Below are 230,686 nucleotides of genomic sequence, written 5' to 3'. Positions count from 1 at the left end.
GGTTTTCAGGATCCAGTCCGCCATACATTTCAGTATACTGGGGGCCATAAAAGAGATAGGATTCCCCGTATTGTTCCCTGTTATAATAGGCAAGCAATTCCCGGGCATTATCAGGATCGTTCTCATTGACCACCGTTTTTGCATTGGCACGAATTGGCAACATGGTCCAGCCGGAGAAACCTATCAGAATAAAAAGCAGGCATAACACCAGCGTGTTTAGCTGTACATAGCCTTTCCGGTTGGTGTACCTCCATCCATAAATGAAGAGACCAATAATAAACATAAGAGCGACTATGGTTCCTGAATTAAAAGGCAGGCCAACGGAATTTGTAAAAAACACTTCTGAAAATGCCAGGAAACTAAGGGTATAAGGCAGTAAAAACTTAAAGATGAACATTAAAACCGCCACCACTACAAGATTGGCGATGATGAAATTTTTAGGGGTTATTTTCCGAAAGTTCTTAAAATAGTACAATAATCCCACCGCAGGAATGGCGAGCAGCGTAAGAAAGTGGACTCCAAAGGAAAGCCCCACGATAAAACAAATAAGGATCAACCAGCGATTTCCACGGGGTTTAAACATATCCCGTTCCCAAAGAAGGCCCAGGTAAAAAAGCAGGGCCATAAGACAGGTGGACATGGCATATACTTCTGCTTCTACAGCATTGAACCAAAAACTATCAGTAAAAATGAAAGCTGTGGCACCTGTGAAGGCGCTGCCTAAAATTGCAATTTTGGTTGCATTAGTTAATTCCTCTTTAGGTCCGGTGACTTTCCGAAGTAATAGCAGGACAGATCTAAACAAAAACATTACAGTAAAAGCACTCGCCAGGGCAGACATGAAGTTCACTAGCAGAGCCACCTTATCTGCACCTGGCGCAAAAGCAGCAAAAAGGGCACCCATCATTTGATACAGCGGTGCGCCTGGGGGATGGCCCACTTCCAGGTTTGCAGCCGTAGCGATATATTCCCCGGCATCCCAGAAGCTGGTGGTAGGTTCCAGGGTAAGGGTATATGTGGCGAGGGAAATTCCAAAAACAGCCCATGATAATCCCCTGCCCCAATTGGCAAAACTGAAATTCATTTGTTTCAAATTTTTCTGAAACAAAGAACTTTAGATCTGCCTGGAAAATGGGAGTTCCTGTGGTCTATTTAGGTACTAGTACCGGTATGATTTTGATGTTTTAGCACAAGATCCCTGCGGTTGGTAACATTCAATTTACTGTAAATGCTGGAGGTATGGGTTTTGACGGTGCTTATACTAATAAACAGAGCCGCCGCGATCTCCTTATTGGTTTTTCCCTCTAAAATAAGGTTTTTGACCTTTTCTTCCTGCGGACTAAGTTGTACAGAAGGTAGAGTAGCCGATCTTTTATGCATCCTGAAAACTACAAGCAGAAGGCCCACGATTCCGGTAAAACTGAAGAAATTGAATGCCAAACTTATGTGGTACTTTCTATTGATCAATTCCTGGTGCGTAGCCCTAATTTTATTTTCCAGGTAAGTATAGGACGCAGGGTCAAGATCACTGTCGTGAAGCTTGGCGAGTAAATCCAGGTAAAAATCTGGGTTCTCTGTAATATCTTTCTCAAGGAGCTGCTTCTCATCCAGGGTTTGAATGCTAAGAAGTTTTACCAGCAGGATCTCTAAGGAGTCTTTGGTGTAGTTACGGGTTTCGGTAAGATAGTTTTCAGGATTGAGATCCTCCTTAGCGGCAATTTTCTCTTCATACTCCTTCAGTTTCTGCCACTCCCTGTCAGCCTCATTTGAGTTGGAATATTCAAAACCCCGGGAATTTTCTATTCCAAAACGCACGCTGTCCTTATTCGATAAAATAAATCTCCTGAAGTTATTAATAGTAGTATCAAGAAGTTTTGTTCCCGGAGCTGTGATACCCACGTGTAATTCATAGACCTCATCTTTCTCAGAAAATACGGAATCGTGCAGGACAAAAGATCCATCCTCTCCAATCCTGCCCGTTGCCACTACCTCGCCCGTTTTATAGTTATCCTCTGGTAACAGCCTGTACAACACGATTTCCTTATTTTCAGAATTCTCTTCAGCACGTACATTGCCTTTTAAGGTGTTTTGAGCATAACCCTGAGCGATACAAATCAGCAAAACAAATAAAAAGGGAAATCTTTTCATGATAGTGGATATTAGTATCGCTAATATAAGAATTTGAAGAAGGATAAACCGGCTTCCAAATCCGGAATCAGGGCACAAGCTTAAGTAAGATTTTCATGCCATTAATTTATACTCGCCTATTTTTCTTGCAATAAAAATGATTTTAAGGTAAGGTTATAAATACCTTAGCTAAACTATTCGATAAACGGCAAATTGGAGTTGGATTCAATCTCGGGAAATGTTGCCCTATTACCACCAAACCTATAGGAGATCCCAAGGTTAATGAGGTAATCTGCAAAGGCGGCATCCCCGTTTCTGGGAGTACCTGTGATCCTTTCGGTTTCAAGATCGGTGACGCTTTGAGGCCTTTCCCTTCGAAAAGCCACCGGCACGTTAAGATTTATAGAAAAATTATTCCGCATATATGATATCCCCGGATCTATGGAAAGCACATTTCCGGGCCTCCTAAAACCACCACTTCCTCCTATTACATCCTCAACCGGCACCCCCTCAAATCTTGCCCCCAGGGAAGCCGCGAATTGGGAGGAAAGATTATATCCTAATCCAGCCCTCACGGCATATTGATCTGGGACAGACATCACCGCCTCATTTTGTAAAATTGGACTTAAAGTTTCCCGGAATGTTCTAATACCATTGGTTTCCCGGGGGTTCAAAAGATAGAATCCGCCTCCGTATATAAAAAGATCTGTGGCCAGACTTCGGTAAAACTGAAGGTCTACCGTTAAACCAAAACCACCATCACCCGGCTGTATGGATTGGTCCACAGGCCTCACCTGAGAAGAATTCTCCGGGCCTACATTATAGAATATATCTGTGGCATTATAATTTCCTGTAGGAAGTTTTAAACCCAGTCCCATTGCGAAATTCCCGTTCTCATGCTTTTCGGGATCAAGGATCCAGTAACCCACACCCAGTCTAATATCTGCCAGACCACGCGAAAAAGTCATATTTCGTTCCTCCCGCCCGTGTTCGTACAAGGAGGATCTTTCATTGAGGACAGTAGGAATTGTGATCCCGGCATACAATCTGTCTGTAATACCATAATTTAAACTGAAATCCCAGGAATGGGAATAATTAATAACCTCTGTATTATTGGAAACTCTATCGGGTTCCTCTTCTGTTCCCTTAAAATGACGGAAGGATTTAAAATAACGATAATTCATTCCGGCCTGGAAATCTCCTTTCCGTAGTAAATTACCTTCAAGCTCATTGCCCATACTACTGGAAAAATGTCTTATGGCTACACAGCCCTGGGCATTCATAGTAAGGGGAATGATCATTAATGAAAAAAGTATAAGAAAAAGACTGCTTGTTGTTTTCATATTTAATACCTGAGATTTTTCTATTAAGGAAACCAAAGTAGGCTTATTACAAACAGCATAAGAGTAACAAAAAATCAAAAAGATTAATCAAAGGTTAATTGGATTAATAAAAAACTAATCTGTTTCCAGCTAGTTATTTTTTAGTAATATAGTTCCAGATTTGAAGCGTAGAAAGATTTATATCATCCTATTTATAATTGCGGTAGTGGGACTATTCGTAGTACAATATCAATATTTACGAATAGGATTGAACCTGGCTGAACTGCAGTTTCAGCAAAAAATAGAACGTGCAGGAAGTAATTTAAAAAAGGATCTTGATAACGAAAATCAACTTAGTTTTTTATTGGGGCAGTCTATTGGTAGCGGCACCTACTTTTCACTAAGTGCAGATAGTTTACAGGATGCTTCCAATTACTTTTTAAATGAAATTGTAAAGGATCGACTTCTAGCCAATAAAATAACTGCCAATTTTTCCTATAATTTATATTCGCAAGACAGGAGTATTGACTTAAGGTCTCCTGTAAATTTTAGTGCTGGAGATTCCTTAATAAAATACCCTATAGAACTGGAAGGTTATCTCCCGGAAACACTTGGAAAAGAAATGGTCCTCGAGCTCCAATTCAAGGACCTTAATGCCTATTATTTTTCTCAATTGCATGGATTGTTCATACCGGGGCTTTTATTTCTGGCTATCGTCATATTTGTAGTAATCTGGATGCTACGGTTATTCTACTGGCAAAGGAATTTGATTACCATAACTAACGATTTTATCAATAATTTGACCCACGAACTTAAAACTCCTGTTTTTTCTATAGGAGTAGCAACAAAAATTCTTGAAAAAGATCTGGATGAAGATCAAAAGCGAATTGTTTTTCATATTAGAAAACAAGTGGATCGCCTTAACGTCCATATTGACCAGGTTCTGGAGCTGGCAAGCCTGGAAACCAAAAGAAAATTTATCGATTTTAAAATAATAGATATCAAGCCAGAACTTACCCGGTGGTGCAACGATTTTATTATGCTGTCAAAATTGGAGAATTTCAGTTTTCAGTATGACATGGAACCTGGGGAATACTATATAAAAGTAGCTCCTTTTCATTTTGAAAATGTCGTCAATAACCTGTTGGATAATGCAAAAAAATATTCAGATAATCCAGAAATAACCTTAAGGGCATATACTTTAAAAAGAAACCTGCACATTTGTATTAAGGATAATGGAAAAGGTATTTCAGAAAAAGAAAAACAGCGTATTTTTAAAAAATTCTATCGTGTTACTGAAGGTGATTTGCACGCCGTAAAGGGATATGGACTGGGTCTTAATTACGTCCAGGAGGTTATTAAAAGGCACAAGGGCCGTATAAAATTAGAAAGTGAATTACACCAGGGTACAGAAATCACCCTGATAATCCCTTTAAAAAATGCCAGATAAAAAGAATAAAATATTGCTTGTTGAGGATGATGATTCCTTAGGCTACCTTCTCTCAGAATATTTGAGAATAAAAGACTTTGATGTTTACTGGGCTCAAACAGGTAAAAAAGCTTTGGAGCTTATTGAAGAAAATACGCACCATCTAATTATTCTGGACGTAATGTTACCAGATATTGATGGGTTTACCCTCGCTCATGAATTTACAGCCCAATTCCCAGAAATACCTTTTATTTTTTTAACCGCAAGATCCCTTAAAATTGACGTTTTAAAAGGATTCTCACTGGGAGCTGTTGATTATTTAAAGAAACCTATTGATGAGGAGGAACTGGTAGCCAGAATTCATTCGCTTTTATCAAGGATACAACCTACCCTGAAGGAAAACGATTCGAAAAATTTTTTATATAATATTGGAGATTATGAGTTTGACAGTAAACGGCAGGAGCTCTTATTTAATGGAAAGCCTGTTCATTTAACCGCACGTGAAAATGACTTGCTTCTATACCTGGTCCAAAATAAAAACAAACTCTGCAGCCATAAGGATATCTTAGTCCGGCTGTGGGGGAAGAACGATTATTTTAACCGCAAGAGTCTGAATGTATTTATTTCCCATCTTCGAAAATATTTACAAAATGACCCAAAGATTAAAATTGAAAATCTACATAAAAAGGGATTTATTCTAAAGGTTGAATAATCGGCCAGACTAGATCTAAAGATTTTGAGCTACCCAGAGTGGCTTTTTAAGCCAGATTATCAAAACATCTACTTACGTTTAAATGAATCGCTTAGAAACCTAAATCCCGCCACCGGCTCTAAGCCAATTAAAGTCAGGATACTTCAAGACGCTCATTCTTTCCTTCCCAATTGAAGCAGGCGCGAGGTCATGAGGTCTCATACAGCAAAGACAGATTAAGGGCAGGGGCGATTCCCGACCTCCAGGTTATGAACCCGACGCTCTTAATTCAAACGTGTGGTTATTAGTTCTAGCTCACTTTTAAAATAAATCAGGAGACTTTAAGACGCTCATTCTTTCCTTCCCAATTGAAGCAGGCACGAGGTCATGAGATCTAATGCAGCAATAGCACAAAGCAGAAACAAACTTTACGCAGCCGGATGTTTTAATTATAAAAGCAGGAAATTTACTGGTATAATAACCTGCTAAATATGCCCTTACTCTATTCAATCCTTCAGGTATCAGAAATATATAATTTAGGCCTTGTTGGAAATTTGAGCGAATCTTACTACCTTCCTTCTGATATTTCCTTCAGATTTAACTGAAGTTGGCCGCTATCCACCCCACACCATAATCAATGAAAAATATATTCTTTAGCCTTTTTATAATCGGATTTCTCACGGGTTGCAAATCGGAAAAATCTAATGATGAATCTCGGCTTTCAGGTAATGAAAGCACGAGTACCCAATCTGAAAATAGTAATAATTGGCAGGATCTTCTTAGTGAGGAGAATGTCAAAGAGTGGAGAGGGTATAATGAAGAAAAAGGTCTTCCTGATGGTTGGGTCCTCGAAGGCGAAACTTTGATGTCACTTGGCAAGGGAGCCGATATTGGAGGAGATATTGTCTACGGGAAAGAGGAGTTTGGTGAATTTGAGCTGTCCCTGGAATGGAAGATCTCTCCTGGTGGGAACAGTGGAATTTTCTATCATGTAAAGGAAGGGGAACAGTATGAAGCCCTTTATTTTACCGGTCCTGAATTTCAGCTCAGGGATCACCAAAATTCTTCAGAACAACAGGATTCCCTGCATATTTTGGGGGCAGATTACGGGATGTATGAACCCCGGAATGTAGAGAAAGCAAAAAAAGAAGCCGGGGAATGGAACAGTAGCCGAATAGTTTTCACAGAGGAAAAGGTAACTTACTGGTTAAACGGAGAAAAGACAGTAGAATTCACCCCATGGTCCGAGGATTGGAGAAGCCGTAAAGATGCAGGAAAATGGAAGGATTTTCCTGATTATGGCAAAGCAAGGGAAGGGTTGATAGGCTTACAGGATCATGGCAGCGAGATTTGGTTCAGGAATATTAGGATAAGAAAACTTTAAGCCTTCAGCATTCTTTAAATATTATTTAAACATTGGATCCTATCGCTCATTTAAAACTTTCTCTATGAACAAAATAGACCGCCGCACCTTCATTAACCGCACCGCCCTTACAGGGATTGGGCTAAGTATTGTTCCTTCCCATGTTTTAGGGGGAAAGGGTTTAACCGCAGCAAATGATAAAATAAATGTGGGCCTTATAGGTGCAGGAACACAGGCAATGAAAATGCTGCCCGAGTGGCTGGAGCGGGATGAGCTTCAATTTATCTCTGTATGTGATCCCAATAAAGAAAGCTATGACTACCCTCTTTGGGGGGCTCCCCAGGGAGAAACCTATGGTGCCGCCGGAGGTCGCGAGGTTGGCAGGAGGTTCATTAATGGATACTATGCAGGGAAGTCGGGTAAATCATCTTATAATGGCTGTTCCGTATATGCCGATTTCCGGGAAATGTTGGAAAAAGAAAAAGAGCTGGATGCGGTTTTCATCATGACCCCTGATCATCTTCACGGGGTCATCGCGATGGAGGCTATGAAAAAAGGTTTATTTGTCGCAACCCATAAACCGGTTTCCAATTTTATGAATGAGACCAGGCTCACCTGCGATATGGCACGCAAAACGGGACTACCCTCTCATTGTTTTGCCTTTAAAAATCCGGAAGAGTTCTACCATATGCAGAACCTCATAAACAGTGGAGCCATAGGCGAAGTGAGCGAATTTCATCGCTGGACAAACCGGCCTATGTGGCCCCAGGGTTTACCATATCTACCTGCACCTGCCCCAATTCCTGAAGGCTTCGACTGGCAATTGTGGCTTGGCCCATCCAAAGATCGCCCCTACTCTCCACATTACACCCATACCGTTTTTAGAGGCTGGTATGAGTTTGGCGCAGGATGTATGGCCGATATGGGTTACTATGGCTTCTGGAAAGACTGGCGTATCCTGGGGCTGGGAAAACCCGATAATGCCGAGGGGAACAAAAATAAAGTTAGCCAGGTGAAAGATTTCAGAAGTTCCTGGGTGGAAAATAATGTATCCTATCCTTTCGCCGGAATGGCAAACTGGGAGATCCCGGTGGAGAATGAAAACAGGAATATAGACGTATACTGGTATGAAGGCGGAATGAGACCACCAACCCCGAAAGCCCTGGCACGAAACAGCAGGAGAATTCCGGGCGACGGGGTAATGTTCATAGGTGACCGGGGAAGTATTATTTCCGGTTATGGATATAATGATCCGGTACTTCTTGACAACAAAGGGAATATTCAGCCTCTCCCCGATTCCAGCCTGGAGGGAGCAGATCTAAGGGATGAGAATTCAGAAATGATAGATGCCTTTAAAGGTAAAAAACCCTCCAGGGGAAGCCTGGCCGCGGTTCAAAATGTGGCTGAAACCGTGTGTCTTGGAAATCTCGCCATTCGCATGGACGACCGGCTTGAATGGGATATTCAAAACATGAGAGTCACAAATAATGACCGGGCAAATAAATATGTGTCCCGGGAATACAGGCCGGGATGGGAAGTATAACAACCAAACGAAAAATTACAATGAAAAAATCTTTAATGATCTCATTTGTCGCAGTATTATTTACTTTTTCCAATAACGCGACTGCACAGGAATCTGTCTATGGAGAAGATGGATACCGAAGTTTATTCAATGGAAAAGATCTTAGCGGCTGGAAGATCCCTGAGGGAGATGGCGGCCACTGGAATGTTATAGACGGGGTGATCGATTACGATGCCAGATCTGAAGCTGAAGGGGACAAAAGTCTCTGGACCACCGAAGAATTTGGAGATTTTAAACTGCATGTGGAATGGAGGTTCAAGGGATACGGAGACCATCTCTTTCCTTTACCAACCATTTTACCTTCAGGAGAGTACCTGCGTGATGAAAATGGTAAAATTATCGAACCCCTGGGGCCAAATTCAGATTCAGGAATATTGATCAAAGGTGCCGGGCAGGTGCAAATGTGGTGCTGGTCAGTCGGTTCAGGAGAGCTTTGGAGCGTGAGAACCGATGAATCCCTTCCGGCAGAAGTACGGGCAGCGGCAGTACCTTCAGAAAAAGCAGATCAACCGGTAGGAGAATGGAATTCTTATGATATTACCGTGAAAGGAGATCGCATCACAGTTATTCTTAACGGCATTACAGTGATCGATAATGCCCTGTACCCTTCAATGGTAAAGACCGGGCCAATTGGTTTACAGCATCACGGCGGAATAAATTCCAAAACCGGAAAATTACAGGGTGCCTCCAGTTTGGTGCAGTTCAGGAATATTTGGGTGAAGGAGCTTTAATCTTTTAACCCAGGAAATATAGGTCTCATCTTAAAACCTGTTGAAGTAAAGCCGGTGCACTTTTAGTTACTACCCTCAATGAACAGTAGGAAAGTGGAAAGGCCCTTTTCTTTTCCAGCCGGGTATTGAATGTATTAGCCGTAGTGGTGCTGAAATCGAAGATTCACCTATATCAATCGCATCTCGAATAACAGTTTCTCAACAATTTTACTTTTGAACGAATTGAGCTAATATAAGGGCATTTTGGATATTGAAACTGTTGCCGCCTGAGCAATTAGCAGAGTGTACTTTGTCGATCTTAAACCACACATTCATATACTGAATCCCAGAATGATCAACAAAGATTTCCTTTGATTTAAGTACTTCAATTTCATAGACCGATTCCTCCTCACAGATTTTAAATGTGGAATTGCCACTCCTTATTTGAATATAGAAATTATCCGGACCCGGACCTAATTTTTTTATTCCGGTGCCAAATACTTCATCTACCTCTGCTGGAGATGATGAGTCATAGGTGGGTGTGGAAATTACAAATTGATTATTTCCGTTTTCCTGATTTAGAACAAATAGTGACTTACGAGTTGGTTCTTTAGGATCATCCTTTGGGTTCCACGATGACGAACCCATTTGATATGTATTATGTCCAAATTGGTATATCATATAGCTGCCGTTGACATTACCTTTAAATTGGGGGATGTCTAATTCCAGAAAGTAGGAATATTCATTTAAACTTTCTTCTTTAGTAATTCCTTCTTCATCACTGCTGCAGGATAGGATGAATATTATGGAAATAATAGGTAATAGCCTTTTCATGATTAGCTGCATTTACAGGAACTAACAATATACCAATAAAATTCCCAACGGATAAATCTGCAAATTTAAATCTCACCGGTCATTATAATTTCACATCAGGCCAGGTAATTTCTTTTGCCTTCACACTCTCGATTCCATCTTCACCTTTGTAAAACACCTCAACTTCTGTGTAAAAATCAGGATTAAATAAACGTAGCCTTTTTCTGGAATCATCTGAATAGAAAAATATATTTTTCCTGTCATCATCTGGTCTCTTTACATTGTAATGGCCCCTGTTTTTTTCATTTACAATGGAAAGGGAAATGTGTACATTTCTAGTAGAATGGATTAGTTCTATTCCTGTTTTTTCTAAAACATAATCAGAAAATTCATTTTTCAAAAAATCAATCTCATATACTTTACTGGGATCCAAGGTCGCTGCAAAATCTTTCAAAAGATCAATGACGGGTTTACCGTAATTCTTTTTCTCCAGTTTCTCCCTTTTCTCCTCGATATAACTCTTGAACTGGGTTTTTATAAAGGATAAAAATGATTTGATAAGATAGGATGACTGGTTGTTTATTGGGTCAATTAAGCCTTGCTTTTCGTCGTTAAAGATCTTGAGCAGTTTATTGAAAACAGAATTCTCGTGGTTATCCCAATATAAATGGTACTTTTTGTCATAATTAAGTTTTTCAAAGGAATCCCTTGAAATCTCCGACGGGGTTGGAGTGAGATAAACAAAATAGATCTCTGGTTTAAGATCGCTTTCGAGATAATAATTCTGTAAACCCAATAGTTCTTCTTCCAGTTGCAAACCGTCCCTTATAATTGAAGAGTCACTTATTTTATTTTCTAAACAAATGGAATAGAGTAATTCGTTTTTCTTATTATCAATTATCTCAACTATAATATCAATATCCCTCCTACGTCTTTTCCCTTGTTTCTCAATATTTACAGATAATTCCGGCAGTATATTTATGGTGTAACCTGAATATTTGGACAGGTCGGTGATTCTATTACTATACTGTATTTTATCTAAAAAGCTCTTATTGGCTCCTGTAATATCATTTAAGATCTCCTGAAGCAGCAACCCGGAAATCCCGTGGTCTTCCCCGGGATCTAATAAATAAGCTAAAAAAGAACTTACATTAGGTTCATTAATGGAACCGTCATTGGAAGATAATATTCTAAAAATGTTCATGGGGAATTTGATTTTTTAGTTCTTGTTTTGGGCCAGTTATATTATTAATCATTTAAAACTGTAGCAGACGCGAGGTCATGAGACCTCACGCAGCGACAGACTTCATGCAGCCGGAGTCTGTATGGAACTAAAGTGCCACATATCAAATTACTCATAAAGCCAATAAGCCACACCTCCGTGATGAGAACACGCTCCGCTTCCAGTTGCTTGACTAGTCGTGCCGTCGTTGCAAACAGCTCCAACCCTAACTTTAGTGTCACTTTTATAGAAATTATTGTTTAACTTAGGTTGGGAAGTTCGAAATGTAGATGGTTTATCAATTGGAATTAATTCTTTGTTTAACTGATTTTTGAATTCACTTTTCTTATTAAAGGAAGTACTTTTTTCCTCTACTTTTTGCGAACTCTGAGACTCCAAATGGGTGTCAACAGGTTCCAAGGAATTAAATAACCAGATAACACCTGCAAAAAAAGCCACGTAAAAAAGCCATCTAAAACGTCCTGCTTTAGCGTATAGATACAAAAAAAGAATAGGGCAAACGAATAATATGAAAATTCCAAATAATGTATCCAATAGAAAATTTTATGGGAAATATATTAACTTTATTTTAATTTCATCAAAAACAACCTCGTTGAACCTTCGATTTCCTAACGTTTGAACGAATCACATTAAAACCTAATTCCCACCCCAGTTCTAACCCAATAGTAACATGAAGTCAGGAGACTTAAAAAACGCTCATCCTTCTTTCCCAATTGTAGCAGGCGCGAAGTCATGAGACCTCACGCAGCGACAGACTTTGCGCAGCTGGGGGCATAGTTATTTTCTGAGACCTTTTATTAAACGATGAATTAATTTCTCAAAACTGCGTTCTTCTCTATTTTTGGAATTTATAAACTCACTAAAATCTAAGGAATTTAATCTTTTAAGTTCTTCGATGTTTTGCCAGTATTCCTCTTGAACTTCAATCGGTCTTATTCTTTCTTTTGTGGTTTCAAAAAGATAATTATCTATGTGGATAGGAAACAAAACATCTTCCCAACTCATTTCTTGTTTTTTCCTTCCTTGTGTTAGTTCGAATTGACAAGCTCTACTTTTTATAGAATCCTTTGAGGCAATAAATAAAATTCTGTCCTTTTCTTTTATATTATCTACCATTATATCTTTCAATGGTTTTCCTCCTGGAGAATCTAATTCCCAAAGAAAGGTCATTATTCCTCTTCTTTGTAGAGTTTCATTAATTGATTTTGCGAACTTTTTGTCTGCAAAACTATATGAAATGAATATAGATTGAAATTGTATTTCAGTTGTCAAATCAATTAGGTATTCTTTTATATCAACGCTGTTTATACCGAAAATTGTTTCTAATACTTTTCTGTCAATGGGCGGTGAATTTAATATTGTTCTAATATCAATCATATTAAATTCATTCCCCGGCGTTTCATTTGAAGAAAGGAATGTATTAACGCCAAATTCACAAGCTGAAAATTGAATTAACGATAAATTGCATTCGATGAATTTACTTTTGGATAAATTGACTCGATCAAAGCTAGATTCTTTAATTATGCAATCATAAAAATTAATTACTTCGACCTCTCCCTTCGCTTCTAAACTATGATTTTCAATTGGTTCTATATCTAGGTGATGCAAATAACATTCTGAAAAATTAATTTCTCTTTTACCAAAGCCTCTTAAAGATAAATCGAGCATTTCTGGGCAACTATTGAAATGCACGTTTTGGGCAATAACGTCAGCCCATTCAAGTCCTAATATTGTGCAGCTTTCAAATACACAGTTTATTAAATCGGAATCTAAGAATTTAGATTGAGAAAATTTACAATTAATGAATCTGCTGCCTTTGAATATACACGCCATCATAATCGAACTATGAAAATCACAATTAAAAAATAAGCAATTCTCGAATTCCGTGCTTTCAAAATTCTTAGTAAAAATTGTAATTGTATCGAGAGTTAATTCACTTACATATAACATCCCATTTTTAACAAAATAATTGTTATATCGAAATGTCTTATTGCTATGCTCTTGATCCTCTTGAGTTATCCAATTAAAAAATGTGTCTTTATTATTTATTTTCTCCAAATTCTCTAAATATTATGCTCAAGTTGTGATATAATATATTTTTATATTTTCCTATTCCTGTTCTTTCCGGAATAACAATAAGTCCTTTTCTTCTTCCCCCGCTGCGCTAAGTCTTATGACTTTGAGCTACCATTAGCATCTTATTAACCTTATATGCCCCAACGTCTCCCAACATTTAAATGAATCGCGTCGAAACCTAAATCCCAAATTACTACTAACCAATCGTAACAAGAAATCAGCAGAATTCAAGACGCTCAAACCTTCTTTCCTATTTGTAGCAGTCGCGAGGTCATGAGACTTCACACAGCTGTTGTCATTAAAACTCACGAAACTGGAGAAATTAAAATAAAATATAAAACTTCACCCTTTTTCGATAAGATAAATAGCCGTAAATGAAGCTGTTGTATTAGAATTTATAAAATCAACAGTCTTTACCTTCCACCCATCACTTAAATGGTTATTCAGTTCTTTAAAGTCATTTACTCTTGTAACGTCGTGTGTTCCATTAACGTTCTTTAATGTGATTTATACTGCTTTAGTCATAATTAATTGTTTGAAATTTACTTGTGATTCTTCCTCAGTCAAACTCAGGAATTGATTATTAGTTTAATTCACTTAGTATATTGTGATATAAAAGCTGAAGTGATTCCTTCATTTCGTGATCCAGTATTAATTCATCACTCGGTCTTTTTGCAATATTTTCTGAAATTCTAACTTTACTTATTTCAACACCTTGTTTCCTACTTTCGGAAGAAAGATATTCCAGCCTTTCACCGTGGGGAATTTCCTTCGTTAAAATTTCTTTCTTCCCTGATTTCTTCAATTCTTCATTAACGGCATCGAAAAGAACCTGGGCTTCAACATAATCTTCAAGGGAACAATCCTTATAAAGCTGAAAAATTTTACTTTCTGAGATTCCCGCAGATTTTAATTTTCTTCTATTATCGGCTCCTCCTTTATCACCGTCCACTAAGTAAACAACTTTCGCAGCTTCTAATTCAAACGTTAATGCTTTGTCTGGTGAAATAGTGGCTATTCCAGGTGCGACCTGGAAATCTAAATAATCCTTTTGTATAGCCTCCCGAAATAATCTGGGAAGAAGAATTGTCTCCGATGGACCCTCCGCTATAATAGCTTTTCTAGCTAAAGTAAAAGCGATAATATTAGCACCCATTGCGAGAAGAATGGGTGAAAATCCACCGGTATTTTTCCAGATCGAATTTCTTATAGTACTATAGCCTGTATCTTTTCCTTCCTTCATTACCTGCTCTACCCCGCGAATTCCTGTACCTAAATCACTCGGCAAACATCCTGCAGAATGAGTGGTATAAATAATAGAATTAACCAGTTTTTGACTTTCAAATTCCTGTATGAGGTCCGCTTGTGCCGCGTAATGAAGATGAATTTCAGCTTCATCAATCATTAGAACTGGTGGTATTTCATGATTTCGTAAGGATAGAAATGCCATTAAAGCTATAAATTGTTTTAAACCATCACTTCTAGAAGAAACCCAAGTATAATTATTAGATGAAACTATATTTATTTTTATAGAATCAGAATCAAATGACAATCTTGGATACACATCAGATTGACACCAAGCAGCACTGAAGGTTTCTTTGAGATTACTATTAGCTAGATCATTAAATTGAGATAATTTTGGATAGTCCTTTTTCTGAATTGCCTTTAAGTATTCCTGTAATTCCACTTTGGCGATCAACAACAGATTTAAAAGAGCTTTACTAGGTGTTTTTAGTTCTGCAAGGGGATAAATATTTTTAAGGAACCTCTGTTCACTTGAGAAAATTGTAAAGACAGGTCTTCTCTCTTGACAAAATTTTAGAAATAACGTTTTGGGATGCTGTTCTGATTCTACATCTATAAATTTCTCAAGTAGGCCTATCAGCTCATCAAAAATTGGAGTATTTAGCTTATTAATGTACTTAGGATCCTCATCGAAGAAATCAATAATTTTCTGACTATTTTGTAATATTTCCTGGGGTAGATTATCAGGCGCTTTACTTAAACCACCTTCAATTTTTTTTAATAGTTCGCCTAATGAGGTTTCAGGCAGTTTTGTGTTAGGAATAGCATTTGGAATAAAATTTCTATCTAAAGCTTTTTGTAGAGATTTCTTTTTTAAGATATTTAAAATGGTTTTTGATAATCTTGTGCGCATTGTTGTATCGCGAGTAATATTTCCAATTATCTCATAAGTAAATTTGCCACTAACATCTTTTGATATTTGAAAGAATCGAGGGGTGCCTACACCATTAAATTGTTTTAATTCCGCAATTTCCGTTTTATTCAAAAGATATAGAACTGTAACTACTTGATGGCTAGCTGATGGTTCTAAATCTTTGGTAAGTTCAGTTGCTGTATAGGGTTTGTTATTTTCAATGGATACCAAAGCTTCTAAAAAAGAACTTTTACCCGCTTCGTTAGCACCAACTAATGCGAGTAACTGCCGGTCTAAGCTGACATTGATATTCTTAAATCTTTTAAATCCTTTTATTGTAACTTTGTTTGGTACCATCTATATTATTTAGATTTTGAATAATCCCAATGTGCTCGCCTCTTTTTATTAAAAATTAAGAGTTCTAAAAATCGCCTTGAAAACTTTGCTTTTTTATGAACCTTCTACTATGGTAATCTCCTCCTCCGTCAAACCATAAAGCCGGTAAATAAGCTGATCAATTTCTGTTTCTAAGAAAGAAGTGTCTGCTGCAGGATTTTCTTTCTTTAATTCAAGGATTTGATTTACTTTATCAATGAATAGATTTTCATTATCTACTGGTTTTACAGGGATTTGTTCGAAAACCACTTTATTTAATTCTCTGGTATTTCCTTGCAGTTCTGGGAAATTTTCTTCAAAGCAAAATTTGAAAAGTTTTGAATTGAAAAAGGAAACTAAGTATTCTAAATTATTCCCTGTCAGGATAAAACATTTTTGGTTTGTATAAAATCCCTCTTTATCAAAAGTAAACGGTAAAAACTTTGTCATGTTTGGGTATATGATTTTTGGTTTTTCAAAATCTTCCCAATATGCAATTGAATCCTGGGTTTCAAACCATTTTCCAGAAGTTTTCTTTCTACAACCTTTTTCGCCTGTTTGGTCAATCCTTTTCCCGAAAGTCTTCAGATAATCCCTTATGGCTGGAAACTCTCCAATGTTTAAATCTCTACTTGGAAAAGTGCCTATCAACCATAGATCTTGAAATTCGTAATAATATTCTTTTACGTCTCGACCTCGCAGTAAAGGTTTTATAATTTCTTTACTTTTAGGATCATTTTCAATAAGCTCCTGTTTTGTTTTACCATCAATTATAAATGCGTCGTTATATCCTGTTAAAATTCCTCTATTTATTTTTACACCCCAATCGATTATCTTTTTCCCTTGCAACTCAACCTTCCTTTTGATATCATGGGTGGCCTGATCCGCAATTACCCAAGATGTATCTGGAAAAGATTTTACTACAGTATGTTCTTTATCAAATACATCTTTAATATCATTCAATTTATCCTGGTCTTTGCGTGTAAAGCGAATCGCTCTTATTGATTTAGTTTTTTCGGTCTTTTGAAAAGTTACAACTGACGTAAGAACTGTCGCACTATCGAAAATATCACAATCAGACAAATCAATTATTTGCAATAAAGAAGTTTGTGTATTAAAGTAAGTCCTTAAATTTTGTCCATAATTGGTCCGCATCCATGCACTTCCAGTAATAAAACATAGAACCCCTTCATTTCTTAAAATTTGGTTACCTCTTTCGTAAAACAAAGCATATATATCACCCATGCTTGTATAAGTCCTAAAATCTAATTTCTTATACTGTTTAGATTCTTCCTTAATACTTTGTAATTGGACATAAGGCGGATTCCCAATCACCACCTCAAACCCCACATAATCCCCGTTGTCATCCAGCACTTCCGGAAACTCGAACCGCCACTCAAAGGCATTTTCATAGATCTTGTTGTCCTTGATCTCCCGGATCTCGGCTTCGAGTTTTTTGCTTTCCTTGGAGAACTTGTCCAGCTTTTTGTTCCAGGCGGCTTTTTCTCGTTTTGACATTTCAAACATCTGGGTTTGATTGGTCAATAGAAAAATTTCGCCTTTTACTTTTTGAAGGCGTTTTACCTTGGGGTCGTTGCCGGAAATCTCGCTTCTAAAATCATTTTTGATGTCGTGAATGATCTTCTCCATCTCCCGCTTTTGCTCCTTGTTGTGGGCATTGCGGTAAGTGTCCACCGCGTTGCGGTAGCTGTCTATGTTCCATTTACTGTCCTTAAGCGCCTTGCTTAAGTCGGCATCCAGGTCGAAGCGGCTAATGAGGGAATTTCCGCATTTGATGTTGATGTCGATATTGGGCAGTGTTTCGAGTTCCCAAACCGCTCCTGGTTCTCGATACGTCCCTGTCGGGACACTCGAACTGACGTCGCTCTTGTAGTAGGCACTTTTTAAAAGTTCGATCCAGAGTCGGAGCCTGCATATCTTAACCGAATTCGGGTTGATATCTACCCCAAAAAGGCAGTTCTCAATGATCTTCTGCTTCTCGTGGAACAGGGTTTCCTGTATACGCTGGCTTTCTTTGGCGGTGGGATTGTATTCAAAAAGCTCCCCGTCCTCATCTGTCACAATAAGTTCGTCGTTCACCACTTCCACCTGGTATTCCTTAAGCCTCCTGCCGGTGCGGTCCTGCAGGATGTTCAGGTCGTTCTTGATGGCGATCATCTCATTAAGCGCCGAGACCAAAAAGTGGCCTGAGCCTACCGCGGGATCACAGATCTTAAGGCTGTTGATGAGCTCATTGGCTTCCTTGCGGTCTTCTATACGATCATACAATTGATCCAGGTCCTTGCAGTTCCAGCCCTTTGCTTCGTTGAACTTTTGCACCACCGCCTTCCTGATGGTCTCGCGGCACATATACATGGTGATAAAGCCGGGCGTGAAGAAAGAACCGTCCTTATAGCCGTTGATCTTTTCAAAAATAAGCCCCAGCACCGAGGCGTTGATGAGGGTCTTGTTATCTTCCTGTATGGCCTCCCCGCCTTCACTGCTAAAGTCGTAGGCGTTGAGGAACTCAAATAAATATTCCAGGGCGTTGAGCTCACCGCTGCGCTTTTTCCCTTTCTTATTCTTAAGCACCGTGGCGCTGTAGATAGGTAAGGTTTTATCGTCCCGGAGGTTGCTTATAAAAAGGGTGCTATGCTCAATATCTGTCGGCTCAAATAGCGAGGAATTGAGATAGGGTACCTTTTCAAAAAGGGCTTTTACATCTTCATTCCTTTCAGAATGTTTTCGCGCCAGCACCTGGAAGAAGAGGCTGTTGAGATCGTCGTAGTTAGCGATCCTGTTCAGGCTTAAGAATTCGTAAGATTTGTCGCCCTTTTGATAGGTAAGCAACTGGGCTTCCAGCAGCTTAAGGAAAAGGATCCTGTTGAGCCAGGTAATGCTAAGCTCCAGCCCCACATTAAAAAGCCGTTCCTGCTGGGTCTCCCCAAACTGCGACGGATTCTCCAGCCTGCCTATCTTATCCATACTGTCCAGCTGAATGATGGCATTCTCGAGGAAGGAGCCGGTATTACGCTGACCTTCCTTTTGGCGTTCTATCAATTTCTTCCCACCCTGTTTGGTTTCGGTTAGGCCTATGATGTGCAAAAGTTCGCCATAGAAACGCTTATCCAGGCTATTGCTGTCATTAGTGAAAGGAAGCTTTAGCAAATGTTCCGGCGACAGCAGTTTGTACAAAGCTATCAGCTTATTGTCATCTTTCGGATTGTTATTCCGAAGCGGTTTTTCATAATTCCGGATATCAAAATGCGTGAACTCTACCTCCTGCTGTACTTCAGCAATAAAAGGTTCAGCTATTTCCTTATAAAAGAAATCGGTGGTTTTCCCGGCCAGCCTTCCGGCCTCAAAGTCGGTAAACTGACTCACCAGCTTTTTATTCTGCGCAAAGGCCTTTTCAAAGATATTGGCGTCAAAGATGAACCACTCGTGGATGTTGGTGGCGATCACATATTTCACCTCCAGGTTCTTGTGCGTGATACGCTCCCTGAGGTAATACAGCACCAGCTCCTGGAACGCCTTCACATTGACCTTCTCCCGACTAAGCATCTCTGCCCGGTTGGTAGGTTTCTTGGTTTCCACAATAACACCCACGCTGGTCTTCGCCTTGTTCCCGTTATGGATCACCAGGTCGTTCCTGCCCTTTGTGTTGATAAAGTGGTTGGGATCGTAATATGTCTTCTTCAAAAAATCTGTCACCAGATTCTTATGGAACTCCTCACTCTCGGTCTCATTGGTCCTGTCCAGTAACTGAATAAGGTTCTCCTTGAACTGCTCGATCTGTGACCGGTTGGGTTTTACCTTTAAAAAAGCTTTGTTGAGTGCCTTGCGGGGCCTAAGTATATTGGGATTCCCTGAATTAATTGCCTGTTCCGTCTGCATGCAGAAATGGGGGTTGTTTAAAGACAAACAGCGTGGTAGGGATGCGCTTGCCGGTTGGTTTTGTTAACGTGGTCTTAAAAGTAGGAATATTTTTGATTTTACAGGAACAGATAAGAAGAAAGAGTAAACAATTTTGAAAAAAAACTGCCGTATTACGGAAACCCGTAAAAGACTGAATCCCTTCTGCCCTACTTTTGATTTATGCGGGAAGAATTACATAAATATTATATTCCGAAGACTTTCATAAAGCAGGAGCTGCGGTATAACTTTTTGATGGGGTTTTTGATAGGAGTTAGTGTGTCGCTTGTTGTGGGGGTGGTATGTTGGGTGGTGTTCTTATTCTATTAAATAAATTGAAATTCTATTCCCTGTACTATTTTCAAGTACTGTTGCTTATTCCTCCAGTAAGAATATATATCCTCCATACAAAAACCCACAATCTCACAATTTATAATACTGATAATAAACTTTTTAAACAAAAAATTAACTTTGACGAATTTGCGCCTTTAGTTCCCAGGTAGTACATTTAAAATTATAGTTCCCTTCAACTATTAATTAAAGTATATGCCAAATAGAATAACCTTGTATGAGTTTAAAGCTTTACCAGAACAGGAACAATTGAATGTAATTTTTACAATTGGAAAAATTGTTGAAATGAATGATAAGGATAACAATGAAGAGAAAATTCTCTATTCGGTTGACCGGTTTTTTGTAGAATTTCATTACAGCTCAGAAAACCCTGAAATTAAAGAAATATATCCATTCGAAGGAGGCTCTTTATTGGATAAATATTCAATCGATTTGCAAAGAAGTTTTTAGATTCCTGAATACTACTCCTGGAGATTTATACTATAAATTGAAAATATGCTATGGCCTAAAATAAAAACCCCAGATGATTATTCACCTGGGGTTTCCTTTAATTAATTAATTCAAAATCCTAATCCAAAACCTCAAATAAAACTTTCAAATCTTTTATCATTAGTTCGAACTCCCCGGGTTCAACAAAAGCTTTCCCATCCCTGTTTATGTAGGCAAGATCTTCAGCATTTAAGATAAAAGATACGACTTGAGTTTCGCCGGGTTCTAATTCGATCTTCTTAAATCGTCTTAATCGTTTTACATCGGGAGTGATTCCTGTAGCATAAAGATCGGAAGAAAATAATTCCACTACTTCTTTTCCTTTTCTTTTGCCGGTGTTTGTCACTTTGACCTCCACGTTAATATTTCCGGTTCTGCCAATGGATTCTTTATCTATTGTAAGATCGCTAAACTCAAAAGTAGTATAGCTTAAACCGTACCCAAAAGAAAATTGTGGGCTATAGTCCGCTTCATAATTATATACCCCTTCAGCCGCAGTTTGCTCTTCTGAGTGCTTATGGATATAAGGGATCAAGGCATTAGGATATCTTGGGTAATTATAAGGAAGTTTGCCTGATGGATTTACATCTCCAAAAACTACATCGGCCACAGCATCTCCACCATAGTTACCCGGTAAATACGTTTGTATGATCCCCTGGATTTCCTTTTCAAATTTACTTATGATCCTGGGACGGCCTTCATTTAGGATCAAAATTACTGGTTTACCTGTAGCTGCCAGTTTCTTCGCGAGTTCTGTTTGGTTATCACTTAGATATAGATCGTTTAAGTCACCTGGTTTTTCCGTATAAGTATTCTCTCCAACACATAATAAAATGTAATCCACACCATCAGCAGCAGCAATAGCTTCCTCAAATTGATCTTTCTCATCTTCGTAATATTTCCCCTCCATAATATAGCTCACGCCGGGAACAAAGGTTACGTTAGTCTTTCCTATTTCATTTTGAACCGCCTCAAGTATAGTATTATAATCTTCAGCAAACTCCTCTGTTTTTTCACCCTGCCAGGAGTAGGTCCAGGCCCCATTAAGGGTACGCATTGAATTGGCATTTGGACCGGTAACCAGTACTTTGGCAGTTTTCTTTAAAGGAAGAATGTTATCCTCATTTTTCAATAAGGTAATTGCCTCTGCAGCCATATTATATGCTGACTGCTCAAATTCTTTACTTCCAAATTTTGGATAGTTCTCATAATGGGTTACAGGGGTCTCAAATAAATTGAGTGCTATTTTCACCTTAAGAATTCGGCGTACAGCATCATCTATACGTTCTACAGCAACCTCACCTTCATTAACAAGCTCTACTAAATTATCAAAGAAACGTTCATATTCATAAGGCACCATAGACATATCCACTCCGGCATTTATTGCCATTTTAATGGCTTCCTTATCACTTGCGGCTACACGATCCCTTCTATGAAGGTTTTCAATATCTGCCCAATCTGTTACTACCAGGCCTTCAAAATTTAATTCTTCCTTTAGCATTGTAGTAAGCAGGTCATAATTGGCATGAACGGGTACCCCATTGATGATACCTGAATTTACCATAATGGTATGTGCTCCCGCATCTATGGCTGCCTTAAAGGGTGGTAAATGATATTCGCGTAATGCATCCTCAGGGATATAAGCGGGGGTACGATCCTTCCCGGATGTAACCGCATGATATCCTAAAAAGTGTTTTAAACTGGAAGCAAGATGCTCCGGATGCCCTATATTATTATCTTTTCCTTCATAACCATCTATCATTGCCACTCCCAGGACAGAAGTTAAATATGGGTCTTCCCCAAAAGATTCCCACATACGGGAAAAGCGAGGGTCCATTCCCAAATCCAGTACAGGTGAAAAATTCCAGGAAATACCACTTGCGCGGGTTTCGTACGCAGTAATTGCAGCTCCCTGTTCCACAAGCTCCGGATTCCTACTTGCAGCCTGAGCTATTTGTTGAGGAAACATTGTTGCTCCCGCAGTATAGGTTGCACCGTGAATTTCATCTACTCCATAGATAATAGGAATGTTTAGCCTACTTTCTTTTGTATTAGTTTCCTGAATTTCACTAATAATGGAATACCATTTTTCCTTAGTTAACGCTCTATTATTGGCTGTATTTAAAAAAGAGCCCACCTTGTATTCCTTAATCGCCTTTTTTAAAAGGTCTTTATCCAAATTAAACGGCTCATAGCTGGAAAATCGATTCTCCCCTTCCCCAATAACATCAAGTGTAACCTGGGTCATTTGGCCTACCTTTTCCTCCAGCGTCATTTTATCCAAAAGTTCCTGGGCACGAGCGTTGATTTCTTCCTTATCAAGTCGTTGTTGATCCTGTGCCACCACAGCACCAAGATTTAAAACCAGGAAGCTGCATATCAATACAAGTTGTCTTATTTTCATCTTTATAATACCAGGGTTCCCACAGCACCTGCAGGAAGAGTTACAAGAACTTCTTTTCCACTTAAATCCACTTTAACTGTTCTTTCTTCTTCAGCTTTATTCTGAATGATCACTGCTGTCTTTCCCTCTGGCGTTTTAAAAGCCACATTCGGTAAATTATCAGGTTCATTTGAAGCTACGCGTACAGATCCCGGACGAACGAATTTGGAAGCCTGTCCAATAATATAATAGGCTGGTTCACGGGTAACGTCGTCTCCTGTGATTGTAATTGCTCCAAGACAACGATCACATCCACCTCTGTCTGTATGAGGTTTTTGATTTTCATCTGCAGCAAGATTCCATTCCAGTACATTCCGGCTCCAGTTTCGAGGTGCGCCAATGATAAGATTCTCAATGTGCCAGGTCATTTCCTTGGAAAAATCTCCGGGAGCTCCTACCCATTGCTCGGTGAAATATATATTCTTATCTGGATGAGCTTCGTGAACTTGAGATAAAGCATCAATCGTACCTCCATATAAATGAAAAGCTGAACCATCTATATATTTTGCCGCCTCCGGATCGTCTAAAATAGAAATTGGATAATCTGGTCTATCTGCATTATGATCGTAAAGAATGATTTTTGTAGCAATTCCATTCTGCTCAAAGACTGGCCCTAAATGATTTTTTACAAAGTCCGCCTGGTCTTCTGCTTCCATCAGTAAACTTGGATTATTACCCGGATGTAGTGGCTCATTTTGAACGGTAATGGCATCAATTGTAATCCCCTCCTCTGCCATTGCCTCAATGTATTTCACGAAGTAATTTGCATAGGCCGGATAGAATTCTTTCTTTAAACTTCCTCCCCGTGTATCATTATTATCTTTCATCCAGGTTGGTGGGGACCAGGGTGATCCCATAATTTTAATATCGGGGGAAACTTCAAGAATTTTCTTTAAAACCGGAATTAAATGAAGGGTGTCATAGGCAAGGCTAAATCTTTCAAGAGATTCATCTGTTTCCCCTTCCGGCAGGTCATTATAAGAAAAGGTTGTCTCATCAAGGTCTGACGCTCCAATGCTTAATCTCAAATAACTTACTCCTAAATCTCCTTCGCTCGTTCCAAATAATTCCTGAATTAGATCTGTTTTTGCATTATCACTCATAGCATTGATGTGCATTGCACTTCCACCTGTAAGGGTATAACCAAAGCCATCTATTTTCTGAAAAGTTGTAGAGGTATCAATATTTATTGTGGCGTGAGCCTCTGTTTCTTCTGTACTGTTTATATTAATTTCAGATCGTTTCAATAAAGATTGTTGATCCAGAGTGGTAAGCCATAATTCCGCTTTTTCTGTTTTGTTATTATTTTCTTCACAAGCGATAAATACTGAAACAATCGCGAACACCATAAGTGTTTTGAACGATTTTGAATAAAAAATTTGCATAGTTAGGGTATAAGGAAGCTACCGGAGATTATTCCCGGCAGCTTCACTGGATTAAAATTAGGCTAATTACTCTGCTATAAATTCGTAGGTTCCGGTTTGATAATCCTCAGAAACTTCAATATTTGCGGTATATGTTCCGGAGCTTGTTATATTAACAAAATTCGAACTGTCGCCTGCATTTGTCATAGTTCCGGACATTGCTGAAGGATCATCTGCACCAAATTGGATATCCCAGGGGGAATTAAATTTCATCTCATAACCTGCTTCCAAAGGCTGAGTGGTGGTGAACTTGTAAGGATGTACATAGGTCATTAGAAACTCATCCCTATCATCCCAATTACTCCAATGGAAAAGTTTAATGTTATAATATTTCCAACTTAAACTTCCAGACTCAAAATTAAAGTTTAAAAGGTAAGCCTGGTCCCTTGCAACTGCGATATCATCCTCGCCTTCCACAAGTGGAATACTTCCTGCTGCGGAATCTCCATCTGGATTTGAGGTGTCTCCAATCATTCCATTTAAGGAATAAGCTGTTCCTGAACCATCCTCAGCACTATTCAACTGATAACTGGCAGAGGCCTGCAAAGCGATATACGTCACGGAGCGGAACACATCTCCATCCTTTTCAAAGGTTGCTACGGTCTCTCCGTTGGATAACAAATAAAGATTCTCAGGTGTTTCTGAAGGGGGATTGCTAACAACCGCTTCTCTTTCTAATGAATAAGTATAGGTATCACCAGAAAGATCTACAGTGATGATATAATTTCCGGCAGTTGATAATGGAATATCTTCAATTTGAATTCCTGCATCCCCGGCCTGGGATTCCATATATAATCTATCCTGAGTTCCCTGAATCCTTTTAAACAGGTAGCCCCAGTCGCCATTTAGACGGAATAAGAATCCTCCCTCCTGCAGGGACATTTCACTTTTCCAGGTTCCATTACCTGTATATTCCAAAGCTTCATCTCCACCCCAGCCGTCAGGAATAACGTCCCCTACAATTCCTAACCTGTCTATTTTTAGCAGCTCATAAGTTTCTGTCTCCAGATCTATGGTTAACCTGTATACTCCACTTTCAGCAACACTAATTGCTCCTCCATTTTTAACCAACTCTCCATCATTTCCACCATATATATGTGCAGGCATTCCCGGATTACTGTATATTCTGAAACCCTGGCCGGCTTCCAATTGAGTGTAAGTTTCAAATCTATAAGTTAATTGTCCATCTGCATTGTTAAGTGCTCTAAATGGAATAGCATCAGCAAGATTTGTCCCTGCCTCAGTACCCACACCACTTAAGTATAAATTTTGAGGTTTATACTCGGTTTCAAAACGGGTAACAGATAATTCCTGAGCATCCACAGCTTGTTTGTCAATGCTGGTCGCAATAACTGCTATCTCAACATTTGATTCTGCCCCGGCTTCATAACCGGCAAAGGATAGAGCCTGGTCAATCTCTGATGCGGTAAAAGATGCTGAAGTTTCCCTTCCACCATTTCCGGAAACCTTACTTAAAATAGGCGAGTTATAATCATCACTACCCACTGTATCTATCACCAGGGTATATCGCACCTGGTAACGCTCACTTGAAACTGCAGGTTCCCATGAAAATTCAAAACTTTCACCGGGTATGGTTTCATTTAAAATGATATTGGAATTTGAGAGCTCAAGTACAGGTTCACTCAAATCCCACTCACCAATTGCTGCCATATTATCTTCCTCTTCACAGGAATACAAAAAGCCAAGTGCAATAAAAGCACAAAGAAGTATTTTAATTTTTTTCATTTTATATTGATTTTGTTCTTATTAATTATTCCCAAACAATACTTGCAACTGCCCTGGGATCTATTTGAGCAGAGAAACTGTTACCTTCAATTATTACAGAAAAATTTCTTGTTGATGATGATTCATTAAGAATTACAAGTACTTTTGAACCATCCAGGTTTTCAAATGCCACGTTGCTCAACCCAGTATTTGATTCAAAATTTGTGGAACCAATACGGTATGCGCCCGGTCGAACAAATTTGGAAAATTGACCTATTGCATAATACTCCACATTTTTCTCAATTTGATTCGAGGATGTAATAGTGACCACACCTCTACAATCCTGGCATCCGTTATTAGTTGGACCATAATTTTCATCCAGGGCAAGATTCCAAAAAACAACATTTTTTGACCAGTTTCTGGTAGCTCCCATTGTGATGTTTTTAGTATTCCACATGAGATTGTCTTCAAAACTCGTAGCCCATTCCCCCCCGATATCTCTGTGAAATAAAGGTTCTTGTCTGGAAAGGCTGTGTGAACCGTACTCATTGCAGAAACATCTCCTGCATAAGCATGAAAGGCTGCTCCATCTACATACCTTGAAGCTTCCGCATCTTCATAAATGTAAATGGGATAATCTGGCCTATCAAAATTATGATCGTATGCTATTATCTTTGTGCTAATATTATTCTCTTCGAATGTAGGGCCAAGACTATTTTTTATGAATTCTGCCTGCACCGGTGCCTCCATTCTCATTGTAGGGTAACCTGCCTCATGAAGTGGCTCATTTTGTGGAGTAATGGCATCTATTACAATACCGTGAGCAGCATAAGCCTCTATATATTTTACAAAATATTCAGCATATACATCGTACCATCTTGGCCTAAGATTACCTCCATTTAATGATTGATTAGCTTTCATCCATGCAGGTGCGCTCCAGGGGCTGCCCATAATCCTCATATCTGGCGCGATCTGCAATATGCTTTTAAACACCGGTACGACATGTTTCTCGTCTTCAGCTATAGAAAAGTTAATTAGATCGGGATCTTCTTCCCCTGCCGGCATATCATTATAGGTGAAATTGCTTAAAGAAAAATCTGATGCTCCTATTGTCATTCTCAAGTAACTTATTCCAATACCATTTTCTGGATGAAAGAGATCTGAAAGGAGTGCATTTTTTGGGGCATTATCCATTCGGTTTATTAGAAAGGCAGAGGAGCCGGTAAGGGCAGCTCCAAAGCCTTCTATTTCCTGGAACCGCTGACCTGGATCAATTGTAATAGAAGGATAAGAAGTTTCTACATTGTCAATAATTTCGAGGTCTTCCTGTTTACTTAGGAGCTTGGTCTGGGCACCATTTGTTACCCAAAGCCCGGCACTACCTACCACCTCACCTACAGGCGGTGAAGGAGAGGTGGGCGGCTTGTAAGTTGGCTGGTCATCATTGGTACAAGATAGAGCAAGAAGCCCAATTCCTGTAGCCAACAATATAGTTTTGAAATTTGTCATACTTCCTTGTATTAGTAACCAGGGTTTTGAGTCAATTGTGGATTACGATTTATCTCATTTTGAGGAATTGGAAGTAGGACATCTGTTTGAGATGCGTTATAATTAACCGGTTGGTTAGTCCTCAAATCAATATCATCTACACTATTCATCGTTTCCACCATAACGCCATATCGAACAAGATCACTCCATCTCTGTGCCTCCTGAGCCAGTTCCAGCCTTCTTTCTTTTAAGATAGCGGCTCGCATTGAATTAACTGAAGCGGAAATATCATTTTCCAAGTCTGGAAGACTTACACGATTTCTTATAATATTGACCTGGGCAGCGGCTTCTGCAGGTTGACCAAGTTCATTTAAAGCCTCGGCTTTTAAGAGAATAATATCTGCCAGACGCAGTATGTAATCATTATCTGCACTTGCCCAACCACTTGCATTCCTCCATTTATATGCAAAAGGTACCTGGCTGTTTACAGAATTTCCCCAGTACTCATCAATCCAGGGCACTGCTTCGAATAACATAGTAGCATTCTTTCGAACATCATCACCTTCAGAATCAAAAGCTTCTACAAGATCCTTGGAAGGTGTAACAAATTTCCTCCAGGTATCCCCGCTTACAGATGGCGGTAAATGCATTTGTGGCCCCCAGGTTCCTTCATCTCCACCTAAATATTGAATTTCAAGAATTGATTCCTGATTATTATAATTATTGCCGTTGAAAAGCAAATCATAATTACTCAATAAGGAATACCCTGCAGGACTATTAATTACTGCATTAGCGTGTTCAAGAACTGCCCCATAATTTGGATTAGGCCTTTGAGCGTGAACCTTGGCAAGTAGTGCATTGGCAGCTCCTTTAGTAGCCCGTGCTTTATTTACACTGGCATCATTCCCATAGGTGTGAGGTAAAAGATCCAATGCATTTTCGAGATCTGTTATTATTTGATTGTAAACTTCCTCTGCGCTATTTCTTGGTAACCTAACATCTCCGGGAGCAACACTTTTTACAGTTTCAGTAATAAGCGGAACTCCACCCCAAAGTTTTACCAGATTGAAATAATGATAGGCTCTTAAGAAAAGTGCCTGCCCTTCAAACTGCCTTCTTTGTTCATCTGTTATATCCCTTTCAATAAGTGGTGCTCTTTCAATTACCAGGTTAGCTTTGGAAATTGCATTATATATGGCAGACCATGCATTAAACACCCTATCATTAGTTGTTGATATATTTAAATTATCAATTTCGAATATCTGTGGATTATCTCCCCCAGCATAATGATTATCTGAGCGTACATCTTCAAAAAGTATTTTATCCCACACGTAGTAATCATTTGATTGGAAGGATTCATACACTCCTGTTAACGCTGCTTCAAGTTGAGTTCCAGTAGCATATGCATTATCCACTGTCTCTTCAGAAATTGGTTGCAAATCCAAGGAATCTTCACAACTTGCAAAGGCAATACCTAACAATAGAATTCCTATATATTTTATGGCTTTAATTTTTCTCATGATCACTTAATTTTTAGAATGTGAGGTTTAGTCCCATTATTAAATTTCTTGTTTGAGGATACGTCCCGAAGTCCACTCCTACAGCTGTATTACTTCCTCCAAAAGCATTCACCTCAGGATCAAAACCTGAATAATCTGTTATGGTAAAGAGATTTTCTCCGGTAGCATATATTTTTACACCACTTAAAGAAAGCCTATCTGTTAGTGAAGCCGGTACATTATAGCTTAAAGTCAAAGCCTTCATTCTTAAATAAGACCCGTCTTCAACAAATCTTGAAGAAATTCTTGAATTATTCGTATTCCCTTCAGAAGCTCGGGGAATATTTGTAATATCTCCTGGTTCTCTCCACCTGTTTAAAACTACAGCCGACTGATTCTTAGAATCTGTCATACCCTCAGTTTCAATCCTTGTTGCATTAAATATGTCATTGCCCTGAGATCCCTGGAGGAAAACAGATAAACCAAAGTTTTTAAAACTGAAAGTATTGGTTAAACCGTATATGAAATCTGGGTTTGCATCCCCTATTATTCTTCGGTCTGCAGCAGTAGGTTCGAAGGTGGATTCGCCTTCCTGGTTTATATAAAAGGCATTTCCTGTTTCTGGATCAACACCTCCCCAAACGTATCCAAAAAATGATCCCAGAGGTTCTCCTTCCCGAACCAAACTCACTTGACCTCTGCCGGCAACTCCACCACCAAAGATCTCCTGACCTACAATATTCACTACCTCATTTCTGTTAAACGAAATATTGAAATCTGTATTCCACTTAAACTCGTTATTAGTATTTATTGTAGAAAGCTGGAATTCAAGTCCTCTATTTCTCAATTGTCCAATGTTTTGAATAGCATTGTCGAAACCGGTAGACCTTGGCAATGGGGCGTTTAATAATAGTTCCCTTGTGTTCTTAACATAGGCATCTGCTGTGAAAGTTATTCTGTTTTCCAAAAAGGAAACATCAAGACCCACATTCAGTTGTTCAGATTCCTCCCATTTCAGGCTTTCATTCGCTATAGATGCAGGATAGGTTCCCGGCATAACAACCCCACCAATGGGGTAATTCCCTCCACTTCCAACTCTGCCGAAATATGCGTAATTATTTATCTGGTCGTTACCTACAACTCCCCAACCTGCTCTAAGCTTCAAACTGCTTACAGACTCCATATTAGTCATAAAATCTTCTTCAGATACCTGCCATCCCACTGAGAAGGAAGGAAAATAACCCCACCTGTTTTGAGGTCCAAAGTTGCTGGAACCATCTGCCCTAAAATTGGCAGTTAAAAGGTATTTCCCATCAAAATTATAGTTTACTCTTGCTATGTAAGAAGCATTGGCCTTTTCAGCTTTATCGGCCGAGGCAGCAATGATTTCAGACCCCGCATTTGGGGTAGTAATTTGGTCACTTGCAAAATTTCTTCGTTCCATATTACTGTTTTCCCAGCGGTACTTTTGGAAAACAGATCCGGCAAGTGCTTCGAAATCATGTTTCCCAAATCTCTTAGTATAAGTTATTGTATTATCAATTATATAGTAATTACTTAGATTGGTATTATATCTCCCTATCCCGCTCATCGCTCTACCATAACTTGTACTAAAGGGATCCAGGAAATAATCATAGTTTGCACTGCTATAATCTGTTCCTAAATTGGTTCTAAACTTTAAACCATCTAGAAAATAGATCTCAGCAAACACATTACCTAATAACCGCTGATTGGTATAACCTCTTACCGCCGCATCTGTGGAAGAAACTGGATTTTCCCAATCCTGGAATGGATTACTTGTGTATGTTCCATCTGGGTTGAAAATTCCAATATTTGGAGGGGTAGAAAGAACTCCTAAAAGGACCCCACCGCTGTTAACACTAGTATTATCGGTAACATCAACGTCTGAATAATGTGTATAAGCTATGTTGGTACCTACTTTAATATAATCGTTCACCTGCTGCGAAAAGTTTACCTTAAAGTTATATCGCTCCATTTCAGAACTTCTTACAGCACCTTCCTGTTTAGTATACCCTCCGGAAACATAATAAGATGTTCCATCATTTCTTCCCGACATTGAAGCCTGATGATTCGTTGACAAACCATCCTGGAATATCACATTTTGCCAATCGGTATTTTCAGTGTACCTGGACCAATCTGTATTCCTCCCAAGCTCGGTCATCAAATCCCTGTACTGTTCCCCGTTGAGTACCGGAAGGGTTTTCCAGACCTGAGAAACACCTACATATGAATCAATCGATAATTGAGGTTTTCCTGTTTTACCCTGCTTGGTAGTGATCAAAACCACACCATTCGCTCCCTGTGCACCGTATATAGCGGCAGAAGAAGCATCTTTTAATATTGATAAAGTCTCAATATCTGATGGATTCAAAGAGCGCGTATCTGTTGTTGGAACTCCATCTACTACATATAAAGGTTCACTACTGGAATTTATCGAGTTAGTTCCTCGAATTCTGATATTAAAACCTGCCGAAGGTTTTCCAGAACCAGAAACCACCTGAACTCCAGCTGCCTTACCTTGCAAAAGCGCACCAACCTGGGTATTTGGTCTATCTTCAAAGGCCTCTTCATCCACAACCGAAACAGATCCTGTAATATTCCGCCTTTGTTGGCTACCATATCCTATAACTACAACCTGATCCAATGATTGAGCATCCTCTTGTAGAACAATTTCTAGATTGGTTGAGTCACTAATTGTAAGTTCAGTTGTGACATAACCCAAGAAAGAAACTACAAGAACGTCGCCTAATTCCGCATTTAACGAAAAATTTCCGTCAAAATCTGTTTGTGTTCCTACTGTGGTATTTTTAACTATAACATTGGCACCCGGCAGTGGTAACCCTGAGGCATCAGTAACTGTACCTGTGACCTGATTGTTTTGGGCAAAAGAGCTACCCATAATAAACAAAAATAGAATTCCGAGATAATCTTTTATTCTCATTATATAAAATGTTTTTAGGTAAAAATTTAAAAGGTTGCCGGTGAAGTTTCTGTGCTTAATAAAAGATGAACAGTTCTTAACACCGAAAACGTTTTCTTGTTAAATTAAAGTGAGGTCTAAATTATTATATGTTAACAGAAATTCTAAAAAATGCACTACATTTGGATTACTTCAAGAAAATCGAATGATACGTCAACACCACGTCATTTTTAATAAAGACCTAATTTTCAATTTTTTACATTTTGTTATTTTGGTGTATTTTTTCCTGTTTCCAAATTGCGGCTATAGTCAGGGGGATTACCTTATTAATAATTTTAACAAACCTCCTAAAATCACTCATTACTCCCGAAAAGACTTTCAAGCCGACGCACAATTCTGGACAATGGCAAGAGATAATGAAGACATTTTATATTTTGGGAATAATGATGGGGTGATTGTTTATGATGGAGAACGATGGCAAAAAGTTGTACTTCCAAATAATTCCTCGGTACGTAGTTTAACATATTCCAGTAATGGTAAAATTTATGCCGGTGGATTTAATGAACTTGGCCTTATAGAAAAAGATTCAATAGGAAAGTATTATTACAAGTCCCTATTAAAAGAATTACAGCTTGAAAATGAGAATTTAGAAAATCTTTGGCAAGTCCATGAATTTAAAGATTACATCGTCTACCGATCTTTCAAAGAGTTAATAGTAATTTCCGGAAATTCTGCAACACATATTCCTTCCAACAATGCCTTTATTTTTTCAGCAGTAGTAGGAACTAAATTTTACGTGCAGGATGCAGAAACAGGAATTCTGGAATTTGATCCTATTAGCTTGCAATTAAACCTCCTCTATGAACCCAAGGAATATTTGAATAACTCAATGGTAGGAATACTACCAACGAAAAACAATGATTTACTATTGGTGTCAAAAGAAGGCAACGTTTTTACAGGAACAACCTCTACTAAAGAAATTAGATTATGGAAGACGATTTTTGAAAAAAATATCAATGATGAAATCATTTCCGCTATACCACATGAAGATAATTATCTACTAGGAACATTGGGTTCCAGGATATTAATGGTCACCAACAATGGCGAAGTAATTAAGGACTCTCCTGCATTCGAAAATGTTCACAATTCCTCTATACTCAATTTATATAAAAGTGGAAGGAATGTATGGGCACTTCTTAATAATGGTTTAGATTATATAGAATTTGATTCGCCTGTCTCTATTCTCTTTGAAGAAGCTTCCATTTATGATATTCTACTTGATAATAATTTCATATATCTGGCCACCAATAAAGGAGTTTTTTATTCTGCTTATAAAGGGATAGAATCCCAATATGATTTAAAGTTTGAGAAAATACCTAACCTGGAAGGGCAGGCCTGGGCAGTACAAAAGGTTGAAGAATCAGTAATAATTAGTCACGATAAAGGTTTATTTTATTTAAAAGATAACTTACCTCATAAGATTGGAGATAGTGATGGTTTTTGGAAAATAATTGAGATTGACAGCAAACCAAACACCTATCTCGCTGCCAATTATAACGGGCTATTTCTATTGGAAAAAAACAAACAAAATTGGAATTTAAAACGAAAATTAAGCGGTTTCAATGAGTCTAGCCGGGACATTTTAAAGGCTGATGAAGAAAACACTTTTTGGGTTTGTCATGGCTACAAAGGAGTCTATAAATTAAAGATTGATTCAGATTATAACCGAATATATGCCATGGATCATTATACAGATCAAAATGGACTAACTTCTCCTTTTAACGTAAATGTTACCAGATGGAATGATGATATTATTTTTACAACGAACACAGGAATTTATGAATTCAACAAAAGCAACAACAGGTTTGAACCTTATAATGACCTTAATCAAATTCTGGATACTACAGCAAATACCAGGAAATTAATTCAAAATGAAAGTACAACCTGGGTCGTACAGGATGACGAAGTTGGTTATTTCAATCTAAAGGAGCCCGATGCCCAGGTTAATAAAAGCCTATTTTTAAATTTAAAGGGAAGCTTAAACCGCGGTATGGAAAGTATTCTTCCCCTTCAAGGTGGAAATGTTCTTATTGGTGCAACAACTGGCTTATATTTATACAATACAAGTAGGGACACGACTAACGAAACCCTTTCAACAAAAATTACCCGAATTTCCTTTATCAAGGGTGAGGCGGAAGAACAAATACCGCTTATTGCACAACAGAAAATATCTTTGCCAAATACAACAGAGATTTTAAGATTTGAATTTTCAGCTCCTGGAATGTCTCCCTCTTCCCCTGTACAGTATCAATATATACTTGAAGGAATAGACCAGAAATGGTCTTCGTGGGAAAACCAGAATTACAAAGAATACACACATCTTAGACCCGGTAATTATAATTTCAAAGTAAGAAGTAGAGATTTAATTGGAAACAGCGGTAATGAAGCGACTTTCGAGTTTGTAATTCCCCCTGTATGGTACCAAACCACAGCTGCCATTATTGGTTATATATTACTTTTTCTAGCTCTGGCCGTATTATTATTCTACTTAATAAAGCGTAAAATCGAAATCGAAAGGGAAAAAGCCAGACTGGCTGCACAAAAGAGCAAAAAATTATTGGAACTGGAAATTGAACAACTAAGATTAAAACGAGACAAGGAAAATATTCGCAAGGACAAGTTATTATTAGAAGAAGATAATATTAGAAAAAGTAAAGAGCTTGCTAATTATACAATGATGCTGGTGAAAAAAAAGGATATTTTCGTCGAAACTTTTTCAAATTTAAAGGAGTTGAAAAATTCAATTAACACCCAGGCGGCTCGAAAAAAAATTCAGGATATTCTAATTAAACTTCAGCAACACCGCATTGGAGAAGAATTTATGGATATTTTCGACGTGAATTTTGAAAAGGTTCATAAAAATTTCTTCAAGGAACTAAAAAATATAAATCCAGATTTGACTAAACGGGAATTGCGTTTATGCGCTTTCGTTAAAATGAATCTAACCAATAAAGAAATAGCTCCTCTTCTAAATATTTCTATAAGAGGTGTAGAAACTGCAAGGTACCGAGTTAGAAAAAAGCTGGACGTCCAGGAAAACAATTTCTTAACCTATCTGGAGAACATTTCTACAACCGAATCTGTGAATAGCTAATTGTGCCAGTTAATGAAATAAACATCAAAAAGGACCCTTCTCCCCCATTCCAATTTCAGCTACCTTCCAGTTCCCATTTTCTTTTACTAATTTAAAAGTTTCCGGCTGTTCTTCATAGGCTGTAGTGAATTTCACCCAGGCCGTATTCCCATTTTCGGTTTCCTGAAGGACCTTAAAATTAGAGCCCTTTTCCTCTGCAGGAAAAGATTCCTGTATGTACATAAAAGAATCAAAGCTCTCCTTGGTGGTGTGCTTTTCCAGGGTAGGCAAATCCTTCGTGTAAAAACTTTCTACCACAGCTTTGGCGGTTTCTGTATGGGACATTTGAGCCTCTGCACAGGCCATACACAGACCTAAAATGAAAATCATCATTATCTTTTTCATATTCATTTCAATTTGGATTGTTTATATACCTCTTTTTAACCTTCAGCTTTATATCACGCTCCCCGTTAAGTTCCTTTAGGTCAATTACTACGACCTTATCTTCAGCAATGGAGAATTTTGGCAGAACGTATATAAATCTTGAACTCTGACTTTTTCGAACTTTCTCCGGCATTTTATAAGTGAACACCGGTTCCTGTAAGAGTTTTTGTATGGATTTCTTTTTGCCTTTTTGCCTGGTTTCTACAGAAATGTCCAAAAACGTAGGTTCGTAATCTATGGGAGAGTCGTTTTCCAGTTTAAGAACGAAATACAACTCCTCCCCGTGAAATACAATATTTTCAACCTGTAACTGTATCCCCTCCTTCTTCTTATTGATCCTACCAAGCCGCTGTTTGCTTCTTATTAAATAGGTGCTGAAAATTTGGTAAATAAGATCTTTATCTGCTAGTATTTCCTCAGGCTTAGAACCGGGAACAAAATCATCTTCTGCTACTGATTTAAAAGCCGGGCTTTCATTGCCTATACTTCCTGACTCATCTATAAAATAGTTCAGTTTTTCCAGCTCTTCAGAATACTTTACAATATACGAAAAAACCGCTCCGGTAGTACTGATTACTAGCAAATTACTTTCCTTTCCCGGCATCCCCTGAAGCAATCCCAAATGCTGCTCTTTCTCCCTGTTATAGGTAAATACGAAATTTTCTGAACCAGTAATTCCCTGGCGGATAGGTGCAGGAAAAAAGAGGGCTACATTCTTGTGATCATTGGCGTAAATGGTATCCAGAACATCTGAAGTAAAATTTACTTCCTGGGCTGCCATAGTAGGCCAGCCGATGATAAAAATAAAAACGGATAAAATAGATAGCTTTTTCATAATTCATTGTTGCCTTGTGCGGCTTTTAAAATGAGTTTATAATTATTGGTGACGGTTACTTTTACATTCCTGTTATTTCGCTGAAAGACCTGCTTGACTCCGCTTACCTGCGGCACTCCCGGAATATCGATATCCTGGATGATATCTTCCAGCACTTCCCTGCTTGCCTCTGCCCTAATACTGTTCTCCACATAGATCCCTTCGCTACCATCCTGCAGGTCATACGCCTTTAATCTTACGGGATGACGATCAATATTCTGGATCTCAATGAGGGCACGGTTAGGCTTAAAACTTATGAAACCAAAGACAGGAGTATGTGCCGGGAGAAATTTGTTATTGATCATTGCAGCTTCGGTTAGCCGCATTCTCAGGCGATACCCCGCTCTCACTACCTGGTTTCCGTCAACCTCCACTTGATATACTTCTTCAGGGTTTTCTGTGGCTCTAACACCTTGAGTGACCGCCGGGGCAGAACTGTAAAACAACTGATGCTCCAGTCCAAGTTCTTTCGAAGAAATATGATTTGCATCGATTATAGGTTCTCTAACAACAGGTAAAGTGTCTGGTTGAATTGCTTCTTCCAGGGAAGATCTGCGGTAAGAACTTTCCGAATAACTTATTCTTCCAGACTTATAGATGCTATCCACGATTTGTTCCTTTCGCTTGTTCCGCAGGTCGGGATCATAATAGCCCAGGGAATCTAAAAATCTTTCATCATAAATACTGGGAGCAGTTACCTCCCGCTCCTCCTTCAATGCATTTACGGCATCAAGTTTCGATCTAAAATCTTTTTCCTCCTGTTCCAGGTCCGGGATGAGGGTTTCCTTCAGCTCAGTTGAACTGATGTCATCCCCACCGAATATCACCAGGCTGTAGCCCACAATAAATATAACTACTACCGCCAGCACAGAGCCGAATACGATCTTGTTCTTTTCAATTTTCATTGTTTAGTTTTTTTAAAGAGTTTTCGAAATAATTGGTAATGAGCAATCCGTGGGAATTGTTGGGAAAATGCCTGTCTACTTTAATTAAATTTCCGCTGGAGATCAATTCATATCTATCTACCACCTTTCCCCTGTTCACTTCAAAGACAGTCCTCGTCCTGAAGTCGTATGGCTCCTGCTGGATATCAACTTCAGATTCTATACTAACCACCCGTTGAACAAGGGAATACTGAAGAAGGCGGTTGTATAAGCCATCTGCTTTCTTTTGTCGATACAGGTTATCTACAGAACTGTTCCCAAGCCATAAAGCCTTCTCAAGGTTTCGCTGGTAGTTACTGGCATCGATATTATAGAACCAGGAGTGGAAAAGTTCCAGGTGCGCCAGGGCCTCCACCTGCAGGTTTTCCTGTTGCGACACCCATTTAAGCGGAATAACACTCCCATCTGTATTAATGGCAAAGGAATTATTTAAAGCTGTGCGGTTGATGTCATACACCATCCACCCAAAGAAGATCCCGGAAATCGTTGCTCCTGCCACTGTGATGAGGACTATAAACCTATTGATTTTTAAAACCTCGTAAATATTTTTATAAGGTGTTTTCATAGTTATTTCTTTATAGCGATTAAGTAAATAGTCTAAGAGTAAATGATGTTGCCCTGGCGTACAGTTTAAACTTCAAGAATACTATAAAAGCAATGGAGCCGGCTTCTATGATTATCCTTATTATGCTATTATCTGTTGTGGTTCCCAGAAGATTACTCCAGAAATTGGCATTGATCTCCGCATACAGGTTATTGACGAATACATTAACCAGGAAAAATGCAGGCACCAGCATATACACCGCAGCGTAAAGCCTGAAAAAGTTATAGGCCAGGGACCTGAACTTCTCAAAAACAGCAAGGCTGATCACCAGCGGAAAGAAAGCCTGCATAATCCCCAGCAGAAAATACCGCTCGGCCAGGAACAAAGGATATATAAAAAGATCCAGTACCCATAGGAATAACCCAACCACAAAAGCAATTACCTTCACCGGGTACAGCGGGGTAACCAGAGCCTCATACAATAGTGCCATTGCCTTCTTGGCAGCTTCCAAAGCACCTACGTCCATTTCAATATCTATATCCTGTAGTTGCAGCGGAATGAGCGCAGGCGCCGTATCCTTATACTGGGTTTCCACACTCACCAGGATGGCATCAAAGAAGCCCAGGATCTGGGTAGAAAAAATCACCAGCAACACTATCACGAAATTCTTTACTAGCTCCCCAGGACTCAGGCCCCAGGTGTAACCGTCCTTTTCTGCCACCCCTTCATAATATTTCTTGAGGATATTGACCAGGAAAAATAATACTGCCAGGGTTTTAATTCCGGTTATGGTGTACTGCGAGAACTCACTGCTTTTGATGGTTTGAAAAACAGCGTCCACATACTCCAGGCCTATCCCTAAAAATATACCGGCCATTCCTAGTAATTAATTTTCCTGTTATTGACCTTATCCTGCATTTCCCTGAAGGAAATAATATCCCGGTACCTCCGGGTTTTTTGATGGATCTCTGCCACCATCTCCCTGGATTGCAGTTCCTTTTCCTTAAGCACCAAAGCCCTTTCTGCATCTGTCATCTTTAAAAAATTGCTGGTGAGGATCTGGTCTATAAAGTCCAGGTCTTCCAGGGATTGTTCAATAATTAAGTTGAAAGAATGGGAGATACGGGTGATCTCCTCCGGCTTGATGTATGGGGAATTAAGGATCTCTTTTAGATCATCTCGTATCACCTCAAAGAGGATCTGATTATTCCGTGTAAGCTCCCGCACGGCATTGAACTGTTTAATCACATCATTTACCCTTTCAATATTCTCCTTTTGGGTTTTCAGGAATTCTACGGTCTTCAATAACTGAGAAGTCTGTTTTGCCGACTCAATTAGGGATTTTGCAAGGCTTATAAAATTGGTGTTATCATAGACCGGCATCCCCTGCGCCCTTACATTCACACTTAGGAGCAGGGCAATTCCAAGAAAGATTAGTTTTGTTTTCATAATTTTAGTTTTAGCCTTTTGATTATTTATTCTGTGAGGTAAATTCAAGAATGGCTTTTTCCATTTCCCCGTGTTCCTCGTATAATTTCATAATAGCATCATTCTCTACTCCATCTGTGAGATAAGCAGCATACACTTCTTTTGGGACCTCAAGCCGAAAGACATTGCTCTCCCTCCCAATTTTGATAAACATCTCTGTATACCTTCTCTCCCCGGTAAAGTTGTTCTTAATGGATTTCAGCTGATTTAGATCGTGAGCTGAGAGATTCAACCGTCTCCTAAGCTCCTCATAGCCTTTTTCATTATGAAGGCTGTAGATCACCTGTGTATTCTCCAGGATACTTGCTGATGTGGAATTGTTGGGAAGCTGATTGATTGACTGAAGGATAATCCCAATCGCCCCATTTTGTTTCCTGATCGCCTGATAATAGAACTCCACACTTTCCAACACGTTCTCAAACTTCAGCTGTTTTGCGAACTCATCAAATAAGATAATCCCCTTCTCTGCCCTGTTTTTCCAGATGGTTCTTTGTATAGCGGACTTTATAAGCTTCAGCATAACAGAAAGGATCTCCTTATTATCCTTTACTTCATCCAGTTCAAAAACGATAAGCCTTTTATCCTCGATCTTGTAAGTCTGGTCTTCCCCCACCTCAAACAGGAAACTATAGATCCCCTCCCCTACATATTCACTCATAATGTGCAGGAAATTATTGATGTTGAAATAATCGGGATGGATCTTCAGCTCTTCCAGAAGATTTTCTCTGTTGTTATCTATAAAAGCATAAAAGCTTTCCAGGGAGTAATTCTCCTTCTCCTCCAGGTAATAACTGCGAAGGATCTTCTTAATTGAAACCGCCTGGACTTTGGTCACTTCCATTCCTGTAGCCAGTAATTCAAACAGAAAAACCGACAGATCCTCCAGTCTTTCAGCAGTAAGGTCTTCAGGCCTGCTTATGTAGAAAGGATTTATTCCTAAATTCTTTCCATTTTCATAGCGCAGGATCGTATACCGCTGTGGGTAGAGCTTGGCAAATTTTGTATAGGAGCCTCCCAGGTCAATGATCACCAGGCGCACCCCGCTCTCAAAATACTGCCTAAGGATATTATTGGCCAGAAAGGATTTGCCCTCTCCTGTAGGGGCGAAGATGGCAAAGTTCCTGGCCTTTATCCTTTTTTTCTTTTCATCCCATACATCCTTAAGCACAGGTATGTTGTGTTCACGGTCGTTGAAGATGATTCCCTTGGCATCGCTTTTGTAATTGCTGTTATTGATGAGCAAACAAAGCGAATGTTTCAGGTCGGTTACATAAAGATCTTCATTGGAGAAGTTGGAAGAAAAGCAGCAATAGCTGTTTAAGAAATAATTCTTTCGCTCCTCCCCTTTTGGATAATAGGGAATAATATCCAGCTCCTTAAATTCTGTTTTTATCCTGGAACCAATCAATGACAGTTTATGAGGATCTTTATCCCAGTAAATTACGTTAAGTTGCCCACGGATGATCCTGGCTGTATCATCCTCATTCACCCTGTCCAGGATATGCTTGATTTTTTGCAGCACCACCTTGTTCTGGGAGCCAAAGTTGGAACTCTTATTAAGCTCTTCCACCTTCTTGTCCAGCAGCTTTCTCCACTTTTGCTTATCATCCAGGTAAATGATCTGGTTCACGATGTGATTTTCATTTAGAGTGAGGCCCAGCCCATCGATAAACCCCTGGTGGAACACAAAATCATCAGATGTAAACCTGTCATTGGTTTTACTACTCTGCACGCTCTCTCCAAAACACAATTCACTATTAACCGCCAGAATATCGAAATGATTATCCCCAATGCCAATGTTTGTTTTCTTCAGTAAAATGTTGGTATCAAAACATTCATTAAAACCATTGAAGTACCCATTGGTCAGCGTTAGGACCTCTTCTGCTTTCATTGGCAGGAGCTCCAGTTTCCTGCTGTTATTGAGGAAGGAAACTGAATCATTTACAACTCCCTGGAACCTCTTAAGATTTTCGTCCAGTTCCTTCGGAAGGCCTTTTTGAATTTTTCTGAAAGGGTTTACGAACTTTGGATTATTTAAAGCTTTATTCCTGGTGAGCAGAAAGAATACGTAAGACCGATGATCCATATACTCCCGGCCCTTAAAATGCTCATAGGTGGCCTTTTCAAGAAATGTTCTGTTGGGAAGGTTTGCTGAAGAATACTCCTTCTGAAGATAAATATCCTGCTTATGAACAACACATCCCGTTGGCAGGGATTTAAGAGCCTGAAACCACGCGCTGTGGAGATCCTCAAAATCCTTTTCACATAAGGAATATATCTCCGGCAAATGAATTTCATAGGCAAGCACCACATTGCCATTACTGGCAAAAATGACATTCTCCTGAATATCTGCAATGGGATGAAAAAAAGACAGATTAATCTTGCTCATAATCCAGAAGGCTTGATTTTTTAGCTGAAATAATCTTGGGAAAAACAGGTGCTACCTGAAACAGTTGGGAATTGGCAGAAAATCTGAGTAAACAGATGTACAGGACCGCATTCAATACAAAAACTGAAATCACTACAGTGAAACTGAAGGAAAAGATTATGACCAACAGGGAAGCTATGACCGCGATCATCAATAGCGCGAAAAGCGGCAGGGATAACCCAAAGATCATCGCCTGCTTCCTTATGTTTCGATATACCTCGTAGCGCTTCATTAGACCACAATCCCAATTAGGTAAGTAAAGATTCCCACCACCGCTCCGGCTATGAGTACGAACACCAATACCCTTGTGATTCCCTTTTTCAGGTCGGCATTTTCTCCAAAGAAATGGCCTGCATTAAATAGAAACCCCACGAGAAAGATCACTCCCAGGATAATGGGAAAAATAGCACGAACAGTACTGGCCATATCGGCCACTGAGCTTTCAATCCCGCCAATCTGTGCGAAAAGCGGGAAAGAAAACAGCATTAAAAAAATTGTTGGGTAGAAAGATTTTTTCATCAGATTTTGTTTAAAATTATTTTCTGATGAGAAATTTATTTCCTAAACCCAGATGGGATTTTAAGAGGATGAATTTTAACTTCTTGGGGGCCTGAGAATTATGGAAATATCAAAAATTTATTAGAATCACTATTAATTTTCTTTTGCAGTTCTCCTCACTTTTGGAAATGTTTCTTGTTGGAAAATCTCCAGCACTTTGCCCAAAATTTTACAGGAAGTATAAAAACAAACTATAGCGTGCGTTAATTTTTCCTTCCAGATATAAAAATTGGAGAGCCTCCCTCACCTTTGAAAAAACTTTTCAAATGAAGCGTAAAGTATTCTGTGGAATCTTGATTTTGCTATTGTACCTATGGATTCCTCAGAGTGCCCAGGCACAATTTGAACCTTTGAAAAACAAAATTGTGGTTATAGATCCGGGTCACGGGGGGAGTGATCCGGGAGCTATTGGTGTAGATGGTATTAGTGAAAGTGAATATACACTTAGATTGGCAAAAAAAATCCTTCTCCTTAATAATAAAACAAACCCTAACGAAATATATCTGACAAGATATGCGGATTCACTTATTTCCTTAAAAGATAGAATCTTCCTTTCAAAAACTCTAAACGCTGAATTATATATATCGCTGCATTTTAATCATTCAACTTCTGCCTCTGCCAAAGGAATCGAAATTTTTCTTTCAAGGAAAATTTCTTCTTCGTACCGGGATTCTTCTGTTCTTCTTGCCTATCGACTACATGAAAACCTTGTGAAATCAATAGGGTTCTCACCAAGAGGTATAAAATTTAAAGATTTTCTTGTATTAAAAGAAACTACTAAGAATATGACTTCTGTGCTCATTGAAATTTGCTTTATCTCTAATCCCGATGAAGCAAAATTCATGCGTTATGATGATTCCATGAAAAGATTAGCTCACTTAATCCTTAATTCGATATGAGCAGAAGTTTTTATTTAGTTGGGAGAATGATAAAAATATTGATATTAGTATTTATCCAATATTTCTCTACTCTTGTAATGGATTATAATCTAAACTTTAAAAGAAGAAAAAAATGACAGTACACATATCTGATTTTACTTAATTACAAGTATCTGTCGAATGTTACCAGATAAAACATTAAAAAGCTTTAAATTCAATATATTTGAAAATCAACTTAAAATCATAAACATGAAAAAAATTTTTACTTTTTTCTTTTTTATTCTTGCTATAACCACTCAGGCACAGGAAATTTCTACTGACGAACAGGATATAATTGAATATCTCCGTCTGAATGAGCAAGAACAGATAAATTTCCTTGAAAATACGGTAAATATTAATAGTGGCACTCTTAACTTACCTGGAGTGAAAAAAGTAGGAATGATTTATAAAAATGAGCTTGATGCTCTAGGTTTTGAAACTAGTTGGATTACAATGCCTGATAGTGTTGGTAGGGCCGGCCACCTCTTTGCCGAAATAAATAAAGGAAAAGGAAAAACTATTTTATTGATTGGTCATATAGATACTGTTTTTGAAGATGATCATGAGTTTCAATCATTTACTCGTCAAGGAAATATTGGGAAAGGCCCAGCGGCGAACGATATGAAAGGCGGAAATGCTGTAATTATATATGCTCTAAAAGCCCTGCACGCTGCCGGAGCATTGGAAGATAAAAATATAATAGTGGCCTTCACTGGAGATGAAGAAAAGCCTGGACAGCCACTTAGTATAAGTCGGCATCACCTAGTGGAAGCAGGAAAGAAAGCGGATATAGCTTTGGGATTTGAAACTGCATCGGGGATGAATCATGCAACTGTTGCCAGGAGAGGATCCAGTGGATGGAGTTTGAAAGTTAAGGGAAAACAGTCACATTCCTCAGGTATTTTTAGTGAGAATACAGGAGCCGGTGCAATATTTGAGGCAGCCAGAATCTTAAATTCGTTTTATACTGATGTAAAGGGTGAAGAATTATTAACTTTTAATCCCGGAGTCATTCTTGGAGGAACCAAGGTGAATTACGATGGCGCTCAATCTAAAGGCACAGCATTTGGAAAGACCAACGTTGTGGCAAGTGAACTTGAGGTATATGGGGGGTTACGGTTTATTTCAGAAGAACAAAAAGAGAATGCTAGAAAAAAAATGAAGAATATCGTTAATAACAATTTACCAGGAACTTCAGCTTCTATTGATTTTTCCGACTCTTATCCAGCAATGAAACCTACAGATGGCAATATGGAATTATTAAAAGTTTTAGACAAAATAAGCCTGGACCTAGGGTATGGCTCTGTAGAAGCTTATGATCCCGGACGCCGTGGCGCTGCCGACATTTCTTTTATCGCTCAATATGTGGATGGTCTGGATGGACTGGGGGTGATGGGGAGTGGTGCACACTCTCCTGGAGAAACGATCAATCTTGAAACTTTCATTCCTCTTACAGAAAGAGCAGCCCTCTTAATTCACCGTCTGAGCAAATAAAAAAATAATCAGAAGACAATTCATCTTCTCAAAAATTGAAGCTTTTAATCTAACCAACCTACTTCATGAAAATTTCACTATTTCCAAAGAATACTTTTTCTTTAATATTTCTAATTATTTTTTTTTGCACCACATTTAATTCCCTAGCTCAAAAAGCTTCTCCTTCTGAAGGAAAAAAAGAGGTTTTAGAAAAAAAATATATTAAGGAAATTAATTCCCTTTCCAAGCACAAAAAGGTTCAAAAAGCTTTTAAGACAATTGAGGAATTGGAATCTCGCACCCTTAATGAATTAATTATGCTTACAGAAATTCCTGCACCACCTTTTAAGGAAGAAGTAAGAGCTGCTAAATATGCTGAGATGCTGAAAGAAGCAGGGGCAGATTCAGTTTGGACTGATGATGTAGGAAATGTCATTGCTCTAAAAAAAGGCTTCTCGGGCAATAAAGTTGTCGCTTTAGACGCACATTTGGATACGGTATTTCCCGAAGGTACCGATGTAACTGTAAAAAAGCACGGGGATACACTCATTGCTCCCGGTATAGGAGACGATACCCGCGGATTAATGGTTGTCCTCACAGTATTACGGGCACTTGAAATCAATAATATTGAAACAGAAGCTGACATTTTATTCATCGGTAGTGTAGGAGAAGAAGGATTGGGCGATCTGCGCGGAGTTAAGCACTTATTCCGGAAAGATGGTCCTGGTATTGATTCCTGGATTGGCGTAGACGGAGGTGACCTTGCAGGAATAGCCAATGGGGCTCTAGGTTCTCTACGTTACCGGGTAACTTTCAAGGGACCCGGTGGTCATTCTTGGGGCGCCTTCGGTTTGGCCAATCCACACCATGCCTTAGGCAGAGCTATTAATAATTTTATCATTAATGCGGATAGTTTATCCCGGTCAGAAGAGAAAGTAAGTTATAATATAGGAAGGATAGGCGGAGGAACATCTGTGAATGCTATCCCATTTGAATCTTGGCTTGAAGTGGATATGCGTTCGGCAGTGCCGGACCAATTAAAAAAAATGGATCAGATTTTCCAGAAATCCGTCCAAGAAGCTCTGAAAAAAGAAAATCAAGTAAAACGTGAAGGATCAGATCTCCAGGTCGAGATAGATATGGTAGGCGATCGGCCATCAGGAATAATTCCTGTCGATAATAGATTAGTCCAAAATGCCATGGCATCTGCGGCTCTTTTTGGCGCGACCCCAACTCTTAGAACTGGATCGACAAATTCTAATATTCCGATTTCGCTTGGAATCCCTGCGGTCACTATAGGGCGCGGAGGTAAAGGAGATGGAGCCCATTCCCTTCAGGAATGGTGGATTAATGATGAGGGACATTTATCAATACAGAGAGCATTAATTTTACTATTATCAGAAGCTGGAATAGCGAATTAAGAACTCCCTGGGTGTTTTTTATGGAAAATAACGAGATCCGGTAAACCTATGTCTTTTTTTTTAGTTGAAATACCTTTGTCAATTATCCCCCTTATGTGTTTAGGGTAGATCTTATTTCTAATAAACCAGAATTCTAAAAATCTGAAATTCTAAATGCTATTTAATTAAGCAAAATTTGCTAAAAAAAGATATAAAATAAAATCCACTAACGAATATCTAAATTATCAAAATTTAATATCTAATATATAAAGTCCTAATTACTTCAAGGTATATATACAGGACCAACACAAAACAGGGTAGGTCATTTTAGAATTTCTCTTAAACTAAGTTCAATACTCTTCTTCCAGAGAGATTGATTTAGGCCCAGGAATAACCTTATTTATAAATAAATTATTGCTTTTGGCCCTTCTTAATTAGTAAACTCAAAACATTGAGTTCCATAATAAAAAAGTCGCTCTCTTTTGAAAGCGACTTTTTCTTCTGAAAACTATAGGCTAATTCAGAATTTTATATAAGATCCTTTGATTTTTAATTTCTCGGGAAAACCCAAATATCATCATCTAAGAGATGTCCCCCTGAGCACTAATAGCTTGTTCATAACTTTCAGGATTCCCCAATCTTTCAGAAATTGGATAAAGTAATCTTCTGGGAACAATTCCTGAAGGGTTATTACCGTTAGCTCCGTTTGGATTTGGAACAATGGCCGGGTAACCTGTCCTTCTGTAATCATTCCAAACTTCGACAGCATTCTGTCCATAAAGAGCTTTATATTTTTCATTTATAATAACTCTTATTTTTTCTTCCATCGAACCAGATAACTCAACAGTTGATAAATAGCTTGAAATTTCAGCAGCAGGGATTCCAAGGTATTCCATATTTGCTCTAATTGCTTCTTCTAATTCTTCAGTAGCATCCTCATTTAATCTAACCTTCGCCTCTGCTTCGATAAACTTGATTTCAGAATAGCTAATCACAGGAGATGGACTATCTAACTGGCTCCAGAAAAGATTAGGATTATTGGCATTAAAAAAGAGAAAGTCCCCTCCTGGATTCTCTTGCATATACAGATCCTTTCTTGGATCGCCTTCCATTAAATCTGCGAAATTATCACTTACGATCAAAGTGTTTGGTCGATTTATACCAAATATAGCCAAAGGATGTCCTCCGTTTTGTGTGTTTTCGAAAAGAAAATCGAGCTGCTCAGCATTACTATTTAGTGCTAACTGTGTTTCTTCCAGAGCTAACTGAGCTGCATCATTTCTTACACTGGTTTGTTGAATATAAAAACGGGCTTTTAAACCATGTGCAGCCCTAATCCAATCTTCATTACTACCGGCCACCAAGCTTCCTCTAATCCCTGCAGGATCTTCAGCATTTAAATCTTCTATAGCTTCAGATAATAGGATTTGTAGCTCCCTATAAATCTCTTCCTGATCATCATACTTAGGAGATAAATTTTCCTCACCTAAAAACGCTTCAGAATAAGGAACATTTCCCCATACATTTGTAGCCAATCCTAGATTTATAGCCATGTAAATTTTGGCTATTCCCCGTGTATGAAGAGCTCCATTTTCAGTTGCACGTTTGATTATATCATCTGCATCTCGCATAGCTCCAGTATAAAATCCGAATTCCCAAATAGTATTGGACCCGGGTCCATCCTCACCTATTTGATATGCTGTATATTGTAATTGTTGAGCATCGCTCCCCTCCCAGTGTTGCATAATAATACCAGCATGTCTGGCAAGGGCAGCAGATTGATTTCTGTGAGTTTGTGTTTGCATTGCAGGAACCAAAGCATTGATTTCAACATTCGCACCTCCAGGGCGAGTTGGATCCTGATTGATATCATCATAGTCGCAAGAGGCTAATAAGACCAAGCAAACCAGAGATGTTTTTAATAATTTTTTTTTAAATGATTTCATATCAATATTTTTAAAAATTAATTTTAGCTGTAATAGCATAACTTTTTGTGTTCGGTTGATTCATATAGTCTAACCCTATTCCATTGGAATCTCCATTTAAATTCGTTTCAGGATCCACTCCTGGATAATCTGTTATTAAGAATAAATTTCGGCCAGCAAGAGTTATAGATCCTCCTGAAAGAAAGGAATTATCAATAATACTTCGTGGTAAACTGTAAGTTAAAGCAACTTCACGCAACCTAATCCAGGAAGTGTCATAAATATAATCCTCTGCAGCACCTGTAAATCCATATCTCACCCATCTATTAGTATTTACTGGTTTAGTTGGATCTGCAAAAGCAACTTCAGTAGTATTAGGTTGACCTGTGTCTACATTTACTCCGTCGAACACATATCCGGTAATACTTCTTTGCTCAGCTGTTTTTTGTGAAGTACCAAAATAATCTGCTATCTCACAGGTACCACACCACACGTCACCTCCCTTTCGAATATCCAAGAGTCCAGATAAACTAAAGTTTTTATAGGAAAAGGAATTTCTTACCCCCATTGTCCAATCTGGGTTTGGATCTCCAATTATTCCAGATTCAGAATCTTGTAATGGAAAACCATCATTTCCAATAATCATTTCCCCATTAGCATTGCGAGCAAATCTGGTACCGAATATTGAGCTATATGGTTGACCTGGTACAGCAACACTATTTACACTCCCTAAACCTGATAAAATTATTGATTCGACATTTTCAGCAAGTTCGACAACAGTAGTTTCATACGCTGTCCAATTAGCATCTATATCCCAGGAAAAATCCTGGGTATTTATAACTTTTACACCTCCAGAAACTTCCCATCCTTTATTCTCGATAATACCGGCATTCACGATTCTAGAAGTATATCCGGTAACTGAGGGTTGATCAACAGCAATAATTTGATCTGTAGTTTCTTTATTATAATAAGTTACATCTAATTTAAAACGGGAATCGAAGAAATAAAATTCAGCTCCCAATTCATATTCCCTTGTACTCTCAGGTCTTATATTAGGATTACCTAATTGTGATGATCTCTCGAAAGCCACAGTTGAGAATAATGGAAATTGATTCGATCCAATAAAAAAGTCTCCCCCGGCCGCAGCTGCACCGTAATAAGTTAAAGTAGAAAAGATAGGAGCATCATTCCCTGTTTTACCATATGAACCTCGTATTTTACCGTAGTTCATATAATCGTTTTCCCATAATTCAGTAAATATGAAACTAGTTCCAACACTATAAGATTGAAAAGCATTATTATCCACTGGCAATGTTGAAGACCAGTCATTCCTAAAAGTACCATTCAGAAATAACATGTCATCATAAGCAAATTTTGCATCTAAAAGCACACCGTCCAATTTTTTTCTACCTATTGATTCAGATGAAATCTGGCTGGCGGTATTCGCTAAATTAAACAATCCTGGTACAGTCAACGCATTTCCAAGTACGTTTCTATTTAAGCTTTCCGTTGAAAATCCATCATAACCAAATAAACCATTTAATGTAATTTTATCACCTATCTGGTGCTCGGTTAAAAAAAGCAACTGGGTATTTATATCTTCATTAAACAAATTTGAATCAAAAACCTCTCCCTGAGGATTAGATGCTGAATTGATATCAAGCGCAGATTTTCGTACGTCAGAATATTGATCATAACCTATACTACCTCGAACGGTGGCCCAATCCAGTGGTTTGTAATCAAATGAGAGTCTCCCAATGAATCTTTTTACATCGTCTGTAGATGGGTTTTTGGCAACGGTCCAATATGGGTTATCATAGATACCAGCTCTATAACTCCGTTGAGTTCCATCTGGTAATTCATAGGTAGAAGGATTATCCGCGGCTTCACGACCTGATAAGCCATTTCCGTTATCGAAAGTTGGAGTAGTTCTCACTACCCCCACCATAACACCAGAAATGTTTGACCCTCGTTGAACACGTCGTCCTCCTGAATTGACAAAATTTGCACTTGCAGATATTTCCAGTTTTTCTGTTAACATCGCACTGAGGTCTGTTCTAAATGACCTCCTGGCGAATTTTTCCTTCGGAGAAATTCCGGTTTGGTTCAAATTCGATCCCGATAAATAATATTTAATTCTATCTGACCCCCTCTAACGGAAACATTTTGATCTTGAAGAATACCGGTCACAAAAAAGTCGTAGTGATCATACGCTTCAGCCGGTTGTCCGTTTCCGGTTCCTTGAGGAACTAACCTTCCTAGCCTGTGATAAGGATAAGAGGTATCACCATCATATTCTAAAGAAGAAATTCTTGGACCCCAGCTAAAACTTTCTCCAGTCTCAGGGCCACGATAGGTAGGAACACCATTCACGGGGCGACCTTGCGCAAATTCCTGTTGCAATTCAGGAACCTGACTAACGTTACTAAATTGTGTTGTTGAAGTTACTGATATGGTAGGTTCACCTGCAATTCCTTTTTTGGTAGTAATAAGTATCACACCATTAGCAGCCCTTAATCCATACAAAGTTTGTGCAGCAGTACCTTTGAGGATGTCAATACTCGCTATATCGGCTTGATTTATATCAATAGCTCGATTGGACTGATCTGCTCCTGCATTACTATTTCCCGTATTCGAATTATCAATTGGAACGCCATCTACAACAAAAAGGGGGCTATTAGATTTATTAATAGAAGTGTTTCCACGAATTCTAATGGTTGCAGAAGCTCCAACAGATCCGGATGAACTTACAACATTAACACCTGCAGCTTTTGACGATAGAGAATTTGCGAGATTAGTTTCTCCTGCATTTTCTATATCATCAGACGTGACCGTTTCAATAGCTGTCGTTATAGATCGTGGGCGAGCTTTAACACCTAGTGCAGTTACAACGACTGCATCCAATTCCGCCGCATCCATTTCGAGTACAACACTGATAATATTATCAGTTCCAACAACGACTTCCTTGGTGCGTAATCCTACGAAGGAAAAGACTAAAACTTCTCCAGTTTCAGCCTGAATGGAGTAATTCCCATCAAAATCTGTCTGTACACCCCGTGACGTTTCTTTTACAGTAATATTTACACCAGGCAAGGGAAGGCCCTGGGTGTCAGTAACTGTTCCAGTTACATTTCGTTGCTGCGCAAAGGCCATTTCGAAGAAACTCAGCGAAATGAACAAAATACAAGTAATTTTCAATTTCATTCTGTAAATTTTTGGGTTAATGATTTACAAGTTTAGCAAATAATAAATGGGTAAACAATTTATAAAAGCACTAAAAAAAAATTAAATTATTTTCGCAATCGAAATAGTACAAAAATTTACATTAAGGTAATTCGCTGAGAATGGGCCATTTGAATCAAGTTAGAAAAAAAAATTTTTTTCAAAAAAAAATATGAATTTCCTTTTTAAAAAAAATTTGTATAGATTTGAAAATCTAGTATTTAGAAATCTTACCGTTAATCGAGATTTTTCCAGTCCAAATACATAAATTCCTATATCTTTTAGCATCGAATTATGAAAAATTTATCATTTTTTATTTTGTGTTTAATTCCTCTATTTTCCCTAGCACAAAAACCGATAGACCTTAATTACTATCTCCCTCAGGACATAAATTACGATGAGAATATTAGCACCCCCCAGGAAGTTTTAGGCTATATACCCGGCGAGTGGCATGTGACCCACGACCTACTGCTTTCCTATATGCGGACTTTAGCTGAAGAATCTCCGCGAATCACTCTGGAAACCCGCGGGAATACCTATGAAGGAAGGCCGCTAATCCTTCTAACCATCACTTCGCCTGAAAATCATAGCAATCTGGAGCAAATACGCCAGGACCACCTGAAACTTACCCGGGAAAACAGCAGCAACTTAAATACTGCCAGTATGCCCATCGTGGTGAACCAGGGGTTCTCCATTCACGGAAATGAAGCCAGTGGTTCCAACGCCGCTCTTCTTGCAGCCTACTATCTTGCAGCAGGACAGGGCCCAAAAATTGATGAACTTCTTGAGAATACTATCATCCTCTTTGATCCTTCTTTTAATCCGGACGGGTTACAGCGTTTTGCCTATTGGGCCAACACCAACAGGAGCCACAACCTTAATCCGGACCCGCAGGACAGGGAATTCAGCGAAGTATGGCCGGGAGGAAGGACCAACCACTACTGGTTTGACATGAACCGCGACTGGCTGCCGGCACAATTACCTGAATCCCGTGCGCGAATAGAGACTTTTCATAAATGGCATCCAAATATCCTAACCGATCATCACGAGATGGGCTCCAACTCCTCGTTCTTTTTCCAGCCGGGGATACCTTCAAGGACTCACCCGCTAACGCCGCAAATGAACCAGGATCTTACCAAAGAGATTGGCACCTACCACGCCGCTGCACTGGATAAAATTGGCTCCCTTTATTATACTGAAGAGGATTACGACGATTTTTACTACGGAAAAGGTTCTACCTTCCCCGATATTAACGGAAGCATAGGAATTCTCTTTGAGCAGGGAAGTTCCCGCGGGCATGTGCAGGAAACCAATAACGGGCTCCTCACCTTCCCATTCACTATAAGAAATCAATTTACTACCGCACTTTCCACCCTGGAAGCTGCAGTGGGTATGAGGGAAAAGATCCTTAATTTCCAGCGCGAATTTTATGCAAATGCCCGTAAGTCGACAGGAAAAGGCGCCTATGTCTTTGGAAATTCCAAAGATCCCGCCACCGCCTGGCACCTGGCAGATATTTTAAGACGCCAGCAAATTGAAGTTCATGAGGTTGCCGGGGATTTTGAATCCAATGGCAAGAACTATAAAAAAGGGGCGGCCTATATCGTTCCTAAAAATCAGAGGCAACACCGACTTGTAGAGGCTATGTTCGAAAAAAGGACCAGCTTCCAGGACAGTCTTTTCTATGACATCTCTGCCTGGACCTTCCCCCTTGCCTTCAACCTGGATTTCCAGGAGGAGGTCAACATACGCAATGCAGGCGAAAGGATAGAAGAGCCGGCAAAACCAACGGTCACTGCCCCTGCCCGCAGCGAATACGCTTACCTTATGGAGTGGCATAACTATTATGCACCAAAAGCCCTTAATATGATCCTGGAAAAGGACCTGCGTGCTACTGTTGCCATGCAACCATTTGCAGAGGGAGATAAAGCCTATGATTATGGTACTATCCTTATCCCGGTACAGAACCAGGAATTGAACTCAGACGAGATCTTTGAGTTACTCAAAACAGTGGCTGAAGAAACCGGAGTGGAGATTAACGCGGTAACTACCGGCCTCACTAGCGGGATAACCCTGGGAAGCAATAAATTCAGGCCATTGGAACCTCAAAAGGTTGCAATGATCGTAGGAGACGGGATCACCCCTTATGATGCCGGAGAGATCTGGCACCTGTTTGATCAACGTTACGACATGAAGATCACTAAACTGGACACACGTAATTTCAATCGTGCCGACCTTAGTTCCTATACGGCTATCATCCTTCCCAACAGCTGGGGTGGTGCTCTTGGTAAAAGTGAGGCAGACAAACTTAAAACCTGGGTTCGCAATGGTGGAACCTTAATAGGATATAAAAATGCCGCCAACTGGTTCAAGAGCAACGAGTTCATGAAGATGGAGCTTAAGAAGAATGAAATTAAGGCAGAAAATGTCACTTTTGAGCAGGCGAGAGACTTTAGAGGGGCACAGGGCATTGGAGGAGCGATCTTCCAGGCAAAACAGGACAGATCACACCCTGTGAATTTTGGTTATAAGGATGATAAAATAGCCCTGTTCAGGGATACAACCATTTTCATAGAAGCCGATTCCACCAGCTACAACAACCCGTTACAGTACACCGGGAATCCATTACTAAGCGGCTACATAAGCAAACCCAACCTTGAATTGATCGCCAACACGGTCCCCTTCAAAAAGACCAATTTAGGCAGCGGCCAGGTGATCCTGTTTACAGATAATACCAACTTCCGGGCATTTTGGTTTGGAACGAATAAGCTGTTAATGAACGCGATCTTCTTTGGGGAGCATATGTAATGAAAAAAGTAAACTGATTAACCCAATAATTAACTAAAGAAAATTTTTATGAAAAACATTTACTTATTGCTATTCTTTATTTTGGCTATCGGAAAAAGTCAAATGGTAGCTCAGGAAAAGGAATCTAAAGATGAAATTATAGAGAAAATGGGAAACCAAATCTCCAATTTGAGACATAGTCTTGATCAACTTGGTAAGGGAATAGATGATATTCTCTGGTATCAAAAAGTAGGAGATGTTGCACACGTCGATAAGGTTACAATGACTGGCCCGCCTCTTTGGAAGGAAAAGAATGAAACAGCCCAAGGTTATGGTAATCCCTTAATCTTTTCTTCCTATGTATTCGTTCCTAAAGATATTGATCCCAATAAAAAATATCCCCTGATAGTTTTCCCGCATGGAGGTGTACATAGTAGTTTTGGAACTTTTTATGCCCATATTATTAGGGAATTAATGGCTCAACAGTATATAGTAGTTGCTGCGGAATATAGAGGAAGTACAGGCTATGGCAAAAGACATTATGAAAACATAGACTACGGCGGCCGAGAAGTAGGAGATGTGGATGCCAGCCGTGAATTTATGATTGAAAATTACTCATTCGTAGACAAAAATAGAATTGGAATTATTGGCTGGAGCCATGGTGGTCTTATTACTCTCTTAAATATTTTCGAAAAACCTGACAATTACAAAGTGGCCTATGCAGGAGTACCAGTAAGTGATTTAATAGCACGAATGGGATATAAAACTCAAGGATACAGAGATCTTTATTCAGCTGATTACCATATTGGAAAGACCGCATATGAAAATGTTGAAGAATATAAACGACGCTCTCCTGCATATAATGCGCACAAGCTTAAAAACACTCCACTTCTCATACATACTAATACAAATGATAATGATGTCAATGTTCTTGAAGTTGAACACTTGATTTCCTCCTTAAAAGCAAATAATAAAAAGTTTGAATATAAAATCTACGATGAAATTCCTGGGGGACATATTTTTAACCGAATTGATACACAACATGCCAGGGAAGTAAGAGTTGATATTTATAAATACCTCGATAAGCATCTTTATCCTCCTAGGAAAATAAGAAACGTTCAAGAATTAACAAAAGCTAGTTATAAAGGATTTTAAGGAAATTAATTAATTTCTGCTCCTCACTTTCACATTTTAGAAATTATAAAAATGCTCAACCTAAAGATAAATCATAGCTTAATTTTACTCTCCTTAGTTCTTGTCGTTGCGACCTCTTGTAAAACTAATAAGCAATGGGAAGGACAGGGAGAAATACAGAAGGTCAATACGGAAACTGTACCTGTACAACGTCAATACAGAGATATTTTTAACCTGGGAAATGGTATCTATGCTTCAAATGAATTTGATGGTGCCAGATTAAATGGTATTGTTATGGTAAATGACACCATTATTTCCACATTAAGTACTCCAGAAAACACTCCTATCAATACCAGTCCCTGGTATGCTTTTAAATTGTGGTCCGAAGAAGAACAAAAAGTCACTTTGTCTCTTACCTATCCAGAAAATATTAATCACCGCTACCATCCAAAGATAAGTTCGGATGGAATCAATTTTGTTGAGATAGATTCCTCGGAACTATTTATCGCAAAAAAAACTGTTGAAGAAAAAATTAAAACTCCAAGTGCAACCATACGGCTTTCAATAAGTCCTGATACCGTTTGGATTTCTGCACAAGAGCTTATTACTACTTCTGATAATAAACAATGGACTAATGAGTTAAGTTTAAAACCCTTCATAACGAAGTCAAAAGCTGGTGAAAGTAGGGAAGGGAAACCTATAGAGGTTTTAAGAATAGGTGAGAGTGACGATAAGGCTATGATCTTTGTACTCTCCCGGCAACATCCACCGGAAGTGACTGGATATTTAGCCATGAAAGCCTTTATCGAAACTATTTCATCGAATAGCGAGGATGCCATAGCCTTTAGAAAAAAATATAATACCTACGTTTTTCCTCTGGTAAATCCAGATGGAGTCGATAATGGTCATTGGCGGCATAACATGGGTGGAATTGACCTAAATAGGGATTGGGAAGATTTTAACCAGCCTGAAACGAGAGTTATTAGAGATTTTGCCAATAAAAAAGTAAAGGAGAATAATGGAAAAATTTACTTTTTTGTTGATTTTCATTCTACCTGGCAGGATATTTATTATACTATTGATCCTGAACAAAAAGGAAATATGCCCGGCCTTGTTCCTGCTCTAATTTCTGAAACAGGGAAAGAATTCGAAAATTATAATCCTAATGTGAAACCAAGTCCAGGAACTGGAAAAAGAGTAACTTCCACTAGCTACTTTTTTTACGAGCATGGGGCAGAATCACTCACCTATGAAATTGGTGATAATACTTCCAGGGAATTTGTTAAAAAGAAGGGGGAAGTGACAGCAGAAAAATTAATGAAACTTTTACTTGAATAGGATTATAAACTTGTAAAATAAAACCAATTGTTTCCCAAACTTAAAAATTTAATTTTGGAGAATAATTGGAACCACCTACATTCCGTTGTTCTGAATTGGAATTAATTTTAGTCACCACGTACAATTATAAATACTTCCAATGAATTAGAAGTTTCAAATGTCTATCTCTGCCCAAATTACAGGATGTTCGCTGGCTGCCTGTTCTTTGCTGCCAATTGTATCATACACGTTCCATTTACCAAATTTGTCCGGCCATACGGCTTTCCTGTTCAAGCCTCCCTTTATCGCTCTTTTGAACATTTCCGGTGAAAGCAGCAGGTAGTCCTTCTGCTTTATATTAACCCCTTTCCTGTATGCTCCCATTCGATAGTAATCTGCATCTATCCCTAAATCTATATCTACATTAAACTCAGGATGTTTTGTGATGTCCTTCAGGTCAGTTTTTTGAAGGAGAGGGGAAAGATAATGGGAATAGCATACCTCATTGAGGGTACCGGCGATTATAATATTCTCTTTACCATCGTCCCACATTTCCTGGTAGATTTCTGCTACCCTGGAAGATTGTAGAAACCTCATATTCGCAGCAGATTCCGTATCCCTGCCTGTATCTACAAAATGCACGGCAATCAACCAGAAGGTTTTTTTAGACGGGGTAGAAACTTTATACTGCAGCAAATTTGTATCAAACAGCAATTCTCCCACAACTGTTCTTTCATCCATAAAACTTCTAATTTCCTCCACCTTAAATCCATTTTTAGTTAAGATCGCAAGTTCTCTGCCTCTGTCATCATTTCCCTGTAACACTAATAGATCCTGGTATGGAACCCTGTCATGACCATATAACAATTTCATATTGAAATCTAACAAAGACCCTCTTTCTTCTATCTCTTGCAGTAATAATATATCTGCATTCACCTCTGCAATTACTCTTGCTTTGTTTGATATAGCCCCGGGATTGAGGGGGATATTTTGTAAGGGGATCCACCCATTCCACTCTGACAAGCTGGAGGCTTTATTTTCCAAAGAACTATTACAACCTCTTAAATACAAACTTCCTCCCCGTTTTCTCATGACAGCATAGGACTCCCTTCTACTATTTTCAAAGCCGAGTAAAAAGGAAAGTTCTTTTATACGATCTACATCATTTGGCCCTTTAAACAGTTTTCTCATCAAAAAATCCATTTCGTTAATCCAGTTTAAGAAACATCTTCCGGCAGAGAGTTTTATTAATCCCTTATCTCTGTGAAACAAATTCTGAATATTATAAGTGGCTATTTTCATTATTCATTTTCTTATTTATACGCGTTTGTCAAAGGTGTTCTTACTGAAGGTTACGAGATTAAAAAGATGTTTCATCCTGCTCCTTACCCGCTGCCCATATCTCTCTTCCAATTCAGTTGCACTAAGATTGGTGGTGACGTGAGTCCTTATTTTTTTGCTTAGCAACAAATCGTGCCTGGACAGGAGAATTTCCCCCAACACGTTGCAATCCTGCCCAAAAAATCTTCCAAGAGGTTCCACTCCCAGATCATCAAAACAGAAATAACCGCTTTCCCCAAAATCTTCTATCGCCTTGAAACCAATATGGTTGAAAGAGAAAACGATGTTCCTGCAGGGTATTACTTCATAAGCCTTTTGATGGGGCACTACATATTTTAATAATTTCATAAGACTGGTCTTGCCACAGCCGACAGGGCCCGAGATCAACAAACCTTTATTAAGATCAAGGTTCATTTTTTGACACATTTTTTCATCCCGGATGATATAATTGCATAGCCTAAATAGTAATTCCCGGTCATTATCAAAAATCTTGAAATTCCTTCCAAAAAGAATTTTTCCCTTGGCATCCAGGTAAATCAAGATCTTCGGAAATTCATAATACACCGTGTGTCCATCGAACTTGCCCAAACTATATTCTACGCCGGCTTCGATGATTTTAGAGGGGTTCATCATAGTTTTTATCTTTAGTAATTTTCAGGTAATCCTTAAATCCGTTAAATGCTTTACCATCGCGATGTACCTGGTTAACGGAACGGGAAATCCAGGTTTGCGCTAAAGCTTTCCAGTCTCTGACCTCTGTCCCATTGGCAACTTTCCAGTTCCTGGCCTGGTAATATTCAAAAAATTTAAGAGCCTTTTCCGGAGCCTGATTTATAGAAGCAAAAAACTTTAAAACCTCTTGTTCATTAAATGGTCTTCCATACGTTACCATGTTTTCATGTTTATAAATAGTAACTGGTACATCAGCGGAATGGTAGTGTTCCACCTGTTCACCATTTCCGGACCTGTTTTGTCCATTATTTGGTTCACTACCTGCAAAAAAAATAGCCATCTGTACAACTGATCCTATATGGGGATTATGAGAAGGCATGTACAGAATATAGTTCCATTCATGTAAGTCTCGCATACACCTGTGGTAAGTAGTATTGGAACCAATTTTTGCCCGCTTCATAAGGGTCTTGCGTGATACAGCAAACTGTTCTGAAAACCTGGTAAGATTCCATTCCCTGAACAAGGATAAGTACAGGCTTATATGAGGAGGGTTGAGCCGGGAGTCCTTTTCAAATTTTTGTAGTACTGTATTAAGATGCCTGATATAATTCATTTCGTGATAATTTTAAAAATTCACTTTGTTCTCCAGTAAGATCTTTTGTATCTCCTCTGCCTCGTAATAGATGATCCCACCTATTTTGGTGTAAGGTATAGTTCCATTGATCCTGAAGTTCTGTAAGGTTCCTGGACTAATCTTTAATAGCTTCATCACTTCTGAAGATTTTAGCCATTTCTTAGGTGATCCCTCTCCGGCTTTAGTCAATAACTCTTTAATTTCCTGTAGGAGTTCCAGTTTGAACTCGTGAAGGTCTTCTGTGGTAAGAATGTTTGCTGGCATAATAAGTTGGTTTTAAATATCCCGCCGCAGGTTAGAATTTTTAAAGCGGCGGGATTGCATTAATTTGACTTTCGTTTTACAAATTTGATGGGGATTGTTGGGTTTTCTTCCCAATGCGATCGTAGTTACGTCAAAATTTAACACTCCTCAAATCACCAGGTTTTCTGCTGAAAATGGGCCTTCAGAAGAAGTTTTGGAGATCCAAATATCTTCGTGAGTATGCAAAAAGAGTATTTCGGAGTTACGTGATACACCCGAAATTTATAGGGCATCATCCCCTTTCATTTTCTGTTCCAGCTGCCAGGTCAATTCATTCAGAAATTTGGTCCTGCTCCCTTTGCGGGATTTTATCTCTGAGTAGGTTTTGTAAATATTATCCAGCTTGACCTCAAAATGATCTTCAAAAAAGGATGCGATAGTTATCAATTCTGTCCTTCCGTTATTGATAGCAGAATTGACTTGCAGGGCATACAAAAGTTCGGTTAATGCTACTTTTGAAGCTGTCCATTTAAGCGTAATTCCAGTATTTTTCACTTTGGGATGCTTTGATTTTTCAACTTCTGCCACTAATTTGGGTAAAAGCATTTTGTAAGCTCTATACTGACTGAGGAGGAGATCGTGAGAAGTATTAAAATTAGGATCAACTAGAAAGTTTTTTTGAGCAGTAATCTCATTTTCATTTAAGTAGGCTCGGGTGAAATAAAATTGATCTAAATGCTGCTGCTCCAGTTCCATGTAATTACAGAAATCATAATGAAGCAGATTAAACTTATTGATCTTTTCTATTTTCTTACGGTAGAGCTTTTTCCGAACTCTTTTGCCATATGAGAAGGGGTTTTCCAATGTTCTAAGCTGAAGATAATATACGAGCCGGGACTGGGGTATTTGTTTATGTAGCTTAAAAAATTTTATTTCCTCTTCACTATCCCTAAACTCATTCTGATAAATTCTCGTTCTATATAAATTGAGAACACTGCGGAGGTATTTAATTATCCCCTCGTACACCACAAGCTTATTTGTGGATACCTCTTTCAAAGCAAGGATTTCCTTTTCAAGCTTTTCTTCTGCAATAATAAACTCCATGATACCGATGAATAATTCATCTTAAATATCTGGTTTATTATTTCCACATGAAAAAAGACTAACTCCCTGTTTATAAAGAGTAGGCTGGTGTTTTATAAAAAAAGGTGTCTTTCCTGTAAAAGAAGAAACGGTTAAAAAAAGCCCTTTTTAGGAAAAAAAGGGCTTAATATAAAAAGAAGATTTTTATCTTTAATATTTCATATTGCTTTTGGCAAAGCTGAAAATCTTGCTGTATAATTCCACCGTTTCGTCATAAGCATTTGAGGTTCCATGGCCGGATACAAAATCTATATCCATTAAAATAGGATTCTCACCTCCATTAATTTTCTGAATTTTAGCAATATACTTGCCACTATCCCACAAAGGTATCCTATCATCATTATAACTAGGCATAACTAAAATAGCAGGATAAGATTGATGTGGTCTAATATTTAAATAAGGGTCCATGTTTATTAAACCTTGTATTTCCAGACTATCCCTTACAGATCCATATTCCAGGTAACTGGTACTACTGGTAGTACTTGCTGCCTCCAATCCGAAGGGGTGTAACCTTGGAACCTCAGCTATAAAAGAAGCATAAAGGTCTGGTCGTTCATTCACAGCCATACCTGCGGCGATTCCTCCGGCGCTTACAGTATATAAGGAAATAAGACCTTCTCTGGTAAATCCACGATCGATCAACTCTTCTGTACAGGCAATGAGATCCTTCCAGGAATTATATTTAAGGTTTTTCATTCCCTGAATGTGCCAGTCCTTCCCTTTTTCACCTCCTCCCCTCACATGGGGAAAGGCTAGAATTCCGCCCTGCAGTGCCCAATCAAGAAATATGGGGTAAAAAAAAGGACTTAAACTTTCCCCATATGCCCCATAAACATACATAAAAACTTCTTTCTCCACATCCATTTCGAGATCTTTATGGTATACCAGAGAAAGCGGTACCTCTATCCCATCATGAGAGGAAATCATTATTTGTTCAGAAACAAGTTTATCAAATCCCGGGTAATCAGCATTTTTTTTCAAACCTTCCTCCTGAAATACTCCCCTGTCATTTATTAAATACCTGGTATAATCTGATGTCCAGCCATCCAGTTCAACTCCAATAGAATTTTCGGTTATACTGGCACCAAAGAAGCTGAGAAAACCTGCTTTAAAAGGAGTTTCCAATTCTTTTAATTCCTCATTCCTATTAAGTGAAAATACAGAAACCTCTACCCCAAATTTTGACCGTGAAAAATAGATGTTATCCTTAGTCACTTCCAATCTGGTTATGGGGTTATCCTGTGTTCCTTCAGCCAATACAGTTACGTTATTAAAATGTGGATCTTTTATTTCAACCTTTGCAATCCTGTTCCCTTGATCAGTACCCTGACGAAAGATAAATTCGTTATTCCTAACTTCTCCTTCAGTAAAAAACACTTTATCATTTGCTTTAAAAAATGGCTTCCATACAGGTTTACGATTAAGGATACCTTCCATAGAAGCGATATAGCCATCATAATAGTCATTCGAAGTCGCGGAATATCCAATGAGGTAATCATCAATACTGGAGCCTATTTTTACTTTAGGATAATAGTCCGCTGGAATTGATACATTCTCATTGTTCCCAAAAATCCTATTTCGCTCTTCCGGATCCTGACCTAAAAAATGAATCACGGAATAAGAATCTTTCTTATATCCCGGCGAGCTGCGATCTACTACCGGGAAATATAAATAAATAAACCCTGAACTATCTGGCAGCCATTCAATCCCTCCAAAGTCAGGGTTAATATGGTTTATTTTGTCTTTTAAAATTTTTGTGTTTTCTATATCCAGGATGATCACCTGGGAATCAAAATCCTCTTCATTTACCTTGAAGCCAACGGCAATTTTTTTTCCATCAAAAGAAGGACTTAAGTAAGTAATATCTCCAACTTGTTCAGGTATAGCAGCAGGATCCAAAAGTTCAACCTCAGCTGCCGAAAGGTCCTGTTTATAAAAGAGTTTATCAATTTTTGTTGAATCATTATATTTTAAATAAAAGTAATTCCCCTGTTCATTCACTTTAATCAGGCTTATTCTTTCCTTTTGAATATCCTGTAGCTCAGTAAATCTTTTCAGGTAGGCTTTCATAATTGGATTATCAGAAAAATATTTTTCGGCGAGGGAGTCCTGGGCAGCAAACCACTCCCGGACCTCAACGTTTTCAAGATCATTTAAAACAGGAAAATTATCTTTCACCTTCTTATCAAAAATAATTTCTGTTTTCTCCTGTTCCTGAACTTCAGGATATTTGGAAATAAATTTCTCCTGCTGACCCCAGGAGCTGAAATCATTTCCTAAAAGGAAAATAATTGATAAAATAACTGTTGTTCTTTTCATTATTAGCATTCTAAAAAAATCCCGGCCCCGGTGAAGGACCGGAATTTGGTTCTACAAATGGGGAAACCTTATTTACCCTGCTTGGGACGTCTAACCTTGTCCCTATCAATAGCCCCTCCCCCTCCAGTTCCTCCTTTAATCTTTTCCAGATTTTTCAAGGCGCGTGGTTTGAAATCTTGCAATGATTTTTTCATGATCTATAAATTTAAATGGTTAATAATAAACTTCGTACTAAATAAACATATCCTTACTCAAAATAAAAGATGCTGGAACCGTCATTTATAAATGGCCTTCTAAATTTCTCGATTTTAACTCATTTATAAATTTTGAAGGATACACTCCTGTGCTTTTATAAAAAGCCTTGGAAAAGGTTTCTCCTGTTTTAAACCCGAAAGTATCTGCAAGACCCTGGTTACTATATTTTAAAAGCATTGGTTCTTCCGGCAACCGTCTAACTGCCGTGGAAATTCTTAATTCTTTCAGGTAATTCGGGAAATTCATTTGCTTATAGTGGTTAATGACCACAGAAAGGTAGCTGGTATTAGTGCCCAGCTCCTCCGCAAGAGTTGCCATGTCCAGATCTTTACACAAAAATCTCTCTGACTCTTCAAACCTTTGTAGTTTACTTAAAAGATCATTTCGTATATCTTCAGGTACAGAAGGTGGGTGGGGAATTTTTCCATCAGTAGAAGTTCTTGTTTGATTTGATTTCTTAATTCCGTCTTGCAGAAGAGTTTTTAATTTCAATTTCATTCTGCGTGTACGTATATAAAAATATACACCGGATAAAGACCCAATACCCGCTAAAAAACTAGCAAAAAGAACAAATCTCTCTTTCGTTCTTAACTGTTCCTCAGTTTTTTCCTTTTGAAACTTTAGATAGGGTAAATCATATGAAGCGACCGCCATATTAAGTACATTTTCCTTACCGGTAGATAGAATACTATCATAATGGATCAACTTTCCAATGTATTCTACGTGCTTTCTTTTATCATTTTCTGTAAGAGAGTTCATAATTAACTGCTGATAGACATCCTTAGCCTCAGGAAAAGGATCTTTGGTTATTGAAATTATTGAATCAATATCTCTAAAGTATTTTATAGCCAGTTCCCTGTTTTCGCTTCTCTCTTCTATTTTTCCGAGATAATAAAGCTTTATAGCCTTACTTGTACCATCAAATAAATCTAAATATTTCAGGAGTGTATCCTTTGCTATCCCGTGCTCATTTTGGTAATAATTAATTTGTGCATCCAACAATACAAAATCTATATAATTACTTGTGTCTTTATGCGTAATAGTCTGCTCTATTCCCTTTTTCGCGTATATACCCGCAGAATCTACCTCTTGTAAACGAAGATGAGTAAGAGCAAGGTTATAGACAAGGAGCAAATAATCTTCATAATGCTGGTTCTGAAAATCGGGTTGGGATTTTAAAAGTCTTAAGGATCTTTTATAGAGTTCAGCCGCCGCATAATGCTGTCCATTAATATTTCTTATTGCAGCAATAGCCAAAGAAATTTCTCTTTGTTGTTCAAGGTTATCTTTTTCCAGGGCCAGGTTATAGGCAGTGAGATAATTTTCCAAAGCCATAGGAAAATTCCCCAGTTGAAAGTATAAATGCCCTTTTAATTCATAACCTGTAGTTGGATAATTATGATGGTCACTGCCTCTGGTATAGTATATAATAGAATCTGCATATTGTAAGGCAACAAGAGGCTCTTCCATATCTGTCTTGAAATAGAATGCTCTGGCAATTTCAATACTATTATTCTCAGCTTTTGCCTTTGAGATGTGAAAGTCTACTAGTTCAGAAAGTTTCTGCCAATCCTCCATATCCAAGGCTTCAAATTCCTGTTCCTGAATTTCCTGATAGGAAGGATCCTTCAAATGCACTTGATGGTAACTTTTTCCCTGTGCATTGACCTTTACAATACCAATTGAAAAGAAAAGCTGTATAATGAGCGAATATTTAAAAATCTGTTTTTCCATCTTCACCTAGTATTCCTTCAACGACCATAGATGCCTAAATTCATAAAAGATCCTTTCTATAACACTTGTCTCTTCTAAAATGATTTCCACATCCCCAATTAACTCCCTATTAAATTTTAGCTCTCTCCCATAAGAAGTAGTCAAACTATCTATACTCAGAAAGACTAGATAATCTTCACTGCCCGCGCCGGGAATATCAGAAATTGACTCCACCTTACCTTTTAAAATCCCCCATTCTCTGTAAGGATAATTGTCCAGCTTCAGGTATGCCGATTGTCCTTCCAATATTTTGCCCGAATTCCTCACCGGAACTTTACATCTTCCAACCACGCTGTTACTATTCAAAGGCATAATAACAAAAACCAATTCCCCTTCCTCTACATTCTGAAAATTTCCCCAAACATTATTAAAAGAAAGCTTACCATCAATTGGGCTAACGAGTAGGTATTTTTCCTCCCAGTTCAGGATATTGCTTAATAAAGCTTCTCTGGCTGCTTCAAGTTTCACAGCTCCTGTAGATGAAGTCCTAAAATGTGAGCTTTCTGCCAGTTTTCTATCCTTCTCCAAAGTGCTTAGGTCAATCTTTACTTGCTCAATTTGTTGAGTAATAATTTCATACTTCTGTTGGGCTTCTAAAAATTCATTCTCCACTTTTTCCAAATCGTGATGAGATATTACTCCCTTTTTCAATAACTCCCTGTGTCTTTCCAAATTTCTTTCCTGCAATTCAAAGGACCTATCCGCCAGCAGAAGTTCTTTATTTTTATTTTCTGCAATGCGTTTCTGGCTTTTAACCTCATCCTTCAACTGAAACTGAATAAGCTCATTGTTTTTTAATATTTTTTCCAAAATGACCTCCTGATAATTGGATAAAAAATATTGGTATGATGGCTGTATCAAATTCCCTAACCTAAGATCAGTGGGAAAAACTAATTTTAAGGAATCTATTGTTTCAAAGAAAACCCTATTGGTCAATTTTTCCTTTAAATAATTGACATCTCCGGCATTTGCAGAATTTTCAATCATTGCTAAAACTGCTCCCGCTTTTACCATATCACCGGGCTGGAAATGTAGTTCCATCAGTTTTCCTTGCTGTTTAGCTATTATTTCTACTGGGGGAAATTTAGAGGTCACCTTAACCTTTCCTATTATGATTTCATTAAAGGAAAAAAAACTGGCAAGAACTACAGCTAATATGAAGACCAGAACCACAATATTCTGCCCCCGCCGTAAAATCCAATTTGGCTCGGCATCTGGTCTCATCATCTTCTTATTAATATACTTCCTGTCCATATTAAGCTCCCAATTGATTTACGATTAGATCATAATAAAACCCTTGTAAAGAGATTAATTCCTGGTGGTTTCCTTTCTCCACAATCTTACCATCGTTCATCACCAGAATTTGATCTGCATGCTTTACGGTTGAAAGCCGATGAGCAATCACCACCACGGTTTTGTTTCTATAAAAAGAAGATAAATTTTCAGTTATAGCTTTTTCGTTTTGTGAATCAAGTGAACTGGTTGCCTCATCGAAAAATAAATAATCCGGATTTTTATATAATGCCCTGGCAATTAGCAATCTTTGTTTTTCTCCTCCACTCAAGAGCTGTCCCTGTTCCCCTACCTTAGTTTGATATCCCAGAGGAAGTTTATCAATCATCTCATCCAAATTGGAAAGCTCAACGGCCTTCTTCATCAAATCTCTATCAGTGGGATCATTGGAATTCGATTCGGTTATATTACGTTCAATGGTATCATGGAAAAGAATTCCGTCCTGTAGTACAATCCCGCACTTTCTTCGCCAAGAATTGGAATGAACCTCCTCGAGATTAACATTCCCAACCATTATTTTACCTTCTGTAGGATTATAAATTCTGGCCAACAATTTAAGCAAGGTGGTTTTTCCTGAACCACTGGCACCAACTATTGCAGTGGTTTTACCCTGAGGAATAATTATATCAAGTTCTTTAAGAATCAAAGGAGTGGAAGGTTCCCCATACCTAAAACTTACTTTCTTTAATTCTATATCATCTGATTTGATTTTAGTCTCCTTCTTTTCCTTGCTATTTTCCAGGGTTTGATTATGTACTTCGGAAAGCCTTACTAATGAAAGCATCGCTCTTTGATACCCCACCAGAAAATCAATAGTGTTCGAAACGGGTAAAGAAAGGCTGCCAATTATAAACTGAATAGCCAACATAGTACCTAATGTTATCTCCCCTGCTATTACAGCTTTTGCAGACCAAAAAACAATCAGGATACTGGTAAGTTCATTTAGAAATCTCCCGCCATTAATTTGAGCCTGATCTACCTTTAGAATTCTGGTGTGTATACCAAATAAGGAAAATTGGTTATTCTTCCATTCCTGTTTGCGCCTGGCTTCAGAATTATTTAATTTAATTTCGGTTACTGCCAACAAAATTTGAAGAAATAACGATTGATCCTTTCGGTTCAATTCGAAAAGTTGATGATCCAGAAATTCCTTCTTTTTCATAAATAATAGGGACCACCCCAAAAACAAGCCTGTGCCCAAAATGAAGATGAAGGTAATGGTGGGATCAAAAAAGTAGAGCACTACAGCAAAAACAATAATATAAAATATATCAAATGGGATAGTTAAAGCCCTTCCGCTAAGAAATTCATCAACTCTTTGGTGATCATAGATTCTTTGCAGGAAATCTCCTGTTGTCTTAGAATCAAAATATGATATGGGCAGTTTGAGTAGTTTATCCAGAAAATCTGAGATCATCTCTATATTCACTCTTGTACTTATATAAAGTAATAGCCAGTCTCTAATCACTTCCGTTGCTGACCGGGAGAGGAATAGAAAAAGTTGGGCAATCACAATGAGATGAATAAACCCTATGTTCTGAAAATTGATCCCATAGTCCACCAGGCTTTGGGTTAAAAACGGCAAGATCAATTGGATTACAGTGGCCAAAAAAAGACCTATGAGCACCTGATTCAAATATTTTCGGTAAGGCAAGAGGTAGTCGATTAAAAATTGGAAACTGCTCTTGCTTTTCATTTCAGGCGACTCCTGTTCCAGGTAATGTTCTGTAGGTTCTACTAAAAGCAGAACACCTTTTGCAGAACCTCCTGCCCATTTTTCACGAAATTCGGAATGTTTATATTTTACCCTCCCTACTGCAGGATCTGATATAAAGATGTACTTACGGTTAGTCTTATAAACCACCACAAAGTGATTTGAGTTCCAGTGGGCAATAGCAGGAAGAGGAACTTCATTTATTAATTCTTCCATTTCTGCCTTTACACCAATTGAATCTATCCCTAACTCTTCAAGCGCTGTAGATAATCCCGCAAAGGAAGCCCCGCTTTTTTGAAGACCAGAAATTTTCCTGAGGTAATCTAAATGGAAGTCCCTCCCGAAAAATTCAGTTATCATTTTAAGACAGGTAGGCCCGCAATCCATTTGGTCCAGTTGTCTGTATCCCGGAAATTCTGCTATCCTGAACATCTCAATTTCAACTATTTGAGATTAAATTTAATTAGGAAACTAATAAGAATTGAATTCCTTTACCGGGGATTCATAAATCATTGGCCTACCACACCCGTCATTTAGAAATGACAGCCACACATCACATCCAGGGATAAAAACTTTTTAGAAGGATCAATCCCAAAAAACTTTAAACTATTGAAGAAAAACTTATTAGGGGGAGCAGGTATTACCTAATTTGAATTTAGGAAAAAAAAGAATTGGTTGAATTTTTTTTATCGGATTTAATTGATTTTGGTCGAAAAAAAACGAAAGTGCCAGATAGCTATTAATTTTTTCATTGAATGGCTATGCTTACTTCATTAAATAGTTAATCCTTCCCCCTGAAATAGTCCAGCACCTGCACTCTTAACAGGTATTCATATTTGGCATTTGCCAGGTTGATCTCTGCCATATCCAGATTGTTTTTGCTAATTATAAATTCTACAATATTGGAAACCCCGCTGTTAAACCTTATTTCATTTATGCGGAAGGATTCGCGGTATGCTTCAAGTTGCTCCTGCAGAATGTGGAATTCCCTGTATGCCGCCTGCATATCCGCATGTGCCTGCTGTATGGATTGCCTGAAAATGAGCCGCGTGTTTTCCAGTTCCACTTTCGATTCTTCCAGTACTATCTTTTGAAGTGCCGTGTTATTGCGGGCCCTGAAGCCGTTGAACAAAGGAATGTCTACCGCTACCCCTACAACCGAGTTAAGGTTATTGCTGAACTGGTCATAGACCCCTATTTCCTGTCTCTCAAAAATAGTCTCATTGGTAAAAACAGGTAGCGTACCGTCTCCCAGGTTTACAAACCCACCGGTCTCCGTAACTCTTGTACCTGTTTCTGTAAAGAACCTGGCGGCACTGGAGAAATTTGTATTAAGCTGTGCGAAGAAAGAGATTTCAGGAAAATAGAATGCTCTGGCAACATTGATATTCTTTTTTGCTGCTTCAATCCTCAATTCCCTTGCCTTTATAGATGGAAAACCTTCCAGTGCCTGTTCATACACCTCTTCAGGAGAGAAAGTATAATCGACAATAATCTCTTCCCGGGCAAGGGTTTCCGGTACCACCGGCTGCTCCACATTAAGGAGCTGGGAAAGGGTGAGGATCGCATTGGTAAGGGCGTTTCCAGCTCGCACCACGGCTGTCCTGTCATTGGCTATTTGCCCGAGTATATCTGTATACGCAGCAGGATTCCCAGATCCCTCTTCATAGAGATCCTGAAGGCGGTCCAGTTGCCTGGATGTAGTTTCCAGCCTTACCTCTGCCAGCCTTACGAGGTCCCTGTTGTTCAATGCCTGCAGGTATGCCAGGGTTACATCCAGGATCAAATTTTGCCTGGCCTCCTCCACCTCCATTTCTGATGCCTGCAGGTTATACCTGTCCCTTAAAATACTATTCCTTAACCTTAGCCCATTAAAAACAGTAGCTCCCAGGCTTAATCCTACATTGGAAAATGAAAGTTGTTCCTCAATATAAGTGTTGGTAAAAGGATCTATACTCCGCCCGTTGTTTACCCCACCGTTAATACGGGCATTAAGGCTTGGAAGAAGGTTCGCCCGGGAATTACTCAAATTTCTTTCAGAAGTTTCTGCTCTTAAGTCGGCCCTTCGAAGCTCCAGGTTATTTTCCAGTGCAATTTTGATACACTCGTCCAGGTTTAATCTAAGCGTATCGGTTTGACAAAAGGAACTCCCTGCTCCCAACAGAAAAATAATACATAAAAGTGTTCGAAGCATTTCTATAGGATTTCAGATTTGTGTCTTACGATTGTACCGTCCATTAAATGTAAGGTTCTGCTGCCATAGGTCGCATTACTTTCAGAATGCGTGGCCTGGATGATGGTCACCCCCTCCTCATTAAGCTCCTTAAACACTTGCATAATTTCGTCTCCCTGTTTGGAATTGAGGTTTCCGGTAGGCTCATCTGCCAGGATTAACTTTGGCCTGGTAATTAGTGCCCTGGCGATTCCCACCAATTGCTGCTGCCCCCCGCTAAGCTGGGCAGGGAACAAGTCTTTCTTGCCAACAATATTGAATTTGTCCAGCATATCGGCCACCATCGCTTTTCGCTCTGATGATCTTACGTTTTTATAAAGTAGTGGGGTCTCTATATTTTCATAAACCGTAAGCTCATCCAGCAGGTGATATGCCTGGAATATAAAACCTACATTGTGATGAAACAGCTTTGTACGATCCTTTTCCTTTAATTTATGCACCGGCTCGTTCATAAAAAAATACTCTCCCTCCTCAAAGCCATCCAGCATTCCAATTATATTGAGCAGCGTAGATTTCCCCGAACCCGAAGGCCCCATTACCGAAAAGAACTCCCCTTCTTCAACTTTTAAGCTTAGATCGTTCAGCAGGAATATTCGTCTCCCCCCCTGTTTTACGTATTTGTAGATGTGGTCTAGTTGTAGCATTTTTTTAGTCTTTAGTTTATTATCGGTTGTCAGTTATCGGTTATCAGTTATCAGTTTTTTGGTAAAAATTCTTTTGAGCTAACCCCTCCTTTTTTCCTGATTAGTATTCCCCTAGAGGGCTTCTCTTGTTTCTTGCTCTTGGTTCCTGGTTCTTGGTTCTTGTTTCCTGGTTCTGTTTCGTTTATATACTCCCCCTTTGGGGGTTGGGGGCCTACTCTGTCCTTAAACTATCCACGGGATTTTGCATTGCTGCTTTGACGGTTTGGAAGCTTACGGTAACAATAGCTATAATTAAAACAATAATCCCTGCGGAAGCGTATATCCACCAATCAAGGCTGGCTTTATAAGCGAAATCCTGAAGCCATTGGTTCACAGCCCACCAGCTTATAGGAATTGAAATAAGGGTAGCCAGGAATACCAGCAGCAAAAAGTCCCTGCCGATAAGTGTTGTTATGGTTTTCAAATTTGCTCCCAGCAATTTCCTTATTCCTATTTCGCGGGTGCGTTGCTTAATGATGAAAGCTGTCAAGGCAAATAATCCCATAATAGAAATGAGGATTGCGATACCACCAAAAAAACTGAGTATCTTTTGTAGCCTGTAGTAAGAACTGAACAGCTGCTGAAAATTGGTATCCAGAAAGGAATAACGAATTGGGAAATTGGGTTCAATAGATTTCCATTCCTGCTCAATTGCCGCTACAGTACCCTGGATTTGATTGGACCTGAGCTTTACCAAAATAGCCCCACCACTTTGATACATACAGGCTTTATTTTCAATAGTATAAACCGCAGGTTTTACTGTAAATTCAAATCCATGCACGTTTATATCCTTAACCACTCCCACAATTTGTACGTCGCCCTCATCACACCCTCCAAAAGAGATGGTTTCGCCTATAGGATCATCCACCGGTAACTTCCTTGCTGCAGCTTCATTGATAATGGCGCTGCGGGTATTTTGATCGGCCACACTTTCGTTGAAATACCTACCCGATACCAGCGGCACCTCCAGCGTCTTAAAATAATCTGTACTCACTTTGACCGATCCCATTCGAACCTGTTGTGCTTTATAATTGAAATTGTAGGTTGAGGAGTCGGCTATTTTATCACCGGGTACTGTGGTGGTCTTGGCTACACTACTTACCCCCGGAATGGATAACAGGGCCAGGCGGGTTTGATCAAATCCCTGTTCCCGGGTGGCTTGAGTCGTTTCAATGCGCAACACCTGCTCATCTGTAAATCCCTTATCCATATTCTGCATAAAATCCAGCTGCCGGTTCACACCAATAATGGCTACAATAAAAAAGCCGGTGACAATGAATTGAAATGTCAACAATACATTTCGAAACCCAAGTCCTTTTTTTCCTCCGGAAAAATTGCCCTTTAAAACCTTTACCGGGTTTAACCTGGACAGGTATAAAGCAGGATAAATACCCGATAAGAGTGTGATGACTAACAGGCAAATTCCCAGTTGCATCAAAAGGTCCCAAGAATTCTGCCCCATAAAACTAAGCTGAAGGTTGAGGGAAGAGTTGAGATATGGCAAACCAATCAACACCACCAGGATAGCTATTATTAAGCTGATTGTACACTGAAGACCCGTCTCACTCATAAATTGGAAAATGAGCTTTTGCCGACCAGACCCCAGGGTTTTTCGAATTCCTACCTCCTTTGCCCTGCTTATGGATTTCGCCACAGTAAGGTTACTAAAATTTATGGCACCTGTAAATAATAGCAGGACAGCCAGGATGAACAGAATAGAAACTGTTTTCATATTACTGTTGCCAAATTTGGAGAAATTTTGAATATTGGGAACAGCATCGCTAAATAGCACAGGGCTGTTGCCAGCCTTATATGCTGCCATTTGCTGTTCATCCCCTTTTATACGCTCCTCAAAAAAGATGCGGTTTAGTCCCACATCAAGAGCAGCCTCCTCCACGGGTTCTTTTAATTTAATGTAGGTGTCATAAGAAAAATTATTCCAGAAAAAATTCTGGTTTGCATAGGGATCTCTCATTACCAAGTGCACTGTACGGTGCGAAGGTGTTGTCGGTTTTTTGATCACCCCCGTAATCACCCCTTCCATGGCATTAAAAATTTTGACAGTTTCACCCATAGGGTTCCTGGACCCAAAAAGAACTTTAGACAATTCTTCACTTATGATCACTGCATTTGGAGCATCCAGTGCGGTAGCCCTGTTCCCGCTTGATAGCTCATAGGGAAAGACCTGCAGGAAAAGAGAATCGGCAGATGTGAATCCCTTGTAATAAATACTTTTATGCTCATTGCTTATGAGGACCTCGTATTCCCCTGCACCCTGCATTGAGGTTGCAGCTTCAATCCCGGGATGTTTTTCAGCTAAAAAAGAGGCAAGTGGTGCCGGTGTGGCTTCCATGATATCATCCTGTACCCTCATTGAGATCCTATGCACCTGCTGCAGTTCCGGGTCCCATTTATCATAACTCATTTCAAAGTTTAGCACCATTAAAACAATAATAAAACCGGCCATCCCCGCAGCCAGTCCCAGGATGTTAATAGCAGTATAGGCCTTGCTCTTTCCAAGGCTTCTCCATGCGATTTTAAAGTTGTTTTTCACTTTTGTTAGTCGTTAGTCGTTAGTTTGTTATAGGTTGTCGGTTTTCTGTTTTCTGTTTTCTGTTGTAATAGCTATTTAGTAAACCTTCTCCTTTTTCCCGATTACTGTTCCCCCTCAGGGGGTTAGTGGGCTTCTATTGTGTCCAGATTCTTGTCTCTTGTCTCTTGTCTCTTGTCTCTTGTCTCTTGTCTCTTGTCTCTTGTTTCTTGTTTCTTGTTTTTTGGTTCTATTGATTTTTAGAGTTCCCCCTTTGGGGGTTAGGGGGCTACTCTGTCCTCAAACTATCCACGGGATTTTGCATTGCTGCTTTGATGGTTTTAAAGCTAATGGTTAGAAACGCAACAGCGATAGTAATAATAGCGGCCAAAACGAACACCTGCCACCCCACTTCGATGCGATAGGCAAAATCCTGTAACCAGGTATTCATTAGGTAATAGCCCAGTGGAAATGCGAATAAAAATGAGACAAACACCAGCTTCAGGAAATCTTTGGAAAGCAATGCTACAATTTGCGGGATACTTGATCCCAGTACTTTTCGTATTCCTATTTCCTTAATTCGCTGTTCGGCAGTGTAGGTCACCAGGCCAAAAAGCCCCAGGCAGGCAACAAAAATTGTTAGAAAGGTAAAGATGCTTAAAATGCTGCCCATCTTTTGTTCTGCGCGGTAAGTCTCATTATACGCATCGTCCAGAATAGAATAACTAAAGGGCTCCTGCTCGTTAAAGATGTTCCAGGAGGTATGCAGGTCTTCAATAAGTGCCGACATATTTGCTGTGTTGGTTCTCACGATCAAGCCACCATATGGGTTGTAAAGCATGATGAGTGGATCGATATTCTTGTGAAGCGACTTAAAATGAAAATCTTTTACCACTCCAATAACTGTAAGCACCCGGCCTCCATCATTCGTATCTCTTATCAGGGTTTTTCCTATAGGATCCTTCTTAAAACCCAGGATCTCTGCAGCCCGTTCATTTATGATCACGTTGGTGGAATCTGTCCCGAAAGAAGATGAAAAATTTCGCCCTTCAAGTAGTTCCATTCCCAATGTTGGGATATACTGCTCATCTACATTATAAACAAACATTCTTCTCTTGAATTCCTGCTGAAGAAAAACACCGGACATACTATTATCTGATGGGCCGGCAGGTATAAAGGCAGATTGGGTAACACTTGTAACCCGGGGATCGTTAGTTATCCTGTTTTTAAAGGCATCCTGCTTCTCTCCAAGCAAATAGGATTCTCGCAACACCAGCATCTGGTCCTTTTCATAGCCCAGCTTTTTATTTTGAATAAAATCCATTTGCTCATAGACTATGAGAGTTGCGAATATCAACCCTGCTGAAATAGCAAACTGAAAGACCACCAGGCCGCTGCGAATGCCATTACTTTTTCCTGAAGAGGAGAATTTATTCTTAAGTGCCGCGATGGGCTTAAAGGACGAGAGGAAAAAGGCGGGATAGCCCCCTGCAAAAAATCCGATAATGAAAAGCAAGACAATCATTAACAGCACCACTCCCGGCTGAAACAAATATTCCAGCGGCAGTTCCTTACCTGCGAGATCATTGAAAACAGGCAATGCTAAAGAAAAAAGAATAAGGGCCAGGATCATTGCAGCAGCGGTAGCTATGAACGACTCTGCCAGAAACTGGTAAATAAGCTGCTTTTTGTTGGAACCCAGCACTTTTCGAATTCCCACTTCCTTAGCTCTTTTTGAAGCTGCGGCAGTAGCAAGGTTGGTAAAGTTGATACAGGCGATCAAAAGCATAAACAAGGCTACAGCACTAAAGATGTAAATGTATTTTATATCGCCACCCTGCTGCAGTTCTGTAGAAGCTATAAAATCTGACTTCAAATGAATATCTGTAAGAGGCTGCAGGAATAAACCAATCTCATTGTCCTTCTTAAATTCAGAAAAAGTCATACCCATTTCCCCCTTCATCTGCGGTCCCATATATTTCTCTACAACAGCCGGCAATTTTGCTTCAAGACCTTCAGCAGAAGTACCTTCCTTCAGCAATAAATAAGTATGGAAATCTGAATTCATCCAGGAGGTACCCTGTGCGGGAAGATAACCTACTGTAGATGCAAAAATATCAAAACGGAAATGGGAGTTTTTTGGTACTTCCTCAATAATAGCCGTGACTTTATACTGCCGGTCCTTCTCCTCCAGTGTCAATATTTTCCCTATAGGATCCTCATTGCCAAAATATTTTTTTGCTTCCTTTTCGGTGAGTACTACTGAATTTGGCTCTTTAAGTGGGGTAACCTCATCCCCCTTAATTACAGGCAGGGTGAAGATCTCAAAGAAATTGGGATCTACATACGCAAATTTGCTATCGCGAAAAGAAGTATTCTTATAGGTGATCTTGGGATTGTATAAATTCGTTAACCTGGTAGCTTCCACCACTTCCGGAAATTCATCCTTTAAAGCCTGAGCGACAGGAGCCATCACCACGGCCTCTTTCATCTCTTCTCCATTTACATTGGCGCGGAATACCACCCTAACAATTTCATCTGCCTTTTCATTGAACCGGTCATAACTCAGTTCATCTACCACAAAAAGGAGGATGAGGAGACAGGAAGCAATCCCAATGGCGAGCCCGGCAATATTTATAGAAAATATTCCCTTGTTCTTAAGAATATTCCTCCAGGCGATTTTAAAGTAATTGCGTATCATATTTTTTAAATCTTTTTCTCCTGTTCATTTCTCAGCTTCCACCTCTATTTCAATATTAAAACCGTGCCGACAATTTATTTAATTGGTTTCCAGTTAATTATTAATTCTCCTGCCATTGAATGGTGTACGTTGCCGAACACCTTTGTTCGATTTTAATACACTCCTATAAAAATCTTTTCCCGGGAATTTTTGGTTTTCGGTTTCCGTTTTCTGTTTTCCGTTTTCCGTTTTCTGTTTTCTGTTTTCTGTTTTCTGTTGTATAGCTATTAAGAAAACTCTCCTTTTTCCCTTATTACTGTTCCCCCTTCGGGGCTTCTCTTCTCTCTTCTCTCTTCTCTTATTTCTTGGTTCTTGGTCCTTGTTTCTTGTTTCAAGGCTTACTCCGTTCGTAAGCTCTTCACGGGATTTTGCATTGCTGCTGTGATAGTCTTAAAACTAATGGTGAACACCGCCACACCGGTGGCTATCAAACCTGCCGTGAGGAATATCCAGATATTAAGCTCGATCTTATAAGGGTATTCCTGCAGCCAGTTGCTCATAAACCACCAGCCGATTGGTGCTGCGATAAGAAAACTTATGCCTACCAGTTTCAGGAAATCTTTTGTGAGCATTAGAGTAATGCCGGGAACACTGGCGCCCACTACTTTTCGTATTCCTATTTCCTTGCGACGCTGCGCCACAATGAGTAGAGAAATAGCAAATAAACCAATACAACTAAGAACAATGGCTATAACGGCCCCGCTGGTGATCATAGTGGTCATCGTGTGTTCCCGTTTTAGTGTGCGGTCTATATTCTCCTCAAGGAAAGAGCCGGTGAAGGGGGCATTGGGTTCAATTTTGTGCCAGGCTGCTTTTATTTGCTCAAAGGAACCTGCAGCATTTTGAGGCGCTACTTTCACGTAAGCATAGCGTGTAGCTCGTTCCGGATTTAAAAAAAGGGTCATAGGCTCAATAGACCTATCCAGGTCCTGGAAGTTGTAATCCTTCACTACACCTATAATGTCAAAGATTAAAGATTCATCGATCTGTATCCTGGAATTCAATATCTCCTCCTCCTGTAAATTACGCGCCATGGCCTCATTGATCACCACCGCAAGACTATCTGCCCCACGTGCTTTGTCAAAGGAACGGCCATTCACCAGTTCCAGGCCAAGCGTCTCGATATAATCATAATCAACGAATTGAATATTGGTGTAAACATTCCTGCCCTTATGTTCAAACCCCATAATATTTGTAGAACGGTTGCCATCACGCCCCAGGCCCAGATTTGTGTTTGCCGCACTTACCTTTAAGATCCCAGGCTTGTCCTCCAGTTCTTCCCTTATCAATTGCATGGTTTGAATTTTATCCTGTTTTCCCGTAAGGGCGAAAGTCACCACGTGATCCTTATTGAATCCCAGGTCTTTGGTGCGCAGATATTCCAGCTGATTTTGCAGCACCAGGGTACCGCTAATGAGCAGGATCGCAATGCCAAACTGTAATACCATTAAAGAGTCGCGCACCCGGTTCCTTCCGCTAACTTCCAGTTTACCTTTGAGGGCTTTTAGAGTTCCCAGTTTGCTTAGGATCAACGCGGGATAACCTCCTGCAATTAATGTAATAAGGAGCAGGCAACCTATAGATACCAGCAGGATCTCAACGCTCAAAACCGATGCAAAGCCGGCCCTGGTGCTAAACAGGGTTTTAAATGGTTCCAACAGGGCGGTAGCGGCAAGAATTCCTAAAGCCACAGAAAAAAGAAATACCAGCAGGCTTTCTCCCCAAAACTGAAAGAAAAGCTGAGCTTTCCCTGCGCCTAATGTTTTTCGCATTCCTATTTCCCGAAGGCGCTGCGCGCTCCTCGCGATGCTCATATTAATAAAATTCACACCGGCTATAAAAATAATAAGAAATGCAATACCCAGTACAAGCAAAGGCAGGGTCCGTTTAGCTTCGGCGATCCCGTCTTTGAAACCGGCTAAATAAACATCGGAAAACGGAAGTAGCCTAATTTGCTTGTAGGTACCATATTGATTTGGCCGGGCACCGTCTCGTTTAGCCTCTGCCATAGCTGCTGAGTAATGCGCTACCGTAAAAGCGTCTGTAGATCGTTCGAATTGCCGGGGACTTATTCCCCCGGCAAGCTGCATATATACCTCATGGTTTTCCTTATCCCAGCGGTCAATATTATCGGCATAGGAAAAATCTGCCTGATTGGTGAAATCCAGGGCGAGATCAAATCTAAGGCTGCTTTGCTCCGGCATATCTTCTATGATCGCAGAAACTGTAAACCTGCTTTCCCTACCTTCAGTAATGACAGTGATTGTCTCTCCAATAACCTCAGCGCTTCCAAAAATTCGATTGGCTGCGTATTCGGAAATCGCTACTGCAGATTTTTCACCTATAGGGTTTTCCTTTTCTCCTTTCACAACAGGAAACGAAAAGATGGAGAAGAAATCGGGATCCACATAAGCGGCACTCATTTGCAGTTCCTTATCCCCGTACAGCACCAAAACCCCTTTCCCGTTATAGCGGGTGATCTTTTCCACTCCGGGCACCTCCTCCTTTAAGGTCCCGGCAAAGGGTACAGATTTGGAGGTGCTGGCCTGCGGCCCATCAGGTAGCTGCTCTGTAGAATACACCTGGTAAATTTTTCCCAGGTTCTCATGAAACCTGTCATACGATAGTTCAAACACCGCATACATACTCAAAAGGATGGCGATGCTGAAAGCCACGGTTAATCCCAACACGTTGAGGAAGGTGAACGTGCGGTTCTTCCAAAGGTTCCTCCAGGCGATTTTGAAATAGTTTTTGATCATTGGTTGTCGGTTGTCGGTTGTCGGTTGATAGTTTTTTGTCTGTTATAGGTTGTCGGTATCAGTTCTATGTTTTCAGTTCTCTGTTTTCAGTTTTCTGTTTACCGTTTAGTGTTATCGTTTGTATTATTTATTTGGATAAATTCTCCTTCTTCCTAAATTAAATTCCTCCTTTGGGGGCCAGTGGCTTCTCTTATCTCTTTTGGCTGTTGTAACTTTATTCTAAATTCTTTTCACATCTTCAGTTCCTCCTACTGGCCTCTCTCTGCCGGCAAAGAGGGGGATAGAGGGCTTATTCTGTTCTTAAAATTGAAACAGGGTTAGCCATTGCTGCTCTGGCCGCCTGGATCCCAATCGTTAATAAAGCGAAACACAAAATAGATAGATATAACAATAGCATAAGTCCTAAGGCAACACCGTTATTGTAGGCGAAAATATTGACGAAAAAGAATGATATGAGATAGCCTAATGGAAGACATATTGCCGCAGAGATCAAAAGTAATTTTAGAAATCCTGAAGACAACTCTCTCACGATTGCCGAGACTGATGCACCCAAAACTTTGCGTATCCCTATTTCCTTCAATCGCTTCTCTGTTGTGTAAGTAACAATTCCCAAAAGTCCCATAATGGCAATGGTGAAAATTGTAAAACAAACCATGACCAGAAACTTCATGTCCTCCCCCTGAAAATACCTGTCATATAATTCTTCTTCATAATTGGAAAATGCCAGCTCTTCCCCGGGGAAATACTTTTTGTGCAGAGCTTCTATGTCAGCTTTGAAAACCTTATCATTTACGTCTCCCTTCATCTTAATGTTCAGAATACTGAACTTTAATGGGTCATACTGCATCACCAATGGGCGGGTAGGAAATTGATAAACGTGGTAATTAAAATCCTGAACTACCCCCGTGATCCTAACCTGCTGTTGATCATTTAAATAAATTGTCTTACCAACAGCTTCCGCCGGGGTACCAAGATTAAGTGCAAATAATGTTTGCTCATTCACAACTACGAAGGGGGATGGTGTGGCACCCGCTACCTCTGGGAGATTTTCACCGGCCAGGAATGTGAGGTTCATATTTTCTAAAAAACCGGCATTTACGGCATAAAAACTAGCCTTTACATTTTCCTCCAATTTCTCAGTTTTAATATTACCATTATGGGAAGTCCCGCCAAATGGGGATGAGGCTAACCCAATATTTTCCACATCCTTATGAGCGGCAATTTCATTTCGCAATAATTCATGATCTCCGTGTATGGCAATATTGTAGATGTTCTTTCGGTTATAATTCTCATTATCTGTAGCCTGATATTTAAACTGGCTATACATATTTGTGATAAGAAAGATGAAACAGGCGGTTACTACAAACTGTATAACCACCAGGCTTTTCCTAAATCCAATTTTTCCAAAGGATGCGGGATTTATATCACCCTTTAAAACCCTGGAAGGGGTAAAGGAAGAAAGGATCTTTGCGGGTATGATTCCTGCCAGAACTCCCATAATTATGGCAAAGCCAATAAAAATGGACCAAAGAACAAAGTAATTATCCACTTCCCAGATGATCCAGTTAAGGCTAAGATGTTGTTCCATTATTTTCAGAAAAAGGTATCCTGTGGCCAATCCTATAAACGCCACCAACACGGCTTCGCAAATAAATTGAGTAAATAACTGGCTTCGGGAAGCTCCAGATACTTTTCTTACCCCCACTTCTTTTGCCCTATTTAAAGACTTGGCCAGGGTAAGATTCGTGTAGTTAAAGCCTGCAAGAAGAATAATTGCCAGGGCCATTAGAAAATTCACAGAAAGATCTGCTAAAGAATCTGCATACGGGTTATTTTCCAGCGCTTCAAAATCTGGTGATATTTGTGATAGTTTCTGACTTCTGAAACCATATTTTTCCTTTAAAAGCGGATTATCACCTGCATAACTTTTAGAAATTTGAACGAGCGCCTCATCCAGATCCTGTTTGTTTGCCTGCTCGTGAAGTTTTACATATGTAAAACCCGAAAGTGCATCAGTAGGGGCTGTTTCATTAAATTTGCTGAAAGTTGCCATGGAAACCATCACATCGCTTCTAAAATGGGTGTTAGCTTTATGGGGCTTTAGCACACCTGTTACGGTAAAGTTTCCATAGTCATGATGTGAAAGTGTTTGGTTTACAGGATTAGTGTCCCCAAAGAACACCTTAGCCATTTCCCGGGAGATAACAACGGTGTTTGGTAAAATAGGATAACTTCCCTGTTCCAAAGGAAAGTTGAAAATTTCGAAAAAGGCAGGATCCACATAAAGGCTGTTAACTCTAATAGTCTTTATCTTATTTGTCAATTCCCAGTTAAAAGCTCTTTTTGTGATGGTGGATTTATCCACAAATGGGATTCGTGTTTGTATATCATCTGCTATTGAACCCGGGGAAGATGCGTAGGGTGTTATATTACCATTCCCGTCCTCTACATTTGTAATTACCCTGTGAATTCTATTTGGTTCCAGATGGAAATTATCAACTTCAAAAGCACTTTGAACCTGCATTAATGAAAGCAGCGCAAAAGGTATGGCCAACCCAAAACTCAGGATATTTATCAGGGAAAACAGCTTATTCTTCCAAAGACTCCTCCACGCGATTTTAAAATAGTTCTTTATCATAATTAGTTAACAGTTGTCGGTTGTCAGTTATAGATTGTCGGTTATCAGTTTTTTGTTCTCAATTTTATTTTTCTCGTCAAAGACTTCTTTTATTTCCATTAATTCCCCCTTTGGGGTTAGGGGGCTTCTCTTGTTTCTTGGTTCTTGTCTCTTGTTTCTATATTTATTCCGTTCTTAAACTTTTTACCGGGTTCACAACTGCGGCTTTAACCGCCTGTAAACTTACCGTTACCAGAGCGATGAATATGGCCATAAAACCTGCGAGTGCAAACATCCACCACTCCAGAGCTATTCGATATGCGAAATCTTCCAGGTAATTTTGCATCGCATACCACGCAATAGGGGATGCGATGAGTATTGCGACTACTACTATTTTGAAAAAGGATTTGGAATAGAGCATCACAATAGAGTTGATCGAAGCTCCTAAAACCTTTCTTATGCCAATCTCCTTTACGTGCTGTTGCGTTATCTGGACAATTAATCCAAAAATTCCCATCGCTGCCAGGAACATGCTAAGTCCGCTGAAGAATGCAAACAATTGCTGTAACTTGCTTTCAGCTTCATACTGCGCTGCAATCTGTTCATCTACCCGGTTTACCTCGAGGAGCTTATCAGGATAAAATTCTTGCCAGGTTCTTTGCAGCTGTTCTATAACCTGCTGCTCTGCACCAGGCCTTGTCCTTATAAGCATACCGGAATAAGGAAGCGGACTTTCTGCAGTTATGATAGTAGGTTTAAGATTGACTTTGAGCGATTCTGTATTGAAATCTTCCACAATCCCAACAGGAATCGCTTTAACATCTGCAATATCCTGATTTAAATTGTTGGCTTGAAGAATTCCTGCAGTGTGTACAGTAAAAATGGAGGCACGACTCCCGGCTTTTTCTTCCTCGTCAAAGCTTATGATACCCGTTGGGTTTCCCGTCTTTATATCTGAAGGATATTTTTCATTCAAAAAGCGCCCCTTCTGCAAGGTAAGGCCCAGAGTCTCGGCGAAATCAAGATCGGCATTGATAAAGAAAACTTCAAAACTTTTATCTGGAGCTGCGGGATCAGAGATACGCTTAGACATATAACCGGCTCCTCTGGTGGGTAACCAGGTGGAAAAACTAACTTTTTCAATATTGGGATTCTTCAATACCTCATTTTTAAAGGCATCCCCTTTCCCGTCCCAGCTCACAGAGCCTATGCTTAATAGCGCATCCTTATTGAACCCAATGTCCATGGTTTTCAAGAAGGTAACCTGCTGCTGTACCACAAGGAGGGCGATAAGGACAATGATGGAAATTGAGAACTGAAGCACCACGAGGCTTTTGCGCACCGTATTTTGACTGCTTAAATTTCCTGTATAGAAATTACCTTTTATGGTTTTGGCAGGATTATAGCCCGACATTATAAGCGCAGGATAGCCACCGGCTAAGAGACTTATTAAAAGAAGAATTAAAACCGTAATCCCAAAAAGATACAATCCGGAAACGAAAGTCTGCTCCAGGGCATGTCCCAGAAATTTTTCAATAAGGGGAATAGTTCCCAAATATATTAAACTGGCTATAAATGTTGAGATCAAAAAGAACAGCACAGCTTCTGTAAGAAACTGAAATATAAGTTGCCGGCGATTGGCCCCCAGGATCTTTCTCATCCCTATTTCCTGCATTCGTTTTATTGCTCTTGCAGTACTAAGGTTAATGAAATTCACGCAGGCAATTATTAGAAGAAGCAGGGCTACCCCTGTAAGGATAAATATGTTATTTAAACTTCCCTTTACATCCTGGTATTCGGCAAATTCTGAATGTAAATAAATATCAGTAATAGGCTGAAACTCGAAGGAATCGGCATTTTTTGATCCAACAAAATCGGCATACCAGTTACTTAGTTGTTGAGCAAATTTATCTGGATCTGTTCCTTGCTTTAACTGAACATAGTTTTGACTGAAGGTTCCAAATTGCTCCTTATTAAGAACTTCCAACCTCCCTTTTTGAACCAGGATCGCTTCTGCCCGCAAATGTGTATTGGAAGGAATATTTTCGATCACTCCTGTAATTACATAGGAATCTGGTTCTGCTTTAAAAGATGGAACATCAGAAATAATTTTTCCAACAGGATCTTCATATGGAAAAAATCGGTCTTTAAGATTTCTGGTAATGATCAGGTTCTTTTTATCATGAATGAAGTTTTTGGGATCACCTGCAATTATTTTAAAATCCAGCATTTTCCAGACTGTAGTATCTGCATTTAAAAGGTTCACTTCAACCTTTTCTGTTTCTGAATTGGAAAATTTAAAATGAATGGGATGTGTGTTGAATTTTGAAACTGCTTCCACTTGAGGGAAATCATTCATTAAAACCGGGTTAAGTCCTGCAAAAGAAGCTGCCATCCTTTTTTGTTCCTGGCTGCCGGTAGTTTTGACCGTAACAATCCTGTAAAGGTCATCTGCATTTTTCCACTTGGTGTCATAAGAAAGATCGTCGATCACAACTGTCGCCATACTCATACAAGCCCATATCCCTATGGTGAGGCCAAGAACATTAATAAAGGAATAAACCCTGTTCTTAAGGATTGTGCGCCAGGCCATTTTTAAATAGTTTTTAATCATAATTTGTTGTCGGTTATCAGTTGTCGGTTGTCGGTTGTCGGTTGTCAGTTGTCGGTTGTCGGTTTGCTGTTTACGGTTTACTGTTAGGATTGGTTATTTAGATAAATTCTCCTTCTTTCTAAACTAAATTCCCCCTTTGGGGGCCAGGGGGCTTCTCTTCTCTTGTTTCTTGTTTCTTGTCACTTGCTTCTATTTTTACTCTGTTCTTAAACTTTTTACCGGGTTTGCCACTGCCGCTTTAACTGCCTGGAAACTCACTGTGAGAAGCGCTATCATAAGGGCAAAGGAACCTGCAAGGGCAAACATCCACCATGCAATATCAATTCTATAAGCGAAATCCTGAAGCCACCGGCTCATTCCATACCAGGCCAGAGGTGAGGCGATGATCACAGCAATACAAACCAATTTTATGAAATCCACGGAAAGCAGGCGCACAATATCTGTTACCCCAGCTCCTACTACTTTTCGTATTCCAATTTCCTTTGTGCGCTGTTGTGCTGTAAAAGCCACAAGGCCAAATAAACCCAAACAGGCAACAAAAATGGCCAGGGAGGTAAATATCCCAAAGAGTTTCGCCAGGCGCCGGTCGGTTACATAGGCGGCTGCAAGATCTTCGTCCAGAAAAGAATATTCGAACGGAACATTCGCCTGGAATTCCTGCCATTTCGCTTCTATGGCCTGGATGGTTCTTTGGGGATTTCCCGGGTTCAGTTTTACTGTTATGTAGGAAGTTGGGGAAGTATAGCTTTGTGAGCTTTTTGAGAACAAGGCAAAAGGTTCAATGGGGGTATGCAGGGATTGCACATTGAAATCCTTTAGGACTCCCACGACGGTATAGGATTCCTGCTGCCCTCCCGGATATCTTATGGTTTTACCCAGAGGATTTTCCCAGCCAATTTGCCTAGCCGCGGTTTCATTTATTACTACAGAAAGTGAATCGTTGAACCTGCGCTCAAAACCACGACCTTCTTTCAGCTTCAGGTCAAGCGTTTCTATAAATCGGTCATCTACAAGGTAAGAGCTAAGGGCAAGATCCTGTGAGACAGTTTCCCCGGGCTCATTGGTTTCAGGCACATAAAAATCTCCAAAAGCACCTTTAGTGAATACATTTGATGAGATCGTAGTGCTCTTAATTTGCGGGAGGGCGGCAATCTCCTGGCGAAAGGCTTCCTCTGCAGCACCTAACTTTTCAGTATTGTTTAAAATAATAATATTCTCCCTGTCATATCCAAGATCGCGGCTGTTGGCATAATCAAGCTGGGTGTAAACTATTATAGTGGAAATTATGAGAGCGATTGCGATGATGAATTGAAATACCACTAACTCATTCCTGATGAACCTGCTTTTAAAGTTTTTACCGATACCGCCTTTTAAAATATTAACCGGTGCAAATGAGGTGAGATAAAAAGCCGGATACACTCCCGCCAGGACAGCGGTAACAAGAGCCAAACCAAGGATGAGCATCCAGATTTCAGGCGCGATTAGATTTTGCAGCCCAATGCTTTTCCCGGCTATTTCATTAAAGACGGGCAGAAATAAAATAGTAAGTAACACTGCTAACATAGTCGCTATAAAGCTGAAGAGCGCTGCCTCAGTAAGAAATTGTCTTATTAACTGTGACCTTGCAGATCCCAATACTTTTCTTATCCCAATCTCTTTGGTGCGCCTGGATGACTGAGCTGTGGCCAGGTTCATAAAGTTTACACAGGCCAGGATTATAATGAAGAGCGCGATGATCCCGAAAATATACAGGTTTTTGATATTGTTATGCTCTGTAATCGAAGAGACAATGTCCCCGGAATGTAAGTGGATATCTGCCAGTGGCTGCATATGAAAATCCCACTTATTACCCTTCTCCAGGAATTCTTCATATGGCTGGCCTATCCTTTTAAAAGCATCTGCCGCCTGCACGCGCAGCATCTCGGAGAATTGAGATTCCAGGTGTTGAACTAATCCCGGATTTGCAGCTGCCTGCTCAGTTACCTTAACATAGGTTACCATATTGAGCCAAACCCAGCTCCAGTTAAAATAATTTACGACCCCAAAGTTTTCAACCGGCACTAAAATATCAAACTTTACAGAAGCAGGAAGATCCTCAAGATCATGTAACACGCCGGTCACTTTCATCGGGCTTTTATCTTCTCCGTACAACAGGATCTTTCCCATAGGATCTGCTTCTCCAAAATATTTCTTTGCCACCTGTGGCGTAATAACAATACTATTCGTTTCGGCAAGGCAGGTTTTAGGATCTCCCTTGGCCAGCGGATAACTTAATAGTTCCAGGAAGTTGGCATCTACCGCGAAAATGTTATCCTCATTGAATTGCTTCTCTTGGTCATCACTGTTTTGAAGCACATTCACACCCGGCCTGAAGATTCGGGTATAACTCTCTATTTCCGGAAAATTATTTACAAGCTTAGCACCGGCAGGAGGCGGAGTATAGCCTGCGTAGAACTCATTTTCACCCATCTTACCTTCAACATTAACTCTGAAGATTTGCGCCGAATCTTCAAAGAATTGGTCATACTGCAGTTCATCCTGAATGAAAAGAGCAATAAGGATCACACTGCAAAGACCAATCGCCAGGCCGGAAACATTGATCATGCTGCTGGCTTTATACCTTAGGATGTTTCTTAGCGCTATTTTGATGTAATTCCTTATCATAACTGCTCCGTTTTTTGATTGATGATGATGGTGTTTTTTTAGGCGTTTACAAGAACATTTTCTGTCACTTTCTCCCCATCCAGCATCCTGATGATACGGTGGCTGAATTTTGCGTCGTGTTCACTGTGGGTTACCATGATGATGGTGGTTCCGGCTTCGTTTAATTCTGTGAGCAGGTCCATTACCTCGTTCCCATTGCTGCTGTCCAGGTTTCCTGTAGGCTCATCTGCCAGGATAAGTTTTGGATTGTTCACTACTGCCCTGGCTACGGCCACTCTTTGCTGTTGCCCTCCGGAGAGTTGCTGCGGGAAATGCTTGCGGCGGTGCATGATCTGCATTTTTTCCAGCACCTCGTGTACCCGCGCTTTCCTCTCAGCTGGTTTAACCCCGGTGTAGATCAAGGGAAGTTCCACATTCTCAAAAACGGTAAGTTCATCAATGAGGTTAAAACTCTGGAATACGAAACCAATATTGTGCTTGCGCAATTGAGAGCGTTTGCGTTCATTATATCCCGCTACTTCAATTCCGTCGAATAAAAAGCTACCTCCATCTGGGTCATCGAGTAACCCAAGGATATTGAGCAGAGTTGATTTCCCGCAGCCCGAAGGCCCCATAATAGCTACAAATTCTCCTTCTTTCACTTCAAATGAAAGTTTGTTAAGGGCGATGGTTTGGACCTCTTCTGTCCGGTAATATTTCTCAAGATTGGAAATTTTAATCATTGGCTGGTTAATTATTGTTTGTATGTTTTTGTCTTTATTTCCCCATCTCTTAGGTAGGGGTTCCGTTTTTTATGAAAATCCCCCGCTCCCTTTGCAGGGAGCATAGGATTTCCTGCTAACTAATTAACTTTCTAATTTAAAATGAGCTCTTCAATATTTCCAAAGTTGTCATAGCTTGAGGTAATAACCCGGTCACCCGGTTGTAACCCCTGCAGTACTTCATAATATTCGGTATTCTGGCTGCCAAGTTGTATGTCAACTTTATAAGCTGTTTTTCCATCCTCACTCAGCTTAAATATCCAGTTCCCGCCGGTTTGCTGAAAAAATCCGCCCTTTGAGACCAGAAGCGCCTCTTTTTCCTGGCTTAACGCCAGTCGAATTTGCAGGGTTTGGCCCCGACGAATCCCTTCAGGAACCTCTCCTTCAAAAAACATATCCACCTGGAACCTACCGTTGGTCACCTGAGTGTAGACTTTTTTGATCTCCAGGGTAAAATCCCTTCCGTTGATCTTAAAGCTTCCCTGCTGCCCGGCATAAATCCTGGAGATATAATGTTCGTCAATATCCACACGTACCTTATATCCGGTAACAACATCTACCTGCCCCAGTCTTTCTCCCTTGGTCTTGGACTGGCCAATCTCGGCATCCAGCGAGGTTAATTGCCCGTCTACCGGAGCCCTTACAATAAGATCCTCCACTTTCTTCCGCATTAACTCAAGGGCTTTCTGTGTCCTGCCATAGGAATTCTGGGCCTGTCCCATTTCCTGTTGCGTCGAGATGGAATCCTGCGCCAAAACTTCCCTGGCAAGATCCATACGCTGCTTCTGGTACTTATAGTTATTTTCAGACTCCAGCAAATCCTGCCGGCCTATCGCATCTTTCTTATAAAGCCTTTGATTTAGGTTATAGACTCTTTCTGCTTCTATAAGACTGTTTTCAACATCTGTTAATTGGTTTAACCTGTTTATAGTATTTTGCCTTGCTGCATTCTGCGAGATCTGCATTTGTGTTAGCAGGTTGTATACCTGCGTTTCCTGATTTACCAAACTTAGTTCAAGATCTGTATTGGAAAGTCGCAATACAGGTTCCCCCGCTTTCATAATCTCGCCGTCCTCTACAAAGATCTCCTCTACCCTACCTCCCTCAATAGCATCCAGGTAAATGGTGCTTATGGGTAGTACAACCCCATTAACCGGGATATTTTCCTGGAATATCCCCTCCTGAACAGTATCGACAGACAGTCTCTCCTCATTTACATTTAATTTTGATGCTCCGCCAGAAGAAATAAAAGCAAAGGCTATTAAGCTTAGCAGCAAAACAACGCCTATTATAATACTTACCTTTTTAGTTGTAAACCGCTTCTTTTTAAGAGGTATATCCATGAAAATCTATTTGTTACACTTAGATTGTAAAGCAATTTTGTGCCAAAAACTTAACCTTCTATATATCAAATAATTACAGCTGATTATAAATATATAAGTGTTCGGTTTTGATACACCCGGTGTTCGAATTCAAAACACTTTTACAGCCACTAAATTTATACGTTTTCAGGCAGGTACAGGGATAAAATAAAATTGTAATATTGTAGGTATGCAATTAAAAGATGCGAAAATACTGGTCATTGATGATGATGAGGATGTCCTCACAGCCCTGCGTTTACTTTTAAAATCGCTGGTAAAAGAGGTTGTAATAGAAAAAAGGCCTCATAATATTGTTTCCCTGGTCCAAAATAACAATTTTGATATTATTATCCTGGACATGAATTTTAATGGGCTGGTTAATACCGGGAACGAAGGGATCTTCTGGCTGAATAAAATAAAGGAAACCAATCCTGCTGTAGATGTGATCCTTATTACCGCCTATGGGGATATAGATCTCGCCATCCGTTCGCTCAAAGAAGGTGCTGCAGACTTTCTTGTAAAACCCTGGAAGAACGACAAGCTTGTGAGTTGCCTGGAGGATCTAATGGGCAGGAAAAAGAAAAAACGAACGGAAAGACAACAACCTTTTGTAGCAGGAAATAAGTTGCTGGGAGAAAGCGAGGTGATGCAGGAGGTCTTTTTTAAGCTGAAAAAAGTAGCACCTACTGAAGCTAATATTTTGATCCTAGGTGAAAACGGCACAGGAAAAGATCTTATTGCAAAAGCCCTTCACGATAATTCTCACAGAAAAAATAAGCCCTTTGTAAAGGTAGATGTGGGTGCCCTCACCTCCAGCTTATTTGAAAGTGAACTCTTTGGTTATAAAAAAGGAGCGTTCACAGATGCCCGGGAAGATAGAAGGGGACGTTTTGAGGCTGCCAGTGGAGGAACCCTGTTCCTTGATGAAATTGGGAATATTAGCATTCAACAACAAGCCAGACTTCTCACAGTATTGCAAAACCGGCAGATAACCCCATTGGGATCCAATGAATCCATACCTGTAGACATTAGGTTGATTTGTGCGACAAACCTGGAGATCTCCCAGCTGGCAGACGAGAATAAATTTCGCAGAGATCTTATATATCGAATAAATACCGTAGACATCACCGTTCCTCCATTAAGGGCAAGGGGATCAGATATCACATTACTAGCCAGGCATTTCGTGGAGGTATATGCTGAAAAATATTCAAAAGGGCCTTTTACCCTTGACAAAAGTTTCATTTTAAAAATGAAAGCACATTCCTTTCCAGGAAATGTGAGGGAACTGCAATATGTGATTGAACGGGCGGTTATTATGACTGAAGATGATATGCTAACAGAGAAGGACCTTGTCTTTTCAGCCATTGAAAAACCTGCAGACACCTTTGCGTTCAACGATATGAAACTGGACACGATTGAAAAAAAGGCTATTCTCACTGTTATTGAAAAAAATAATGGGAACATATCCAAATCGGCCAGGGAATTAGGGATAACCCGCACGGCCCTTTATCGCAGGCTGGAAAAGTATGATCTATAAAAACTACAGGCGTTTTTTATTAATAAGGCTGGTTATCCTATTTGGATTACTAACCGTTCTTGCCTTTTCCATAAGCTATAGCAACACTTATATTGCTGCAGGCGCCACTATACTTTCGCTTTATTTTATGTACAATCTGTACCGGTTTACCACCCGGCGTTTCCTTGAAATGGATGATTTTTTTGAATCTGTGCGATACAGAGATTTTTCCAGATGGTTCGTGGAAGATAAGGGACCACAGGATATAAGGAAATTACATGTGGGTTTTAACGAGGTAAACAGGACGATTCGGGAGATAAACAGTGAAAAAGATGCCCAGTATGTATACCTTCAAAAGATTTTGGAAATGGTTGATATTGGGATCTTTGCGTACAACATTAATACCGGCAGGGTTCTTTGGTCCAATGAATCCTTTCTTCGTACTATAGATTCCCCTTCCTTTAAAAATATCAGCTTTGTAAAAAGCCGGAAGCCGCTGCTTTATAATGATGTTTTTGAAGTTAATCACAGCGGTAATTCCTCCACAATCCTGGACGTAAAAAGCGAGAAGTTAAAGGTGTTAATTTCTGAAACCACTTTCAGGGTGCAGGAAGATTCCTTTCGCCTCCTGGTTTTGCACAATATCGAAGAAACCCTTAATCAAAACGAAAGCGAGGCCTGGAAGAAATTATTAAGCGTAATGACCCATGAGATTATGAATTCTATTGCGCCTATATCTTCCCTGGCAGATACCCTGCAAACTCAAATCAAAGCTGCAGCCAATGATCCTGAAACCAACCTCCTCGAACTGGACGATCTGGATGCGGGGATTGCCAGCATCAAAAAACGCAGCGAGGGATTAATGAAATTTGCAAAAACCTATAGAAGCCTTAATAAGGTAACTCATCTTAATCTCGAAAAGGTAAAGGTAGCCGATCTTTTTAAAAATCTTCACAACCTGATGCAGCCTGGCCTGAAAGTAAAGGATGTGCATCTTGAGTTTAAAGTGGAGAATACCGACCTGGAAATAAATATCGATGCTTACTTAATAGAACAGGTATTGATCAACTTGTTGCTGAATGCCATAGACGCGGTTAAAAACGTGGAGCAAGGCAGGATCATGGTTTCAGCAAAACAGAATGTCAACGGGAATGCCATTATACGGGTGCAGGACAATGGGAAAGGTATCCCTTCAGAAATTATAGACAGTATCTTCATCCCTTTCTTTACCACAAAAAAGAACGGTAGCGGCATAGGCCTTAGCCTTAGCAAGGAAATTATGATGCTTCACAAAGGGAAAATACAGGTAAACAGTGAGGCTGAAAAAGGTACTATAGTAAGTCTGAGTTTTTAAACTGTAAATTGCGTTAAAGGCCCGGGTCAATGGAAGCAGTAGGATGCGCCCTATGCTGTTTTACTTAAGGCTTAACTTCCCTTACGCTATAAAAACAGCACAGTATCCGGCGCAGGTAAGTTATGGTATAAATGGGGCTTAAATGGCTTTAGATCGATGAATGTATAATCAAAATAAACTTTTACCTGCACATTGCCCCCTATAAATTAAGAACCTGATCCTAAAATATTACACGTTTTTATTTCCTGCTCCTCCTCCCAGGGTCCGGCTTCTATTTTTAGAATATAGTCCTGATTTGTTGAGATCACTCCCTTCTCAACTCCGCCTTTTGCCCTCCCTGTTCCAACAGCATCTTATCTTCAGCCGGGAAGAAGGTGAGTTTTAACATGAGTTGTTCTTCTTTAAAGATATCCTCTCCTACGGCATTGAGGTGTATGGGGGACTGCCCTGTCGCCTTGGCTATTAATGTTAAATCTTCACGGTAGATATTGATCTTCATTGGAAGGTCGGGGCTGCTGTAGGTGCCCAGATATTTTTCCAGGGCTTCTGGTTGTAATTCTATGGTTGGTGAAGTTTCAGGTAGTTCGTAATCCTGGCCCATTATTATTTTTAATGTGCCAATTAAAAGGTTATGGATTTGATAAAATGATCCATTGGAAGTAAAAGCTGCTGTGATCTTCTCTTGAGGAAAATGAACGACTACAGAGGAAAAACCATCTATCCCGCCACCGTGGCCATATACTTCATATTCCTCCAGCGGTAATTTCATCAATCCTATTCCCATCCCATCTTCGATTGTTTTCATCTTGTCCAGTGAGGCACGGGAGAGAAGATTCCCCTCGAATAAATTCCAGTAAAACTTGTTAAGATCTGCTGGCGTTGAAACCATTGCGCCTGCTCCTATGGGTACACTCATATCTGTTTCGGGAGTGAGTTCCCAACCGTTTTCGGTATGTGCGTAGGACCTGGCCTGGTTCTTTTCAGGAACAATTTTTCCGCCGTAAAAGGTGTTCTTCAAAGCTAGCTTATCGATGATCCTTTGCTTTACTATTTCAGCATAGCGTTTAACTTCAATTCCTTCAGCTATGTAAGAAAGCAGCAAATAATTGGTGTTGGAATATTCGGTTTTTTCCGCAGGCATAAAAAGAGTGCCGTTCTTCAGCATACGCTTCAGCATTGCTTCCCTGGATTGCGGCGATAACATCCACTGCCTGAAATCTTCATCATCTGTGATATTAAAGAGTCCGCTCTGGTGCCTCAGCAAATGTTCCACGGTGATCTTATCTGAATTTGGCACCTGCGGGAAATATGCTGAAAGTCTCGTCCCAGCCTCAAGCTTCCCTTCTTCTATAAGCTGCATTATCACCACCGCTGTAAAGGTTTTTGTAACAGATCCAATTCTATAAGCGGTGTTGCTGTTTGCGGGGGTTTGGTTCGCTAAGTCCAGGTACCCGATGCTGCGCGTGTACGCCTCCTTTCCATTGGAGAAGATGGAGATACTTCCCATTGCCAGGTCCTTGGCGTCGATCCTGTCGAACAAACTGTCAAGTTTTTTGTTTTGTTCCTGTGTTTGCGCGTGGAGCAGTATACCTGAAACCAGGAACAGTAGTGTGATGAAGTTTTTCATGAGAGTTATTGGTTAGAATGATTTAATTTTTTTCTGAAGTTTTTCCGGTCTTATTGAACCGGCCTCACCCAGTTGAGGGCAATTGTTGAAAAGCGGGTACACAGGAAAACGAACGCGCCAAAAAGCGTGGGCAGCATGGTCATTTTAAGTCCGTCGGCGAAATCCCGTGGGGTGGTATCTTCAAAGGAACTCAAGTAGTCCAGGATTTCAATGAGGCTTATTAATTGCCCGAACACTCCCAGCACCAGTGCAAAGAGTCCGATGGAATTGAGCAGAAGAATAGTTCTGGCAATTTTGGGGTCTTTTTTCCTTGCGAAATAAATCCCTCTCACCAGGAGAAAGATCCCGATGATCAAAACAATAAAGATGAACATCATTATAAAAAAGCCGCCTTCCTCAAATCGCTGCCCTATGGTTTCAACAAATCCTCTTTGCGCCTGTTGTTGTAGCGTGAATAGCATAATTTCAGTTTTTTCAAATGTCTATAGCCAAATCTACTGCTTATTCCCGGCGCTAATATTTTAAAGATACCAATTACCGGTTTCCGCCCTTTTTCAGCAGATTCTGTACTCGTTTTTGTTGGGACTTCAGTCAGCCGGGTTAAATCAGGCAAAAAATCGGTTATTCATCGCAAGTGGTGAAAACTTTCTGAAATTAATTGGATATTGTAACCTCTATGACCGCCGGCACACTTGCATATATCTTTTGGAGGAAAATTGCGCTGCACAGCATTTTCTGGTTTCTCGTGCTCAGTTTTTTCTCCTATTTCCTTGGCGCGCCTAATGAGAACCTTTTCTATTCCGGCTCCTTCGCGGCCTTCCTCCTGCCGGTAACCATGGCCACCACCTACACCACCATCTATTACCTCCTCCCGGGATTTTTGCTGAAAAAGAAGTACCTGCTCTTTAGCCTTTATAGTTTTTATACCCTGGTACTCTCTGCTTTTGCCATTGTGATCTCCATTTTCTACGGATTTGTTTTTATGCTGAATATGGATTACCACGGAATGCCTGCTCCCGGCCGAAGCCTGTTGTCTATGATGGTACTGGTATATCTCGTCGTGATACTGGTGAGCGCCTTTATACTCCTGAAGCAGAATTATTCCTCTATTGCTGAAAACCGGGCACTGGAGAACAAGTTCCTGGAAGCGCAGTTAAAGCTGAAGGAACAGGAGCTGCATTACCTTAAATTGCAGGTGCATCCCCACTTCCTGTTCAATACCCTCAACACCCTCTACGGCCACGCGCTCAAAAAAAGTATAGAAACACCAGATATGATCCTGAAGCTTTCCAACCTGCTCGATTACCTGTTGTACCAGGCCGATAAGCCCCTGGTAAGCCTAAGCAGCGAAATTGAGCATATAAAAGATTATATTTCCCTGGAACAAATAAGATTTCGTGATAATTTACTGGTAGACCTTGACCTCCCCGCTGCTACTGAAAATATTGAGATCCCGCCTATGCTACTTATTCCGTTTGTAGAGAACAGCTTTAAACACGGGCAGGCGGTGGATGGAAAACTTAAGATCTCCATACGCCTGCAAGCAGATAAGGAACACCTTCAGTTTACAATAAAAAATTCTGTGAAAGATGATCAGCAAAGTGAAACCCAGAACGGACTTGGACTGAAAAACCTCAAAAAACGACTGCAGTTGTTGTATCCGGACACGCATAGCTTTTCCGCAGAGAAAATCGGCAATAGCTTTGAAGCTCATCTCTCCTTAATCCATTCTAAAGTGTACCTGCATGGCTAATAAAATTTCCTGTATCATAGTAGACGACGAGCCCACGGCAAGGGAGGTCATAGCCGCGCATTTGGCGAGGATCCAACAAGTGGAGGTCCTTGGTTCCTGTAAAAGTGCCGCAACAGCTTTTAGGTTGATAAATACGCATAAAATAGACCTTATTTTTCTGGACATCAATATGCCTGAGATTTCCGGTTTGTCCTTCGCCCGGTCTATTAATCCGGAAATAAAGGTCATTTTCACCACCGCCTACAGGGAATATGCCGCAGATGGGTTTGATCTACAGGCAGTGGATTACCTGCTGAAGCCTATCTCTTTCGAACGTCTATTAAGGGCTGTAAATACTTTTTCCACCAATAATTTTAAAGAAGGGGCTCAGCAATTTTCTCCAGAAAAAGAAGTACAACAGGATTTTATGTTCGTGCGCGCAGACCGGAAGATGATCAGGGTCAATTTTGATGATATTTGTTATATAGAAAGTTTAAGTGATTACCTGAAGATCCACACCCAAACAAATACCATTGTAATAAGAGAGACAATCTCCAACATTGAACAACAGCTCCCAAATTTAGAATTCCTGCGGGTTCACCGGTCATTTATTATCTCCCTGGCTGCCCTGGAATCTTATACAAATGAATATGCGGAAATAGCAGGACAAGCCATTCCAATAAGCAGAAGCTATAAATCTGCAGTACTGGAGAAACTCGAGAAATGGGCGATGGATTAACCCAATCTGTAAGGGCCTTTATTACGGTCTATCGATATACAGGAAAACCTCACCTCCCCCTGCCTCACATTATTTATTTAAATGGGTTGTGATTTTAATTATTAAAAAGGATTTTTTCGACCTTCACTACAGGATTTTTTCATTAAATCAATATGATCATCATTGCAGAAAAATAAGCAAAAAGATCTATGATTAGGTTTGTACACCGGTTACACCTCAAAATCTGGAAACCCCGGTATTTTAAGGAATGATGATTTCTCTATTGCCTTCAAAGGAATGCTCTAAAAACTAATACTTTACTTCTTCAGATTAGGATCAGTTTCTCAGAGGAAAATATTGGTAGTTGACTATTTAAGTGAAGGACATCCTTTAAAGCATTTTTAATAGATAATTTTTCCCAAGATGTAATTAAATTTGAAACTTAAGCCTACTTTAAAATAATCCTTTTTAATCTTTTCAATTTAAAATCCTTGATGAGTTGTTCTTCCCTGGGGAGGATAGTTTTATTTATGTTATCCGGGGTAAATCTTTCTTTGAAAATTCACAAGCAATGATCCATGGTTCTTTTTTAGTTTCCTTTTCCCATTTGTTAAGAACTTTAATTAAACCTTCCGCTGAATGAACACGTTCTCCAAATCCGCCTTTAAATATCTTAGGAAATTCTTCATAAGCCCACCGATGAAGTTCCACGTATTTAAGTGGATCTGTATCTAATTCAAAGTAAGTACCATCAATTAAATACTGTTCTATAGCATAAAGACTATTATCCAATACAATAATTAAAGCAGGAATTTGATATTTTATCATAGTAGAAAAAGATTGCGCAACCATTTGAAAACCTCCGTCTCCTGTGATAATAATAGGTATTTTTCCATTTTTGAGATAGGCTCCAATTGCAGCAGGAGTTCCTTGTCCTATGGATAGCCAAATTGGATTTGCTAGATACATATCTGTATTGCCCATAAAAAGATCAGCACCTAAAAAGCTTCCGAGACAAGTATCCATTACAACTTGAACATCATTACAATCCTTTATGAATTTATTTAACACACAAAATATTTGGTTATGACCAAAATAACCTGAATCAGTTAGACCATTCAGCCTAACAAATTCCGGAATCACATTTTGAAATTTTAGCTCCCATTTTAAAAATTCGTCTATTGCTGTTTCTAAATCAGTTTGTTTATATAAATTTTCGGTAACACGTGCAGAATCAAACTTCACCTCAATCATCTTATTAAACTGATTAATTATGAAGGAACGATGATCAATACCCCAAATGCAACCTAATCCGATTGGACAATCAGAATTATCAATAATTTCAAAAACTGCCTTATTATGGAAAAGATCACTATCATAACAACCCACAAAATTGGGATGAGACTCAGGTAAAACTGACTTTGCTAAAGCTGTGGTAACAAATGGGATGTTCCATTTATCAATTAATTGCAAAACTTTATCTTTTAATTTTTTACGCACAACTTCAACCCCAATTATAAGAACAGGGGATTTAGCTGTTTCTAACTTAGATCTTGCTGAAGTAATAAAATCATCATTAATAAAAACTTGCGCCGGAGGAGCTATGGTAGGGATTAGTTCTATTACCTTATCCCAATTATCTTGCGGAATTTCTATATAAACTGGCCTATTAAAAAAAATGGCCATTCTAAATGCTTCATCTATAATTTTCTGAGCATTTTGAGGTTGAGATATTATTTCTGAATATACGGTAATAGATTTAAAAATGTTGAGATCAGTTTGGGGTGATCCTGTCGAGTGAGAAAATAAGCAACCTAATTCAAGTTCAATCCTAAGATCCTCCTTTGAAGGTCCACCATTGATAACAATAAGGGGTACTCGCTCTGTAAATGCACTGGCCACAGCATTAACTAAACTTAATGTTCCAACTCCATACGAAACACAAACAGCTCCAATTCCACCTTTTCGACCATATCCGTCAGCAATATATCCTGCCTCAAGTTCGTTCGTGGTAATGATATATTCTATATCAGAATCACGATCTATTGCATCAAAAAAATCCGCACAAGAAGTCCCTGGTATACCGGCCACCCAGTAACATCCATTTTGTTTCAATTTATATAAAATGTATTCAGAGATTTTCATTCATTACGGCGGTTTACTATATGATTGCATACTTCCAGTGCTGATTCCAAAGCTCCCTGGATCCAAGAATGGGAAAAAGAGCAATGTTCACCCGCAAGCAATACTTTTTTCTCATGATTCACAAGTTCCTTATATAAATCTGTTTGATCTCCGGGATTAAAGAAAGCAAATGCACCAGAACTCCATTCATGGTTATCCCAGCTCCATCTTTTAGATTCAATTAATTCAGACGCATTCATTTTTAAATGAATTTTTTTTAGTTCATTCTTTACATAATTATTAATATCATTTTCAGGAATACTATCAATTCGTCGTGCATGCATTCCCCAGGTATATGAGGATATTAACATACTTTCAGAATTGGAAATATTTATATTTTTGGAAATATTATTGTCGGAAGGATACCAGGTATGTCCAAGTCCACCATCCCAAACACTACCTCCTCCAAATATATTGTCATTCAATTCCCAAAAACGGTTTTCGCAACGAGTAATGATTTTTGTAGAAGAATCATAATTTACGTTACGTATGGCATTAATTTTATCCTTTGAAAATGCCTTATCAATTTCTAATCTCGTTAGCACTCCTAAAGGTATTGTACAAATTACCCAATCAGCTGACAATTTGCAGTCTTGTTCCTTATAACTATAAACAACTTCTGCCTGTTTTTCATGATTAATAATTTTCTTTACAACAGCTCCAGTTAAAAGATTAGCTTTAATAGCACTTAAGAATTTTTTTACAATTATATCCATTCCTCCTTCAATTTCCCAGAATTTATTTAACCAAACACCCTCTAGCTCTTCTCTTAAATGTTCTAGTAGTGCAGTTTCGAGATAAGTTGTAACACCGTATATTGATGAAACGAATTCTATTGCTGCTCTACTCAAATTGGAATTTTTTAGATTGTTATACAAAGAATTCTGGTCTAAGGAAATCAAGTTTTTAGCGGATAAATGTTTGGAGTAAAGTTGTTCTTTTTCGGACTTTGAAAGATTGGTTAAAGTTCGAATTACAGATTCCATCCAAATATCATCAACAGACATTTGTAGTTCCCTTTCACTTAATTTAAATTTTTTTTTGAGGGTTTCTTTACCTTCATCTGTTCTGTTTACTCTTGTTCCTCGGATATAGGCAAAAGTATCCTTACTTTCTTGGATAAAGGGTCTAAGTTTGTTAGACAAACCCAATTCAGAAATATATTTGAGGGTTAAATCATGTTCTTCTGGAATTCTCATCGCCCCAAATTCCGAATAAATATTTCCGTGCCTAAAAGTTCTTATTCTGCCACCAATGTGATCTTCTTGTGCTTCCAAAATAGTTACATTATAACCTTTTTTCTCAAGCTCGTACGCCGAGCATAATCCTGATATACCTGCACCTATAATAATTACCTTATTTTTTTTTAAAACGGGACCAAACGCTGCTAGTTTTTCTTTGTTCTGAAAACTTATTTTATTTGGCTTCTCCGTAAAAATAGCTCTAATTCTCTGCTTGGTCTGTTCGCTATATTGCCTCATATTTTTGTGTGATTTGCCACTCGGGGTAAATGTTAATTTAAATAAAAATAAGTAATTTTTTTTAACATTTTGTGTTTTTATTATTTCATACCCGTTAAATCTACCAAATCTGATATTATAAAAAAGTTGGAAAAGAATAATCCAGTATTGTTGGCGTTCAGGAAACAACTACGGAGAAATGCTTTCCATTTTCTGCCGAATATTACGGTATTTTAGTGCAGATTAATTATTTTTTCGTAATTCTTTATTATTTGTGGGGATGGGAAATAGTGCACCCGGTAATAAAATGGTTGCCTTTAAAACAGTCCGGATATTTTTTGAATCAGAATTTTCTATACCTTCATTAGCCAAATATTCAAGAAAAAAAAAGCGCGCCTTCCATTCATTAATTCACTACGCAATCCATTTGGTTTAGGTGTATCCACCCCACAAAGTGCATATTGCTAAAAACCTAGCCTGAATATAGCTTTGCTCAAAAACAAATAAAATGAGTAAAGAACAAGAAATGTTTGCCTTGATCGATGAATTTGAAAGTGGTTCTCTAAACGGGAGAGAATTTTGTGAAACTAAAGGGTTGGTACTCTCCACATTTTATTACTGGAAAAAAAAGAAAGCCCGCAATGAATCACCCGGGAGTGGAGGATTTATAGTTATCAGTCCTAACACTGTTAAGGATGGAAACCTGGAACTTATTTATCCTAATGGGATCCGGCTAATACTTGAGGTCTCACAACTTCCACTGATCAGTAAACTTCTCAGGCTTTATTAATGTTTGCCCTAAGCTCGTTCCATAAATATCACTTTTATCCCAAAGCCTGTGATATGCGAAAATCTTTTAATGGCCTGAGCGGACTGGTAAAAAATGAACTTGGCAGGGAACCAACCAGTGGCGATGTGTTTATTTTTTTGAACCGTAACCGCACGCACCTTAAACTCCTGCACTGGGAAGCCGGGGGTTTTGTATTGTACTACAAACGCTTGGAACAGGGCAGTTTTACCCCGCCGGTTTTTAAAGGAAATAACCATGGTATGACCTGGTCAGAACTGGTGCTTATGGTGGAAGGCCTGCAGGTAAAAAAAGCCCATCAGAAACTGAGGTATCCCAGATAAAAAAGTAACAAAAACCCAGTAAAAACAAGGGTTGACAATAGGTTTAAAAGTGTGGTTTTCGTATCTTTAACCCATGCAAAAACCCATAGAAAATCTTACTAAAGATGAGCTTTTGGCACTCCTTGATAAGGAGACTGAGAGAAGGGCGAAAGCAGAAAAAGAAAATATCGATCTTAAATTCCAATTAGCTTATTATAAGCGCCTGGCTTTTGGTCAAAAAAGGGAACGCTTCGAAGGGGATAAAAACCAGATGAGTCTTCCCTTTGAGATGGAGCCGGAAAAAGCGGAAAAACAAGAAGCCGAGTTAAAAGAGAAGCTCAGCTATGAGCGTCGCAAAAGAACTTCCGTCCATAAAGGGCGAATGGCCCTGCCTGAGCATCTTCCGGTAGAAGAAATTGAAATCTATCCCCAGGAAGATATCACCGATATGATCTGTATCGGCAAGGAAGTGACCAATGAGCTGGAATACGAGCCAGCTAAATACTACATCAAACGTTACATCCGCTATAAGTATGCTCCTAAAAATAAAGAAGGAGTAATCATTGGAGAATTGCCCGAGCGGGTGATTGAAAAAGGCATTCCGGGAGCCGGACTCCTGGCTTCCATTCTGGTCGATAAGTATGAGGATCATCTCCCGCTTTACCGGCAACTGCAACGCTTTAAAAGAGCAGATATCCCCATTGCCTCTTCCACTTTAGAAGGCTGGACCAGGCAAAGTCTTAAAATATTAGATATCCTTTATCAACATCTATTGGAGGACACCAGGTCAATGGGGTACCTCCAGGCGGATGAGTCCCCGATAAAAGTAATCGACAAGAATAAAAAAGGCACCACCCACCAGGGCTACTATTGGGTGTACCATAACCCTATGGATGGAAGCGTACTCTTTGATTATCACCGGGGACGAAGCCGAGAGGCTGCCGACCATGTACTGGCTGATTTTAAAGGCTACCTCCAAAGTGATGGCTATGCTGCCTATGACAAGATTGGCAAGCGGGAGGGGGTTACCCACCTGAACTGCTGGGCCCATGCCAGAAGAGAATTTGATAAAGCAAAGGATAATGACAGGGAACGTGCCGAAATAGCCCTGAGCTTCATCCAAAAACTCTACGCGGTGGAAGCTCAAGCGCGAGAACACAACTTAAGCCCGGAACAGCGTAAATCCCTGCGCCTGGAAAATGCATTACCCATTATTAATGAATTTGCCAAATGGATGTTCCAACAGATGAAGCATCAGTTGATTCTTCCCAAGAGTCCTATCGGAAAAGCCTTCCGATATTCCATGGATCGCTGGGATCAGCTCAGCGCTTACCTCTATGATGGAATCCTGGAAATAGATAACAACCTTATTGAAAATGCCATTAGAAAACTGGCACTAGGCCGAAAAAACTACCTGTTTGCAGGTTCTGATGATGCAGCTCAACGTGGTGCAATAATGTACTCCTTCTTTGCGATCTGCAAAAAACACGAGGTAAACCCATATGAATGGCTCAAGTACACCCTGGAGAATATTATGTCCATCAACCATAAAGACATCCGGAATCTGTACCCGCAGAATTACAAGAAATTACAGCAAGGATAAATCAAATTTACCAAAAAGAGCATCCTGTAAATAAAATCATGCTAAGTTAAAAGATGCAGTTGGTGGGCCGGATACGTTTAGGTCTTACAATGTTTGCAACAATTAAACTATCTGAGATTCTATACTTATCGTTTTTAAAATCATCTGAATTAACCAATTTTGAGAGATCATTCCCAAAAAGCGATTTTGCTTTTTCTAAAAACTTAATAACATCATGTTTCTTTTGAGCAAAAATCCATTCACAAAAATCAGCTATATTGGTTTTTAACTCTGACAATTTTTTCAGAAAAGTTTTTTGTGTTAGCTTTCTTGTAGGGAAGCCTCCTTTTTTCGGTTTTTACAAAATGGGAACTGTTAGGATCCAAAAATCATAGATTTAAAATCTGGTAATATTTTATTTTTTTTGGTGAGCTCACCGGCGAACTCCCCCTTACAAATTAATTAAAAAAAACAATTCTAATTTCCGTGTCGCTTTTTGTACCTTTTTGTACCGTCATTCTATAACCCCTATGTATACTCATTTCTATATTGCTGTATTGCTTTTTTTACCTTTTTGTACCATCGGGCTGTAACCCTTATTTATCAACAGTTCTCTATTGCTGTATCAAGTAGAAAATTGCCGCAGTAAAAAACCTTGTAACTTTCAGATCCAACGTCTCCAGATGTTGAAACGAATTGTGCAGTACCGGAAACTACCGGCCAGTTCTGGGCAAATTAATAGGAAGTAAGGAGACTTCAACAAAATTCTTGTTTCTTTCATTAATAAAGCAGGCGCCAGGTCGGGAGACCTCACGCAGCGTTGGGTAATTAATAAGGATCTTATTGGTGTGGTAAGTTACCGCATACAAAAAAAGCTTCGTAATCTTCTAATTTACTTATTTAAGTTTCAGTATCTCTTATAGTTTTTCTTGAAGATCACACTAATGAGTTTGTAAGATTTGAAAATTTGTTATTAGACAAATATTAAAATAAAGACAATAAGGAATATCCATGTTCCATTCTCTTGTAAATGAATTACTTTGAGGATATGAAAAAAAAATTAAGGTTTTTAAAAACCCTTGAATTAACAACAAATGTTAGAATTTCAATTCTACATTCTTAAAAAATTTTCAACTAAAAAACATTAAATTTTAGAACCACGCTTAAAATAAATTCAGTAACAGAATAAAAAAACATAAGATGGACTTAAAAAACAAAGTAGTAATAATAACCGGAGCTTCCAGTGGAATAGGAAAGGCAACGGCAATGAAATTGGCTAGTGAAGGGGCCTCTGTGGTGTTGTGTGCCAGAAGTGAAGATGAACTAAAGAAAATAAAGAATGCAATAGAAAACGATGGCGGAAAGGCATTGGTTGTAAAAACGGATGTAACGAAACCTGCCGATTTTGAAAATGCTATTTCTCAAACCCTTGTAAAATACGGGACCATCGATGTCCTTATCAATAACGCAGGACTCATGCCCCTCTCCTACATCGAAAAACTCAAGACCGATGAGTGGGAGAAAATGGTTGATGTCAACATCAAAGGCGTACTCAATGGAGTGGCGGCCGTATTGCCCACAATGCGTAAGAATAAAAGCGGACACATTATAAATATATCGTCCTCGGCAGCCCACAATTACTTCCCCGGTGGGGCGGTGTATTGCGCAACCAAGATAGCCGTGAAAATGTTTTCTGAAGGATTAAGAAAAGAATTGGCACCGCAATATGGAATAAACGTCACATCCATAGAGCCGGGTGCAGTGGATACAAGCCTGTTTGAAACCATTACCGACGAGGACATTAAGGAGAAACTGAAAGGCATGAAAGGGATGACCACACTGGAATCAGAAGATATCGCTAATGCCATTTTCTACGCCTTAATTCAGCCAAAAAGGGTAAACATCAATGATGTGTACATCATGCCAACAGAACAAGGATAATCATTAATAACACCGAAAAAATCTAAATAAAATGAGTGAAGCAGGAACGAGAGAAGCAATAGAGACGATCAACCCCGCAACGGGTAAGACGCTGGATCGCTACGATTACATGACGAACGAAGAGGTAAAGGCGGCCATTTCAAAATGCCAAAAAGCATTTGAGAAGTGGAGGGATGTCTCTCCCGAAGACCGGGCTGAAGTCATCAAAGGCATCGGAAAAGCATTAACAAAGGCCAAAACAGAGTTAGCGCAATTGATGACCGATGAGATGGGAAAGACTTTAGAGCAAAGTAAACAAGAGGTGGATTTATGCGTTGCCATTTGTGAATATACCGCTGAAATCGGACCGAAGGAGTTGAAAACCGAGGAACGGAATATGGTAAATGGACAAAAAGGCCGCGTTTCTTATGCTCCCATTGGGATAGTATATGGCATCCAACCCTGGAATTACCCGTGCTACCAAGTAGTGCGTTACTCGATAGCCAGCCTTATGGCAGGTAACGGGGTTTTATTAAAGCACGCCTCAAACGTGACCGGTTCTGGGAAACTGCTGGAGCGTATTTACAACGAGGCTGAAATACCGGATGGCTTGTTTACCACTTTAATGATTAATCACGATCAATCTGATGAGGTTATAAAAAATAAATTGGTACGGGGAGTAACGCTCACTGGGAGTCCTGACGCGGGAAGAAACATCGGACAGAAAGCCACCGCTGAGTTGAAAAAAACGGTCCTGGAATTAGGTGCCAATGATGCTTATTTGGTTTTTGAAGATGCGGATATTGACATAGCAGTAGAAGAATGTGTGAAAGGTCGTATTTACAACAATGGTGAAACATGTATTGCGGCGAAGCGCTTCATCGTTACCGAAAAAGTATACGAAGAGTTTCGGGAGAAATTCGTGAAAACTATGAGTGAAGTCAAAATGGGTGACCCTAATAAGGAAAGCACTCAATTGGGTCCCCTAGCTCGTAAAGATCTCCGCGATGATCTTCACGAACAAGTAGTGAAAAGCGTTGAGAAAGGAGCCAGGATTGCTTGCGGGGGGGAAATTCCGGATGGGGAGGGATTTTTCTATCCTGCCACCGTATTGGAAAATGTACAGCCAGGACAACCTGCATACGAAGATGAACTTTTTGGCCCTGTAGCTTCATTGATTAAGGCCAGGGATAACGAAGATGCCATGCGAATCGCTAACGACAGCCGATTTGGACTGGGTGGAGGAATCTTCTCCAAAGATGAAGACGCTGCCTTCGAAATTGCAGAGAAGCACTTTGATACCGGAATGGTGTTTATTAATTCCTTCGGCCTGGCCGATCCAGCCATTCCATTCGGTGGTGTGAAAAATTCGGGCTATGGCCGGGAACACGGTGGATTCGGATTGAAAGAATTCGTAAACATCAAAGGTATCATGAAAAGGTAAAATATTTCGGCTGGCAATTTATTGAGCGAAAACATTGGATGGTTAACCTTAATTCATAAGAAAAAAGTTCCGCATCCAGATTATATTCTGAATTATTGTGATCTCCGCTATTTCTTCAGGGTGTTCACAATACAGGTCATTTAAAATCTTATCATATTGTATGATATAAAATTATTTATTATTTTTATTATGAAAGAATGATCAAATTATAGTAGAGGTTACCTAAACGGTTACCTCATCGCGAAATCACTAGCTAAAAGTTTGAAAATTAATTGATTATGAAATGACAGTTCGTTCTGTCATCCCGACCAAGCACAAAAAGTGATGCGAGAGCATCACTTTTCTTGTTTTTTGGAACATAAGCAAAGGAATTAGATATTATCCAGCCGGTATGCACGATTGATGTGCTAAAGCGATTCATGCTAACTTCAGGAGAAATTAAAAACCCAACCTGTTGCGATATTCCCTGGGAGTCACGCCCAATAATTTTTTTACATAACGGGTGAAAAAGGACCTGCTGCTAAACTCCATTTCATCGGCAATTTCAGAAATAGTAAGATTTTTATTCTGCAAAAGTAATAGAATACGCTCCCGGGCGTACCGCTGTATCCAATGCGAAGCGGTGACACCCGAGGAATTTTTACAGATTTGGTTCAAATATTTAGAGGTGATATTGAGTTCATTGCTGTAAAACTGCACCTCCCGCTTTGTCATACAATGCTCCTGCGCCAACTGCATAAAGCGCTCATATAGGGTTCCGGTTTGTAAGCTGTGTTTTCTCCTCTCATACTCCCTGGCAAAAATATTCCACATTTCAAATATAAATACCTGCATTTGCAAGCTTAGGACAGCATCATAAAACCGATGACCAACCTCAAGAAACCTGTCATTTAGCCAATGAAAATTGGAAAGGATCTTTTGTCTGTCTTTCTTGTCGTGTATGGATTTTACGGGATACACCCTGGAATGCAGGAGCGCATTGATACTCCAGCCCTGGTCCGGAATGTTATTGTTCAAAAAGTCTCTTTCTACCAACACCACAGTTGCTTTGAAGCTTTTTGAAAATTGTATTTCTTCCAGCTTGCTGCCGGAGAACCAGAACAAAAATTCATCCTTTTTACACTGCATTTGCCGGTCATCAAAAAGAAAGTTTATAGATCCTTTGTGACAGTACAAATGTGTGTGATAAAATTCAACGAATCTATCTGGAAAATTTTCTTCAATATTGATATTCAGCAAAATAACTTCAGGTATTTTTTTAGCTGTCATTTCATTACCTTTCTGCTAAGATAAGTGTTTTATGACATTATTACCGAATAATGTGTAACATACGAGAAGTGGTTTTCAGCTTATTTTGTAGTTTAAACGTGATAGAAATGGATTCAACCCACAATAGTATTTTCGATAGATTGAGACAAGGGGAAACTATTGCTGCAAATGATCCTCATCGCGGGCAATTGGTAGAGGCATCCTATGCAACCATGAAACTGGTCCAGCAGATGAACCTTTCTGCCGATCCGGATGAAATAAAGGATTTTCTAGGCAAGATCACTAATTCTAAAATTGATGAATCCACGGCATTATTTCCTCCTTTATACATCAATTACGGTAAGAACACCAAAATAGGTAAAAACGTATTTATCAACTTCGGCTGTACTTTTTTGGATTTGGGAGGGATCATTATTGAAGACAATGTGCTGCTGGCGCCGGGTGTAAAATTGCTTTCAGAAGGGCATCCTGGAGATCCGCGCCAAAGAGAATCCTTAGTTCCGAAACCCATCCGGCTCAAAAAAAATTGCTGGATAAGTGCCAACGCCACAATCTTACCAGGTGTTACTGTAGGTGAAAATTCTATAGTTGCTGCCGGGGCGGTTGTGAATAAAGATGTACCTGATAATACTATCGTTGGTGGTATTCCCGCAAAAGTCATTAAAAAGATTGAGTAATGAATAGCGTAATGAAAGTAAAGATTTTTCTTTTATCGGGCCTTTTCTGTTTTCAGTTAAATGCCTGTATACAGGAAAACAACATTCAGCCTGATAATAATCAAAATGAAATGGAAAATTCGGAGATAATGGAAATACAAATTCTTATAGGACCATCTTCTTTTTCAGCTGAACTTAAAATCAATGCCACAGCACAGGCTTTTATTGACCGCTTGCCATTGACGCTTACTATGATTGACTTAAACAATAATGAAAAGTATTTTGATTTGACAGAAGGTTTACCTGCTAATGCATCTAATCCCGGCACGATACGAAATGGGGATTTGATGCTTTACGGTTCAAACACCTTGGTGCTTTTTTATAAATCATTTGCCACTTCATATAACTACACCAGAATTGGAAGGATTAATGACCCGGAAGGTTTGGCGCATGCGTTGGGTTCGGGCGAGGTTGCTGTAACTTTTAAAACAAAATAAACAATTATAAAAATGAAAAAATTAGCTATAATATCAGTTATAATATTAATGTTCATCGGACAATCCTGCAACACAAATACGGGAGCAGAACAAGAAAATGCGATGGCAGATAAAAATGAAGTTGATGCCATTTTTCCTAAAGGGGAAAAAGGATCATCAGATCTTTTCACCGGCAATGCCTGGGCAACTAGCCTGGTTGAAAATGACTCTACCTACAACACACTTATAGGTAACGTGTACTTTGAACCCGGCGCAAGGAGCAACTGGCACCGGCATCCTGCAGGACAAATTCTTATAATCACTGCCGGGGAGGGCTATCATCAAATAAGGGGCGAAGCACGCCAAACGATGAGAAAAGGAGATGTGATAGAGTGCCCTCCAAACGTGGTTCACTGGCACGGAGCGGCACCGGAAACCGGTTTACAGCAAATGTATATCATTCCCAATACAGAAAAGGGTATCGTAGAATGGTTGGAGCCTGTGACCAATGAGCAGTATAACAGTACGAGGTAGTTTCCTTACCATTACTTTTTTAGAAAGCCGTGGTATTAGGGACCATATCTATATTTATTCAAACTTCCTAAAAAATCAACAATGAAAAAGAATATTGAAAACCAACAGAAAGATACAAACGCAGGTTCGAACAGTAGAAGAGGATTTTTAAAGGCGGCCTCTTTACTTGGTTTAGGAACTATGGCGGGAGGACCAGTGATAAGTTACGCATCCGGTCAACTGGGAACTGAAAGGGAAAAAGGCATTGGTACTATTTTAACCAAAAAGCGGAGCTTAGGCTCAAAGAAGAATCCGCTTGAGGTATCTGCCATACAACTGGGCTGCATGGGAATGACCAATGGACGAGGTGTCCACCCAGACCATAAGAGTATGGTTAAACTGATAAGACAAGCTGCAGATCGTGGCTGTGATTTCTTCGATACTGCCGAAATTTATGGTCCCTATATAGATGAAGAACTGGTAGGTGAAGCTCTTGCTCCCATCCGAAACCAGGTTGCCATCTCCACCAAGTTTGGTTTTGATATTGAAGGTCCCGGTGTTATGAACAGTAGGCCTGAGCAAATTAGAAAAGTTGCGGAGCAATCACTAAAACGTCTCAAAACCGATCGTATTGATCTTTTTTTTCAGCATAGGGTTGATCCCGACGTGCCAATTGAGGATGTTGCCGGCACTATAAAAGATCTTATAAAAGAAGGAAAGGTTCTTCACTTTGGACTTTCTGAAGCAGGGGCTGAAACCATTAGAAGAGCACACGCAGTATGCCCTGTTACCGCCGTACAAAGTGAGTATTCATTGATGACCAGGCTGCCCGAAGATTTTATTTTTTCCACGCTGGAGGAATTAGAAATAGGCTTCGTGGCTTATAGTCCCCTTTGCCGCGGATTGCTGGGTGGAAATTTGACCCAGTACTCAGATTTAAATACGAATGACATTCGAGGTTCCTGGCCACGGTTCCAACCGGAAGCCATAAAATCCAATATCCGGCTTGTAGAGGCGCTGAATGAGTTCGGAAAGACAAGAGGTATGACTGCAGCTCAAATATCCATAGCGTGGATGCTTTCAAAATATCCTTTTATTGTCCCACTGCCTGGCACAACGAAGCTTTCACATTTAGAAGAAGACCTTAGAGCTGCTGATTTTACATTAACGGCTACCGAAATAAATGAGATTGAAAGTAACATTGAAAAAATTGGTGTTGTGGGTGATCGTTATGATGCCGTGCAACAGTCAAGAGTAGAATATTAGCATTATGTTTAGTCGCACAAAAAAACTGAAGATATAGTTATTTGAATACGAAGGAGGTATGGATATTATTAAAAGAAAAATTTTGAAAGACAAGTTCAAAATTCAGGTTACAAGGCTTGTGCTAACATTACTTTGCCTGGGAGCCGTATTGTCATGTACAAATAATGAGCAACCAAACGATGCACAGCAAGAGGTTTTAGCAGCTCATGAGAAACGCAGGACCGCCACACTAAATGGAGATGCAAATACGGTTGCTTCCATGATGACCGATGATCTCACCTTTAAGCATGCGAACGCAGTGGTTGAGAAGAAGGAGCAATTTATTGACGCCCTGGAATCTCAAAAGTTGCTATATAAAACACTTACCGATGAGGACCTGCAGGTACGTGTAAATGGCACTACAGGTGTTGTTTCAGGAACGGTTCATATTGTGGTAGATGCTTCCGGAACCGAATACGACCTGCGTGTTCTCTTTACGGAGCTATGGGTAAAAGAAAACGATACCTGGAAAATGATGCTGTGGCACGCCACAGAGATATTATAAATAAATTTTAAGGAATTCCGGTATCTATATAGACTAATGCGGAAACCCTCCATTATCAAGCTTAAAATTAATTAAGTAAAAGGAGGTACAACCATAGAATTAAAACAAGAAACCTAATAAGTTGGGTAATAACAGGCATTATTTTTAATTGTATGCTAGCCTTATCTACATTGTACGCACCCATACACCAATTGTAACGTGATGGCAAACAACTTTTTCCTAAACACTTGGATTTTGGTCTGGATTCTAGATTCCAGCAGCGATCTGGAATCTTTTACCGGACAGTAGTGATAGAGTTTATCTTTTTTAAATATGTAATCTGCGTTGGGATCTCATCCTTTTCAGGTTCTGAATTAAATTGTTCCAATAACTCGGGGTAGGCGGTTAACATTTCATGCAGGACAGCGGCATCTATCATTTTCACTTTATTGGTTTCTTTATCAAGGATATAAAGGTATCTCTTCATTGCCAGGGAAGCACCGGCAATTCCACCGCCTATGGCTCCAAATGCCATCCCTTGTTGCATTTTTTTTGTTTGCAGGGTCTTATCCATTGGAATTCCTGCTGTGAAAACATAATATTTTCCATCACTTAGAACTTTTGCGTACCATATTTGTAATTTGTAAGGCAATCCATTTATATATAGAGAATCCCCGGTGGAATAAGCAAGGATCTCCTTTTTTAAAACTTTATTCTTTACAGATTTATCTTCCGAAACCAGCCTGTAATCATTCCCGCCGTTCATTTTAATGTCAGTTTTTGTTCTTCTCTCCATTGAAACTTCAAAATTTTCACCTGGAGTCTTTGCCTTGAGCTCTTCCAGGGTCATATAACTTCCTTTGGGATAAGATTCCTGAGAAATACCGGGAAAACCGATCAAACAAGCGGCTATTATTAATAGTATATTTTTCATTTTAGTTGGTATTAAATTTATTAATGTTGGTAAAAGGGATATCATCAAACTTCAAAATAAAAAATTCTTGAGGTCATATCTCACGGCGTCAAACAATGCCCAGCCGGGGCTGTGGATAAATTATTAAGACTATATCAACTTCTTTATGCTGAAATCTGCCTGAAGCTGCGCCAGTTCGTCTTTATCGATAAGGTTCATAGATTGTAACCAGTGAATATTGGCATTGAACTGGTCTTCAGGTAGCTCAAAGTTGATGAGCGTTTCTTTCTTTTTTTTATTGGATTTCTCAATTAAGAAATTGGCAAAATTAAGTGCTTCAGTTTCGTCCGGTTTATTGCGAAAGAGCCTGATTACTTTGCTTCCATTGGCAATAATCAGGTCATCCTTATTCGGAATAAGTATTCCAATTATGACCATTCCACCCCAAACAATCGCATTGGCAATATACATTCCAGGTTCTTCAGGTTTATTTATAAAATAAAAGACCACAGATGCAATACTCATTATCGCCATAATGACCATCACAATCTTTCCTGCTATTAAATTGTCGGCTTCATATTGAATATCTGTACCTACCTCCAACAGGTGGATCCTGTACTTTAATTTCTCCTTTGAAGATCTATAATCGACTTCTACAAAATCTGATCCCGGATCCAGCTTGTAGGCCCTGGTTTCAAACATCTTACGTTGCTTAATACTGTTCATAGTGGTTTATGAATATGTGGTGAATTTATGTAAAAAGTTGATTGGTAGGCCAGGAATTTTTAGAATTTTTTAAGAAAAAATTACTGGAAGTCTTATGACATTTTTCTATGAATTTTTCTTTGTAATTCGTGAGGATTTCAATTAATATCGTGATGGGTGATAACGTCCTAAAACATTGGGATATTTCTAGTTCTTTCTTTCAACATTTTAACAGGCGCGAGGTCCTGGAGACCTCACGCACCGACAAACTTCGTGCAGTTGGGAGATCTCAGGCAGCGACAGACTTCACGCAGCTGGGTTTTGTTTCACCAGTTGATAAGCGTACAGAATGCCGACTAAAAAAAGTATCCCACTTATCCAATATTCCTCCCTGGAATAATAGTTTATTCCGCCAACAGTCCCAAAGAAAATCCATAGCAGGTTCTTCAGCTTTTCACTTTTCAAAAAATTTTTCATGTACTTAGAATTGATTTTTTTACTCCTGAATCCTCTCGCGCTGCGCTAAGTCTTATGACTTTGAGCTACCCAAAGCGTCTTTATCTCCTTCATATCCCAAAGTCGCCGGACGCTTCAACGAATCCCTTCATACCTACATCGCGCAATCTGTACCAAGCCAATTCTCACATGGATTCAGGAAATCGTAGATTTGACGCATTCAAACTTTAAGTCGCTCATTCTTTCTTTCACTCCCCCTTGTGTTGGGATTTGGAAACTTTAGTGTCCGATTAATATAATCTGAATTTCCTTTTAGCCTAGCTATGTTTATCCAAAGGTCATATCATCCTCAATATGGGGGTGGTTTTAAATCTAAAATAGTTTAGGATAATCCCCGGTTTTTAGAATTGGGTAAAACGCTGTTTTTCAATTGACGTAGATTTTAGTCTAGCTTCTATATTCTAGCAGCGGAAGCGGTCTAGACTCTTTTACCGGACAACATTGATTTGCGATTTAGAAATTAAAATTTAAATCCTGCAACCGTCCAATCGATACGCCAATCCTATCCCGCACCCGGTATTTCCGGGATAAGTAATACAGGAACAGACGGGTCAAATTCGATATCCTTTTCCATACTTTGATTGAATAAACGGGAAAAGAAACCTTGTTTTCTTCGGTATAAACTCAACATACTGCTGTCCCGGCTTTGGATGAAAAGCCTGATTCCTGTAGAAATAGTGGTTTGAGTAAGGGTATGGAAAGTAAAATTTACTCCCTGGAATAAATCCCTAAGATTTTCTTTATTAGATAATTGCTTTTGGTTTAATGTCCCATTGGATTCCTGGATTTCCAATACCCGTATAGTGGAATTTGTAAGTCTTGCTAAAGCTATAAATGTTTTTAACTCAGAGCTTCTATAGCTATTATTGAAAGGGGTAGGAAAAACCATTTCATTAAATTCCTTTGGGTTAAACTTACTGGTTTCAGGAATCACAAGTGTGGTGCAGCTCTCAAGGTTTTGTAGTATTTCTGAAACCCAATTATGATACGCATAATTAATACCGGCAAAATCACCTTTTGAACCTAAGATGATTAAGTCTATTTTGAAGGAACCAACAATTTCCCTGACTGCATCGGGAACTTTTTTCGAGGAAGAAATGGTTTCGAATTCATGCGGGAGGTTTTCCTTTCTAAAACCTATTCCCTGCATAATTCGCTGCAAACCTATTTCAGATTTTATTTTTTGCTCTTTTTTATCCTGCTTTAGCAGTTCTTTTTTATAGCAATGCAGAATAAAAAATTTTGCTTTGGTTGTTTTATAGATCTCCATCCCGTAGATCAGGGCATTCCAGGATGCCTTTGAAAAATCTGTAATAAGCAATATTTGGTTTTCCATAGGTAAAAACCCGAAGTAAGGATTATATATTTTTCTTTGAAGATATAAAATTAAAATTCAGGTTTTGAAAATTTTAGGTATAAGAGCTGAAATTCTTTTTCCGGCAGCACATATTGATGGGATATTACAAGAGGAGCTCTTGCCCAGATATTATAAAAAATGTTCTGAATCTAATTTCCCGTATGATACCGCTTCGACATGCAGAAAAAAAAGCACCTCCATTTACTGAAAGTGCTTTTCAATTCTAAACCATTGGTGTCCTATGAAAAAGTCTGGACCGTTTCCGCTGCTAGAATAGGACCTGGACTAAATCTACATCTATAGAAATCAACACTTTATATAATTCTAAAAAGTCTGGTTTTTCCTTAACTATTTTGGATATAAATTTACCCTGAATTAATCAATCAATTCTGCAGGTTCCTTTTTATTCTCCACAGTTTCCTGCCCGGCAATCTCTTCCTCATCGCCTGAAAAATAGGGAAATACATCCAGGATTGGTGATTCAGTTATAGAAGGTATGGTATAATCGCCCCTAGTGTTTTGCATGGCCTGGGTAGTATTCTCGAAAGCCTCCTTTACGTCATTGGCCTGCACCAGTAAATAGGTATTGGATTTTTTCTCCTTCCCGCTTTCTTCATCCAGCGCTATCAAGGAAACCTTGGATTTAAACCAACGATCTGAATTTTCAAAGGGATGCACTTCAGAGAAATTGGCAACCTTTATATTCATTATTTTGAATTCCTCGCTGGTGTACGCTGCCATTTCCTCATTGATCCTGGCCTCTGCCTCTGTAAAAGATACCGCATCAAGCAAATAAGTGTCGGTGGTTACTTTTTGCTCTCCTGTCTCGTGTGTTTTTCTGTATTTCACCTTACATTCATACCAAGTTACACTCATAATATTTTATTTAGGGAGCCAAAAATATCATTAAAAAAAGGCCTGAGGAAAGATGTTTAGGGAAGGTTATTCACAATTTGATTTTACCCCGGCTTGCGCAATTTTCTTTCTCTACGGTAATCTCTCTTACAGAACAGGTTAGCAAAAATCCCCATCAGTTTCTTTCTGAATTTTAAAAAGTCAATTCCCTTACCTGGGTTTTCTTCTGAAGGTTTAACACTTATCAAATACAAATGGCTTCACCCTTGACGCCCATCATATTTTAAAATACTCTCCCTGTTTATTTTTACTGCTGAAAGGCTTTGTTGCATATACGATAATCCTCTCCCCTATTGATTATACAGCAAAATATGGACGTATGTGAAAAATATAGGCTTAGTTATGGATGATCAACCTCACCTACTTTTTTCTATTAAAAATTTCCTCCTGGGAGCTCTGCTGCTCCTGGTGTATTTCAATGGAATGGCACAAGACCCTTTTAAATTCATGCTAAATGAAGAAAAGGATCAATACATCCAAATAAGCGGCAGCGCCCAGGTTTGGCTGCGCTATACCGATATGAACCCGGGGTCGCTGGTCAACGGTGAAGAACGTAGCAGCCTGGCAGACCTTTCCCTAAGGCGGTTCCGGCTTAATTTTGCTGGAAAATTTTCTCAAGATCTCCGCATCAATTTACTTCTGGGCAATAACAATATCAACCATTATTCTTATAGGGAATTTGAAGTTAAAGTTCTTGAAGCATTTATAGATTACCGGTTTAGTGAACATTTCGCTGCCGGAATTGGAAAACAGGGATGGACAGGCTTATCCAGGTATGCCGCTCCTTCTTTTAGTGAAAGCCTGGCTCACGATATAAGTTTCCACCAAATCCCATTGGTAGTAGCATATGATGATATTTTAAGAAGATGGGGTATCTATGCCCGCGGGAAGATCGATAGAATTGACTACAGGTTCTCACTGTCCCGCCCTTCTTACCCGGGATCCCGGAATAAAATCCCTCTTGAGGGGCAGGCAACCTTCGCAAATGTAAGGCCCAACTATCAGCTGTCCGGTTATTTCAAATATCAATTCTTTGAGCATGAATCACAGCTTTCTGCCTGGTCCCCCGGCACCTATTTAGGAAGGAAAAAGGTGCTCAATATTGGTGCAGGCTTCCTGCACCAACCCAATACCACCTGGCAATTATTAGGCGATGAAATTCAGTACAACCCTTTTACTTCCCTGGCGGTAGATCTCTTCTATGAGCAGCCTTTACCCCAAAACAGTGCGGTTACTTTATACGCCTCCTATCATCATCATGATCTCGGACAAAATTTTATTCGTAGCTTCGGGATCAACAATCCGGCCGCTGCAGGACTTCCCAATGATTTTATTAACGGGCCGGGAACTAGTACCCCAATAGTGGGAACAGGAGATATTCTATTTTTACAGGCGGGTTACCTTTTGCCGGTCAATACCCAAAACACCAAACAACTGCAGCCTTTCGCATCCTTTACATATGGAGTACTGGAAATCCTTGATGTACCTGCCATAAATTACAATGCAGGCATACATCTTTATTTAGCCGGCCAAAATTCGAAAATTTCTTTCGCCTATGAGAACAGGCCACTTTTTAAACAGGCAGCTTTTGAAAACTTTGTTGATGATAGAAAAGGTATGTTCCTGCTGCAATACCAGGCCAGGTTTTAAATGCAATTGCAGCCGCTCATAATTGTACACTCATTCCGAAGCCTTTTAAAAACCCGGACTGCTGCGTCTTCTGAAGTCCGGAAAATGGAATAAAAGCGTAGACTATGGATAAGAATTTCTGTTCTCTGTTCTCTGTTTTTTGTGCAGGCACCAAACTCTTTTCTCTTACCTCTTGATTTTTGGCTCTTATCTCTTGGCTCTTGGCTCTTGACTCTTTCAAAAAATCAAACCTTCAGCTTTCCCCGAAACCCACGTGCTGCATAATAAGACTGTGCTCCATTATGATAGGTGAAAACATGGCCATACCGGCGATCGCAAAAAAGTGCTCCCCCCAGGCTTCTTATAGCTGCAGGGGTGTGCACCCAACTCGAGGTTTTGGTGTCAAATTCTCCCAACTGTTGCAGGTAGCGATAGTCTTCTTCGGTCAATAGTTCGAAACCCATCGCTGCAGCCAGATCTACTACATTGTCTTTTGGCTTATACTCCTTCCTGGTTTCCTGTGCCTCACGGTCATAGCACAAACTTCTTCGTCCCTTCGGACTTTCTCCCGTGCAATCAAAGAAAATATATTTTCCTGTCTCCCTGTCCTGCGCCACCACATCTGGCTCTCCCCCGGTCATTTCCATTTGGTGAAGCGCCTTAAATTCTTTTGCTGAAGAAATATCCTTCAGCCTATTCTCTACTGCTGCCCATACCATATCTTTATGGCGTTGCATGTTCTTTTCAAACCTTGCCTTTAAAACTTTAAGAAGATCCTCCTGCTGCTCTTTTGTAAATTCCTCTTTATTTTTCATCTTCTTCAGTAGTTTCATTTAATAGAAAAACAAATTAATCAGTCTTTTTGCCTGCTTACCATCTCATTGATCCATATCGGGGCGAAGGGGGAAGTACATCCTTTAGATACCGGATAATCTTTATAGATCCCGAGTTTTTCCCCAATAGCTATAGCTCTTTCCCTATGATTAACCGATTTGATCCCTATTTGAGCCAAAGCCGTGTTCATGGTCCATTGAACCTGCGGGGCAGCATGGGGCATTTCTGCTTCGATCCTATCCAGTAGCCGGTCCAAATCCAGCTTTTCATTATCCCGTGCTACCTTACCGGCTGTAAGGCTCCAACCAGACCTTGCTGCCCAGACATTTTCAGAATTCATCCATTGCTCTCTCAAGGAATCTTTTTCAGGGTGATCCTTCAGCACATACATATTAAACCAGTCGGCTAGTTGGGGCACGTCGAAGGTTTTCACCATTTCATCAAGTTGTGTGGTTGAGAGAACTTCGGGCTTCATGACGATGATGGCAAGCAAACGGGCTTCAAGATTCTTTGTTTTCCAAAGTTCCAGCGCAAGTTCATGGTCTTGTTTTATGCGCTTTGCAAGTTTGCGAATATCACCAAGCTTTACACCATATTGCTCCTTCCCGGCACCATTCCTTTCGTTGCGGGCATAGACTTTTTCATCTCCCATGGCTTCAAGCTCTCCTAGCACTTCTTTTGCTGTCATAATCGTGATCTCTATAAAATTATTTACGCTCTTGAACTACAAATAAGGTAAAAGTAATTGGTCGATAAATGGCAACCTCTATTGAAAAGTTACCGTACTCCTCTAACCTCCATCTCCAGGATGAAAACTGAGTTCATCGCTGTAATGAATAAAGTTTTAAGGTCTTCTCCCCCAAAGGTGACATTGGCGGTCCAGTCGCGGTCTATTTTTATGCGTTCGATTTTTTTCCCCTCAGGGTTAAAAACAGTCACCCCATCCCCTGTTAAATAGATATTTCCCTTCTCATCTATTGTCATTCCATCTGAGCCCAGGTTAGTGAAAAGTTCCTTATTTGTAAGGCTGCCATCTTCGGCAACAGAGTATGACCAGGTCTTCCCGGCACCAATATCGGCAACATATAATTTCTTTCCATCGGGTGTTCCAATGATCCCGTTAGGTTTTTCAAGATCACTAGCCACAATTTTTAATTCTGTCGCTCCTGGAGCAAGGTAATAGACACGTTCCTCTGCGATCTCCTTTTCGGTACGCTCCCAGTAAGGCCTTTGATAATAAGGATCTGTAATATAGATTCCGCCTTTAGGATCAATCCAAAGATCGTTGGGACCATTAAGCCTTTTTCCCTTATAATCGGATACCAGCACCTCTACCTCCTTATTCCCGTTGATCTTCCATAATTCTGAATCCTCATCGGCGCAGGCAACCAGGTTTCCTTCAGCATCAAAATAAAGTCCGTTAGCCCTACCGGCTTTTTCCATAAAAACAGCAACCGAGTTATCCTTTGCGGTCCATTTCAAGATCCTGTTATTTGGCTGATCTGTAAAATAAACATCTCCATTCTTATCTGCAGCCGGGCCTTCAGTGAATTCAAAATCATCGCTTACCACAGTGAGCTCTGCTCCTTCAGCAATAATCCTTTGATCCTGTGCCCGGCTACAAAAACTTAGAAATAGACCTGTGCAAATTGCTAAGATGAAGGTATGGGAATAATTCATGGCTGAAAATGTTAATGTTTTAATTCTATAAATTTACTGAAAACCATCTGTTTTATAGAATTTAAAATAAGTGAGGAAGAAATTTCCGCGGCTGGAATCCAGAACATACACTAAAATTTGAGCGTGTGGAAAACAGTATTTGTTTTTCTCAGCATAACCCTCAATTTGGATATAAAACCAGATTAAAATATTCGTGCATTCGTGGCTTTTCATGACCGAATTCCAAAATTCTCCTAATCCAGGTAATTAAGCGGTAAACAGAAAACAAAAAACAGAAAAACAGAAAACAGAAAACAGAAAACAGAAAACAGAATATTCGTGTATTCGTGTATTCGTGTATTCGTGGCTAATCCAAAAAATTCCAAAAGCCAAGCACCAAATTCCAATTACCAAAATTTACACCGGACTCCTTCAAACATAGAACAGAAAACAGAAAACGGTAAACAAAAAACAGAAAACGGAAAACAGAAAACAGAGAACAGAAAACCGACTAAAACGTATACCTAAAGCCCAACATATACGCATCTTCCCCGCTGGAAAAAGTAAGCTCCATCTTCCTGTCTTCACGGGGAGTAGTAAAAATATAAGTGCTTCCTATTCCTACAATTGCTCCTCCAAGGATATCCCAGCCGTCATGCCGGGCTGCATTGTACCGGCTATAGGCAGTAAAACCTGCAAGTACGTAAGCGGGAATACTATATTTAAAGCCATATCTCCTGTGGAAAAAGGATGCACTCTGGAAAGCCACAGAGGTATGACCTGAGGGAAAAGCATAATCACCCCCCTCAAGCGGCCGCTGTTTATTAATGAGAACTTTCCCAGCCCCGGTCACGGCCAAATTGAGCAGGAAACTCTTTGTGAACTGCCAGGCACCCTGCTTGTCTTTAAGCAGCAAGGTGGTGGTCCCTGCTGCAACTGGAAGTAATATAACTGCCGCGTCTCCTGAATTCTCAATAAAAGAATCTTCCTTATTAAAGAACTGGCTATGTGAATCCTCTGGGGCCAGCAAAAAAAGCCACAGGAAAACAAGAAAAAAGAGGTTTTTAAAATACTGCGACTTAACTTTTGTTGTATTTATTTCTGAATATTGATGGTCCAAAATTTTTATATTTTATAATTCTACCTGTAAAATGAGAGATTTCTAAAATTAACTTCAGCTTGCTGAAAAAGAAAATTATGCTTTCTAAACTTTTCTTAAACCTCCTGCAAGAAGGTTAAATACTCCTAAAAAGAGGCCGGCTATAGAATTAGAAACTACCATACCCGGCCATCCGAATCCGGAACCGACTCTTCGTCTTGCCTCTAGCCTCCAGACTCTAGATTCATTTTTCTTTTCTCTCTTCTCTTGTTTCTTGCTTCTTGTTTCTTGTTTCTTGCTTCTTGTTTCTGGTTTCTTGTTTCTTGTTTCTTGTTTCTTGTTTCTTGTTTCTTATATCTTATTTATTTTGATAACTTTGATGGCAGAATGAAATTTTTGATTTCCATATCGCTTTCAGCAATTTTACTACTCCAGGGTTTTAATTTTGGTCTTCCAGATCTAATCAGGATCGGCGATCTTTTGGAACATGCCAAATTTCACGCTGAAACACATGGGGATAATTTTGCAGTGTTTCTTTCAAAACATTACGGGGAATTAAAAGCTCAACACAGCCGCGAACACCAGGAAGAGGAAAAGGAACATGAAAAACTGCCTTTTAACCACCAGGCAAGCGCACCAAGTTTTGCAGGTTTTGTTATTAGCAACTCGAATTTTGAGACGCCAGAGTTCGCAATAATTTTAGTTACCTCCCCAAATTTCTTCTACACAAATTCTTACTCCTCCCCGGGAGAATCGGGTATTTTCCAACCACCACGTACAGCATAGATATTTCAGCCTAATTGACTATTACGGGAACTTCTCCACGTGAACCTTTTACAATTGAATCTTATCTATGCTTTCAAGGATTATAAAATTCAGCTTAGAAAATAAGCTGATCGTGTTATTGTTAACCAGCTTTATGGTTGGGTACGGGATCTATTCCCTCACCCAAATCCCTATTGGTGCTGTACCCGATATTACCAACAACCAGGTGCAGGTTATCACTACCTCGCAGAACCTTTCAACCCAGGATATGGAGCAGTTCATCACTTATCCCGTGGAGCTGGAAATGGCGAATTTACCGGGGGTGGTGGAGATACGTTCTGTCTCAAAGTTCGGCCTATCTGTAGTCACAATTGTATTCGAAGACAAGATGGGCACCTACCTGCCCCGGCAGTTGATCGCTGAAAAAATTGAGTCGGCATCACAAAATATTCCGGAAGGTTTCGGAACGCCAGAGATGGGCCCTATTACCACGGGATTGGGTGAGATCTATCAATATATCCTGGACACCAAGCCCGGGTATGAAGATAAATACACTGCCACTGAACTTCGTACTATACAGGACTGGATCGTAAAGCGGCAACTCTCAGGTATCCCCGGCGTTGTTGAAGTGAACAGCTGGGGCGGTAAATTAAAGCAATATGAAGTAGCCATTAATACTGAAAAGTTAATGGCCATGAATATCTCTACAACAGATGTGTTCACTGCGCTGGAAAAAAATAACAGCGTTGCCGGCGGGGGTTATATTGAAAGGATCAACCAGGCCTACTTCATTCGTGGAGAAGGTTTGGTAAATAGTCTGGAGGATATAGAGAACATCGTAGTAACCAATATAGGAGCTAATCCTGTTTACATTCGGGACATTGCTGAAGTCGGTTTTGGCCACGCCACCCGCTATGGGGCTATTACCGGGAATGGTGAAGGCGAAAAGGTCCTGGGACAGGTCATGATGATCAAGGATGGGAATAGTAAAAAAGTAATTGAGGCTGTACAGGAACGTGTTGCTTCCATTTCGCAAAGCCTGCCCGAAGGGGTCTACATCAACGGTTTCCTGGACAGGAGTACTTTAATTGGGAAAACCACTTTTACAATTACAGAGAACCTGCTGCTCGGCTGCCTCATAGTGATCTTTGTGGTAGTGCTGCTCCTGGGGAACTTACGGTCTGGGCTGGTGGTGGCTTCTGTCATTCCGCTTTGCCTATTGTTTGCCCTTTCTATGATGTACATTTTTGGAATAGATGCCAACCTTATGAGCCTGGGTGCTATAGATTTTGGTATCATAATAGACGGGGCGGTAATTATTGTAGAGTTTATCGCCTTTAGGATAACAACCCAAAAGGATGAGCTGGCAAACCTTGGAAAAGCTGAAAAAAGGCTGGTACAGGACAAGATCACTTATGAAGGGGCGACAAAAATGATGAATTCGGCCGTATTTGGGCAGCTCATTATTTTGATAGTTTTTATACCTATCCTCTCCCTAAGCGGGGTTGAAGGCAAGATGTTCAAACCCATGGCGCTCACCTTCAGTTTTGCACTTATAGGGGCGATGATCCTTTGTTTTACCTACGTTCCCGTTATGTCTTCCATGTTCCTGAAACCTTCTAACCTTTCAGATAAAAACATTTCAGTAAGACTAATGAGAGCGGTGACCCGGGCTTATGATCCTGTGATAAGGTTTGCACTTTCAGCTAAGACATTGATCCTGGGATTATCTGCTTTATTACTGGCCATTTCAATTTACATTTTCACGACCATGGGCGGGGAATTTGTACCTACACTGGATGAAGGGGATTTTGTAATACAACCTGTTCTCAAAACCGGGACCTCCCTAAGTGAGACTATTAAGATCACAACCCAAATGGAAACAATCCTGCTGGAAAAATTCCCTGAGGTAGACCAGGTGGTAACGCGAATTGGTGCTGCGGAAGTGCCTACAGACCCTATGTCCATGGAGGAAAGCGATGTGATAATCACCTTGAAACCGCAAGGGGAATGGGTAAGTGCTGAAAGCAAAGATGAGCTGGCCGATAAATTCAAGGAAGCCCTGGCGGTTATCCCCGGGATGGAAGTGGAATTTACCCAACCAATAGAAATGAGGTTTAATGAGTTGATAACCGGGGTAAGGGCAGATATTGCTATCAAAGTGTTTGGGGAGGATCTTTCTATTCTAAGCAACAAAGCACATGAAATTGAGAGGCTCATACGGGATGTGGAAGGAGCTGCAGATATCACGGTGGAAAAGGTAGAAGGGCTGCCTCAAATGAACGTAAAATACAACAGAAGTAAGATCGCTCGCTATGGACTTAACATTGCAGATCTCAACGAACTCATAAGTATGGGCTTTGCAGGAAGGACCGTAGGCAGTGTATTCGAAGGTGAAAAAAGATTTGATCTGGTTGTAAGGCTAAATGAAGCCGGACGTCGCGATCTTTCCAGCCTGCAAAATCTTTATGTGGACCTCCCGGCCGGCGGCAGGATACCATTGCGGGAACTGGCAGATATTACCTATCAAACCGGTGCGGCAAAGATCTCCAGGGATGACACCCGGCGCAGGATCGTGGTGGGCATTAATGTGAGAAACCGTGACCTCCAAAGTGTGGTAGATGATGTACAGGAGCTTATTGATAAAAACATCGAGCTACCGGTAGGTTACAGTATTACATATGGAGGACAATTTGAAAATCTTCAAAGTGCCCGTGCGCGCTTATTAATTGCTGTCCCGGTGGCTCTTATACTCATTTTTATTCTCCTATATTTCGCCTTCAAATCGGTTAAGGAAGCACTAATTATCTACTCTGCTATTCCCCTGGCTGCAGTTGGTGGAATATTATTGTTGTGGATACGGGATATGCCCTTTAGTATCTCTGCCGGGGTGGGCTTTATAGCCCTGTTTGGTATAGCGGTGTTGAACGGGATAGTATTGATCGAACATTTTAAAGACCTTAAAAAGGATGGTATGGAACATAATGATAACCTGGTAAGAAAAGGGGCAAAAGACCGGCTTCGAGCCGTGCTGCTTACGGCCTCTGCGGCGGCACTGGGATTCCTGCCTATGGCAGTTTCTACCAATGCCGGGGCCGAGGTACAAAGGCCTTTGGCTACAGTTGTAATTGGAGGGCTGGTAACTGCTACCCTGTTAACCCTGGTGGTAGTCCCGGTACTTTATTCGATCTTTGGGGATACGGGCAAACCTGCATTAAAATTCAGAAATAAAAATAAGCCGTTGTTGTTCATACTGCTACTCTTTGCAGTTCCAGGCTTCTCGCAGGAACAACCTTTTAATTTTGAGGAAATAAGAAACCTGGCACTGGAAAATAATGCTAGCCTGAGAGCATCTGCCCTGGAGGTGGAGGAAGCGAAGGCTTTGGTTAATACGGCTTTTGATTTTGATAATACTGAAGTGTATTATCATTATGATCAAAATAACCTGGCAATCAATGAACAGCCGGTTGAGGTTTTCGGGATCAAACAGGAATTCGCCTTTCCCACGGTTTATACTGCTGCCCTCAATAGGAACAAAGCCGGCCTGGAGGTGCAAACCTTACGTAATAACCTGGAGGTCCTGAGACTTGAAGGTGCAGTAGCTGCAGCTTACTATCAATTACAGTATGAAATGGAGCGGGAGCAAGTGTATGCCTACCTTGACAGCCTTTATGACAGGTTCTCCTATTCTGCCCGCCGAAGATTTGAACTGGGGGAAACCAATTACCTGGAGAAGATCACTGCCCAGGCCAAACAAAGGGAATTACAAACCCGCTACCGGCAGGCGGGTGAAGATGTGGTTGCTGCCCGCGAGGAATTAATGAGGCTGGTGCAAGCTTCCATGCCAATAAATATTCTTAAAATACCCCTGCCTAAACTGGAGATAAAGAATATTGGCTTTCAGGATAACGTTATCCTGGATCTGGCTGAATCGCTTGTAGCACTGCAGAATGCTGAGAAAAAATTGAACAGGAACCGCCTGCTTCCGGATATAAGCCTGGATTATTTCGGCGGAAGCAATTCCGGCCTGGACTATAATCTCTATGGTTACCAGCTAGGTTTAAAGATCCCGCTTTTATTTCCGGCCAAATCTGCGCGGATAAAGGCTGCAACCATAGCTGAGGATCGCGCTGCTGAAGAAGCTGATAACATAAGAATTGATCTACAGGCCAGGTATCTAAGGCTTCAGGCTGAATTGCGGAAACATAAAGAAGCCCTCTCCTATTTTGAAGAAGAAGGCATGGAACTTTCAGAAGAGATCCTTAAAACAGCAAATTTAAGCTACCAGAATGGTGAGCTGGATTTTTTCCAGTATATCCTTAGTCTGGAAAGTGCTAATGAGATCATCCTTAATTATCTGGAAAGTTTGAATTCTTATAACCAAACGGTCATTTCAATAAATTACCTAATCTTAAATTGATGAAAAATTTACATTATAAACTCATATTGGTCCTTTCACTTTCTTTTATAGGCTGTAAAGAGGAAACAGAAAGTACAGGGGAAGAAACCTCAAACACCAATGAGATCACTGTCACCCGGCAACAGTTTGAAAGCAGTGGGATGAAAATTGGAACATTTGAGACCCTGGAATTTCCTGAAATTGTACAAACTACAGGAGAAATAGACGTTCCACCGGAGAATCGCGCGGTGATAAATGCCTTTGTTGGGGGTTACGTTAAGAGAAACCCGCTGTTGGTGGGCGATGATGTAAAAAAGGGCCAGCCGCTTATTACCCTTGAGAATCCTGACTATATCGAGATACAACAGCAATATCTGGAAGTGGCAGAGCAGCTTAAATATTTAAAAGCTGAATTTGACCGGCAGCAAACCCTTTTTGAAGAGAAGGTAACCTCAGAAAAAAAGTTCCTGCAGGCAGAAAGTGATTATCGAAGGAATATGGCAATGTACAACGGCTTGCGCCAAAAACTGCAAATGCTGAATATTTCACCTTCCCTAGTGGAGCAGGGAAAGATCACTTCTGAAATTACAATTTACTCACCTATTAGCGGAAGTATCACAGCAGTGGACGTAAGCAAAGGGATGTTTGTTACGGCGCAGGATCGCATCATGGAAATTGTAGAGAAAGAACACATGCACCTGGAGTTAATAGCTTTTGAAAAAGATGTGATGCAAATAAAAAAAGGACAGGAGATCATCTTTAAAACCCCTGAGGGAAATTCAAATAGCTTTAGCGGGGAAGTATACCTTGTAGGCAAAGCAATAGACAGGCAAAGCAGGACAGTGCTCATACACGGGCATTTGCCCGATAGCCTGGTTGAGAAACTTACCGTAGGTATGTTTGTGGAAGCCGGGATTGTAACAAATAAAACCAAACAGCAGGCCCTACCCGAGGAAGCTGTCATTGAACAGGAAGGTTTTTCTTATGTCCTGCATCTCCTTGGAGAGGAGAATGGAAATTATATATTCCAGAAAAAAGAAGTGAGACCTGCAGCTACCTACAACGGTTACAAAGCAATTGAAAACACTGCCGATTTTGAAGCCAATGCCCGATTCCTCACCAATGGAAGTTTCAGGTTAATTGGGGAGTAGGGGTTGTCGGTTGTAGGTTGTCGGTTGTCAGTTGAAAAAATGTGAAAAGTAGGGGTAGGGCTTGCCCCTACCCTCTACCCTTTTTTGCCACCAATGCCATTTTCCCTCCCAGCCAGGCCATGGGGAAATATGCTAGCACCAGGTCGAGAACAGAGAACCAGGCAGGTGATGGTAACAAATAGATATTAGTGATCCCACCTGCGAAAAAGAATAGCCCTATTACCATCGCTAATTTTAATTTGTTATTTGCGGCAATAACGGCGCAAAGAAATGCACCTGCCAGGGTACCAAGCGCATGAGCGAGAAAGGGCATTAAAAAGTGTTTTGGTTCAAATAAATGCATTGATTTTAAAAGACCTTCCATATTTGTTACATCTGCCCCTGCAGGTGGGGGAATTACTGATGAACTTATGGTAATAATTCCCATATTTACTATACTTCCTATAACAATTCCTGCCAGGATAGCCAGCACATTTCGAAGTAGCGGATTCATACTGATAATATATTTTTAAAGGGAATGCGTGAAGTGATTCTCCTAATACCTAATCCTAATAAATTATTTCGTGGTTTTAAGGTCCATTGCTGTGAAAACGTGATCTACCGGCTCCCACAGTTCTATCTTATTACCTTCGTGATCCATGATGTGTACAAACTTCCCATAATCAAAATTTTCAATTTCATCCAGGACCTCCACCCCGTTTGACTTCAATTTCTTAACCAGTCCTTCAATATTTTGCACTCTGTAGTTGATCATAAATTCTTTTTTCGAAGGTGCAAAATGCTCGCTTCCCGGTTTAGATGGGCTCCACTGCAGGTAGTTAATTTCCTCAGGCCTATTGGCATTGCGAAATTCAAAGCTGGAACCCCATTGGTTTACCTCAAGCCCCAGGTTATTTGCATACCACTCCCTACTCCTTCCGGGGTCATCACTTATGAAAAAAATTCCGCCAATGCCTGTAACTTTAGGTGGTATTCCGTTTTGCTCTTTTTTCCCGGACTCCTTGTGTTTTGATATCATTGTTGTTGAATAAACTATTTATTAATCTTGATGTTTCCTAAAGTAAGGTAGATAAAAGTTTTGGTTTTTTAGAATCCACAGCATTAGGAATATAATTAAATCCTAAGAGGTCTGACAAAATGTAGGAAAAGCCGAAAACTTTTAAGTTCTACATCCGCATTAATCTTCTTCTTATCGAATAATTAATTATTTCCTTTTCTCGTTCAAAAACCAGATGTAAATTCCTGACACTTAACTTAATTGATGGAATCATGAAGAAACTATTATTTTTATTTTGCACTGTAATTTGCCTTGGTGCTTGCAGTGTTGATGAACAGGAACTGGAAAATGCAGTAATGCCTATCCAGGAGATCAATGCCACTTTTGAAAGTGACGGATGTATTGTAACCACGTTTGACTATAGCACGCTTGGAACAATTGATGTTAGGAATGACAGAGACTTTCTCTATATTTCTATTAAAGCAAAGGGTGAAAACAACTTGTCTTCCATTGCTTTGCATCTAGCCCATGATTTTTCAGGCTTCCCTACCAAAGGAAAAGGAAATTTGAAACCCGAATGGCTGGAAATTCAGGATCCACTTGGTCCGGGAGTTCAGGAACAATCTTATAAATTCCCTCTGGGTGATTATTCTAATAATCTGGTTATAGCCAGCTACACCACCTTTAATGGAGCAGAAGGTTTTTGGACAGGAGATATTGAAGTTAAACAGGGAAACTGGGCCTATTTTGGATATGAAATTAAAGAACATCCTGTGAATGCCGGTCCTGATAATTCCAGGGAAATTACTTTGAGTGAAGCTAGAAAATTGCCTAGTTGGGACGAAGTTAGAAAGATATATGCAAATATGCTTGCTCCAGGTGTTCCAAAAAAAGAAGGAACTTATAGTCCTTCCATATGGGATCTAATTGACGACTTTAATGATCCAGCCAGGGAAAGTCAATTGGGGGAATACACTACCACCTATACCCTTGGAACAGGTGATTGCACAGATTCTGTGATTCTCACAATGATAGTTGTACCAGATGATGAAAGTTTGTAATCCATAATATATCTTCAAATGAAGGAAAGGCCATTTAAATCTTTAAATGGCCTTTCCTTCATTTTATTGCTACCCTTAATTACAGGGAAAACATTAAATCTTAATTCAATTTTTCTTATCAAAACCGGTGCGGGTCATTTCCCCCCAACCTTTGTTTCCCGTTAATTTTTCCCAGTTTCCTTTTAAAGCTGCATAAACGGTAAAAGGATGAAAAATTAGTGGTTCGAGCAAAGCTACAGTTGCCAGTTTTCTCAAATCCCGGATGGTCTCATATTTCTTATAAGTTGATTCCTCTGTATACAAAGCCATCATGGAAAACATCACTGCAAATACATACACCAGCAGCAGGAATAAAAAGAAGAATTCCCAGCTTATAATCCCTAAAAATGCAAGAACTAAACTTATAATTAGTCCTGTAACCTCAATCAAAGGGGCGTAATATTCAGCAAACAACCAATAGGGATAACTCAGTAGCCCTAATGTCCTGTATTTAGGATTGAACATCATCCTCCTGTGGGTCCAGAGGGTTTCTATAGTTCCACGCATCCAGCGGCTGCGTTGTTTTCCCAGGATCTTATAACTTTCGGGTGCTTCTGTCCAGCATAAGGGATCTGGGATATATTGTACAGTGTAAGGCTCCCCTTTATCTACCATGTACCTTCTCATCCTAACTATAAGCTCCATATCCTCTCCTACAGTTTTGGTGTCATATCCCCCACTACTTATGGCAACCTCACGATCAAACATGCCAAAAGCACCGCTTATGATAAGGAGGCCATCCATTTTACTCCAGGCCATTCTTCCAAGGATAAAAGCTCTTAAATATTCTATTACCTGCACCCGCGCCAGGAAGTTCTCCGGAGCCTTCACCTCTACAAGTTTTCCCGATTTGATAACACATGAATTGGCTATTCTTACCACGCCCCCGGTAGCAATGATCTTTTTATCTGACTGCTCCAAATAAGGTTTGGCTAGTTTTAAAAGCACATCCTTATCCATAATACAATCCACATCTATACAAACAATATACGGGTTGCGGGATACATTGATCCCTGTGTTTAAAGCATCTGCCTTTCCTCCATTCTCCTTGTCTACAACTATTAATCTGGAAAACGCGGGATTTGCAGATGTGTAAATTGCCTTAACCTTTTTGGTAGGAATTTTATCCTTATAAGTCAATGAGCTCTCTACAAGATCAAACGCTGCTTTAAGAACGGGGATGGAATCATCCTTACTACCATCGTTAACTACGATCACGTCAAAATTGTTATAGTTGATGGATAGCAATGACCTAACATTTTCTTCAATTGTCCTCCCTTCATTATAGGCCGGTGCTATCAATGAAACTTTGGGGGCACTGTCCAGGGCCAGCAACGCATTATAATTAACGAACCTGTTCTTTTTTAAGTAGGCTTTTAGATGAACTCCTGAAATAATAGCCAGGGCCACATAGGAAAACATCACAAAAATAGCGAAGAAAAGAATGAGGTAATTAAATACCGTTATAACCAGATCTATTGTGTAATTACCTGTCATTGAAGCTGCTCTGTTTTATTTAATAGCAAAGACATTTCTTTTTTTAGCACCTTATCATCCATTTTTTCAAACATCCGGGTCAAAGCCTCATAATGCTCCGGTAAACTGTAATAATTCATTAATCGTACTGCCAGCAGGAAAACAGACCTATTTCTGCTCTCAAGAAGTTCATCAAGATTGGCAGGTGCTGGGATCCTATAGTTCTTGACAACAAAAAGGATATTACTCTGTATCCAGTCATTAAAATAAACGCCGGAATTTTTGAATTTCAATAGTTCTGATATTCCTTTAAGCTTAATCATTCCAAGCAATACCTCAGTTTGTACATAACTGTTTGGATGGTTCTTGTAACTTACGATCCTTGGATAGGCCGGTAAGTACTTAAGGCTCGAAAGGTCCCTTATTCCTTCTACAATATGCGCCCAGTTAGCTGAATTAAGTTTGGAAAGAGAATAAGCAGCCAGGCCAGATTCTGCAAAGAACTGTTCCAGCTTTTTGCTATAGATCCCACTGTAATTATGATGAAGGCCAATAAGAGCTTTAATCGTAAGCTGTTGAAAAAGCCTCTCGCCATTATGTTCCTTAAAAAAAGGATGGATAGCCATTTCACTTACTGAGGACTCATCAAAGAGAAATTTGAACAGCAATTCATCTATTTGTTCCTGATATTCTTTCTTTTTCCTGATCTCCCGTATTCTATAGACTTTTTTGTAAAGGGTCATTAAAAAGAACAGCAGGGAAACCGCGACAAGGCAAAATATGACTAATAACAGTAAATTTCTTACAGTAAAATAAAAAGGAATCAAACCTTCACTGCTCGCCACTAGTGGCCTGTAAAGGATCAAGCCTTCATTTGACAAAAAGTGTAAAGGAGAAAAAACGGTAGTTAAAATTATATCCAAGAATATAAGGATCAGGATTGTTTAACAACTAGCTTTTCCATGCGTTTAAGCAAAACGGCAGGGCTAAAAGGTTTGGAAATAAACTCATCTGCTCCCAGATCAAAGACTTCCAGTTCTGTTGATTCCACACCAGAAGATGTAAGGACAATGAGAGGAAGCTTTTGGCCCCGGCTAGTCCTCAGGCTGCGTATTACCTGCTGACCTCCTGCGAAGGGAAGATTAAGGTCTGTTATCACGATATCTATTTCATTCTCGTGATTTTCCAGGTATTGCATGGCATCCAGACCATTATCAAAACCTGTAACAGTATAACCTTTTGATCTTAAAAAAAAAGAAAGGGATTTCAATAGGAACTCATCATCTTCTACTAGTAGGGTCTTCATTTTGAGGGGTATTTATTAATTCTTTCAATATACTAAAAATCTCCTTAAGCTGTAAGCCCAAAGAGACTACCAGGCCGGTATAATCCCTATTTCCAGGATCGTGATTTTTGAGATCTTCAAGCTTATTCAGCAATGTGAGGTCGGCATCAATAACTCCAAGAGATGTCTTTAATTTATGTGCTGTTGCAGCAATTTCGACAACATTTTTATTTTCAGAATGACCCTGGATTTCTTCAAACATCTTTTCTGCCTGGTTGACCAGAAGCAAGATCATTTCCTGCCTGAAATTTTCATCCCCTTCCGTCAGGTCATTGAGGTTCTCCAGGGAGATAATAGGTTTATCCTTAAAAGTAACATTGGGTTTCAATATCTTATGATAGCTGTTTCCCTGTATCGTAAGCTCTATGATATTCAACAGATCTTCCTTTGGAAAGGGTTTCGATAAGTAATCATTCATTCCCAGCTCATGACATTTGATCCTTTCTGAAAGCATGAAATTTGCAGTCAAAGCTATGATTGGAGTGGAAATTTCAAGTTCCTGTCTTATTGCTTTAGTAGCGTCATAGCCATCCTTTACAGGCATTTGAATATCCATTAAGATAAGGTCGTACTTCTTGATACGTAACAATTCTATGCCTTTTTCTCCATTTTCAGCCAGGTCAACTTCATAGCCTTTTTCATTAAGAATTGCCTTTATTAACCTCTGGTTAAGCTCATTATCTTCACAAAGCAAGATACTGGCCTTGTTGATATCGCGGGTGGCAGCCGGGGACTTCTCTTTTTCTAATTGTGCATTGATAATTCCCCTGCCAAAGGTGAGCTCAAATGTAAAGACAGATCCCTTACCTATTGTACTTTCTACCCCCACAGTACCTCCCTGTTTCTCAATGAGCTGCCTGGAAATATTAAGTCCTAAACCTGTGCCTCCATATTTACGGGAGGTGTCTTCCTCTCCCTGCGAAAATCGGTCAAAAATAGCGTCCAGTTTCTTTGCAGGAATACCAATGCCTGTATCAACTACTTTAAATTGCAGCCGGGTACTTTCATTGTTTTCAGGGACAGATTTGACAGATTTTATAAAAACCTCAACTCTTCCTGCTGCTGTGAATTTTATAGCATTCCCAAGTAGATTGATCAATATTTGCGTTAACCTGTTCCTATCGCCAATAAGCTGAAATTCAACATCGGGTTCTATATGATATTGGAATAACAGCTTTTTTTGATGCGCCTTTAAATGAAGAATTGAAAAGACATTTTGTATTACCAGTGAAAGATCAAAAGGCTCTTTCTCAAGATGTATTACTCCTGCTTCCAGTTTGGAGAGGTCCAGAATATCGTTAATTATGTATAAAAGATTGTCTCCCGCTGTTTTAACCGATTTAAGGTAGGATTCCTTTGAAGGATCCTGCTCTTTTTCCAGAAGCAGTTCTGTAAACCCAAGGATAGCATGAATTGGAGTTCTTATTTCGTGGCTCATATTGGCTATGAAATTATCCTTTTGATTATTTAATTCTTCAGCAAGGTCCCTGGATTGCTGCAATGCCCTTTCGGCTTCAATTTCTTTGGTAATATCCCGGCTTATCTTTACCACCTTTATAACTTCATCCTTTTGATTTGTAATGGGATTATAAGTGGCCTGAATCCATACAGGAGAACCATCTTTTTGAAGCCTTTTAAATCTTCCTGTATGAAATTCTCCATTTCGTAACGATGACCAAAACTCCTCACTTGCCAATTTTTGATCTTCATCAAGAAAAATTTCGTGATGCTTCCCAATTACCTCTTCCCGGGGATATCCCAGGACCTTTAGAAAATTTTTATTTACAGATCTTATTACACCATCTGGTGAAAACTCCACTACCCCATTGGATTTTCTTATCGCTTTAAGCAAAAGGTTATATTCTGTTTCCTTTTGAAGAAGTTGAAGTTGTGTTTTCTTTATCTTTTCATTTATGACTAACTCCAGCTCGTTTCCCAGCTCTTTATTTTTTTTACGGGTTTCCAGCAGTGCCATGGTTTGATCTGCCACCAGCTTTAGGGCCAGTCTTTGGTCTTCATTTAATTCCCGGGGGACAGTATCTACCACACATACAGTTCCTATTTTATGCCCATTGCTTGCTTTTATATTCACCCCTGCATAAAACCGAATACCTCCCTCTGCCGTTACATGGTCATTACCGCGAACCCGGTCATCCTCCCTTGCATCTGGTATTTCCAGGAGGTCATCCTGCTCCAGGGTGAACTGGCAAATCGTATCTTCCTTTGGCACTTCATCCTGCACTACCCCAACTTTAGCCTTATACCATTGCCTTTTATCATCCAACATGGAAATTAAAGCAATTGGGGAATTGCAAATTATGGAAATAAGTTTTACCAGGCCATCAAACTCCTCTTCCCCGGGAGTGTCGAGAATATTGTATGAAAGGAGGGTTTGCAAACGCCGTATTTCCTCATTATTGTCTTTCTTTAAAATATATGTCATGGAAAGGGAGGGGATAAAAAATGAGGGGCTTGGGCTATTTAGAAGAAGCTGTTTTTATTTAATATATCAATATAACAGGTCATAAAACAACTGTTTAATTTCAGGCTGCAATGTAGGAATTTCAGAATAATGAGTTACTATTTTTTACATGAACATATGTTAATTAATTATTGCTAGTTATAGCAGCACATCACGACCCTTTAAGTGATAAGGTTTTAATTTTCTTGACTTTAGTGTCAACAAGTTGGAAGATTAAAAGTTGCTATTAAGCGATAAATCTTCAATTAGGCCTTGTTTACATTATGCTTCAGGAAAGCTTCATAAAAAGTGGCGGCTGCCATTTGATGTGGCCTTAAAATATGCTCGTCATCAAATCCAAAATCCCTTAAATCCTTATAATCCTGTTCTGTGGTTGCAGTAACAAAATAATTCCCGGTATACCCGTTTAGATCCAGGAGTTTTTTTAGCTGTTGGGAAAGTTCGGTATTTGCCACTGTGCTAATGATGATATTGCTTCTATCATATGGTATTTGCTCCAGAAGGTCCGGGTCCTCCATATCTCCATAAATAATCCCCTTACCCTTGGCTTTCCACTCGGCGATTAATACGGGATCAAAATCTACCCCCAGATATCGCACTTCTGAATGTTCCTCAAGCATTTCACCAAGGCGCCTGCCAAACCTTCCAAGGCCCAGGATCACTACATCGTAAACTTCCTCCTTGTCAATGCTCTCAATTTCAGTATAATTTTTGCTTCTTTGGAAAATATCAAGTGCAGGAGACAGGATCTTAAAAATTTGATGCGAGTATAGAATGAGATAAGTAGAAAGGCCAATCGTGATCAATCCTACAAGGGTAATTAACCCCACCACTTCGTTGGTAATATGGCCCACACTGTACCCCAATCCGGCAAAAATTAAGGAGAACTCACTTATTTGAGCAACGGTTAAACCCGCCAGAAAGGAGGTACGTTTTCGATATCCCAGGATACCCATGATGATAAGAACGATCAAGGGATTGCCTATAAGTACAAAAGCAGAAAAAATTAGGGCGGGATAGATCTGGCTGCCGATTATGGACAGGTCCAGATTGCTACCCAGATTTACAAAGAAGAACAGGAGCAGGAAATCCCTTAAAGTTACCAGGCGGCTGCTTATAACCTCTTTAAAATCTGAAGAAGCAAGGGTAATACCTGCCAAAAATGCACCTACTTCACTACTAAAGCCTATGAGTTCACTCACTGCAGCAATAGAGACTGCCCAGGCAATGGCGAAGAGGATAAGAAGTTCCTGTGACTTTGCGAGAAACGCACTAAGGCCTGGTACTATCCATTTAATTGCAATCAAAGTAAAGACAGCCAATCCCAGGCCGGAACCCACAGTTTTAATGATATCTCCGGTGAGCGAAGTTTCCCCATCCTGTTGCATGGCTGAAAGTATGATCATCACCAGGATAACAACTATATCCTGTACTATTAAGAAACCAATAGCTATTTGCCCGTGCAGGGAGTCTATTTCCTTTTTATCTGAAAGTAATTTGACGATGATGATCGTACTGGAAAATGTAAGTGCGACAGCTATATAAAAACTATGAAGGGAAGAGAAGCCGAGGATTAAACCAATAAAATAACCAAATAGGGAGGTAAAGATCACCTGCCCCATCCCTGTGAGCAGGGAAATCTTTCCTACAGATCTTATTATTCGTAGATCAAGTTTTAAACCTACTATAAACAGCAGTACTGCAATTCCAATCTCTGCCAGTAAGTGAATAGATTCTGGAGATTTAACCACATCAAGGACCGCAGGGCCCACAATGATCCCTAATGCGATGAACATCACAATTAGAGGCTGTTTTAATAGGCGGCCAATTGCGCCCAGCAATGCCGCCAGGGCAAGGATGATAGAAAATTCATAAAAAGGATTGTCCGATATGCCAGAAATCCAGTTCATGAAGATAAAACTATTAATGGCGTTTGTGCCCCGTAAACCACCTCATTTATCATGAACTTCCTGAATAACTTATCGTTAAGAGTTCGTGATCCCTGTTGAAGTACAAGAAAGGAGTCCATAGTTAAGTGTACCTGTTTCTTCAAAAGGTCCAGCGCATTGTCCCCCTTATAAATGCTAAACTCACTTTTTAGGGTATCAAATTCCTTCTGAAGTTTCTGCAGATATACTTTAGCTTTATCTTCATCCTCGTCATCCTTTAGCACAGTAAAAAACTCTATTTGCTTTATATGGCCAGTAAGCGACGTTAAAACTACCTGAAATTGCTCCCTGTTCATTGGAAACTTGGGAGTAACCCCTACCAAAAGCTTTTGGGGAATAGCTACAGGGGTTTTTATGGGAACTGCCAGGGTTAAATGATTGGACTCATCAATAATAGAAAGAGGTGTACTTCCAATAAAGAGACGTTTTAAAACCCCGGTGGTCTTAAGGCCCGTAAGCACCCAGTCAAAATAAAGCTCGTTGGACAACTCCTTAAGAATTGAAAGAATTGGTTTTGGGCTTATATGAATTGCGTTTTCATCCTGGATCCTTTCTTTCAACAGATCCCGCAAATGTATGTGAGCATCAGAAATTTCAGCTTTGAGAATCTCATTGCGGCTCCCCTCATCGGCCAGGGCCGGTACTACCCCTGCAACCTGATGTACAAAAACCAGTTTGCCATTTAATTTTTTGGAGAGTGAAAAGCCAAATTCAATCAGGTTCTCTGAATATTCAGAAAAATCTACCAGTATTATAATTCTGTTTCTCTTATTCATTAGCACCAGGGTTTACTTGAAGCATACCTGAACAAATCCGGAAAATTAAGATCAACCAGGAAGTGCAATTGTTTATTGATAAGCTTTAAAATCAATGAAAAGTCTTCCCGACTTCCTTTTCTAAATTTATGAAAAAAGAGAGAGGAGTTTATTATAATTTAATTAATATCCTGAAAAAGTGGACTTAGTATACTTATATTATGAGAGAAAAATAGAGTAAGGTTATATTAAAAGAAACTTTGTTGCCTCCTACCTGCTCAACTTATTATAAAACCCTTTAAAGGGCCCCTGGATCCAATCATAAAAATAGGTTCCAAAATATAGCAAAAGGAAAAAGGAACCAATGAAGAAGAAATAATGGTACTGGTGGTCGTACGAAAGGATATCAAGCACACAAAGTGTTGCCAGGGTGTAGCAAACAAGGAACAACACCATGAAGAGGCGTTTAATGATTGGGAGGTATTTACGCATAAAAGTCTTAGAAAATAATATTCAGGGGGAGAAGTAAAGATAAATGAAAAACATATTTCCTTTACACGCCCCATAATTTTTTTTATTAAAATTTATGTGGAAAGTCTTACCTTACAGGTAAATAGGATTTTATGATCTGGTGGACATTATTCAGCGTTGGTATTGTTTTTCTCACCCTTATCCTGGCAGGGGCGTTTAAAAAGAAAAAATAAATCCGGTTTTTCATTACGCCAAATTGGTTGTGTCACCCAAATCAATTCCACCGGGCCTGCTCCCCAATTAAGCTATTGCGAATTACCACATAACAAAACTACACCTCACGAATTCACGTCTTACGAATTACCAATTTTTATATTTACCCACCAGCTGATTGAAGTCATATTTTCCTCTAACCAAAGGGTTTAGCTTTGCACAGTTGAATCTCCTTTAAAAGCAAATGAAACAGTACGAAAATCTATTAAAGCTTATTTTGACAGGTAACCCTATCACCATCCTTCAGGAGCCCGAAATCACGGGAAAATTCAATGAACTCCTGAAACATGACCTAATAGAAATTACTGAAGAAAAAATTGTACTTACTCAAAAAGGCAGAGATATATTAAATATCCCACTTTTCGCCTCTCCTACCCAGGAACAGGAAATCGAGGAATTTGGAGAGAAAGCACGCATCAAGGGAAAAACTTTTTACCTCCTAAGTTTGTTCCTGCTTATGATCTCTATACTTTTTGTTTTTGCCGCTCATTTTTAAGGAAAAGACTTTGATCTCTAATCTTCGGGCAATTTCTATAAAAACTATCCGGTTTTATTTCTACCTGGAGGGTAAGTTGATGACTGAAGAATTTTCGCCTTTTTGTATGCTTCCCACACTTTAACAAAATTTTCCTATATTCAAATTCAGAACCGGCTCCCCTACCCCCGGAAGGTTAAAGCTATATATGAAAAGATCATTCCTGGCAGTTATACTGCTCATCACCGGCATCACTCATTCTCAAAATTATAAATATTCAGAAAATTGGAAGGCTATCGACTCCCTGGAAATGCTGGGCCGTACAGAAACAGCCGATTCCCTTACTACAGGACTTCTTTCTATAGCTAAAAAGAACAGGGATCATTTACAATTTATAAAAGCAAAGATCTACCATTATAAATTTTACCAGGTAAATCACGAAAACAGTAACCGGTATATCCTTGAGAATATAAACAACAGTATTGCCGGATTGCCTGTTCCTTACCGGAATATACTCCAAAGTTATAAAGCCACTTTTTTAAGTCAGTATTTTCAGAATAACCGATGGAGAATTGGAAGTCGTAGCCATATCGATGACCCGGAAAATGGAGAGATCGAAACCTGGTCAAATACCACTTTGCGGGATTCAATCCATAAGGCTTTTGAACTTTCCCTTAGAAACGAAAAAGCCCTTATCACAACTCCTGCAGGAGATATTGAAGAGTTGCTTTATTCCCTTCCTTTAACGCGAAAATACAGGCCCACCTTATTTGATGTACTGGCACACCGTGCCCTGGAATTCTATTCCAATTCTTCCAATTTTACAGAGGTCAATGCCCGGGATCAATTCTCCTTTAGCTCCCCCGATCTGTATTCTGAAACTCAGGAATTCATTAGCCTTTCTTTTCCTGAAGCCGCGCATTATACATCTGGTGTAAAGGTGCTGCAAACCTGGCAAAAGCTGGAGAGACTGCACCAGGCCAGTAATAATACCATGCCGAAAGTCTTTGCACAGCTCAACAGGTTGGAGTATGTCAATTCCAATTACACAGGAGAGGAAAAATGGAAGCTTTATGAAGCAGCCCTGGAAAAACTGGCTGCTCAATATGATGGCGAGGAAGTCCAGGCCCTGGTCCTATTTGATATGGCAATGATCCTTTATGACCGCTCCAGGGAAACCGATAAAGACGGGAGGTTACTACATCCTGCCTTTTTGAAAAGAGCTGTTGCACTGGCAGAAAAGATAACGAGAGAGTTTCCGAATACAGATTCAGCTCAAAAAGCCTATAACCTCATAAGTAGAATTACTAGTATTGAACTTGCAGTCAAAATACCCACCCCGGTCACTCCGGGAGATCATAATCTCATGCATATTTCCTATAAGAGCCTGGATAGTTTACAACTAAAGATCTACAAAGTTGCCCACAGCTTTCCAGATAATCTAAATTACAGGAACAGGGATGCTGGTATTCTTCCACTGCTTAAAAAGGAGGCGCTTGTAGAGCAAAAGGTCTTTCTTCCAAATGGCAATGACTATAACGTACATTCTACCGAGATTGTGCTTCCCCCTTTGGAAAAAGGAACCTACCTCGTACACGTTGGAGCCAAAGATATTAAGGAGAGTAATGCCTTTGGTTTTATGAGAGTCACCAGGCTCACGCTTTCACAAATAAATTTTGATAAGTACACTACTTATAAAAGTCTTGACAGAACTACAGGAGAACCCGTGCAAAATGTAAAAATTGAATTTAAATACGCACAGTCCCGGACTGTAGTGGGAAGAACGAACAAAGACGGGGAGATCATTCTCGAAAAAAATAAAGAATATCGAAGAAATGATGGAATTACCCTCACCAAAGATGGGGATACCCTTAGCACCTATTATAGAGATGGTTATTACTATGAGGAAAAAGACAGGGACGAAGATCAACCTCTTGCAAGAACCATGCTTTACCTGGACCGCGCAATCTACCGCCCGGGCCAAAAGGTTTTTTTTAAAGGAGTTTTATTACAATACAAAAAGGGAAAAACCACCGCGGTTCCTAATACGTATGTGGAGGTTTTTGTTGATGATCCTAATGGGGAGGAGATCCAAACATTTAGGCTACTTACCAATAAATTTGGCTCTTTTAACGGGGAATTTAGGTTACCGCCTAAGGGGATCACCGGAGAATTTGAGATCTATGCTGAAGAAGATTATGAAGAGGAATCTCTCTTCTGGAATAAGATCTATGAGAATGGGGATTATTATGACAGCAGATTGTCATTTAGTGTTGAAGAATATAAACGCCCCACATTTGAAGTAATATTTGATGATACCACGAACTCCTTTAAACCCGGCGATAGTGTTTCTGTAACAGGAAATGCTGCCTCCTATATGGGATCTGGAATAAATAATACCAAATTAATTTATGAGGTAACACGGCAAAAAATGGAAAGGCGCTGGTGGTCTTACACCTACAGTGACCCGGTTCCTGTAATAAAAGATACCATCATCACAGATGCCAACGGAAAATTTGAGATCACTTTTAATGCCCTGGCAGATGAAGCCGACCTCGAAGATGAAAACCTCCTGTACCTATACAATGTAAACGCTACGGTCACAGATGTGAGCGGGGAAACCCGTGAGGCTAAAACAACTTTAAAAGTTGGGTATAAAAACTTATTTACAAGTATTAACCTGCCGCAAAGTGTGAACACCGGCGAAAAACTAAAATTAGAAATTGAAAACACAAATCTCAATGATAACCAGGTACCGGTAACAGGTAGCCTCAAGATCTATAAGTTACAGGGCCCGGGAAGGATCACAAGGGAAAGGCTGTGGGAGGCTCCCGAGATACAGCTTATACCAGAAGATGAATTTATCCAACTTTTTCCTGAAGAACCCTATGGTAAAAATCTGCAGCCAGAAGAATGGCCTAAGGGGAAAATGGTGTATGAAGGAAATATTCAAAGCACCGGGAATTTGGAAATCGAGGTGCCTGTGAGTGAAAAATGGGAATCTGGTAAATATATTGTAGAAACTGAAAGCCGAAACGAAAATAGCACTGCCAAAGCTCAGAAAGCCTTTGAGGTTGTAAATCCAGAGGATAAGTATTTGCCAGATCATCAACGATTTAGCTACAGCATCCAGAATTCAGAATTCCTGGAAGACGGCAAGTTGGAACTTTTACTCCAAACAGCATACAAAGACCTCAACCTTGAAATTTCAGCCTATGAAGGTTATAGAAAGCTTTTTAAGAAACGTCTTAGCCTGGATGGGAGAGCATTGGTAGAAATACCAATCAGTCAATTAACCGGCGAGGAACTGGAGGTTCAAATTTACGGTATCAAAAATAATTCAGTAATAAAGGAAGCCCGCAGAATTCGTCTTCCGCAGGTGAAAAAAGCCCTTACTATTGAAACTGAAACCTTCAGAAATAAAATTCAACCCGGCCTCGAAGAGAAATGGAGCTTTACGGTAAAGGACGAAAAAAATTCCATTCCAGATGCTGAGGTGCTGGCTTCCATGTATGACGCTTCCCTTGACCAGTTTACAACCAAAGCCTGGAGTACTGCCACAGCCTTTGAACAATCTTATACCAGGTTTCCATATTATACTAACAACACCACCAGGTCTGTCTCCTCCTTCTCTGGCAATATTTCATACGTGAGACATTACCGACCAGGACAACGGGTTTTTGACCGGCTGGAATTATTTGGTTTTTATTACTCCAATCCAAATTCCTATGAATACAGAAGGTACCTGGGTAATAAAAAGGCCGCTGCAAGCTTAAAAACCCTTGAGGGAAATACCCGTGGAATCGTGACTGATACAGACGGGCTTCCTATCCCTGGAGTGAATGTGATGATAAAAGGTACTCAAACAGGTACTCAAACCAACTTTGAGGGTGAATTTGCCCTGGATACAAAGCCGGGAGATGAATTGATCTTTTCCTATATAGGTTTTCTTCCATATGCGCATACAATAGGTGATTCCAGGGAAGCTTTTATCGTATTGGAGGAAAACTCAGAACAGCTCGAGGAAGTAGTAGCTGTAGCCTATGCCACTGTTGAGGATAGTGAGGAGAATGCCCTGGATGCAGGGAATGCTGCACATTTATTACAGGGAAAAGTAGCAGGTGTTTCCATAGCTGAAGATAGTAGCGGGGAAATGATACGTATAAGGGGAGCTTCCTCTTTAAATTCGGCAGAAAGTCCGCTATTTATCATTGACGGGAAACCCGTCTCCAGCCACGACCTGAGACCGGAAGATATTACCGGGGTGGAGATCTTAAAAGGAGATGAAGCCACCGCTTTATATGGTGCTAAAGGGGCAAATGGGGTTGTGATCATTACCACTAAACAAGGACTTACGGAGCTTCAAAATGTACAGGCACGAAAGAACCTGGATGAGACTGCTTTTTTCTTTCCGGAAATTAAAGTAGATAGAAAAGGTAAGCTGCAGTTCAGCTTTACTTCCCCCGAGGCTCTTACCCGCTGGAAACTACGCCTGCTCGCCCACACGATAGACTGGACTACCGCCATGTATGAAGGCGGGGTGATTACTCAAAAAGAATTGAGTGTTACCCCAAACCCACCAAGATTTCTTCGTGAGGGAGATAGCATTGTCTTCAAATCAAAAATTTCAAATCTTTCAGATGAAACCCTTGGTGGTACTGCGATCCTGCAATTGTTCAATGCCCTAACCATGGAACCAATTGATCTTGAGCTGGGAAATACAGAAAGTAGCAGGAACTTTACTATTACAGCATCAAACAGTGCTGCAGTTTCCTGGAACCTTACTGTTCCCAAGGGTATTCCCGCAGTTACTTACAGGATCCTGGCAAAGGCAGGGAACTTTTCTGATGGGGAGGAAAACGTCCTGCCGGTTCTTAGCAACAGGATGCTGGTAACAGAAAGCCTCCCTCTCTTTGTGCGCTCAGGGAAAACAAAAACTTATGACTTTAAGAATCTGAAGGAGAATAATTCTGAAAGTCTGGACCATCATAAATACAGCCTGGAATACAGTTCGAATCCCGCCTGGTTTGCCATTCAAAGTTTGCCTTACCTAATAGAATTTGAACACGAATGCTCTGAGCAAACATTTGCACGACTTTATGCCAACAGCGTGGCACAGCATATTATTGAGAGCAGGCCACAGATCAAAGAGGTCTTTGATTCCTGGTTGGCAAGCGGGGCGCAGGTGAGCGAGCTGGAAAAAAATGAGGAATTAAAATCCATTATTCTTGCTGAAACTCCCTGGGTGAGGGATGCCGCTTCAGAAACTGCGCAAAAGAAGCATATTGCACAGTTATTTGATACAGATAAACTGGCGACGGAAAAAGAGGAGCTGGTAAAACGCCTTGCGCAAATGCAAAAGCCTTCAGGCGCCTGGCCGTGGTTCTCAGGCGGGGAAGATAATTATTTCATTACACGTCATATTGTAGCCGGGCTGGGCCATCTTAAAGCTCTGGATATTAAGATCAATGATGAAAGGCTAATCGAAAAAGCAACCGGGTATCTGGATTCAAATATTTTAAAAGAAGAAAGAAACAGAAGGGTATTTAATAATGATCCTGAATATTTCTACAGGAGTATCAATAATCTGCATTACCTGTATGCCCGTAGCTTCTATATGGAGGAACATCCCCTATCCCCCGAAATCCTGGAGTTGGCAGAAAAAATAATTCAGGTGCAAAAAAAGGAGTGGAACGAGAGAAGTCTCTACGAAAAGGGTCTTTTATCCCTTGTATTGATGAGGATGGGCGAAAGAGAAACCGCCGCAATGATCCTTAAGGCATTAAAGGAATCTGCAGTGAGATCACAGGATTACGGGATGTACTGGAAGGAAAATAAAGCCGGTTGGTTCTGGTACCGCTCTCCAATTGAAACTCAGGCTTTACTTATTGAAGCCTATACTGAACTTGGAGGAGAGGAAGAAACCATACAAGAATTAAAGATATGGCTTCTTCAGAATAAGCGAAGCAACCACTGGCCAACTACAAAGGCTACCACAGAGGCAACTTACGCTTTATTGATGCAGGGAAATGACTGGCTGCAAACCAGTGCAAACACGGATATCTCTTTAGGGGGAAGGCCGGTGGCAAAGGAAAAACTGGATGAAATCAATATAGAGGCCGGTACGGGGTACCTAAAACTGAACTGGAAAGCTGAGGAGATAGATAGCAGCTTCTCTAACATTAAAATAGAAAACCGAAACAGTACTGCAGGATATGGAGGTGTTTACTGGCAATATTTCGAAGATCTCGATAAGATACAGATGCATAATGAAAGTCCGCTAAATGTTGAAAAAGAGCTCTTCCTCAACATATCAGCCAAAGAAGGAAGATCTTTAAAAAGGATCTCTACAAAAACACCTTTAAAAATAGGTGACCTTGTGACGGTAAGATTAGTAGTACGAACAACTGCAGATATGGATTTTATTCATCTCAAGGATATGCGGGCCAGTGGCTTTGAACCAACTAACGTCCTAAGTGAATACAAGTACCAGGATGGCACTGCCTATTATCAAAGCACCCGCGATGCCGCTACCCATTTTTTCTTTGACAATCTTAACAAAGGGACCTATGTTTTGGAATATACGGTAAGGGCAAACAATGCAGGAAATTTTTCCAATGGTATCACTAATATCGAAAGCATGTATGCCCCGGAATTTTCCGGTCATACCAAAGGTATTAGAGTAGAAATTGAGGAATAGGATCAACTTAAAATTAAATTATGGAGTTCCCTTTTTAAAATTTACTTTTGAAAAATATCTCAATACCCCTCTATGAAGATCTATTTACTTGCCCCCCTCCTTCTACTACTCACTTTTAGCCTGAAAGCCCAGGAAATTACAGAAACAAATTCAGATAAGATCTATGAACTGGCCAGGGAGGAATATCAAAACAGCAATTTTGAAAGATCCCTGGCCTATACCAGGCGTGGACTTGAACTTGCACCCGAATACCACGATATAAGGATCCTGCAAATAAGGAATTATTGGGCACTGGAAAATTATGCTGCTGCCGATGAGGATCTTGATCTTTTACTGGAAACCGCCCCGGAATATGTAGATGTAAAACCACTGGTTCTTCAACGTGTTAATAGATTCCAGGGAGAACTACAGGCTCTTAATTTCATCGAAAGAGTTGAAAAAATATATCCAGAAGATAACGGCCTCCAAATACGAAAGGCCCAGTTATACCTGCAGCTTAAAAGGAGAAAGGACGCCCGCGACCTGGCTATGGACTTGTTTCAAGGTCCCGGCCTTACAGGAGAGGAGCGATATGCTTTACAATTAATTTTGAACCGTAGCGTAACAGATGAGGTTGGAATTAATTACCAGTATATTGGTTTTAGTGAAGATTATTCCCGTAATGATCCCTGGCATAGCATAAGCGGGGAATACCAGCATAACTTTGGCCGCACTGCTACAATCGCCAGGGTTACATATTCAGACAGGTCTTTTAAAAAAGGCAATCTCTATGAACTTGAAGCTTATCCTGTTTTTAATGATAGGTTTTATGCCTTTGCAAATATGGGGGTATCCAACGGGGAACTTTTTCCCGATTTTCGGGGAAGCCTTTCATTGTTCTATAATTTTGCGAAAGTCTTTGAAGGAGAAATTGGTGGCAGGTTCCAAAGGTTTAACGGGAATGACCTCTCCACGGGAATTCTTGGTTTGACCCTTTACCAGGGGAAATTCTATTTTAATGCCCGGGCATTCCTGGGGCCAGAGATAGGTGGCGAACTGGTAAGAAATTACCAGGGGAATGTGAGGTATTATTTAAGTACTGCAGATAATTTTCTATTCCTGAGAATTGGTAACGGTATCTCGCCAGATGAACGCGTATTGTCAACCCAGGCGCTGGAAAATCCGCTGCTGGAGGCTTATTACGGCACCCTGGGAGTTAATTTTAGCTTGGGAGTCCACCACCTGGTTCAGGTAGGTGCAGGGGCCTTATATGAAGATATTACTGCAAACCGGCAGGGAACTCAGTTTATTGGTTCTGTAGGGTACAGATACAGGTTTTAGGAATTTGTTGTTGTAAACCCCTTTCTGGTCATAGAACCCCAGCCCGATTTTATTTTAAACAGCTTCTTGTAATAACCCTTCATTTGACCAAACAGCAAAACCGGGTGATATAAGAATGGTTCCAGGTAAGCGGCCAGGAGCAGTTCGATAACCTGTTTCGGGGTGGCATAATGCCTAAAATTGCGGACGTACAAATAGATCGCGATCGTGGAAAAAATACAACCAAGAAGATACACTGCCGTAAACAAAAGAATTGCTGTATTCCAGTTGATCCATCCCAGGAGGCCAAAAACTATTATACTCACTAACCCCAGGAATTCCACTATAGGTGCCCCAAACTCAAAAAAGCACCAGTAAGGGAAAAAGAAAATTCCCATATTCCGGTACCTGGGATTGATGAAAAGGTATTTATGAATTGAAAGCGTCTCCCATAGACCTCTCGCCCATCTATCCCGTTGTTTTACAAGAATATTATAATCTGGCGGGGCTTCTGTCCAACATAGGGTTTCGGGGATATAAACTACCTTATAAGGCTTTTTCAGCCTTTCCATATGCACTCTTAACCTAATACATAATTCCAGGTCCTCTCCTACTGTCGCATGATTAAAACCACCAACTTCCAAAAGCCTTGTCCTGGGATACATTCCAAAGGCACCAGATACCAGCATTAAACCATTTATCTCTCCCCACCCCATTCTCCCAATAAGGAAAGCCCTTATATATTCCACCACCTGGATCATAGGGACAAGATTCCGGGGCAGGCGCAATTCTTTTAAAATTCCATCCTGGATCAAAGAATCATTGGCAATTCCAATAGACCCACCACAGGCAATGATCTCCTTCTCCCCTTCTTCAAGATATGGTCTCACCATTTTTAAAAGGGCATCCTGTTCTATAATACAATCTGCATCTGTACACAAAATAAGTTCACTTTGCGCAAAATTGATTCCTGCATTAATGGCATCAGATCGGCCTCCGTTGTTCTTATCAATAACCGTGAGCTGCTTATATTGTATTTTGTTGCTTCGATATATTTTATTTACAGTAGCTGTTGGAATAGGTTGAGTTATGAAGGTGGAGTCAAAGGGTTCCAGTTCAAATTCCTTAATTAGTAACTCCATGGAATTATCTGTGCTTCCGTCATTGACCAATATGAGGTCATAAAAAGGATATTGTATAGAAAGGAGCGATTTGACATTGTCCACTATTGTCACACCTTCATTAAAAGCAGGTGCAACCAGGGTTACAGATGGTATATCGGTTGCGCTTACAATATCTTTGGTTAAAAGAAATTGGGATTTTCTTTTATTTCTCTTTACAGCAATATCAGATAATATAATTCCTCCAAAATAAATAGTAAGAAGAGACATTCCATAGATGAAAAAGAGGGAATTTACCGTCCAGTAGATATATTGATAAATGCTCCCCTCCATCACTAAGCCGGTTGTGGCTGCACGTCGTATTGCCTGTAATAAAAATCCTGGACTTCCTCAATATACCCATGATTCCACAGGATTTCTGCAGTGCTTAATTTAATAATATCATTTCCCTCATAAAGTAGTTTTTTAAAGAAATCAAGATCAATATTTTTAGAAGTCCTGTCAATATATTTTAGCAACTGCACCTGTTGTTCAAAATTGGGAATATTAAAAAACCTGGATTTTAAAAGATCAAGTTGCAGGTCGTTAAGTGTAAATGATGATATGCAATATATAGCGGTTTCCCTGGTGTCGAACTTTTCAGAATCAATAAATTTCAGGATGTAGCCTATCTCGCTGGAAAGGTCAAATTTTCTAATAATCCTCATTAATAATTCATTGGCATAAGGGCGGTCGCTATCATAGCCCTTTCGAAGGTATGTTAAATTAGCAATTGGGTAAAGGTCGTGCAGTTTTTCAACAACCTTTATTTGTTGCCATAAAGTCATTTCCCTTTTTAGATAGGGTAAGAATCGTAAACTTTTCCAGCCCAGGAATACAACCATGGCAATTTGAGATTCCCGCCTTACATAAATATTGGGGTGGTTTCTTTCCTTTGTGATCTCCTTTATATATTGTTTTTGGCCCATTTCATAGATCTCCCTGATGCCCATTGCTTTGACATACCACATTTTGCTGCGCAACTTATTCACCGAGACCCGGTAAGGTGGAATCTGGCTGTATAGTATTTCAAGCTTATGATAATTCTTACCCAGCAGCGATCTCTGAGTACGAATCATAAGGTCCACAAGATACTGGACATTCCGGGGTTTAGAGGGACGTATTCCCAGTTTCCTGAAGCTGCGATTTGCTTCAATAAGATCAAATGGTTCTCCCGGTAAGGGATAAAGATAGCTTGCCGTCACCCTGGCAAAAGCCGTTTCAAGCTTTTGAAGATGTGCAGTACGCCTTTTCCTGTAAACCAGGCTTATTCCAATTATCAACCAGGTTCCCAGGAGAAAGGCAAGTAATAACTTGATGAGGAGAACGAGGGTTGATGCTACCATATTATAAGATCAATTTTTGAATATGGTCCAGGTCGAAAGGCACGGAGAAGAAACCTTTTACTTTGTTAGATTCCATAATTTCTCTTCTCACCTTAGGCTGTCCCATATTGCTGAGAATAATGAATTCTTTGTGCGTTATGATCTCCTGTATTTGAAACACAAAATCCAGGGGTGCAATCCCCTCGAAGAGTATTTCTGAAATTATAAGGTCATAATTAAGGGATTGATCTTCGATGTCGAGATCGGCTATGGTCCTTACTGCCCTGCAGTCATAGGAATTAAGGGTCATTAACCGCTCCAGTATATTAAGAAGAACTATGTCTTCCTGAATGATCAACGCTTTTTTCATAGTTAGGGGGCCGTAATCTATTTGCTACAAGCATATTATCGACAAAACACTCATAACAATGGTCCAATATATTAAAATTAAGTTAATATGTGTAATACTTGTAAGATCTTTCTTATGAAATTAAATTTTTGGGTCAATTTGCTCTTAACAAGGATAACCTTTCAAATTGGTCTTTATGAATCGTGGGAAAGCATTGGAGGTGCAACGCTGGCTCCTGTGCGGGAGATAAATGCTGGAAATTGAAAAATATTTGCTGAAACTCCTATTTATTTTAAAACGCTAAGGACTTTACCTTTTTATTGATAAAAAAAACAAAATAATCTTGCCCAGGTTGATGCTGCGTTTTACTTTAGCACTTTATTTTTAATAAGTCTAAATAACAACTGTCTTCCCATGAAGAAGAAAAGAACAAATAGCACTTTCAGGAAACTGGTACGAAAAGCACACCTGTTCCTGGGATTGGGAAGTGACCTTATAATTTTTATCATGGCTATTACAGGGTGTCTTTGGGCATTTCAAGAGGAGATCGAAGCCTTTACCTCTCCCCTCCCGGAGATCGCGAAACAGGATGCACCGGTAATCCTGCCAATTAAAGCAAGAGAACTCGCCCATGAAGTATTTCCAGAGAGACATGTCCACGGGACTTTATACGGGGCAGAGGATGAGCCTGTAAAAGTGATCTTCTATGAATATGAGCCAGAGTTCTATCACACCGTCTATTTACATCCTTACAGCGGGGAGGTTTTACATATAGAGAATAATCTCACAGGGTTTTTTCCTTTTGTCCTCGAGGGCCATCGTTATCTATGGCTCCCCAAGCCAATTGGAGAACAGGTAGTAGCATGGGGTACTGTGATCTTCGCGATTATGCTTATAAGCGGGATCGTATTGTGGTGGCCTAAGAACAGAAAAAACCGAAAGCAGCGATTAACCCTGGACTGGAAAGAAACCACAAAATGGAAGAGAAAGAATTATGACCTGCACTCTGTTATTGGTTTCTACATAAGTATAGTGGCCGTGGTCATCGTCTTTACAGGGCTGGTTATGGCATTTGAAAATTTTAAAGCAGTTGCATATAGCAGCCTGGGAGGTGACAAGGAAACCCTGTGGAGGGTACCCGAAAATTTCAGCGGGGAGAAAATTGATACGGGTGTTGGAAGCATGGATCGGTTGTATTATATATTAAAAGATGAATACCCGCAGGCAGTGGACCTGGAATTCCATTATCCTGCCACAGATGAGGAATCAATTTATGTGGAAATAGGTTATACTGAAGGAATTTACTATGATGCAGATTACCGCTTCTATGACCAAAATACCCTGGAAGAAATAACATCTCCCACCATTTATGGAGTATATGCTGAAACCGGCTTCCCTGAAAAGGTGATGAGGATGAACTATGATATTCATGTGGGAGCAATAGGAGGTATTCCAGGCAAGGTGCTCGCCTTTTTTGCCAGCCTTATTTGTGCCAGCCTTCCGGTTACAGGATTCCTGCTATGGTATGGCCGGGAATTTAAAAAGAAGCCTGCCAGGGGAATAAGAACTGAAAAGGAGCGTGTACTTGCGGTGACAGATTAACCTTGATTTTCCAGTGATCTCTACCGCGGTAGTTTTTAGCTGTCCTTTCTTTAAAAATTAATCCCACCTAACTCATTGAAACTGTATTGATAAGGCTTTCCGGCCGAAAATTTATTTATAAATATTATAAATAAGCTTTTTTTAATCGAAATCCCTTTCTACATTTGCGCCTCTATTTAAAATAAGTCTAAATAAACTTACAATTAAAATGATCCAGAAATATCTTCTGTTAGCCCTACTCCTTTTCAATTTTTCTACCGGTTTTAGCCAGTCTACCGGAAGTATTGAAGGAAACATCATCAACAAGAACGGAATGGCTGTAACCGATGCCAACATTGAAATCCCCGGCACTGTCCTGGGAACTGAATCCCGCTCAAACGGGGAATTCCTCCTTCGCAATATTCCCGGGGGGAATTATACCCTCAGGATCTCCTTTGTAGGATATCAAACTAAAGAAATTGCAGTATCTGTACAACCCGGGCAAACAACTACCCTCTCCACCATTATCCTCAATAATAACGAGCAGGACCTGGAGGAAGTAGTGGTGCGTGCAAATGGAAATATCAATGAATTCACCCGTGCAAAAAGTGAATATGTTGCAAAACTGCCTTTAAAGGATATTGAAAATCCGCAGGTATATAATAATATCACTGCAGAGCTTATGGAAGAACAGGTTATCACCAGTTTTGATGATGCCCTCAAGAATTCTCCGGGAATCACAAAATTGTGGGAATCTACCGGAAGGGGAAATGATGGTGCCGGCTATTTCTCCCTACGCGGTTTCCCTGTGCAGCCTACTCTTATGAACGGTTTGCCCGGCCTCACCAACGGCAGCCCGGATCCTGCAAATATTGAACGGATCGAAGTGGTAAAAGGCCCTTCCGGGACTTTATATGGAAGCAGCCTTATCTCCTACGGTGGCCTTATTAATATCGTGACCAAAAAGCCTTACGACTATTTCGGCGGAAATGTATCCTACACTATGGGAAGCTTCGGGATGAACCGCGTAACGGCCGATGTTAATACACCACTTGACGAGACAGGAAAGGTTGCCCTGCGTGTAAATACTGCCTATCACAAACAAAACAGCTTCCAGGACCTGGGCTTCAGGGAATCTTTCTTCATAGCTCCTTCTTTAAGCTATAAAGTAAATGACAGGTTATCCTTTCTTGTGAATACAGAAATTTTTAAGGGTGAAACCACCAATCCAACAATGCTTTTTGTTGACCGCGGGGCACCTTTAAGAGCAACCAACATTGAAGAGCTGGGATATGACACCAATCGCAGCTATACCAGCAATGATCTCACAATGGAAAATCCTAATTACAGCCTGCAGGGGATGATGAATTACAAATTATCTTCATCCTGGACATCTCAAACTGTGTTTTCAAGAGGATCTTCAAAAGCTAAAGGACATTATTCTTACCTGTATGAAACCACCCGGTTCTACCAGGGAAGAGAAGAAATTGAAGGGTCTGTGACCAATCTTGATGAAGGTCTTGTATTTACCCGCTATATGAACAATCAAAATTCCACTACCCTAACAACAGATGTTCAGCAGAATTTCATTGGGGATTTCAGGATCGCGGGATTGAGAAACCGTATGGTGGTAGGACTGGATTATTTCAACAGGCAGGTAATTGACAACAGTTCAGGATACGTGGCAAACGGCAATGTTTACATTGGAAATGCAGGATTGCAGAATGTGAACGAGAGCGTCTTTGGCATCTATGATCCTTCAGCCTACATTAGAAATAACGATAGTGGACGACTTTCTGCCGCTGCAAGCAACAATCTTCTCGCCGGTGCTGCTTTGAATAATAATACCACCCGTGAGGATATTTACAGTGCTTACATTTCTAATGTTCTTAATTTCACTCCAAACCTATCAGCAATGGCAAGTTTGAGGATAGACCAGTTTGAAAGCGATAACAACAGCCAGACGGCACTTTCCCCAAAATTCGGGATTGTATATCAGCCAATACTGGAAAGGGTATCTCTTTTTGCAAATTATATGGATGGTTTCAGCAATGTGGCTCCTCAACAACAAGGAGATCCTGCACAAGGGGTTACGACTACCGTTACCTTTGATCCGGAAAGGGCAAGGCAGTTTGAAGCCGGTACCAAGTTAAATCTGGTAAAAAACAAAGTTTCTGCCAGCATTAGTTACTATGATATCCAGGTTTCAAATATAGTAATGGAAGAGACCGGAAGGCCATTCTTTTATGTGCAGGATGGAGAGCGTTACAGCAGGGGTTACGAAGCGAGCATTACTGCCACTCCATTTGCAGGACTAAACATCATTGCAGGCTATAGCCATAACGACAGTAAGCTTACAGTATCAGACCAAACAGATTTCCTTGGAAGACGTCCGGAATCTGCCGGGCCACAGGACCTTGCCAACCTTTGGGCAAGCTACAGGATCCCAACAGGGAAGTATGAAGGCTTCGGGCTTGGATTTGGTGGAAATTATGCTAGTGAAAATATGATATTCAACCGTGCAGTGGGTGGAGTATTCACCCTCCCCTCCTATACTGTTTTAAATGCCTCAGCATTTTATAATGTAGAGAAATTCTCGATCATTTTAAAGCTTAATAATCTTACAGATCAGGAATATTTTAACGGCTGGTCTACTATAAATCCGCAAATGCCAAGGAATTTTGCAGCCAGCTTCACCTATAATTTTTAGTTTGAAATAAAGCCTAAATTTGCCGTCTGAAAAAGTATTTTCTCAGACGGCTTTTTTATAATATGTCAAAAAAGAAAAAACAACATATCTGGAAGAAATGGGCCGGCCGTTTACATTTGTGGCTTGGACTTCTTACCGGGATCATTGTTTTTATTGTCGCAGTTACCGGCTGTATTTTTGTTTTCCACGATGAGATCCAGGACCTCACCCGCGACTGGCGAAAAGTCACTCCCCGGGATGCAAAATTTGTAGCTCCCTCTGTCCTTAAAAATAATGTCCTGGAACTTTTCCCCGGTGCAGATGCCAGCATGGTGGTTTACCAAACCAGGGAACGGCCGGCGCACGTCTTTGCAATAATTGAGGAAAGTCCGCATCATATCTATTTTAACCCTTATACTGCTGAACTTGCGCATGTACAGGATCTTGAAAATGATTTTTTCCTTATCATCGAAGACCTGCATATGCATTTACTACTGCCGGAGGCCATAGGCAAGCAAATAGTTGGTGCTTCAACGCTTATTTTTATTCTTATGCTTATCACCGGGATCATCCTGTGGTGGCCCAAAAAGAAGAAGAGCTTTAAGACCAATCTCAAAATAAAATGGAATGCCAGGTGGCGTCGCGTAAATTATGACTGGCACAGGACCACCGGCTTCTATGTTTCCTTTCTCGCCCTGTTCCTTGCCCTTACCGGCCTTAGCTTCTCCTATGAATGGATGAATGAAGGTTTTTATATACTTGGAAATCTTGGAAAGGAGCACCCGGAGGATGAAATAAGGCTGGAAATAGACAGCACTACTATTGAATCCACGGGAAATGCTTTGGATATTTCAATGATAAAAACTTTTGAAATGATGCCAAACAGCGGGATGTACTTTGTGTGGGACCAGGGACCGGATGCTCCCGTTGTCACCGGGGCTTATCCCGATGCACTTGAATATGACCATCAGTCCAATTTTTACTTTCATCCTGCAACAGGAGAATTATTAAAACAGCACTTTTACGCAGACAAAAGCAACGGTATGAAATTACAGGAAATGAGCTATGGCCTTCATACAGGACAATACTTTGGTTTGCCCGGCAAGATCATAGCATTCTTTGGGAGCCTTTTTGTTGCAGGCCTGCCTGTAAGCGGATTTATGCTATGGTGGGGGCGCAGGAATAAAAAGAAAACCAGGGTTGAGGATGTTTCTAGATAAACATAAACTCTCCCTCTTTTACCTTTAGCTTAAATTTATATTTCTCCTCACCCGTTAAAATAGAGTCATCCACGTGCATTTGGGAAGTATTGCCTTTCATTTTAACTTTTTTCACCTTCATTACTTTCACGAATTTATGAACGTCAACGTCTTCCTTATTACCAGCTATAAGGCTGTCTATATATTCCAGGAGAAGCTCACGATGCTCTGGCGAAATAAGTAGAAGGTCCATCAAACCGTCCCCGGGATGGGCATGCGGTGCCAGTTTCAAATTGGGGCCTATATGTTTTGTATTCAAAACCTCTGCCAATAGGAATTTTCCTTTGATCTTTTCCCCATCGGCTTCAACCTTTATCTTCAGGGGTTTCATGTGCTCCACGATGTCCCTGCACACCTTAAGGGTACGTTGTAATTTTTCTTCTGCCGTTTCATCGGGGATCTCTTTCCCTTCTTTCATTCTTCGAATCAATTCAGGAAAGAAGCCAAAACCAATGCCCTCTAAAAAGAATTCGAATTCATCAAGCCCAGCTATCTTTCCGTAGTCAAAAAGCTGGTAATTCTTAAGGTTTTTTTGAAAAGTAAAATCTCGTGGAAATGGTAATTCGAGAGTGGTAGCTATATTATTTGCCGTACCTGCCGGGACAAGGTAAATGGGAATTTTACGTTGTTTTTTCTTTTTTTGAAGTAATACCCCCGCTAGTTTCCGCACAGTCCCGTCGCCACCGCAAAGAACGATCAAATCCTCTTCATCAAGTGTGAATTTTTCCCATCCATCATCATCTGTAGAAGCATAGGAAATCTCCCTGCCATTCTCTTTAAGGCTGGCAAGCAACTTCTTCTTACTTTGCTCTGCATCTCCTGCAGTAGGATTATGGATTACCTGTATCTTCTTCATGGGTTGTGAATTTTCAGAAAAAATAAATTTACTGAGATTTGATTGGATGCAAAGTTCCTTAACGATACCTTATGATATAAATTTATTAAGAGAACCAGCCCAATGTGTTATAAGTAACATAAAATCCTGCTGTTGAAAGGATTTTATACCAATCTAAAATTGAGAATTTTGTATTTTAATTCTTTGCTGAAGAAACAACCTATAAAAAGAAAAAGAAATGAAGATATTGGTTACAAATGACGACGGAATATACAGCCCGGGACTTATGTGCCTGGCTGAAGTAGCTTCGGAATACGGGGAAGTGATCGTAATGGCTCCAGATGTTGAACAGTCTGGCATGGGGCAGGCAATAACCTCTGGCAAACCCATTACTTATAAAAAATCTCCCATTCATTTTGAAGGAATGGAAGCTTACCGGGTAAATGGTACTCCGGCAGATTGTGTTGCGATGGGAACACACCTTTTTGATGAAATAGACCTGGTAGTTTCGGGTATAAACCTTGGCTCTAATATTGGGAATTCTGCCTGGCATTCAGGCACACTATCTGCCGCCAGGCAGGCGGTATTGTTTGGGGTGAGGGGAATAGCCTTTAGTGTCTCTGTGGGTGATGATGAACCCGATTTTGAGGCGCTAAAACCTCACGTGGCAAAGGCATTAAAACAAGTGGTTAACGAAAAGGATCGTGAACTGCTAAACATCAATTTTCCCAGAAATCCCAACGGGGAGATCATATGGACCAACCTTTCGGTTCGGGAGTACGACGGGAAGGTTGTAGCCAACAAAGATCCTATGGGAAGGCAGCATTACTGGTTTACAGTTATACCGCTGGAACCGGAGGAAGAAGGCAGTGACCGCTGGGCAATCAAACATGGAATGACCAGTATTACCCCATTAATACTTGATCTAACAGATAAAGATTATCTACGGGAGAGGGCAAATAAGTAGAAAGATGTAATAACGTAAGGACATCCATTTCGCGGCTTTTCCATCCTCCCTCACAGGAAGCCCACGTGAATCTAAAGTACCTAATAAGTAGCCCTTATAAATTTTAGTTAGTTTATCCTTTTTCGAATTTGACCAGAAAATTCTCTGGTAAATATAAAAGCAGCCTCTCAGTGAAATTGAGAGGCTGCTTTGTATGCTCAAAATATGACTGATCTAAAAAAAAACCTTCTTATTGATGCAGCCACAATTGCACAATGTTCAACAATTTATCGATATTAACAGGTTTGGTAAGGTAATCATTTGCACCTGCTTCAAGGCATTTTGCTTTATCCTCAGGCATTGCTTTTGCGGTTAGAGATATAATAGGGATATTCTTAAACTCGGTCCTTTCTCTTATTCTTTTCATAGCTTCATAACCATCCATCACAGGCATCATAACATCCATTAAAACTATATCTATATCTTTTTCCTCTTCCAGTTTCTCAATTGCCATTTTACCATTGTCTGCAATGATCACTTTCATCCCCGAATCGTATAAGGCCTTGGAAATTGCATAGGAATTACGCCCATCATCATCTACCAACAATACAGTTTTATCCTGTAGGAAATGTTTAGGATCATGAAGATCTGCCATGATCTTTTTCTGGCGGCTGGAGAATTTGCTCTCATCACTATGAAGGATTAATGAAACTTCATCAAGAAGCGTCTCGGGTGATGACGCGCCTTTGATTAAAACGCTTTCAGTAAACTTATTGAGTTCTTTTACTTCTTTTTTTGTAAGCTCCTTACCGGTGTATACAACCACGGGTACATTATTTTCTTTTTCTGCAGATTTCAATTTCTTCAGCACCTCAAACCCATTAATATCGGGCAGGTTAAGGTCAAGGATCACACAATCGAAATTTTTAGCCAATAATTTTTCCAGTCCAGCCTTCCCGGTAACCGCCGTGGAAATATTCATTTCCTGGTTCTCGAGCATACTTTTAATGGCCTTCAAAGTAGGCGCATCATCTTCAATGATAAGCAACTCCCGTGATGGGGATGTACGTAGATTTTCAATTTTTTGGATAGCATATTCTATATCTTTAAAAGCAACCGGTTTAAGACTGAAGCCCATGGCTCCTTTCCCAAGTGCCTCCCTGCTATAATCCTCTGCTGCCATAAAATAAACCGGAATGTGCCTGGTCTTCAAATTGAACTTTAGATGCTCCAGTACCTTAAGCCCTTTCATATCTTCCAGTTCGTCATCCAGAATTATCCCATTTGGCTGGTATTGAGCCGCCAATTTCATTCCCTCCTTGCCATCCATGGCGCACAGCAATTTAAAGCCGTATTGTTTGCCAATCTTTTTTACAGTTTGAGCAATATTTTTATCACTTTCAAAAATCAACAAGGAATATTCTGAAGCTTTTAAGTTCTCCCTGTCGTCACACATATAATTCTCACCAATTGATGCGTTAGTTTTTGTCACCAACGGTACTCCATTATTTTGAGATTTGTCATAATTGGGCTCTGTGTAAGAGGATATTGCATCATCCATTTCCTTTATGGGAGCACTTGTAAGGTCTAAAGGAATGAATACCGTAAAAATGCTTCCTTTGCCCTCTGTACTTTCTATATGTATCTCACCGCCCAGTAATCTGGATAATTCTCTTGAAATTGTTAATCCCAATCCTGTCCCGCCATATTGACGACTGGTACCTCCTTCTGCCTGTTGAAATGCCTCAAAGATCATCATTCGCTTGGCTTCAGGAATTCCAATACCGCTGTCTTTAACTGAAATTTCCAACACTTCAGATTTTGACAAGGTTATTTCCCTGAAGTTCACCCTTTCATCAGGTTTTCCAATGGAGACACTCACTGCTCCTTTTTCAGTAAACTTAATGGCATTGGAAATAAGGTTCTTGATGATCTGCTCCAGCCGCTGCCCATCTGTTATTATCCTTTCAGGGGCATTTGTTTTACTTTGAATTGTGAATTTCAGCTTTTTGGATTTGGCCAGTGGCTCAAATTGATCCTGCAGGTTATTCACCAGGCTGTCAACCATAACTTCCTCGGGATGAATTTGAAGCTTTCCTGCTTCTACCTTAGAAAGGTCCAGGATATCGTTGATAAGATTCAGCAGGTTTAATCCACCTTCGTAAATGATACTGGCAGATTTTTGCTGATCCTTTAACAGGTTTCCTTTCCTGTTATCACTAAGGTCCTTGGACAAGATAAGAAGGCTGTTTAATGGTGTTCTAAGTTCATGTGACATATTTGCCAGGAACTCAGATTTATATTTACTGGCCAGTTCAAGCTCCTTGGCTTTGCGCTCTACCTCAACCCTACTCGATTGCAGGTCTTCTTTCTGCATTTCCAGATCCTTGGTCTTGGACTCCAGGTCATCATTGGCCATTTGCAATTCCTTACTCTGTATCTGTAATTTTTCCTGCTGTTTAAGTAGTTCTTCAGACTGTCTTTGTGATTCCTCCAGCAGGTCTTTCATCTTTTCCCTATCCAGGGACGAGTTGGTCGTGATCGCGATATTTTCTCCTACTGAACGCATTAATTCCAGCTGACTGTCATTAAAGGTCTTGAAAGATCCAATTTCTATGACCCCCTTTACTTCCCCATCAATAATAAATGGCTGAACGAGGATGTTGCTTGGCTTCTTTTCCCCGAGACCCGATGAAACACTTATATAATCTGATGGTATTCCCGACAGGACAATTACTTCTTTCTCAAGCGCCGCCTGTCCAGCAAGTCCTTCACCAAATTCAAAGGTCGTCTTAAGGGATTTCCTGTGGGTAAAGGCATAGGAACCTGTCATCCTCAATTGCTTTTTATCCTTGTGCTTTTCAGCAAGGTAGATAACCCCCACCTGGCCACCCAGGTATTTAGTGAGGTAGGAAATAATATTCTTTGATAAGGTCAACAGGTCCTGCTCTCCACGCATCCTGTCGTTAAGACCCGCCTGCCCGGTCTTGATCCAGGCTTCATTCTCATTCTCTTCAGAAATTCGTTTCAGGTTCTCGGTCATCGTGTTCAATGCAATACCAAGTTGATCTGCTTCAGAACGCAGTGGCATCTCAATGGCGAAGTTACCTTCAGCAATAGTATTGGCCGCTTTTACAATGGTAGTAAAGGAGTCTACCATCGCATTTATATTATTCTTAAGTTCCTGTACCTCACCTTTCACCTCCACATCGATCTTCCTGGAGAAATCACCACGTGCAAGTGCAGTAGATACTCCTGCAATATCCCTTACCTGGGAGGTAAGGTTGCTCGCCATCTGGTTCACATTATCTGTAAGGTCCTTCCAGGATCCCGCCACGTTTGGCACCTCTGCCTGGCCTCCCAGGATACCTTCTGTACCCACCTCACGTGCCACGTTGGTTACCTCATCTGCAAAAATGTTAAGAGCGTCAACCATGATGTTGATCGTGGTGGAAAGTTCCAGTACCTCTCCTCCTTTCCCCTGCTCCGAGATCTTTTGCGAAAGATCCCCGTGTGCAACCGCAGTGGTTACCGATGCGATCTCCCTCACCTGGGTGGTAAGGTTACTCGCCATCGTGTTTACATTATCTGTGAGGCCTTTCCAGGTACCTGCAACATTAGGTACTTCTGCCTGGCCTCCCAGTTTACCTTCGGTTCCTACCTCACGCGCCACACGGGTTACCTCTGCAGCAAAAACGTTCAGGGAGTCCACCATCTGGTTAATAGTATCCTTAAGTTCAGCTATCTCACCTTTTACATCAATGGAGATCTTTTGTGAAAGATCCCCGTTTGCTACCGCAGTTGCTACATTGGCGATCTCCCTCACCTGGCTGGTAAGGTTACTCGCCATGGTGTTCACATTTCGGGTAAGGTCCAGCCAGGCACCGGCAACATCTGGCACCTCTGCCTGTCCTCCCAGCATCCCTTCGGTTCCTACCTCCCGGGCCACACGGGTCACCTCGTTGGAAAGAATGTTCAGTGAGTCCACCATGGTGTTTATAATGGTGGAAAGTTCAAGTACTTCCCCTCCTTTTTCCTCTTCAGATATCTTTTTAGATAAATCACCGTTTGCCACCGCCTTGGTTACAGAGGCGATCTCCCTCACCTGGGTGGTAAGGTTGGATGCCATCGTATTTACGTTCTCGGTAAGTTCCAGCCAGGCTCCCCCTACATTAGGTACTTCGGCCTGTCCACCCAGGATCCCTTCGGTTCCCACCTCACGTGCCACACGGGTTACCTCATCTGAAAATATATTTAGGGAATCCACCATCGTGTTGATGGTTTCTTTTAGTTCTGCTATTTCTCCCTTGGCTTCAATGGCGATCTTTTGTGCGAGATCTCCTTTTGCCACGGCAGTTGCCACATTTGCGATCTCCCTTACCTGTGTGGTAAGGTTGGATGCCATATAGTTCACATTATCTGTAAGATCCTTCCAGGTACCGGCTACATCTGGCACCTTTGCCTGGCCTCCCAGGATCCCTTCGGTTCCCACTTCACGTGCCACACGGGTTACCTCATCTGAGAATATGTTCAGGGAGTCCACCATCTGGTTGATCGTATCCTTAAGTTCTGCGATCTCTCCTTTTACATCAATGGAGATCTTTTGCGAAAGGTCCCCATCTGCCACCGCGGTTGCAACATTTGCAATTTCCCTCACCTGGGTTGTAACGTTGCTTACCATGATATTCACATTATCTGTAAGATCCTTCCAGGTACCGGCCGCACTTGGTACAGTCGCCTGGCCTCCCAGCTTTCCTTCTGTGCCCACCTCCCTGGCCACACGGGTAACCTCTGCCGCAAACAGGGTAAGGGAGTCAACCATGCTATTAATGGTGTTGGAAAGTATCAATACCTCCCCTCCTTTTCCTTCTTCTGTAATTTTTTGTGAAAGGTCTCCCTGTGCCACCGCGGTGGTTACAGAAGCAATCTCCCTTACCTGATTAGTAAGGTTGCTCGCCATGGTATTCACATTATCTGTAAGATCCTTCCAGGTACCTGCAACATCTGGCACTTCTGCCTGTCCTCCCAGCTTTCCTTCAGTTCCCACTTCGCGGGCCACACGCGTTACCTCATCAGAGAATATGTTCAGGGAGTCCACCATCTGGTTAATGGTATCCTTAAGTTCTGCGATCTCCCCTTTTACGTTTATCGAAATTTTCTTGGAAAGGTCACCATTCGCAACAGATGTTGCTACTCCTGCGATCTCCCGTACCTGGGCGGTAAGGTTGGATGCCATGGTGTTCACGTTCACGGTAAGGTCTTTCCAGGTTCCCGCAACGTTTGGAACGTTTGCCTGGCCACCGAGTTTTCCTTCCACCCCTACCTCACGCGCCACGTTGGTAACCTCTGCAGCAAAGATATTCAGGGAATCAACCATCCTGTTTATCGTGGTTGATAATCCAAGTACTTCCCCTCCTTTTCCTTCTTCGGTAATTTTTCGGGAAAGATCCCCATCGGCCACGGCCGTAGTCACCCTTGCGATCTCCCGTACCTGCTCAGTAAGGTTGGTTGCCATATGGTTTACATTGTCTGTAAGATCCTTCCAGGTACCAGAGACGTTTGGAACACTCGCCTGCCCCCCCAGCTTTCCTTCAACCCCCACCTCGCGGGCCACCAGCGTTACCTGCTCAGCAAAGATGTTCAAACTGCCTAGGGTGCGGTTAATAACATCTGCCATCGCCCGGAAATCGCCGGTTACAGTAAGGCTAAATTTATCTTCCAGCTTTCCTGCAGCAATACTGTTAAGGATACGGCTTACCTCAAGTACCGGTTTCGCAATTGCTTCAATAAGAATGTTAATGTTATCGATCATATCCTTCCACACCCCGGTCGAGGCTTTAAACTCGGCCCTGGCATCAAGATTCCCTTCAATACCACCAACACGGGAGATACGGGATACCTCTGTACTTACCCCTCCAATCATTTCCACCATCGTATTGTAGGCTTCAGCTACATCGGCAAATTTATCATTGCGTTCTTTTGATAATCGCACTGAGATATCTCCTTCCCTAAATGCTTCCAGTGCGAATATGAGCCTGTCCAACTGCTCGTGCATATAATCACTGTCTTTGAACATATCCTCATCTGCCACCCGTTTGGATCGTTTCACGATAGGTGGTTTAGTTGCAGTGGATTTAGGGGATGAAGTTTTTTTGGTCCGGGTCGAGGGGGTAGTAGTTTTTTTGGCCATTTTAGGGTAGGTTTAAATTAACTAAACACAGTAAATATTGGATAAATACTTCGGATTAATAATTTTAATGGCCGTAAAAAAAGTACTTTAAATTCGAACTTTATGTGAAAATTTTGTGAAATGTGTTAAAAAAAATTCCTTATTAACCTGGAGAACTGATTACCAAAAAGTTTTCCGTAATCCCTCTAAACTTTAAGGGTGATCAAACATCATATGGATAGGCGAAAAACTTAACGGAAGAGTATTATGTGAAAGTGATCTTGGAGGAGTATTAACAGTGCTTGATTTTGTAAGTTTTATTCTTATTTTTGGCATTGTATTAAGCGGCATTAAAAGGAATATATCCTCACAGGATCTAAACGCTTTTAATATGGTCGTTGTCCGGGCGAGTGGCAGGAGTTTGGGAAAGATAAATTAATTAGATAAAAAGAATCTAAATGAGCAAAATTTTACTTGTTGAGGACGATCATTATTTAGGTATAATCCTTAATGACCAACTTGAAATGAATGGATATGACGTAACTCTTTTAAGGTTACCCGGGGAAACTGTACAAAAATTACAGGAGGAACCTTTCGACCTTGTCATCATGGATAAATTATTAAGCGGGGTGGATGGCACAGAAATTTGTGCTGATATAAGGGATACAGAAGGTATTTCCAATACACCAATACTTATGATGTCGGGCCTAGATGGGGCAAGTAAAATTTGTATTGCTGCAGGAGCCAATAATTTTATTGAAAAACCATTTGAAGTTGACAGCTTCCTGGAGAGTATAGAGTCAACTTTGAGTATGTCCAAAAATGTAGCAGATAAGAAAGATTAAGGAATATACTTTTGAAATAACAAAAAGAAGGATTAAACCTGCTACTGGAAAGGTAAAAAGTTTTTGAAATACGCCTCACATTGAAAAATGCGGGGCTTTTTTGTTGTCAAAGGGGGACTTCCAACATTTTCAAAACGAGAGAAAAGTTATATCCATAAAATTAAAAAAGCCTGATGCGGTGTGCATCAGGCTTTTTAAGTCGGGGTGGCAGAACTAATCTATCAACCCACAATATTTTGATTATCAAACAATTAACTTACTTCTATAAAACGAGGTAACCGAATAGGTAACCTTCGCTTCAATTCTTTTCCGTAAACCAAAGATAACCGAAATTTTCGATATAAATTATAACAAATGACCTCAGATTAAATAAAATATGCAGGAATAATTTTTACAGCAGATAAAAAGTCACAAGACGACAACAAGCTTGAATTAGGTTTTATTTCTCCATCAAAATTATTTAATAGTAAGGTTGTCATTTGTGCTTTATGATATACTATTTTACTAAGTCAGATTACTTTACCTGAGGTTCAGTTTCCTATAAATATTTCCTTTATGACTAAATTAATCCTCGTGATGATGTTTCTCTTTCCCTTTTCCTTTTTTATTACCTAAGCCAAGAAAAATCTTTTCCCCGAAAAAGGTAAATACTATAAGGGCTCCGGAAACAATAATAACCGTCAAGTTTGTTTGTGCCCTCACCCAAATAAATCCTAATAACACAACGACGTCCAGCACAATAGCCGTAATTACAATCACCGGGTTTGCCTTTACTTTTTCTTTCATATGTCGTAGCACTCCCACGTGGATGATAATATCCATGATAAGATAGAAAATAGCTCCCATAGCAGCAATTCCCGAAAGATCAAAAAGAATGGTAAGGGTGATGGAAAGCACTGTAATATATACCAGCATGTGTTGCTGAATGTTTCCTGGCATTCCAAAATGTGAGTGCGGGATCAATTTCATGTTCGTAAGCATTGCAGTCATTCGGGAGACAGCAAAAATACTGAAAATAACTCCTGTAATTGTTGCGATTATGGCGATCCCCACCGTAAAATAAAGTCCATAGTTCCCGAATAGTGGACGAGCAGCTTCTGCCAGAGAATAATCTTTTGCTTGTATAATCTGCTCAATGCTGAGGTTCGCGCCCACTGCCAGGGCCGTGAGAAAATATATGGTTGCGCAAATGAGCAGGGAAAGTATAATTGCACGGCCTATGTTTTTATGAGGGTTCTTTACTTCACCCCCACTATTGGTTATCGTGGTAAAGCCTTTATAAGCTAAAATGGAAAGAGCAAGTGAGGCAATGTATTCGCTTATCTTATTCTGCGACCCTTGCGAAGGTAAGGCGGAACCGATATTAAAATCGGCTGCCCACAGCGCCCCTACAGCAAAAACAAGAATTCCTCCAATCTTTAGGGCTGCGGTAGTCATCGCTGTCTTTCCTATTATCTCGTTCCCCAGAATGTTTATAATAAACGCAGCTACCAAAAGTCCCACTCCCAGCGCCGGAACCAGAAAGCTGTCCTGGCTCCCATTGAAGAGCTGCATAGTATAAGTTCCAAAGGTGCGGGCTACGAGGCTTTCGTTCAGCACCATGGAAAAAGCCATTAGAAGAGCTGCAAATGCTGTAATTGTGCCTTTCCCGTAGGCCTTTTTCAGGAACATAGCTATCCCCCCTGCGGAAGGATAAGCATCGGCCATTTTAATATATGAATAAGCACTAAATCCTGAAATTACCCCTCCCACTATAAAAGATAGTGCGAAATATTGTCCAGAGAGTTCAGCGATTTGCCCCAGAAGAGCAAAAATACCTGCTCCAATCATTACTCCAGTTCCCATTGCCACTGCATTGGCAAGGGTTAAACTCCCTTTCTTATAATCACTCATAAAACAATTATTAAATAGAAAACATCACTTCTATAAATCTTTTGATTTTGACCTACAGGTATTTTTAAGCACTTTTACCTATTCTTATATCCATGAACCATCTTTTTTATTGTCAATTTATTAGCAATAATTAGACGACCCGCAAGTATTATTTTGTTGGATAGGAGGACAGGGTACGCTGCCATAAGAACAGAATACACAGCAGTCTCCTGCATTTGGCTTCAGTACTTCTTTGCACTCTTCGCATTCATAAAAAAACTGGCAGGCATCTGTTGGCATTTCTTCTTGTTTAGAGTGGCCGCAATTGGGGCAAGTGATTGTTGATTTGGTGATAAAAAAATTCATTTTTTTATTATTTTTAGTTAATCATACCATATAAACCACATCTGAACTTGATGAAGGATAGGTTAAGATCATGGTTTTTAAATCTTTGGAAGTGAATCCGACTTTTATAGCCAGGGCAAAAAGATTTATTACTTCCTCGGCATGTGGGCCAATGAGATGTGCTCCCAAAATTTTTCCGCTTTCTTTCTCGACGAGTGTCTTATAGGCATAGTTTTTCTCGTTGATCCTTTGGGCGGTAAACCAGTCGGGAACACGGTTCTTGTTCACCTTAAAATTAAGACCTTTTTTAGTGGCTTCTTCTTCAGTAAGTCCTACCGAAGCCATTGTGGGCAGCGTAAAAACCACGGTGGGAATGGCGGTGTAATCTGGTTTTTTAGTGTTGCCTTTTAATATATTGGATGCTACAATATGCCCTTCCATAACGGCAACCGGTGTAAGGGGAATACCATCTGTATCTGCTGCATCCCCGGCAGCATAGACATTTGGATTGGTGGTGCTTTGCAAATATTCATTCACTTCAACTCCTTTTTTACCAAAGGCGATATTTGCTTTCTGCAGGTCCAAATCAAAAATGGCAGGAGGCCTTCCAGCAGAATTAATCACCTGCGCAGCCTCCCATTTCTTTTCCCCACTTTCACCTTTTCCGGTTACGCGAAAAGCCCCATTCGCCTCTTCAATCGCCGTAACGTTGGTGTTCAAAATTAATTGTATGTCTAACTTCCTGGTAGCTTCAGTTAATTGATCTACTATAAAAGGATCAAAATTCTCCAGTGGCCTTTTCCCCCTGTGAATTATGGTCACTTTACTGCCAAAACGGGCAGCCATATGTGCAAACTCAAAAGCGATGTACCCACCGCCAATAAACAGCAAAGAGGATGGCAGGGATTTGAAATTGAGAAAATCTGTACTGCTAATAGCATACTCCTCACCCGGAATATCCAGCTTTCTCGGCTTTGCACCCGTAGCTATTAGGATCTTTCCGGCTTCTATAATTTTATTTCCTATCTTCAATTGAGTTTCAGAAATAAATTTTGCTGATTCATGAAAGGTATCAATTTCGTTTTTTTGGTAACCTTTTTCAATTTTAGGTGGCATAGCATCCACAAAATCCTGTTTGAATTTCATTGCTTCTTGCCAGTAAATAGCTGGCACTTCAGAAATTTGCTTCTCGTAAAAATTATCAGCCAAATGTTTTGCTTCAGTAGGGCCGAGCATGATCTTTTTTGGATCACATCCACGAAGGGCACAAGTACCACCATAGGGCAATTCATCTGTTATTCCTACCCTAAGGCCTTTAGAAGCACATTTATTGGCAACATTCATTCCTGCCATTCCTGAACCTATTACAAATACATCATACTTTTTCATCTCACTTTTTTTAGGTTACTTATCTACTACTTTATAACCGGTCCTGCTTATGGCTGTAATAATTGCAGCCTTATCTACTTTTGTTTTGTCATATTCGACTACCGTATTGGCATTTTCATAACTCGCCTTGACTGATAAAATACCCTCTAGTTTATTGACTTCACTTTCCACCGGTGCTTCACATCCTGCGCAGGTCATTCCTTCTACAACAAATATCTCTTTAACAATATTTGATTGTGAGACATAGACCACTTCCTTGTTAGGCTGGCTGTAAAACACCTCGGAGTAAGTTGGAAAAGCCATCATGAGCCCTGCAAATAATGTTACAACCAGTAAAAACTTCTTTGACTGCAAAAAGGATTGTTTTTCATCTTCTGCACATCCGCAATCACTTTCAGCTTCTTTTCTATATCTCAACTTTTGATACCAGGCCAAGCCCAGAACTAACACCGTGAGAGCAATTAAAAACGGCCGAAAAGGTTCCATCCACGAAAAGGTAGTCACCATGCCACTCGTGCCCGCGACTAAAGCAAGAACCGGGGCAATACAACATAAAGAAGCCGCTATAGCTGCTACTACTCCGCCTAAAGCAGCTCTATTAGATTTATTTTGGGATGTATCCATTTTAAGCGGATTTTTTTAATGATTTAATTGAAGTGAAGATGTTATCCAGAACCTGGATTTCAGATTTTACCAGCGAATAATACAAAGTTTGTCCCTCCCTTCTGGAGGCAATGAAGCCGGCATCTTTCATTTTCCGGAGATGTTGTGAAATCGCCGGCATACTCATTTTCAAAATGTCTGCTATATCACAGGGGCATAATTCATTCTCCATATTTAAAAGGAAGAGAATCTTCAAACGCACATCATTACCGGCAATAGACAAGAGTTTAGTCATTTGCCGGAAACCGTTGTCCAAATTTCCAATTGTGGCTTGACAATTTAAAAGCTGTGCATGGTTAGCTTCAGCACGTGTACAGGTAATTTCAAGTTTCATAAGTTGTTTTAAGGCTGTTAATATAAAATTTATTTCTTATTTAAGCAAATTATTAAATATGGATGAAAAGAATACTTAATACATTTACCTTTGTCCAATAAATTTTTTCCGGGACACTGTTTCGGGAAAACTACTCATAAGTCCTGCCTATTTAAATTCTTAGAAATTCATCAAAAGAAAACCGCAAAGTCTCTCTCTCTTTTTTGAAGTTCATTTTTTGCAATCCAATTGCAAGTTTTTTTTTATTACTTTTGTGCCCATATGAAAATATTAGCAACCACTTTTTTGTCCTTCATTTTCTTGTTCCAATCTTCGGGACCAGTAATGGATTGGTGTTGTGAGTTACTAAAAATACCAAATCTTGTTGAGCACTATAATGAACAAGCAGCAGGTAGCGGTATTGGCTTTATTGAATTTCTAGACTACCACTACGGAGATCAGAAAAATTTGAATAGACACCAGGACGATGGACATGACGGCGAACTCCCCTTACAGGGCCATCATGTATGTTCTCATGGATTTTCGTTTGTTAACTCAGATACTTTTGAGCTAGCTGTAATTGAACCTTTAGAGGATCAAAGTATAAGTGTTTTTTACCAGCCCCCGTTTTCTTCTGCCGCCCTAGGCGGAATTTTTCAACCTCCCCAAGTTTAATTTCCTTTATTTATAGGATACTTATATCCTAATGTCATTGATCACTTCAATGGCTTACCCTCTTTTTTATAACTGAATTAAACTTTTTTACATGATTAATAAGATCATTGGATTTTCTATAAACAACAAGTTTATAGTGGGTCTACTTACATTGGCTCTAATTGGAGCCGGAATCTGGTCTATGATGACCGTGAACCTGGGTTCGGTTCCTGATATTACAAATAACCAGGTACAGGTAATTACCCAATCTCCCAGCTTAGGTACTGAAGATATTGAACAGTTTATCACTTATCCGGTCGAACTGGCTATGGGTAATCTTCCCGGGGTGACTGAATTAAGATCGGTTTCCCGTTTCGGACTTTCGGTTGTAACCATTGTTTTTGAAGATGATATGGGCACCTATTTGCCCCGGCAGCTGGTTCAGGAAAAATTGACCGAGCTGCAGGAAACCATTCCCGAAAATTTTGGCAGCCCAACTATGGGACCTATTTCCACCGGGCTGGGACAGATTTATGAATATACCATCCAGCCGCAACCTGGTTTTGAGGACAATTACACCCCTACGGAGCTCCGAAGCATTCAGGACTGGATTATAAAGAGGCAGTTAACCTTGCTGGAAGGGGTTGTGGAAGTGAATTCCTTTGGGGGATACATCAAACAGTACGAAGTAGCTATTAGCCCTGAGAAATTAAATGCGCTGGATGTAAGCATCTCCCAGGTATATGAGGCTCTGGCACGGAATAATGTAAATACCGGTGGAGCTTATATTGAAAAGACGAGAATGGCCAATTTCATTCGGGGCGAAGGCCTGGTGCAATCCTTAGACGATATAAGGAAAATAGTTGTAACCAATGAAGGTGGCACTCCTGTCACTATTGGAGATCTATCCGAAGAAGTGAGATTCGGAAGTCAAGTGCGCTATGGGGCTTTTACGAAGGATGGAGAGGAAGCCGTGGGTGGTATTATTATGATGCTCAAGGGATCTAACCCTAATGCTGTGATAAAGAGGGTTCAGGACAGAATGGCGGAGGTAGAAATATCATTGCCTGAAGGGCTTGAAATACAACCTATTATTGATCAAAGTGCCCTTATCGGAAGAACAACCGATACCGTGACTAAAAACTTACTGGAAGGAGCCTTAATCGTAATCTTCGCTCTGGTATTCCTATTAGGTAGTTTGCGCGGAGGCCTGATTACCGCCACTACCATTCCCTTATCTTTGCTTTTTGCCTTCATTTTAATGAAACAGTTTGGTGTTTGGGCAAACCTGATGAGCCTGGGAGCCATCGACTTCGGGATAATCATTGACGGAGCCGTCATTATCATAGAAGGTACTGTTTATGAAATACAAAAGCGTATTAGGGCTGGGAAGCTCAAGTTTAACCGGGGGGTGATGGATGAGGTAGCTTATGATGCGGGGAGTACCATGATGGGGTCGGCCTTTTTCGGACAGATTATCATCCTTATTGTATTTACACCTATTCTGTTTCTCACCGGGGTTGAAGGAAAGATGTTTAAGCCAATGGCCTATACATTTGGTTTTGCGATGATTGGTGCCATTATCTTGTGTCTCACCTATGTACCGATGATGGCTGCATTGTTTATGAAACCCATTCAAAACAAGAAAAACTGGTATGGCAGATTAGAGCGATGGCTGGAAAGAATCAGTGATAAAATTATTGGTGGTATTCATCGTGCCTATCTTCCGCTTTTAAAAGCTTCCCTTCGTCTCAGAGCGGCGGTGATCATAGGATCTATCGTTTTATTAGGAGCTGCAGGCTATGTTTTCTCCACTATGGGGGGAGAATTTATTCCACAGTTGGATGAAGGTGATATTGCCATGCAAGCTTTGATCAGGCCCGGGAGTTCGTTGACTGAATCCATAGAAGTCTCGAAGAAAATTGAAACTTTGTTATTGGAGAACTTCCCTGAAATCGAAACGGTAACAGCCCGTATTGGGGTGGCCGATATTCCGACTGACCCTATGCCAATGGATATCGCCGATATGTATATAATACTCGAAAAAGACACAGAAAAATGGGTGTCTGCTGAATCCAAAGAAGGACTTATTGAACAAATTCAGGACCTGCTCAACAAAAATCTGACCGGTGTCAACCTGGTTTTTACCCAGCCTATAGAGCTAAGGTTTAATGAGCTATTGGAAGGGGTAAGAGAAGATATTGCGGTAAAACTCTATGGCGAGGATCTGGAAGTTCTATCCACTAAGGTTCAGGAAATGGCAGAGATTATTCAAACTGTGCCCGGAACAGCAGATGTAAATGCAGAGAGAACTTCTGGTCTCCCACAAATGACAGTCCGTTATAACCGGGATAAACTCGCTCAATACGGGCTGGATATTCAAAAAATCAATGAGTATATAAGTACCGCATTTGCAGGCGGAGTTGCCGGGGTTGTTTTTGAAGGAGAAAGGCGTTTCGACCTGGTGGTTCGCTTTGACGAAGCACACCGACAAAGCATTGATGATTTAAAAACCTTGTACATCGACCTTGATGATGGTACGCAGATTCCTATCAGTGAAATAGCCGATATAGGTTATGTGCCGGGGCCGATGCAGATATCGCGCGACGACACCTATCGAAGAACGTATGTAGGGGTGAATACCCGGGGACGGGATGTAGAGTCTGTAGTAAAGGATATTCAGGCACGACTGGATGCTGAACTTGATTTACCCCCGGGATACTACATCGAATACGGTGGGGAATTTGAGAACCTTCAAAGCGCCAAAGACCGCTTGATTATCGTGGTGCCTATCGCACTCTTCCTGATCTTTGTGCTGTTGTATTTTGCCCTGAAGTCATTCTCGCAGTCTATTATGATTTATATGGCCATTCCATTAGCGGCCATTGGGGGTATTTTCGCGCTCTGGTTAAGGGATATGCCCTTTAGTATTTCTGCAGGTGTAGGCTTTATCGTGCTCTTTGGGGTGGCAGTACTAAACGGACTGGTGCTGGTGAACCGATTCAATTCTCTTAAAGAAGAAGGCGTGACCAGTATTAAAGATCGGATTTTTATGGGTGCGAAAGAACGAATAAGGCCAATTATGCTTACAGCGGTAACAGATATTTTAGGATTTATGCCTATGGCATTTTCTTCTTCGGCCGGGGCAGAAGTCCAGCGGCCTTTAGCAACGGTGGTTATAGGTGGGATGTTTACAGCCACCTTACTGACTCTGGTGGTACTGCCTGTCCTCTATACAATAGTAGAAAATATGAAAAATAAAAGAAATAAGAATAATAATGGTTTTGCTCCAGCGCCCGCCATTTTAGTAGCAATGCTATCGATTGGAGGTTTAGTTGGTTTTAGTGCACCCGCACAGGCACAAGACAGATCCCTTGAGGGAAATCTTTTGGTTCAGGCCGAGTCAGTTCAACAACAGGATTCCCTTCAAACTCTAACTATAGAAGAGGCAAAGAAACGTGCTGTAGAAGCCTTTCCAAGTATAAAGGCCGCCACTCTGGAAATAGAAAGCCAGGAAGCTTTGAAAAAAACCGCCTGGAACCTTGGGAACACTGTAATATTTACCGGAGCAGAAGAAATAAGTGATGGTTCCAATAATCCTGATCTTGGGGTATATACTCAAATTGGAGTTCAGCAACAGGATATCGATATCTTCGGTATCGTTCCGCGCCTTCGCTTGCAGAAGGAACGAGTGGCCCTGGCAGAAGAAGCTCTTGATCTTTCCATTCTTGAAGTAGAACTGGAGGTAAGTCAGGCCTGGGCGTCGGTATATGCCGCAAAAAATGCATATGAAACTTTGCGGAGTCTGGACTCCGCATTCACCGATATTGAAAGGGCTGCACAAATAAGGCTGGAAACAGAAACGATCTCCAGGCTAGAATACCTGGCTACAGTAAACCAGGGCAATGAGGTTGAAATACAAAAAGAGCAGGCATATCGGGATTATTTAAGTGCCCTGCAGCGATTCAACCTGTGGTTTGCCAGTGACACACTTTATACGGTACCTAATGTTCCTGCCGATCAGTTTGATGAGCCCATAAGTGAATTACTGCAACCCCTTGATAATCATCCTCTGCTCAATGTGTATGAGCAACGGGTAGAGGTGGCTGATGCAACTATAAGGGAAAGGCGATCGCAGTTTCTTCCGAAATTTCAGGCGCAGTACGGTAGACAAAAAATCGACGGGCAGACAGGCTTCTACCAGTATCAGGTTGGCATCAGCATTCCTTTGTTCTTTGGACCCGAGCTGGGGAGGACACAATCTGCCAGGATAGACAGGGAAATAGCTGAGGCAAATTTACAGCAAACGCAGTTTGAGCTAAAGACAGCTTATGCTGAGGCACGCGAAGAATACCTGAAGTGGCTTAATTCCTGGACATATTATCAGGAAGAAGCGCTCCCATTAGCCATAGAGCAACGGACAGGAGCCATTATCGCTTATCGGGAGGGAGCTATTGACTATGTGACTTTCCTGCAAAACATCCGGGATGCTGTACGGATAGAAGTAAATGCCTGGGACGCATTGGGCAATTATCTCGACAGCCGCTCTCAACTCGAATATTATATAAATACTTCGGAATAAAACAATTAATTAATAGACAAAGATATAAAAATGAAAAAGCACATCATAAAACTGTTCACACTGCTCATTATGGTATCGATCCTTACTTCGTGCAACGGCGGAGAAGGCGAAGAAGCTACCGGAACCGGCGAAGACCTTGCTACGGAAGAAGCCGGTCATGAAGAAGATGAAGAAGGAGAAGAAGGCGGATTGGGAGAAGTGCATCTTTCCAGCCTCAAGTTCAACAGCCTGGGCATAAAAATAGACACACTGGCGACCAGAACCCTTTCAGACGTAGTTGAAGCCACAGGAGAACTGGAAGTGCCACCACAATATGAAGCTACAGTAACTGCTGTTTTAGGAGCCAACGTTACCTCTATTGAAGTTATTGAGGGGGATGAAGTTAGAAAAGGCCAAACCCTGGCGTATCTTTCTCACCCCAACCTCACCAGGCTTCAAACCGATTATATGACAGCTTACAGTCGTATGCAGAATCTGGAGCAAGAATTTAATCGCCAACAAACACTCCACGAGCAGGGAGTGGGATCAGGTAAACAATTTCAACAGGCGAAGGCTGATTATCGGGTGATACAGGCAGAAGTGCAAGGTTTGGAGTCTCAGTTAAGACAATTAAATTTAAATGTATCGACAATAAGAGACGGTAATTTAATTGAGAATATACCTGTTGTGAGTCCAATCAAAGGTAGCGTTGAAGATGTGAGAATTCAGGTAGGACAATACGTGGATCCTCAAACCGAACTTTTTGAAGTTATCGATATTGAACATATACATGCAGATTTGATGGTATTTGCTAAAGATGTATATAAAATAAAAGTTGGGCAAAAGGTCCTTCTTAAAATGGAATCTATCCCTAGCAAAACTTATACTGCCCAAATATATTCCATCGGTAAAAAGTTTGAGCAGAATCCCAAAGCTGTTCACGTTCATGCAGAGATACAGGAGGATACAAAAAACCTTGTTCCTGGCATGTACATCAACGGAAGGATTATTACAGGCGCCGGTACGGAGGTGACGGCTTTGCCGGAGGAGGCCATTATTGAGGAAGAAGGAAAATCCTACATCTTCATTGCTGAAAAGCACGAGGAAGATGGGGAAACCGAGTGGTCGTTTAAGCCGGTGGAAGTAGTGACAGGAGAAGAAAATGAAGGCTGGGTTGAAATTAAACTCCTGGAGCCACTACCGGAAGGGGCTAAAGTGGCCTGGAACAATGCATATTACCTAATAGCAGAGATGAAGAAGAGCCAGACTTCTCATGGGCATTAAAATAAGTTATTTTTTGGAACCTGGCTTGTCCGCAACTGTTTGTCTTAATTTATGGCAGGCCGGGTTTTAAATAAAATTAGACCAATAAAAATTTTAAGAAATGAAAGAAATAAAAGCATTTGTCAAGCCCAAGAGGGTTCAAAAAGTTATTGAAGCTTTAAGCGAGTCGGGATTTAAAAGCATGACCATTTCGCAGGGCGAAGGGACCGGTGCATTTAAGGCAAAAGGAGCCAGACCGTCACTTGATTTTCGTATTACAGATAGTCCGGTAGTGAAATTGGAACTAGTGTGTCAAAATGAAGAAGCACAAAAAGCCATAGATATCATAGTCGAAAATGGAAAGACAATGAACCCGGGCGACGGGATCATCTACGTTTCTGATATCGAAGATGCCTTTCAAATAAAGACGGGAAAATCTATCAAAAGACATGAATTGTAAAACTGTTTTGTTCAGGAATGGAAGAATTAATAAAAAAACTTGAAAGCAAAGAGATACGACCCACCGCTATGCGCTTGTTGGTCTTAAATCGTTTTACAGATTCAGAAGTAGCATTAAGTATTGGGGACTTGAAAAAGATTTTCAAAATTCTGAAAGGAGCACCCTCTTTCGTACTATAAAAACATTTGAGGAAAAAGGGATCGTGCATAAGATCGAAGATGGAACGGGCGTAATAAAATATTCCCTTTGTCAAGAAAATTGCGAATGCGAAATTGGCAACGACCTCCATTTGCACTTTCACTGTAATAGCTGTGATGAGACAGTGTGCCTGACCGAACAAAAAATCCCGCATATTACCTTACCCGCAGGGTTTAAAGCAATGGACGCCAATCTTGTTATGACGGGGATTTGCAGCAAGTGCAGTAGGAGATCAAGTTAATTCAACTGATAGTACATTTTTAATTATGTTAATCATCTAAAAAAGTTTGAGCAAAGTAAAGATTTCTGAAGAAGAAGTAATTTGCCGGAACAGTTACCTTTAAAAAAGTGGGCGACCGAAAACACAAGAAATTATGAGGAGGCGAAAAATTTTTATTGCGATTCTAACAGGTGTGATCTTTGGAATTTTTATCGTGCAACCGCTGGTCCTTTCCTTTCAAATTAACTATTTAGAGGGGGACAAAAGTTGGTGGACATACCTCCAAGAAAGTTATCAGGAAGTATTTAACTTTAATGATGAAGATCAAATCTTGATAAACCTCCTTTTTTCAATAATGGGGATAGCTCTTGCGCTTATGGTCACTGTAAGGAGAAGGATTTTTAAGCTTAAAAGACGAAGTAGAAACTCGAGGAAGTGAAGGCACTCCTAATTTGAAAGCTCATCACCAATAAAAAGTTTTCAGAGAGTTTACCGGAAAAACCAAAAAACAATAGAAAGAATGAAAAAGACGCAAGTAAAATTACCAATACTCCTGCCGGAAGTTCCCGATGAAAACGACCGTTGTGTCCAACGGCTAATGGATCACCTGCAAAATAGGGAAGGCATTGAAAAAGTGCATATTGCTTCCGAAAAAGAGGATGATACCCCTCAGCTTTGTTTCCATTACGATCCAGACGTTATATCCATTGCCCAAATTAGAAAACTCGCAAAACAGGCCGGGGCATCATTGACCAATGAGTTTGGGCATAGCCTTCTGGAGGTTGAGGGAATTCGTCATGCAAGGCATGCAAGGAAAATTCAAAATGCCCTGAGAGAATTGGAGGAGATAATGGAAGCCTCGGTTTCCGAATCTGGAATTATAAGGCTGGAATTTATTAAGGCCAAAACCAATGAAGAAGATTTTCGTCAAATCCTGAGGAACGAAGGCCTTAAAATCAGGAGTGCCAAAAAGAATGAAAGAATATCGCTTGAAACGGCTGAGAACGATGAACATTCCCACGAGGAGGCAGAGCTTAAAGATGAAGGCCACGCCCATGACCACGGCGGGATCTTCGGGAAAAATACCGAGATGTACTTTTCCATCATTTGCGGTGTGCTATTGGGAACCGGTTTTGGCCTCTCGTACGTAGAAACTGTGCCGGAATGGGTAAGTTTGGCATTATACATAGGCGCCTATTTCTTTGGAGGCTATTTTACTGCCAAGGAAGCCATTGAAACTGTTGCCAAAGGAGGTTTTGAAATAGATTTCCTTATGCTGGTGGCTGCTATTGGGGCGGCAATTTTAGGAGAATGGGCCGAAGGAGCCTTGCTGCTCTTCCTGTTTAGTCTTGGACATGCCCTTGAAAATTATGCCATGAACAAGGCCCGAAAATCTATTGCGGCTTTAGCTGATTTGGCACCCAAAACTGCTCTGATAAAACGAGATGGAAAGACCCGGGAAGTAAAAATAGAAGAACTTCAGGTAGGTGATATTGTCGTAGTGAGATCCAACACCAAAATTTCTGCCGATGGCGTTGTTGTCAATGGTAATAGTAGTGTGAACCAGGCCCCAATCACAGGCGAGAGCGTTCCTGTCGATAAAACTTCTGTACCCGACCCTGACAAAGATTATTCAAAAGAAAGCGAAATAAAAGATAAACACCGTGTATTTGCGGGAACCATCAACGGCAATAGTACCCTTGAAGTAAAAGTGATAAAGACCTCTCAGGATTCTACCTTATCAAGGCTCGTCAAGCTGGTCAACGAAGCCCAGACCCAGAAATCGCCAACCCAGTTGTTGACCGACAAATTTGAGAAATATTTTGTTCCGTCAGTACTTGTCCTGGTAGTCCTGCTGAATTTCGCCTTCCTTGTCCTCGATGAATCCTTTAGCGAGAGTTTCTACAGGGCAATGGCTGTTTTAGTTGCTGCCAGCCCCTGTGCCCTGGCCATTTCCACACCCAGTGCCGTACTTAGTGGAGTTGCCCGCGCAGCCAGGGGTGGAGTTCTTGTAAAGGGAGGACGGCCCCTGGAAGACCTTGGCGTGCTCACCGCTATTGCTTTTGACAAAACCGGTACCCTTACCGAAGGAAAACCAAAGCTCACTCAGATTATCACTTTTACTGACATATCCGAGGAAGAACTATTAAAGGCAGCAGTAGCTGTTGAAGCTTTGAGTGATCATCCCCTTGCTAAAGCAGTAGTACGTGACGGCAAAAAACGGTTGGGAAATACACAAATTCTGGAAGCAAGAGATTTGGAAGCTGTTTTAGGAAAAGGCATAAAAGCAAGCCTGGGCGAAGACAAGGTCTACATAGGCAATCTTGATCTTTTTGATGCGCTCGATGACCAAAAGCCTTCACAAGAAATCGTAGAAAAAGTCAGGGATCAGGAAGCTGCAGGGAACACGACAATGTTGATACGCAGGAATGAAGAATATATAGGAATTATTGCTCTGATGGACACTCCACGGGAAGAAGCCAAAGCCACCCTGGTGGAGCTTAAAAAAATCGGTATTAAACGTATGATCATGCTTACCGGGGACAACCAAAAAGTAGCTGATGCCGTGGCCAAGGAAATTGGCCTTACCGATGCCTGGGGCAGTCTTCTGCCTGAAGAGAAGGTAGATGCAATTAAAAAACTTAAAAAACAGGAGGACAAAGTGGCTATGGTGGGCGATGGCGTAAACGATGCCCCGGCCATGGCACATAGTACCGTGGGTATTGCAATGGGAGCAGCAGGATCGGATGTGGCACTGGAAACAGCGGATATCGCCCTTATGGCCGATAAATTGGAGACCCTGCCCTTTGCAATAGGCCTAAGCCGGAAAGCTAAAAGTATCATCAAACAAAACCTGTGGGTAAGTTTAGGAATTGTGGCCTTATTGATTCCGGCCACAATATTTGGCTTTGCCAATATAGGAATTGCGGTGCTTGTTCACGAAGGCTCCACCTTGCTGGTGGTCGCAAACGCTTTGAGATTATTAGCTTATAACAAAAACAAAACTGCCTTACCCGGAGGCCGTTTAAAGCAAATTTTTGAATTAAAACAAGAAAATGATGTCAGAATTTAAAGTTAAAATAGAATGGAAATCCGATTCCTAAGATTTTTCCTATAAAAAATAAAAGGACTGCCTGCCGTTAAAGGCTATGGCAACAATAAAGAAATTAAGTCCTGTAAAGGCTTGGCAAGCCCACGAGGTATGAAATGAAAAATAATGCTGAAGAAGGATAAATATTATCAACCTTGGTAGAAATAGTTCTACATATAATTTAAATCTATTTAATTATGAAAAATGAAAATCATGAACAACTCGTTCAAACCTTGCTAAACTGTGCTTTAGCTTGTGAAAACTGCGCTGCTCAAAGCTTGGCAGAAGGAGAAACCGGAATGATGGAAAGATGCATTCCGTTGGACATTGACTGTGCTGACATTTGTATACAGGCAGCTAGGTTGCTACAGAGAAATTCTGCCCTTGCGCATGAATATCTTTTGATCTGTGAAAAAGCTTGCAGGATGTGTGCTGAAGAATGTGCAAAACACGATCATGAGCATTGTAAGAAATGTGCTCAAGCCTGTAATGAATGTGCGGAAGCATGCCATAGGCATCATGGCGATGTGCAGTTAAGCTAATGTAATGAAAAGTATGCGGTGTTTATAGCGTCGCATATTTTCCTTAAAGAAAAAACACCAAAAAATGAAGTGTTAGAAGAGAAATAGAGGGCGAACCAAATTTAAAACTAAAAATATAATATTAAGTCCTGTAAAGGAAATTCTAAAAACTGTTTGTCTTAAATCAAGGATTTCCTTTCCAGGCACAATTATTTAAAATCAATGAATATAAATAATAGAACATTTTTTTATTAAACGTTCTTGGTTAAGAAAGACTATCTAAAGTAGATTGTATAATTTAAAACAAGAAAATTATGTCAGAATTCAAAGTAAAATTAGAATGGAAACCAGATTCCGAGGATTTTTCCTATAAGAATTATACCCGTACCCATCAGTGGATCTTTGGGGGAGGGACGGAAGTCACTGCATCTGCAGCTCCGGAGTTTTTGGGGAAAGCTGAATTAGTCAATCCTGAAGAAGCCTTCGCTGCTTCCCTTTCCAGCTGCCACTTATTAACTTTTCTCGCTATTGCCTCCTTTAAAAAGTATATAATAAAGAGTTATAAAGATGAAACCGTTGCTGTGGTTGAGAAAAACAAGGACAATAAACAGGCTGTGACCAGGGTTTTTTTACGTCCCAAAGTAGAATTCTCCGGTGAACATATACCTGATGAAGAAGAAATGAAAAAAATTCACCATAAAGCACATGCTGAATGCTTTATCTCTAACTCTGTAATAACAGAGGTTATAGTGGAACCTGTTCTATAATTTCCTTTAAGAAGATTCAGTGTTCAAGGATTTTGGTTTAAATATTAAAATGGGTGATAAAACATAACTTATATGAAAAATCTCATGGTTGCCTCCTCCATTCTTTCGACAGATTTTGCCTACTTGGGCAAAACTCTCGAGACTATTAACAGGAGTGAAGCAGACTGGCTGCATGTGGATATCATGGACGGAATGTTTGTTCCCAATATTTCCTTCGGAACACCTGTTTTACAAGCTATAAAAAAGTACAATAAGAAACCGGTCGAGCTGCACTTGATGATTGCCCAACCTGAAAGGTATCTGGATTTTTTTTCTAAATATGGAATAGACCAAATTACTGTGCACGTTGAGGCCTGCCTTCATTTGCACAGTGTGGTGCAACAAATAAAAAATCTGGACTGTAAAGCAGGGGTGGCTTTAAATTCACATACTTCTTTAGATTGTCTTGAATACATTATCAAGGAGTTAGATACAGTGTGCCTGATGTCTGTAAACCCGGGTTTTGGGGGGCAGAAGTTTATTCCCCAAACGCTGAAAAAGATAAGGGAATTGAAAAGATTAATACAAAATAAAAATTCAAAAGCCCTAATTGAAGTAGATGGAGGAGTTGATGAGAATAACGTGAAGGAAATTTAAAAAATAAATCAAATAATAATTCAAAAAAAGGTGTTATGCTACAAATATTAGAACAAACTGAAGGGAATTTAATAGCCACAAGGGCAACAGGAAACTTGACCGAAGCCGATTACGATAAGCTATTGCCCCGGCTAAAAAACATAGTGGAAAAATATCAGAAGATCCGGTGGTATTTTGAAATGGAGGGTTTTGAAGGATGGAAACCAAAAGCCTTTTGGAAAGATTTGAAATTCGATATTCACCATGCCAACGACTTTGAAAAAGTGGCCATGGTAGGGGATAAAAAATGGGAAGAATGGATGACGGATTTGATGAAACCTTTTACTTCTGCAGAGGTTAAGTATTTTGCGACTACAAAAAAAATTGAGGCAGTAAAATGGATTAACAGCTAAGAAATAAACCTATGGAAGATCAACAAAGAGAAAAGTACCTGAAAAAAGCCAGGAAGCTCCAGATATATAACGTCATATATGATACTATTGAGGTAGCTGTGTCACTAACCGCCGGTTTTATCTCCGGAAGCGCAGCTTTGATTGGTTGGGGGCTGGATAGCATCATAGAAATTATTTCGGCAAGCACCCTGGGGTGGCGATTACATGGGGAAATCAAGGATATTAGTGATAAGCGGGTGAAAAAAAGAGAAAAAATTACCCTGTATGTAATTGCCACTTCTTTTCTAATTGTTAGCATTTTTATCACCTACGATTCTGTAACTAAGTTTTTTAATAAAGAAACTCCAGACTGGAGCACCATGGGCCTTACTATACTACTCGTATCCTTAGTGGTGAATCCCATTCTGATTTGGTACAAACGCAAGTATGGAAAGAAATTGGACAGTAAGGAATTGATAGCCGATTCCAAAGACACTTTTGTTTGTCTTTATCAAACGGTGGCGGTTCTCGGTGGCCTTCTGGCAGTACAATATCTGGACTGGTGGTGGGCAGATCCCGTGGCCGCCTTTCTTATTGTTCCCTATGCCTTAAAAGAAGGTTGGGAGGCTTTTAAAAATGGAAGAGAAATTTCAGTATAGAAAGCAGAGTTGTATCCGGAAGAAAAGGAGGAGTTGGTTAGGCATTAAAGAAAAATTATTATGCACTGGATGTTTGAAGAATTTAAGACAGACCTAGATTCCCTGAACCGAACTGTTAGGAAGAAGGCCCTTGAAATAGCCAATGAGCTTATGATACAGGGGAAGTGCACAGAAAAAGAAGCTATAACCGAAGCCATTAAACAGGCGGAAGAATGGTTTTATGATCTGGAAGGATGAGATCTGACCTATGCCAAAAAAATTGTCCAGTAAATTTCATCAGAAAGTATTGGGAAAAGTGAAAATATAACGCGAATGTTTCATAAAGACTAGGTTAATATATGATTAGTTGTGAATATCTTAATTAAAAATTAAATTTTAAAAAATGGAAAAATTTGATGTTACAATAATAGGTTCAGGACCCGGAGGTTACGTGAGTGCAATACGTTGTGCCCAGCTGGGTTTTAAGGTGGCCATTATAGAAAAATATAATACACTTGGGGGAACCTGTCTGAATGTAGGCTGCATTCCTTCCAAGGCCTGGTTGGAAGCTTCGGAACATTATTACAAGCTACAAAATCAGTTTCAGGAATTTGGTATTAATTTTAAGGAAGCGTCTGTAGACATAGTTGGAATGAGGAATAGGGTACAGACCGTAGTTCAGGAAATCATTAACGGGGTATCTTACTTGATGAAAAAGAACAAGATAACCGTTTATACAGGTGTAGGAACAATTAAGGACAAATCTACCGTTGAGATTAAGGGTGAAGAAAACACCCACACCATCACTACAGATAAAATCATTATAGCTACCGGGTCAAAACCTGCATCGCTACCCGGTATAACCATCGATAAGAAGAGGGTTATCTCCTCCACGGAAGCACTTGCCCTAAAAGAAATACCTAAACATTTAATGGTTATTGGTGGAGGGGTAATTGGAGTGGAATTAGGTTCTGTTTTCGCTCGTTTGGGTTCTAAGGTTTCCATTGTGGAATACTTAGATACCCTCATTGCCAGTATGGATAGTTCTTTAGGAAAGCAATTATATAAATCATTAAGAAAACAGGGGATGGATTTTTATCTGGGAACAAAGGTAACTAAAGCTAATGTTTTAGATAATGAGGTTCAATTGATAGCCGAAAATGTCGCCAATCAGAAAGAAATGACTTTACAAGGAGATTATTGCCTGATGGCTATCGGTAGGAAACCTTATTCTGATAATTTGGGACTTGAAGAGTTGGGCATTAAAACAGACAAACAGGGTAGAATAAATGTAGATGAAAATCTGGAAACAAATGTTAAAGGCATTTATGCAATTGGAGATGTAGTACGAGGTGCGATGCTGGCTCACAAAGCAAGTGAGGAAGGAGTTTTTGTTGCTGAAACAATAGCCGGTCAAAGACCCCATATCAATTATGCTCTCATACCTAATATAATTTATACTCAACCGGAAGTGGCCGGAGTGGGACTTACCGAAGAAGTGTTAAAAGAAGCAGGAAGAAGTATTAAAACAGGCTCCTTTCCTTTTAAGGCCAATGCAAGGGCGAAAATAAGTATGGATACGGATGGCTTTATAAAAGTTATTGCAGATAAGGAAACCGATGAGATATTGGGAGTGCATATGATAGGCCCACGCATCGCGGACAGTTATACAGAAGCGGTAGTGGCAATGGAGTTTAGAGCATCCGCAGAAGATATTGCACGAATGTCCCACGGGCATCCCACATTTTCTGAGACCTTTAAAGAGGCTTGTTTGGCAGCTACAGATGACAGGCCGCTGCATATTTAGTGGCCTTAAGTGCATTGTAAATTAAATTAGGCAGTATTTAGTCATTCCACAAGACTTAAATCCCTTTGTATTAAGTTTATGTTACTGGTCTAAAAAATGAAATATAAAGAACATGACAACGATTCCCAAAGACAAAAACTTTGATAGTAGTTTGATACTGCTTCGCGACGGCTATGAATTTATTCAGAAAAAGCGTGAAAAGCTTGGGACTGATATTTTTAGAACCCGTTTGATGTTAAAGAAAGCAATTTGCATGAGTGGAAAAGAAGCCGCAGAGGTGTTCTATGACACTGAAAAGTTTCAACGCAAAGGAGCTACTCCTAAAAGGGTGCAAAAAACATTGTTTGGCCAAAAGGGCGTCCAGACACTGGATAATTCAGCACACAGGCAAAGAAAAGAAATGTTTATGTCTTTGATGAAACCGGATAGCCTTCGGGGGTTCCTGGAAATCCAACGAAGCTACTGGGAAAAATACATTGATAAATGGGAGAAAGAAGAGCAAATAATATTATTTAACGAAGCACAGGAGCTCCTTTGCCGTGCAGTCTGTACATGGTCGGGAGTTCCGCTGCGGGAAGAAGAAGTGCAACAAAGGGCCAGGGATTTTGGGGCTATGGTAGATGCCTTTGGAGCCATCGGTCCAAGGCACTGGAGAGGAAAGCAGGCTCGGAAAAGAGCTGAAAAGTGGATTGGTAACCTTATTAAGGAAATCCGTAACGGTAAAATTCATGTAGAAAAGGGTACTGCATATTTTGAGATCCGATACAGTCCATAAAATACTGAAGCTGTCAAAACGATAATTAATAGTATATGTAGTGGATTGGCTAGTTGCATTATTGTTTTTCCTTAGATACCTATTGAACTTGATTTTATAGCGATGTCCACACCACGCCTCAACCAATTAAATACTTTCATTGCCAGTTGTGCCTGGGTAACCGGAATATTTGGTAGCATTGGAACATCACTTTCCTTCATCATTTTAAAGGCGATTGCCCTTTCATTGATGGGCAATTTCATCAGCGATGCAAAATAGATTTTAGGGTTTTTGATAAAATCCTTCCGAGCCTTATAGGTCTCTGCAAAGTTTCTTTGATAGACAAAAGTCCTGTCAAAGGTCTTTTCTGCCTGGTCAAAAAACTGATCACGGTGAAAGCCCCGTTTTACATTCTTACCGTGCATCTCGACTTCCGATGCCTTATGCTTGCTCCCTGGTGAAAGGCTAAAGGTATTGGAGGCATCCTTTCTGCTTACAATGATATGGATATGACTTTGATTTCCTGCCTTTGGCATCCCCTGGACAATTCGCTTTCCATCCTGTTGGTGCGAAGCTTCCTTTTCCAATCGATCAATTCCACTCTGCAATAATTTAATATTGCCTTCAGATCGCCCCTCCTTAATGTTTCTGATTTTTGTTTTGAGCTGAAGGATTTTCGTTGCATTTGGCTGGTTTTCCCTAATCTGCCAATCCGTTCCCTTAAAAGTTCGTTGGTGTTCTATTTTTGCGTAATATTTTATATCATCGATGCTAATCGGTCTTCCGTTGATTTCCCTATTGAAGGATGCCACATAGTTCTTCATCAGTTCACGGGTGTATCTTTTTAGATCCTCGCTATTGTTCTGTAACCGGTTCAGTTCATATTTGGAAGGGCTGACCGTAATCGAATAGAATTTTGGTTCCGTCTTTTTGAGTTTGGAACCATTTCCATCAATTTCCTTTACAACTTCATCCGCTGATATTTCATCATCATATTGATTGAAAAAATGTTCCATAGATCCCTGCTCCAGATCCTGATTTTCCTTCTCCAGGTAGCCCACAAAATCCGCTGAACTTTGCGAGTAATTGTTCCCTAATTTTTGAGGTGTGATGGTAATGTACATAGCTCAAAAATTTACAGATTGTTGTTCCCGTTTAGCTTTTCTCGAAAGCGTACTTCATTCTTTTCTTCAATGATTTTCTTTTCCAAAATTAACGGTTTCTTTTTGGGTTCTTCGGTTTGAAATAGGGATTCTAACATTGCTACAGTGGGTTTGGTCTGGCTCTTTTCCATATCCCTCATAATGGCAATCACCGCATTGATTCGCTTCTTGATTGAAGCTTCGATTGTCCTTCCCGTAGGTCCTAGTTTTTCTTTTGGGGAAATTTCGTTGTAGAAGAAAAAGTCAAGCATTGTTTCTAATGCTTCGGTGTGTGATTTGAAGTGTGTTCTTGAAAATTCCTGAAAACGTTTTGCCGTTTCCTTTTTAAACCTGATGCCGATAAATGAGTCCATAATTCGCCGATTTGTCGCAAATCCTTCCCTAAAAATGGGCGTTTGCAGCGTATTTGTCGCAAATTGTAGAAGGTCGGGAATTTTATATTTTTTCAAGTTACTGAATATCAGTTATTTGAAAACGAAAAGGAGTGCCAAACATCGCATCGCGTGTTACCCTCTTGCTACTCCTTTTCGTTCGCCACAGGCGAACGAAAATTCCGTACAATTTGGTCAAAAGACAATTGCCAGTTCTAGGGAAATAATTTCCTGTTATGTGATTTTTCGATGGGCAGGGCTATCGGCGAAAGTCAAAAAATGGATGACCCTACGTAAAATTGAATGCTGTATTTCAGCGAAATAAAGATAACAATTTTTTATTTAATTGAATGTGTTTAAGTAAAAAAGACCTCTGAAAAATTCAAAGGTCTTTCCGTTAATATTTGAACAATTTCAGATATTAAACACATAGGTGTAACTGTATAAATTCCGTAGTGCTTCTTCCTCGATCATCACATCAAAATTGGTGTGATGTTCTTTTGAATAGTTCCGAATGTCATCGCCAAATTTTTGCTCAACGTCGTTTTTTGAACTTTCCAAAAGCCGTTCTTGGGCTTCCCCGTTCAGGTCTGAAAAATTTAGATAAATCATAATTTTTAGGTTTTTGAAAGGGTTAATATTCGCTCGGCAGCATCAACGTATTATCCACAAAAAATAACCGTAGTTCATCCAATGGAAAATCCGTTACATTATATCGGTGGGTCTCAAAAATATTCCCGTTTCCATCGCTATAAATTAACTCGGCTTCGTACCCAGAATGATCCTGTTTTTCCTTAGATAGCCTTTTAAAGTCGATGGTTACAAAATAGCTTTTATCCATCAAGGTTTTAGCAAATGCGGAGGTATCTGTAATCAGCCAAAAACATTCCGCAGCTTCCGCCAAATATTTCATTCCGTTGGTGTACCGGGTTCTTAATAGTGGGATTTGAAAAATGGTTTCTGAACCGTGAAAATGTTGTAATCCCTCTTTGATTTCGTTAAATTGTGCTTTCATTGTGATTTCTATTTAAGGAGTTAATAATGAAAAAAGAGGGCGCAACTTTAGACGGAAACGCCCTCTTTAATTTTTAGATTAATCGGCTGAATTATTGCCGTTCTTAGTTCCCAACAAAAGGATTTCATTGGCTTCCACTTCGGTAACATACCTTTTGATACCGTCCTTGTCCTCGTAGCTTCGGGATTTCAGTTTTCCCGTTACCCCGATTTCTTTGCCCTTTCCGGCATATTTCTCGATGATTTCGGCAGTTTTGCCCCAGGCTACAATCGTGTGCCATTCGGTATTTTGGACTTTTTCGCCCTCGCTGTTTTTGTAATACTCATTTGTGGCGAGTGAAAGACGGGCTACCTTTTTACCGCTTTCAAGGTTCGTGATTTGTGGCTCTTGGCCAACATTTCCGATTAACTGTACGTGATTTTTTAAAGTACTCATAATAAAAGAATTAAAGATTAATTAAAATGCTACCCGAACCCTTCAGATAGTTTGGGTTTATATTTTTTTGAAGTGATTTACTTATTATATCCAGAGCGTTTTCCTTTTTTTGTTTTTTTAGTCCCGCTTCCTTTTTAATGTTTTTGTAAGATTTCATAATATTCGATTTAGATTTACTTCCCATAGAGCCGTCCGCTGTTACCTTTTTTTGTTGCTGATACATTTTCAATATTTGGAATTAATAAGGACTTATAAAAGGGAGGTACGACCGGTTATGCAGTCCGTTTAACTTCCAAATGTTGGTATTTTGCTTACAAAAAAACGGTTGGGACAGCGGCGGTTCGGGAGTAGGTCTAAATGCCTTTTGTGAAGTACAAAAACATAGGAAGCGGGACTAAATGATAAAATGGAATTCCTATCAGGCGGACTTAGCTTTAAAGATGTAGATTGGGAATGAAGTGTTCCTGCCGTTTTTCAGGCAGGGTTAACGTAATGGAAATCGGAATCTTTAGAGTTGTGTCCAAGACCTTTGCAGGAAAGCTCTTTGCCCGGAATGCAGCTTTTCGCGAAATGGAGCGGCAATGTGCTGACCGGATTATAAAAACGGATTATCCTCTTAAAGTAGGATTTCAAGCGGACTTAACTTCAAAGGTGTAGATGGGAATGGAGCGTTCCTGCGTATTTCAGCAGGATTAGCGCAATGGGAATCGGAAGCTTTGGAGTTGTGTCTAAGATCTTTGTAATGAAGCGCTTTTCCCGGAATGGAGCTTTTTCTGCGAAATGCAGGGAAATGGGCTGAGTGGGATTGCAAAGCCAACTTTTCAATTAATTTCTTTTGCTGAAAATAGAAAAAATCCAGTTTAAGGTACCGGATGAACCTTTAATGACATCAAGCCATTTCATAGACAGCATTGAACAGTTTTTTGTCCAAGCGTTCCTGTTGTGAAAAGCTTTTCTTCAATTTATTGTGAAGCATTTGGTTAAAGGCATTATAGCCTATCCATAAATTGGGTTGTTCATTGAGTAGTAGGGCTTCATTATCCAGAATTTCAAGGACTTCCCGGGATTTCTTTGAAGGATCATTGTTCTTGTCACTACATTCATACCGAAACAATTTAGTTCTGTGCAAGATATCCTCCACAAATTCTTTGGTGTCGATGATCTTAAATTCCCTCATCCTGTCGAATTTCTTGGTAATGGTGTAAAACTCATTGTCCAAGAACTTATCGAACAGATTGCTCAACCGTGGCATTATCAGGTCGGTATTGTTCTTACTGTGCTTGATTGAAAACTCAATTTCTGATTGTGAAACGTGCAGTCCATTGGAGCATACCTGACGGTAAAATCCAAAATGCCCAGACGTTTTTTCGCTACCATCATAGGAGTTTTTGAACCGTAGCATTGGCAGTATCAGGTCTTTTTCATTCTTGACCGAGAATTGGCTGTTGTCATCGATGATAAAGTCGGTTATGAAAGACCGGTCATCCCTATTGATCGTGCGCTTCTGATAATTCAGTCCGGCACCGGTCAACATTTCCTCGGCTTTTTTGAAGTACAATTCGTTCGGTACGTGGCCCTAGCTGTTCGATACCACGTTGACAATCTTGCCATTTGATACAATGACATTTTCAAGCCCCCTTCGGGATTCCATCTGGGTCAGACTTTTCAAGGATTTCATTTCTGATGGAACGAAGATTTCATCCTGCTGTAAATTTGATAAATACATAACATTTGATTTTAGTTAAACAATTAATATTAAGCTAGAGCCAAACGGAAGATAAAATCTCGGCTCAAAAGGAAACGGAATAAAAGGAGTGAGGAACGAGCCCGGTTATGCCGTAGTCTTTTGATGGGAGTATTTTACGAGTTTACCTTTGCGCACATATTGATTGAATACTTTACCTCCCTTTTTTAAGGAAAAAAGAAAACCTACTCTTGCGAGTAGGCTTCCTGTTTAAAAGATTTAAAGTTACCTTAGAGTTCAAACTCTACAATTTGTTCCTCAATCTCGGATTTTCGTTCCTCCAAAGTGGACTGTAAGTGTGTTGTGACCAATTTGATAAGGTTCGTATTGGTCGTTTTAAACTCCAAATTGTGGGAATCCCGGATATAAAATGAAGCTGAATCCCCTTGGTTGTAGTTGAATTTCGTCAACTCGTTCAAGGTTTGGGATAACCGTTCCCGTTGGGTGGCCAATCCTCTCAGTTTTTCAAAATTTTGGATTCGATCATCCAAACTGATGGTAGCTTTTTTGGATGCTACCGCTTTTTCTGTAGAAGCGGTTTTTCCGATAGCTTCATCGGTCAGTTTTTTCTGTACTTCTTTTTTAACGGATGCATTTTCCTTTTTTGCAGTTCCGTTTTGTTTTACTGTTGTTGCCATAATTAAAATTTTTAAATTAAACATTATTTTAAATCGTTTTGGTAGCTTGTAAGGCAACGAGCAATACCAAAACAGGGCATTAACAGCCACAGGTAGGAAGGGGCAAGGTATGAGCGGTTATTTTTCGCAGAAAAATGTTCGGCATCCCGAAGGGCCTGGCCTTGACCAAGCGGTGGGATGTGGCTACATTTGCCCACGGTTTGGTTTTGGTTGCCTCAGCTGACCGAAACAAAAAATGACTTAACGCAGAAATTTATGGCTCAATAAAAAACCAAAATCTGCAAAGGATTTGACGAGAAAAAATAAGAGTGCCGACTGGATTAGAACCTAAAAGCTGTTTTCCAAACCGAATTATTGATAATGCACCCTTGTTTCGGCCGTGTCCTTGGTGTTTAATTTAGTGCGTAACGAACGCATATCCGATGATACCTTTTGCTCGATAACCCGGGCATAGATTTGCGTTGTGGAAAGCTTGGTATGACCTAGCAATTTTGAAACGGTCTCAATGGGTACGCCATTTGAAAGCGTAACTGTAGTGGCAAACGTATGTCTGGCCGCGTGGAACGTAAGCTTTTTATTGATTTTTAGAATTATCGCTATTTCCTTCAAATATTTGTTGATTTTCTGATTGGAAAATACCGGAAGCAGCTTTTCTTGCTTGCTTTTAGGATCTTGGTCATATTTTTTCAGTATGTCAAGGGCTTTATCCAACAGTGGTATTTTTACGGCTTCATCGTTCTTTTCCCTTTTTGTAAATATCCAGTAATCTCCATCGATGCCTCGTACAATATGGTCATCGCAAAGTAATTTTACATCGATATAGGACAGTCCCGTATAACAGGCAAAAACAAATACATCCCTCGTTTTCTGGTGCATCACTTTTGAAAGCTGACCAGATTCCAAAACTTCAAGTTCCGACTGGGACAGAAATGCCCGTTGGTGTTTTGTGAACTTCAGCGAGAACCTTACAAAAGGGTCTTTTTCGATCCATTCCAACCGAAGGGCAAGGTTCATCATCTTTTTCAAGCGTTCCAAGTGTTTCATAACCCCATTGTTCTTTAGGGGCTGTGAACGGTTTATGGATTTTCCGTTACGTAGGAACTGTTCAAAATCAATGATGAATTTATAGGACAGTTGTTTCAGGAAAACGTCATTGGTCTTTAGTTTGTGCTTCAGATACCGTTTGATATAGCGTTCCGTAGTGAAGTAATTTTTCAAGGTGCCGGGTTTGAGTACCGAAACCATATTCTTATTGTGATAAAAAACCAGTTGAAGCAGCGTTTTGTGCTGTTCATCTTCCCCAAGATATCGGGCTTTGATGGCCTGGGCGGTAACGTATTTGGTTTCGCCCAGAAGCTGTTTGTGGCATTCCAATAAATCAGAGTACACCTGGTCAAGGTAAACGTTTAATGACTTTCCATCGGAAGTCCTTAGCGTTGACCTCTTGGAACGGGTATCCCAATAGGTAACCGATGTAGATCGTTTTAAACTGATTTCGGCACGTTTTCCATCGACCGTAATACGGGCATAAATAGGTGCAAAATCATCTTTTGCTTTGGCCATACTCAGCCAAAAATGAATGGTAAAAGTCTTGGAAGTCTGCATAAACTCTCGCTTTAAGTTAATAATCGATTTGTTTACGAAAGTCAAATCGCTGCGAAAGTCAAGTCTATTGAATTACCAATGTAGTGAAAATTCTGGTAACAATTTAGGTAACCGAATAGGTAACCTTTGAATTGATATTAAAGCCAATCTTATGATTTCAAGAAAAATGAAAATCATTGATTTTCATAAGATTAGCTATATTTTAGTGTCTATTGACACCGTAATTGTCGGGGTGGCAGGATTCGAACCTGCGGCCTCCTGCTCCCAAAGCAGGCGCGATAACCGGGCTACGCTACACCCCGAGACTAACGGCTGCGCCGTAAAATCTCAAATTTTTAAATTCCAAATTCCAAAAAAGAATCTCTGAACTCGCGGAATACTTCCAACCTTTCAAAGGTTTTACAATCCGGAATTTTCATTTTAAATATTAAAGAACTTACCGCCTTAGCGGCTGCAAATATATAGGAATTAAGACAACCTGCATTATAAATTTGAATTATTTTTTTCGGGTATTTAATTTTGAAATAATGGTATAGTGGGAAAGTGCCCCTCTCGTCTGTTGTAATCAATTAAGACAGTGGGTGAAGCAAGTTTTATCCTTTCTTACATTACAGGTTTATGGTAAAAAAATAAACATATTTTTTAGTATAAAACATCTTCTATCCTCAAGGCCTTGAAGTCGTTAGTATTTTTCTCTAATATCAACTCTTGATTCTTGTTTCGCTAGTGTCCGATTAAAATTTTTAAAACTTTCCTTAAGCTTTAATCTATATAGTCAGAAGAAATATCAACCTCAATCAGGGGATGGTATTAAATTTAGAAGAGTTTAGGAAAAACCACGCTTTTAAAATTGGGTAAAGCAGTGTTTTCTATACGTGTAGATTTTAGTCCAGGTTCTATATTCCAGCAGCGTAAGCGGTCTAGACTCTTTAGCCGGACCATAATGAACCTGGAATCGTCAGTTTTTTTCTCTTTACCTAATTTTCTTGTTTCCTGGTTCTTGTTTCCTGGTTTCTTGATTCTTGTCTCTTGTTTCTTGTTTCCTGATCTTTACTGGAATACCACCAAAATCTTCCTTTCATCCTCTTAACACAAGTTTTTGAAGGTTTCAGCGGGTTTTTTCATAACTTATGCCTCAAAATTTTTATATATGAAATCGAGTTTACTTTGCTTATTTAGCGCGGCATTTTTCAGCATAATTGCCTGTGCACAAAAAGATACTACTATTGAAGAAGCCAATACCACCATTGATCACGAAGTAGTGGTTGAGGAACAGGAAATTATTTGGGGAATGACCTTCCTGCCAGATGGTAGTATGCTTATCACTAAAAAGAATGGGGAGATCCTCCATTTTAAAGACGGAAACAAACAACAGCTCACCGGTGGGCCAGAGGTTTACGTTCGTGGCCAGGGAGGCCTTCTTGATATCATCCTTCATCCCAATTATGAAGAGAACGGCTGGATCTATATGAGCTATGCCTCCAGCGAAGGAGAGGGAGACGGGGGAAATACCGCTATAGCCCGTGCAAAACTTAGTGGTACTCAATTCACAGATCTGGAAGTGCTTTATAAAGCTACCCCAAATACCACCAGAGGACAACATTTTGGTTCCAGGATGGTTTTTGACAAAGATGGATACCTTTATTTCTCCATTGGAGACCGGGGTAACCGGGATGAGAATCCGCAGGATATAACCCGGGATGCCGGGAAAATTTACAGGATCAATGATGACGGCAGTATCCCGCAGGACAACCCGTTTGTAGGACAGTCGAATGCAAAAGAGGCGATTTACAGCTATGGGCACAGGAATCCGCAGGGAATGATCCTTCATCCCGATACAGGGGAAGTTTGGGTTCATGAACATGGACCACAAGGCGGGGATGAGATCAATATTATCAAAAAAGGTGAAAACTATGGCTGGCCTGTAGTAACCTACGGGGAAAATTATGGGGGCGGAGCCATAAGCGACCAAACTTCAAATCCTGAAATGGAAGATCCTATTTACCAGTGGACCCCGTCAATTGCCCCAAGTGGATTCGCTATTGTTACATCAGATAAATATCCTACCCTAAAAGGAAACCTGTTGGTGGGAGCACTTAAATTCCGTTACCTGGAACATGTGGTCCTGGATGGGGAAAGCGTAGAGCGAAGGGAAAAACTTCTTGAAGATATAGGCCGGGTTAGAGATGTAAAGCAGGCACCAGATGGTACTGTATATGTTTCTGTTGAAGATCTGGGAATTGTGAAACTTGTTGAAAAAGAAGTAGAAAAGACTCAAGAATGAAAATAGTTCTAAAATTATTCCTGGTTGCAGCGCTATTAAGCTGTAAATCTAATGGTGAGAATAAAGAAGGAGATGATTATGTACAGGTGGGGAATTCCCCTGCTACAGCATCCAACCAGGTAAAGCAAAGCGATAGTTATAAACGGGGTAAGGAAGTCTATAATGATTTTTGTGTCACCTGTCATCTTAATAATGGCAAAGGGATTCCCGGCGCTTTCCCACCCCTTGATAATTCAGACTGGTTAACCGAAAAACGCAACGAAAGCATCCACGCGGTAAAATATGGTCTGCGAGGCCCTATAGAAGTTAATGGCGAAAAGTATAACAGTGTTATGGTAGATCTTGGCCTTACCGACCGGGAGGTGGCAGATGTTATGAACTATATCAACAACTCCTGGAGCAACAACATTGAAAAAATGGTAACAGAGGAAGAGGTTGCTGCGCTTGAGAAATAAATAATATCTTATTATAATTATAGAGAGATCGGCGCGAACCGGTCTCTCTTTTTTTGTAAGCAATTTGAATTTCAAAAATATCCCACTCCCCTATTCCAACAGGATTAATTAACTTTGGCAAAAATTAAAAAAATATGCTCATCATTGGAATAGCAGGGGGAACCGGAAGTGGGAAAACCACGGTTGTTAAACAGATCATTGAAGAATTAAAGAATGAAGAAGTAGATGTGATCTCCCAGGATTCCTATTACCAGGACACCACACATCTTAGTTTTGAAGAAAGGAAAAAGATAAATTTTGATCATCCCAAATCGATCGATTTTGACCTCCTGGTGTCCCATCTAAAGGAGCTTAAAGCAGGTAATTCTATCGAAGAACCAATATATTCCTTTACAGAACATAACCGCACCGGGGAAACGCGCACCATCCACCCCCGTAAGGTTGTTATTGTGGAAGGTATCCTTATTCTAACGCACGCAGATATGAGGGATATGTTCGACATCAAGATCTATGTGCATGCAGATAGTGATGAACGGCTTATTCGCAGGCTTAAAAGAGATATCAATGAAAGAGGCCGCGACCTGGATGAAGTTTTGTGGAGGTACCAAACCACCCTTAAGCCTATGCACCAGCAATTTATAGAACCCACCAAGGAATTTGCAGATATTATTATTCCTACAAACCGCTATAATACCGTAGCTGTTGATATTGTGCAAACAATTATAAAAGACAGATTATCCTAATTTTGTATCTTTATCCATCTGGAAAATTCCCGATCCTAAAAATAATCCCAGGCAATGAAATTAAAAGACATCCGTAATAAAAGATGGTTCAGGATCCTGAGCAACCGTTATGTTCTTATTCTGCTCATTTTTGCCTTCTGGATGTTTTTCCTGGACAGCAACTCCTGGCTTATCCACCATGAGCTGGACCAGGAGATCAATGAGTTACAGAGCAATAAGGAGTATTATAAAAAAGAGATCGCAAAGGACAGGACTGTTATTGAAAAACTCAATGATTCCTTTGAGCTGGAGAATTATGCCAGACAAAATTATTATATGAAACGTCCCAATGAGGATATTTTCATCATCGAATATGATACTATTCGGTAAATAACTTCACTTAGACAAAATAACTAAAAATGAGCCAACCTTTATTTCAGGAATTTGAAGATGTCACTGCCAAACAGTGGAAACAAAAAATCCAGTACGATCTAAAAGGAGCCGATTATAATGAGGAATTGATCTATCACAGCAGGGACGGGATAAATGTAAAACCTTTTTATACTGCTGAAGATGTTTCTGAACCTGCAAAAGTTCTCTCTCCAAAGAACTGGGAGATAGTTGAAAAGATCTTTGTTGCTTCTGTAGAAATAAGTAGCCGAAGAGCTCTCGAGGTATTAAAGAAGGGAGCTGAAAGTCTTTGGTTCATCATTCCTTCTGAAGAAACGTCGGTCGAAAAACTACTGGAAAACCTTCCGCTTGAAAAAATAAGTGTGCACCTGGAATTTCAATTCCTTTCAGAGAAATACCTGAAGAATCTTGCTGTTTTTTTTCAGCAGAAGAATGTAGAGGTCTTTTTACACCTCGATATTATTGGGAATCTTGCTCGCAGCGGCAACTGGTATACCGATCTTAGGAATGATCATGAGATCCTGGAGAAGGTGCTTCAGCAAAAGCAATTTCTTTCAGCAGTGAGTGTAGACACCACGCTTTACCAAAATGCAGGTGCAACAATCCCCCAGCAACTTGCTTATGCACTGGCTCATGCTAATGAATATCTCAACCATTATAGGTATAAAACCGAACTGAAAGATCTTAACATTCAGTTTCTTACCACTACCGGCCCAAATTATTTTTTTGAGATTGCCAAGCTTAGGGCTCTAAGGATCCTTTACGCCAGCCTTGCTTCTGAATATGATGCAAAGGAGGATTGCTTTATCCTCTCCCAACCCACCAAAAGAGATAAAACGCTGTATGATTATAATGTTAACCTCCTTCGCACCACCACCCAAAGTATGAGTGCGATTTTAGGGGGTGCAAATGCGGTTTACAACTCACCGTATAACGCGATCTATCACAAGAACAATGAATTTGGTGACAGGATAGCAAGGAACCAACTCCTGGTCCTAAAGAATGAAAGTTACCTGGACAAGGTTTCTAATGCGGCAGAAGGCTCTTATTATATAGAAAGCCTCACTACACAATTTGCTGAAAAAGCCCTGGAGATCTTTAAAGACATCGAAAAAGCCGGCGGATTTTTAAGTCAGCTAAAAGAAGGAGTGATCCAGAGAAAAATTTCAGAAAGTGCTCAAAAGGAACAGGAAGAATTTGATAAGGGAGAGCTGGTGCTCATAGGCACGAATAAATATGCCAATCCCGATGACCGGATGAAGGGGGAGCTGGAGTTATTTCCCTTCTTAAAGAAGAATCCGCGAAAAACTTTAATTCAGCCAATATTAGAGCGGCGCCTGGCAGAAAAATATGAACAGGGAAGACTGGAAAAGGAAGAGGAATAAGAAGTCCTGCTCTCAATATTTCAAATAGTTTAAATTCAAAAAAATGTCTCGTAAAGACCTTCAAAATATAAGCCTGAAAAAATCGATTTCTGCAGAATCCGGACAAATATCCAATGAGAGATTTGAGACTGCAGAAGAGATCTCTTTAAAACCCGAATATTCGAAAGAGGATATAGCAGAAGCAGAACATTTGAATTTTGCAGCCGGGATCCCTCCTTATCTGCGCGGGCCTTACAGCACTATGTATGTAAGCAGGCCCTGGACCATACGGCAATACGCGGGATTCTCAACTGCTGAAGAAAGCAATGCCTTTTACCGCCGTAACCTGGCGGCAGGTCAAAAAGGTCTTTCTGTAGCTTTTGATCTTCCTACACACCGCGGGTATGACAGTGATCACGAGCGTGTAGTTGGAGATGTGGGAAAAGCCGGAGTGGCGATAGACTCTGTAGAGGATATGAAGATACTTTTCGACCAGATCCCGCTTGATAAAATGAGTGTCTCCATGACAATGAATGGAGCCGTTCTACCAATAATGGCTTTTTATATAGTAGCTGCAGAGGAACAGGGGGTAAAACCCGAAATGTTATCCGGGACCATTCAAAATGATATTTTAAAGGAGTTTATGGTGAGGAATACTTACATCTACCCTCCTACTCCTTCGATGAAGATTATTTCAGATATTTTTGAATTTACATCTAAGAATATGCCTCGCTTTAACAGCATAAGTATCTCGGGATACCATATGCAGGAAGCCGGAGCTACCGCAGAAATTGAACTTGCATATACCCTGGCCGATGGGTTGGAATACATTCGCAAAGGCATTGAAGCGGGTATGGATATAGATACCTTCGCGCCCCGTTTATCCTTTTTCTGGGGAATTGGAATGAACCATTTTATGGAGATCGCCAAAATGAGGGCCGCAAGAATGTTGTGGGCAAAGCTGGTGAAACAGTTCCATCCTAAAAATGAAAAATCCCTGGCGCTGCGTACGCATTCCCAAACCAGCGGATGGAGTTTAACAGAGCAGGATCCTTTCAACAACGTTGCCCGTACCTGTATCGAAGCGGCCGCGGCAGCCTTTGGAGGAACTCAAAGCCTTCATACAAATGCACTGGATGAAGCCATCGCCCTGCCAACAGATTTTTCAGCAAGAATTGCAAGAAATACGCAATTATACCTCCAACAGGAAACCAATATTACCCGTACGGTGGATCCATGGGCCGGAAGCTATTATGTTGAAAGCCTCACCCACGACATCGCTCAAAAAGCCTGGAAACTGATTGAAGAGGTTGAAGGTCTTGGCGGTATGACAAAAGCGATTGAAGCCGGAATTCCTAAAATGAGAATAGAAGAGGCAGCTGCAAGAAAGCAGGCTCGCATAGACAGTGAAACCGATATTATTGTAGGGACAAACAAGTACAGGCTCGATAAAGAAGATCCGCTTGTGACCCTGGAGGTAGATAACCAAACGGTGCGCTTACAACAGGTGGAAAGACTTGAAAGAATAAAAAAAGAGCGAAATACTGAAAATGTAAAAAATACCCTGCAGGCACTTACAACTGCCGCGAAAACGGGTGAGGGAAATTTGCTGGCACTGGCTGTGGATGCTGCAAGAGAAAGAGCTACCTTAGGAGAAATAAGTGACGCCCTGGAAGAAGTTTATGGCAGGTACAAAGCAAAAATTCAATCTTTTAGCGGGGTTTATTCAAAAGAAATGAAAGACAATACCTCTTTTCATAAAGCACGGGAACTGGCAGATAAGTTTGCAGAACAGGATGGCCGCCGTCCACGAATTATGATAGCAAAAATGGGACAGGATGGCCACGATCGTGGTGCCAAGGTAGTGGCAACAGGGTATGCCGATCTTGGTTTTGATGTGGATATTGGTCCGCTATTCCAAACTCCTGCCGAGGCAGCGAAACAGGCAGTAGAAAATGATGTGCATATACTTGGTGTCTCCTCCCTGGCTGCAGGACATAAAACCCTGGTTCCCCAGGTGATTGAAGAACTCAAAAGGCTGGATAGGAAAGATATTATGGTGATCGTTGGCGGGGTGATCCCTTCCCAGGATTACCAGTACCTTTTTGATGCAGGAGCCGTAGCAGTCTTTGGACCCGGCACTAAAATTAGTGAAGCGGCAATTCAATTACTCGAAATTTTAATTGACTAAAAATGAGTTATCAGTTTTCGGTTGTCGGTTGTCAGTTGTAGGTTGTAGGTTGTAGGTTGAAAAAGGTTGTCAGTTGTCGGTTGTCGGTTGTCGGTTGAAAAAAGTGGAGGGTGGAAAGTGGAAAGTGGAGAGAGGATAGTTTGGACGGGTTGTGGGTTGTAGGTTGAAAAAAGTGGTAAGGCAGCCCCGCACTCAGGAGGCTTAAAAAACTCCGTGAAACTCCTTTTAAAACTCCAATAACTCTGTGGTTAAATACTCATAACCTCGAAAAAAGGAAGCTTGTTCTCGTTAATTGAAAAAAGTGATAAAGATAAAAACATTCGTGCATTCGTGGCTAACCCCAACGGAAAACAGAAAACAGAAAACAGAAAACCAACTAACGACTAAAGACTAACGACTAAATCATGGACTATACAAAAAAAATGCTTAGAGACGACGCTTTAAAAGGCAAAACCATAGTAGTAACAGGTGGCGGGAGCGGCCTTGGTAAGGCGATGAGCACTTATTTCCTGGAACTGGGAGCCAATGTGGTGATCACCTCCAGGAACATAGAAAAACTGGAAAATACTGCCAAAGAGCTGGAAGAAAAAACCGGAGGCACAGTTTTGCCCGTGCAATGTGATGTGCGGAATTATGACGAAGTGGAGGCGATGGTGAAAGCTTCAGTAGAAAAATTTGGAGTGGTTAACGGCTTGCTGAACAATGCCGCAGGAAATTTTATCTCTCCTACAGAACGTCTAAGCGCTAATGCTTTTGATACTATCATAGATATTGTTTTAAAAGGAAGTAAGAACTGCACCCTTGCATTTGGAAAGCACTGGATTGATAAAAAGGAAAAAGATAAAACCGTACTTAACATCGTAACCACCTACGCCTGGACAGGATCTGCCTACGTTGTTCCAAGTGCCACAGCAAAAGCAGGGGTACTTGCAATGACACGATCCCTCGCAGTGGAATGGGCAAAATATGGAATAAGATCCAACGCAATCGCCCCCGGCCCCTTCCCTACCAAAGGTGCCTGGGACAGGCTTCTTCCGGGCGACCTTAAAGAAAAATTCGACCTCGCCAAAAAAGTACCGCTAAAGCGTGTGGGCGAGCACCAGGAACTGGCAAACCTCGCGGCATATCTGGTTTCAGATTTTTCTGCTTATGTAAATGGAGAAGTGATCACCATAGACGGCGGAGAATGGCTTAAAGGTGCAGGACAATTCAACTTACTCGAAGCAATCCCGGAGGAAATGTGGGACCAGCTGGAAGCGATGATCAAATCGAAGAAGAGGGAATCGTAAATCATTGTTTTCCGGGAATAGAGTCTTGACCGCTGCGCTACTAGAATTTAGAAACTAGACTAAATTCTAAGTGTTTGGAAATTAGTTCCTTAATTTTTGCTGGATAACTTGAAATTTCCTAAACTATAGTAGATTCAAAACAACCCCTGGTTGAGGTTGCATTATCCACTTACTATATCTAGAAAAGGTTAAGGAAGACTTTAGATAATTTTATCGGATAACAGTGGTCATAAATCCGGGAGTCGAGAGACGAGGGGTGAGGGTCGGCTGAACTAAGTTCGTAGTTTATCACCTGCCTGCGGCATGTTTGTTTGGTGTTTGGGGTTTAGTGGCCTCTTCAGCACTTTCATAATTACCCCCTTAAATTATCATCCTGACGAAGGATTGATCTCACATATAAATACAAAAATGGTATCGAGATCCTTTAGAAAATCGAACTCGAAAGACTTCTCGATACATTTTTTCTTTCCCTATCGGTCAGAAAAAACGCTCGAAGTGACGGTAGCACGACTATTTGAATCTTCTAACTCCACTATAAGATCTAAATTGCCTGAGTCCAGACTATCCTCTCTCCACTCTCCTCTTTTTCAAACTCACAACCGATAACTGACAACTGGCAACTTTCCCATCTTGTCTCCTGGTTCTTGTCTCTTGATTCCACTCCAACTACTCCTGCAAGTTGGCCCAAACCCGCCCCACCAGCCAATCTACCAATATAAAGACCAAATTTTCCCTTTCCTGTATAAGCTGTTAACAAAATCATTTTCTAAACCTGTAATAAATTGTATTTTTACCTTTTAAAAACCGATAATAATTAATGGGTAAAATCATTGCTATTGCAAACCAAAAGGGAGGGGTAGGAAAAACTACCACTTCCGTGAATCTGGCGGCTTCCCTGGGAGTTCTTGAGAAAAAAGTACTATTGATAGATGCAGACCCCCAGGCCAACGCGACTTCAGGTCTTGGAATCAATGTAGAAGAGGTAGAGTTGGGTACTTATCAACTTCTGGAACACTCCATAAAAGCTGAAGAAGCAATTATGAAGACCAACTCCCCTAACCTGGATATCATCCCTGCCCATATAGACCTTGTTGCTATTGAAATTGAACTGGTAGACCAGGATGAGCGGGAATATATGCTTAAGAAGGCCATAGAGCATCTTAAGGAAAGTTATGATTATATTCTTATAGATTGCGCCCCCTCGCTGGGATTACTTACCCTTAATGCCTTAACAGCATCAGATTCTGTTATAATACCCATCCAATGTGAATATTTCGCGCTGGAAGGTCTGGGAAAATTGCTCAATACAATTAAAAGCGTACAGAAGATCCATAACAAGACCCTGGATATAGAAGGTTTATTGCTAACAATGTATGATTCCCGTCTTAGATTATCCAACCAGGTGGTGGAAGAGGTGCAAAAACACTTTAATGAGATGGTATTCACAACAATCATTCAAAGAAATGTGCGTTTAAGTGAAGCCCCAAGTTATGGTGAGAGTATTATTAATTATGACGCGGGAAGTAAAGGTGCGACCAATTATTTGAGCCTGGCGCACGAAATTATCAAGAAAAACTCATAGAAGATGGCGAAAGCTACCAGAAAACAAGTTTTAGGGAGAGGACTTTCAGCTTTGCTGAAGGATCCTGAACAGGATATAAAAAGTGCTGAGGATAAGAATGCAGATAAACTTGTAGGCCATATTGTGGAACTGGAACTTACTTCTATTGAAGTGAACCCTTTCCAGCCAAGAACAAGTTTTAATGAAGAATCCCTTCGGGAGCTGGCTTCTTCGATTAAGGAACTGGGAGTTATACAGCCTATTACCGTAAGGAAGCTGGAATTCAACAAATATCAGTTAGTATCGGGAGAACGACGTTTTCGCGCATCCAAGCTAATTGGACTTGAGACAATCCCGGCCTATATAAGGATCGCCAATGATCAGGAGTCCCTGGAAATGGCCCTTGTTGAGAATATACAACGGCAGGACCTTGATCCTATTGAGATCGCATTATCCTACCAAAGATTAATAGACGAGATCAACCTCACCCAGGAGCAGTTGAGTGAAAGGGTGGGAAAAAACCGGTCTACTATTGCCAATTACCTTAGATTATTGAAACTGGATCCTATCATTCAAACAGGAATGAGGGATGGCTTTTTGTCCATGGGACATGGACGGGCGCTAATTAATATAGAGGACCCCCAAGTACAGCTTGATATTTATGAAAAGATCCTGGAGAGATCTCTCTCTGTACGGGATACTGAAAAACTGGTAAGGGAAATAAGCGGGGCAACCCCTGCAAAGGCAGCTGCCAAAACCAAACCGATGCCTACGGAATTTAAAAAAGGCATTAAGGAGTTCACAGATTATCTTGGAACCAAAGTAGATATAAAAGTGGCAGCCAAAGGAAAAGGAAAATTAATAATTCCTTTTAATTCTGAAGAAGATTTCAACCGCATTAAAAAACTAATCCAGGGTGAGGCTTAAAAAACACCTTTCGGCAATAATTTTGTTGCTGTTGCCCTTATTTATAAATGCACAGGAAGATACCCTTGCTATTCCTCCCGTACCTCCACCCGTAGAGGCTATGGTAGAAGAACAGCAGCCGGAGCAGGATTATCTGGATTATGATCCCCTGGCGCCTGCAAGGGCCGCATTTTATTCAGCCATTCTTCCCGGCCTTGGACAGGCATATAATAAAAAATACTGGAAAATTCCTATTGCGTACGCAGGATTGGGAGTGGGTATCTATTTCTATATTGACAATGATCAGAAGTATGACCGTTACCGTTCAATATATAAGAGAAGGCTGGAAGGTCACCGGGATGATGAGTTCATTCGAAATGACGGCGTGGAACTGGTGACAAATGATGGATTGATCCGTGCCCAGCGCTTTTATGCCCGTAACAAGGAAATATCCCTGCTGGTTACAGTTGGAATTTATGCCCTCAACATTATTGACGCCAACGTTGATGCCCATTTGGCGCAGTTTAACGTGAGCGAGGACCTTTCTTTACGACCATCAGTCAACTTTGATGAATTTACGGGTAAGACCGGATATGGTCTTTCCCTCAATTTAAATTTTTAGTAAGAATAATATGAAGATAGCATTGCTTGGCTACGGAAAAATGGGAAAAACCATTGAAAAGATAGCCATAGAACGCGGCCACGAAATTGTAATTAGATCCACCGGAAACATCAAGGAGCAGGATCTTTTACTGGCCGATGTAGCAATAGACTTTAGTGTTCCCACTGCAGCATTTGAGAATATCACCGGGTGTTTTAAAAGTAAAGTTCCTGTGATAAGCGGGACTACAGGCTGGCTGGAAGATTATGGCAAGGCAGTTGAAATTTGTAAAAGTGAAGATGGTTCTTTTCTCTATGCTTCCAACTTTAGTATTGGTGTAAATCTATTCTTCGAACTTAACAGGAATCTCGCAAAGCTTATTTCCCCTTTCAGGGAATATGAGGTAGATATAGAAGAGATACACCACACTCAAAAACTGGATGCTCCCAGCGGTACTGCAATAACCCTGGCTGAACAAATTATTGACAACTCCTCAAAAAAGGGTTGGCAGCTTGATAATGCAGGTGAGGATGAGATCAAGATAACAGCAAAAAGGATTGAGGATGTCCCGGGAACCCACACAATTTCCTACAGGTCCCCTGTTGATACCATCGAGATTAAACACACAGCCCATTCAAGACAGGGTTTTGCCCTTGGAGCAGTTATAGCAGCCGAATGGATAAAAGATAAAAAAGGGATCTTTACCATGAAAGATGTTCTTTCCATTGGGTAACGAAATTGATTTGTAACAGTTGAGGTGCAAAAGACACCTATAGCATGAAAAAATAAGATTATGACAATAACCCAATGGCTCCTTTTTTTCCTAATAATACAGGTTATACATTTTTTAGGTACCTGGAGATTATATAAAAAAGCCGGCCGCAGTGCCTGGGAGGCAGCAGTTCCCGTTTATAACGCGGTGATCCTGATGAAGATCATTAACCGGCCCTGGTGGTGGGTGATCCTGCTGTTCATTCCCATTGTGAACCTCATAATGATCCCGGTAGTTTGGGTAGAGACCATTAGAAGTTTTGGAAGGAACAGCGGGATGGAGACCTTTTTGGTAATTGCCACTCTTGGACTCTATATCTTCTATGTAAACTATGTTCTGGATGTAAAATATATAGAAGACAGGAGTTTAAAGCCGCGAACAGCGGCAGGAGAATGGGTTAGTTCCATACTTTTTGCGGTAATTGCCGCCACGCTGGTACATACATACCTCATTCAGCCTTTTACAATTCCCACCTCTTCCCTGGAGAAAACGCTGTTGGTAGGAGATTTCCTTTTTGTAAGTAAATTCCATTACGGCGCAAGAACCCCTATGACGGCCGTTGCATTCCCAATGGTTCATGATACGATTCCCGGACTTGGCGTAAAATCATATTTAGAAAGACCACAGATACCTTATTTTCGTCTCCCCGGTTTTCAGGACATTGAGCGAACAGATATAGTAGTTTTCAACTGGCCCGTGGATACGATGCTGAATATGTATCATACAGACAGGCATTATTACAAACCAATTGATAAAAAGACCAACTACGTGAAACGTGCCGTTGGAATCCCGGGGGATTCCCTCAGGATAATAAACGGAAGGATACATATTAATTCCCAGCCATTGCAACTGCCTGACAGGGCCAAGCCTCAGTTCTCATATGAGGGTACTACAAAGGGCCAGCCTTTCAACCCACAGTACCTCTATGAGCGGTATGATATTACTGATCCTTATGGGTATAATTCGGCAAACAACACCTTCAGGATACATTTAACTGAAGAGTCCTTTCAAAAATTCAGGAACCATCCAAATGTAGAATCGATAAGGCGAGTGATCGATTCTTCGGGTACCGGCTTTGGAGATATTTTTCCGCAGAAGGGAGATAACTCCTGGAACGTGGATAACCTGGGTCCTATATTCATTCCGAAGAAAGGGGTAACCACACCGCTTACCGCAGAGAATTTTCATACCTACAAACGTCTTATCGAGGTATATGAAGGATCGGAGATGGATATCAACAATAAACTTGGAATCAACGGCACCCAGGTGACCCTAAACGGGCAGCCTGTGGACTCTTATACCTTTAAGCAGGATTATTACTATATGATGGGAGATAATCGACATAACAGTCTTGACAGCCGTTATTTTGGTTTTGTTCCTGAAACTCATATCGTAGGAAAACCTGTATTCATTTGGTTAAGCATTGACGGGAATGCCGGTGGCTTTGATAAAATTCGATGGGAACGTATGTTCACAACTGTGGGCGGCAGTGGTGATCCAGTTTCTTATTTACCATATTTTCTTATCATCGTCCTTATCATAGTAGCTTTTAACTTCTTTAAGAAGCGCCGGGACTCTTAAGCGAATTGCATGCACGAAACCCTGTTACACCTTCCCTATTTTGGACCTGTCACTCATTTTAAAGAGCTGGTAAAAGCCCGTCTTGTCTGGTTTGAAAATGATGATAATTATCAAAAGCAAACCTATCGTAACAGGATGTATGTTTACGGGGCAAATGGCAGGCTTCTGCTTAATATTCCTATAAAACACCTTCATTCCCCCGGGATAAAACAACATCAAAAATACAGGGACGTAAAGATCGAAAATGATTTTGACTGGCAAAAACAGCACTGGAAATCGTTGAAATCGGCTTACCAAACCTCCCCTTTCTTTGAATTCTACGAAGATGATCTCGCCCCCCTTTATCACGAGAAAGCCGAATTCCTAATGGATTTCAATTACCGCTGTTTTGAGAAGGTCCTGGAGTGCCTGCAACTGGAAGTCAATTATAAGAAGACGGAAGAATTCATTAAAGAACCTGTAGGAATAAATGACAGGCGTGACCTCATTAACGCAAAAAGGGACCGGGAGATTGAGCCTTACCCACAGGTTTTCCAGGATAAAGAAGGCTTTTTGCACAACCTGAGCATTTTAGACCTCATGTTCAATGAAGGGCCTAATGCAATAAATTACCTGAAGCAGCTATAGCTCTACACTACCAGGCAATACTTGCCATAATAGGAAAATGATCTGAATATTTTATGCGGAATACTTCATAGGTATTCACTTTGATCTCGCGGTCTATAAGAAGAAAATCTATCCTGAGAGGAAAATAATTTATATTAAAGGTCTGGCTGAAACCGCTGCCCGACTCCCGGAACGCATCCTGGTATTTCTCGCCCTTGATCGTCCTGTATATATAAGAGAACGCTGTGTTATTGAAATCTCCCAGGATGATATTTTTGTATGGGGAATCATTGATATCGTGCAAAAGGATTTCTGCCTGGATTTGTTGTTCCTTAAAGCCACTACCTATTCTTCCCACGAGTTTCTTTGAATCCTCATTTTGTAATTCATGTATCTCGGGTTTAATATTCAAGGACTGAAAATGTACATTGTACACCCTTAAAGTATCTTCGTTCTTCACAATGTCCACGTAGATAGCATTGTTATTCCCCCGCTGTGGAAAATCCAGTGAATGCTCATTTACTATAGGATATTTGGAAAATATGGCCGATCCAAATTCAGATCCATTTTCCTTGAGTTTAATAAAGCTGTAGGGGTAGATCTTTCGCAATCCCGCCACTCCCACATAATGCTCCTGGGTAACAAGCACATCGGGATCCTTTTCCTGTATAAAGGATGTGATCTTCTGGGGGATATCATCATCATCCACCCACTTATATGCATTGAACATACGTACGTTGTAACTCATGACCTTCAGGTCCTCGTCACTATTTTCACCGGTGCCAGAAAATTGGATCCAGGACAGAATATGGTTATAGCCTAAAATGAGAACAAACAGCGGTAATAGAAATTGTCTTTTTAATCGCACCGCCCAAAAGAGCAGAAAAATAAGATTTCCCAATATAAGCAAGGGCACCCCCAGGCTTAATACAGAGATGAACGGAAAGCTCTTTGGTGGAATATGCGGCAGCAAATAAGCCAGTAGTAAGGCAAACGCCAGGAGGGAATTAAAAATAAAAAGCAGCTTATCCAGTAACTTCAAACCTTTCATTTAGTTATCTTTTCCCGCCTGGAATAAAAAGTCCTTTTCCTGTTTGGTTAAACTGTCATAACCGCTTTTACTTATTTTATCCAGAATAGCATCAATTTTTTCCTGCTTCTCTGTTTTACTTATTTTTGTGGAGGTCGTGGTAGTTGAAGTACTACTGGCTTTGGAAGGTTTTCTATAGACAGTCCTCATCCTGGATTTGGTTTTTCTTCCGCTCTCAAAATAAGACAGGAATCCTGCAATTACTTTTTCAAAACCACCTGCAATGTCATTACCTTTTTTGAGCTGGCTTGCATATACATAACCAAAAAGGGCTCCTCCCAAATGGGCAAGATGTCCCCCGGAGTTGCTAATGGGAATTTGGATAATATCCAGCAGAACAAGAAAAGCTGCTATATACCAGAATTTGATACTCCCCAGGAACAATAATCTTATTCTTAGGTTAGGGACGTGGGTCGCAATACCTACAAGAACTGCCATCACCCCGGCAGAGGCTCCAACTAAATATGATCTCCCTGTTGCTGCAAAAGCCGGAAAGAGATTATAACTAAGCATATAAACAAGGGCTCCAATTATAACCCCCATAAAATAGAAATTTAGTAGCTTCCTGGGCGAAAAATATTGTAGAAAATAGATCCCGGCATAGTAAAGAATTAGCATATTCGACAAAATATGCCATATTCCTGAATGCAGAAAGGAATAGGTAATGATGGACCAGGGTTTAAAGATATATTCTCCCGGTTCCTTGGGAAAAACGAACCATTCTAAAAGGAAATCTGCTGGCCATTGAAAAAGGAAGGCAATGGTCCTGGCAAGAAAAAACAGGATAAAGCAAATGACATTAATGGCGATAAGTTTCTCGACCACTGTTGCTGTTTGCAATTTATACCTGAATTTATCTGCTGTTCCCATCAATACCAGCGGTTTTGATTAAATTGATTCTTCTTCCAGTACCACATCATAATAAAACCAAACAGGGCTCCTCCCACGTGTGCAAAATGAGCAATTCCCCCTCCAAATAATGAGTATCCTGTAAACCCCGAAAATAAGTCAATTCCAATTAATACTGGAATAAATATCTTAGCTTTTATTGGTACAGGTACAAATAAAAGGAATAGCTCCACATTTGGAAACAACATCCCAAATGCCACGAGTATCCCGTATATGGCTCCAGATGCCCCAACTGCAGGAGTATTAAAGGCCACATACATCCCTTCCAAAGTTTCCCTGGTTACATCCTGGAGGATTGCGGTATTATATTGGCCAGTCTCCAGCATTTGATATATATTCCCGGGAGTCATCCCTGCCGCGAGCAATTCATTAAAGCCAGACTGAACATGAAAATAATTCACCAGGCTGTGTATAAGTGCCGCACCAATCCCGCAGGAGAAATAAAAGAACAGGAATTTCTTTTGTCCCAGCATTTGCTCAATTGGGCTTCCAAAAGCCCATAGCGCATACATATTGAATAAGATATGCATAAAGCTGCCGTGCATGAACATATGGGTGATAACCTGCCAAATCCCAAAATTATCATTCTGGAAAAACCAAAGGGAGAATAATTTGTAGGTGTATTCACCTACCGTAAGGGTTCCTATAAAAAATATAACATTAATTATTAAAAGCACCTTTACGGTCTCTGTCATTCTTCCCATTTACATAAATTTTTTCTCCAGTTCCTCTACCGGCAAGGTAATAAAAACCGGCTTATTGGAGGGTGTTAATGTGGGCTCTTTACAAGCAAATAACCCATTTACAATATGTTGTTGTTCTGTGGTATTTAAAAGGTTCCCGCTTTTCACAGCCATACTTTTGGCAAGGGATTTTGCCAGCAGGTCGGTTTGTGAAAAATTATTTTCCGGTACCTCATTCTCAAAATCGGCAAGGAGCTGCTCCAGGAGCATTTCCACTTCACTTTCAGATATAGTCGTGGGAATTCCAGTGATCTCTACGGAATCTGATTTAATTTCAGAAAAAATAAATCCTGTTTGTTCCAGGGAATCCTTGATGCCTTTTAAAAGTGCTATTTCATTCTGACTAAACTGAAGTATAAGCGGAAACAGCAATTGTTGGCTCACTGCTGCAGATACGGTAATGCTCTTCAACAATTCCTCGTACAGGATTCTCGTATGGGCCCTGTGTTGATCAATTACCAGCATTCCGTTTTTGAGGGTGCTAATGATAAACCTCTTGTTTAGCTGAAAAGTGGTGTTTTGCACCTCTTCCGTTCTACCTGCCTGAAAGAGATTCCCTGTAACTTCCTCACTCTCAAATTCAATTTGCCTTATATCTACATCTGTCTCAGTATTTCCACCTTCCAGGCCGGTATACAGGCTTTCCCAGTTGCCACTTTCCTTTTTGAATCCTGAACTAAAATTCCTGCTGCCACTCTCCTGTTTAAATGGATTGAAATTCCTGTCTACTTCCACCTTCGGGTTAGATGCTGCCCTGTTTTCATAATCGTAAGGCGTATCCAGGTTTGGATCCCTCTCAAAATCCAGGACAGGTGCCACGTTGAATTGGCCTAAGCTGTGCTTGATGGAACTTCGCAATATAGCATATAAAGCGTGGTCATCATCGAATTTAATTTCGGTTTTCGTGGGGTGTATGTTGATATCAATGCTCCCGGGATCTACAGTAAGGTAGAGAAAATAGCTGGGATATGCCTTATCTTTTAATAATCCCTCAAAAGCCGCAGTAACAGCATGATTAAGGTAGGGACTTTTAATGTACCTGTCGTTCACAAAAAAGAATTGTTCTCCTCTTGTTCGTTTGGCAAATTCAGGTTTTCCAACAAAGCCGGAGATTTTTATGATCTCTGTCTCCTCATTCACCGGTACCAGCTTTTCATTGGTTTTTCCTCCAAGGATATTGGTGATCCTTTGCCTGTAATTGGAACCCGGCAGCTGGAAAAGCTCACTGGCATTATGGATAAGTGAAAAGGCTATTTTGGGATGAGCCAGGGCCACTCGCTGAAATTCATCTATGATATGCCGCATTTCTACGGTATCAGATTTCAAAAAATTCCTCCTGGCGGGAATATTGTAGAACAAATTTTTCACTGAAATACTCGTTCCCTTTGCTGTTGAAGAAGGTTCCTGGGAGGTAATATGGCTGCCCTCTATTTTTATACAGGTGCCAACCTCTTCGGTTTCCCTCCTGGTCTTTAATTCCACATGTGCAATCGCCGCAATTGAGGCCAGTGCCTCTCCCCTAAAACCTTTGGTATTTAACCTAAAAAGGTCTTCGGCCGAGGTGATCTTGGAGGTAGCGTGTCTTTCAAAACTAAGGCGGGCATCTGTTATGCTCATCCCTACACCGTCATCTACCACCTTGATAAGGATCTTACCCGCTTCCTTAATATATAACTGGATATTCTGCGCCCCGGCATCAATGGAATTTTCAAGGAGTTCCTTGACTACAGATGCCGGCCGCTGTACGACTTCACCGGCAGCGATCTGGTTGGCCACATGATCTGGCAGCAAATGAATAACATCACTCATGAATGCTTAGTTCGAGAAAATGGATAAATCAAAGTCAAGTATCCATAAAACTATAAGCAGCAGAATAAGGATTATGATCACCACGCGGTTATTTATTTCACGATTGCCCCTAGTCCTGCTTGAAGCGCGGGCGTCTGCCCATTGAGAACCAAAGTCTATGGAGTTTGTGGCGTTCTTGTACTTATTGAATTTTGAATCAAACTCGTACATATTGCCTGTATCCTTACCCTTATAATATCTTGGAGTATAATTATAGCGGGTATTCTTCCTGAGTTTGCCTAGATTTAATTTCAAAATTTTTTGCTTTACAGATGTTTCAAATTTACTCAAAAAGCCACAGAAAATAAAGCTTGTCGAGTAAAATAACAAAAGCAAGAATAATGCCGAAGTTTAGGCCTAGAAGCGGGCGTCTTTGCGAAGCTGGGCCATTTTAATAGCTGCAACAGCAGCCTCTGCCCCCTTATTCCCGTGTTTTCCACCGCTGCGGTCTATGGCCTGCTGCATATTTTGATCTGTAAGCACACAAAAAATAACAGGGATATCATATTGTACGTTAAGATCTTTTATACCCTGGGAAACACCCTGGCAAACGAAATCAAAGTGTTTGGTTTCTCCCTCGATCACACTGCCAATCGCGATCACGGCATCAAGCATATCATAACTTTCCAGCATCTTCTTACACCCGTAGATCAATTCAAAACTCCCGGGAACATTCCAGCGAACGATCTTCCTGCTTAGCACCCCGTTTTCTTCAAGAACTTTTATAGCTCCCTGGTAAAGGCCTTCGGTTATATTATCGTTCCACTCAGAAACAACGATCCCGAAACGAAACTCTGTTGCGTCCGGGATCGAATTTTTATCGTATTCTGAAAGATTTTTTCCTTCTGTAGCCATATGGTATTATTTCATTGCCTGCGCACGACCTAAATAAACAGGAACCTGTTCAGCCTCTGGAGTATCTCCATATTCATCCTGTATCCTGGTTAAATATTTTGCAGCCTGCTCGCCTTTACCCAATTGTATAGCTGTTATAGCAGCTTTAAGAAGGGCTTTGGGTGTTGAGAAACTGTTAGATCTCATTGAAGCGGCTTTGTCATAGTAATTAAGTGCCTCTTCTGGCTGGTCCAATTGAAGGAAAGCATCACCAATTCCTGCTGTCGCCAGAGGAGCCAGGATCTCATCATTACTTTTAAAGTCCTCAAGATATTCTATGGCTTCACGATACCTGTTGGTGTGCAGGTAAGCAAATCCTGCGTAGTAATTTGCAAGGTTACCTGCATTAGTACTGCTGTAATCCTCTATTATATCAAGGAAACCAAATTTACCCTCACCACCGGTTAGGGCCATGTTGTATAAAGAATCACTTTGTGCGCCTGAACTTGCCAGGGCATTGTCAAAATACTGCTGAGCCTGAAACATTTCATTGGCAGCTTCCCGCTCCTTTGGCTCCTGTATGAAGCGCTGGTATCCCAAATAACCAAGGATTACCACAGCAGCCAGACCAACGATCACATAAATGTACTTTTGATTTTTTGCAACCCAGGCTTCCGTCTTGTTTGCACCCTCATCAAGAGTGTTGAATACTTCTGCCGTTGTAGATTCTTCCTCTACCTTTTTTGTTTGCTGTTCTTTATTGACTGGTTTATGCCCTTTTTTCTTGTAAGTTGCCATAAAATCTGTTTAATGAGTGGCAAAAATAAAATTTTTATTCTTATTTAAAAGGGAAAATTTTTCTTATTTTTTAATAATTTCCACGCTATTCTTTTACCTTTACAGTCATAATTAATAATCTTATTAAGCTGTATTACAGTCTTTTATGTTTTTAAAATCTCTTTCCCTGGTCAATTACAAGAATTTTGATTCTGCTTCCTTTGATTTTGATCCAAAAATTAACTGCCTGGTAGGCAATAATGGAGTAGGTAAAACCAATGTACTGGACAGCATCTATCATTTGTCCTTTGGGAAAAGTTATTTTAACCCCGTCACCATCCAAAACATAAACCACGATGCCGATTTTTTCGTCGTGGAGGGTAACCTGGAAAAGAATGAGAGAGATGAACATATCCTTGTAAGCGCTAAACGGGGAAATAAAAAGGTAATAAAGCGGAATAATAAGCCGTATGAGAAATTTAGTGAACATATAGGCTTTATACCTGTTGTGATGATCTCGCCGGGAGACCGGGACCTTATCCTTGAAGGCAGCGAGACCCGGCGCAAGTTCATAGACGGTGTAATCTCCCAAAGTGACCAGGTATATTTGAACACGCTGCTGCAATACAATAAAGTAGTGGCACAGCGAAACGCTTTATTAAAGTTCTTTGCTGCAAATTCCAAATTTGATCGCGATACCCTGGAGATCTACAATGAGCAGATGGCAGAATTTGGTGACCTGCTCTTCCAAAGAAGAAAGCAGTTCCTAAATGATTTCATACCCATATTCAACATTCGTTATGCTGAAATTACTAACCAAAAGGAGCAGGTAAGTATTGAATATAAGAGTAGGTTATTTGAGAAACCTGTCCTGGAGCTTCTCGAAGAGAACCTTCAAAAAGACATGGCATTACAATATACTAGTGTAGGTACCCACAAAGATGACCTTAGCTTTGAAATTGCAGGCCATCCCATTAAAAAATTTGGTTCCCAGGGCCAGCAGAAATCTTTCCTTATCGCATTAAAACTGGCTCAGTTTGATTTCATTAAAAACATCAATAAAGCCAATCCTATCCTGTTACTGGATGATATCTTTGATAAGCTGGATGAGCAAAGGGTAGCTCATATTGTTGCCCTGGTTGCTCAAAATGAGTTGGGACAAATATTCATAAGCGATACGCATGCAGACAGAACAGAAAAGGTTGTGAGGGAAAGCAACCAAACGTATAAGATATTCAAACTTTAATTTTTTAAAAAAAATGTTCCTGAATCCGAGAATCCTTCAGCTTTTAAAATCAGTGAAATTCACCGCTTTTCTCGCGTGTCTTGTAATCCTTACATCCTGCAACAGCAAGGATCCTGAGGAAAAGATACCACACCTTGAAGGATACTGGGAAATAGAAAAGGTAGAATTTTCAAAAGATTCAATGAGAACCTATACCTTTAATGAAACTGTAGATTTCCTTGACCTGGAGAATGGCAGCGGATTTAGAAAAAAGGTTAAACCTCAACTCAACGGTTCTTACCTGGTAACCAATGATGCCGAGCAGGTAGAAACCATAGTAGAAGATAATGAACTTTTTCTTCTATATACCACCCCTTATGACACCTGGAGGGAAAAAGTATTAAAGGCTAATGAGGATCATCTTCAAATTGAAAATGAGCGTGGTATCATCTATCATTATAAAAGATTTAAACCTCTCTTAAATAATTATTATGAAGCGGAATAACGAAAATATCACGATTGGCGATGCCCTCAAGGATTTTGTGTCTAAGAACAAATTACAAACCGGATTGGACAAAATCAATGTGCGGGATGTATGGAACCAACAAATGGGGCCTGCCATAGAAAAGTATACCACAGCCATAAAGCTGGAGGGTTCCACCCTTTTTGTACAGCTAAGCTCCTCGGTTCTTAGAGAAGAGCTGGGTTACGGAAAGGAAAAAATAATAAGGAACCTCAATGAAGCATTAGGAAAGGACCTCATCTCAAAACTGGTATTGCGATAGCAGCATTAAATAAAAAACCCGCTTTCTTTTTAGGAAGCGGGTTTTTTGATTATTCTAATATGTCTTAGAACATTTCTCTACCGGCAAAATGGAAAGAAGATTCAATCTCTGCATTCTCATCACTGTCACTACCGTGAACTGCATTTTCACCAACTGAGGATGCATATTTCTTACGTATAGTACCTTCAGCAGCTTCCTCAGGGTTTGTGGCCCCAATTAAAGTCCTGAAATCTTCCACAGCATTCTCTTTTTCCAATATAGCCGCGACAATTGGCCCACGTGTCATAAACTCCACCAATTCTCCAAAGAAAGGACGCTCTTTGTGTACTGCGTAAAAAGTCTCAGCATCGTTCTTTGTCATTTGGGTCAATTTCATTGCAACAATCCTAAAACCGGACGCATTAATTTGTTCAAGGATCGCACCTATATGTCCTTTTTCAACCGCATCGGGTTTAAGCATTGTAAATGTTCTATTTGTAGCCATCTTATGGTTTTTAAAATTTTGTGCAAAAATAGATAAATAAGCTGCAATTACAAGCGCCTTTAAGTTTTATATGAATTTAGCCTTCAGGCAACTGAAATATCCCAGATGTATATTATCTAATCCCTATAGTGTACGGTATATTCCTGTTGAAGTATATTTCCAGGACCACGCATCTCCATTCTCACCTTTCCTGTTTCAAAATCAAACTTTAAAATCCCAAAGCTTAAATCGCTTACCACCTCACCTACTCTATATTTATTAGGCTCCCCGCTAAAACCGGCATACGAGTGCGTCATCCCGCTCGAAGTAAAATCCACAAGTTTATAATCCAAACCATCTACATCTTTTTCTGAAAATTCTGAAATATGCCTGTCCCCACTAAGGATTATAACATTTTTTGCTCCGGAATTCCCTAAAAGTTTTTCAAGCCTTTCCACTTCTGAAGGAAAATTGCCCCAGGTCTCAAACCCGTGTTCTGCTGAAAGTACTTGTATGGAACTTAATATCAGGTTATAATCACTCTTACTATTACTCAATTCATTTTCCAGCCATTTCCATTGTTCTGCTCCCAGGACTGTGCCTTTGTCATTTATTTTATAGCGTTGGCCAGGTTGTGTTCCAGGCTCTAATTTTGTCCTGAAATAGCGTGTATCCAGAACAATTATTTTTAAGGATTTGCCTGCCTCCTCAATTGTTCTGGAATGGTAAACCCCTTCCCTTTTCCTGCGGTCATCATCTTTTGGAACATCAAAAAAATCGAGGAACAGTTGCTGACTTTCATTTTTATATTCCCATTCCTCCCCCGCATCATTATTCCCGTAATCGTGATCGTCCCAGGTACCCATAACCGGGGTGGTTACCAGTAATTTCTTATAATCTGGTTGATTCTTCTGTGTATGGTAATCGGCTTCCAGCTGTGCCATGTCATCTGTATCTGCATAAATATTATCACCACCCCAAAGAAAAAGGTCGGGTGTTTCCTCTATAATTGCATCCCATAAAGGCTGGGCTTCATCCTGCCGGTTACAACTCCCAAAGGCAATGACATAATCATAGGTTCCAGAAGATTTACTGGCTTCAGGTTGAGGCGCCTTTTGAATACTTCCGCAGGAAATAAAAAGAAAAAAGCTTAAAAAGAGCGATAGAATTACCTTCATTTTTTGTTGTTTTGTTGAATACAAAAATACAGATTGGTTTATTAGCCGGGTATTATTAAATTGTATCTTTACTCACTAAGTGAGAAATGGAGCACTAACCCTTAAGGCAAAGCTGTTTTCATTTTTTCAACATAGTACCTTGTTGAGTATGCTTCAGGGTATTTTATATTTTACAATGATAGAACAAAGCATTTTAGAGATCACATCTGCCCTTTCACAGTCTAACAGAATTGTGATAGTTCCTCACAAAGGCCCGGACGGTGATGCCATAGGTTCCTCCCTTGGATTATATCATTTTTTAAAGGAAAAAGGCCACGAAACCACTGTTATCGCGCCCAATGATTTCCCTCAATTCCTTAAATGGTTACCTGGTAGCGAGGAAATTCAAATCTATGAAGGTAATAAAGAAGCCTGCGACCGCTTAATTCAGGATGCAGATATTATATTTACCCTGGATTTTAATATGCTGGAAAGGGCCGGTGATATGGTAGAACCGCTTAGTCAGGCTGAGGCTACTTTTATCATGATAGACCACCACCCGGAACCTTCAGATTATGCCGACCATACCTACAGTGATGCAAGTCTGAGCTCGACCTGCCAGATGGTTTACAAATTTCTTCAAAAACTAAGGGCACTTAAATATATCACTCCAGAGATCGCAACCTGCCTGTATACCGGTATAATGACAGATACCGGCTCCTTTAGGTACAGGGCAACCACCGGTGACACCCACCGTGTTATTGCAGACCTTATCGATAAGGGAGCAGATAATAATACCATACATTCCAATGTTTTTGATAGTTTTTCTAAAAACAGGATCCAGTTGCTGGGCGTGGCTTTGCAAAACCTTCATGTTAATAAGGACCTTAGAACAGCTTATATCACACTTTCCCAGGAAGAGCTGGACAGGTATAACTTCCAGAAAGGTGATACAGAGGGATTTGTAAATTATGGTCTTGCAATTGAAGGAATTATATTTGCAGTAATTTTTATAGAGCATAAAGCAGATGGAATGATCAAAATGAGCCTTAGATCAAAAGGTAATTTTTCTGTAAACAAATTTGCACGTGCGCATTTTAATGGCGGGGGACATCTTAATGCCGCAGGCGGGAGAAGTGAGCTTTCAATGGAAGATACCATTACGAAATTCAACACCATCCTCCCCCAGTACAAAGAGGAATTGAGTTTATGAAGAAGTACACCTATATATTATTAGTTTTTATTACGGTCCTTTCGGGCTGTAAATCACCAGAAGCACGGCGTCCCGTAACACAAAAATCTGGATCCTTTATCAATGAATCTATTGAACGCAACCGGGAACTGGTCGCCAGGGAAGAAGCAGAGATCCTGGAAGTCATAGAAAGGGATTCTGCAAACGAGTATTTTGCATCCAACAGCGGCTTTTGGTATTATTATAATAAGAGGGCTACAGACCCTTCCAATACAGAAACCCCGGAATTTGGAGATGTGGTAAGGTTTGATTACAGCATAACAGATATCGAGGGGCAGGTGATCTATGCCGAGGGGGAGATTCCCACCAGAAGATACGCAATGGATAAAGAAGAGCTATTTGGAGGATTACGTGAAGGTCTTAAACTTATGAAAGAAGGAGAAGTGGTAACCTTTATTTTTCCATCTCACAAAGCATTTGGATATTACGGCGATAAAGATAAAATAGGAACAAATCTTCCCATTAGAACAAAAGTAACCCTTCACTCAATAACCGAGGAAGAGCAACCCAGAAATTAAAAATAACCCACGGCTTTAGAAGCGGGATCTACCGCTTTTTAAAAAAGCCCCTAACTTCAAAAATCAATTTATGAAAAAAGTGAATTTGCTAATTGTTTTATCAATTATTCTTGGCTTTACAAGTTGTAAGGAAGACTATCCCGATCTTGAGGATGGCCTTTATGCTGAATTTAATACCAATAAAGGAACTTTCCTTGCAGAATTGTACTATGACCAAACCCCACTTACAGTCGCCAATTTTGTTTCGCTGGCTGAAGGGGACAGCCATAGTATGGTAGACAGCACATACAAGGGAAAAAAATTCTATGACGGGATCAAGTTTCACCGGGTGATCAAGGATTTTATGATCCAGGGTGGTGATCCACAGGGAACCGGCAGCGGTGGACCGGGTTATAGATTTCCAGATGAGACCATGGATGATCTAACTCACGACTCAAAAGGATATCTTTCAATGGCCAATGCAGGTCCCGGCACCAACGGGAGCCAGTTCTTTGTAACCCTGGCAGAAACTCCCTGGCTGGATGGACGCCATACTATTTTTGGAAAAGTAATAGAGGGCCAGGAAGTTGTAGATAGTATTGGTCAAATGGAAACAGGTCCACAGGACAGGCCTGTACAGGATGTGGTGATCGAAAAATTGAACATTATTCGTAAAGGAAAAGCTGCAAAAGACTTCAATGCCCCAAAAGAATTTGAGGACAGGCTGGCACAAATAAAGGCAGACGAGGAAGAACTTGCCAGGCAACAGGAAGCAGCACAGGCTGAGAATGCTGAAAGGTTCAATGCTCTTAAGGAAGAAGCTGAGGAACTTGAAAGTGGCCTGCAAATTCATTATCTGGAACGTGGGGAAGGCCCAAAACCTGCAATGACAGACCAGGTACAGGTACTTTATGAAGGTTATTTTGACAATGGTGGTGTCTTTGATACCAATAAGGAAGAACTGGCCAGGGAACTTGGGATCTTTAATCAGCAAAGGGCTGCCCAGGGTGGTTATGGCCCAATGGTTACTCCAATTGGTGCCGATGCTCAAATGATCCCGGGCTTTAAAGAAGGTTTACAGCAAATGAGGGTTGGTGACAAGGCTGTTTTATTTATCCCTTCTCACCTCGCATATGGTCCCGGTGGTGCCGGTGGTGTGATCCCACCAAATGCCGATCTTATTTTCCAGGTGGAAATGGTAGGCATCCAGGAATAGATACTTAAATTTCTAAATATTAAAGGGCCAATTCTTTGTGGAATTGGCCCTTTTTGTTTTTCGCTTCTTTAATTTTAATTCTGCGGAATATTTTTAAGGATCTCCAATACAAATTTCCAGTATTTTTGGGCAGATGATATACTTGCCCGCTCATCTGGTGAATGTGCACCTCTAATTGTTGGGCCAAAGGAGATCATATCAAGGTCTGGATAATGCTGCCCAATGATCCCGCACTCGAGACCCGCATGACATGCTGCAATATTTGCCTTTTCATTATTCATTTTTTGATAAAGCTCATCAAGCACCTTAAGAATATCTGAATTTCGGTTTGGGGCCCAACCCGGGTAATCACCAGACTTTTCCACCTCATAACCTGCAAGTTCAAAAACTGCTGTTAAACTATTGGCAAGATCTTCTTTTGTCGAATCTACAGAGGATCTTGTAAGGCACTTAATATTAATATTTCCCTCTTTCACCTCAACCTTTGCAATATTATTGGAAGTCTCTACAAGGCCCTCAATATCCGGGCTCATCCTGTACACGCCATTATGCGCAGCATATACTGTTTTGAGCAATACCTCCTGGCTCAATAGGTTCATTACATTTTCAGGAACTTTTGTTTCTTCAATAGAAATTGAAAGTTTAGTTTCCAAAGTGGAAAATTCGGTTTTGATAGCCTCAACAGCCTTGTCCATTTCCGCTTTAAAGACTTTAACCTGCATCTCATCTATTACAACAACAGCTTCGCTTTCACGAGGGATGGCATTTCGAAGTCCCCCCCCGTTAATTTCTGCCACTCTAAGTTCAAGCTCCTCAGATGCCCTGTAAAGCAGCCGGTTCATTAGTTTATTGGCGTTCCCCAGTCCTTTGATAATGTCCATTCCAGAATGTCCGCCTGTAAGCCCTCTCACTGTGATACTAAATGCTGCTACCCCGGCTAGGACCTCTTCTTCCTGGTAAGTTCCAGAGGCAGTAATATCCACCCCCCGGCACAACCAATTCCAATCTCATCATCTTCCTCAGTATCCAGGTTAAGCAGGATCTCCCCCTTAAGCATTCCCGGCTCCAGCCCTTTGGCACCGGTCATCCCGGTTTCTTCATCAATTGTGAAAAGTGCTTCCAGGGCGGGATGGTCAATATTCTTGCTTTCAAGGATCGCCATCATAGTGGCCACTCCAAGACCATTATCGGCCCCCAGGGTCGTACCTTTAGCACGAACCCAATCCCCATCAACATACATATCAATTCCCTGCTGCTCAAAATTGAAAGAAGTATCGTTATTCTTTTGATGTACCATATCCAGGTGCGACTGCAGGATCACCGGTTTTTTATTTTCCATTCCAGGAGTAGCAGGTTTACGAATAACGACATTCCCCACCTTATCTACCTCTGTTTCCAGTTTCAATCCATTGCCAAATTTCTTAATGAATTCAATGACCCTTTCCTCTTTTTTCGATGGTCTTGGAACTTCATTAAGATCTGCAAATTTATTCCAGAGTTCACGCGGCTCAAGGGCCCTTATTTCATCATTCATAGATATTAATTTTTGTTAGTTTGTTTAAAATACCTGATAGGCTTCAGCAAATACCCGGATAAGTTATCCTTGATTCAAAGGAAATTAACAGGTATCTAATAATTATCTCCTTCCTGTAACTTTTCAGCTAAAAAGAAAATTTGTGAAACCTTTTTTATTGGTACCTTCACAAAGATATTGGTAATTAACAAAGCATGAAAATTTGCGGGTCCTTTATTAGTTTGTAATTTTAGCTTGTGAAAAGATACACGGGACTCATTCTGGCCATTTTGTTGCCCCTTCAATACATTGCAGTGAAGATCATTGCAGGATATCCCCAGTTTGTAGAGACCTGGTACAGTACCGGTCTATATCCCTATATTTCCCAGTTTATGAGATATCCCCTGGGGTTTCTTCCGTTTTCCCTGGGTGACCTGTTATATGCATTCTTTATCATCTCCATAATCAGGTGGATCGCCATTAGGATAAATACGAAGTTCAGAAATCCAAAAAAATGGGTACTGCAGGTATTTGCCTTTGCATCTATTGTATATGGTTGTTTTCATTTATTCTGGGGCCTTAATTATTACCGCCTACCACTCCATAAAACCCTAAAGATCAAAAATGATTATAATACCGAGGAGCTGGTCAAACTCACCAGAACCCTCATAGAAAGGTCTAACGAAGTGCAACTGGAACTCACCGGGAATGATAGCTTAAAAGTACCTTACAGATTCAAAAAGGGAGATCTCCTGAGAACTACGGTAGAAGGTTTTGATTATTTAAAGGAGGAATATCCCAAACTAACCTATGATGGGAAAAGCCTGAAGCGTTCCCTTTATAGTATTCCCCTTACCTATATGGGATTCAATGGATATTTGAATCCTTTGACCAATGAAGCACAGGTGAACACTAATATTGTACGCTACAAGATCCCTACCACGGCTAGCCACGAAATAGGTCATCAACTGGGATTTGCCAAGGAAAATGAAGCAAATTTCATCGCCTGCCTGGCAACTATGAATCATCCGGATCCCTATTTTAGATACTCCGGGCTCACCTTTGCCCTTCGTTATTGTTTAAATGAACTATATATAAGGGATAGGCCCCAGGCCGAGGAACTTGTTAAAGGAATAAATTTTGGTATAATGGAAAATTACCGGGAGGTCCGGGAATTTTGGGCGAGGCATCAAAATCCATTTGAACCTTTATTCCTCTATAGTTATAACAGCTTCTTAAAAGCAAATAACCAGCAGGATGGAATGAAAAGCTACAGCTATGTAGTCGCACTTTTAGTGAATTATTTTGATGATGTGGAAAATGCCTTTTAAATTAACTTCTGTTTTATTAAAATTTTCCTAAATTCTGCCCTTATATTTTCCAATAACACATAACCCAAAATTTATGAAATTAAAATTTCTACTGTGCATCCTCTTATTTGTGGGGGTAAACCTTTATGCCCAGGATTATTTTCCTACCAATGAAGGTGTTAAAACACAGAACACCAATTACACCGTCTTTGAGAATGCAAAGATCCATGTTGATCCCAATACAGTGATTGAAAATGGCATGTTTGCAGTAAGAGATGGTAAGATCACCGCCATTGGCAAAACAATAAATGTACCCGCTAACAGCCATAGAATCGATCTGGAAGGGAAAGAAGTCTATTCTTCGTTTATTGACCTCTACAGTGAATTTGGTATCAAAAAACCTCAACGCTCCAACAACAATTCTAACCAGCCGCAGTACGAAGCTGAAAGGGAAGGATACTACTGGAATGATCACATTAGGCCCGAAACAGATGCTGTAAAGCATTTTAGTTTTAATAAAGAAGAGGCAGGAAAATTACACAAAGGAGGGTTTGGAGTTGTAAACACCCATATGCCCGATGGGATCATAAGAGGTACCGGAGTGCTTGTTGCTCTTAATCCTGAAGGGACTGAGGGTGAAAGGATCCTCGCCGACAGGTCTTCACAATTTCTTTCTTTTGATAAAAGTGTGCAATCGCGACAGTCATATCCCACTTCCATTATGGGAGCAATGGCGTTGATAAGACAAAGCTATATGGATGCCGATTGGTATTCAAAAGGGAACTCTAAAAACCGCGATCTTGCACTGGAGGCCTTAAACCGAAACAAGGACCTGCTACAGGTATTTAAGACAGATAACCTGCTTGATGCCCTGCGTGCAGGAAAAATAGGCAGGGAATTCAACATAAATTATGTGATCCTGGGAAGTGGTAGTGAATATGAAAGAGTGAATGAGGTGAAAAATTCAAATTCAACTTTTATTATACCCCTGGATTTTCCAGATGCTTATGATGTAGAAGATCCCTTTATGGCTAATTATGTAAGCCTGCAGGATATGAAAAGGTGGAATCAGGCTCCTGCCAATCTAAAAGTACTGGCAGAGAACAATGTTCCTTTTGTTATCACTATGCATAATTCAAAGGACGAGAAAAAATTTCGCGAGAACCTGTTAAAGGCAGTCTCCTACGGGCTTGATAAGAAAGCCGCACTTGCCGCCCTAACCACTGTTCCTGCGAGGACACTAAAACAGGAGAATAACCTTGGTACACTTAAACAGGGAGCCTGGGCAAACTTTATTATTACCTCTGGAGATTATTTTGAGGAGGAGACCGTGATCTATGAGAACTGGGTACAGGGCCGCAGGGCGATCCTGGAAAATATGAGTACCGTTGACCTTGCCGGCACCTATGATCTTAAAGTAAACAACACCTCCTATGAGGTTAAGATCACAGGAAAACCAACCGCCCCAAAAGTAGAAGTGAAAGAAGGCGAGAATAAGCTAAAGTCAAAGATCGCCTACAGCGATGGATGGATGAATTTACTTATTTCCTCTGCAGATACTACCAGTGCTAAATTTACAAGGTTAGTGGCGCAGGTTCCTTCAACAGCCAAAACCATCACAGGAAAAGCAATATTACCTGCGGGTGATGAGACGACATTTACCGCTACGAGGACAGCGGGCCCTGAGTCTCCAAAAAATGACAAGAAAACCACGGTAGCCAATGTAGTTCCTGTAACCTATCCAAATATGGCATATGGATATAAGGAAATGCCGAAGCAGGAAAACATTCTTTTCAGGAATGCCACTGTATGGACGAACACCAATGACGGGATCCTTACGGAAACCGATGTTTTAATAAACAACGGAAAGATAACAAGGGTTGGAAAAAACTTAAACGCAGGGAATGCAAGGGTTATCGACGCTACCGGCAAGCACTTAACTTCCGGGATCATCGATGAGCATTCCCATATAGCAGCATCTGCCATCAATGAAGCAGGGCATAATTCTACCGCAGAAGTTACCATGGAAGATGTGGTAGATCCAACCGATATCAATATTTACAGGAACCTTGCCGGGGGAGTTACCACAGTACAATTACTGCACGGGAGCGCCAACCCAATTGGAGGCCGCTCAGCCATCTTAAGGCTAAAATGGGGAGCACCGGCAGAGGGGCTAATTTTCAAAGAAGCTCCAAAGTATATCAAGTTTGCATTGGGAGAGAACGTGAAACAATCCAACCGCAGCAATGCCAACAGGTTCCCACAAACCAGGATGGGTGTGGAACAGGTGTTCACAGATTATTTTACACGGGCCAGGAATTATGAGCAGGAGAAGAAAAACAATAAGAACTTTAGAAGGGACCTGGAAATGGAAACCCTTGTAGAGATCCTTAACGGCGAACGCTATGTGACCAGCCACTCTTACATTCAAAGCGAGATCAATATGTTGATGAAAGTTGCTGAAGCATTTGACTTCAGGATCAATACCTTCACTCATATCCTTGAAGGCTATAAGGTTGCCGATAAAATGAAAGAGCACGGTGTGGGAGCTTCTACTTTTTCTGACTGGTGGGCCTATAAATATGAGGTGAACGATGCTATTCCATATAACGCCTCAATTCTTCATAATGTGGGGGTGACAGTAGCCATTAACAGTGATGACAGCGAGATGAGCCGCAGGTTGAACCAGGAAGCTGCCAAGTCTATGAAATACGGTGATATCTCTGAAGAAGAAGCATGGAAATTCGTTACCCTTAACCCTGCCAAATTATTACACATTGATCAATATGTTGGTAGTGTGGAGGCAGGAAAGCAGGCAGATGTTGTACTGTGGAGTGACCATCCACTCTCCGTCTACGCTAAAGCAGAAAAAACACTGGTAGAAGGTGCTGTTTATTTTGACCTTGAGAAGGACCAGGAACTTCGTAACGAGATAGCACAGCAAAAAAACACGTTGCTTACTCAAATGCTGGAAGCAAAAAATGGCGGTTCAGCTACACGACCGGTAACAAAGAAAGAAGACCAGCATATTCACTGTAATACACTGGAAGTACACTAAAAATTTTGAAGATGAAAAATATAAAAATAAATATTCTCGCCGTGCTCCTTTGTCTGGCAACAGGTGCAACTGCACAACAAACCCCGGCTCCTTCACAAACTGAAGCTGTAACTATTGTAGGTGCCACTGCACATATTGGAAACGGGGAGGTCATTGAGAACAGCCTTATCATTTTTGAGGATGGAAAGTTGACCCAGGTTCTTGATGCGACCTCCACTAAGATGCAGTACCGGGGTAAAGTCATTAATGCTGAAGGTAAGCACGTTTACCCCGGCTTTATAGCACCCAATGCTACCCTGGGTCTTGTAGAGATCTCATCGGTAAGGGCAACAGATGATGAAGATGAAATTGGGGATATGCTTCCACATGTAAGGAGCCTTATAGCTTATAATGCTGAAAGTAAGATCGTGGAAAGCATGCGGCCAAACGGCGTGCTTGTAGGCCAGATCACGCCGCGTGGGAGCAGGATCTCGGGAACATCCTCTATTGTCCAGTTCGATGCCTGGAACTGGGAGGATGCAGCAATGAAAGAAGATGATGCAATACATATCAACTGGCCTAACAGCTTTACCCGTGGCAGATGGTGGGCAGGCGAACCCCGTGGGATGAGGCCAAATAAGGAATATGCGACCGAGGTTGCCGAACTTAAAGAATTCTTTGGGCAGTCCAAAGCCTATCTGGGCGGTGACCAAAAGCTTGTTCATCTTCCCTACCGGGCTATGGGGGAGGTGTTTTCAGGAAATAAAAAAGTGTTTGTTCACGTAAATGGGGAGAAAGAGATCCTGGACGTTATCCAGTTCAGTAAAGAACAGGAACTTGACAACCTTGTAATAGTTGGAGGGTATGATGCCCATAAAGTAGCAGATCAAATTAGGGAAAATAATATTGCCGTTCTTTCAGGAAGGCCCCACTCTACTCCAAACCAGGAGGACGAGGATTATGATTTTTCATATAAAAATGCACGCCTGCTTCATGAAAAAGGTATTCTTGTTGGCCTGGAAAGCAGCGGGCAAATGGAAACAATGAATACCAGGAACCTGCCGTTCTATGCTGGAACGGTAGCGGGTACGGGTATGGATAAAGAAGATGCGCTAAAACTTATTACTTCCAATACTGCAAAGATCCTTGGAATAGATAATTTGGTAGGAACATTGGAAAAAGGGAAAGATGCCACGCTATTTATAAGCGAGGGAGATGCACTGGATATGCGTGGGAACAGATTACAACATGCCTGGATCCAGGGAAGGGAAATAAGCCTGGACACTCATCAAACTGAATTATATGAACGATATTCCAATAAGTTCCAGGCTGCTAAGGCAGAATAATACTAAAAAGCATTAGAACACATTGAACCCCCATTAATTTGGGGGTTTTTATATTTAATCTCCTTATTTTAGCTTTATGTTTAAAAAGATATCCAGTACAGCCAATCCTGCCATAAAAAGGCTTTTACAGCTTCAGGAGAAATCCCGGGCTAGAAAAAAAGAAGGGGTTTTCGTTGTGGAGGGTCAGCGAGAAATAGAAATGGCCCTCAAGGGCGGCTATGAAATTCCGGAAGTCTTTATCGTGGAGGACCTTATTTCAGAAGAAAAGCTCGAAAGAATTTTCAGAAGGAGAAAAATGCCGCAAATCACTGCCCTCACTGCTGAAGTTTATGAGAAGATAGCTTACAGGGGAAGCACAGAAGGTATCATCGCCATTATTAAAACAAGGGACACTGGCTTGAAACAGCTGGAATTGCCACAAAAAAACCTCCTTATCCTGGTAGCCGAAGCTCCCGAAAAACCCGGCAACATAGGAGCGTTGCTTCGCACGGCAGATGCTGCAGGAGTAGACGTGGTATTGATCGCCAACCCCAGGACAGATATTTTTAATCCTAATATTATACGTTCAAGCGTTGGCTGTGTTTTTACGAACCGCATAGCAACTGGAACAACAGGTGAGATCATTGAATTCCTTCAACGAAACAAGATCGAGATCTATGCCGCAGCCCTTCAAGCCTCTAAAAATTACAGTGAGATAGATTACACCGGCTCCTGTGCCATCATTGTAGGAACAGAAGCTACAGGCCTTAGCAGGGAATGGGTTGAGAATTCTTCCCAAAATATAATTATCCCAATGCAAGGTCATATAGACTCCATGAATGTTTCTGTAGCAGCGGGGATCCTCATTTTTGAAGCCAAGAGACAAAGAGGTTTTCAGTAGGATAAAAAGGGGCAATACATTCGCCATTGCTATTGTTAAACCAAAAACTGACACAGGTACATTTGGATTAAAATTTGCTTATAAGTCTCAAATTAAAATAACTTAAAACTAAAGAAAGTGACCCCCGAAATATTGTTCTACATAATTGTTGCTGTAATAATTCTGGACTTCCTTATAGAGAAGGTACTGGATTATCTCAACGCGAAACATTTTGATGACCCCGTTCCAAAAGAGCTGGAGGACGTATATGATGAGAAAGAGTATAAGCGCTCGCAGGATTATAAAAAAGAGCGATATCGTTTTGGGATCATAACCTCCTCTTTCTCCCTGTTACTTATTCTGGGATTTTTATTCTTTGATGGTTTTGCAGCAGTAAATTCCATTGCTGAAAGTATTTCCGGTAATTCCATCATCATAGCTCTGGTTTTCTTTGGGATCATTTTTTTTGCAAGTGATCTGCTTACTCTTCCTTTTTCCTGGTACAGCACCTTTGTAATTGAAGAAAAATATGGTTTTAATAAGACTACTCCTAAATTATTTATTCTGGACAAGTTAAAGGGCTGGGCCTTGATGATCGTAGTGGGAGGCGGTATCCTGGCGCTCATTGTATGGTTTTATCAATGGGCAGGCAGCAACTTTTGGTGGTATACCTGGATCCTGGTAACCGTTTTTACGATTTTCGTTAATATGTTCTATGCAAAATTGATCGTGCCCCTGTTTAACAAACAAACCCCGCTGCCAGAAGGTTCCCTGCGATCTAAGATAGAGGAATACGCACATAAGGTAGGATTTAAGCTGGATAATATTTTTGTAATAGATGGATCAAAGAGAAGCACCAAGGCAAATGCCTATTTTTCAGGTTTTGGAAAGGAAAAGCGAATTACCCTCTACGATACTTTAATAAATGACCTCGAAGAGGAGGAGATAGTGAGCGTTTTGGCTCACGAGGTGGGGCATTATAAGAAAAAGCACGTGATCGCCAACCTTGCGGCTGCCATTATCACGACAGGATTCACCTTATGGTTATTATCCCTCTTCGTTGGAAATCCAATATTATCGAATGCGCTGGGCGTAGAGGAGCCCAGTTTTCATATAGGCCTTATTGCCTTTGGGATACTTTACAGCCCAATTTCGGAAATAACAGGTTTGATAATGAACTACCTGTCCCGTAAGTTTGAATACCAGGCAGATAATTTTGCACGAAACACCTATGATGGAGAAGCATTGATCTCCAGCCTTAAGAAACTTTCAGGATCGAGTTTAAGCAACCTTACCCCACATAAAGCCTATGTATTTGTGCATTACTCCCACCCTACTCTGTTACAGCGATATAAAAATTTAAGGGGTCGGGATTAGTTGTTTCTTTATAATCTTAATCGTAATTTTAGCCTATGACAGAAGCCGCTATAGAAAAGGAAAACAAGGACATTGCAAGGCAATATAAGGAACTGCTGCGCATAAGTTACCGTTCCCTGAATGAGGAGGATAAAAAGCTGATTAGGCTTGCTTTTGATACTGCTGTAGATGCTCATAAGGACCAGCGTCGTAAAAGTGGAGAAGCTTATATTTTCCATCCCATTGCGGTTGCAAAGATCGTAGCCTCGGGAATAGGCCTGGATGCAACTTCCATTGCTGCTGCCCTGCTTCACGATGTAGTGGAGGATACCAAGTATACCCTGGACGATATTGAGCGTATGTTCGGGAAAGTTGTAGCCAGGATCGTAGACGGGCTTACCAAGATCTCCAGCCTTAAAAAAGACAAGGATGTTTCCCTGCAGGCAGAAAACTTCAGGAAAATGCTGCTTACCCTTAATGATGATGTAAGGGTGATCATTATCAAGATCGCAGACAGGTTGCACAATATGCAAACCATGGAATCCATGCGACCGGATAAGCAGGAGAAAATCGCTTCAGAAACACTTTATATATACGCCCCCCTGGCCCACAGGATTGGACTGTACAGCATCAAGACTGAATTGGAAGACCTGGGGCTTAAATATACCGAACCTGAAGTTTATAATGATATCCTCACCAAAATAAGGGAAAGCAAGGAAGAGCAGGATGCTTATATCAAGGATTTTACAAAAGTAATAAAAGATTCCCTGGATCAGGAAAACCTGGATTATGAGATCAAGGGCCGGCCTAAATCCATCTTCTCCATAAGGAGAAAAATGCAGGCTCAGAACATCTCCTTTGACGAGGTATTCGACAAATTTGCTGTAAGGATCATTTACAAGAGTGATCTTGCCAATGAGAAATTTTTGGCCTGGAAGATTTATTCTATAGTTACAGATCACTTTCGGCCTAATCCTATAAGATTACGGGACTGGATCTCCTCTCCAAAATCCACGGGTTATGAGGCACTGCATATCACCGTCATGGGCCCTAAAGGCCGCTGGGTGGAAGTTCAAATAAGGAGCGAGCGAATGAACGAGGTGGCAGAAAAAGGATATGCTGCCCATTATAAATACAAGCACGGCGAGGAGCAGGAAGAAAAGGATATGGAAGAGTGGCTAAACCGGTTACAGGAAGCCCTCGAAAGTGCTGAGACGAATGCTGTAGATTTTGTAGAACAATTCAAGCTAAACCTTTACGCCAAGGAAATATTTGTTTTTACACCGCAGGGAGATTTAAAATCCCTTCCAAAAGGTGCAACCCCTCTGGATTTCGCTTTTAGTATCCATACAGAGATCGGCCTAAAAACAAGGGGAGCAAAAGTCAATAATAAACTGGTGCCTCTTAGCCACGAGCTAAAGAGCGGAGACCAGATTGAGATCATCACCTCAGAGAATGCCAAACCCAATGCCAACTGGCTGGATTACGCGACAACTGCAAGGGCAAGGGCAAAGATCAAGTCTTCGTTAAGAGAGGAAAAGAAGGAGATCGCCGAGGAAGGAAAAGCTATTCTTGCAAGGAAACTTAAAGCCCAAAAATTGAGCTTCAATGAGAGAATGATCAATGAGCTAGTGATCTATTTTAAGTTAAAGACCAGCCTTGACCTGTTCTATCGTGTTGGAATTGGTAAAATTGATAATAAACTTTTAAAGGAATTTACTGCTTCCCGCAGTAACGCTTTTGTAAGCTATATAAAGAGCAAGATCAAGAAACCCACCATAATGGAAGATCTTGACAAGGAGGAGATCACCAGCAAATATGACCAGCTGGTCTTTGGCAAGGAAGAGGAGATCCTGGATTATAAACTCGCCAATTGCTGTAATCCTATCCCAGGGGATAATGTCTTTGGTTTTATCACGGTGAGCGAAGGGATCAAGGTCCATAAAAAAGACTGCCCCAATGCCATACAGTTCCAGAGTAATTATGCCTACAGGATCATCCAGGCAAAATGGATAGATTCCTCGCAGCAGGATTTCAAAGCGGTTATCAAGTTAACAGGTATGGATAACCTTGGACTTGTAAGTGAGATCACCAATGAGATTTCCCGAACCATGAACGTGAACATGCGCAGCATCAACTTTGAAAGTTCTGAAGGTTTATTTAGCGGAAAGATCACAGTAATTGTCAAAAATAATTCTATATTGAATACACTGATACAACACCTTAAAAAAATCAATGGGATAGATAAGGTGTCCAGAGAATAAACAATACATTTGCACTCACGATAAATTATGAGCAAAAAAGTAGTAAATAAGAACGACCAGGCAGTAGTAAAGAATGTTTTTACGAAGTTTTTGGAGGAAAAAGGCCACCGGAAAACGCCTGAGCGCTTTGCCATATTGCAAGAGATCTATAATAATGAAGAACATTTTGATATAGAGTCCCTTTATATTAAAATGAAGAATAAAAAATACAGGGTAAGCCGCGCCACGCTGTATAATACCATTGAACTTCTTCTTGAATGCGGCCTGGTGAGAAAACACCAGTTTGGTCAAAACCAGGCACAATACGAAAAATCCTATTTTGACAGAAATCACGATCACATTATTCTTACCGATACAGGAGAGGTGATCGAGTTTTGTGATCCCAGGATCCAAAGCATAAAACAAACCATCGAAGAGGTTTTTAACATAGATGTTTCTAAACATTCTTTATACTTTTACGGCACCAAAAAGCAATCAACAAATTAAATTTTTATGGCAGTAGACTTACTACTCGGGTTACAGTGGGGAGATGAGGGAAAAGGTAAAATAGTAGATGTATTTACCAGCAAATATGACATCATCGCACGTTTCCAGGGAGGTCCAAATGCAGGTCATACCTTAGAGTTTGACGGGCAAAAGCACGTTCTTCACACAATTCCATCCGGGATTTTTCATAAAGACACCATAAACCTGGTAGGTAATGGAGTAGTGATAGACCCTGTGATCTTCAGGAAAGAACTTCAAAATCTGGATAAATTCAGCACCAGTTATAAAACAAACCTTCTTATTTCAAGAAAGGCACATTTAATACTTCCCACCCACCGCCTGCTTGATGCAGCCAGTGAGGCTTCCAAGGGCAAAGCAAAGATTGGTTCTACCCTAAAGGGAATAGGGCCCACATATATGGATAAGACCGGGAGAAATGGACTTAGAGTTGGAGATCTTGAACTTGAAGGTTGGGAAGAAAAATACCGCTCTCTTGCCGATAAGCATGAATCGATGATCGCCTTTTATAATGTTGATCTTCAATATAACCTTGCTGAACTGGAAGAGGAATTTTTTGCTGCTGTAAAAGTGCTGAAGGAACTTACTTTT

General features: G+C 40.4%; 177 protein-coding genes, 1 tRNA gene and 3 pseudogenes (2 of these 181 cut by a window edge). 82 read left to right on the top strand and 99 right to left on the bottom strand.

Annotated features, from left to right (window positions below):
• From FHG64_RS17890 to FHG64_RS17880, 3 genes are all read right to left on the bottom strand, one after another.
• Window positions 1-1,084, bottom strand: the start of a protein-coding gene (locus FHG64_RS17890; RefSeq protein ID WP_174760411.1) for a glycosyltransferase family 117 protein. 2,105 nt of this gene lie to the left of the window's left edge; only the first 1,084 of its 3,189 coding nucleotides appear in the window; its start codon is at window positions 1,082-1,084; the stop codon falls past the left edge of the window.
• A gap of 68 nt (window positions 1,085-1,152) precedes the next feature.
• Window positions 1,153-2,148 carry a response regulator transcription factor gene (locus FHG64_RS17885; RefSeq protein WP_139067666.1) on the bottom strand — a complete coding sequence of 332 codons (996 nt, stop codon included), beginning with the start codon at window positions 2,146-2,148 and terminating at the stop codon, window positions 1,153-1,155.
• Window positions 2,149-2,321: 173 nt separating this feature from the next.
• Entirely contained in the window at window positions 2,322-3,470 is a 1,149-nt protein-coding gene (locus tag FHG64_RS17880; protein WP_139067665.1) for a hypothetical protein, read from the bottom strand.
• Window positions 3,471-3,630: 160 nt separating this feature from the next.
• Between FHG64_RS17880 and FHG64_RS17875 the strand changes: the two genes are divergently transcribed.
• The 5 genes from FHG64_RS17875 (at window position 3,631) to FHG64_RS17855 (ending at window position 9,245) form a co-directional block, all read left to right on the top strand.
• Entirely contained in the window at window positions 3,631-4,899 is a 1,269-nt protein-coding gene (locus FHG64_RS17875) for a sensor histidine kinase (protein ID WP_139067664.1), read from the top strand.
• Entirely contained in the window at window positions 4,889-5,590 is a 702-nt protein-coding gene (locus FHG64_RS17870; protein ID WP_139067663.1) for a response regulator transcription factor, read from the top strand. Before FHG64_RS17875 ends, FHG64_RS17870 begins: the two co-directional genes overlap by 11 nt.
• Window positions 5,591-6,206: 616 nt before the next feature.
• Entirely contained in the window at window positions 6,207-6,953 is a 747-nt protein-coding gene (locus tag FHG64_RS17865) for a 3-keto-disaccharide hydrolase (RefSeq protein WP_139067662.1), read from the top strand.
• 64 nt (window positions 6,954-7,017) lie between these two features.
• Window positions 7,018-8,475 (top strand): Gfo/Idh/MocA family oxidoreductase, encoded by a 1,458-nt coding sequence (locus FHG64_RS17860; RefSeq protein WP_139067661.1) that lies wholly within the window; start codon window positions 7,018-7,020, stop codon window positions 8,473-8,475.
• Window positions 8,476-8,495: 20 nt separating this feature from the next.
• Entirely contained in the window at window positions 8,496-9,245 is a 750-nt protein-coding gene (locus FHG64_RS17855) for a 3-keto-disaccharide hydrolase (protein ID WP_168191386.1), read from the top strand.
• A gap of 207 nt (window positions 9,246-9,452) precedes the next feature.
• Here the strand turns inward: FHG64_RS17855 and FHG64_RS17850 are convergent, their stop codons facing one another.
• From FHG64_RS17850 to FHG64_RS17825, 6 genes are all read right to left on the bottom strand, one after another.
• Window positions 9,453-10,058 carry a hypothetical protein gene (locus FHG64_RS17850; protein ID WP_139067659.1) on the bottom strand — a complete coding sequence of 202 codons (606 nt, stop codon included), beginning with the start codon at window positions 10,056-10,058 and terminating at the stop codon, window positions 9,453-9,455.
• A gap of 82 nt (window positions 10,059-10,140) precedes the next feature.
• Window positions 10,141-11,241, bottom strand: a complete 1,101-nt coding sequence (locus FHG64_RS17845) for a PD-(D/E)XK nuclease family protein (protein WP_139067658.1) — start codon at window positions 11,239-11,241, stop codon at window positions 10,141-10,143.
• A 147-nt stretch (window positions 11,242-11,388) separates the two neighbouring features.
• Window positions 11,389-11,814, bottom strand: a complete 426-nt coding sequence (locus FHG64_RS17840; RefSeq protein WP_139067657.1) for a hypothetical protein — start codon at window positions 11,812-11,814, stop codon at window positions 11,389-11,391.
• 243 nt (window positions 11,815-12,057) lie between these two features.
• Window positions 12,058-13,338, bottom strand: coding sequence for a toll/interleukin-1 receptor domain-containing protein (locus tag FHG64_RS17835; protein WP_139067656.1), 1,281 nt, complete (start codon window positions 13,336-13,338; stop codon window positions 12,058-12,060).
• Between the two features lie 601 nt (window positions 13,339-13,939).
• Window positions 13,940-15,871: an AAA family ATPase gene (locus FHG64_RS17830; RefSeq protein WP_139067655.1), complete on the bottom strand. Its 1,932-nt coding sequence runs from the start codon at window positions 15,869-15,871 to the stop codon at window positions 13,940-13,942.
• A 93-nt stretch (window positions 15,872-15,964) separates the two neighbouring features.
• A complete protein-coding gene (locus FHG64_RS17825) occupies window positions 15,965-19,786 on the bottom strand; it encodes a class I SAM-dependent DNA methyltransferase (RefSeq protein ID WP_139067654.1) in 3,822 nt (1,273 codons plus the stop codon).
• Window positions 19,787-20,350: 564 nt separating this feature from the next.
• Here FHG64_RS17825 and FHG64_RS17820 point away from each other — a divergent pair.
• A complete protein-coding gene (locus FHG64_RS17820) occupies window positions 20,351-20,605 on the top strand; it encodes a hypothetical protein (RefSeq protein WP_139067653.1) in 255 nt (84 codons plus the stop codon).
• 118 nt (window positions 20,606-20,723) lie between these two features.
• On the opposite strand, the gene FHG64_RS17815 is transcribed toward FHG64_RS17820, so the two are convergent.
• The 7 genes from FHG64_RS17815 to FHG64_RS17790 form a co-directional block, all read right to left on the bottom strand.
• Window positions 20,724-23,048 (bottom strand): glycoside hydrolase family 3 N-terminal domain-containing protein, encoded by a 2,325-nt coding sequence (locus FHG64_RS17815; RefSeq protein WP_174760410.1) that lies wholly within the window; start codon window positions 23,046-23,048, stop codon window positions 20,724-20,726.
• A gap of 2 nt (window positions 23,049-23,050) precedes the next feature.
• Window positions 23,051-24,472 carry a glycoside hydrolase family 30 protein gene (locus tag FHG64_RS17810; protein ID WP_139067652.1) on the bottom strand — a complete coding sequence of 474 codons (1,422 nt, stop codon included), beginning with the start codon at window positions 24,470-24,472 and terminating at the stop codon, window positions 23,051-23,053.
• A gap of 66 nt (window positions 24,473-24,538) precedes the next feature.
• Window positions 24,539-26,257, bottom strand: coding sequence for a SusE domain-containing protein (locus tag FHG64_RS17805; protein ID WP_139067651.1), 1,719 nt, complete (start codon window positions 26,255-26,257; stop codon window positions 24,539-24,541).
• 25 nt (window positions 26,258-26,282) lie between these two features.
• The gene (locus tag FHG64_RS19675; protein WP_246054385.1) at window positions 26,283-26,429 is read right to left on the bottom strand and encodes a glycoside hydrolase family 30 beta sandwich domain-containing protein; all 147 of its coding nucleotides are present in this window, start codon (window positions 26,427-26,429) and stop codon (window positions 26,283-26,285) included.
• Window positions 26,430-26,509: 80 nt separating this feature from the next.
• Window positions 26,510-27,745 (bottom strand): glycoside hydrolase family 30 protein, encoded by a 1,236-nt coding sequence (locus FHG64_RS17800; RefSeq protein ID WP_218937527.1) that lies wholly within the window; start codon window positions 27,743-27,745, stop codon window positions 26,510-26,512.
• Between the two features lie 11 nt (window positions 27,746-27,756).
• The gene (locus FHG64_RS17795; protein ID WP_139067650.1) at window positions 27,757-29,244 is read right to left on the bottom strand and encodes a RagB/SusD family nutrient uptake outer membrane protein; all 1,488 of its coding nucleotides are present in this window, start codon (window positions 29,242-29,244) and stop codon (window positions 27,757-27,759) included.
• Between the two features lie 13 nt (window positions 29,245-29,257).
• On the bottom strand, window positions 29,258-32,185 hold the full coding sequence (locus tag FHG64_RS17790) for a SusC/RagA family TonB-linked outer membrane protein (protein ID WP_139067649.1): 2,928 nt from the start codon (window positions 32,183-32,185) through the stop codon (window positions 29,258-29,260).
• Window positions 32,186-32,567: 382 nt separating this feature from the next.
• Here FHG64_RS17790 and FHG64_RS17785 point away from each other — a divergent pair, with 382 nt between their 5' ends.
• Window positions 32,568-35,318, top strand: a complete 2,751-nt coding sequence (locus FHG64_RS17785) for a helix-turn-helix and ligand-binding sensor domain-containing protein (protein WP_168191385.1) — start codon at window positions 32,568-32,570, stop codon at window positions 35,316-35,318.
• 24 nt (window positions 35,319-35,342) lie between these two features.
• Here FHG64_RS17785 and FHG64_RS17780 read toward each other — a convergent pair whose 3' ends face one another.
• From FHG64_RS17780 to FHG64_RS17750, 7 genes are read right to left on the bottom strand one after another with little or no spacing between them, the layout of a single operon-like run.
• The gene (locus tag FHG64_RS17780) at window positions 35,343-35,702 is read right to left on the bottom strand and encodes a nuclear transport factor 2 family protein (protein WP_139067647.1); all 360 of its coding nucleotides are present in this window, start codon (window positions 35,700-35,702) and stop codon (window positions 35,343-35,345) included.
• Window positions 35,703-35,709: 7 nt separating this feature from the next.
• On the bottom strand, window positions 35,710-36,576 hold the full coding sequence (locus FHG64_RS17775) for a DUF4138 domain-containing protein (protein WP_139067646.1): 867 nt from the start codon (window positions 36,574-36,576) through the stop codon (window positions 35,710-35,712).
• The gene (traM, locus tag FHG64_RS17770) at window positions 36,573-37,520 is read right to left on the bottom strand and encodes a conjugative transposon protein TraM (RefSeq protein WP_139067645.1); all 948 of its coding nucleotides are present in this window, start codon (window positions 37,518-37,520) and stop codon (window positions 36,573-36,575) included. The genes FHG64_RS17775 and traM overlap by 4 nt, the downstream gene beginning before the upstream one ends.
• A complete protein-coding gene (locus FHG64_RS17765) occupies window positions 37,510-38,124 on the bottom strand; it encodes a conjugal transfer protein TraK (RefSeq protein WP_139067644.1) in 615 nt (204 codons plus the stop codon). The genes traM and FHG64_RS17765 overlap by 11 nt, the downstream gene beginning before the upstream one ends.
• 19 nt (window positions 38,125-38,143) lie before the next feature.
• On the bottom strand, window positions 38,144-38,980 hold the full coding sequence (locus FHG64_RS17760; protein ID WP_139067643.1) for a hypothetical protein: 837 nt from the start codon (window positions 38,978-38,980) through the stop codon (window positions 38,144-38,146).
• Window positions 38,981-38,982: 2 nt separating this feature from the next.
• Window positions 38,983-39,552 carry a conjugal transfer protein gene (locus FHG64_RS17755; RefSeq protein WP_139067642.1) on the bottom strand — a complete coding sequence of 190 codons (570 nt, stop codon included), beginning with the start codon at window positions 39,550-39,552 and terminating at the stop codon, window positions 38,983-38,985.
• 22 nt (window positions 39,553-39,574) lie between these two features.
• Window positions 39,575-41,980 (bottom strand): TraG family conjugative transposon ATPase, encoded by a 2,406-nt coding sequence (locus FHG64_RS17750; RefSeq protein ID WP_139067641.1) that lies wholly within the window; start codon window positions 41,978-41,980, stop codon window positions 39,575-39,577.
• A 71-nt stretch (window positions 41,981-42,051) separates the two neighbouring features.
• Here FHG64_RS17750 and FHG64_RS19920 point away from each other — a divergent pair, with 71 nt between their 5' ends.
• Window positions 42,052-42,243, top strand: coding sequence for a hypothetical protein (locus FHG64_RS19920; RefSeq protein WP_168191384.1), 192 nt, complete (start codon window positions 42,052-42,054; stop codon window positions 42,241-42,243).
• Window positions 42,244-42,250: 7 nt separating this feature from the next.
• On the opposite strand, the gene FHG64_RS17740 is transcribed toward FHG64_RS19920, so the two are convergent.
• A complete protein-coding gene (locus FHG64_RS17740; protein ID WP_139067639.1) occupies window positions 42,251-42,538 on the bottom strand; it encodes a hypothetical protein in 288 nt (95 codons plus the stop codon).
• Window positions 42,539-42,843: 305 nt separating this feature from the next.
• On the opposite strand from FHG64_RS17740, the gene FHG64_RS17735 reads away from it, so the two are divergent.
• From FHG64_RS17735 to FHG64_RS17725, 3 genes are all read left to right on the top strand, one after another.
• Window positions 42,844-43,476, top strand: coding sequence for an N-acetylmuramoyl-L-alanine amidase family protein (locus tag FHG64_RS17735; RefSeq protein ID WP_139067638.1), 633 nt, complete (start codon window positions 42,844-42,846; stop codon window positions 43,474-43,476).
• A gap of 159 nt (window positions 43,477-43,635) precedes the next feature.
• Complete coding sequence (locus tag FHG64_RS17730; protein ID WP_317133574.1) at window positions 43,636-44,988, top strand: M20/M25/M40 family metallo-hydrolase; 1,353 nt, start codon at window positions 43,636-43,638, stop codon at window positions 44,986-44,988.
• A gap of 65 nt (window positions 44,989-45,053) precedes the next feature.
• Entirely contained in the window at window positions 45,054-46,388 is a 1,335-nt protein-coding gene (locus FHG64_RS17725; RefSeq protein WP_139067637.1) for a M20/M25/M40 family metallo-hydrolase, read from the top strand.
• 560 nt (window positions 46,389-46,948) lie between these two features.
• Here the strand turns inward: FHG64_RS17725 and FHG64_RS17720 are convergent.
• From FHG64_RS17720 to FHG64_RS19660, 3 genes are all read right to left on the bottom strand, one after another.
• On the bottom strand, window positions 46,949-48,313 hold the full coding sequence (locus FHG64_RS17720) for a SusD/RagB family nutrient-binding outer membrane lipoprotein (RefSeq protein ID WP_246054180.1): 1,365 nt from the start codon (window positions 48,311-48,313) through the stop codon (window positions 46,949-46,951).
• A gap of 10 nt (window positions 48,314-48,323) precedes the next feature.
• On the bottom strand, window positions 48,324-50,333 hold the full coding sequence (locus tag FHG64_RS19665; RefSeq protein WP_246054179.1) for a TonB-dependent receptor domain-containing protein: 2,010 nt from the start codon (window positions 50,331-50,333) through the stop codon (window positions 48,324-48,326).
• A gap of 65 nt (window positions 50,334-50,398) precedes the next feature.
• Window positions 50,399-51,496, bottom strand: coding sequence for a TonB-dependent receptor plug domain-containing protein (locus tag FHG64_RS19660; RefSeq protein ID WP_246054177.1), 1,098 nt, complete (start codon window positions 51,494-51,496; stop codon window positions 50,399-50,401).
• Window positions 51,497-51,808: 312 nt separating this feature from the next.
• Between FHG64_RS19660 and FHG64_RS17710 the strand changes: the two genes are divergently transcribed.
• The 3 genes from FHG64_RS17710 (at window position 51,809) to FHG64_RS17700 (ending at window position 56,773) form a co-directional block, all read left to right on the top strand.
• The gene (locus tag FHG64_RS17710; RefSeq protein ID WP_139067636.1) at window positions 51,809-54,322 is read left to right on the top strand and encodes a M14 family metallopeptidase; all 2,514 of its coding nucleotides are present in this window, start codon (window positions 51,809-51,811) and stop codon (window positions 54,320-54,322) included.
• A gap of 48 nt (window positions 54,323-54,370) precedes the next feature.
• Window positions 54,371-55,456 carry an alpha/beta hydrolase family protein gene (locus FHG64_RS17705; RefSeq protein ID WP_139067635.1) on the top strand — a complete coding sequence of 362 codons (1,086 nt, stop codon included), beginning with the start codon at window positions 54,371-54,373 and terminating at the stop codon, window positions 55,454-55,456.
• Between the two features lie 384 nt (window positions 55,457-55,840).
• Complete coding sequence (locus tag FHG64_RS17700) at window positions 55,841-56,773, top strand: M14 family metallopeptidase (protein ID WP_168191383.1); 933 nt, start codon at window positions 55,841-55,843, stop codon at window positions 56,771-56,773.
• Window positions 56,774-56,926: 153 nt separating this feature from the next.
• Here FHG64_RS17700 and FHG64_RS17695 read toward each other — a convergent pair whose 3' ends face one another.
• The 20 genes from FHG64_RS17695 to FHG64_RS17605 form a co-directional block, all read right to left on the bottom strand.
• A complete protein-coding gene (locus tag FHG64_RS17695; protein WP_139067633.1) occupies window positions 56,927-57,943 on the bottom strand; it encodes an exonuclease/endonuclease/phosphatase family protein in 1,017 nt (338 codons plus the stop codon).
• A 126-nt stretch (window positions 57,944-58,069) separates the two neighbouring features.
• A complete protein-coding gene (locus FHG64_RS17690; RefSeq protein WP_139067632.1) occupies window positions 58,070-58,726 on the bottom strand; it encodes a P-loop NTPase family protein in 657 nt (218 codons plus the stop codon).
• Entirely contained in the window at window positions 58,710-59,378 is a 669-nt protein-coding gene (locus FHG64_RS17685) for a hypothetical protein (protein ID WP_174760409.1), read from the bottom strand. The genes FHG64_RS17690 and FHG64_RS17685 overlap by 17 nt, the downstream gene beginning before the upstream one ends.
• A gap of 12 nt (window positions 59,379-59,390) precedes the next feature.
• Complete coding sequence (locus FHG64_RS17680; protein ID WP_139067631.1) at window positions 59,391-59,663, bottom strand: helix-turn-helix domain-containing protein; 273 nt, start codon at window positions 59,661-59,663, stop codon at window positions 59,391-59,393.
• 261 nt (window positions 59,664-59,924) lie between these two features.
• Window positions 59,925-60,746, bottom strand: a complete 822-nt coding sequence (locus FHG64_RS17675; protein ID WP_139067630.1) for an RteC domain-containing protein — start codon at window positions 60,744-60,746, stop codon at window positions 59,925-59,927.
• 189 nt (window positions 60,747-60,935) lie between these two features.
• Complete coding sequence (locus FHG64_RS17670) at window positions 60,936-63,104, bottom strand: prolyl oligopeptidase family serine peptidase (protein WP_168191382.1); 2,169 nt, start codon at window positions 63,102-63,104, stop codon at window positions 60,936-60,938.
• A 68-nt stretch (window positions 63,105-63,172) separates the two neighbouring features.
• Window positions 63,173-63,298 (bottom strand): hypothetical protein, encoded by a 126-nt coding sequence (locus tag FHG64_RS19845; RefSeq protein WP_262710271.1) that lies wholly within the window; start codon window positions 63,296-63,298, stop codon window positions 63,173-63,175.
• 85 nt (window positions 63,299-63,383) lie between these two features.
• Window positions 63,384-65,093 (bottom strand): helix-turn-helix domain-containing protein, encoded by a 1,710-nt coding sequence (locus tag FHG64_RS17665; RefSeq protein WP_139067628.1) that lies wholly within the window; start codon window positions 65,091-65,093, stop codon window positions 63,384-63,386.
• A 6-nt stretch (window positions 65,094-65,099) separates the two neighbouring features.
• Complete coding sequence (locus FHG64_RS17660) at window positions 65,100-66,386, bottom strand: HlyD family secretion protein (RefSeq protein WP_139067627.1); 1,287 nt, start codon at window positions 66,384-66,386, stop codon at window positions 65,100-65,102.
• Window position 66,387: 1 nt separating this feature from the next.
• Window positions 66,388-68,571, bottom strand: coding sequence for a peptidase domain-containing ABC transporter (locus FHG64_RS17655; protein ID WP_139067626.1), 2,184 nt, complete (start codon window positions 68,569-68,571; stop codon window positions 66,388-66,390).
• Between the two features lie 349 nt (window positions 68,572-68,920).
• A complete protein-coding gene (locus FHG64_RS17650; protein ID WP_139067625.1) occupies window positions 68,921-70,333 on the bottom strand; it encodes a TolC family protein in 1,413 nt (470 codons plus the stop codon).
• 2 nt (window positions 70,334-70,335) lie between these two features.
• Window positions 70,336-71,016 (bottom strand): ABC transporter ATP-binding protein, encoded by a 681-nt coding sequence (locus tag FHG64_RS17645; RefSeq protein WP_139067624.1) that lies wholly within the window; start codon window positions 71,014-71,016, stop codon window positions 70,336-70,338.
• A 211-nt stretch (window positions 71,017-71,227) separates the two neighbouring features.
• Entirely contained in the window at window positions 71,228-73,609 is a 2,382-nt protein-coding gene (locus FHG64_RS17640) for an ABC transporter permease (protein WP_139067623.1), read from the bottom strand.
• A gap of 265 nt (window positions 73,610-73,874) precedes the next feature.
• Window positions 73,875-76,286: an ABC transporter permease gene (locus FHG64_RS17635; protein WP_139067622.1), complete on the bottom strand. Its 2,412-nt coding sequence runs from the start codon at window positions 76,284-76,286 to the stop codon at window positions 73,875-73,877.
• A 377-nt stretch (window positions 76,287-76,663) separates the two neighbouring features.
• Window positions 76,664-79,084, bottom strand: a complete 2,421-nt coding sequence (locus FHG64_RS17630) for an ABC transporter permease (RefSeq protein ID WP_139067621.1) — start codon at window positions 79,082-79,084, stop codon at window positions 76,664-76,666.
• Between the two features lie 289 nt (window positions 79,085-79,373).
• Window positions 79,374-81,722 (bottom strand): ABC transporter permease, encoded by a 2,349-nt coding sequence (locus FHG64_RS17625; protein WP_139067620.1) that lies wholly within the window; start codon window positions 81,720-81,722, stop codon window positions 79,374-79,376.
• Window positions 81,723-81,885: 163 nt separating this feature from the next.
• A complete protein-coding gene (locus tag FHG64_RS17620) occupies window positions 81,886-84,315 on the bottom strand; it encodes an ABC transporter permease (protein ID WP_139067619.1) in 2,430 nt (809 codons plus the stop codon).
• Between the two features lie 195 nt (window positions 84,316-84,510).
• A complete protein-coding gene (locus tag FHG64_RS17615; RefSeq protein WP_139067618.1) occupies window positions 84,511-86,979 on the bottom strand; it encodes an ABC transporter permease in 2,469 nt (822 codons plus the stop codon).
• Between the two features lie 38 nt (window positions 86,980-87,017).
• Window positions 87,018-87,701, bottom strand: coding sequence for an ABC transporter ATP-binding protein (locus FHG64_RS17610; protein WP_139067617.1), 684 nt, complete (start codon window positions 87,699-87,701; stop codon window positions 87,018-87,020).
• A gap of 131 nt (window positions 87,702-87,832) precedes the next feature.
• Window positions 87,833-89,083: an efflux RND transporter periplasmic adaptor subunit gene (locus FHG64_RS17605; protein ID WP_139067616.1), complete on the bottom strand. Its 1,251-nt coding sequence runs from the start codon at window positions 89,081-89,083 to the stop codon at window positions 87,833-87,835.
• Between the two features lie 208 nt (window positions 89,084-89,291).
• Here FHG64_RS17605 and FHG64_RS17600 point away from each other — a divergent pair, with 208 nt between their 5' ends.
• Both FHG64_RS17600 and FHG64_RS17595 read left to right on the top strand, forming a co-directional pair.
• On the top strand, window positions 89,292-90,638 hold the full coding sequence (locus FHG64_RS17600) for a sigma-54-dependent transcriptional regulator (protein ID WP_139067615.1): 1,347 nt from the start codon (window positions 89,292-89,294) through the stop codon (window positions 90,636-90,638).
• Window positions 90,628-91,971 (top strand): sensor histidine kinase, encoded by a 1,344-nt coding sequence (locus tag FHG64_RS17595; RefSeq protein ID WP_139067614.1) that lies wholly within the window; start codon window positions 90,628-90,630, stop codon window positions 91,969-91,971. The genes FHG64_RS17600 and FHG64_RS17595 overlap by 11 nt, the downstream gene beginning before the upstream one ends.
• A gap of 304 nt (window positions 91,972-92,275) precedes the next feature.
• Here FHG64_RS17595 and FHG64_RS17590 read toward each other — a convergent pair whose 3' ends face one another.
• Both FHG64_RS17590 and FHG64_RS17585 read right to left on the bottom strand, forming a co-directional pair.
• Complete coding sequence (locus FHG64_RS17590) at window positions 92,276-93,598, bottom strand: serine hydrolase domain-containing protein (protein ID WP_139067613.1); 1,323 nt, start codon at window positions 93,596-93,598, stop codon at window positions 92,276-92,278.
• Between the two features lie 50 nt (window positions 93,599-93,648).
• A complete protein-coding gene (locus FHG64_RS17585; protein ID WP_139067612.1) occupies window positions 93,649-94,059 on the bottom strand; it encodes a MotA/TolQ/ExbB proton channel family protein in 411 nt (136 codons plus the stop codon).
• A 197-nt stretch (window positions 94,060-94,256) separates the two neighbouring features.
• On the opposite strand from FHG64_RS17585, the gene FHG64_RS17580 reads away from it, so the two are divergent.
• Window positions 94,257-95,351 carry a sensor histidine kinase gene (locus FHG64_RS17580; RefSeq protein ID WP_246054175.1) on the top strand — a complete coding sequence of 365 codons (1,095 nt, stop codon included), beginning with the start codon at window positions 94,257-94,259 and terminating at the stop codon, window positions 95,349-95,351.
• Complete coding sequence (locus tag FHG64_RS17575) at window positions 95,344-96,069, top strand: LytR/AlgR family response regulator transcription factor (protein WP_139067611.1); 726 nt, start codon at window positions 95,344-95,346, stop codon at window positions 96,067-96,069. The genes FHG64_RS17580 and FHG64_RS17575 overlap by 8 nt, the downstream gene beginning before the upstream one ends.
• A gap of 507 nt (window positions 96,070-96,576) precedes the next feature.
• Here the strand turns inward: FHG64_RS17575 and FHG64_RS17570 are convergent.
• Together FHG64_RS17570 and FHG64_RS17565 are read right to left on the bottom strand one after the other, a co-directional pair.
• Complete coding sequence (locus FHG64_RS17570; protein ID WP_139067610.1) at window positions 96,577-98,193, bottom strand: thiamine pyrophosphate-binding protein; 1,617 nt, start codon at window positions 98,191-98,193, stop codon at window positions 96,577-96,579.
• Window positions 98,190-99,713, bottom strand: coding sequence for a flavin monoamine oxidase family protein (locus FHG64_RS17565; protein ID WP_139067609.1), 1,524 nt, complete (start codon window positions 99,711-99,713; stop codon window positions 98,190-98,192). Before FHG64_RS17565 ends, FHG64_RS17570 begins: the two co-directional genes overlap by 4 nt.
• 487 nt (window positions 99,714-100,200) lie before the next feature.
• On the opposite strand from FHG64_RS17565, the gene tnpA reads away from it, so the two are divergent.
• From tnpA to tnpC, 3 genes are all read left to right on the top strand, one after another.
• A complete protein-coding gene (gene tnpA / locus FHG64_RS17560; RefSeq protein ID WP_139065972.1) occupies window positions 100,201-100,482 on the top strand; it encodes an IS66 family insertion sequence element accessory protein TnpA in 282 nt (93 codons plus the stop codon).
• Window positions 100,482-100,823, top strand: coding sequence for an IS66 family insertion sequence element accessory protein TnpB (gene tnpB / locus FHG64_RS17555; RefSeq protein WP_139065971.1), 342 nt, complete (start codon window positions 100,482-100,484; stop codon window positions 100,821-100,823). Before tnpA ends, tnpB begins: the two co-directional genes overlap by 1 nt.
• A 73-nt stretch (window positions 100,824-100,896) precedes the next feature.
• On the top strand, window positions 100,897-102,405 hold the full coding sequence (gene tnpC, locus FHG64_RS17550) for an IS66 family transposase (protein ID WP_139065970.1): 1,509 nt from the start codon (window positions 100,897-100,899) through the stop codon (window positions 102,403-102,405).
• A 46-nt stretch (window positions 102,406-102,451) separates the two neighbouring features.
• Here the strand turns inward: tnpC and FHG64_RS17545 are convergent, their stop codons facing one another.
• On the bottom strand, window positions 102,452-102,682 hold the full coding sequence (locus FHG64_RS17545; RefSeq protein WP_139067608.1) for a hypothetical protein: 231 nt from the start codon (window positions 102,680-102,682) through the stop codon (window positions 102,452-102,454).
• Window positions 102,683-103,584: 902 nt separating this feature from the next.
• Here FHG64_RS17545 and FHG64_RS17540 point away from each other — a divergent pair.
• Both FHG64_RS17540 and FHG64_RS17535 read left to right on the top strand, forming a co-directional pair.
• On the top strand, window positions 103,585-104,325 hold the full coding sequence (locus tag FHG64_RS17540; RefSeq protein ID WP_139067607.1) for an SDR family oxidoreductase: 741 nt from the start codon (window positions 103,585-103,587) through the stop codon (window positions 104,323-104,325).
• Window positions 104,326-104,356: 31 nt separating this feature from the next.
• Window positions 104,357-105,748 carry an NAD-dependent succinate-semialdehyde dehydrogenase gene (locus FHG64_RS17535; protein ID WP_139067606.1) on the top strand — a complete coding sequence of 464 codons (1,392 nt, stop codon included), beginning with the start codon at window positions 104,357-104,359 and terminating at the stop codon, window positions 105,746-105,748.
• A 438-nt stretch (window positions 105,749-106,186) separates the two neighbouring features.
• Here the strand turns inward: FHG64_RS17535 and FHG64_RS17530 are convergent, their stop codons facing one another.
• Window positions 106,187-107,017: a helix-turn-helix domain-containing protein gene (locus FHG64_RS17530; RefSeq protein ID WP_139067605.1), complete on the bottom strand. Its 831-nt coding sequence runs from the start codon at window positions 107,015-107,017 to the stop codon at window positions 106,187-106,189.
• Window positions 107,018-107,124: 107 nt separating this feature from the next.
• On the opposite strand from FHG64_RS17530, the gene FHG64_RS17525 reads away from it, so the two are divergent.
• The 5 genes from FHG64_RS17525 (at window position 107,125) to FHG64_RS17505 (ending at window position 110,472) form a co-directional block, all read left to right on the top strand.
• Entirely contained in the window at window positions 107,125-107,694 is a 570-nt protein-coding gene (locus FHG64_RS17525; protein WP_139067604.1) for a sugar O-acetyltransferase, read from the top strand.
• 11 nt (window positions 107,695-107,705) lie between these two features.
• Window positions 107,706-108,170, top strand: a complete 465-nt coding sequence (locus tag FHG64_RS17520; protein ID WP_139067603.1) for a cyclophilin-like fold protein — start codon at window positions 107,706-107,708, stop codon at window positions 108,168-108,170.
• Window positions 108,171-108,182: 12 nt separating this feature from the next.
• On the top strand, window positions 108,183-108,683 hold the full coding sequence (locus tag FHG64_RS17515; protein ID WP_139067602.1) for a cupin domain-containing protein: 501 nt from the start codon (window positions 108,183-108,185) through the stop codon (window positions 108,681-108,683).
• Window positions 108,684-108,764: 81 nt separating this feature from the next.
• Entirely contained in the window at window positions 108,765-109,928 is a 1,164-nt protein-coding gene (locus FHG64_RS17510; protein ID WP_246054174.1) for an aldo/keto reductase, read from the top strand.
• Between the two features lie 82 nt (window positions 109,929-110,010).
• Window positions 110,011-110,472: a nuclear transport factor 2 family protein gene (locus tag FHG64_RS17505; protein WP_168191381.1), complete on the top strand. Its 462-nt coding sequence runs from the start codon at window positions 110,011-110,013 to the stop codon at window positions 110,470-110,472.
• 274 nt (window positions 110,473-110,746) lie between these two features.
• Here FHG64_RS17505 and FHG64_RS17500 read toward each other — a convergent pair whose 3' ends face one another.
• The 4 genes from FHG64_RS17500 to FHG64_RS17485 form a co-directional block, all read right to left on the bottom strand.
• Window positions 110,747-111,385, bottom strand: coding sequence for a DUF6563 family protein (locus FHG64_RS17500; RefSeq protein WP_139067600.1), 639 nt, complete (start codon window positions 111,383-111,385; stop codon window positions 110,747-110,749).
• 129 nt (window positions 111,386-111,514) lie between these two features.
• Complete coding sequence (locus FHG64_RS17495) at window positions 111,515-112,090, bottom strand: hypothetical protein (RefSeq protein WP_139067599.1); 576 nt, start codon at window positions 112,088-112,090, stop codon at window positions 111,515-111,517.
• 997 nt (window positions 112,091-113,087) lie between these two features.
• The gene (locus tag FHG64_RS17490; protein WP_139067598.1) at window positions 113,088-113,921 is read right to left on the bottom strand and encodes a universal stress protein; all 834 of its coding nucleotides are present in this window, start codon (window positions 113,919-113,921) and stop codon (window positions 113,088-113,090) included.
• A gap of 396 nt (window positions 113,922-114,317) precedes the next feature.
• Window positions 114,318-114,818: a DUF4494 domain-containing protein gene (locus tag FHG64_RS17485; RefSeq protein ID WP_139067597.1), complete on the bottom strand. Its 501-nt coding sequence runs from the start codon at window positions 114,816-114,818 to the stop codon at window positions 114,318-114,320.
• 360 nt (window positions 114,819-115,178) lie between these two features.
• On the opposite strand from FHG64_RS17485, the gene FHG64_RS17480 reads away from it, so the two are divergent.
• Window positions 115,179-116,507 (top strand): hypothetical protein, encoded by a 1,329-nt coding sequence (locus FHG64_RS17480; RefSeq protein WP_139067596.1) that lies wholly within the window; start codon window positions 115,179-115,181, stop codon window positions 116,505-116,507.
• 224 nt (window positions 116,508-116,731) lie between these two features.
• Here the strand turns inward: FHG64_RS17480 and FHG64_RS17475 are convergent, their stop codons facing one another.
• From FHG64_RS17475 to FHG64_RS17460, 4 genes are all read right to left on the bottom strand, one after another.
• On the bottom strand, window positions 116,732-117,301 hold the full coding sequence (locus FHG64_RS17475) for a DUF4256 domain-containing protein (protein ID WP_218937525.1): 570 nt from the start codon (window positions 117,299-117,301) through the stop codon (window positions 116,732-116,734).
• Between the two features lie 38 nt (window positions 117,302-117,339).
• The gene (locus tag FHG64_RS17470; protein ID WP_139067594.1) at window positions 117,340-118,008 is read right to left on the bottom strand and encodes a DNA alkylation repair protein; all 669 of its coding nucleotides are present in this window, start codon (window positions 118,006-118,008) and stop codon (window positions 117,340-117,342) included.
• Between the two features lie 89 nt (window positions 118,009-118,097).
• Window positions 118,098-119,000 carry an SMP-30/gluconolactonase/LRE family protein gene (locus tag FHG64_RS17465; protein ID WP_139067593.1) on the bottom strand — a complete coding sequence of 301 codons (903 nt, stop codon included), beginning with the start codon at window positions 118,998-119,000 and terminating at the stop codon, window positions 118,098-118,100.
• Between the two features lie 490 nt (window positions 119,001-119,490).
• Window positions 119,491-120,099: a phosphatase PAP2 family protein gene (locus FHG64_RS17460; protein WP_246054172.1), complete on the bottom strand. Its 609-nt coding sequence runs from the start codon at window positions 120,097-120,099 to the stop codon at window positions 119,491-119,493.
• Between the two features lie 366 nt (window positions 120,100-120,465).
• On the opposite strand from FHG64_RS17460, the gene FHG64_RS17455 reads away from it, so the two are divergent.
• The 3 genes from FHG64_RS17455 to FHG64_RS17445 all read left to right on the top strand — a co-directional run bounded on the left by FHG64_RS17455 (window position 120,466) and on the right by FHG64_RS17445 (window position 126,393).
• Window positions 120,466-120,864, top strand: coding sequence for a hypothetical protein (locus FHG64_RS17455; RefSeq protein ID WP_139067592.1), 399 nt, complete (start codon window positions 120,466-120,468; stop codon window positions 120,862-120,864).
• Between the two features lie 67 nt (window positions 120,865-120,931).
• Window positions 120,932-125,263, top strand: a complete 4,332-nt coding sequence (locus FHG64_RS17450) for a CusA/CzcA family heavy metal efflux RND transporter (RefSeq protein ID WP_139067591.1) — start codon at window positions 120,932-120,934, stop codon at window positions 125,261-125,263.
• A complete protein-coding gene (locus tag FHG64_RS17445) occupies window positions 125,263-126,393 on the top strand; it encodes an efflux RND transporter periplasmic adaptor subunit (protein ID WP_139067590.1) in 1,131 nt (376 codons plus the stop codon). Before FHG64_RS17450 ends, FHG64_RS17445 begins: the two co-directional genes overlap by 1 nt.
• A gap of 67 nt (window positions 126,394-126,460) precedes the next feature.
• On the opposite strand, the gene FHG64_RS17440 is transcribed toward FHG64_RS17445, so the two are convergent.
• Together FHG64_RS17440 and FHG64_RS17435 are read right to left on the bottom strand one after the other, a co-directional pair.
• Window positions 126,461-126,886 carry a hypothetical protein gene (locus FHG64_RS17440; RefSeq protein WP_139067589.1) on the bottom strand — a complete coding sequence of 142 codons (426 nt, stop codon included), beginning with the start codon at window positions 126,884-126,886 and terminating at the stop codon, window positions 126,461-126,463.
• 63 nt (window positions 126,887-126,949) lie between these two features.
• The gene (locus FHG64_RS17435; RefSeq protein ID WP_139067588.1) at window positions 126,950-127,411 is read right to left on the bottom strand and encodes a VOC family protein; all 462 of its coding nucleotides are present in this window, start codon (window positions 127,409-127,411) and stop codon (window positions 126,950-126,952) included.
• Window positions 127,412-127,662: 251 nt separating this feature from the next.
• Between FHG64_RS17435 and FHG64_RS17430 the strand changes: the two genes are divergently transcribed.
• The gene (locus tag FHG64_RS17430; RefSeq protein WP_139067587.1) at window positions 127,663-128,451 is read left to right on the top strand and encodes a hypothetical protein; all 789 of its coding nucleotides are present in this window, start codon (window positions 127,663-127,665) and stop codon (window positions 128,449-128,451) included.
• Between the two features lie 105 nt (window positions 128,452-128,556).
• Here the strand turns inward: FHG64_RS17430 and FHG64_RS17425 are convergent, their stop codons facing one another.
• The 6 genes from FHG64_RS17425 to FHG64_RS17400 all read right to left on the bottom strand — a co-directional run bounded on the left by FHG64_RS17425 (window position 128,557) and on the right by FHG64_RS17400 (window position 136,518).
• Window positions 128,557-129,987, bottom strand: coding sequence for a glycosyltransferase family 2 protein (locus tag FHG64_RS17425; protein ID WP_139067586.1), 1,431 nt, complete (start codon window positions 129,985-129,987; stop codon window positions 128,557-128,559).
• A complete protein-coding gene (locus FHG64_RS17420; protein WP_139067585.1) occupies window positions 129,984-130,889 on the bottom strand; it encodes a hypothetical protein in 906 nt (301 codons plus the stop codon). Before FHG64_RS17420 ends, FHG64_RS17425 begins: the two co-directional genes overlap by 4 nt.
• Before the next feature lie 11 nt (window positions 130,890-130,900).
• Window positions 130,901-131,272 carry a response regulator transcription factor gene (locus FHG64_RS17415; protein WP_139067584.1) on the bottom strand — a complete coding sequence of 124 codons (372 nt, stop codon included), beginning with the start codon at window positions 131,270-131,272 and terminating at the stop codon, window positions 130,901-130,903.
• Window positions 131,247-133,754 (bottom strand): response regulator, encoded by a 2,508-nt coding sequence (locus FHG64_RS17410; RefSeq protein WP_139067583.1) that lies wholly within the window; start codon window positions 133,752-133,754, stop codon window positions 131,247-131,249. Before FHG64_RS17410 ends, FHG64_RS17415 begins: the two co-directional genes overlap by 26 nt.
• Window positions 133,755-134,038: 284 nt before the next feature.
• Window positions 134,039-135,703, bottom strand: coding sequence for a cation:proton antiporter (locus FHG64_RS17405; protein ID WP_139067582.1), 1,665 nt, complete (start codon window positions 135,701-135,703; stop codon window positions 134,039-134,041).
• Window positions 135,700-136,518 carry a universal stress protein gene (locus tag FHG64_RS17400; protein WP_139067581.1) on the bottom strand — a complete coding sequence of 273 codons (819 nt, stop codon included), beginning with the start codon at window positions 136,516-136,518 and terminating at the stop codon, window positions 135,700-135,702. The genes FHG64_RS17405 and FHG64_RS17400 overlap by 4 nt, the downstream gene beginning before the upstream one ends.
• Before the next feature lie 907 nt (window positions 136,519-137,425).
• Between FHG64_RS17400 and FHG64_RS17395 the strand changes: the two genes are divergently transcribed.
• The 3 genes from FHG64_RS17395 (at window position 137,426) to FHG64_RS20035 (ending at window position 145,736) form a co-directional block, all read left to right on the top strand.
• Window positions 137,426-137,737 carry a hypothetical protein gene (locus tag FHG64_RS17395; RefSeq protein ID WP_139067580.1) on the top strand — a complete coding sequence of 104 codons (312 nt, stop codon included), beginning with the start codon at window positions 137,426-137,428 and terminating at the stop codon, window positions 137,735-137,737.
• Window positions 137,738-137,924: 187 nt separating this feature from the next.
• The gene (locus tag FHG64_RS17390; protein WP_139067579.1) at window positions 137,925-144,416 is read left to right on the top strand and encodes an alpha-2-macroglobulin family protein; all 6,492 of its coding nucleotides are present in this window, start codon (window positions 137,925-137,927) and stop codon (window positions 144,414-144,416) included.
• 528 nt (window positions 144,417-144,944) lie between these two features.
• Complete coding sequence (locus FHG64_RS20035) at window positions 144,945-145,736, top strand: YaiO family outer membrane beta-barrel protein (RefSeq protein WP_394344226.1); 792 nt, start codon at window positions 144,945-144,947, stop codon at window positions 145,734-145,736.
• Here FHG64_RS20035 and FHG64_RS17380 read toward each other — a convergent pair.
• Genes FHG64_RS17380 through FHG64_RS17370 form a run of 3 tightly spaced genes read right to left on the bottom strand, consistent with a single transcriptional unit; the run spans window position 145,733 to window position 148,570 of the window.
• A complete protein-coding gene (locus FHG64_RS17380; protein WP_139067577.1) occupies window positions 145,733-147,169 on the bottom strand; it encodes a glycosyltransferase family 2 protein in 1,437 nt (478 codons plus the stop codon). The two genes, FHG64_RS20035 and FHG64_RS17380, sit on opposite strands and share 4 nt — an antisense overlap.
• 2 nt (window positions 147,170-147,171) lie before the next feature.
• Window positions 147,172-148,221 carry a hypothetical protein gene (locus FHG64_RS17375; protein WP_139067576.1) on the bottom strand — a complete coding sequence of 350 codons (1,050 nt, stop codon included), beginning with the start codon at window positions 148,219-148,221 and terminating at the stop codon, window positions 147,172-147,174.
• 1 nt (window position 148,222) lies between these two features.
• Window positions 148,223-148,570 (bottom strand): DNA-binding transcriptional response regulator, encoded by a 348-nt coding sequence (locus tag FHG64_RS17370; protein WP_139067575.1) that lies wholly within the window; start codon window positions 148,568-148,570, stop codon window positions 148,223-148,225.
• Window positions 148,571-148,963: 393 nt separating this feature from the next.
• On the opposite strand from FHG64_RS17370, the gene FHG64_RS17365 reads away from it, so the two are divergent.
• From FHG64_RS17365 to FHG64_RS17355, 3 genes are all read left to right on the top strand, one after another.
• Window positions 148,964-150,151 (top strand): PepSY-associated TM helix domain-containing protein, encoded by a 1,188-nt coding sequence (locus tag FHG64_RS17365; protein ID WP_139067574.1) that lies wholly within the window; start codon window positions 148,964-148,966, stop codon window positions 150,149-150,151.
• Window positions 150,152-150,359: 208 nt separating this feature from the next.
• Window positions 150,360-152,840 (top strand): TonB-dependent receptor, encoded by a 2,481-nt coding sequence (locus FHG64_RS17360; protein ID WP_139067573.1) that lies wholly within the window; start codon window positions 150,360-150,362, stop codon window positions 152,838-152,840.
• A gap of 62 nt (window positions 152,841-152,902) precedes the next feature.
• Window positions 152,903-154,039: a PepSY-associated TM helix domain-containing protein gene (locus FHG64_RS17355; protein WP_139067572.1), complete on the top strand. Its 1,137-nt coding sequence runs from the start codon at window positions 152,903-152,905 to the stop codon at window positions 154,037-154,039.
• Here FHG64_RS17355 and FHG64_RS17350 read toward each other — a convergent pair.
• Window positions 154,032-154,934, bottom strand: a complete 903-nt coding sequence (locus FHG64_RS17350) for a diacylglycerol/lipid kinase family protein (protein ID WP_139067571.1) — start codon at window positions 154,932-154,934, stop codon at window positions 154,032-154,034. The genes FHG64_RS17355 and FHG64_RS17350 overlap by 8 nt on opposite strands.
• 217 nt (window positions 154,935-155,151) lie before the next feature.
• Here FHG64_RS17350 and surE point away from each other — a divergent pair, with 217 nt between their 5' ends.
• On the top strand, window positions 155,152-155,880 hold the full coding sequence (surE, locus tag FHG64_RS17345; RefSeq protein WP_139067570.1) for a 5'/3'-nucleotidase SurE: 729 nt from the start codon (window positions 155,152-155,154) through the stop codon (window positions 155,878-155,880).
• A 229-nt stretch (window positions 155,881-156,109) separates the two neighbouring features.
• Here the strand turns inward: surE and FHG64_RS17340 are convergent, their stop codons facing one another.
• Window positions 156,110-161,968 (bottom strand): HAMP domain-containing protein, encoded by a 5,859-nt coding sequence (locus FHG64_RS17340; RefSeq protein WP_179955979.1) that lies wholly within the window; start codon window positions 161,966-161,968, stop codon window positions 156,110-156,112.
• A gap of 518 nt (window positions 161,969-162,486) precedes the next feature.
• Here FHG64_RS17340 and FHG64_RS17335 point away from each other — a divergent pair.
• Window positions 162,487-162,873 (top strand): response regulator, encoded by a 387-nt coding sequence (locus FHG64_RS17335; protein WP_139067568.1) that lies wholly within the window; start codon window positions 162,487-162,489, stop codon window positions 162,871-162,873.
• A gap of 564 nt (window positions 162,874-163,437) precedes the next feature.
• Here FHG64_RS17335 and FHG64_RS17330 read toward each other — a convergent pair.
• The 5 genes from FHG64_RS17330 to FHG64_RS17310 form a co-directional block, all read right to left on the bottom strand.
• Window positions 163,438-164,766, bottom strand: a complete 1,329-nt coding sequence (locus FHG64_RS17330; protein ID WP_139067567.1) for an APC family permease — start codon at window positions 164,764-164,766, stop codon at window positions 163,438-163,440.
• A 120-nt stretch (window positions 164,767-164,886) separates the two neighbouring features.
• Complete coding sequence (locus FHG64_RS19655; RefSeq protein WP_139067566.1) at window positions 164,887-165,111, bottom strand: GDCCVxC domain-containing (seleno)protein; 225 nt, start codon at window positions 165,109-165,111, stop codon at window positions 164,887-164,889.
• 21 nt (window positions 165,112-165,132) lie between these two features.
• Window positions 165,133-166,479 carry a dihydrolipoyl dehydrogenase family protein gene (locus FHG64_RS17320; protein WP_139067565.1) on the bottom strand — a complete coding sequence of 449 codons (1,347 nt, stop codon included), beginning with the start codon at window positions 166,477-166,479 and terminating at the stop codon, window positions 165,133-165,135.
• Between the two features lie 15 nt (window positions 166,480-166,494).
• Complete coding sequence (gene merTP, locus FHG64_RS17315) at window positions 166,495-167,103, bottom strand: mercuric transport protein MerTP (protein ID WP_139067564.1); 609 nt, start codon at window positions 167,101-167,103, stop codon at window positions 166,495-166,497.
• Window position 167,104: 1 nt separating this feature from the next.
• Window positions 167,105-167,476 carry an ArsR/SmtB family transcription factor gene (locus FHG64_RS17310; RefSeq protein WP_139067563.1) on the bottom strand — a complete coding sequence of 124 codons (372 nt, stop codon included), beginning with the start codon at window positions 167,474-167,476 and terminating at the stop codon, window positions 167,105-167,107.
• 261 nt (window positions 167,477-167,737) lie between these two features.
• Here FHG64_RS17310 and FHG64_RS17305 point away from each other — a divergent pair, with 261 nt between their 5' ends.
• The 14 genes and pseudogenes from FHG64_RS17305 (at window position 167,738) to FHG64_RS17245 (ending at window position 183,417) form a co-directional block, all read left to right on the top strand.
• Window positions 167,738-168,130 (top strand): hypothetical protein, encoded by a 393-nt coding sequence (locus tag FHG64_RS17305; RefSeq protein WP_139067562.1) that lies wholly within the window; start codon window positions 167,738-167,740, stop codon window positions 168,128-168,130.
• Window positions 168,131-168,221: 91 nt separating this feature from the next.
• Window positions 168,222-172,691, top strand: a complete 4,470-nt coding sequence (locus FHG64_RS17300) for a CusA/CzcA family heavy metal efflux RND transporter (RefSeq protein ID WP_139067561.1) — start codon at window positions 168,222-168,224, stop codon at window positions 172,689-172,691.
• Between the two features lie 30 nt (window positions 172,692-172,721).
• The gene (locus FHG64_RS17295; RefSeq protein WP_139067560.1) at window positions 172,722-173,954 is read left to right on the top strand and encodes an efflux RND transporter periplasmic adaptor subunit; all 1,233 of its coding nucleotides are present in this window, start codon (window positions 172,722-172,724) and stop codon (window positions 173,952-173,954) included.
• Window positions 173,955-174,054: 100 nt separating this feature from the next.
• Window positions 174,055-174,393 carry a P-II family nitrogen regulator gene (locus tag FHG64_RS17290; RefSeq protein WP_139067559.1) on the top strand — a complete coding sequence of 113 codons (339 nt, stop codon included), beginning with the start codon at window positions 174,055-174,057 and terminating at the stop codon, window positions 174,391-174,393.
• A gap of 17 nt (window positions 174,394-174,410) precedes the next feature.
• Window positions 174,411-174,832, top strand: a pseudogene (locus FHG64_RS17285) (Fur family transcriptional regulator).
• Window positions 174,833-175,331: 499 nt separating this feature from the next.
• On the top strand, window positions 175,332-177,884 hold the full coding sequence (locus FHG64_RS17280; protein WP_139067558.1) for a heavy metal translocating P-type ATPase: 2,553 nt from the start codon (window positions 175,332-175,334) through the stop codon (window positions 177,882-177,884).
• Window positions 177,885-178,099: 215 nt separating this feature from the next.
• Window positions 178,100-178,444 (top strand): four-helix bundle copper-binding protein, encoded by a 345-nt coding sequence (locus FHG64_RS20030; RefSeq protein ID WP_139067557.1) that lies wholly within the window; start codon window positions 178,100-178,102, stop codon window positions 178,442-178,444.
• 293 nt (window positions 178,445-178,737) lie between these two features.
• The gene (locus FHG64_RS17270; protein WP_139067556.1) at window positions 178,738-179,190 is read left to right on the top strand and encodes an OsmC family protein; all 453 of its coding nucleotides are present in this window, start codon (window positions 178,738-178,740) and stop codon (window positions 179,188-179,190) included.
• A gap of 72 nt (window positions 179,191-179,262) precedes the next feature.
• Complete coding sequence (rpe, locus tag FHG64_RS17265; RefSeq protein WP_139067555.1) at window positions 179,263-179,826, top strand: ribulose-phosphate 3-epimerase; 564 nt, start codon at window positions 179,263-179,265, stop codon at window positions 179,824-179,826.
• Window positions 179,827-179,861: 35 nt separating this feature from the next.
• A complete protein-coding gene (locus tag FHG64_RS17260) occupies window positions 179,862-180,218 on the top strand; it encodes a SpoIIAA family protein (RefSeq protein WP_139067554.1) in 357 nt (118 codons plus the stop codon).
• Window positions 180,219-180,229: 11 nt separating this feature from the next.
• Window positions 180,230-180,856 carry a cation diffusion facilitator family transporter gene (locus FHG64_RS17255; protein WP_139067553.1) on the top strand — a complete coding sequence of 209 codons (627 nt, stop codon included), beginning with the start codon at window positions 180,230-180,232 and terminating at the stop codon, window positions 180,854-180,856.
• Between the two features lie 60 nt (window positions 180,857-180,916).
• The gene (locus FHG64_RS19255) at window positions 180,917-181,093 is read left to right on the top strand and encodes a hypothetical protein (RefSeq protein WP_168191380.1); all 177 of its coding nucleotides are present in this window, start codon (window positions 180,917-180,919) and stop codon (window positions 181,091-181,093) included.
• A 145-nt stretch (window positions 181,094-181,238) separates the two neighbouring features.
• Entirely contained in the window at window positions 181,239-182,642 is a 1,404-nt protein-coding gene (gene lpdA, locus FHG64_RS17250) for a dihydrolipoyl dehydrogenase (protein WP_139067552.1), read from the top strand.
• 112 nt (window positions 182,643-182,754) lie between these two features.
• On the top strand, window positions 182,755-183,417 hold the full coding sequence (locus FHG64_RS17245) for a cytochrome P450 family protein (protein WP_139067551.1): 663 nt from the start codon (window positions 182,755-182,757) through the stop codon (window positions 183,415-183,417).
• A 71-nt stretch (window positions 183,418-183,488) separates the two neighbouring features.
• Here FHG64_RS17245 and mobB read toward each other — a convergent pair whose 3' ends face one another.
• The 10 genes and pseudogenes from mobB to FHG64_RS17195 form a co-directional block, all read right to left on the bottom strand.
• Complete coding sequence (mobB, locus tag FHG64_RS17240) at window positions 183,489-184,520, bottom strand: MobB family relaxase (RefSeq protein ID WP_139067550.1); 1,032 nt, start codon at window positions 184,518-184,520, stop codon at window positions 183,489-183,491.
• An 11-nt stretch (window positions 184,521-184,531) separates the two neighbouring features.
• On the bottom strand, window positions 184,532-184,912 hold the full coding sequence (locus tag FHG64_RS17235) for a BfmA/BtgA family mobilization protein (protein WP_139067549.1): 381 nt from the start codon (window positions 184,910-184,912) through the stop codon (window positions 184,532-184,534).
• Between the two features lie 432 nt (window positions 184,913-185,344).
• Window positions 185,345-185,542, bottom strand: a complete 198-nt coding sequence (locus tag FHG64_RS17230) for a hypothetical protein (RefSeq protein WP_139067548.1) — start codon at window positions 185,540-185,542, stop codon at window positions 185,345-185,347.
• A gap of 22 nt (window positions 185,543-185,564) precedes the next feature.
• Window positions 185,565-185,945, bottom strand: a complete 381-nt coding sequence (locus FHG64_RS17225) for a DUF6876 family protein (RefSeq protein WP_139067547.1) — start codon at window positions 185,943-185,945, stop codon at window positions 185,565-185,567.
• Between the two features lie 78 nt (window positions 185,946-186,023).
• On the bottom strand, window positions 186,024-186,380 hold the full coding sequence (locus FHG64_RS17220) for a single-stranded DNA-binding protein (protein WP_008612811.1): 357 nt from the start codon (window positions 186,378-186,380) through the stop codon (window positions 186,024-186,026).
• A 10-nt stretch (window positions 186,381-186,390) separates the two neighbouring features.
• Window positions 186,391-186,603 (bottom strand): hypothetical protein, encoded by a 213-nt coding sequence (locus tag FHG64_RS17215; RefSeq protein ID WP_139067546.1) that lies wholly within the window; start codon window positions 186,601-186,603, stop codon window positions 186,391-186,393.
• Between the two features lie 666 nt (window positions 186,604-187,269).
• Window positions 187,270-188,106: pseudogene (locus FHG64_RS17210) on the bottom strand (DUF932 domain-containing protein).
• A 248-nt stretch (window positions 188,107-188,354) separates the two neighbouring features.
• Complete coding sequence (locus FHG64_RS17205) at window positions 188,355-188,762, bottom strand: hypothetical protein (RefSeq protein WP_008612814.1); 408 nt, start codon at window positions 188,760-188,762, stop codon at window positions 188,355-188,357.
• Window positions 188,763-189,113: 351 nt separating this feature from the next.
• A complete protein-coding gene (locus tag FHG64_RS17200; RefSeq protein WP_008612815.1) occupies window positions 189,114-190,367 on the bottom strand; it encodes a site-specific integrase in 1,254 nt (417 codons plus the stop codon).
• Window positions 190,368-190,594: 227 nt separating this feature from the next.
• A tRNA-Pro gene (locus FHG64_RS17195) sits at window positions 190,595-190,669 on the bottom strand.
• 848 nt (window positions 190,670-191,517) lie between these two features.
• On the opposite strand from FHG64_RS17195, the gene FHG64_RS17190 reads away from it, so the two are divergent.
• The 13 genes from FHG64_RS17190 to FHG64_RS17130 all read left to right on the top strand — a co-directional run bounded on the left by FHG64_RS17190 (window position 191,518) and on the right by FHG64_RS17130 (window position 205,131).
• Window positions 191,518-192,651, top strand: a complete 1,134-nt coding sequence (locus FHG64_RS17190) for a PQQ-dependent sugar dehydrogenase (RefSeq protein WP_139067545.1) — start codon at window positions 191,518-191,520, stop codon at window positions 192,649-192,651.
• Window positions 192,648-193,106, top strand: coding sequence for a c-type cytochrome (locus FHG64_RS17185; RefSeq protein ID WP_139067544.1), 459 nt, complete (start codon window positions 192,648-192,650; stop codon window positions 193,104-193,106). Before FHG64_RS17190 ends, FHG64_RS17185 begins: the two co-directional genes overlap by 4 nt.
• 134 nt (window positions 193,107-193,240) lie before the next feature.
• Complete coding sequence (udk, locus tag FHG64_RS17180) at window positions 193,241-193,849, top strand: uridine kinase (protein ID WP_139067543.1); 609 nt, start codon at window positions 193,241-193,243, stop codon at window positions 193,847-193,849.
• A gap of 54 nt (window positions 193,850-193,903) precedes the next feature.
• Window positions 193,904-194,218, top strand: coding sequence for an FtsB family cell division protein (locus FHG64_RS17175; protein WP_139067542.1), 315 nt, complete (start codon window positions 193,904-193,906; stop codon window positions 194,216-194,218).
• A gap of 29 nt (window positions 194,219-194,247) precedes the next feature.
• The gene (locus FHG64_RS17170; protein WP_139067541.1) at window positions 194,248-195,624 is read left to right on the top strand and encodes a methylmalonyl-CoA mutase subunit beta; all 1,377 of its coding nucleotides are present in this window, start codon (window positions 194,248-194,250) and stop codon (window positions 195,622-195,624) included.
• A gap of 43 nt (window positions 195,625-195,667) precedes the next feature.
• Complete coding sequence (gene scpA, locus FHG64_RS17165) at window positions 195,668-197,794, top strand: methylmalonyl-CoA mutase (protein WP_139067540.1); 2,127 nt, start codon at window positions 195,668-195,670, stop codon at window positions 197,792-197,794.
• A gap of 404 nt (window positions 197,795-198,198) precedes the next feature.
• Complete coding sequence (locus FHG64_RS17160; protein ID WP_139067539.1) at window positions 198,199-199,083, top strand: SDR family oxidoreductase; 885 nt, start codon at window positions 198,199-198,201, stop codon at window positions 199,081-199,083.
• A gap of 817 nt (window positions 199,084-199,900) precedes the next feature.
• Window positions 199,901-200,665: a ParA family protein gene (locus FHG64_RS17155; protein WP_139067538.1), complete on the top strand. Its 765-nt coding sequence runs from the start codon at window positions 199,901-199,903 to the stop codon at window positions 200,663-200,665.
• Window positions 200,666-200,668: 3 nt separating this feature from the next.
• Complete coding sequence (locus FHG64_RS17150; protein WP_139067537.1) at window positions 200,669-201,571, top strand: ParB/RepB/Spo0J family partition protein; 903 nt, start codon at window positions 200,669-200,671, stop codon at window positions 201,569-201,571.
• Window positions 201,561-202,172: a DUF5683 domain-containing protein gene (locus tag FHG64_RS17145; RefSeq protein WP_139067536.1), complete on the top strand. Its 612-nt coding sequence runs from the start codon at window positions 201,561-201,563 to the stop codon at window positions 202,170-202,172. The genes FHG64_RS17150 and FHG64_RS17145 overlap by 11 nt, the downstream gene beginning before the upstream one ends.
• A 10-nt stretch (window positions 202,173-202,182) precedes the next feature.
• Entirely contained in the window at window positions 202,183-202,884 is a 702-nt protein-coding gene (gene dapB, locus FHG64_RS17140) for a 4-hydroxy-tetrahydrodipicolinate reductase (RefSeq protein ID WP_139067535.1), read from the top strand.
• Between the two features lie 60 nt (window positions 202,885-202,944).
• Entirely contained in the window at window positions 202,945-204,504 is a 1,560-nt protein-coding gene (gene lepB / locus FHG64_RS17135; protein WP_139067534.1) for a signal peptidase I, read from the top strand.
• Window positions 204,505-204,513: 9 nt separating this feature from the next.
• On the top strand, window positions 204,514-205,131 hold the full coding sequence (locus FHG64_RS17130; protein WP_139067533.1) for a WbqC family protein: 618 nt from the start codon (window positions 204,514-204,516) through the stop codon (window positions 205,129-205,131).
• Between the two features lie 7 nt (window positions 205,132-205,138).
• Here the strand turns inward: FHG64_RS17130 and FHG64_RS17125 are convergent, their stop codons facing one another.
• The 7 genes from FHG64_RS17125 to FHG64_RS17095 all read right to left on the bottom strand — a co-directional run bounded on the left by FHG64_RS17125 (window position 205,139) and on the right by FHG64_RS17095 (window position 211,332).
• Window positions 205,139-206,161 (bottom strand): endonuclease/exonuclease/phosphatase family protein, encoded by a 1,023-nt coding sequence (locus tag FHG64_RS17125; protein WP_139067532.1) that lies wholly within the window; start codon window positions 206,159-206,161, stop codon window positions 205,139-205,141.
• Window positions 206,162-207,070 (bottom strand): rhomboid family intramembrane serine protease, encoded by a 909-nt coding sequence (locus tag FHG64_RS17120; protein ID WP_139067531.1) that lies wholly within the window; start codon window positions 207,068-207,070, stop codon window positions 206,162-206,164.
• The gene (locus FHG64_RS17115) at window positions 207,070-207,813 is read right to left on the bottom strand and encodes a rhomboid family intramembrane serine protease (protein ID WP_139067530.1); all 744 of its coding nucleotides are present in this window, start codon (window positions 207,811-207,813) and stop codon (window positions 207,070-207,072) included. The genes FHG64_RS17120 and FHG64_RS17115 overlap by 1 nt, the downstream gene beginning before the upstream one ends.
• Window positions 207,814-209,661: a DNA mismatch repair endonuclease MutL gene (mutL, locus tag FHG64_RS17110; RefSeq protein ID WP_139067529.1), complete on the bottom strand. Its 1,848-nt coding sequence runs from the start codon at window positions 209,659-209,661 to the stop codon at window positions 207,814-207,816.
• 6 nt (window positions 209,662-209,667) lie between these two features.
• Window positions 209,668-209,955 carry a hypothetical protein gene (locus FHG64_RS17105; RefSeq protein WP_174760408.1) on the bottom strand — a complete coding sequence of 96 codons (288 nt, stop codon included), beginning with the start codon at window positions 209,953-209,955 and terminating at the stop codon, window positions 209,668-209,670.
• A gap of 102 nt (window positions 209,956-210,057) precedes the next feature.
• The gene (ribH, locus tag FHG64_RS17100; protein ID WP_139067528.1) at window positions 210,058-210,555 is read right to left on the bottom strand and encodes a 6,7-dimethyl-8-ribityllumazine synthase; all 498 of its coding nucleotides are present in this window, start codon (window positions 210,553-210,555) and stop codon (window positions 210,058-210,060) included.
• A 6-nt stretch (window positions 210,556-210,561) separates the two neighbouring features.
• Window positions 210,562-211,332 (bottom strand): tetratricopeptide repeat protein, encoded by a 771-nt coding sequence (locus tag FHG64_RS17095; RefSeq protein ID WP_139067527.1) that lies wholly within the window; start codon window positions 211,330-211,332, stop codon window positions 210,562-210,564.
• A gap of 145 nt (window positions 211,333-211,477) precedes the next feature.
• Between FHG64_RS17095 and recF the strand changes: the two genes are divergently transcribed.
• From recF to FHG64_RS17080, 3 genes are read left to right on the top strand one after another with little or no spacing between them, the layout of a single operon-like run.
• A complete protein-coding gene (recF, locus tag FHG64_RS17090; protein ID WP_139067526.1) occupies window positions 211,478-212,557 on the top strand; it encodes a DNA replication/repair protein RecF in 1,080 nt (359 codons plus the stop codon).
• A gap of 52 nt (window positions 212,558-212,609) precedes the next feature.
• Window positions 212,610-213,041 (top strand): hypothetical protein, encoded by a 432-nt coding sequence (locus tag FHG64_RS17085; RefSeq protein ID WP_139067525.1) that lies wholly within the window; start codon window positions 212,610-212,612, stop codon window positions 213,039-213,041.
• A complete protein-coding gene (locus FHG64_RS17080) occupies window positions 213,025-213,321 on the top strand; it encodes a DUF721 domain-containing protein (protein WP_139067524.1) in 297 nt (98 codons plus the stop codon). The genes FHG64_RS17085 and FHG64_RS17080 overlap by 17 nt, the downstream gene beginning before the upstream one ends.
• A 64-nt stretch (window positions 213,322-213,385) precedes the next feature.
• On the opposite strand, the gene FHG64_RS17075 is transcribed toward FHG64_RS17080, so the two are convergent.
• On the bottom strand, window positions 213,386-213,805 hold the full coding sequence (locus tag FHG64_RS17075; protein WP_139067523.1) for a nucleoside-diphosphate kinase: 420 nt from the start codon (window positions 213,803-213,805) through the stop codon (window positions 213,386-213,388).
• 116 nt (window positions 213,806-213,921) lie between these two features.
• The gene (locus FHG64_RS17070) at window positions 213,922-214,962 is read right to left on the bottom strand and encodes an alkaline phosphatase D family protein (protein WP_139067522.1); all 1,041 of its coding nucleotides are present in this window, start codon (window positions 214,960-214,962) and stop codon (window positions 213,922-213,924) included.
• Between the two features lie 175 nt (window positions 214,963-215,137).
• Here FHG64_RS17070 and FHG64_RS17065 point away from each other — a divergent pair, with 175 nt between their 5' ends.
• From FHG64_RS17065 to FHG64_RS17055, 3 genes are all read left to right on the top strand, one after another.
• Window positions 215,138-216,154, top strand: coding sequence for a DHH family phosphoesterase (locus tag FHG64_RS17065; protein ID WP_139067521.1), 1,017 nt, complete (start codon window positions 215,138-215,140; stop codon window positions 216,152-216,154).
• Window positions 216,151-216,711 carry a gliding motility-associated peptidyl-prolyl isomerase GldI gene (gene gldI / locus FHG64_RS17060; RefSeq protein WP_139067520.1) on the top strand — a complete coding sequence of 187 codons (561 nt, stop codon included), beginning with the start codon at window positions 216,151-216,153 and terminating at the stop codon, window positions 216,709-216,711. The genes FHG64_RS17065 and gldI overlap by 4 nt, the downstream gene beginning before the upstream one ends.
• Window positions 216,712-216,781: 70 nt before the next feature.
• On the top strand, window positions 216,782-217,906 hold the full coding sequence (locus FHG64_RS17055; protein ID WP_139067519.1) for a peptidylprolyl isomerase: 1,125 nt from the start codon (window positions 216,782-216,784) through the stop codon (window positions 217,904-217,906).
• Between the two features lie 74 nt (window positions 217,907-217,980).
• Here FHG64_RS17055 and FHG64_RS17050 read toward each other — a convergent pair.
• Window positions 217,981-219,440, bottom strand: a pseudogene (locus FHG64_RS17050) (aminoacyl-histidine dipeptidase).
• A 236-nt stretch (window positions 219,441-219,676) separates the two neighbouring features.
• Here FHG64_RS17050 and FHG64_RS17045 point away from each other — a divergent pair.
• The 8 genes from FHG64_RS17045 to FHG64_RS17010 form a co-directional block, all read left to right on the top strand.
• The gene (locus FHG64_RS17045) at window positions 219,677-220,750 is read left to right on the top strand and encodes a DUF3810 domain-containing protein (protein WP_139067518.1); all 1,074 of its coding nucleotides are present in this window, start codon (window positions 219,677-219,679) and stop codon (window positions 220,748-220,750) included.
• Window positions 220,751-220,823: 73 nt separating this feature from the next.
• Window positions 220,824-223,787, top strand: coding sequence for an amidohydrolase family protein (locus FHG64_RS17040; protein ID WP_139067517.1), 2,964 nt, complete (start codon window positions 220,824-220,826; stop codon window positions 223,785-223,787).
• Between the two features lie 11 nt (window positions 223,788-223,798).
• The gene (locus tag FHG64_RS17035) at window positions 223,799-225,112 is read left to right on the top strand and encodes an amidohydrolase family protein (RefSeq protein WP_139067516.1); all 1,314 of its coding nucleotides are present in this window, start codon (window positions 223,799-223,801) and stop codon (window positions 225,110-225,112) included.
• A 76-nt stretch (window positions 225,113-225,188) separates the two neighbouring features.
• A complete protein-coding gene (locus FHG64_RS17030; protein ID WP_139067515.1) occupies window positions 225,189-225,992 on the top strand; it encodes a TrmH family RNA methyltransferase in 804 nt (267 codons plus the stop codon).
• A gap of 117 nt (window positions 225,993-226,109) precedes the next feature.
• The gene (locus tag FHG64_RS17025; RefSeq protein ID WP_139067514.1) at window positions 226,110-227,348 is read left to right on the top strand and encodes a M48 family metallopeptidase; all 1,239 of its coding nucleotides are present in this window, start codon (window positions 226,110-226,112) and stop codon (window positions 227,346-227,348) included.
• Between the two features lie 35 nt (window positions 227,349-227,383).
• Window positions 227,384-229,591: a RelA/SpoT family protein gene (locus FHG64_RS17020; protein WP_139067513.1), complete on the top strand. Its 2,208-nt coding sequence runs from the start codon at window positions 227,384-227,386 to the stop codon at window positions 229,589-229,591.
• A 27-nt stretch (window positions 229,592-229,618) separates the two neighbouring features.
• Window positions 229,619-230,077, top strand: a complete 459-nt coding sequence (locus tag FHG64_RS17015) for a Fur family transcriptional regulator (protein ID WP_139067512.1) — start codon at window positions 229,619-229,621, stop codon at window positions 230,075-230,077.
• A 6-nt stretch (window positions 230,078-230,083) separates the two neighbouring features.
• Window positions 230,084-230,686 carry the 5' portion of an adenylosuccinate synthase gene (locus FHG64_RS17010; RefSeq protein WP_139067511.1) on the top strand. 669 nt of this gene lie beyond the right edge of the window, so the window shows 603 of its 1,272 coding nt (coding positions 1-603); its start codon is at window positions 230,084-230,086; its stop codon lies beyond the right edge, outside the window.

The organism is Antarcticibacterium flavum, assembly GCF_006159205.1.
Lineage (GTDB): Bacteria > Bacteroidota > Bacteroidia > Flavobacteriales > Flavobacteriaceae > Gillisia > Gillisia flava.
The sequence above is the reverse complement of the archived record's forward strand: the minus strand, read 5'-3'. Positions and strand labels throughout refer to the sequence as shown.

What these genes read in the sequence shown, in the direction of transcription:
- FHG64_RS17885 (WP_139067666.1), bottom strand. Translation starts at nt 2,148, where the DNA reads ATGAAAAGATTTCCCTTTTTATTTGTTTTGCTGATTTGTATCGCTCAG.
- FHG64_RS17880 (WP_139067665.1), bottom strand. Translation starts at nt 3,470, where the DNA reads ATGAAAACAACAAGCAGTCTTTTTCTTATACTTTTTTCATTAATGATC.
- FHG64_RS17870 (WP_139067663.1), top strand. Translation starts at nt 4,889, where the DNA reads ATGCCAGATAAAAAGAATAAAATATTGCTTGTTGAGGATGATGATTCC.
- FHG64_RS17865 (WP_139067662.1), top strand. Translation starts at nt 6,207, where the DNA reads ATGAAAAATATATTCTTTAGCCTTTTTATAATCGGATTTCTCACGGGT.
- FHG64_RS17860 (WP_139067661.1), top strand. Translation starts at nt 7,018, where the DNA reads ATGAACAAAATAGACCGCCGCACCTTCATTAACCGCACCGCCCTTACA.
- FHG64_RS17855 (WP_168191386.1), top strand. Translation starts at nt 8,496, where the DNA reads ATGAAAAAATCTTTAATGATCTCATTTGTCGCAGTATTATTTACTTTT.
- FHG64_RS17850 (WP_139067659.1), bottom strand. Translation starts at nt 10,058, where the DNA reads ATGAAAAGGCTATTACCTATTATTTCCATAATATTCATCCTATCCTGC.
- FHG64_RS17845 (WP_139067658.1), bottom strand. Translation starts at nt 11,241, where the DNA reads ATGAACATTTTTAGAATATTATCTTCCAATGACGGTTCCATTAATGAA.
- FHG64_RS17830 (WP_139067655.1), bottom strand. Translation starts at nt 15,871, where the DNA reads ATGGTACCAAACAAAGTTACAATAAAAGGATTTAAAAGATTTAAGAAT.
- FHG64_RS17825 (WP_139067654.1), bottom strand. Translation starts at nt 19,786, where the DNA reads ATGCAGACGGAACAGGCAATTAATTCAGGGAATCCCAATATACTTAGG.
- FHG64_RS17820 (WP_139067653.1), top strand. Translation starts at nt 20,351, where the DNA reads ATGCCAAATAGAATAACCTTGTATGAGTTTAAAGCTTTACCAGAACAG.
- FHG64_RS17815 (WP_174760410.1), bottom strand. Translation starts at nt 23,048, where the DNA reads ATGAAAATAAGACAACTTGTATTGATATGCAGCTTCCTGGTTTTAAAT.
- FHG64_RS17810 (WP_139067652.1), bottom strand. Translation starts at nt 24,472, where the DNA reads ATGCAAATTTTTTATTCAAAATCGTTCAAAACACTTATGGTGTTCGCG.
- FHG64_RS17805 (WP_139067651.1), bottom strand. Translation starts at nt 26,257, where the DNA reads ATGAAAAAAATTAAAATACTTCTTTGTGCTTTTATTGCACTTGGCTTT.
- FHG64_RS17800 (WP_218937527.1), bottom strand. Translation starts at nt 27,745, where the DNA reads ATGACAAATTTCAAAACTATATTGTTGGCTACAGGAATTGGGCTTCTT.
- FHG64_RS17795 (WP_139067650.1), bottom strand. Translation starts at nt 29,244, where the DNA reads ATGAGAAAAATTAAAGCCATAAAATATATAGGAATTCTATTGTTAGGT.
- FHG64_RS17790 (WP_139067649.1), bottom strand. Translation starts at nt 32,185, where the DNA reads ATGAGAATAAAAGATTATCTCGGAATTCTATTTTTGTTTATTATGGGT.
- FHG64_RS17785 (WP_168191385.1), top strand. Translation starts at nt 32,568, where the DNA reads ATGGCAAGAGATAATGAAGACATTTTATATTTTGGGAATAATGATGGG.
- FHG64_RS17780 (WP_139067647.1), bottom strand. Translation starts at nt 35,702, where the DNA reads ATGAAAAAGATAATGATGATTTTCATTTTAGGTCTGTGTATGGCCTGT.
- FHG64_RS17775 (WP_139067646.1), bottom strand. Translation starts at nt 36,576, where the DNA reads ATGAAAAAGCTATCTATTTTATCCGTTTTTATTTTTATCATCGGCTGG.
- traM (WP_139067645.1), bottom strand. Translation starts at nt 37,520, where the DNA reads ATGAAAATTGAAAAGAACAAGATCGTATTCGGCTCTGTGCTGGCGGTA.
- FHG64_RS17765 (WP_139067644.1), bottom strand. Translation starts at nt 38,124, where the DNA reads ATGAAAACACCTTATAAAAATATTTACGAGGTTTTAAAAATCAATAGG.
- FHG64_RS17760 (WP_139067643.1), bottom strand. Translation starts at nt 38,980, where the DNA reads ATGGCCGGTATATTTTTAGGGATAGGCCTGGAGTATGTGGACGCTGTT.
- FHG64_RS17755 (WP_139067642.1), bottom strand. Translation starts at nt 39,552, where the DNA reads ATGAAAACAAAACTAATCTTTCTTGGAATTGCCCTGCTCCTAAGTGTG.
- FHG64_RS17750 (WP_139067641.1), bottom strand. Translation starts at nt 41,980, where the DNA reads ATGAGCAAGATTAATCTGTCTTTTTTTCATCCCATTGCAGATATTCAG.
- FHG64_RS17740 (WP_139067639.1), bottom strand. Translation starts at nt 42,538, where the DNA reads ATGAAAAAATCTTTCTACCCAACAATTTTTTTAATGCTGTTTTCTTTC.
- FHG64_RS17735 (WP_139067638.1), top strand. Translation starts at nt 42,844, where the DNA reads ATGAAGCGTAAAGTATTCTGTGGAATCTTGATTTTGCTATTGTACCTA.
- FHG64_RS17730 (WP_317133574.1), top strand. Translation starts at nt 43,636, where the DNA reads ATGTTACCAGATAAAACATTAAAAAGCTTTAAATTCAATATATTTGAA.
- FHG64_RS17725 (WP_139067637.1), top strand. Translation starts at nt 45,054, where the DNA reads ATGAAAATTTCACTATTTCCAAAGAATACTTTTTCTTTAATATTTCTA.
- FHG64_RS17720 (WP_246054180.1), bottom strand. Translation starts at nt 48,313, where the DNA reads ATGAAATCATTTAAAAAAAAATTATTAAAAACATCTCTGGTTTGCTTG.
- FHG64_RS19665 (WP_246054179.1), bottom strand. Translation starts at nt 50,333, where the DNA reads ATGTTAACAGAAAAACTGGAAATATCTGCAAGTGCAAATTTTGTCAAT.
- FHG64_RS19660 (WP_246054177.1), bottom strand. Translation starts at nt 51,496, where the DNA reads ATGAAATTGAAAATTACTTGTATTTTGTTCATTTCGCTGAGTTTCTTC.
- FHG64_RS17710 (WP_139067636.1), top strand. Translation starts at nt 51,809, where the DNA reads ATGAAAAATTTATCATTTTTTATTTTGTGTTTAATTCCTCTATTTTCC.
- FHG64_RS17705 (WP_139067635.1), top strand. Translation starts at nt 54,371, where the DNA reads ATGAAAAACATTTACTTATTGCTATTCTTTATTTTGGCTATCGGAAAA.
- FHG64_RS17695 (WP_139067633.1), bottom strand. Translation starts at nt 57,943, where the DNA reads ATGAGAAAACTGTTTAAAGGGCCAAATGATGTAGATCGTATAAAAGAA.
- FHG64_RS17690 (WP_139067632.1), bottom strand. Translation starts at nt 58,726, where the DNA reads ATGATGAACCCCTCTAAAATCATCGAAGCCGGCGTAGAATATAGTTTG.
- FHG64_RS17685 (WP_174760409.1), bottom strand. Translation starts at nt 59,378, where the DNA reads ATGAATTATATCAGGCATCTTAATACAGTACTACAAAAATTTGAAAAG.
- FHG64_RS17680 (WP_139067631.1), bottom strand. Translation starts at nt 59,663, where the DNA reads ATGCCAGCAAACATTCTTACCACAGAAGACCTTCACGAGTTCAAACTG.
- FHG64_RS17675 (WP_139067630.1), bottom strand. Translation starts at nt 60,746, where the DNA reads ATGGAGTTTATTATTGCAGAAGAAAAGCTTGAAAAGGAAATCCTTGCT.
- FHG64_RS17670 (WP_168191382.1), bottom strand. Translation starts at nt 63,104, where the DNA reads ATGAAAAGAACAACAGTTATTTTATCAATTATTTTCCTTTTAGGAAAT.
- FHG64_RS19845 (WP_262710271.1), bottom strand. Translation starts at nt 63,298, where the DNA reads ATGAAAAAATCATTGCAAGATTTCAAACCACGCGCCTTGAAAAATCTG.
- FHG64_RS17665 (WP_139067628.1), bottom strand. Translation starts at nt 65,093, where the DNA reads ATGGAAAAACAGATTTTTAAATATTCGCTCATTATACAGCTTTTCTTT.
- FHG64_RS17660 (WP_139067627.1), bottom strand. Translation starts at nt 66,386, where the DNA reads ATGGACAGGAAGTATATTAATAAGAAGATGATGAGACCAGATGCCGAG.
- FHG64_RS17655 (WP_139067626.1), bottom strand. Translation starts at nt 68,571, where the DNA reads ATGTTCAGGATAGCAGAATTTCCGGGATACAGACAACTGGACCAAATG.
- FHG64_RS17650 (WP_139067625.1), bottom strand. Translation starts at nt 70,333, where the DNA reads ATGCTTCGAACACTTTTATGTATTATTTTTCTGTTGGGAGCAGGGAGT.
- FHG64_RS17645 (WP_139067624.1), bottom strand. Translation starts at nt 71,016, where the DNA reads ATGCTACAACTAGACCACATCTACAAATACGTAAAACAGGGGGGGAGA.
- FHG64_RS17635 (WP_139067622.1), bottom strand. Translation starts at nt 76,286, where the DNA reads ATGATACGCAATTACTTTAAAATCGCCTGGAGGAATATTCTTAAGAAC.
- FHG64_RS17630 (WP_139067621.1), bottom strand. Translation starts at nt 79,084, where the DNA reads ATGATCAAAAACTATTTCAAAATCGCCTGGAGGAACCTTTGGAAGAAC.
- FHG64_RS17625 (WP_139067620.1), bottom strand. Translation starts at nt 81,722, where the DNA reads ATGATAAAGAACTATTTTAAAATCGCGTGGAGGAGTCTTTGGAAGAAT.
- FHG64_RS17620 (WP_139067619.1), bottom strand. Translation starts at nt 84,315, where the DNA reads ATGATTAAAAACTATTTAAAAATGGCCTGGCGCACAATCCTTAAGAAC.
- FHG64_RS17615 (WP_139067618.1), bottom strand. Translation starts at nt 86,979, where the DNA reads ATGATAAGGAATTACATCAAAATAGCGCTAAGAAACATCCTAAGGTAT.
- FHG64_RS17610 (WP_139067617.1), bottom strand. Translation starts at nt 87,701, where the DNA reads ATGATTAAAATTTCCAATCTTGAGAAATATTACCGGACAGAAGAGGTC.
- FHG64_RS17605 (WP_139067616.1), bottom strand. Translation starts at nt 89,083, where the DNA reads ATGGATATACCTCTTAAAAAGAAGCGGTTTACAACTAAAAAGGTAAGT.
- FHG64_RS17600 (WP_139067615.1), top strand. Translation starts at nt 89,292, where the DNA reads ATGCAATTAAAAGATGCGAAAATACTGGTCATTGATGATGATGAGGAT.
- FHG64_RS17595 (WP_139067614.1), top strand. Translation starts at nt 90,628, where the DNA reads ATGATCTATAAAAACTACAGGCGTTTTTTATTAATAAGGCTGGTTATC.
- FHG64_RS17590 (WP_139067613.1), bottom strand. Translation starts at nt 93,598, where the DNA reads ATGAAAAACTTCATCACACTACTGTTCCTGGTTTCAGGTATACTGCTC.
- FHG64_RS17585 (WP_139067612.1), bottom strand. Translation starts at nt 94,059, where the DNA reads ATGCTATTCACGCTACAACAACAGGCGCAAAGAGGATTTGTTGAAACC.
- FHG64_RS17575 (WP_139067611.1), top strand. Translation starts at nt 95,344, where the DNA reads ATGGCTAATAAAATTTCCTGTATCATAGTAGACGACGAGCCCACGGCA.
- FHG64_RS17570 (WP_139067610.1), bottom strand. Translation starts at nt 98,193, where the DNA reads ATGAAAATCTCTGAATACATTTTATATAAATTGAAACAAAATGGATGT.
- FHG64_RS17565 (WP_139067609.1), bottom strand. Translation starts at nt 99,713, where the DNA reads ATGAGGCAATATAGCGAACAGACCAAGCAGAGAATTAGAGCTATTTTT.
- tnpA (WP_139065972.1), top strand. Translation starts at nt 100,201, where the DNA reads ATGAGTAAAGAACAAGAAATGTTTGCCTTGATCGATGAATTTGAAAGT.
- tnpB (WP_139065971.1), top strand. Translation starts at nt 100,482, where the DNA reads ATGTTTGCCCTAAGCTCGTTCCATAAATATCACTTTTATCCCAAAGCC.
- tnpC (WP_139065970.1), top strand. Translation starts at nt 100,897, where the DNA reads ATGCAAAAACCCATAGAAAATCTTACTAAAGATGAGCTTTTGGCACTC.
- FHG64_RS17540 (WP_139067607.1), top strand. Translation starts at nt 103,585, where the DNA reads ATGGACTTAAAAAACAAAGTAGTAATAATAACCGGAGCTTCCAGTGGA.
- FHG64_RS17535 (WP_139067606.1), top strand. Translation starts at nt 104,357, where the DNA reads ATGAGTGAAGCAGGAACGAGAGAAGCAATAGAGACGATCAACCCCGCA.
- FHG64_RS17530 (WP_139067605.1), bottom strand. Translation starts at nt 107,017, where the DNA reads ATGACAGCTAAAAAAATACCTGAAGTTATTTTGCTGAATATCAATATT.
- FHG64_RS17525 (WP_139067604.1), top strand. Translation starts at nt 107,125, where the DNA reads ATGGATTCAACCCACAATAGTATTTTCGATAGATTGAGACAAGGGGAA.
- FHG64_RS17520 (WP_139067603.1), top strand. Translation starts at nt 107,706, where the DNA reads ATGAAAGTAAAGATTTTTCTTTTATCGGGCCTTTTCTGTTTTCAGTTA.
- FHG64_RS17515 (WP_139067602.1), top strand. Translation starts at nt 108,183, where the DNA reads ATGAAAAAATTAGCTATAATATCAGTTATAATATTAATGTTCATCGGA.
- FHG64_RS17510 (WP_246054174.1), top strand. Translation starts at nt 108,765, where the DNA reads ATGAAAAAGAATATTGAAAACCAACAGAAAGATACAAACGCAGGTTCG.
- FHG64_RS17500 (WP_139067600.1), bottom strand. Translation starts at nt 111,385, where the DNA reads ATGAAAAATATACTATTAATAATAGCCGCTTGTTTGATCGGTTTTCCC.
- FHG64_RS17495 (WP_139067599.1), bottom strand. Translation starts at nt 112,090, where the DNA reads ATGAACAGTATTAAGCAACGTAAGATGTTTGAAACCAGGGCCTACAAG.
- FHG64_RS17490 (WP_139067598.1), bottom strand. Translation starts at nt 113,921, where the DNA reads ATGGAAAACCAAATATTGCTTATTACAGATTTTTCAAAGGCATCCTGG.
- FHG64_RS17485 (WP_139067597.1), bottom strand. Translation starts at nt 114,818, where the DNA reads ATGAGTGTAACTTGGTATGAATGTAAGGTGAAATACAGAAAAACACAC.
- FHG64_RS17475 (WP_218937525.1), bottom strand. Translation starts at nt 117,301, where the DNA reads ATGAAAAATAAAGAGGAATTTACAAAAGAGCAGCAGGAGGATCTTCTT.
- FHG64_RS17470 (WP_139067594.1), bottom strand. Translation starts at nt 118,008, where the DNA reads ATGACAGCAAAAGAAGTGCTAGGAGAGCTTGAAGCCATGGGAGATGAA.
- FHG64_RS17465 (WP_139067593.1), bottom strand. Translation starts at nt 119,000, where the DNA reads ATGAATTATTCCCATACCTTCATCTTAGCAATTTGCACAGGTCTATTT.
- FHG64_RS17455 (WP_139067592.1), top strand. Translation starts at nt 120,466, where the DNA reads ATGAAATTTTTGATTTCCATATCGCTTTCAGCAATTTTACTACTCCAG.
- FHG64_RS17450 (WP_139067591.1), top strand. Translation starts at nt 120,932, where the DNA reads ATGCTTTCAAGGATTATAAAATTCAGCTTAGAAAATAAGCTGATCGTG.
- FHG64_RS17445 (WP_139067590.1), top strand. Translation starts at nt 125,263, where the DNA reads ATGAAAAATTTACATTATAAACTCATATTGGTCCTTTCACTTTCTTTT.
- FHG64_RS17440 (WP_139067589.1), bottom strand. Translation starts at nt 126,886, where the DNA reads ATGAATCCGCTACTTCGAAATGTGCTGGCTATCCTGGCAGGAATTGTT.
- FHG64_RS17435 (WP_139067588.1), bottom strand. Translation starts at nt 127,411, where the DNA reads ATGATATCAAAACACAAGGAGTCCGGGAAAAAAGAGCAAAACGGAATA.
- FHG64_RS17430 (WP_139067587.1), top strand. Translation starts at nt 127,663, where the DNA reads ATGAAGAAACTATTATTTTTATTTTGCACTGTAATTTGCCTTGGTGCT.
- FHG64_RS17425 (WP_139067586.1), bottom strand. Translation starts at nt 129,987, where the DNA reads ATGACAGGTAATTACACAATAGATCTGGTTATAACGGTATTTAATTAC.
- FHG64_RS17415 (WP_139067584.1), bottom strand. Translation starts at nt 131,272, where the DNA reads ATGAAGACCCTACTAGTAGAAGATGATGAGTTCCTATTGAAATCCCTT.
- FHG64_RS17410 (WP_139067583.1), bottom strand. Translation starts at nt 133,754, where the DNA reads ATGACATATATTTTAAAGAAAGACAATAATGAGGAAATACGGCGTTTG.
- FHG64_RS17405 (WP_139067582.1), bottom strand. Translation starts at nt 135,703, where the DNA reads ATGAACTGGATTTCTGGCATATCGGACAATCCTTTTTATGAATTTTCT.
- FHG64_RS17400 (WP_139067581.1), bottom strand. Translation starts at nt 136,518, where the DNA reads ATGAATAAGAGAAACAGAATTATAATACTGGTAGATTTTTCTGAATAT.
- FHG64_RS17395 (WP_139067580.1), top strand. Translation starts at nt 137,426, where the DNA reads ATGAAACAGTACGAAAATCTATTAAAGCTTATTTTGACAGGTAACCCT.
- FHG64_RS17390 (WP_139067579.1), top strand. Translation starts at nt 137,925, where the DNA reads ATGAAAAGATCATTCCTGGCAGTTATACTGCTCATCACCGGCATCACT.
- FHG64_RS20035 (WP_394344226.1), top strand. Translation starts at nt 144,945, where the DNA reads ATGGACTTGTTTCAAGGTCCCGGCCTTACAGGAGAGGAGCGATATGCT.
- FHG64_RS17380 (WP_139067577.1), bottom strand. Translation starts at nt 147,169, where the DNA reads ATGGAGGGGAGCATTTATCAATATATCTACTGGACGGTAAATTCCCTC.
- FHG64_RS17375 (WP_139067576.1), bottom strand. Translation starts at nt 148,221, where the DNA reads ATGGTAGCATCAACCCTCGTTCTCCTCATCAAGTTATTACTTGCCTTT.
- FHG64_RS17370 (WP_139067575.1), bottom strand. Translation starts at nt 148,570, where the DNA reads ATGAAAAAAGCGTTGATCATTCAGGAAGACATAGTTCTTCTTAATATA.
- FHG64_RS17365 (WP_139067574.1), top strand. Translation starts at nt 148,964, where the DNA reads ATGAAGAAGAAAAGAACAAATAGCACTTTCAGGAAACTGGTACGAAAA.
- FHG64_RS17360 (WP_139067573.1), top strand. Translation starts at nt 150,360, where the DNA reads ATGATCCAGAAATATCTTCTGTTAGCCCTACTCCTTTTCAATTTTTCT.
- FHG64_RS17355 (WP_139067572.1), top strand. Translation starts at nt 152,903, where the DNA reads ATGTCAAAAAAGAAAAAACAACATATCTGGAAGAAATGGGCCGGCCGT.
- FHG64_RS17350 (WP_139067571.1), bottom strand. Translation starts at nt 154,934, where the DNA reads ATGAAGAAGATACAGGTAATCCATAATCCTACTGCAGGAGATGCAGAG.
- surE (WP_139067570.1), top strand. Translation starts at nt 155,152, where the DNA reads ATGAAGATATTGGTTACAAATGACGACGGAATATACAGCCCGGGACTT.
- FHG64_RS17335 (WP_139067568.1), top strand. Translation starts at nt 162,487, where the DNA reads ATGAGCAAAATTTTACTTGTTGAGGACGATCATTATTTAGGTATAATC.
- FHG64_RS17330 (WP_139067567.1), bottom strand. Translation starts at nt 164,766, where the DNA reads ATGAGTGATTATAAGAAAGGGAGTTTAACCCTTGCCAATGCAGTGGCA.
- FHG64_RS19655 (WP_139067566.1), bottom strand. Translation starts at nt 165,111, where the DNA reads ATGAATTTTTTTATCACCAAATCAACAATCACTTGCCCCAATTGCGGC.
- FHG64_RS17320 (WP_139067565.1), bottom strand. Translation starts at nt 166,479, where the DNA reads ATGAAAAAGTATGATGTATTTGTAATAGGTTCAGGAATGGCAGGAATG.
- merTP (WP_139067564.1), bottom strand. Translation starts at nt 167,103, where the DNA reads ATGGATACATCCCAAAATAAATCTAATAGAGCTGCTTTAGGCGGAGTA.
- FHG64_RS17310 (WP_139067563.1), bottom strand. Translation starts at nt 167,476, where the DNA reads ATGAAACTTGAAATTACCTGTACACGTGCTGAAGCTAACCATGCACAG.
- FHG64_RS17305 (WP_139067562.1), top strand. Translation starts at nt 167,738, where the DNA reads ATGAAAATATTAGCAACCACTTTTTTGTCCTTCATTTTCTTGTTCCAA.
- FHG64_RS17300 (WP_139067561.1), top strand. Translation starts at nt 168,222, where the DNA reads ATGATTAATAAGATCATTGGATTTTCTATAAACAACAAGTTTATAGTG.
- FHG64_RS17295 (WP_139067560.1), top strand. Translation starts at nt 172,722, where the DNA reads ATGAAAAAGCACATCATAAAACTGTTCACACTGCTCATTATGGTATCG.
- FHG64_RS17290 (WP_139067559.1), top strand. Translation starts at nt 174,055, where the DNA reads ATGAAAGAAATAAAAGCATTTGTCAAGCCCAAGAGGGTTCAAAAAGTT.
- FHG64_RS17280 (WP_139067558.1), top strand. Translation starts at nt 175,332, where the DNA reads ATGAAAAAGACGCAAGTAAAATTACCAATACTCCTGCCGGAAGTTCCC.
- FHG64_RS20030 (WP_139067557.1), top strand. Translation starts at nt 178,100, where the DNA reads ATGAAAAATGAAAATCATGAACAACTCGTTCAAACCTTGCTAAACTGT.
- FHG64_RS17270 (WP_139067556.1), top strand. Translation starts at nt 178,738, where the DNA reads ATGTCAGAATTCAAAGTAAAATTAGAATGGAAACCAGATTCCGAGGAT.
- rpe (WP_139067555.1), top strand. Translation starts at nt 179,263, where the DNA reads ATGAAAAATCTCATGGTTGCCTCCTCCATTCTTTCGACAGATTTTGCC.
- FHG64_RS17260 (WP_139067554.1), top strand. Translation starts at nt 179,862, where the DNA reads ATGCTACAAATATTAGAACAAACTGAAGGGAATTTAATAGCCACAAGG.
- FHG64_RS17255 (WP_139067553.1), top strand. Translation starts at nt 180,230, where the DNA reads ATGGAAGATCAACAAAGAGAAAAGTACCTGAAAAAAGCCAGGAAGCTC.
- FHG64_RS19255 (WP_168191380.1), top strand. Translation starts at nt 180,917, where the DNA reads ATGCACTGGATGTTTGAAGAATTTAAGACAGACCTAGATTCCCTGAAC.
- lpdA (WP_139067552.1), top strand. Translation starts at nt 181,239, where the DNA reads ATGGAAAAATTTGATGTTACAATAATAGGTTCAGGACCCGGAGGTTAC.
- FHG64_RS17245 (WP_139067551.1), top strand. Translation starts at nt 182,755, where the DNA reads ATGACAACGATTCCCAAAGACAAAAACTTTGATAGTAGTTTGATACTG.
- mobB (WP_139067550.1), bottom strand. Translation starts at nt 184,520, where the DNA reads ATGTACATTACCATCACACCTCAAAAATTAGGGAACAATTACTCGCAA.
- FHG64_RS17235 (WP_139067549.1), bottom strand. Translation starts at nt 184,912, where the DNA reads ATGGACTCATTTATCGGCATCAGGTTTAAAAAGGAAACGGCAAAACGT.
- FHG64_RS17230 (WP_139067548.1), bottom strand. Translation starts at nt 185,542, where the DNA reads ATGATTTATCTAAATTTTTCAGACCTGAACGGGGAAGCCCAAGAACGG.
- FHG64_RS17225 (WP_139067547.1), bottom strand. Translation starts at nt 185,945, where the DNA reads ATGAAAGCACAATTTAACGAAATCAAAGAGGGATTACAACATTTTCAC.
- FHG64_RS17220 (WP_008612811.1), bottom strand. Translation starts at nt 186,380, where the DNA reads ATGAGTACTTTAAAAAATCACGTACAGTTAATCGGAAATGTTGGCCAA.
- FHG64_RS17215 (WP_139067546.1), bottom strand. Translation starts at nt 186,603, where the DNA reads ATGTATCAGCAACAAAAAAAGGTAACAGCGGACGGCTCTATGGGAAGT.
- FHG64_RS17205 (WP_008612814.1), bottom strand. Translation starts at nt 188,762, where the DNA reads ATGGCAACAACAGTAAAACAAAACGGAACTGCAAAAAAGGAAAATGCA.
- FHG64_RS17200 (WP_008612815.1), bottom strand. Translation starts at nt 190,367, where the DNA reads ATGCAGACTTCCAAGACTTTTACCATTCATTTTTGGCTGAGTATGGCC.
- FHG64_RS17190 (WP_139067545.1), top strand. Translation starts at nt 191,518, where the DNA reads ATGAAATCGAGTTTACTTTGCTTATTTAGCGCGGCATTTTTCAGCATA.
- FHG64_RS17185 (WP_139067544.1), top strand. Translation starts at nt 192,648, where the DNA reads ATGAAAATAGTTCTAAAATTATTCCTGGTTGCAGCGCTATTAAGCTGT.
- udk (WP_139067543.1), top strand. Translation starts at nt 193,241, where the DNA reads ATGCTCATCATTGGAATAGCAGGGGGAACCGGAAGTGGGAAAACCACG.
- FHG64_RS17175 (WP_139067542.1), top strand. Translation starts at nt 193,904, where the DNA reads ATGAAATTAAAAGACATCCGTAATAAAAGATGGTTCAGGATCCTGAGC.
- FHG64_RS17170 (WP_139067541.1), top strand. Translation starts at nt 194,248, where the DNA reads ATGAGCCAACCTTTATTTCAGGAATTTGAAGATGTCACTGCCAAACAG.
- scpA (WP_139067540.1), top strand. Translation starts at nt 195,668, where the DNA reads ATGTCTCGTAAAGACCTTCAAAATATAAGCCTGAAAAAATCGATTTCT.
- FHG64_RS17160 (WP_139067539.1), top strand. Translation starts at nt 198,199, where the DNA reads ATGGACTATACAAAAAAAATGCTTAGAGACGACGCTTTAAAAGGCAAA.
- FHG64_RS17155 (WP_139067538.1), top strand. Translation starts at nt 199,901, where the DNA reads ATGGGTAAAATCATTGCTATTGCAAACCAAAAGGGAGGGGTAGGAAAA.
- FHG64_RS17150 (WP_139067537.1), top strand. Translation starts at nt 200,669, where the DNA reads ATGGCGAAAGCTACCAGAAAACAAGTTTTAGGGAGAGGACTTTCAGCT.
- dapB (WP_139067535.1), top strand. Translation starts at nt 202,183, where the DNA reads ATGAAGATAGCATTGCTTGGCTACGGAAAAATGGGAAAAACCATTGAA.
- lepB (WP_139067534.1), top strand. Translation starts at nt 202,945, where the DNA reads ATGACAATAACCCAATGGCTCCTTTTTTTCCTAATAATACAGGTTATA.
- FHG64_RS17130 (WP_139067533.1), top strand. Translation starts at nt 204,514, where the DNA reads ATGCACGAAACCCTGTTACACCTTCCCTATTTTGGACCTGTCACTCAT.
- FHG64_RS17125 (WP_139067532.1), bottom strand. Translation starts at nt 206,161, where the DNA reads ATGAAAGGTTTGAAGTTACTGGATAAGCTGCTTTTTATTTTTAATTCC.
- FHG64_RS17120 (WP_139067531.1), bottom strand. Translation starts at nt 207,070, where the DNA reads ATGGGAACAGCAGATAAATTCAGGTATAAATTGCAAACAGCAACAGTG.
- FHG64_RS17115 (WP_139067530.1), bottom strand. Translation starts at nt 207,813, where the DNA reads ATGGGAAGAATGACAGAGACCGTAAAGGTGCTTTTAATAATTAATGTT.
- mutL (WP_139067529.1), bottom strand. Translation starts at nt 209,661, where the DNA reads ATGAGTGATGTTATTCATTTGCTGCCAGATCATGTGGCCAACCAGATC.
- ribH (WP_139067528.1), bottom strand. Translation starts at nt 210,555, where the DNA reads ATGGCTACAGAAGGAAAAAATCTTTCAGAATACGATAAAAATTCGATC.
- FHG64_RS17095 (WP_139067527.1), bottom strand. Translation starts at nt 211,332, where the DNA reads ATGGCAACTTACAAGAAAAAAGGGCATAAACCAGTCAATAAAGAACAG.
- recF (WP_139067526.1), top strand. Translation starts at nt 211,478, where the DNA reads ATGTTTTTAAAATCTCTTTCCCTGGTCAATTACAAGAATTTTGATTCT.
- FHG64_RS17075 (WP_139067523.1), bottom strand. Translation starts at nt 213,805, where the DNA reads ATGGCTACAAATAGAACATTTACAATGCTTAAACCCGATGCGGTTGAA.
- FHG64_RS17070 (WP_139067522.1), bottom strand. Translation starts at nt 214,962, where the DNA reads ATGAAGGTAATTCTATCGCTCTTTTTAAGCTTTTTTCTTTTTATTTCC.
- FHG64_RS17065 (WP_139067521.1), top strand. Translation starts at nt 215,138, where the DNA reads ATGATAGAACAAAGCATTTTAGAGATCACATCTGCCCTTTCACAGTCT.
- gldI (WP_139067520.1), top strand. Translation starts at nt 216,151, where the DNA reads ATGAAGAAGTACACCTATATATTATTAGTTTTTATTACGGTCCTTTCG.
- FHG64_RS17055 (WP_139067519.1), top strand. Translation starts at nt 216,782, where the DNA reads ATGAAAAAAGTGAATTTGCTAATTGTTTTATCAATTATTCTTGGCTTT.
- FHG64_RS17040 (WP_139067517.1), top strand. Translation starts at nt 220,824, where the DNA reads ATGAAATTAAAATTTCTACTGTGCATCCTCTTATTTGTGGGGGTAAAC.
- FHG64_RS17035 (WP_139067516.1), top strand. Translation starts at nt 223,799, where the DNA reads ATGAAAAATATAAAAATAAATATTCTCGCCGTGCTCCTTTGTCTGGCA.
- FHG64_RS17030 (WP_139067515.1), top strand. Translation starts at nt 225,189, where the DNA reads ATGTTTAAAAAGATATCCAGTACAGCCAATCCTGCCATAAAAAGGCTT.
- FHG64_RS17020 (WP_139067513.1), top strand. Translation starts at nt 227,384, where the DNA reads ATGACAGAAGCCGCTATAGAAAAGGAAAACAAGGACATTGCAAGGCAA.
- FHG64_RS17015 (WP_139067512.1), top strand. Translation starts at nt 229,619, where the DNA reads ATGAGCAAAAAAGTAGTAAATAAGAACGACCAGGCAGTAGTAAAGAAT.